174 protein-coding genes, 1 tRNA gene and 3 pseudogenes (2 of these 178 cut by a window edge) are annotated in these 230,686 nt (G+C 43.0%); 93 read left to right on the top strand and 85 right to left on the bottom strand.

The window, feature by feature from the left end; translation table 11 throughout:
- Positions 1-378: the 3' portion of an NAD-glutamate dehydrogenase gene (locus tag SJY28_RS10515; RefSeq protein WP_379544411.1), read on the top strand. It extends 4,470 nt beyond the left edge of the window; the window shows 378 of its 4,848 coding nt (coding positions 4,471-4,848); its start codon lies off the left edge, out of view; its stop codon occupies positions 376-378.
- Between the two features lie 118 nt (positions 379-496).
- Here the strand turns inward: SJY28_RS10515 and SJY28_RS10510 are convergent, their stop codons facing one another.
- The 6 genes from SJY28_RS10510 to SJY28_RS10485 form a co-directional block, all read right to left on the bottom strand.
- The gene (locus tag SJY28_RS10510) at positions 497-4,441 is read right to left on the bottom strand and encodes an AAA family ATPase (protein WP_379544410.1); all 3,945 of its coding nucleotides are present in this window, start codon (positions 4,439-4,441) and stop codon (positions 497-499) included.
- 93 nt (positions 4,442-4,534) lie between these two features.
- Entirely contained in the window at positions 4,535-6,151 is a 1,617-nt protein-coding gene (locus tag SJY28_RS10505; RefSeq protein ID WP_379544409.1) for an exonuclease SbcCD subunit D C-terminal domain-containing protein, read from the bottom strand.
- 152 nt (positions 6,152-6,303) lie between these two features.
- Positions 6,304-7,944: a siroheme synthase CysG gene (gene cysG, locus SJY28_RS10500; RefSeq protein ID WP_379544408.1), complete on the bottom strand. Its 1,641-nt coding sequence runs from the start codon at positions 7,942-7,944 to the stop codon at positions 6,304-6,306.
- 293 nt (positions 7,945-8,237) lie between these two features.
- Positions 8,238-8,876: a phosphoadenosine phosphosulfate reductase family protein gene (locus SJY28_RS10495; protein WP_114700031.1), complete on the bottom strand. Its 639-nt coding sequence runs from the start codon at positions 8,874-8,876 to the stop codon at positions 8,238-8,240.
- Positions 8,877-8,960: 84 nt separating this feature from the next.
- Entirely contained in the window at positions 8,961-9,581 is a 621-nt protein-coding gene (locus SJY28_RS10490; protein ID WP_319051714.1) for a DUF934 domain-containing protein, read from the bottom strand.
- On the bottom strand, positions 9,574-11,265 hold the full coding sequence (locus tag SJY28_RS10485; protein ID WP_379544407.1) for a nitrite/sulfite reductase: 1,692 nt from the start codon (positions 11,263-11,265) through the stop codon (positions 9,574-9,576). The genes SJY28_RS10490 and SJY28_RS10485 overlap by 8 nt, the downstream gene beginning before the upstream one ends.
- Before the next feature lie 343 nt (positions 11,266-11,608).
- Here SJY28_RS10485 and sat point away from each other — a divergent pair, with 343 nt between their 5' ends.
- The gene (sat, locus tag SJY28_RS10480) at positions 11,609-12,871 is read left to right on the top strand and encodes a sulfate adenylyltransferase (protein ID WP_379544406.1); all 1,263 of its coding nucleotides are present in this window, start codon (positions 11,609-11,611) and stop codon (positions 12,869-12,871) included.
- Positions 12,872-13,007: 136 nt separating this feature from the next.
- Here the strand turns inward: sat and SJY28_RS10475 are convergent, their stop codons facing one another.
- Positions 13,008-13,547 carry a hypothetical protein gene (locus SJY28_RS10475; RefSeq protein ID WP_379544405.1) on the bottom strand — a complete coding sequence of 180 codons (540 nt, stop codon included), beginning with the start codon at positions 13,545-13,547 and terminating at the stop codon, positions 13,008-13,010.
- Positions 13,548-13,955: 408 nt separating this feature from the next.
- On the opposite strand from SJY28_RS10475, the gene SJY28_RS10470 reads away from it, so the two are divergent.
- The 5 genes from SJY28_RS10470 (at position 13,956) to SJY28_RS10450 (ending at position 19,311) form a co-directional block, all read left to right on the top strand.
- Positions 13,956-15,083 carry a sulfate ABC transporter substrate-binding protein gene (locus SJY28_RS10470; protein WP_379544404.1) on the top strand — a complete coding sequence of 376 codons (1,128 nt, stop codon included), beginning with the start codon at positions 13,956-13,958 and terminating at the stop codon, positions 15,081-15,083.
- A gap of 268 nt (positions 15,084-15,351) precedes the next feature.
- A complete protein-coding gene (locus SJY28_RS10465) occupies positions 15,352-16,443 on the top strand; it encodes a sulfate ABC transporter substrate-binding protein (protein WP_102093604.1) in 1,092 nt (363 codons plus the stop codon).
- 223 nt (positions 16,444-16,666) lie between these two features.
- Complete coding sequence (cysT, locus tag SJY28_RS10460) at positions 16,667-17,551, top strand: sulfate ABC transporter permease subunit CysT (protein ID WP_075107596.1); 885 nt, start codon at positions 16,667-16,669, stop codon at positions 17,549-17,551.
- Position 17,552: 1 nt separating this feature from the next.
- Entirely contained in the window at positions 17,553-18,491 is a 939-nt protein-coding gene (cysW, locus tag SJY28_RS10455) for a sulfate ABC transporter permease subunit CysW (RefSeq protein WP_379544403.1), read from the top strand.
- Between the two features lie 97 nt (positions 18,492-18,588).
- Positions 18,589-19,311, top strand: coding sequence for a sulfate/molybdate ABC transporter ATP-binding protein (locus SJY28_RS10450; protein WP_379544402.1), 723 nt, complete (start codon positions 18,589-18,591; stop codon positions 19,309-19,311).
- A 165-nt stretch (positions 19,312-19,476) separates the two neighbouring features.
- Here SJY28_RS10450 and SJY28_RS10445 read toward each other — a convergent pair whose 3' ends face one another.
- The gene (locus SJY28_RS10445) at positions 19,477-19,806 is read right to left on the bottom strand and encodes a helix-turn-helix transcriptional regulator (RefSeq protein WP_057760261.1); all 330 of its coding nucleotides are present in this window, start codon (positions 19,804-19,806) and stop codon (positions 19,477-19,479) included.
- A 388-nt stretch (positions 19,807-20,194) separates the two neighbouring features.
- Here SJY28_RS10445 and SJY28_RS10440 point away from each other — a divergent pair, with 388 nt between their 5' ends.
- The 3 genes from SJY28_RS10440 to bfr (SJY28_RS10430) all read left to right on the top strand — a co-directional run bounded on the left by SJY28_RS10440 (position 20,195) and on the right by bfr (SJY28_RS10430) (position 21,782).
- The gene (locus SJY28_RS10440; RefSeq protein ID WP_379544401.1) at positions 20,195-20,386 is read left to right on the top strand and encodes a bacterioferritin-associated ferredoxin; all 192 of its coding nucleotides are present in this window, start codon (positions 20,195-20,197) and stop codon (positions 20,384-20,386) included.
- A gap of 359 nt (positions 20,387-20,745) precedes the next feature.
- Positions 20,746-21,234 (top strand): bacterioferritin, encoded by a 489-nt coding sequence (gene bfr, locus SJY28_RS10435; protein ID WP_160021721.1) that lies wholly within the window; start codon positions 20,746-20,748, stop codon positions 21,232-21,234.
- A 68-nt stretch (positions 21,235-21,302) separates the two neighbouring features.
- A complete protein-coding gene (gene bfr / locus SJY28_RS10430) occupies positions 21,303-21,782 on the top strand; it encodes a bacterioferritin (protein WP_379544400.1) in 480 nt (159 codons plus the stop codon).
- 175 nt (positions 21,783-21,957) lie between these two features.
- On the opposite strand, the gene SJY28_RS10425 is transcribed toward bfr (SJY28_RS10430), so the two are convergent.
- A complete protein-coding gene (locus SJY28_RS10425) occupies positions 21,958-23,334 on the bottom strand; it encodes a DHA2 family efflux MFS transporter permease subunit (RefSeq protein WP_341609298.1) in 1,377 nt (458 codons plus the stop codon).
- A 342-nt stretch (positions 23,335-23,676) separates the two neighbouring features.
- Between SJY28_RS10425 and yghU the strand changes: the two genes are divergently transcribed.
- The 5 genes from yghU (at position 23,677) to uvrA (ending at position 32,651) form a co-directional block, all read left to right on the top strand.
- Positions 23,677-24,498, top strand: a complete 822-nt coding sequence (gene yghU, locus SJY28_RS10420) for a glutathione-dependent disulfide-bond oxidoreductase (protein ID WP_379544399.1) — start codon at positions 23,677-23,679, stop codon at positions 24,496-24,498.
- Between the two features lie 264 nt (positions 24,499-24,762).
- The gene (locus SJY28_RS10415) at positions 24,763-26,055 is read left to right on the top strand and encodes a DUF1176 domain-containing protein (RefSeq protein WP_379544398.1); all 1,293 of its coding nucleotides are present in this window, start codon (positions 24,763-24,765) and stop codon (positions 26,053-26,055) included.
- A 582-nt stretch (positions 26,056-26,637) separates the two neighbouring features.
- A complete protein-coding gene (locus SJY28_RS10410; RefSeq protein ID WP_379544397.1) occupies positions 26,638-28,302 on the top strand; it encodes a DEAD/DEAH box helicase in 1,665 nt (554 codons plus the stop codon).
- 277 nt (positions 28,303-28,579) lie between these two features.
- On the top strand, positions 28,580-29,824 hold the full coding sequence (locus tag SJY28_RS10405) for a DUF819 domain-containing protein (RefSeq protein ID WP_379544396.1): 1,245 nt from the start codon (positions 28,580-28,582) through the stop codon (positions 29,822-29,824).
- A gap of 259 nt (positions 29,825-30,083) precedes the next feature.
- The gene (uvrA, locus tag SJY28_RS10400; RefSeq protein ID WP_379544395.1) at positions 30,084-32,651 is read left to right on the top strand and encodes an excinuclease ABC subunit UvrA; all 2,568 of its coding nucleotides are present in this window, start codon (positions 30,084-30,086) and stop codon (positions 32,649-32,651) included.
- Positions 32,652-32,748: 97 nt separating this feature from the next.
- Here the strand turns inward: uvrA and SJY28_RS10395 are convergent, their stop codons facing one another.
- The 7 genes and pseudogenes from SJY28_RS10395 to SJY28_RS10365 form a co-directional block, all read right to left on the bottom strand.
- On the bottom strand, positions 32,749-34,188 hold the full coding sequence (locus SJY28_RS10395) for a reverse transcriptase family protein (protein WP_379544394.1): 1,440 nt from the start codon (positions 34,186-34,188) through the stop codon (positions 32,749-32,751).
- Positions 34,189-34,191: 3 nt separating this feature from the next.
- Positions 34,192-36,432 carry a hypothetical protein gene (locus SJY28_RS10390; RefSeq protein WP_379544393.1) on the bottom strand — a complete coding sequence of 747 codons (2,241 nt, stop codon included), beginning with the start codon at positions 36,430-36,432 and terminating at the stop codon, positions 34,192-34,194.
- The gene (locus tag SJY28_RS10385) at positions 36,429-44,174 is read right to left on the bottom strand and encodes a HEAT repeat domain-containing protein (protein ID WP_379544392.1); all 7,746 of its coding nucleotides are present in this window, start codon (positions 44,172-44,174) and stop codon (positions 36,429-36,431) included. Before SJY28_RS10385 ends, SJY28_RS10390 begins: the two co-directional genes overlap by 4 nt.
- A gap of 69 nt (positions 44,175-44,243) precedes the next feature.
- Positions 44,244-47,645, bottom strand: coding sequence for a BRCT domain-containing protein (locus SJY28_RS10380; RefSeq protein ID WP_379544391.1), 3,402 nt, complete (start codon positions 47,643-47,645; stop codon positions 44,244-44,246).
- A 608-nt stretch (positions 47,646-48,253) separates the two neighbouring features.
- Complete coding sequence (locus tag SJY28_RS10375; RefSeq protein ID WP_379544390.1) at positions 48,254-48,994, bottom strand: peptidase; 741 nt, start codon at positions 48,992-48,994, stop codon at positions 48,254-48,256.
- A gap of 42 nt (positions 48,995-49,036) precedes the next feature.
- Positions 49,037-49,822: a transglutaminase family protein gene (locus SJY28_RS10370; RefSeq protein WP_201568944.1), complete on the bottom strand. Its 786-nt coding sequence runs from the start codon at positions 49,820-49,822 to the stop codon at positions 49,037-49,039.
- A gap of 841 nt (positions 49,823-50,663) precedes the next feature.
- Positions 50,664-52,247 (bottom strand): annotated as a pseudogene (locus tag SJY28_RS10365) (circularly permuted type 2 ATP-grasp protein); the annotation flags it as partial.
- A gap of 221 nt (positions 52,248-52,468) precedes the next feature.
- Between SJY28_RS10365 and SJY28_RS10360 the strand changes: the two are divergent.
- The gene (locus tag SJY28_RS10360; RefSeq protein ID WP_379544389.1) at positions 52,469-53,107 is read left to right on the top strand and encodes a GDSL-type esterase/lipase family protein; all 639 of its coding nucleotides are present in this window, start codon (positions 52,469-52,471) and stop codon (positions 53,105-53,107) included.
- Between the two features lie 153 nt (positions 53,108-53,260).
- Here the strand turns inward: SJY28_RS10360 and SJY28_RS10355 are convergent, their stop codons facing one another.
- Both SJY28_RS10355 and SJY28_RS10350 read right to left on the bottom strand, forming a co-directional pair.
- Entirely contained in the window at positions 53,261-54,361 is a 1,101-nt protein-coding gene (locus tag SJY28_RS10355; RefSeq protein ID WP_379544388.1) for a DUF2855 family protein, read from the bottom strand.
- Between the two features lie 38 nt (positions 54,362-54,399).
- The gene (locus SJY28_RS10350) at positions 54,400-55,839 is read right to left on the bottom strand and encodes an NAD(P)-binding protein (protein ID WP_379544387.1); all 1,440 of its coding nucleotides are present in this window, start codon (positions 55,837-55,839) and stop codon (positions 54,400-54,402) included.
- Positions 55,840-55,958: 119 nt separating this feature from the next.
- On the opposite strand from SJY28_RS10350, the gene SJY28_RS10345 reads away from it, so the two are divergent.
- The 5 genes from SJY28_RS10345 (at position 55,959) to rhuM (ending at position 60,244) form a co-directional block, all read left to right on the top strand.
- Positions 55,959-56,537, top strand: coding sequence for a TetR/AcrR family transcriptional regulator (locus SJY28_RS10345; RefSeq protein WP_379544386.1), 579 nt, complete (start codon positions 55,959-55,961; stop codon positions 56,535-56,537).
- A gap of 185 nt (positions 56,538-56,722) precedes the next feature.
- Positions 56,723-58,777: an autotransporter domain-containing protein gene (locus SJY28_RS10340; RefSeq protein ID WP_379544385.1), complete on the top strand. Its 2,055-nt coding sequence runs from the start codon at positions 56,723-56,725 to the stop codon at positions 58,775-58,777.
- Between the two features lie 174 nt (positions 58,778-58,951).
- Positions 58,952-59,695: a zinc-dependent peptidase gene (locus SJY28_RS10335; protein WP_379544384.1), complete on the top strand. Its 744-nt coding sequence runs from the start codon at positions 58,952-58,954 to the stop codon at positions 59,693-59,695.
- Positions 59,696-59,792: 97 nt separating this feature from the next.
- A complete protein-coding gene (locus SJY28_RS10330; RefSeq protein WP_379544383.1) occupies positions 59,793-60,014 on the top strand; it encodes a hypothetical protein in 222 nt (73 codons plus the stop codon).
- Entirely contained in the window at positions 59,975-60,244 is a 270-nt protein-coding gene (rhuM, locus tag SJY28_RS10325) for a RhuM family protein (protein WP_379544382.1), read from the top strand. Before SJY28_RS10330 ends, rhuM begins: the two co-directional genes overlap by 40 nt.
- Positions 60,245-60,380: 136 nt before the next feature.
- On the opposite strand, the gene SJY28_RS10320 is transcribed toward rhuM, so the two are convergent.
- Positions 60,381-61,049: a hypothetical protein gene (locus tag SJY28_RS10320; protein ID WP_379544381.1), complete on the bottom strand. Its 669-nt coding sequence runs from the start codon at positions 61,047-61,049 to the stop codon at positions 60,381-60,383.
- 202 nt (positions 61,050-61,251) lie between these two features.
- On the opposite strand from SJY28_RS10320, the gene SJY28_RS10315 reads away from it, so the two are divergent.
- Together SJY28_RS10315 and SJY28_RS10310 are read left to right on the top strand one after the other, a co-directional pair.
- A complete protein-coding gene (locus SJY28_RS10315) occupies positions 61,252-61,755 on the top strand; it encodes a hypothetical protein (RefSeq protein WP_379544380.1) in 504 nt (167 codons plus the stop codon).
- Between the two features lie 1,295 nt (positions 61,756-63,050).
- On the top strand, positions 63,051-64,316 hold the full coding sequence (locus SJY28_RS10310) for a tyrosine-type recombinase/integrase (RefSeq protein WP_379544379.1): 1,266 nt from the start codon (positions 63,051-63,053) through the stop codon (positions 64,314-64,316).
- Between the two features lie 41 nt (positions 64,317-64,357).
- Here SJY28_RS10310 and SJY28_RS10305 read toward each other — a convergent pair whose 3' ends face one another.
- Positions 64,358-65,155, bottom strand: a complete 798-nt coding sequence (locus SJY28_RS10305) for a helix-turn-helix domain-containing protein (protein ID WP_379544378.1) — start codon at positions 65,153-65,155, stop codon at positions 64,358-64,360.
- A gap of 234 nt (positions 65,156-65,389) precedes the next feature.
- Between SJY28_RS10305 and SJY28_RS10300 the strand changes: the two genes are divergently transcribed.
- The 7 genes from SJY28_RS10300 to SJY28_RS10270 all read left to right on the top strand — a co-directional run bounded on the left by SJY28_RS10300 (position 65,390) and on the right by SJY28_RS10270 (position 76,105).
- Entirely contained in the window at positions 65,390-66,379 is a 990-nt protein-coding gene (locus SJY28_RS10300) for a proline racemase family protein (protein ID WP_379544377.1), read from the top strand.
- Positions 66,380-66,448: 69 nt separating this feature from the next.
- Positions 66,449-67,711, top strand: coding sequence for an NAD(P)/FAD-dependent oxidoreductase (locus SJY28_RS10295; protein WP_379544376.1), 1,263 nt, complete (start codon positions 66,449-66,451; stop codon positions 67,709-67,711).
- 100 nt (positions 67,712-67,811) lie between these two features.
- Complete coding sequence (dapA, locus tag SJY28_RS10290; RefSeq protein ID WP_379544375.1) at positions 67,812-68,675, top strand: 4-hydroxy-tetrahydrodipicolinate synthase; 864 nt, start codon at positions 67,812-67,814, stop codon at positions 68,673-68,675.
- Between the two features lie 52 nt (positions 68,676-68,727).
- The gene (locus tag SJY28_RS10285) at positions 68,728-70,215 is read left to right on the top strand and encodes an aldehyde dehydrogenase (protein WP_379544374.1); all 1,488 of its coding nucleotides are present in this window, start codon (positions 68,728-68,730) and stop codon (positions 70,213-70,215) included.
- Positions 70,216-70,282: 67 nt separating this feature from the next.
- Positions 70,283-71,740, top strand: a complete 1,458-nt coding sequence (locus SJY28_RS10280) for an alanine/glycine:cation symporter family protein (protein WP_379544373.1) — start codon at positions 70,283-70,285, stop codon at positions 71,738-71,740.
- Positions 71,741-71,900: 160 nt separating this feature from the next.
- Positions 71,901-74,681 (top strand): phosphoenolpyruvate carboxylase, encoded by a 2,781-nt coding sequence (gene ppc, locus SJY28_RS10275; protein ID WP_379544372.1) that lies wholly within the window; start codon positions 71,901-71,903, stop codon positions 74,679-74,681.
- Between the two features lie 257 nt (positions 74,682-74,938).
- Entirely contained in the window at positions 74,939-76,105 is a 1,167-nt protein-coding gene (locus SJY28_RS10270; protein ID WP_379544371.1) for a TauD/TfdA family dioxygenase, read from the top strand.
- Positions 76,106-76,398: 293 nt separating this feature from the next.
- Here SJY28_RS10270 and SJY28_RS10265 read toward each other — a convergent pair whose 3' ends face one another.
- Both SJY28_RS10265 and SJY28_RS10260 read right to left on the bottom strand, forming a co-directional pair.
- A complete protein-coding gene (locus SJY28_RS10265; protein WP_379544370.1) occupies positions 76,399-76,842 on the bottom strand; it encodes a hypothetical protein in 444 nt (147 codons plus the stop codon).
- A 94-nt stretch (positions 76,843-76,936) separates the two neighbouring features.
- Positions 76,937-77,887 carry a hypothetical protein gene (locus SJY28_RS10260; RefSeq protein ID WP_379544369.1) on the bottom strand — a complete coding sequence of 317 codons (951 nt, stop codon included), beginning with the start codon at positions 77,885-77,887 and terminating at the stop codon, positions 76,937-76,939.
- Positions 77,888-78,128: 241 nt separating this feature from the next.
- Here SJY28_RS10260 and SJY28_RS10255 point away from each other — a divergent pair, with 241 nt between their 5' ends.
- The 12 genes and pseudogenes from SJY28_RS10255 (at position 78,129) to SJY28_RS10200 (ending at position 93,372) form a co-directional block, all read left to right on the top strand.
- Positions 78,129-79,160 (top strand): LysR family transcriptional regulator, encoded by a 1,032-nt coding sequence (locus SJY28_RS10255; protein WP_296206942.1) that lies wholly within the window; start codon positions 78,129-78,131, stop codon positions 79,158-79,160.
- A gap of 284 nt (positions 79,161-79,444) precedes the next feature.
- Positions 79,445-80,731, top strand: coding sequence for an NRAMP family divalent metal transporter (locus SJY28_RS10250; protein WP_379544368.1), 1,287 nt, complete (start codon positions 79,445-79,447; stop codon positions 80,729-80,731).
- 373 nt (positions 80,732-81,104) lie between these two features.
- Entirely contained in the window at positions 81,105-81,998 is an 894-nt protein-coding gene (gene prpB, locus SJY28_RS10245; RefSeq protein ID WP_379544367.1) for a methylisocitrate lyase, read from the top strand.
- 100 nt (positions 81,999-82,098) lie between these two features.
- Positions 82,099-82,755, top strand: coding sequence for a DUF2059 domain-containing protein (locus tag SJY28_RS10240; protein ID WP_379544366.1), 657 nt, complete (start codon positions 82,099-82,101; stop codon positions 82,753-82,755).
- A 92-nt stretch (positions 82,756-82,847) separates the two neighbouring features.
- On the top strand, positions 82,848-83,975 hold the full coding sequence (prpC, locus tag SJY28_RS10235) for a 2-methylcitrate synthase (protein ID WP_298809825.1): 1,128 nt from the start codon (positions 82,848-82,850) through the stop codon (positions 83,973-83,975).
- A gap of 307 nt (positions 83,976-84,282) precedes the next feature.
- Positions 84,283-86,916, top strand: a complete 2,634-nt coding sequence (acnD, locus tag SJY28_RS10230) for a Fe/S-dependent 2-methylisocitrate dehydratase AcnD (RefSeq protein WP_379544979.1) — start codon at positions 84,283-84,285, stop codon at positions 86,914-86,916.
- A 228-nt stretch (positions 86,917-87,144) separates the two neighbouring features.
- Positions 87,145-87,393, top strand: a pseudogene (locus SJY28_RS10225) (type II toxin-antitoxin system Phd/YefM family antitoxin); the annotation flags it as partial.
- Between the two features lie 113 nt (positions 87,394-87,506).
- On the top strand, positions 87,507-87,767 hold the full coding sequence (locus tag SJY28_RS10220; RefSeq protein WP_037025847.1) for a Txe/YoeB family addiction module toxin: 261 nt from the start codon (positions 87,507-87,509) through the stop codon (positions 87,765-87,767).
- An 80-nt stretch (positions 87,768-87,847) separates the two neighbouring features.
- Positions 87,848-89,101 (top strand): 2-methylaconitate cis-trans isomerase PrpF, encoded by a 1,254-nt coding sequence (gene prpF / locus SJY28_RS10215; RefSeq protein ID WP_379544365.1) that lies wholly within the window; start codon positions 87,848-87,850, stop codon positions 89,099-89,101.
- 38 nt (positions 89,102-89,139) lie between these two features.
- Positions 89,140-90,993 carry an ABC transporter ATP-binding protein gene (locus SJY28_RS10210; protein ID WP_379544364.1) on the top strand — a complete coding sequence of 618 codons (1,854 nt, stop codon included), beginning with the start codon at positions 89,140-89,142 and terminating at the stop codon, positions 90,991-90,993.
- 71 nt (positions 90,994-91,064) lie between these two features.
- Positions 91,065-91,691 carry a GNAT family N-acetyltransferase gene (locus SJY28_RS10205; protein ID WP_057760177.1) on the top strand — a complete coding sequence of 209 codons (627 nt, stop codon included), beginning with the start codon at positions 91,065-91,067 and terminating at the stop codon, positions 91,689-91,691.
- Positions 91,692-91,845: 154 nt separating this feature from the next.
- A complete protein-coding gene (locus tag SJY28_RS10200; RefSeq protein WP_379544363.1) occupies positions 91,846-93,372 on the top strand; it encodes a bifunctional 2-methylcitrate dehydratase/aconitate hydratase in 1,527 nt (508 codons plus the stop codon).
- Positions 93,373-93,410: 38 nt separating this feature from the next.
- Here the strand turns inward: SJY28_RS10200 and SJY28_RS10195 are convergent, their stop codons facing one another.
- Complete coding sequence (locus SJY28_RS10195; RefSeq protein WP_379544362.1) at positions 93,411-94,202, bottom strand: SDR family oxidoreductase; 792 nt, start codon at positions 94,200-94,202, stop codon at positions 93,411-93,413.
- A gap of 220 nt (positions 94,203-94,422) precedes the next feature.
- On the opposite strand from SJY28_RS10195, the gene SJY28_RS10190 reads away from it, so the two are divergent.
- From SJY28_RS10190 to SJY28_RS10180, 3 genes are all read left to right on the top strand, one after another.
- Positions 94,423-95,838 carry a DUF2868 domain-containing protein gene (locus tag SJY28_RS10190; protein WP_379544361.1) on the top strand — a complete coding sequence of 472 codons (1,416 nt, stop codon included), beginning with the start codon at positions 94,423-94,425 and terminating at the stop codon, positions 95,836-95,838.
- Between the two features lie 145 nt (positions 95,839-95,983).
- The gene (locus SJY28_RS10185; protein WP_379544360.1) at positions 95,984-96,955 is read left to right on the top strand and encodes a sterol desaturase family protein; all 972 of its coding nucleotides are present in this window, start codon (positions 95,984-95,986) and stop codon (positions 96,953-96,955) included.
- Between the two features lie 381 nt (positions 96,956-97,336).
- Positions 97,337-98,812: a DUF3482 domain-containing protein gene (locus SJY28_RS10180; RefSeq protein ID WP_379544978.1), complete on the top strand. Its 1,476-nt coding sequence runs from the start codon at positions 97,337-97,339 to the stop codon at positions 98,810-98,812.
- Between the two features lie 16 nt (positions 98,813-98,828).
- On the opposite strand, the gene SJY28_RS10175 is transcribed toward SJY28_RS10180, so the two are convergent.
- The 3 genes from SJY28_RS10175 to SJY28_RS10165 form a co-directional block, all read right to left on the bottom strand.
- Positions 98,829-99,854 (bottom strand): ArsA family ATPase, encoded by a 1,026-nt coding sequence (locus tag SJY28_RS10175; RefSeq protein ID WP_379544359.1) that lies wholly within the window; start codon positions 99,852-99,854, stop codon positions 98,829-98,831.
- A gap of 65 nt (positions 99,855-99,919) precedes the next feature.
- The gene (locus SJY28_RS10170; RefSeq protein ID WP_179799197.1) at positions 99,920-100,231 is read right to left on the bottom strand and encodes a cory-CC-star protein; all 312 of its coding nucleotides are present in this window, start codon (positions 100,229-100,231) and stop codon (positions 99,920-99,922) included.
- A 115-nt stretch (positions 100,232-100,346) separates the two neighbouring features.
- Positions 100,347-102,029: a carbon starvation protein A gene (locus tag SJY28_RS10165; protein ID WP_379544358.1), complete on the bottom strand. Its 1,683-nt coding sequence runs from the start codon at positions 102,027-102,029 to the stop codon at positions 100,347-100,349.
- A 302-nt stretch (positions 102,030-102,331) separates the two neighbouring features.
- Between SJY28_RS10165 and SJY28_RS10160 the strand changes: the two genes are divergently transcribed.
- Positions 102,332-103,000 carry a hypothetical protein gene (locus SJY28_RS10160; RefSeq protein WP_201579714.1) on the top strand — a complete coding sequence of 223 codons (669 nt, stop codon included), beginning with the start codon at positions 102,332-102,334 and terminating at the stop codon, positions 102,998-103,000.
- A gap of 102 nt (positions 103,001-103,102) precedes the next feature.
- Positions 103,103-103,666, top strand: coding sequence for a hypoxanthine-guanine phosphoribosyltransferase (locus SJY28_RS10155; protein WP_057760160.1), 564 nt, complete (start codon positions 103,103-103,105; stop codon positions 103,664-103,666).
- Positions 103,667-103,771: 105 nt separating this feature from the next.
- Here the strand turns inward: SJY28_RS10155 and recD are convergent, their stop codons facing one another.
- From recD to SJY28_RS10140, 3 genes are all read right to left on the bottom strand, one after another.
- Positions 103,772-105,982, bottom strand: a complete 2,211-nt coding sequence (recD, locus tag SJY28_RS10150) for an exodeoxyribonuclease V subunit alpha (RefSeq protein WP_379544357.1) — start codon at positions 105,980-105,982, stop codon at positions 103,772-103,774.
- A 74-nt stretch (positions 105,983-106,056) separates the two neighbouring features.
- The gene (locus tag SJY28_RS10145; protein ID WP_379544356.1) at positions 106,057-110,595 is read right to left on the bottom strand and encodes a UvrD-helicase domain-containing protein; all 4,539 of its coding nucleotides are present in this window, start codon (positions 110,593-110,595) and stop codon (positions 106,057-106,059) included.
- A 76-nt stretch (positions 110,596-110,671) separates the two neighbouring features.
- Positions 110,672-115,186, bottom strand: a complete 4,515-nt coding sequence (locus tag SJY28_RS10140; protein ID WP_379544355.1) for an exodeoxyribonuclease V subunit gamma — start codon at positions 115,184-115,186, stop codon at positions 110,672-110,674.
- 444 nt (positions 115,187-115,630) lie between these two features.
- Between SJY28_RS10140 and SJY28_RS10135 the strand changes: the two genes are divergently transcribed.
- The 4 genes from SJY28_RS10135 to SJY28_RS10120 all read left to right on the top strand — a co-directional run bounded on the left by SJY28_RS10135 (position 115,631) and on the right by SJY28_RS10120 (position 118,513).
- Positions 115,631-116,158, top strand: coding sequence for a hypothetical protein (locus SJY28_RS10135; RefSeq protein ID WP_379544354.1), 528 nt, complete (start codon positions 115,631-115,633; stop codon positions 116,156-116,158).
- A gap of 66 nt (positions 116,159-116,224) precedes the next feature.
- Positions 116,225-117,034, top strand: a complete 810-nt coding sequence (locus tag SJY28_RS10130; protein ID WP_379544353.1) for a hypothetical protein — start codon at positions 116,225-116,227, stop codon at positions 117,032-117,034.
- Between the two features lie 73 nt (positions 117,035-117,107).
- Positions 117,108-117,183 (top strand) — tRNA-Arg (locus SJY28_RS10125).
- A gap of 508 nt (positions 117,184-117,691) precedes the next feature.
- Positions 117,692-118,513 (top strand): alpha/beta fold hydrolase, encoded by an 822-nt coding sequence (locus SJY28_RS10120; protein ID WP_379544352.1) that lies wholly within the window; start codon positions 117,692-117,694, stop codon positions 118,511-118,513.
- A 484-nt stretch (positions 118,514-118,997) separates the two neighbouring features.
- Here the strand turns inward: SJY28_RS10120 and SJY28_RS10115 are convergent, their stop codons facing one another.
- From SJY28_RS10115 to SJY28_RS10105, 3 genes are all read right to left on the bottom strand, one after another.
- The gene (locus SJY28_RS10115; RefSeq protein ID WP_101205849.1) at positions 118,998-120,680 is read right to left on the bottom strand and encodes an NAD-dependent malic enzyme; all 1,683 of its coding nucleotides are present in this window, start codon (positions 120,678-120,680) and stop codon (positions 118,998-119,000) included.
- Positions 120,681-120,997: 317 nt separating this feature from the next.
- Positions 120,998-122,806, bottom strand: a complete 1,809-nt coding sequence (gene dld / locus SJY28_RS10110) for a D-lactate dehydrogenase (protein ID WP_379544351.1) — start codon at positions 122,804-122,806, stop codon at positions 120,998-121,000.
- Positions 122,803-124,509, bottom strand: a complete 1,707-nt coding sequence (locus SJY28_RS10105) for an L-lactate permease (RefSeq protein WP_379544350.1) — start codon at positions 124,507-124,509, stop codon at positions 122,803-122,805. The genes dld and SJY28_RS10105 overlap by 4 nt, the downstream gene beginning before the upstream one ends.
- A gap of 265 nt (positions 124,510-124,774) precedes the next feature.
- Between SJY28_RS10105 and SJY28_RS10100 the strand changes: the two genes are divergently transcribed.
- On the top strand, positions 124,775-125,680 hold the full coding sequence (locus tag SJY28_RS10100; protein WP_379544349.1) for a LysR family transcriptional regulator: 906 nt from the start codon (positions 124,775-124,777) through the stop codon (positions 125,678-125,680).
- 242 nt (positions 125,681-125,922) lie between these two features.
- Here the strand turns inward: SJY28_RS10100 and SJY28_RS10095 are convergent, their stop codons facing one another.
- The 6 genes from SJY28_RS10095 to SJY28_RS10070 all read right to left on the bottom strand — a co-directional run bounded on the left by SJY28_RS10095 (position 125,923) and on the right by SJY28_RS10070 (position 131,313).
- Complete coding sequence (locus tag SJY28_RS10095; protein ID WP_379544348.1) at positions 125,923-126,984, bottom strand: hypothetical protein; 1,062 nt, start codon at positions 126,982-126,984, stop codon at positions 125,923-125,925.
- Between the two features lie 81 nt (positions 126,985-127,065).
- Complete coding sequence (locus SJY28_RS10090) at positions 127,066-128,604, bottom strand: YHYH protein (RefSeq protein WP_379544347.1); 1,539 nt, start codon at positions 128,602-128,604, stop codon at positions 127,066-127,068.
- A gap of 318 nt (positions 128,605-128,922) precedes the next feature.
- Entirely contained in the window at positions 128,923-129,900 is a 978-nt protein-coding gene (locus tag SJY28_RS10085; protein WP_379544346.1) for a hypothetical protein, read from the bottom strand.
- Between the two features lie 118 nt (positions 129,901-130,018).
- Positions 130,019-130,561 carry a hypothetical protein gene (locus tag SJY28_RS10080; protein ID WP_379544345.1) on the bottom strand — a complete coding sequence of 181 codons (543 nt, stop codon included), beginning with the start codon at positions 130,559-130,561 and terminating at the stop codon, positions 130,019-130,021.
- A 138-nt stretch (positions 130,562-130,699) separates the two neighbouring features.
- Entirely contained in the window at positions 130,700-130,990 is a 291-nt protein-coding gene (locus SJY28_RS10075) for a hypothetical protein (protein ID WP_379544344.1), read from the bottom strand.
- A 26-nt stretch (positions 130,991-131,016) separates the two neighbouring features.
- Positions 131,017-131,313 carry a hypothetical protein gene (locus SJY28_RS10070; RefSeq protein WP_379544343.1) on the bottom strand — a complete coding sequence of 99 codons (297 nt, stop codon included), beginning with the start codon at positions 131,311-131,313 and terminating at the stop codon, positions 131,017-131,019.
- A 468-nt stretch (positions 131,314-131,781) separates the two neighbouring features.
- Between SJY28_RS10070 and SJY28_RS10065 the strand changes: the two genes are divergently transcribed.
- The gene (locus SJY28_RS10065; protein WP_379544342.1) at positions 131,782-132,708 is read left to right on the top strand and encodes a hypothetical protein; all 927 of its coding nucleotides are present in this window, start codon (positions 131,782-131,784) and stop codon (positions 132,706-132,708) included.
- 367 nt (positions 132,709-133,075) lie between these two features.
- Here SJY28_RS10065 and SJY28_RS10060 read toward each other — a convergent pair whose 3' ends face one another.
- On the bottom strand, positions 133,076-134,137 hold the full coding sequence (locus SJY28_RS10060; RefSeq protein ID WP_379544341.1) for a helix-turn-helix transcriptional regulator: 1,062 nt from the start codon (positions 134,135-134,137) through the stop codon (positions 133,076-133,078).
- Positions 134,138-134,376: 239 nt separating this feature from the next.
- On the opposite strand from SJY28_RS10060, the gene SJY28_RS10055 reads away from it, so the two are divergent.
- Together SJY28_RS10055 and SJY28_RS10050 are read left to right on the top strand one after the other, a co-directional pair.
- Positions 134,377-136,095: a GMC family oxidoreductase gene (locus SJY28_RS10055; protein ID WP_379544340.1), complete on the top strand. Its 1,719-nt coding sequence runs from the start codon at positions 134,377-134,379 to the stop codon at positions 136,093-136,095.
- A 122-nt stretch (positions 136,096-136,217) separates the two neighbouring features.
- A complete protein-coding gene (locus tag SJY28_RS10050; protein WP_379544339.1) occupies positions 136,218-137,669 on the top strand; it encodes a coniferyl aldehyde dehydrogenase in 1,452 nt (483 codons plus the stop codon).
- 217 nt (positions 137,670-137,886) lie between these two features.
- On the opposite strand, the gene SJY28_RS10045 is transcribed toward SJY28_RS10050, so the two are convergent.
- The 4 genes from SJY28_RS10045 to SJY28_RS10030 form a co-directional block, all read right to left on the bottom strand.
- Positions 137,887-138,633, bottom strand: coding sequence for a glutathione S-transferase family protein (locus SJY28_RS10045; RefSeq protein WP_379544338.1), 747 nt, complete (start codon positions 138,631-138,633; stop codon positions 137,887-137,889).
- Positions 138,634-138,707: 74 nt separating this feature from the next.
- Positions 138,708-139,556 carry an NAD(P)H-binding protein gene (locus tag SJY28_RS10040; RefSeq protein WP_379544337.1) on the bottom strand — a complete coding sequence of 283 codons (849 nt, stop codon included), beginning with the start codon at positions 139,554-139,556 and terminating at the stop codon, positions 138,708-138,710.
- Between the two features lie 118 nt (positions 139,557-139,674).
- Entirely contained in the window at positions 139,675-140,115 is a 441-nt protein-coding gene (locus SJY28_RS10035; protein ID WP_379544336.1) for an antibiotic biosynthesis monooxygenase family protein, read from the bottom strand.
- Between the two features lie 100 nt (positions 140,116-140,215).
- Positions 140,216-140,959: an outer membrane protein gene (locus tag SJY28_RS10030; protein ID WP_379544335.1), complete on the bottom strand. Its 744-nt coding sequence runs from the start codon at positions 140,957-140,959 to the stop codon at positions 140,216-140,218.
- Between the two features lie 215 nt (positions 140,960-141,174).
- Between SJY28_RS10030 and SJY28_RS10025 the strand changes: the two genes are divergently transcribed.
- Positions 141,175-142,080 carry a LysR family transcriptional regulator gene (locus SJY28_RS10025; protein WP_379544334.1) on the top strand — a complete coding sequence of 302 codons (906 nt, stop codon included), beginning with the start codon at positions 141,175-141,177 and terminating at the stop codon, positions 142,078-142,080.
- Positions 142,081-142,433: 353 nt separating this feature from the next.
- Entirely contained in the window at positions 142,434-143,330 is an 897-nt protein-coding gene (locus SJY28_RS10020) for a 3-hydroxyacyl-CoA dehydrogenase (RefSeq protein WP_379544333.1), read from the top strand.
- Between the two features lie 164 nt (positions 143,331-143,494).
- Here the strand turns inward: SJY28_RS10020 and SJY28_RS10015 are convergent, their stop codons facing one another.
- On the bottom strand, positions 143,495-143,740 hold the full coding sequence (locus tag SJY28_RS10015; RefSeq protein WP_057760113.1) for a hypothetical protein: 246 nt from the start codon (positions 143,738-143,740) through the stop codon (positions 143,495-143,497).
- A 255-nt stretch (positions 143,741-143,995) separates the two neighbouring features.
- Entirely contained in the window at positions 143,996-144,247 is a 252-nt protein-coding gene (locus SJY28_RS10010; protein ID WP_379544332.1) for a hypothetical protein, read from the bottom strand.
- A 364-nt stretch (positions 144,248-144,611) separates the two neighbouring features.
- Between SJY28_RS10010 and pqqA the strand changes: the two genes are divergently transcribed.
- The 6 genes from pqqA (at position 144,612) to SJY28_RS09980 (ending at position 148,978) form a co-directional block, all read left to right on the top strand.
- Entirely contained in the window at positions 144,612-144,686 is a 75-nt protein-coding gene (pqqA, locus tag SJY28_RS10005; RefSeq protein ID WP_082894360.1) for a pyrroloquinoline quinone precursor peptide PqqA, read from the top strand.
- A 71-nt stretch (positions 144,687-144,757) separates the two neighbouring features.
- On the top strand, positions 144,758-145,669 hold the full coding sequence (gene pqqB, locus SJY28_RS10000; protein ID WP_379544331.1) for a pyrroloquinoline quinone biosynthesis protein PqqB: 912 nt from the start codon (positions 144,758-144,760) through the stop codon (positions 145,667-145,669).
- A 42-nt stretch (positions 145,670-145,711) separates the two neighbouring features.
- On the top strand, positions 145,712-146,470 hold the full coding sequence (gene pqqC, locus SJY28_RS09995) for a pyrroloquinoline-quinone synthase PqqC (protein WP_379544330.1): 759 nt from the start codon (positions 145,712-145,714) through the stop codon (positions 146,468-146,470).
- Positions 146,467-146,763 carry a pyrroloquinoline quinone biosynthesis peptide chaperone PqqD gene (gene pqqD, locus SJY28_RS09990; protein WP_057760106.1) on the top strand — a complete coding sequence of 99 codons (297 nt, stop codon included), beginning with the start codon at positions 146,467-146,469 and terminating at the stop codon, positions 146,761-146,763. The genes pqqC and pqqD overlap by 4 nt, the downstream gene beginning before the upstream one ends.
- Positions 146,760-147,926, top strand: coding sequence for a pyrroloquinoline quinone biosynthesis protein PqqE (gene pqqE, locus SJY28_RS09985; RefSeq protein ID WP_379544329.1), 1,167 nt, complete (start codon positions 146,760-146,762; stop codon positions 147,924-147,926). Before pqqD ends, pqqE begins: the two co-directional genes overlap by 4 nt.
- A gap of 2 nt (positions 147,927-147,928) precedes the next feature.
- Positions 147,929-148,978, top strand: coding sequence for a dipeptidase (locus SJY28_RS09980; protein ID WP_379544328.1), 1,050 nt, complete (start codon positions 147,929-147,931; stop codon positions 148,976-148,978).
- 75 nt (positions 148,979-149,053) lie between these two features.
- Here SJY28_RS09980 and SJY28_RS09975 read toward each other — a convergent pair whose 3' ends face one another.
- Positions 149,054-149,968 (bottom strand): LysR family transcriptional regulator, encoded by a 915-nt coding sequence (locus SJY28_RS09975; protein ID WP_238070080.1) that lies wholly within the window; start codon positions 149,966-149,968, stop codon positions 149,054-149,056.
- A gap of 178 nt (positions 149,969-150,146) precedes the next feature.
- On the opposite strand from SJY28_RS09975, the gene SJY28_RS09970 reads away from it, so the two are divergent.
- The 3 genes from SJY28_RS09970 to SJY28_RS09960 all read left to right on the top strand — a co-directional run bounded on the left by SJY28_RS09970 (position 150,147) and on the right by SJY28_RS09960 (position 152,639).
- Positions 150,147-151,121, top strand: a complete 975-nt coding sequence (locus tag SJY28_RS09970) for a hypothetical protein (protein WP_379544327.1) — start codon at positions 150,147-150,149, stop codon at positions 151,119-151,121.
- Between the two features lie 303 nt (positions 151,122-151,424).
- The gene (nfsB, locus tag SJY28_RS09965; protein WP_194365297.1) at positions 151,425-152,081 is read left to right on the top strand and encodes an oxygen-insensitive NAD(P)H nitroreductase; all 657 of its coding nucleotides are present in this window, start codon (positions 151,425-151,427) and stop codon (positions 152,079-152,081) included.
- A gap of 168 nt (positions 152,082-152,249) precedes the next feature.
- Entirely contained in the window at positions 152,250-152,639 is a 390-nt protein-coding gene (locus tag SJY28_RS09960) for an ester cyclase (protein ID WP_379544326.1), read from the top strand.
- A 114-nt stretch (positions 152,640-152,753) separates the two neighbouring features.
- Here SJY28_RS09960 and SJY28_RS09955 read toward each other — a convergent pair whose 3' ends face one another.
- A complete protein-coding gene (locus SJY28_RS09955) occupies positions 152,754-153,647 on the bottom strand; it encodes a LysR family transcriptional regulator (RefSeq protein ID WP_379544325.1) in 894 nt (297 codons plus the stop codon).
- 147 nt (positions 153,648-153,794) lie between these two features.
- On the opposite strand from SJY28_RS09955, the gene SJY28_RS09950 reads away from it, so the two are divergent.
- Complete coding sequence (locus SJY28_RS09950; RefSeq protein ID WP_379544324.1) at positions 153,795-154,670, top strand: MBL fold metallo-hydrolase; 876 nt, start codon at positions 153,795-153,797, stop codon at positions 154,668-154,670.
- A 133-nt stretch (positions 154,671-154,803) separates the two neighbouring features.
- Complete coding sequence (locus SJY28_RS09945; protein WP_379544323.1) at positions 154,804-155,442, top strand: GNAT family N-acetyltransferase; 639 nt, start codon at positions 154,804-154,806, stop codon at positions 155,440-155,442.
- Here the strand turns inward: SJY28_RS09945 and dddP are convergent.
- Together dddP and SJY28_RS09935 are read right to left on the bottom strand one after the other, a co-directional pair.
- Positions 155,439-156,707, bottom strand: a pseudogene (gene dddP, locus SJY28_RS09940) (dimethylsulfonioproprionate lyase DddP); the annotation flags it as partial. The gene SJY28_RS09945 and the pseudogene dddP sit on opposite strands and share 4 nt — an antisense overlap.
- Positions 156,708-156,986: 279 nt before the next feature.
- On the bottom strand, positions 156,987-157,856 hold the full coding sequence (locus SJY28_RS09935) for a DMT family transporter (RefSeq protein ID WP_379544322.1): 870 nt from the start codon (positions 157,854-157,856) through the stop codon (positions 156,987-156,989).
- 125 nt (positions 157,857-157,981) lie between these two features.
- Here SJY28_RS09935 and SJY28_RS09930 point away from each other — a divergent pair, with 125 nt between their 5' ends.
- Together SJY28_RS09930 and SJY28_RS09925 are read left to right on the top strand one after the other, a co-directional pair.
- Positions 157,982-158,872, top strand: a complete 891-nt coding sequence (locus tag SJY28_RS09930; protein ID WP_298810786.1) for a LysR family transcriptional regulator — start codon at positions 157,982-157,984, stop codon at positions 158,870-158,872.
- A gap of 121 nt (positions 158,873-158,993) precedes the next feature.
- Positions 158,994-159,740 (top strand): carbon-nitrogen hydrolase family protein, encoded by a 747-nt coding sequence (locus tag SJY28_RS09925; protein WP_379544321.1) that lies wholly within the window; start codon positions 158,994-158,996, stop codon positions 159,738-159,740.
- Between the two features lie 171 nt (positions 159,741-159,911).
- On the opposite strand, the gene SJY28_RS09920 is transcribed toward SJY28_RS09925, so the two are convergent.
- Together SJY28_RS09920 and SJY28_RS09915 are read right to left on the bottom strand one after the other, a co-directional pair.
- Positions 159,912-160,499 carry a 2-hydroxychromene-2-carboxylate isomerase gene (locus SJY28_RS09920; RefSeq protein WP_379544320.1) on the bottom strand — a complete coding sequence of 196 codons (588 nt, stop codon included), beginning with the start codon at positions 160,497-160,499 and terminating at the stop codon, positions 159,912-159,914.
- Positions 160,500-160,563: 64 nt separating this feature from the next.
- Positions 160,564-161,292 carry an SDR family oxidoreductase gene (locus SJY28_RS09915; RefSeq protein WP_379544319.1) on the bottom strand — a complete coding sequence of 243 codons (729 nt, stop codon included), beginning with the start codon at positions 161,290-161,292 and terminating at the stop codon, positions 160,564-160,566.
- Between the two features lie 102 nt (positions 161,293-161,394).
- Here SJY28_RS09915 and SJY28_RS09910 point away from each other — a divergent pair, with 102 nt between their 5' ends.
- Both SJY28_RS09910 and SJY28_RS09905 read left to right on the top strand, forming a co-directional pair.
- On the top strand, positions 161,395-161,868 hold the full coding sequence (locus SJY28_RS09910; protein ID WP_379544318.1) for a winged helix-turn-helix transcriptional regulator: 474 nt from the start codon (positions 161,395-161,397) through the stop codon (positions 161,866-161,868).
- Positions 161,869-161,902: 34 nt separating this feature from the next.
- On the top strand, positions 161,903-162,115 hold the full coding sequence (locus SJY28_RS09905; RefSeq protein ID WP_224737985.1) for a zinc-binding dehydrogenase: 213 nt from the start codon (positions 161,903-161,905) through the stop codon (positions 162,113-162,115).
- 166 nt (positions 162,116-162,281) lie between these two features.
- Here SJY28_RS09905 and SJY28_RS09900 read toward each other — a convergent pair whose 3' ends face one another.
- The 9 genes from SJY28_RS09900 to SJY28_RS09860 form a co-directional block, all read right to left on the bottom strand.
- On the bottom strand, positions 162,282-162,587 hold the full coding sequence (locus SJY28_RS09900) for a putative quinol monooxygenase (protein ID WP_191115302.1): 306 nt from the start codon (positions 162,585-162,587) through the stop codon (positions 162,282-162,284).
- Between the two features lie 99 nt (positions 162,588-162,686).
- The gene (locus SJY28_RS09895; protein ID WP_379544975.1) at positions 162,687-163,736 is read right to left on the bottom strand and encodes a zinc-binding alcohol dehydrogenase family protein; all 1,050 of its coding nucleotides are present in this window, start codon (positions 163,734-163,736) and stop codon (positions 162,687-162,689) included.
- 157 nt (positions 163,737-163,893) lie between these two features.
- Positions 163,894-164,757: an SDR family NAD(P)-dependent oxidoreductase gene (locus SJY28_RS09890; RefSeq protein WP_379544317.1), complete on the bottom strand. Its 864-nt coding sequence runs from the start codon at positions 164,755-164,757 to the stop codon at positions 163,894-163,896.
- 499 nt (positions 164,758-165,256) lie between these two features.
- Entirely contained in the window at positions 165,257-166,174 is a 918-nt protein-coding gene (locus tag SJY28_RS09885) for a LysR substrate-binding domain-containing protein (RefSeq protein WP_379544316.1), read from the bottom strand.
- A gap of 297 nt (positions 166,175-166,471) precedes the next feature.
- On the bottom strand, positions 166,472-166,822 hold the full coding sequence (locus SJY28_RS09880) for an ethanolamine utilization protein EutQ (protein WP_379544315.1): 351 nt from the start codon (positions 166,820-166,822) through the stop codon (positions 166,472-166,474).
- A gap of 19 nt (positions 166,823-166,841) precedes the next feature.
- Positions 166,842-168,158 (bottom strand): NAD(P)/FAD-dependent oxidoreductase, encoded by a 1,317-nt coding sequence (locus SJY28_RS09875; RefSeq protein WP_379544314.1) that lies wholly within the window; start codon positions 168,156-168,158, stop codon positions 166,842-166,844.
- Positions 168,159-168,168: 10 nt separating this feature from the next.
- Complete coding sequence (locus SJY28_RS09870) at positions 168,169-169,524, bottom strand: FAD-dependent oxidoreductase (RefSeq protein ID WP_379544313.1); 1,356 nt, start codon at positions 169,522-169,524, stop codon at positions 168,169-168,171.
- A 26-nt stretch (positions 169,525-169,550) separates the two neighbouring features.
- Entirely contained in the window at positions 169,551-170,981 is a 1,431-nt protein-coding gene (locus tag SJY28_RS09865; RefSeq protein WP_379544312.1) for an aldehyde dehydrogenase family protein, read from the bottom strand.
- 1 nt (position 170,982) lies between these two features.
- Positions 170,983-172,176: an aromatic ring-hydroxylating dioxygenase subunit alpha gene (locus tag SJY28_RS09860; protein WP_379544311.1), complete on the bottom strand. Its 1,194-nt coding sequence runs from the start codon at positions 172,174-172,176 to the stop codon at positions 170,983-170,985.
- Positions 172,177-172,502: 326 nt separating this feature from the next.
- Between SJY28_RS09860 and SJY28_RS09855 the strand changes: the two genes are divergently transcribed.
- Entirely contained in the window at positions 172,503-174,092 is a 1,590-nt protein-coding gene (locus SJY28_RS09855; RefSeq protein WP_379544310.1) for a BCCT family transporter, read from the top strand.
- 550 nt (positions 174,093-174,642) lie between these two features.
- Complete coding sequence (locus SJY28_RS09850) at positions 174,643-175,251, top strand: Crp/Fnr family transcriptional regulator (protein WP_201569081.1); 609 nt, start codon at positions 174,643-174,645, stop codon at positions 175,249-175,251.
- Here SJY28_RS09850 and SJY28_RS09845 read toward each other — a convergent pair.
- The 3 genes from SJY28_RS09845 to SJY28_RS09835 all read right to left on the bottom strand — a co-directional run bounded on the left by SJY28_RS09845 (position 175,248) and on the right by SJY28_RS09835 (position 178,749).
- Positions 175,248-176,237 carry a dihydrodipicolinate synthase family protein gene (locus tag SJY28_RS09845; RefSeq protein ID WP_379544309.1) on the bottom strand — a complete coding sequence of 330 codons (990 nt, stop codon included), beginning with the start codon at positions 176,235-176,237 and terminating at the stop codon, positions 175,248-175,250. The two genes, SJY28_RS09850 and SJY28_RS09845, sit on opposite strands and share 4 nt — an antisense overlap.
- A 24-nt stretch (positions 176,238-176,261) precedes the next feature.
- Positions 176,262-177,446: an L-lactate dehydrogenase gene (locus tag SJY28_RS09840; RefSeq protein WP_379544308.1), complete on the bottom strand. Its 1,185-nt coding sequence runs from the start codon at positions 177,444-177,446 to the stop codon at positions 176,262-176,264.
- Between the two features lie 121 nt (positions 177,447-177,567).
- The gene (locus SJY28_RS09835) at positions 177,568-178,749 is read right to left on the bottom strand and encodes an alpha/beta fold hydrolase (RefSeq protein WP_379544307.1); all 1,182 of its coding nucleotides are present in this window, start codon (positions 178,747-178,749) and stop codon (positions 177,568-177,570) included.
- Positions 178,750-179,113: 364 nt separating this feature from the next.
- Between SJY28_RS09835 and ampC the strand changes: the two genes are divergently transcribed.
- Entirely contained in the window at positions 179,114-180,289 is a 1,176-nt protein-coding gene (gene ampC / locus SJY28_RS09830; protein ID WP_379544306.1) for a class C beta-lactamase, read from the top strand.
- A 429-nt stretch (positions 180,290-180,718) separates the two neighbouring features.
- Here ampC and SJY28_RS09825 read toward each other — a convergent pair whose 3' ends face one another.
- The 4 genes from SJY28_RS09825 to SJY28_RS09810 all read right to left on the bottom strand — a co-directional run bounded on the left by SJY28_RS09825 (position 180,719) and on the right by SJY28_RS09810 (position 185,776).
- On the bottom strand, positions 180,719-181,627 hold the full coding sequence (locus SJY28_RS09825) for a helix-turn-helix domain-containing protein (protein WP_379544305.1): 909 nt from the start codon (positions 181,625-181,627) through the stop codon (positions 180,719-180,721).
- 289 nt (positions 181,628-181,916) lie between these two features.
- Positions 181,917-182,771, bottom strand: coding sequence for an SDR family oxidoreductase (locus SJY28_RS09820; protein ID WP_379544304.1), 855 nt, complete (start codon positions 182,769-182,771; stop codon positions 181,917-181,919).
- Positions 182,772-183,118: 347 nt separating this feature from the next.
- Entirely contained in the window at positions 183,119-184,336 is a 1,218-nt protein-coding gene (locus tag SJY28_RS09815; protein WP_379544303.1) for an acetamidase/formamidase family protein, read from the bottom strand.
- 258 nt (positions 184,337-184,594) lie between these two features.
- On the bottom strand, positions 184,595-185,776 hold the full coding sequence (locus SJY28_RS09810; protein WP_379544302.1) for an MFS transporter: 1,182 nt from the start codon (positions 185,774-185,776) through the stop codon (positions 184,595-184,597).
- Between the two features lie 265 nt (positions 185,777-186,041).
- Between SJY28_RS09810 and SJY28_RS09805 the strand changes: the two genes are divergently transcribed.
- The 4 genes from SJY28_RS09805 (at position 186,042) to SJY28_RS09790 (ending at position 191,184) form a co-directional block, all read left to right on the top strand.
- On the top strand, positions 186,042-187,421 hold the full coding sequence (locus SJY28_RS09805; protein ID WP_379544301.1) for a PLP-dependent aminotransferase family protein: 1,380 nt from the start codon (positions 186,042-186,044) through the stop codon (positions 187,419-187,421).
- Positions 187,422-187,665: 244 nt separating this feature from the next.
- The gene (locus tag SJY28_RS09800; RefSeq protein ID WP_379544300.1) at positions 187,666-188,622 is read left to right on the top strand and encodes an EamA family transporter; all 957 of its coding nucleotides are present in this window, start codon (positions 187,666-187,668) and stop codon (positions 188,620-188,622) included.
- Between the two features lie 277 nt (positions 188,623-188,899).
- Positions 188,900-190,330, top strand: coding sequence for a patatin-like phospholipase family protein (locus SJY28_RS09795; RefSeq protein ID WP_379544299.1), 1,431 nt, complete (start codon positions 188,900-188,902; stop codon positions 190,328-190,330).
- Positions 190,331-190,752: 422 nt separating this feature from the next.
- The gene (locus SJY28_RS09790; protein WP_298810842.1) at positions 190,753-191,184 is read left to right on the top strand and encodes a DUF6789 family protein; all 432 of its coding nucleotides are present in this window, start codon (positions 190,753-190,755) and stop codon (positions 191,182-191,184) included.
- A 191-nt stretch (positions 191,185-191,375) separates the two neighbouring features.
- Here the strand turns inward: SJY28_RS09790 and SJY28_RS09785 are convergent, their stop codons facing one another.
- From SJY28_RS09785 to SJY28_RS09775, 3 genes are all read right to left on the bottom strand, one after another.
- On the bottom strand, positions 191,376-192,503 hold the full coding sequence (locus tag SJY28_RS09785) for a M14-type cytosolic carboxypeptidase (protein WP_379544298.1): 1,128 nt from the start codon (positions 192,501-192,503) through the stop codon (positions 191,376-191,378).
- 368 nt (positions 192,504-192,871) lie between these two features.
- Positions 192,872-194,419, bottom strand: coding sequence for an ATP-binding protein (locus SJY28_RS09780; RefSeq protein WP_379544297.1), 1,548 nt, complete (start codon positions 194,417-194,419; stop codon positions 192,872-192,874).
- Between the two features lies 1 nt (position 194,420).
- Positions 194,421-195,143: a heavy metal response regulator transcription factor gene (locus tag SJY28_RS09775; RefSeq protein ID WP_379544296.1), complete on the bottom strand. Its 723-nt coding sequence runs from the start codon at positions 195,141-195,143 to the stop codon at positions 194,421-194,423.
- A gap of 220 nt (positions 195,144-195,363) precedes the next feature.
- Between SJY28_RS09775 and SJY28_RS09770 the strand changes: the two genes are divergently transcribed.
- From SJY28_RS09770 to SJY28_RS09740, 7 genes are all read left to right on the top strand, one after another.
- The gene (locus SJY28_RS09770; protein WP_379544295.1) at positions 195,364-195,648 is read left to right on the top strand and encodes a hypothetical protein; all 285 of its coding nucleotides are present in this window, start codon (positions 195,364-195,366) and stop codon (positions 195,646-195,648) included.
- A gap of 177 nt (positions 195,649-195,825) precedes the next feature.
- The gene (locus SJY28_RS09765) at positions 195,826-196,122 is read left to right on the top strand and encodes a hypothetical protein (RefSeq protein WP_228707015.1); all 297 of its coding nucleotides are present in this window, start codon (positions 195,826-195,828) and stop codon (positions 196,120-196,122) included.
- A gap of 194 nt (positions 196,123-196,316) precedes the next feature.
- Positions 196,317-196,910 carry a c-type cytochrome gene (locus tag SJY28_RS09760; RefSeq protein WP_379544294.1) on the top strand — a complete coding sequence of 198 codons (594 nt, stop codon included), beginning with the start codon at positions 196,317-196,319 and terminating at the stop codon, positions 196,908-196,910.
- Positions 196,911-197,065: 155 nt separating this feature from the next.
- The gene (locus tag SJY28_RS09755) at positions 197,066-197,716 is read left to right on the top strand and encodes a DUF411 domain-containing protein (protein WP_379544293.1); all 651 of its coding nucleotides are present in this window, start codon (positions 197,066-197,068) and stop codon (positions 197,714-197,716) included.
- A 119-nt stretch (positions 197,717-197,835) separates the two neighbouring features.
- Positions 197,836-199,536, top strand: coding sequence for a copper resistance system multicopper oxidase (locus tag SJY28_RS09750; RefSeq protein ID WP_379544292.1), 1,701 nt, complete (start codon positions 197,836-197,838; stop codon positions 199,534-199,536).
- 25 nt (positions 199,537-199,561) lie between these two features.
- Entirely contained in the window at positions 199,562-200,491 is a 930-nt protein-coding gene (locus tag SJY28_RS09745; protein ID WP_379544291.1) for a copper resistance protein B, read from the top strand.
- 43 nt (positions 200,492-200,534) lie between these two features.
- Positions 200,535-201,002 carry a DUF305 domain-containing protein gene (locus SJY28_RS09740; RefSeq protein ID WP_224737935.1) on the top strand — a complete coding sequence of 156 codons (468 nt, stop codon included), beginning with the start codon at positions 200,535-200,537 and terminating at the stop codon, positions 201,000-201,002.
- Positions 201,003-201,037: 35 nt separating this feature from the next.
- Here the strand turns inward: SJY28_RS09740 and SJY28_RS09735 are convergent, their stop codons facing one another.
- Positions 201,038-201,259, bottom strand: coding sequence for a hypothetical protein (locus tag SJY28_RS09735; protein WP_379544290.1), 222 nt, complete (start codon positions 201,257-201,259; stop codon positions 201,038-201,040).
- A gap of 109 nt (positions 201,260-201,368) precedes the next feature.
- Complete coding sequence (locus tag SJY28_RS09730) at positions 201,369-202,508, bottom strand: alkene reductase (protein WP_379544289.1); 1,140 nt, start codon at positions 202,506-202,508, stop codon at positions 201,369-201,371.
- A gap of 173 nt (positions 202,509-202,681) precedes the next feature.
- Between SJY28_RS09730 and SJY28_RS09725 the strand changes: the two genes are divergently transcribed.
- Positions 202,682-203,566 carry a LysR family transcriptional regulator gene (locus tag SJY28_RS09725; protein ID WP_379544288.1) on the top strand — a complete coding sequence of 295 codons (885 nt, stop codon included), beginning with the start codon at positions 202,682-202,684 and terminating at the stop codon, positions 203,564-203,566.
- A gap of 148 nt (positions 203,567-203,714) precedes the next feature.
- Here SJY28_RS09725 and cobA read toward each other — a convergent pair whose 3' ends face one another.
- From cobA to SJY28_RS09700, 5 genes are all read right to left on the bottom strand, one after another.
- Positions 203,715-204,626 carry a uroporphyrinogen-III C-methyltransferase gene (gene cobA, locus SJY28_RS09720; RefSeq protein ID WP_379544287.1) on the bottom strand — a complete coding sequence of 304 codons (912 nt, stop codon included), beginning with the start codon at positions 204,624-204,626 and terminating at the stop codon, positions 203,715-203,717.
- 157 nt (positions 204,627-204,783) lie between these two features.
- Positions 204,784-208,308 (bottom strand): molybdopterin-dependent oxidoreductase, encoded by a 3,525-nt coding sequence (locus SJY28_RS09715; RefSeq protein ID WP_379544286.1) that lies wholly within the window; start codon positions 208,306-208,308, stop codon positions 204,784-204,786.
- Positions 208,305-209,783, bottom strand: coding sequence for an NAD(P)/FAD-dependent oxidoreductase (locus SJY28_RS09710; RefSeq protein ID WP_379544285.1), 1,479 nt, complete (start codon positions 209,781-209,783; stop codon positions 208,305-208,307). The genes SJY28_RS09715 and SJY28_RS09710 overlap by 4 nt, the downstream gene beginning before the upstream one ends.
- Before the next feature lie 52 nt (positions 209,784-209,835).
- Positions 209,836-211,785 (bottom strand): protein kinase, encoded by a 1,950-nt coding sequence (locus SJY28_RS09705; RefSeq protein ID WP_379544973.1) that lies wholly within the window; start codon positions 211,783-211,785, stop codon positions 209,836-209,838.
- A 208-nt stretch (positions 211,786-211,993) separates the two neighbouring features.
- The gene (locus tag SJY28_RS09700) at positions 211,994-213,502 is read right to left on the bottom strand and encodes a NarK family nitrate/nitrite MFS transporter (protein ID WP_290177251.1); all 1,509 of its coding nucleotides are present in this window, start codon (positions 213,500-213,502) and stop codon (positions 211,994-211,996) included.
- Between the two features lie 641 nt (positions 213,503-214,143).
- Between SJY28_RS09700 and nirB the strand changes: the two genes are divergently transcribed.
- Together nirB and nirD are read left to right on the top strand one after the other, a co-directional pair.
- Positions 214,144-216,744 (top strand): nitrite reductase large subunit NirB, encoded by a 2,601-nt coding sequence (gene nirB, locus SJY28_RS09695; RefSeq protein WP_379544284.1) that lies wholly within the window; start codon positions 214,144-214,146, stop codon positions 216,742-216,744.
- Positions 216,745-216,880: 136 nt separating this feature from the next.
- A complete protein-coding gene (nirD, locus tag SJY28_RS09690; RefSeq protein ID WP_379544283.1) occupies positions 216,881-217,231 on the top strand; it encodes a nitrite reductase small subunit NirD in 351 nt (116 codons plus the stop codon).
- A gap of 140 nt (positions 217,232-217,371) precedes the next feature.
- Here the strand turns inward: nirD and SJY28_RS09685 are convergent, their stop codons facing one another.
- Positions 217,372-218,199: a DODA-type extradiol aromatic ring-opening family dioxygenase gene (locus SJY28_RS09685; protein WP_379544282.1), complete on the bottom strand. Its 828-nt coding sequence runs from the start codon at positions 218,197-218,199 to the stop codon at positions 217,372-217,374.
- An 88-nt stretch (positions 218,200-218,287) separates the two neighbouring features.
- Positions 218,288-218,734 carry a DoxX family protein gene (locus tag SJY28_RS09680; RefSeq protein ID WP_379544281.1) on the bottom strand — a complete coding sequence of 149 codons (447 nt, stop codon included), beginning with the start codon at positions 218,732-218,734 and terminating at the stop codon, positions 218,288-218,290.
- A 161-nt stretch (positions 218,735-218,895) separates the two neighbouring features.
- On the opposite strand from SJY28_RS09680, the gene SJY28_RS09675 reads away from it, so the two are divergent.
- Entirely contained in the window at positions 218,896-219,810 is a 915-nt protein-coding gene (locus SJY28_RS09675; RefSeq protein WP_298810871.1) for a LysR family transcriptional regulator, read from the top strand.
- A gap of 81 nt (positions 219,811-219,891) precedes the next feature.
- Here the strand turns inward: SJY28_RS09675 and SJY28_RS09670 are convergent, their stop codons facing one another.
- Positions 219,892-220,605 carry a DUF6977 family protein gene (locus SJY28_RS09670; RefSeq protein WP_379544280.1) on the bottom strand — a complete coding sequence of 238 codons (714 nt, stop codon included), beginning with the start codon at positions 220,603-220,605 and terminating at the stop codon, positions 219,892-219,894.
- Between the two features lie 538 nt (positions 220,606-221,143).
- On the opposite strand from SJY28_RS09670, the gene SJY28_RS09665 reads away from it, so the two are divergent.
- The 3 genes from SJY28_RS09665 (at position 221,144) to cueR (ending at position 225,470) form a co-directional block, all read left to right on the top strand.
- Positions 221,144-221,596 (top strand): hypothetical protein, encoded by a 453-nt coding sequence (locus SJY28_RS09665; protein WP_379544279.1) that lies wholly within the window; start codon positions 221,144-221,146, stop codon positions 221,594-221,596.
- Positions 221,597-222,314: 718 nt separating this feature from the next.
- Positions 222,315-224,777, top strand: a complete 2,463-nt coding sequence (locus tag SJY28_RS09660; RefSeq protein ID WP_379544278.1) for a heavy metal translocating P-type ATPase — start codon at positions 222,315-222,317, stop codon at positions 224,775-224,777.
- 300 nt (positions 224,778-225,077) lie between these two features.
- A complete protein-coding gene (gene cueR, locus SJY28_RS09655; RefSeq protein ID WP_379544277.1) occupies positions 225,078-225,470 on the top strand; it encodes a Cu(I)-responsive transcriptional regulator in 393 nt (130 codons plus the stop codon).
- A gap of 330 nt (positions 225,471-225,800) precedes the next feature.
- Here the strand turns inward: cueR and SJY28_RS09650 are convergent, their stop codons facing one another.
- The 5 genes from SJY28_RS09650 to SJY28_RS09630 all read right to left on the bottom strand — a co-directional run.
- Positions 225,801-227,189, bottom strand: coding sequence for a HEPN domain-containing protein (locus SJY28_RS09650; protein WP_379544276.1), 1,389 nt, complete (start codon positions 227,187-227,189; stop codon positions 225,801-225,803).
- 265 nt (positions 227,190-227,454) lie between these two features.
- Positions 227,455-227,877, bottom strand: a complete 423-nt coding sequence (locus tag SJY28_RS09645; protein WP_379544275.1) for an acetyl-CoA carboxylase biotin carboxyl carrier protein — start codon at positions 227,875-227,877, stop codon at positions 227,455-227,457.
- 23 nt (positions 227,878-227,900) lie between these two features.
- Positions 227,901-229,088: an NRAMP family divalent metal transporter gene (locus tag SJY28_RS09640; RefSeq protein WP_201572342.1), complete on the bottom strand. Its 1,188-nt coding sequence runs from the start codon at positions 229,086-229,088 to the stop codon at positions 227,901-227,903.
- 54 nt (positions 229,089-229,142) lie between these two features.
- Positions 229,143-229,880 carry a 5-oxoprolinase subunit PxpA gene (gene pxpA, locus SJY28_RS09635; protein WP_201566478.1) on the bottom strand — a complete coding sequence of 246 codons (738 nt, stop codon included), beginning with the start codon at positions 229,878-229,880 and terminating at the stop codon, positions 229,143-229,145.
- Positions 229,870-230,686, bottom strand: partial view of a biotin-dependent carboxyltransferase family protein gene (locus SJY28_RS09630; protein WP_379544274.1) — the 3' portion only. Its footprint extends 107 nt past the window's final position; 817 of the gene's 924 nt are visible here — the last part of the coding sequence; its start codon lies off the right edge, out of view; it ends in the stop codon at positions 229,870-229,872. The genes pxpA and SJY28_RS09630 overlap by 11 nt, the downstream gene beginning before the upstream one ends.

Raw genomic sequence — 230,686 nt, 5'->3', positions numbered from 1 at the left:
CTTGCTGAGCAATACGAACGTCCTGTCGATGAAATTGCAACTTTATACTTTGAAGCTTATCAAGTGTTGCAATTAGACTGGATGATGGAAAATATTGCCAGCCTACCACAGCAAGATTATTGGGATCGCCGAGCTCGCCATGCGTTAGTGAACGAGCTGTCACGCAGCTTGCGTCTATTGATGGATGTGGTACTCTCAAAACCAGATGCTAAGCAAGCATTTAGTGAATGGAGAGCAAGACACGGCGATCAGCTTGCAGCAGTCACTACAGAGATGAACAAGTTAGATGAGCTGCATAGCAACGAGGAAGAAGGTCAAATCGGTCTTTCAACGCTGTCGGTATTGATGAGTGAGCTGAGTGGTTTAGTTACTAAATAACGAAGTAATATCAACCCGAAACTGTCTCACAAAAAACCACCGTTCTTAATGTTCGGTGGTTTTTTATTGTCTAAAAGAAATGGTTTAATTGAAAGTATTAAGTAGTAAAGTGATTAAATTATGATGCTTTTTCACTGACGACTTTCTGACAGCCTTGGCCACTGATTTGACTAAAGCCACCAGAGATTTTTTCTACCTTAATTTGGGTAAGGATACGCTCTTTGAGTGCCTGAACATGGGAGATGATACCGATAATTTTCCCCTCTTGTTGTAAGCTGGTCAAAGTGTCGAGTGCAATATCTAACGATTCTTCATCAAGCGTACCAAAGCCTTCATCCAAGAATAGCGAATCTACCCGTATGTTTTGACTGGCCATTTGAGACAGTCCTAATGCTAAAGCAAGACTGATGATAAAGCCTTCACCGCCCGATAGATTCTTGGTACTGCGAATATCACCGCCCTGATAATTATCAATGACATTCAGCTCTAATGCGTTGTCTGTATCATGAATAAGTAAATAACGGTCACTCATTTTCCCTAATTGTTTGTTGGCATGGTCAATCATCACCTGAAACGTTAAACCTTGGGCAAAGGTACGATATTTTTTACCATCCGCAGAGCCGATTAATTCATATAACTGTTGCCAAACTTGCATGGTTTCTTTTTGTGCTGCAATAGCAATGCCTTGTGCACTTTGAGCGATTTTCTGTGCTTCGTTGGTTTTGAGCTGTTGCTCGATCGCTCCCAGTATGCCAAAGCGTGTGTCTATCTCTATTTGTAGTTGTTGCTGCCTACCTGCCAGCACCTCTTTAGACTCCTCAGTTAAAGGGCTCGCCAGCTGTTCATCCAATACGTTTTGAGTAGCCTGCAGCTGTACTTTGGTTTGACTGAGTGCTTGCTCAATGCTCAACTGGCGAGCTTTTAAGTCGTCACGAACCTCTTTTGGTAGTCGTGCCTGCTCAAAATCTGCCTCGCTCGCAAACTGTGACTGTAGTAGTAAATTAGAAAAAGTAGTCTGCTGATTATCAAGAGTTGCGATGGCCGTGTGAAGCTCACTTGCTAGTTGCTGCTCGCGTAATTGTAATTGTTCGAGCACTTGTGCTGCGCTGTCTGTTTGTCGTTGCGCATTTGTCGCATGGGTTTTTGCTGCGTCTAACGCAGCTTGTAACCTCTTACTCTCGCTATCAGGGTCTTTATCTGCAAACAGATAGTGTCTATCAGCCTTTAATTGTTGATGCGCATCTGTTTTTTTCGAAATACTATTTTCTAACTCTTTCAGCGCGTTGTCGTCACTTGCTAGATGCTGTTGCTTGGTATCAATTTGCGCGCTGACACGGCTTAAGTCGTTGCTTAGCTGATTTTTCTGTTCTTTTATTTCATTATAAGTTTGTTTTAACCCTCTTAGAGCGCCACTTTGTTGGCGCAATAGTTTGATATGATTGTCACAATCAGTCTTGGATAATACTGCTGATGTCTCAATGCTATGATGCAGTTGCGTGAGTGCTGCTTGAATATCTGCGGCGCTATATGTCGTATTCAAAGACTCTTTGTATTTATCAGTATCATACTTATCTACTAATGACGACACTGTCGCCATAATGGGCGTAATCTCAGAAAAATTGGCTTCAATCTGGTTGTCTATTCCTGCTATTTCTTGTGATATAAGCCTAATGTCAGTAGTCAAACTATTAAGGTTATCAGTTAACGATTGCTGCTGTTTTTCATCGGTGTCAATTGTGTGGCTCAGCGTAGCTATACTGTCGGCTCGGGCATCATAATCCATGAGGACGTCTTGAATCGATCGCTGTTGTCGCTCAATCTGCTGCTGGGTATTATTCAGCAAAGCGATAAAGCGCGTAATGTTTGCGATATCAAAAGCAGTCTCACTACTAAAAAAATCACTAATGGTAGTAAGCCCAGATGTAATGGCGGTCAGCGTATCGGTATACGTATTTTGAGGACTGAGTAACGAGACCAACACAGATTGAATATCACTCGCGACGTCTTTGGCTTGCTGTTGTAGCGTCTCTGCTTGCTGCTGATTGCTACGCAAGGCTGCTTTCGTGGTGGCTTGTTCAAGGTTATAGGTCGCTAAAGTGTGTTCTAAATCTTCAATGCGTGTGGTCAGCTCCGTAATCTGCTGCTGCGTTCTCTGGGTTTGAGACAGCTGATCTTTATCAGTAGTCTGACTATGACCATCTGTATGCTGGTCTAGCAGTGGATGGTTTTTTGCATAAGGATGTTCATGCGCACCGCAAAGCGGGCAGGGCGTGCCATCTTCTAACTCTATGATATAGTCTTCAAGCCTAGCGACCTTTTGTAGTAGCTGTAGATGCGTCTGCTGTTCTTGTCGTTTTTCCTTGGCATCCTGAATATCAGATTGATTACGTGCAATCAAACCCTCTAACTCGTTTGATTTTTTGTTTAATGTTGGGAATGTTTGTTGTGCTTTACCGATTTGATCAGCTATTTCAGCCAAACGCTGTAGTTTATAACCCACTTGCTCGACTTGATTGCTTATCTGGCCAGCTTGTGTTTGCTCAGCTCGCATACTGGCAATTGACTGATGATTGACAATTTCTGATTGTTGCTGCTGTAAGGTGGTCAGTCGCGTACGCTGCTGGGCAATAGATGATTTACTTGACTCTAATTGCTGAGATAACGTATCAGTGTTGCGTTGCAGCTGGTCAGCCTTCTGACTATAGGCCTGTCTGTCTGCTGATAGGCTAATGTTACTTTCCAATAACGTTTTTAGCCTGCCACAATGCGTATCAAAATTGACCATATCAGTATCAATATCACCCAGCTCTGGGTAATGGTCGAAAAATTCACTTATTTTACTTAGCTGTTTTTTAACGTCGTTTTCAGTTTTTTGGTGTGCTTCTATTTGTTGACGTAAGTTCTGCATGCTAATAACGAGTGCACTTTTACGTTGGTTGTCGTCTGCTAACAATTGAACTTGCTGATTGATTTCGCTATCAAGGCCGCGAACTTTTGCGATAATTGGAAAAGTGTCGTCAAGTACCGTTGCTGCTTGGTTCTCATTAGTAGTGGCAGCGTTTAATGCTATAGTTACTTGGTTGCAAAGCTGCTGTTGCAATGGCAGTTTTTGTGCGATTTCGGCTTGTTCTGTACGTAAGTTTTGCACGTATTTTCGGCTATAGAGTAACTCTTTAAATGGGCTATCAATCTCCAATGCTTTATTGGCGGCATCTAAACGGCTGGCCTCTGGCACAAAGTCTTTCTGTGCTTTTACAGCCTCGGTCATGAGCCCTTGATAATGAGTCAGGTCGCCCTGTAAATCTGTTATTTTATTTAGCCATTGCAGCTGCTCGCTCACGGTTTTAAGAGTTGCTCGCTGCACAGTCTGTTGTTGCTGATGAGTGCTCAGCTCTGCTTGCAGTGTTGCCTCATCTTTCTCACTTAATAGTGGTAAGCTGTCGATACCTGCTTGCAGTTTGGCGAGCTGGTTCTCCTCATATCGTTTTTTTTCAAACACGTTTTTAGATATCTGCGCATAAATTGCTGTGCCGGTTATTTTTTCCAAAATGGCAGCTCTATCAGCAACATCAGACTTTAAAAATGCTGCAAAACTGCCCTGAGCCAACATAATAGACCGAGTGAATTGATTGAAATCCATACCAATTAAGTCTTGAATATAAATTGCAGTTTTTGACTTCTTCTCTTCCAATACTTTGGTAGTGTGGACATCACTAATCTCATGTTTGATAGGTAATAAGTTGCCTTTGGCTTTTTTGCGCGCCCGATGCTGATACCATGAGCAGCGATAGTGTTTATCAGAAATTTCTATTACCACTTCGGCAGAGCACTCACCTGTGCCTTGGGTCATCATCTCATTGGTTGAGCCAGTAATGTCGCCCAATCTAGGAGTTCGGCTATATAGTGCCAAACAAATCGCATCCAAAATAGTGGTCTTGCCAGCGCCTGTTTGCCCTGTAATAGCAAAAATACCCTCATTAACAAACGCGGCATCGGTAAAGTCAATGTGCCATTCGCCTTTTAAAGAGTTTAGGTTTTTTAGTCGCAGTTCAATTAGTCGCATGGCAGGGTCTTATCGTTATTAGATGGCTATCAAAGGTGAAAGTGGGTTAATTCGTTATCATGCAATCAAGCTTAAATCATTAAGATCACTTTATTATTCGGCTTGCGCATCTTTATGATGAATATCGTGAATAATTTGAGCATATGCATCCCGTAATGTCAGCTTTTGCGCATCGGTCACCTCATTAACGTTCAAGCAGCGCTCAAACACATCCATCTCATTTAAGTCCTGTAGAGTTTCGGACATCGCTTCTTGATTCAGTACTTTATTATAAGTACGAGTGTTTTTTATCTTAAGCACTTCACAGGGTAACCCTTCTACCATTGCTTGCACTTGCTCACGCAAATCACTGACAATCTCATCCCCTGTATAGACAATTTCTAGCCAAATAGAGTCCGATTGCGTAAGCGCTCTAACGGTTTGATCAATCGTGGTTAAGTCACCAGATATTTGCGCCAGCTGTTGGAACTTTGGGATGGGCAGGGAGACTACTTGCATTTGATTAGCGTCATCGCGATGCAGTATTTCATTGATAGTCACGGCATCATCTGAGGTTGGTTGATTGTTTGTATCTTGCTTAACAGGAGTATTTTCTACGGCAGTAGATTGTGCCACATCTTCATCATCTGAAGGCTCATCAAAGCCAAACAAGTCATCTATGAAAGGTAGTGCCTGACTCGCCACTTTTTTATCGGTTTTTTCTGCTAACTTATCTACTGTTTTTTTAACTTTGGTGACTCCAATATCAGCTGCTATATTGATGGCATGAGGAGTAATATTATCAGGTGCGACGTTCAGCTCTGAGTTGCCATTATTAAAATGTTCTGCAGCACCAAACTGTACCAGCAATACTTGCTTTTGCTGTTTAGCTTCCCCAAAACCCATCGCGATAGGTGAGCCTGAATAGCGAATACTCTCACGACCGCCAACACGCTGCGGCACGTGCAAATGCCCAAGTGCCACATAATCAAAGCCATCATTGAACATATCGGCAGAGATTTTACCTAGTGAGCCGACATAGAGCTCGCGTACACCATCATCTTCGGTTGTTTTACCACCAGACGCGAATAGATGTCCTGTCGCGATGATAGGAATATATCGCTGATGCATTCTGATTAAGTCGGCTTGCTTAGCCTTCGCAATGTCTGCAACATTGTCATAATGCTCGCAAATACCAGCGATAACGTTGGCGTCTTTGCTATCTGCGGACTCGCCAGCGCTACTGCTACGCACATCCCGATCGCGCAGATAGGGCACAGCGGCGATAATACAATGAGGGTTGTTGTCGTCATCACCCAAGACCAATACTTCGTCGTTTAAATTATCACAAGCAGTACCAATCACATGTACATTCAAAAATTTAAGCACATTGCTTGGCGCGTCTAAAAATGTTGGTGAGTCGTGATTGCCTGCGACAATAACCACATGCTGACAGCAGGAGCGTGAGACCTTACCCAAGAACTCATAATACAGCGCTTGGGCTTTATTGCTTGGGGTCATGGTATCGAAGATATCACCTGCGACGATCAATATATCTACTTTTTGCGCGCTGATGGTGTCTTGTAGCCAATGCAGGAATGACTCAAACTCTTCGTAACGAAGACGCCCATACAGACGTCGCCCCAAGTGCCAGTCTGAGGTATGCAATATGGTTAAAGGTTTCATTTGCGTGATTAAAGAGGAAGACAAGCTAGCATCAGGTATGGGCATAAGTAGACTATAAGTATGAGCAGTAGAAAGTCTTCATTCTAGCAAGAATCGCTGAGATTTGCGCTGTTACCAAAAGAAAACCCTACCAATAATATACTGGTAGGGTTTTCTTCTTATGCAAGACTCATCGTTTTGTAGGTTAGCAGTAAGCGCTAGTCAATAATCAGTTGCTCCAGACCATCTCCTTGCTGCGTCGCAAGATTTGCGACCATCGATAGGGCATGAGCTTGTTGGTCTATTGGTTGTTTTACTGCTTCACCTCTTGACCCTTCACGCAACCAATTTTTAGCTATATCATCGCTGTTTTGACTGTGCTGCTGATTTTGCAAATTATACCAAGCCAAATCATGATGCAAGCTGACCACGTCGCCCATGATGAGAAGGGCAGGCGTTGGCAATTGTGCTTGCTCTTGTTTGGCAACAATCGTTGCAAGCGTACCGGTCAATACTTGCTGATTGGGCATACTCGCATTAGAGACGATAGCAATCGGCGTCTCGCTACTGCGACCAGCGTCAACCAAGCCTTCAGTCAAACGTGCCAGCGAGTGCAGACCCATATAAAATACGACCGTCTCATCAGTATTTAAGAAGCTTTTAAAATTACTGTTAGGTGCACCAGCTTTCAAAAATCCCGTCACAAAACGCACTGATTGTGAATGATCACGGTGAGTTAAAGGAATGCCTGCATAGCTAGCAGCGGCATTGGCAGCGGTGATGCCTGGAACGACTTGATAAGGTACATTATGTGCCCGCAAGCTCTCAATCTCTTCACCGCCACGCCCAAAGATAAACGGATCACCACCTTTTAAACGCACCACACGGCGACCTTCTTTGGCACTATTGACCAACAGCTCATTGATACCAAGTTGAGCAACGGCATGGTTGCTACGTTTTTTACCTACAAACACTTTGTCCGCATCACGGCGGCACAAATCTAAAACTTGCGGCGAGACCAAGGCGTCATAATAGACAATGTCTGCTTGCTGCATCAGACGCAAGGCTTTGAAGGTCAACAGCTCTGGATCACCCGGACCTGCGCCCACAATATAGACTTCACCAACGGCTGGTAACTCTTTTTCTGGCTCATCCGATGCGACGGGCTTGATGGCATCTGACTCTCTAACCGAATTTGTATCGTCGCTTTTCTTACTGATAGCCGCTGCGGTACTATCTAAATCAGCTTTTAATTGTGTCGCCGCTTCAGTTTCATTACCGGCGAACATGAGCTGACTGACTTGGCCTTCAAACGCGCGCTCCCAAAACTGACGACGGCCAGTAAGCGTGGGTATTTTGGCTTTTACCTCACTGCGGAATTCACCTGCCAGCTTGGCTAATTTTCCATAGCCTTGCGGGATTAATGTCTCAAGGCGGGCACGTAATAAGCGTGCCAGCACAGGCGCTTTACCATTTGATGAAATACCAATCACAATGGGATTGCGATCGATAATGGCTGGAAAGATAAAGTCACATAAATGCGGGGTATCGACCACATTGACTGGAATGTTTAGCTCAGTTGCGTCTGCATAGATTTGGTGATTCAGCGTCTCATCATCAGTCGCGGCAATGATTACCCGTGCGCCTGACATATAGGTTTTATTATAATTCTCATAGATAAACTGGTGCTTATCGTCAGTTAGCAAAGCTTGTAGCTCATGGCTGATATCAGGTGCAAGTATAGTGATACAGGCACCTGCACGGCTGAGCAAATCCGCTTTACGCAGTGCCACTTCGCCGCCGCCCACGATGAGCACTTTACGGTCTTCTAATTTAAAAAATAGCGGGAAGGTGTTCATAATGTCACCATATATTTAATTGTTTATTATAAAAGGTAGAAAAGATATCAGGAATGCCGCCATTATGAGGTATCACAAGCACACTCTCACCTAGTGAATTGGCATTAGTATATTCGTTTTTGAGATATTAGTTCCTGTTTTCGCTAACAATAGGAATAGCAGTAAATTTTCGATATAGATAGAACAGCATAAAAAAAATCCCGCTTAATGACTCTATAAGAGCCAAGCGGGATTTTTTTATTGATATAGCTATAGCCATTGTTCAACAAACAATAGCCACAGTCAGCGCCTTACTATAGCTGAGTATGCAAGCCACACTCACGGCTTTCTTCTACTTTAGTTGGATCAAAGTAGTCATGCTCATTTGGTAAGTTGTGCTCTTCTAAGTACACATCCAAATCAGCATCTGTTTTTTCAAACAATGGCGCTACCTTTAGTACGCCGTCTTTTGATAAGCTAAGTACATCAAGACCTTGGCGGAACTCAGTTTGGTCTTTACGAATAGCATTGAACCATACATCTGGCTTTAGCTCATCTAATGCACGGCGGAACGGCTCAAGTTTCACTTGTTCAGTGAACTCGTCATGCTGTGGGTTATCGATACCTGGGATACCATTCATCGTCGCGTCACGGTGTGCCGCCGTTTGCTTAGGAATATAAGTAACGACATTTAGGTTCAAGTCATGGATAAGCTTGTTGGCAAACTGATAAGTAGCATCAGTGTTGTAGCCTGAGTCTACCCACAATACCGTGATATCAGGGCGCTGTTTGGCAACCAAGTGCAAAATAGCCGACTCATACGGACGGAAGTTGGTCGTGATGATTGGGTTTTTTGCTTGAGTCAGTGCCCACTCAACGATTTGCTCAGGTGACTTACCTTGCAGGTCTTGGTTGGCTTGGTCAAGATCTAGATTTGGGTGTAATTGGCTCATAATACGTTCCTTAATTGTTGTTAATATAAAAGGGTTGATTAAAAATATTGGGTATTACTATAAAATTAATGGTCAATGCGACAGCTATGCGACTGATGTCTCTGACGGTTGTGCAAACATCGGTAAATCTGAAGCGCTTCGGCCATCATAGCTGCTAGCAAGGGCAGTAAAGGCTTGCTCAATACCAAACTTAGAATCGGCTTCTAGGTCATGCTCGCTCAATACAAAGCTATCAACCCCAGTGCGTAGCATATAAGCAATTTGATCGCGGCCAAACGCGCCAGCCACTCGAATCTCGCCTGTATAACCGATTTGGCGCAGCGTACGTGCAAAGCTAAAGTGACGACCATCAGCGAACTTCGGCACATCAATCACGATAAGTGCGTGCGTTGATAAGAACTCACTAAGCCCTTCTAGTGCATCAGCGTCAGTATCGGCAGTAACCCACAATCCAAGTCGGCTACTGTGCTGTACGATCAGCTCATAGACTTCTTTAATCAGACCGCCAGCCTGTGCGCCCGTAGTATCTAACAGATCAACAAGTGGCACGATCACGTCAGGCTTTTCTTGTTTTTGTAGTAGCTCAAGCAACGTAATGTTAGTCGATACAATGCTCTCTGGTAGCGCATCAGTAGTAAGTACATGCCATGTATCTTGACTGCCGATATCGACGCCATGACTGTCCAAAATATGGTGATTAGCCATAGACCTTCTCCTTAAATGGATCAATACCAACGCGCTCAACCAATTGACCAAAGCTTTCTACATCGTTATCAGTGCTGGCACGTAAGTCCACATAGACATCAACGATCTGCTGTATGGTGTTAGCAACCTCAAGGGCAGGCACAGATTTGCCTAAGATTTTGCCAAGTTTGGCATCGTCGCTAGAGTTGCCGCCAAGGCTAATCTGATACCAATGTTCGCCTTTTTTATCGACGCCCAAGATACCAATATCGCCTGTATGATGGTGCGCACAAGCATTGATACAGCCAGACATGTTCAGGCGAATCTCACCCAAATCGTATAGATAGTCTAGGTCATCGAACTGTTTTTCGATTTGCTCAGCGATGTTGTGGGTGGTCGCATTGGCAAGCGAGCAGTAATCCCAACCTGGGCAGACAATCATATCTGTTAGGGTGTTGATGTTTGCGCGCGCTAAATGCAATTCTGATAGCTGCTGCCATAACTCATAAAGTTTATTGGTTTGCACGTCAGCGAATACTAGATTCTGCTGATAAGTACCACGTAGCTCACCAAAGCTATACTTGTCAGAAAGATCGGCCAAGGCGTCCATTTGTGATTCACTGACATCACCAGATGGTACATATTTGCCATCGACCAAACCTGCCTTAAGAGAAATAACCACGGCACGATAGCCAGCTACTTTGTGCGCTACGGTATTTTGGTTATACCAATTGGCAAAATCTTTATCAGCGCTCAGTTGCTGTTGTAGCTCAGACTGTACTTGTAATGCGTCGAACGATGCATAGTCAGGCTCACTAAAGAAGCTGCTCGCCGTTGCAAAGTTCTCATCAGTCAAAGTAAGCGGACCATCTTTGGTATGGGCTTCCCACTCGGCATTGACCAATTTGGCAAAGGCTGGACCGCCCATGCTTTCGACCAAAATTTTGATACGTGATCTGTATTTACTGCCTTTGTCACGGCGACCATGCAAGTTATAGACACGCAAGATAGCGTCTAAATAACTCAGCAGATGCTGACGTGGCAAGAATTTATTGATGACTTTACCAAGGACAGGGATACGTCCAAGCCCGCCACCAACCAATACCTCAAAACCAATCTCACCTTCATCATTGGTTTTTACGTGTAGACCGACATCATGTACTTGGGTTGCCGCGCGGTCATCATTGGTACCGATCACAGCAATCTTAAATTTACGCGGTAAAAAAGCAAACTCAGGGTGGAAGGTTGACCACTGACGAATAATTTCACAATAGGGACGTGGGTCAGCGATTTCTTCTTTATGGATACCAGCATATGGATCAGTAGTGGTATTACGAATACAGTTGCCTGAGGTTTGGATAGCATGCATTTGTACCGAGGCTAATTCAGCTAAAATATCTGGCACATCTTCTAGCTTTGGCCAGTTCAGCTGAATATTGGTACGCGTGGTGAAGTGGCCATAGCCTTTATCATACTTGCGAGTAATCTCGGCCAGTTTGCGCAACTGGTAGCTGGCAAGTAAACCGTAAGGAATGGCGATACGCAACATCGGCGCATAACGCTGGATGTACAGGCCGTTTTGCAACCGCAATGGCAAAAACTGCTCTTCTGGCAGCTCACCTGCCAAAAACCGCTCGGTTTGGTCGCGAAATTGGGCAACTCGTTCCTCTACCAAAGTCTGGTCAGCGTAATTATATTGATACATGACGTAATCTCAGTTTTGTTTTTAATCTTAAAATCAGCGACGAAAATGATTTGCGTGTGTAATAGGTTTTATTGCCGTTCGCAATGTAAATAATTCAGCTATACATCATATAAGCTTGTACCCAGAAACATAAATTCCTTTCAGACATATCCATATCCAAACACAGCATAAATTTTCATAACGAAAGTTAGGTAGCCTATGCGTATCAAATTTAATGCCCAATCGATAGCACGCTACTTATTATCTATCGACGGCTTTCTTCTCAGTTTTGTACATTTAATCGCTGTTGCATTTTTGCTCATTTCTTCCAACCATTCTTTTTATAAGAGGTTTTAATAACTATATGTCTCAGACTCAAAGCCCAACCCAATCCCAATTCAAATCAAAGCTGGTTCCACCACATGGCAGTGCCGAGCTTAAACCACTGTTGTTAGAAGGTGAAGCACGCGATCAAGCATTAGAGCTTGCCAGCACATTGCCGACCATCACCCTAAGCTCACGTGAGCGCGGTGATTTAATCATGTTCGGTATCGGCGGTTTCACTCCGTTAAATGGTTTTATGAATCAAGCGGACTGGCAGGGCGTGGTAGACAACATGCGTCTGCAAAGCGGCGAAAACGCGGGTTTGTTTTGGCCAATTCCTATCACTTTGTCTGCGCCAAAAGAAACTGCAGATAATTTGAGCCAAGGCGACAAAGTAGCCTTGGTCGCTCAAGATGGCGAAGTCATGGGTATCTTGACGGTAGAAGAGACCTATACCATCGATAAAGAACACGAGTGTCAGCAAGTATTCACGACCACGGATTCAGAGCATCCAGGCGTACAGCAAGTACTGAACCAAGAAGCCGTCAATATTGCCGGTAGTGTTGAAGTATTGAGTGAAGGCGAGTTCCCAACGTTATATCCAGAAATCTACAAAACGCCAGCAGAAACGCGCGAAATTTTGGATGCTAAAGGCTGGAAAACAGTGGCTGCATTCCAAACGCGTAATCCGATGCACCGCTCACATGAGTATCTGGCTAAGATTGCAATTGAGATCTGTGATGGTGTATTGATTCATTCATTATTAGGCGCATTGAAACCTGGCGACATCCCAGCAGAAGTTCGTCAAGAAGCCATCAAAACACTAATTGATAACTACTTTAGACAAGATACCGTTATCCAAGCGGGCTATCCATTGGATATGCGCTATGCTGGCCCACGTGAAGCATTGTTACATGCGCTATTCCGTCAAAACTATGGCTGTAGCCATCTGATTGTTGGTCGTGACCATGCGGGTGTCGGCGATTACTATGGTGCGTTTGATGCGCAAACGATTTTTGAGCACGTTGGTAAAGATGACCTTATCACCCAACCGCTCAAAATTGGCTGGACGTTCTGGTGTAACGCTTGTAATGCGATGGCCTCTGACAAGACTTGCCCGCATGACGCCTCTGAGCACGTTAAAGTGTCAGGTACTAAGCTGCGTAAAGCGCTATCAGAAGACGAAGATGTACCAGAAAACTTTAGCCGTCCAGAAGTACTACAGATTTTGCGTGACTACTATGCTGGTATCGCAAAAGAAGAGCGTGCTGAGGTGAAATTAACGGGTGCATCTGCAGTATAAAGGCAGATCATCAGGATAAATAACTCGTACTAAGCCAGTTGTAAAAAAGGTGTCAGACTTATGGTCTGGCACCTTTTTGTTTTTATCACTATTTTTAAAATGAAAAACACGCCCTAACGCATGTTAGCGCTGTCTATTAAATCTCCAAGCCTTCTGCCAGCTTATTATATTCTCCAGCAAGTGAGCCGCCACCTGAGCAAAAATAGTTCAGTGCATACTTATCTGGGCTGTCGATGATGAGGGTGTCATCCTTAAATTGAAAAAAAGCAGTACTGTCATTTACCTTTGACTGAAAAATCGTACCATGAGCAGTATCTTGGCCCATCAATGTCGCCTTACCATCGAAGTGACAAGTAGGTTTTTTGATATCGCTGCGTGAGCGAACTTTAATGTCAATCTGTCGATCACCATCTGCTCGTACCATCACGCCAACCCAATCATAGCCTTGCGCACGTTTATCATAGTCTGCAGAAGCGTAATCCGCTGAAACCTTGTTTGTTGAAACTTTATCTCTTGAAAATCTGTCTGCTGAGACATTGTCACCCAAATCATTACTTTGAATAGCTGGCAAAGCAGATGTTGTACTGGCAACTGATTTGACCGTGATGTGGTTAGCGCTGTTCACAGTGGGCGACACGTTATTACAGCCTGTTAAAGCCGCTAGGGTAGAGGTCATTATTATTAGCCCTACAATAGAACGAAATTGATGGTATAAAAGAGTCATATAAGGGCCTTTGGTCAAGTAGAAAAGTAAGGTTCGCATAGTAGCGGGATGATGAAAGTATCATTGATACAGCAAACTTCATGACGTACAAATAATGGTACAGCCTACCCAAATCATAGTCTACTTAATAAACCTGCCAGCAGTTATTTACCTCCTTTTATGCTTGATGCTGCAAAACGATTGCTCCTATCACTTATGCCAACTTCACTAGTCGATAAGCTAATTCGTCACTAAGCGTTTGCTATTTATGCTGCTAGCATAGCTTGCATCATCCCGACAACCGAACTCAAAAGATTGTAGGCCCTGTGATGATGGTCAAGATTTTGACAAAACGCTTCTAATACTTTTATCGAGAGCATCATGCAAAAAAAATTCCAACAAATCAGCATTGCTAGCATTCAATCAACTAATAATAAGCCTGTAAAAGCGCGTGTACTTGCCACCAGCGGCATGCTCGCAGCAGCAATGATAATGACAGGATGCAGTCCAACAGAAGCGACACAAGATGACGCGACGAATAATGCAAGTGGGGGGGCACAGGATGTCAATCTACTCAACGTTTCCTATGATGTGTCTCGCGACTTTTATAAAGACTACAACACTTTATTCAGTACCGACTATCAGAAGACTCACCCAAATAGCAAAGTAAATATCAATCAGTCACATGGCGGCTCTAGTAAGCAAGCGCTCTCTGTTGCCAATGGTCTGCAAGCGGATGTGGTGACCTTTAACCAAGAGAGCGATATGAATCTATTGGTGGAAAAAGGCTTGGTCGCTGCTGACTGGCAGCAAGCACTACCAAATAATGCTGTGCCGTATACTAGCACCATGGTATTACTGGTCCGCGCTGGTAATCCAAAAAATATCAAAGATTGGTCAGATTTGGCACGTAATGATATCGATGTGGTCATCCCGAACCCGAAAACCAGTGGTACAGCACGTTATGCCTTCTTAGGTGCCTACGGTTATGGCTTGCACCAATTCAAAGAAAGCAGTAATGAAAACCCTGTAAAAACCAATGATTTTATCAAAAAGCTGCTGGCAAACGTGGTCACTTATGACAATGGCGCACGCGCAGCAACGACTAGCTTTACTCAACGTGGTTTAGGTGATGTGCTGATCACGACCGAAAACGAAGCACATTTGACTGCCCAACAATTTGCAAAGGGTAACGTTGACATCGTATACCCGAGCTATTCGATTACGATTGCCAACCCAGTGGCGGTCGTAACGGCAGTGACTGAAAAATCTGGTAAGACGGAAGCGGCTGGTACTTATCTAAAAGGCTTATGGGACAAACCTGCCCAAGAGCTCATGGCAAAAATGTACATGCGTCCAAGTGATGAGCAAATTTTAGCTGCTCATAAAGATACTTTGCCTGATATTGAGACGTTTGAACCTGTGGCTGTGTTTGGCTCATGGGCAGAGATTATGGATGCTTTCTTTGTAGATGGTGGCCGTTTTGATCAGCTGGCAACTACGAATTAGTCGTTCATTCTTAGTTTATATAACTATCTATCTTAACTGCTTTCAGTAAAACGCGGACAAGATAGATAGGGCGCATGCCAGTACTAAAACCATCAATAAACAAACAGTCAGTTATACATACAGATTCTTTTAACAACTTATTGATATATCTGGCTTTGTTTACTGGTTATTCCCTTTTGGCAATAACATACGCATATTCATCATTAAACATAATAAGATGGCGCTGTTAGCATACTTGCATTACACAACAGACATCTTTGAGGTATTTATGACAGACGTAGCTCGTTATCAACAGAAAAGTAAAACTCTTAGTGCCTTGAGTATTGCTGGCGTTGCTTTGACTCTTGGTCTAGCTGGCTGTAGCAACAGTGAGACTACTGAGGCCGCAGCTGATGGTTCAGCGACGACAGAAGGGCAAAATATCGAGCTACTTAATGTCTCATACGATGTGGCACGTGACTTCTATAAAGACTATAACCCATTGTTTGTTGAGCACTATAAAGCTGAAAACCCAGACAGCAATATTCTAATCAAACAGTCACATGGCGGCTCAAGTAAGCAAGCACTGTCTGTTGCCAACGGTCTACAAGCCGATGTTGCCACCATGAACCAAGGTTCTGATATTGAGCTGCTTGAGAAAAAAGGCTTGGTTGAGTCAGATTGGGAAAGCAAATTCCCAGACAACGCGGTTCCTTTTACCAGTACGATCGTATTTTTGGTACGTAAAGACAATCCAAAAAACATCAAAGACTGGGAAGACTTGACCAAAGACGGTGTTGAGATTGTCATGGCCAATCCAAAAGTGACGGGTAACGGTCGTTATGCGTTCTTGGGTGCATACGGTTATGGTCTACATGCTTTTAATAAAGATGAAACAAAAGCTAAAGGCTACGTAAAAGACATGCTAAAAAATGTCAAAGTCTATGAAAACGGTGGACGTGCCGCGACGACAACTTTCGTACAGCGCGGTATCGGTGATGTGTTGGTCACGTTTGAAAACGAAGCCAACCTTGCAGCGACTGATTTTGGTGCGGGTCAAGTAGACATTGTTTATCCAAAATACTCAATCAAGTCAGAAAGCCCTGTGGCAGTTGTGAAGACAGTAACAGATAAAAAAGGCACTACAGACGCTGCCAAAGCGTATCTTGATTACTTATGGAGTGAGCCTGCTCAGCAGCTAGCGGCCAATCTATATCTACGTCCTAGCGTTAAGAGCGTGCTTGACAAAAACGGTGACAAATTACCGCCAGTTGAGACTTTCCGCCCGAACGATGCCTTTGGCACATGGGATGAGATCATGAGCACTTACTTCAGCGATGGCGGTGTATTTGACCAATTGGCAATTAACGCGCCTCAGTAATCGCTTGCTGAGTAGTTAGAGCAGCTACTGCGCTAAACACTGAAACAGATTAACTCGATTAATCGTACAGTCAGTCATGAAGCACCCCATAAAGGACATGGTCGTACGCACTATGTCCTTTATATCATAAGCCGACCAATAATAATTTTGATAACAATGGTAATAATGGTCTTACAGTGAGCACCCTCGCTAAGTACCATCAGTTAGGCAATAGGACATCACTATGAGTGCAACATCTTCTTCTGCCAGTAAGCCCGGCAACAAAAAAGGTTGGCTGACCCGTTTGCGTCAGCGCAATGTGCTACCTGGGTTCGGTCTGAGCATGGGTATTACTGTCTTTAGCTTGTCGTTATTGGTGGTGCTGCCGTTTGCCATGATGGCTTATACCACGACGCAGATGGGTTGGACGGGCTTTTGGGAAACCATTACTCAGCCACAAGTCACTGCCGCTATCAAGCTGAGCTTATGGATGTCGTTTTTGGCGATGCTGACCAATATGGTATTTGGCACACTAGTCGCATGGGTACTTGTGCGCTATGAGTTTTGGGGTAAGTCACTGATTAATGCCTTAGTCGATTTGCCGTTTGCGCTACCAACCGCCGTTACAGGTATCTCGCTTGCCACTTTATATGCGCCTAATGGCTTGATTGGTCAATGGTTTGCCAAGTTCGATATTCAAGTCGCCTTTACGCCAATAGGTATTTGGCTGGCACTAGTTGTGGTTAGCTTTCCCTTTATCGTCCGTGCAGTGCAGCCAGTACTCGCTGAGCTGTCCGTTGAGTTTGAAGAAGCGGCTGCGGTATTGGGCGCTAATCGTCTGACGACTTTTCGTAAAGTGATTTTGCCAGAACTACTGCCTGCACTACTAATGGGTGCAGGTATGATGTTTGCCCGTGCTACTGGCGAGTATGGCTCCGTTATTTTTATCGCGGGTAATATTCCGATGCAGTCTGAGATTTTGCCGCTCATCATTATCAGTAAACTTGAGCAGTTCGATGTTCAAGGTGCTTCTGCGGTTGCGCTGTTTATGCTACTTATATCGTTTGTGATTTTATTGACCATCAATATCATGCAGTGGAAACTGTCGCGCCGCGTAGGAGCTCGCTAATATGCAAATATCTAATAGCTACGACTACCAAAGCAACGCTGCAACCAAAGACACGCCATGGATACGCCGTACCTTTATTGTGATCGCTGTGCTGTTTATGGTCTTAATGCTGGTGGTGCCATTATTGGCTGTGTTTTATGAGGCTTTTAAAAACGGCTGGCAGTTATATCTTGCGTCATTGGTTGACCCTGAAGCTTTGCAGGCCATCAAGCTGACGCTCATTACAGCAGGCATTGTTTTACCGATCAACATGGTCATGGGTATTGCGATTGCATGGTTGGTCACACGCTATCAGTTTAAAGGTAAGCAGCTGGTCACCACCTTACTTGATTTACCATTTTCCGTATCACCTGTCGTTGCCGGTTTGATGTTTGTGCTGCTATTCGGACTGAACTCTACGATTGGTGGCTGGCTTGAAAGTATGGGTTTTCAAGTCATCTATGCGGTGCCTGGTATTATTCTGGCGACGCTATTTGTGACCTTTCCGTTTGTGGCACGTGAGCTGATACCATTGATGCAGACCCAAGGCGACTCTGAAGAGCAAGCAGCGTTGACCTTAGGCGCGACTGGCTGGCAGACCTTTTGGCATGTGACATTGCCTAATATTAAATGGGCGCTGCTGTATGGTTTGATTTTGACCAATGCACGTGCGATGGGCGAGTTTGGTGCGGTCAGTGTGGTATCTGGTCACATTCGCGGTGAGACCAATACCATGCCGCTGTTGGTTGAGATTGCCTATAATGATTATAACTTTACCGCTGCATTTGCCTTATCGAGCTTACTTGCCGCACTTGCCTTAGTGACGCTACTGATTCAGCAAGTCATGACCAAAATGCAAGAGCGAAAATTTGCTAAGTCTGAACGTTTGGCGGCTGCCCCTGAGCTACCAGTGAGTGCCAATGCGACGACGTCAACGGCTGAGAGTGCTAGTAAGCTATAAGTTGTTTGGGTAAGTATTCAAGATTGTTCAATCATATTGACACAGTCGTTAAGACATCAGTCTCAATACGACAAAAGATATTATAAGAGATACCATTATGAGCATTGAGATTCGCAACGTTAATAAAAAATTTGGTGACTTTACGGCTTTAGACAATATCAATATTACTGTGCCAACTGGCAAGCTGACGACCTTGCTAGGTCCATCAGGCTGCGGTAAGACCACATTGTTACGTATCATTGCTGGTCTGGAATATGCCGACTCTGGACAGGTACTGTTTGATGAGATGGATGTCACCAATACGCCAGTACAAAAGCGTCATATTGGCTTTATGTTTCAGCATTATGCGTTGTTCCGTCATAAGAACATCGCAGATAACGTTGCCTTTGGATTGACGTTACTACCAAAGAATGAGCGTCCTAGCAAAGCGGATATCGATAAGCGCGTGGCAGAGCTGTTAGATCTCGTACAGCTCCCACAAGTTGCCAATGCGTATCCGCACCAACTATCAGGTGGTCAGCGTCAGCGTATTGCGCTAGCACGGGCACTTGCGGTCAAGCCAAAGCTGCTATTGCTGGATGAGCCATTTGGTGCGTTAGATGCCAAAGTACGTAAAGAGCTGCGCACTTGGCTAAAGAATATCCACCACGAGCTTGGTATCACAAGTATCATGGTAACGCACGATCAAGAAGAGGCACGTGCGGTATCAGATGAGATCGTCGTGATGAATCAGGGCCGAGTAGAGCAGGTAGGCACTTCAGAAGAGCTAATACACCAGCCAGCCAATGCCTTTATTAGCGACTTCTTAGATCTTGTATAAGCATTTGATCTAGCGCAATTTAAGTCAAATTATCAATAGTTGAGCAAAAAAAAGACCTACGAAAGTAGGTCTTTTTTGGTCTGGAGCATTGCCGCAGATTTATGGTCTTTAACGCTTTTTATAAAGCACAGTCAAAGAACCAAAAATCTAAGCGGACACTAGTGTCTAAGCAAGATCTGATACATCTCTACTAGTGCCTCTAGGAGTGATTTGCTCGTAGGTGATGTCCAAGATATCTTGACACCAATCTGGTAAATCATCAGCGACCTCATACCACATCCAAGTACCATCACGTACACAGCTCAAAATACCCAATTTTTTCAAATGGTTTAGGTGGCGTGATATCGTTGGTTGTGGCTGGTCCAGCATATCTACCAAATCACCCACGCAACGTGCTTCTTTTTTAAAAAGAATTTGAAATATTTTTAGACGTGTCGGATCAGATAGGACTTTGAATAAATCGATAGGTCGTATCGTAAAATTATTATCAGACATAGGTGAATTCCAATGGGCTTCGTTAATAGGGGTTCAATATAACAGCAGTTATCTACAAAATCGATTAAAAAATAATCAAATTTACAGTTCATCGTCAATTCACTACCTTTGACAATATTCGGTTACACGCACACTTATATCCACTTACATAAATGAACTGCCTGTAATATAAGGATACTGTCTCGAAAAATAAATATATCGAATGTGATTGAAAATGATAATAATTATCGTTATTATACTGCAAGCGATAAACGTGATTTCAACGACTAAGTTTTCATTGCTAAAAAACAGTAAATTATCCGTTTATCAATGACACTTATCACAAAGGTTTTTATATAAGTGTCGTATGCTGTCATTATCGAATAGTGGTATTCCGAGGAGCCAATCCATGTACGTATGTATCTGCAACAACGTAAAAGAAAAGCAAATCAAAGCAGCTATTGCTGCAGGTGTTGATACGCTCGATGGTCTAAAAGATACGCTCGATGTAGCAACGTGCTGTGGCTGTTGTGAGCCGATGGTCAATGACTACCTAGACGAACACCATGCAAAACTCAACAATCTAGCATACGCTGTTTAAATATTATCAATTATATACCTTGTAATATAATACGATAAAATATATTCAATATTCTGCATCTAACTTTATTATACCTAAAGGGTCGGGTGCAAGCGTCCATATAATCTCACTCAAACGCCAACATGTTACATAACACATATCAATACTAGTTGTAGCTAATTATGATTCTCAATTAGCATCTTATTCTTAGTTCATAACGTTACACCCTATACTGCGCCTGTATGCTACTATATTTACCTAAGATTAGAAGCCATTTTATTGATTTTGATTTTACTGATCAGTTTGCCAATTATGCTATCCTTATATGATAAATTGTGGATGTATGGTGATCGGTAAAAATAAATAGGGGAGTACGCGTTATGATAGGTAGCCAGAAAGTCATTGATTATTTGAATTTCTTACTAGGTGGTGAGCTTGCCGCTCGTGACCAATATTTTATTCATTCAGAGATGTACGCTGAGTGGCACTATGGCAAGTTATACGACCGTATCCATCATGAAATGGAAGACGAAACGCTACACGCACAGAATATCATTCGCCGTATCTTGATGTTGAGTGGCACGCCAAAGATGTCGGTCGACGCTATCCATATTGGTGCGACTGTTTCTGAGATGTTGCAGTTTGACCTAGATTTAGAGTACCAAGTACAAAAGCATCTAAAAGAAGGCATCGCACTTTGCGAAGCAGAGCATGACTATGTCACGCGTGAGATGTTGGTCGAGCAGTTGAAAGATACCGAAGAAGATCATGCGCATTGGCTTGAGCAGCAGCTCCGTCTCATCGACATGATTGGTCTACCGAATTACCTACAAAGCCAAATGGCTGAAGTCACTCCTAATATTGTCTGATATCATCCTACATATAAGTAGCATTCACAGTATTTAGCATAAATAACAGAGATTAAGGGAGAAAGGTAATGACAGGGGATAAAGAAGTTATTCGCGCGTTAAATAAAGTACTTGGGCAGTCATTGATTGCCATCAACCAGTATTTTTTGCATGCACGTATTGCACGTCATTGGGGTCTAGAGGCACTTAATGACTCATTATATAAGCAATCTATTGCGGAGATGAAGTGGTCAGACGACCTAATCGCTCGTATTTTATTGCTAGGCGGTTTGCCAAACTTGCAGGAACTGGGCAAGGTATTGGTTGGCGAAGATGTACCAGAAATCATTGAGTGTAACCTACGCCTTGAGAGACAAAAATTTGATATTATTACTAATGCCGTCACCTTGTGTGAGACAAAGTCTGACTATGTCTCTCGCCAGCTATTAGTCACGCTAAAAGATGGTAATGAAGAGTATGAAGATTGGTTAGAGACGCAGCAGGACTTGATTGAGAGTATTGGTGTAGAGCGCTACATCCAAACGCAAATGAGTGATGATGACGCATAATATTTGTTAATGTAAGTCGTAATAAAAAGCCAGTATAAGATTGATAATCCAATCGCATACTGGCTTTTTTCTGTTTATAGATAAGATATTTTTAAAATTTCGACTATACAGAATAGAGACGTGCCGTACGTAAAGTCTCACTCAATAGAAAACTTATCTCGATTGAAGACACGCCCTAGTATAAACCTCGGCCATCCTCAGGTTTCAGACGTAAAAAATATAGCCCCGAGAGAATGGTCAAAATTCCCAATATCCAATAAGTGGTTTGGAACGCCACTAGTGTATCCATCTGTAGACGCTCACGTAGTAGATTCAACACAGCAGCACCGAACGCAATACCAAAGCTAATCGCTAACTGCTGATTGACCGCCATTAAGCTATTACCACTACTGGTTTGTGTCCCCTGTAAATCGCCAATCGTAATCGTATTCATCGCGCTAAACTGCATAGAGTTGCAGGCACCCATGACGGTCAAGATGGGTATAAACCATAGCCACTGCGACGCATCGTTAAACTGCGCTAGTACAATGATAAGCGAACCCATAAACAAGGTATTGTAGACCAGTACTTTGCGATAGCTAAACCGTTGAATAATCTTGCTAACCCAAGGTTTGATGCCTATAGCACCCACTGCAATCGGGGCAAGCAACCAACCTGCCTGCGAAGGTGAGTACTCAAATACCACCTGAAGTAATAAAGGCAATAAAAAGGGCACGGCACTGATACCAAGCCGCGTAAACAAATTGCCTGTAATACCAATTCGAAAAGTGCGAATATCAAACAAGCTCAGTGGAAATAATGGTGCCGCTCGCCGTTTGGCATGCCAGACATATGCGCCGATCAATAGACTTGCGCCTAACCCGAGTAATAACCCATAAACCCCGCGACCTGTCTGCGAACCAAACTCAACAGCCAGTGTGAATCCGCAAGCAGCTGCGGCAAACAATACAAACCCTGTCCAGTCAAGACGCTTGGTATCTTCATATAGCGCTGGTACCAGTTTTTTGCCCATGATAAAACCTGCCACACCCATCGGTATATTGATCAAAAATATCCAATGCCAGCTGGCATATTGCACAATATAGCCACCCAATACTGGACCGACTAGTGGTGCAACCAACGCTGGTATCACAGCAAAATTCATCACAGTGAGCAGCTTATTGCGCGGATAAGACTTAACCAATATTAAACGAGCGACAGGCGTCATCATGGCACCGCCGATACCCTGTACCACACGTGAGGCAACCAAAAAATCTAGCGTTTGTGACGCCGCGCACAGTAATGAGCCAATACAAAAAATGATGACCGCTGATAAAAATACGCGGCGTGTGCCATATTTATCCGCTAAAAAACCACTGATAGGGATAAAAATCGCTAGGGTCAATGCGTAGCTGATGACGGCCCACTGCATCTTTAGTGGTGACTCACCGAGTGCCTGCGCCATTTGTGGCAACGAGGTATTCAAAATAGTAGCGTCTAAAATTTGCATAAATAGCGCTACCGCTAGTACGTAAGGTAGGTATTTCTCTTGAGTTGGGGTGAGCGTTACCATGTGAGTCCCATTGAACGTCTCGTTATGGAATAAGAAAATAGCGGATTTGCGAGCAGATCACTATGCAAGCTGAGTAGTATAAGAAAGCTTAGCTCATAATAAAAGTGACTCAAAGTAACTGATATAAGATAACTTATATAAGAGCAACGATGCGAAAGGTAGCTAATAAAAAGGCAAAGAGGTGAAATAAGACAAAAAATTCGATGCGTGCTAATAGCTCGTCTCTATTTACTTTGGCAGTAGAAACACAACATTGATTACAAGAGAGGACTTTAATATCGTTACGAGTTCTCGTTATAGTAAACCTTCGCGGCAGTCATAAATACAAACCGAGGATAAATTATGAGTCAAGATAATAATAAATACGTACCACCAAAAGTTTGGACGCAAGATAAAGATAATGGCGGCAAATTTGCTAGTATTAATAGTCCAACGTCTGGAGCTCGCTATGATAAAGAGTTGCCCATTGGTGATGCTCCGTTACAGCTGTATTCGTTAAATACACCAAATGGTGTCAAGGTCAACATACTACTAGAAGAGCTGGCCGAACTTGGTATTGACGGGGCAGCATATGATGCATACAAAATCGACATCTCTAAAGGTGAGCAGTTTGGCTCAGGGTTTGTAGAGATAAACCCCAATTCAAAGATTCCAGCCTTGGTCGATCATTCTACTGATACAGCGGGGGAGCCGATAGCACTCTTTGAGTCGGGCGCTATCTTAATGTATCTAGCAGAGAAGTTTGATAAGTTTCTGCCACTGGCTACTGGCAAAGCGCGAGCAGATTGTTTGTCTTGGATTATGTGGCAAATGGGTAGCGCGCCTTTCTTAGGTGGCGGCTTTGGGCACTTTTATGCGTATGCGCCTGAACCTCTAGAGTATCCAATCAACCGCTATACGATGGAAACCAAGCGCCAGCTCGATGTATTAGATACGCATCTAAAAGACCATGAGTACCTATGCGGCAATGATGAATCTGATTACAACATTGCGGATATGATTGTCTGGTCTTGGTATGGTCAGTTGGCACTAGGTAAGCTCTATGACGCAGCAGAGTTTTTACAAGTAGAAGACTATAAACACTTGCAGCGCTGGGCTAAGCAAATTGCTGAACGTCCTGCGGTTAAGCGTGCAGTAGCGCTAGAGCTAAAACCAATCGACTAAACTAAGTACTCAATACAGTTTAGATCTAACAGTACAGTTTAAGCATAAATAAACTTTAAACACAGCAGCAGGGCTGATAAGCAAATAGCTTATCAGCCTTTTTATTTATATTTATAAAAGTGAATATAATACATGCTAGGTCTTCCTTTTGTCTTTACACAATGATACATTAGTACAACAGATAGAAACACTAGTGCGTTAAGATAGCCGAGCACCATTACAATAGACAGGTGTTTATACTTCTTCTACTGAAAGGTGATGATTATGAAAGACAATAATTATATAAACAATATGTCGCTATCAAGAGGCGCTGATTTAACTGGTGTTAGTAGGTCAGACATTACCTATAACGATAATAAGTCTGATAACAACAGTCACGACAGTAGTACCCAGTCTAATAAAAATCTCAAAAACATCACTGTAGAGCATTATTCGGAAAACATACCTAAAAAAATAAAAGAACAACCCACCTATATGATAAAAAATAAAATATTACTGCCTGTACTTGCAGCGCTTAGCACAGCTTTATTTAGTACCACCAGTATGGCCAGTACATCGACTGAGTTTACCAGTCAAGATTGGCAAGTCGCTTGTGATAATACGCGTACGTGCCGGCTGGCAGGCTATCAAGCAGAGAATAACAGCGAGTTTCCGGTTTCTATATTGCTCGTACGCCGCGCAGGTGCGAATGCTGGCGTGGATGGTAAAGTAAAACTTGGCGGGGCAAAGGACAGCTCATCTAAAGCCCTAATGCAGCTCGGTAATCGTCATCGTATCTCGTTGTTTATTAATGACAAGGATTATGGCGAGACTAAGCCGTATTCAGCCGCTGCAGGTAACGCTGAGCTTACTCAAGCGCAAGTAACTGCACTGTTAGAGGCGTTGACCAAATCTAGCAAGATTACGTTGGCCTTGCGCAATTCACGTTGGCAGCTCTCTGACAAAGGTGCCAGTGCTGCCATGCTAAAAGCCGATGAGTTCCAAGGTCGCGTTGGTACATCCAGTGCCTTTATTAAAAATGACGATGCTGTTAAATCTAGTGGCGGTATATTGCCTCCTAAAGCCGCGCCAGTACTGCGGTTTGTTGTGCCAAGTGCCAAAGCAGACGATGGTAATGACAAAAAGTTTGTGATGAGGTCCTCTCAGTTGGCAGCGTTGGTAAAAGGCACAATGAAAGATGCAGACAGCGTTTGTCCCAATCTTTCAGACAAATCACCTTGGCGTATCAGTCGTCTAAATGGCTCGCAACTGTTGGCACAGCATGAGTGCTGGACGGGCGCTTATAACGCTGGAGCAGGGGTTTGGGTGATCAATGATAGTAAACCTTATAAGCCAACGTTGGTGACGACCAATGCTACTGGCTACGATAAAGGCAAGCTTACCTCTGTACAAAAAGGGCGCGGCATCGGTGATTGCATGAGCAAAACTGATTGGCTATGGACGGGTCGTGCCTTTGAAAAAAGCCATGAAAGCACCACTGGACTTTGCCGCTTAATCGAGGCGGGCGGGGCATGGCAGCTACCTACTTATGTAACAGAAGTCAAAGTAGTACGATAGATAAATAGCGAGTAGTTCATTTAAGTTCTTAAATAAACTACCTAAATTTGTTTATTATCAACACTATTAGTGCTTATTTACTCAGTAATTGAAGAAATAGGTACATATATTTTTTTATTGTGCTATACTGCGTCGCCACGTTAGCTTAGGCTTTCGTGAATTATGAGATTGATAACATCGCCTGCGATTTTGGGTCTAGGATGACCATAAGTAATTGTTGCCGATGATTTTGTGTACTTAAATAACCTTTTAAAAATATCCGTTATTTTTGACTCATATCTTATCTACTGGCCTATAACTAGGGTCTAGATTGGTTGCTGTTTGCCTTTATCTGCTTTGGACAAAGCATTGATAATGAGCGTATATCAAGCAAGGATAAGACACTCGGCACTACCACCAAAATACGTCAGACAGCACGAACGCATTTATTATAAAGACGCTAAGCTCTATTGGCTTGGTTTCTAATTATCGACAATTTTATGTTGCTCGGTAATGCTAATAAGAGCAGCGTGGTGAACGGTTATCAGTGGTATGCATCAAGTTTGCTGAATTTACAGCAACTTATACTTACCAAGGATTCTTATGACTGACATCTTATCTGCAATCGCCGCTGAAAACGGCATCATCGAAAACACTGACACTCCAAATACTGATAATAATACTCAAGCGGCTGCTACTGACGCTGCTGAAGAAAACAAAATCACCTTTACAGATCTTGGCATTGCTAAGCCAATTCTTACTGCGCTTGATCGCAGTGGCTATACCAATCCAACCCCTATTCAAGAACAAGCCATTCCTTTTGCTCTAGCTGGTCGTGACCTTTTATTGTCAGCGCAAACGGGTAGTGGTAAAACAGCGGCTTTCGTTATCCCTGTACTTGACCGTTTGAGCCGTGCTACTAGCTTTGACAAACTAACCAAAGCACTTATCCTAACGCCAACGCGTGAACTTGCTCAGCAAGTACATGACAGCGTTCGCACTTATTCTAAAGACATGCGCGGTCTATTTTGTGTACCACTAGTTGGCGGCGCACCATACAACGGTCAGATCACTGCTTTGAAAAAGGGCGTTCAAGTAATCGTTGCAACTCCTGGTCGTCTACTTGACCATATCAATGCAGGTCGTGTTGATTTGTCAAACCTAGAAGTATTGGTACTTGACGAAGCTGACCGTATGCTAGACATGGGTTTTGCTGATGACATCAGTGACATCCTTCGTGCAGCACCAATCGATCGTCAAACGATCATGTGTTCAGCAACTTGGGATGGCCCAGTAGGTAAAATCGCTGCCAGCTTCACTAAGAACCCTGAGCGCGTATCAATCAAAGTAGAATCTGCACACATCGAAGAAAAAGTGTACTACTGTGATGATTTTGATCACAAAAACCGTTTACTTGACAAAATCGTTTGCCAACAAGATATGGAACAAATCATTATCTTTGCTGCTACCAAACGTAGCACTGAAAAACTGGCTAAACAGTTACAAGAAGCGGGCCATAAAGCAAGCTTCCTACATGGTGACTTGCCACAGAGCAAGCGTAACCGTATCGTTCAAGACTTGCGTAATGGTAAAGTCAAAATTCTAGTAGCGACTGACGTTGCTGCTCGTGGTCTAGATATTCCAGCTATCTCGCACGTTATCAACTATGACTTGCCGCGTCAGACTGAAGATTACGTCCATCGTATCGGTCGTTGTGGTCGTGCTGGTCGTACTGGTGTTGCTATCAGCCTATGTAGCATGGATGATCGTCCACAGCTTAACGCTATCAACCGTTATTTAGATCGCAAAATGGAAGTATGTGTTATCGAAGGTATGGAGCCTAAGAAAACTTACGTACCTAGCGAAAACAAAGGTAATGGTCGTGGCCGTGGTCGTGGTCGTTCTAACGGCGGTGGCGGTCAAGGCCGTGGTCGTTCAGGCGGTGGCTATGCTGGTAAATCTAGCGGTGGTGGTCGTGGTCGTTCAAGCGACAGCGCTCCAACTGGTCAACGCGCTAGCAACGACAGCGGTTATCAAGGTAAGCCACGTGACACGTCAGGCAAACCAAATGAGCGTTCAGGTGGCAAGCCGTATCAAGGCAAGCGCACTGGTGGCCCAAGCCGCGGTGATAGCAATGGCGTTCCACGTGGTGAGCGTGCTGCAACTGGTCGCGGTCGTCCAAGCGGCAGCCAAGGTCGTCCAGCTGGTCGTTCTGACAGCCGTGGCCAAGGTCGTCCAAACGGCGGCAACCGTGGTAACAACTCGTAATACAGCTATATTTGACGATTAAAATCATTGATTCATTAATCGTCTAAAGATAGCATTGAAAAAGCCAGATACTTGTTATCTGGCTTTTTTGTGTTTACCTGTTTTATATTGCGCCATGATTACTTTATGCCCTTACTTGCCTAACCGTTACCTTGCTATTTATTCCGTCAAATACTACTCGGCAAATCCTAGCTAATAGTCGATGGCTGCTTGCAGGAGTTTTTTGCCTTGTCTATACTGATTTACTTTTGCCCGTTGTAACTCTTGGAGCGTTTTGATGCCTGCCACCTCAAACTTAGCAATTGATAATTTGCCATTAGCCTTTGGCATCATCATGGCCATTATTGGTCTGGTTTTTTATACCCAAGGCTTACCGGGTAAATTTTGGCGTCGATTTTATGCCGTATTGCCTGGTATTGTGCTTTGCTGCTTTATACCAGCCACTCTAAATAGCTTAGGCGTGTTTGCCGATGGTATTGGTTCGCAGATTTATGGTTTTACTGCCACTTACTTACTGCCAGCAAGTTTGCTATTAATGACCTTGTCCATGGATGTGCCCAAAATATTGGGCTTAGGCTGGAAAGCGATTGCGATGTTTTTTGCTGCCAGTATCGCTATCGTCATCAGTGGCCCGATCAGTTTGGGAGTCGCTAAGTGGATATCGCCTGCGATGTTTACCGATGATACTTTATGGCGTGGGTTTTCTGCTGTAGCAGGTAGTTGGATAGGCGGCGCGGCCAACCAAGCAGCGATGAAGGAGCTGTTTGGAGTCAGTGATGATCTATTTGGTATGATGATTTTGGTCGATACCACCAATGCCTCACTGTGGCTGCTAGCTATTTTGGTCATGGCAAAACATAGCGATAAGATAGACCGCTTTTTGCGCGCTGATACTAGTAGTATTGATAAAGTGGTCAAAGCAGTCGAGAGCTATGAGCGTGATCATGCTCGCCCAGCAACCATCAATGATTTGATGGTGATGTTTGGCTTATGCTTTGCAATGGTCGGGGTCGCACACTTTATCGGCGGTCAGATTGCAGATTTCTTTGCGCCTTATAGTTGGGCTGTTCAGTATAGCTTTGCCAGCTCGTTCTTTTGGATGGTAGTGATTATTACGGTAATAGGGGTTATATTTTCGTTTACTAAGATACGTAGGCTTGATCATGTTGGCGCGTCAAAAATCGGCACGGTATTTATCTTTGTATTAATCGCCGCGATCGGTATGCAAATCAATCTGGCTGGAATCGTCTCACAGTGGCGTTTACTGTTAATCGGCTTACTATGGATGAGCATCCATGTCGTTATCATATTTGCCGTCGCTAGGATTATTCGCGCGCCGTTTTTCTTTTTGGCAGTTGGCTCTAATGCCAATACAGGCGGTGCATCCTCAGCACCAATTGTCGCTACGGCATTTCATCCGTCGCTAGCACCAGTAGGAGTGTTCTTGGGTATTTTAGGCTACGCAGTAGGGACATTTGGTGGTTATATCAGCACCCAATTGATGCGCTTGGTTGTGTCCTAATACCTAAGTTGTCAGCTTCTTAGCAACTTAATAGCGTTTCTTGCTAAACAAAACCCGCCTTGATGTGGGTTTTTTATTATTAATAATTGGATGACTTGAGTTATCGTTTTGTCTATCTATGCTATTGATACGTAAGCCTAGCCATGGCCACACATGGGTACGTGTTAACCTTTCTGCTAATTAAGTAAAGACAACTAATTAAGTAAAGAAAAATAGGCCCGTTAGGAATAAACAACGATTCGATAGGAACAATAACGCTATGGCGAACTCAAAAAAATTAGAAGAAAAAACAAGTATAACAAGCACAGTAAAGAATGCCCTTTATAACCCTGACCAAGACAACATTCAGGTCAGAGGCGCACGCGTACACAATTTGAAGAACGTTGATGTTGATTTGCCTCGCAATGCCTTAGTGGTCTTTACCGGTATCTCCGGTTCAGGTAAATCGTCATTGGCATTTGGTACGTTGTTTGCCGAGTCACAACGCCGCTATCTTGACTCTGTATCGCCTTATGCGAGACGGCTGATCGATCAGGTCGATGAGCCAGATGTCGATTCTATAGAAGGGTTGCCACCAGCCGTCGCCTTACAGCAGAAGCGAGGTACACCTTCAGTGCGCTCGTCCGTGGGTAGCGTGACGACGATATCCAATGGTCTACGCATGCTGTACTCACGAGCAGGAGAATATCCGGCAGATCAAGGAATACTATATGCCGATGCGTTCTCTCCCAATACGCCAGATGGTGCTTGCCCAACTTGTTCAGGTATTGGCCGCGTATTTGAAATCACTGAAGAGTTGCTGGTCCCAGACAATACCAAGACCATCCGTGAGCGGGCAATTGCGGCATGGCCACCAGCGTGGCAAGGTCAAAACCTCAGCCGTATATTGACCACATTAGGCTATGATATCGATAAACCATGGCACACACTGCCGAAAAAGACGCGTGATTGGATTTTGTTTACAGATGATACGCCAACAGTACCTGTCTATCCTGAATACAACATTGAGCAAACGCGTGATGCGATCGAAAAAGGCGAAAAGCCAAACTATATGGGTACTTTTACCAGTGCCAAAAACTTCATTTTGCACTCTTTTGCCACCACTCAGAGCCCACGTACCAAAAAGCGCGTCTCGCAGTTTATGCAGATATCTGAGTGTCCAGAATGCCATGGCAAAAAACTAAAGAAAGAATCGCTATCGGTTAAGTTTGCAGGATTGGATATAGGCGAGCTATCACAGCTAACGCTAACAGAAATGGCACAAAAATTAGAAGTAACCGCTCGTACCAAGGTAGCCGATGACACACCAAACCGCGAAAAAGCCATCGTCGCCCAGCGTATCGCCAGTGACATTCTCTCTCGTGTTGAAGCGCTGACAAGGTTAGGGTTGGGCTATCTCTCGCTTGAGCGTACCACACCGACTCTCTCTCCTGGTGAACTACAACGATTACGATTAGCCACTCAAATTCGCTCGCAGTTGTTTGGCGTGGTATATGTCCTTGATGAGCCATCGGCAGGTCTGCATCCCGCTGATACTCAAGCATTGCTAGGTGCGTTGGATGAGCTGATTGCCGCTGGTAATTCGGTGTTTGTCGTTGAGCATGATGTGAGTGTCATCAGACATGCCGATTGGGTAGTCGATGTCGGGCCAAAGGCAGGTACACATGGCGGCGAGATTGTTTATAGTGGGCCTATAGATGGACTTCGTGAAGTTACGCAGTCGCATACTGGTCAATATCTATTTGCCAATGCTACGTCTAACGCACAGTCAAAATCTAGCACAAGGCAGCCAGCAGCCTGGCTCAAGCTTGCCAACATTGAGCGAAATAACATAACAGGATTAGACGTTGAGTTTCCGCTTGGGGTGATGACCAGTGTCACGGGTGTCTCAGGGTCAGGTAAGTCGAGTCTCATCAGCCAAGCGTTGGTAGAGCTTGTCAATGAAGCACTGGGGCAAAAAACGGTTCCTGAAGCGCCTGTAGGTGAGGCAGATTTGCTTGAGCAAGAGCTTGAAACAGTCACTGGTGGCGAAATCGTCACTGGCATGTCGCACATCCGTCGTCTTATCAATATCAATCAAAAGGCGATTGGGCGGACGCCGCGTTCTAACTTGGCAACCTATACGGGTTTGTTTGACGATGTGCGTAAGTTATTTGCTGCAACCAAACAAGCAAAGGCATGCGGCTATGACGCTGGACGTTTCTCATTTAACACCAAAAAAGGGCGCTGCCCAAATTGTGAGGGATTGGGGTTTGTTAGTGTTGAGCTGCTGTTCCTACCAAGTGTTTATGCGCCTTGTCAGGTCTGTCATGGGCAACGTTATGATGACGAGACGCTTGCCGTCACATATCGAGATAAAAACATCGCTGAGGTATTAAATTTAACGGTTGAAGCGGCTCATGAGTTCTTTGTCGATGAGGCGCCTATCTTGCGTGCATTGGATGCACTGCTGCAAGTGGGTCTTGGCTACTTACGTTTGGGTCAGCCAGCTACTGAGCTGTCAGGGGGTGAAGCACAGCGAATCAAGCTTGCCACTGAACTACAGCGCACGCAACGAGGCGAGACACTATATATCTTAGATGAGCCAACCACAGGTCTACATCCTGCTGATGTGTCCATGCTGATGGCGCAACTAAATGATCTTGTCGATGCGGGGAACACTGTTATTATGGTTGAGCATGATATGCAAGTGGCTAGCAATAGCGATTGGATCATTGACATCGGGCCAGGGGCAGGGGATGTGGGCGGGGTAATCGTCGCTCAAGGTACACCACATGACGTTGCCCAATCAAAAGACAGCCGTACTGCACCGTTTTTATTGATGTAATAGAAATATATTTATATTAGTACGCGTCATTAAAATAAGTATGAGTATTAGAAATGGGGTTTTCTAATACTCATTTTTTATAAATATAAATAAATATCTATAAAGATGTCTCTTGCTGCACCTGCAAACGCTCAATTCTATCTAGATAAGCATGTCCTAGCTCTGGCTCTGCCGAGGCTATCCAAGCGGCATATCCTGACAACGTATTTAAAGTCTCATCAGCACGCAATTGCCCGCCTGCCTCTAGGTTATGGACGGCCGCGCGCAACATTTTTTTGATTTGACGAGATACCCTAGGTATGCCTTGTCCATTGACCACCATGCCTGTCACTTGTTGCTGATTGCCTTTGCGAATCACGCGCGTTTTATCATTATTCAATGCAAAACCTTCTTCGCATAATATCTTATGGACTGAGCCGAGCAGTTGTCCGATTAGCTTGTTGTGCTGCGTATCGGCTTGTTTCTTTGCGATGCTGGTCGTGGCTTTAATCGTTGTTTTAGCCTTCGATTTGGGTTTGGTGTCTTCAATAGCGGGAACACTGAACGTCAAGTCATCGGCGTAACGGCTATAACGTAGGCCTAACTTTTCTGCCAACCCTGTCAAGCGGCGGTCCAGATTTAAGCAAATAATGTTCGTTAATGCAGGACTGGTAGGCGCACCTTGTGGCAAGGCTCTATCACCCAGTGCCACATAGTAGGTAACGCCATCTTGCTGCACCACTTGTCTAGGCGACTCTGTACAGAGTAATGCCAGTAATGTCGCAATTTGCTCTGGGTAGCCAGCATGACGAAAGACCCCTTTGACACGGCGCCAGCTCACGCTAGGAAAGAAATCTTTGACATCAAGCTTAATAAGGAGCTCGCTGTTGCTATGTACGGCTGCATTGGTCACGATAGATTTGCCGCGTACAAAGCCATGGGCGGCACCATGCGTCGTTAAGTTATTCAAAATGTTGTGCAAAATCCAGCGTTGTACAAACTTCAAACGTGGTATCGGCGACCATATTTGACGTGCTGTCCCATTGCGCTTGGTAATAGTAAAATGCGAATAAGACAGATTGGTGGCGACCTCTCTTTGATAGCACAATCCTTTTAACTGCGGGATGGTGAGATTAACCGCTTCTGCTAACTCATTATGTTTACGCAGCAGTGGCAGTTTATTTTCAATCAGCCGATTGGCCGCATCTTTGATATCCCACTTATCGGTACTGGTATCGTCCGTCCAATATACATGACGACCAAGATAAACCATGTGATGCGCTTTGTATGCTTGCCAAGCAGCTTTTTTGAGACTTTTTTCTTCAGCTGCTTCCTTTTTTAAGGCTTTCTTATAGCGTTCCCGTTCTTTTGGGCTCATATTGTCGACAGGTTGACGCTCGACCATAAAGCCTTGACTGACCAGCTGCTGCTGAACATATTGGTAACGTCCGCCTGCTAGCTCAATATCTTGCCATAGTTGCTGCCACTGACGCTCAAAAGGAGTGGATGTTGGCTCAGGGCTGATGTAATCGTTATTGTTGGCTGTTTGTGTGGTCATACCTTACATCCCTTGGTTTTCGATAAAGCCTTTGGCTTCAAATCTGGCAATATGTTGTAAATAAGCCGCTTTGGCTTGAGCAGGCTGATTGAACACCAGCTGCTGGCGCGTATCCTTGTCACCTATTGTTTGTTCGATGGTAATCTTCTTATGGGCAATGGTGATGTAAACATAAGCAATAGCGGTCTCTTGTGCGGTTAACGCTTGTGTCTTATCGCTTGTAGTCGCGTGTATCTGAGCAGCTGTTTGGGCTAAGGCCGTTAAATCAAGCGTCGGTGCAGAAGGTAATGTCATCAACGAGCTATTGAATGCTACTTGTACGCTTTCTTGTTTGTTCTTAGGTTGATGTAAGCGCTTACTCGGTACGCGTTTACTCAAGACACGAGTGTCATGCCAACTGTCATTGCCCGTGTTATTTGGGTCGTATTGATTATATCTAAGTCGTAGCGCAATAAGATGCGCGCACACACCATGAGTGAGTCGGTGCTGCAAGTACTGCGGACAGCTACATTCCGCCTTGGTGACTAGCCCTTCATCGCCTAATTGCAGCTGGCTGTGATAAGTACGCCTGTCTTCTTCGACATGAATATCTGCACGAATGGTAATACCTTTGACAGCGACAGTCTCAACGGAGAATTTCTGCACGGCATCCGTACGGCTCATCAAATCAAAAGCCTGCTTTTCTGCCTCATTGTGATAAGCGAACTGTGCCATATCAAGCGGCACTTGGCTCAAAGGTCTGTAGTGATACAGCTGCGTCGCCATCTCATAGCGAATTAAGCCTTGCTGAGTACCTGACAGTAACCACTGCTGTACTTGTGAGTGAGAAACAGGCACAGACGTTAATGAAGCATCTGCTGATAGCGACTTTACCAAGTCTTCTAGATTGCTGGGGGTATTTTCCAGTGTTTTAATTAATACAGACAAACCATTATGCTCAGCGTTACTATCATTATTGCTGTCATTTAAAGTTGCTTTACTACTGTCTGGTAAGCCTTCACTGGCAGCTAATGTATTACGCAATGGGCGCCTGGGTAACAGTAAGTCAAAGTTTAATGACTGTGACCAATTAGCTTGGCTAAAGCCTGTCATAGCAAAGGTAAAATGAAAGCCTTTGCCTTTTAGTGTCCAATAGCTTGGCATGCCTTGACCCAGTAGCGATACCGAAACGCTGTCAGTATGCGGCAACAGACGTTTTAATAGGCTGAGACGACGGCGACCCCATAAGCGAATGAGCTTTGCTTGTTGACCTTGATAGGGCTTTTGCTGTTGGCTGACTTGGCTGGTAACAGTAATATCAAAAGGTTCTAATATAATCACCGGCTGCTGCTGGGGTCTAAGCTCAATCAGCAATCCTCGGCGTTTGCCTTTGACGTCAGCATGCATACGCAGCTCAAACAGCACGTTATACAGTGCGATTGGATCGAGATGGATGGTATCTTGTGGCAATTGACCTGCAGACTGTACTTGCAGCAGTGCTCTGATCCAGCTTTTGGGCACATTAATGCGCTTTTCTATGATCTGTTTTTTTACGGTGGGCGTGGCCACTGTACTATCAGTATCTGCTTCAGCGGGCTCTGGCATGGTTTCGAGTAACTGTAAGCCGACCGCTTCATGACCAATGTCTAATACCGTTTGTTGATGATCTCGTATTTTCTCAATACCGTTAAACAACGCCGCACTGTAATCAATACTTGTGGTACCAAGGGTAGGCTTAGCACTTTGATCAAAAATCTCATTGGTCAATGTCAGTTGGGCGTAACAGCCTTCATCACGGCTAAATACCTCAAAGCTAACACCTTGCTCATGCACTTGAATAATCGGGTCCAAAATACAAAAGGCGAGTGGGTCGTTATCAAATAGCCACGTGAAATAATCACGCTGCGCAGTAAATAGGTTTTTATTGCTGCTGGCACGGCGCATCTGCATAAATACCGTATACGCTGAGCGGTCTTTTGGCACATAGCGGTAATCACTACTGACCACATCAAACAGCGCTAGCAAACTGTCACGAAAGACAAGGGGAGACTTGACCTTACCGTGGAAGTTAACCTCCGATCGATTCAGCTGAGTAAATAATGCCACATGCTGAGTGTGTTCGGTCGTTTGCGCCTCCGACAGTGAGTCTGACGGTTCATTAACTTGACTGATTTGGCTGGGTGCGGCGTAGTCCAACTGCATCATCAGGCCATCAGTGTTTGCCACTATTTCTGATGCTTGGTCTAATTGATTGTCTATAGTCATTGACTGTCTCCTTCACCCTGATTGCTTTTTTGACTGCTGTCCTGACTACGTTGTGCTGCGATGGTCGAGCTAGATTGCGATTCCATATTGCCAGATGACAATTTGCCAGATGATAATGGACGCTTTTGCTGTGCTCGTATCATGGCACGTTGCCAGCGGCGTAGTACTTTGTAAGCAAGCTTCTGAATGTCTGAATTTTCATGTGCCATGAGTGTTGTCAGCCATTGTTCAATATTTGGATCATGTAGCTGCCCAAGCGCTTCGATAGCGCGGATACGAACCGTCAGCTCCATGTTGTCATTATTTGCACAATGATAAAGTGCGTCAGCGTCTTTTGCTCTGATCCACTGTAGCAGCTGTTGATTGATTGGTCTCTCGGTAGACAAGCCCTTATGTTTCAGCGCATTCTTTACTACCGTTATTATGGATTTTTGGGTAGATGTACCGCTTTGTTCAATACGACTTAGTAGCGTTGATAGTAAGGTTTGGTTGTCATAAGTGAGCGGCGATTGAACCGTAGTTGATACGCTGCTCAATGTTGGCACTATATTTGATAACACCTTATCGTCAGCGACTGGTCTGGCCAGTAGTGCCAACAGCGCTTGCTGCCACCAATCACTAACAGTAGTAGAGAGTAATGGAATAGAGGTGATAGTCAATGGTTGACGAGCATCATTGAGCCAATCAAGCATTGCCGCGATTTGCTTAGTAGCCGCTTTATCGACAGTTCCTTTGGCAGTTGTAATGGACACATGACGCATGATTAGCCAAACCAGTTGTCTGATGGTGCCACCCACTTGCTCAACCATGCTAATCCACTGACTATTGCTGATAGTAGTTGGACTGCGGCTGATGGTGTCGATAAGCGTATGCCATTGCTCGCTTTCAGTGTCAAAACGCTGCTGCAACGTCGCAACCATCTCTTTATCAAGATAGTTGGTCGGATATTGGGTCAGATAGCACAGTCCAATATGCTGTGTCAGTGTGTTGTTACTGGTAATCAACGCGGTAAGCTGTGATGTTGGCATGTCTTGCTTGGCCATAATGGCATTTTGCAGTGCCATCAAGGTGTCAGCTGGCAAGTGCGCGCCATGCTGGGTGATAAATGCTGCCAGCTCATCGATGCTGCTATTATCAATGATACGCTTTAGACTCAAACGCTCCGTCTCTTCTACAAAGTCATCATTATGGCTTTGGATGGCTGCCCAATCATAAGGATAAATCTGCGATGCGAGGCTACCCCAAGTTTTCTGTGCCGCAGTATAAGCCACCATGAGCACAGCACGATCTAGGTTGTTTTGCTTTAAGATATCTAAAATTAATGCTTTATTGGCATCGTTATCATTCATTTGTAGTAGCCATACCGCATGCTTTTGCGGACGGAAAAATATGGCTTTATCAAGATGAAGGCGTATATAGTTGCGGATTTGTTCCCAAGCCGGCACGGTATTCAGCCAGCGCAGTCCATTTAACCAATGGACAATGGCGGGATTGGTGAAATGGACTGCGGGGTCTGACAAGTGCGATTTTAGTAGCTCAAAGATATGTGGACTATGCTCAAAGTCACCACCTTGTGCAAGGCGACCTAATGCTTCACTGGCCACGTCTTGTAAGTAGTGCTCGTCGTCCTCGGCCAGTTTGATTAACTTATCATAGGCTTTGTATAAGGTATGAACCTGTAAGTTGTTATCAGCGTTGTCTGCAGGCGAGCTAGCATTAGGCGAGTCAGCATTTTGATTTTGGTTTTGATGGTCACTGCTGCCTAGTAGTTCGCCAATGGCTAACACACTGCAGCTGCGGAACTCAGCATCAGGGTTGTAATCTATCGTAGCCATCAAGATATTGACCCCATCAGCGTGACCGCATTTAGCGAGTCCTTCAGCCGCAGCAAATTGCACATCAGCGTCTTTATTGCGTAGAGCGTTTTGTAATGAGGCAATATTACCATGCCGTCTTTTGGCACGATATACCAGTGCTTCAACCAACTTAAAGGTATGGTTAGCTGGCATCTGCTCGTAGGCTAGCGCTAAAGCAGTATCAATGCGCGAGGACAAATCACTGTCATCCGATTGCACCCATGCAAGTGACGGTAATAGCTGCGCGGCAAGCGCATAATCACTATGATTCATAAGCGTAGTAAACAGTGACAACAAGACTTGCGAGTCTCTAGGGTGCTGACGTTGTAACCAACGGGTGTCTTCACGCTCGTCCAAATAATCCTCAATTTTTTGATCGTAACCACTGATTTTTACTAAGGTATCAAATAAATATTTACGCTCTTCTTTATGCTTTTGTGGCGTGTGCTCAAACAGACTTTCTAAACGCTGTAGTAATGGCGCCACGAGATTCGTGTTACGTAGGTCAGCAATATCACTATAAATAAACTGCTTAGGTTTGTTGATATGTGGGTCATCAAGCAAGGCTAATAATCGTAAGTGCGCTTCATTGGCGACCTGTTCAGCAGTCGCAATATTAAAGCTACTCTCTAAACCACTATCAAAGCTGCTATTTAAATGACCCTCTACAGTGTTCTCATTGATGAATTGGTACGACGTGAGTGCTTCAGTAAGTAAGTTCCAGCTACGGTATTTCTCATTACTGGCCTGAGCGTCTTCAGCAAAATCAAATAAGCTATCAAATAGCGTGCTGTCCGCAAAGAGTACGTCATGAAACTCGACCAGTTGACTCAGTGCTTGATATTTTGCATTCCAATCATCACTCTTCACAGCGTGCAGCAAAAACGTCAGTTTGTCTTGACGCTGCACTGACGGCGATTGACTGTCTGCAAAGGGCGTGACGATGACTTGTTTCCATTCAGCAACGATCTGAGGCAGTAACGACTGACAATAGGTCTGTAGCCCAAGCAAGCTGGCTGGCAGATGGCCTAGTCGGCTCTTTAACAGCTGATAGGCTTCTTCTGCTAAGGTGTGATTATTGGTTTTTAACAAATCAATGAGTTGTTGATCAGCGCTACTACTGACAGTAGCTGTATCCGATGGTTTGCTTTGCTGCTGTACGGCATTGTTATTTGCGGTATCTAGCAATAGATCCAAGCCGCGTTTTACCATGTCACGGTAGGGCGTGCTCATGGCATAGTCAGCCAGCTTTTTGGCAGGCATGTCCAGCTTATACAAGCATGTCCAAGCCAGCTCACGAGTGTCAAAACTACTGTGGTTCAGTAGTGGCAACAACACACGACTGGTACTGTCTCGCCAGTCCTCATTGTTGTTAGTATCAAACGCCGATGATTGAGTAGCAAGCCACATCAGCCCTCGAATGGCTTGGTCTGTGGTGCTGCTATTAGCATAATAATCATCGCCTGCGCGTATGACGCCAATCCAAGCACCAAAGGCAAGAGACTGGTATGGATAATGCACTTCAAAATTGTCTTGTTGTTCAGTAGGAGAGCTACCTACTGTTTGCGCATCGTCGTTTGAAACATCCTGAATAGAGGCTGATACAGGGTGAGCACTTAACAATGCCTGCAAACTGCGTTGCCATTTTTGTAATGTCTCAAAAACATCGTCCTCATCGTCATAGTAGTCATGGGCGAGTAATTCAGATAAGTGGCAGATAACACTAATAGTTTGGGCGCGTACCAATGGCTGCTGATGTCGACTGAGGTTGGCGAGCTGTTGTAAGTTTTCGGTACTGACGGTTGTCAGAATACTTGCTCGGATAGAGGATGTATTATGCGATTGTCCTTTAACAGCACCTTTATCTGCCGTGTTTGGCATGGCATCCATCATCATCGTGATGACTTCAGAGTGAGAAGATAAAATACTGCCTAATTGACGTGACAAATAATCACTTAGGTACTGCCACGTTGACGATAGTGCTTGCTGGTTATTAGGGTGTTGTACGTCATCTGGGTAACGAGCGAGTATGTTGGCGTAGACTACTGCCGTGTCATTATCTGCAAAACTTAACGCTTCTATCAGTCGATTGGGCCTGATAGTGCTAGTAGCGGTCGTTTCAGGAGCTTGCAGGCCACCTTGCAAGCCATTCTGTAAATCATTAAATATCAATAACAGTCTGGCTGCTACTGTATAAGACTCTGACTCAAACAAAGGCTGTAGTTGACGGGCATGTGTAATACCTAAACCATGCTGCGCTTGTAGCCAATGCGTAGGCGTCGTCGGTGCAACAAGCGTACTTAGATTGTCTGTTTCGTCTCTTATGTTATGAGTAAGGAAGTACTGCCCGCGAGCATCACCCAAAATAGCCAAACACAAACTGGCTGATTGATTGATAATGTCGCGCTCATCTTTTTGCCATTTCACCAGTAGATCAATGTCCTCGAAAGAAACTATCTGCGTAATCTTTGGTGCAAGAGGTTTAAAATCAGCATCAGAGTGGTGTAGATATTTAGCATACCAACCTAACGCATCATGCTTTGATGGGTATGCCAGTTTAGACAAACCAAACAGTGCTTGGCTTACATGATTGTGCCACTGGGTATAGCTATCACTTTTCTTGCCTTGAGAAGGCATAGGCAGTTCTAGATAGTGTTTAAAGACTTGATACGCTTGTTCATCACTCCGCTGTGCCTGTTCTTCGTCAGCATATAGGCGTGATTGACTGGCTAGTAGTTGCGCGACTGTTAGCTGAATATCAGGATAAGGGCTGTTGAGGGCTGCAGTAATCAATGCTTCGTGATGATTCGGTTGATCATCGGCGCTACTATCATCTAGGCTACTGTGATCCGCTAAAATAGTAGGCTGCAAGTCTGTCAACGCCAAAGCGACCGTCAAGGCTTGCTTGCGCAGCTCAATACTGTCATCAGCGAACATAGCCACTAGAGCTGGCATCAGTTGTGTCAGCTGAGTCGTATTCGCTCTGGCTTGCACTGTCGTAAGGGCTAGTTGCTTGATATCAGCATAAGGGCTGGCAAGCGCGCTCAACATGACGTCAGCAAACCCTAAGTGTTTGCTCTGTTTCAATGCGATGTCAAAGGCTTGCTTACGGATATCGGCAAACGTATCTGAAAAGAATAGGGTCAGGACAGCTTGATTGGTCTTTTGAATATCAGTTTCTTCAACTTTATTTGTTTTATGCTTCGAATTCATCGCTAGCAACAGTCGTTGCCATTCTTCTATCGCCACTTGATGCACATCTTCAAAGAGGCTTTGCTGCAATAGCTCAATGATGTCAACGATGGCGCTATCAGAAACATTTTTAGAAACATTGTCAGATGAGTGTTTAAATTGGCGGTTTAATAGAACTTTAACCACTTCTAGCCGAATACTGGTAAAAGGATTGTTCAATGCCTGTAGCAATATGTCTGTCATCTCTGACGACATCTGAGCGCTTTTGTCACTGCTATTTGAGCTATCTGGTGCGACATGCTTTAAAAACAGTGCTAAAGACTGCTCATGAATGTCTTGATGTTTAGAAGCAAAACCCGTCGCTGCCCAAGACAATGCATTGTCTGCCAATTTGCCATAGGCTTGCATAGCCACTTGGCGCACGCCAGCGTCCTTATCGTCTAGTAATGTCGGTAGGACTGCTTTGGCATCTTCTATATTTAAATGACCAAGCGCGGTGGCGACACCAGCACGGATGATGGCACTGTCTTCATGGCTCATCAGACTAATCAGGGTGCCAAACGCCCGTTTGTCTTGTAGGCAAGCCAGCGCATAAGCCGCTCGGAAACTGATATCTTCGTGACTATTGCTTAAGCTTTGTAATAATGGCTCTAACGTGTCATTGCTTAGCTTTATAGATTCAGTAGCAGGCTTCTTGGATTTTACCGTTTTAGCCTTACTCTTAGATGCTTGGGTATTATCTGTTTGCGAGATAAAATCTTGCGTGGATAAGGTTAAACGGATCGCCTCATCGGATTGTTTAACACTCTTATCATTTGCCGCTGTGCTGCTAGCATTATCTAGTAGCGTGCCGCGCAGTAAGCGAAAGTCATCAAAATCAGACAGGGTACGTAAAGTTTGCGTGTCACCTTGCTGTTTCAACGCCTCTATCAACTCAGGCTGAGACAGTAATGAGACGTAAAACGCCGTTTGCCTAATCTCTGTATTACGATGATTCTGTAGCAGCATCAATTGACGCGAGACTTCAAGGTGATTTAGCATACCGCGCTGATACAGACGAATTAATCCTGATTGGACAATGTCTGACTGATTGCAGTCTAATGCCATCAAATCTGCTTGAGGACTGTTTTCTGGCAATAAGGTCTCAAGGGAGGCCAATGCTTGCTTGCGAATATTCGCAAAACTGTGTGACAACGCGTCTCTTAAAATAGGTAAAATGCGGCGCTGGCTGGTGGCATCCTTCATTGCAACCTTTAGGTAACCTTGTAACGCAGAAGCCACCACTTCTTCGTAGTAACGGTTTTTAAAGGCTTCTTCTAAATAATGCAGCGGGCGCTTCGCCGTACTTGCGCGGTCGGCCAAGGCATGAAAAGCAGCAAGACGTACTTTTGCACTGTGCGCCGAGCTTAGTTGCTGCTCTAAAACCTGTGCAGTTTTATCAAGATTAGTAGTAGCAACCCACTGTACCAATTGCAATGCTTGGTTGGCCGTGAGCGTGTCGCTATCAGCAAGTAATTTTTTAACCAGTTCTAACGTTTGGTTATCTGCTTGCACCTGTAGCAGCGCCAAGCCTTCTTTAAACGAAACATCATTATTGTTTGACGTATCTGTCAGTAACTGGCTGACTCTCTGATAGCCATCTTTGATGATATAAGTGACTGGCAGTAGCTTACTATTTGGTACATTGCTCTGAGTGAGGTCTATCGGTATGAAACGTAAGCTCTGATCGACACTGACGACGATGAGCATTGGTTGTTCAGCGTAAGAAGATAAGACGATCTGTCGCGCCTTGGTTAGATCCTCTTTACAGCTGTTTGGCTGACCTTTATCAAATGCCCATGATTTGACGCTCTTGTCATCGGCGGCAGTGAAGAGCCGAGTGTCTGAGACACAAAGCGCCGTGATCATTTCGCTGTGTTGGCTAGACTTGGCTCTATCAACAGGATGCAGATCGCCTTGGACATGAGTACGGTATAAGCACTTATCTGCGCCTGCTGAGAAGAAGTACTGCCCAACTGGCTCAAAACACAGCGCGTTTACCCTACCTTGGTGGAGCTGTTTTCGGCTACTTAGAGTGAGCTGAGCTTTATCTGAGCTCCATTGATAGCTACTAACATCTCCTGTTTTATCTGCTACGACTAACCACGAGCCATCACTTGAGGTTGCTAGCGCGGTTAATGCAGACTCCTTACTTGATGCTGCTATAGAAGACGAATAAGGCTCAATGATGACAGTACTGCTGGCTTGGCTGTCCTGATAGGGCCATACCACAATGTGTTTTGGATATAAAATAGCCAAGGCGTCTTGTAGTGGTGCCATTGCTACGGCACGGCCTATAGTACTGCTATTATTTTCAGGTGCATTAAGCAAGGATTTAGCACTGGTCTTCTTGATTTTCTTGGCTTGCCAATCCGTTTGATAAAGATGACCATCATCACCAATCATAACAATAGTGCTGTCATCTATTTTGGTGATGGCTTGCATCGCACAAGGCAGCGCAGTTGTCGATAAGCTAAATTGCTCACCTTGTTGATCAAGAACGTATAAGACCGTAGCAGATACGTGCTGCTGGCGAGTAATAAAAAGACTGCGCCCATCTTGCTTGGTTGTCTTTTGAGTCGCCGCTTGGGTGCTGTTGACCTTACTGACTAAGCCAATAATTTGACCCCAATAGGGGAGTGTTATTGTTTTCATGGTGTTATCTCAGTTGGGGTGACGTCATATTTTTTAAGTATTTTTATCTATATCTGTCTGCCAAAGCCGTTAAGCAGATGCCACTGGCTGCAGATTTTCAGATAGCTCAGGATAGCGATGTAATAACCGTGTGACGGCAACCAAACACGCATGACGCTCCATCTTGCCTGCCGAGTGCGTAAAGGTGAATAATGTGGGCATAATGAGCGCCGCAAAGGTACTGTCAGCCAATGCCACATCACGAAAGGTCTCAATCAACGCCAGTTTGGCACGACTCGCAGATATAGGTTTTAGCGTGATATTGCTATTTGACTCAGCTGCCTCTGATGACTGTGGTGATGAGTGCTTATCTGAGTAACGTTGTTGCTTATGCTTACTGCTGTCACTAGCATTGGGCTGTTGCGAACCGCCTAGACGACCAGGTGGTAGCTCAAAAAGACCACGGCGTAGCAGCATCAATAATTGATCAACCTCTGCAGGCAAGCTTGCCAAACGTTTATCTGACTGCTCTGTTATGAGTGGTTGAGCGCTGCTGTCATTATCTCGTGCAGCATCTTTTTTATCTTTACTATCGGTACTGGCTGGTTGCCAGTTTGGAGACATGTGACGCGCCTTGTAGTGTTTCCATAGCATGGTCACGGCGGCATAACGTACTTCGCGGTCTGTGCTTTGGGTTAATCGATATAGAGACTGCACATCTTGGAACTTGGCGTGACGCTGTAGTAGAGTGATACCAATTTGGCGAGCGACTCGCGCTTTGCTTTCAATCAAAGCATTCAACATGCCCGCATTCAATTGTGCTGACTGAACGTGATAACGTCGATTGGCAACGGATGGCTTATCCAATAGCGCACGCTTCAGCAGTTGCGTGACTTCAGTATAGGGAGATTCTGTCATCATCAGCCATAGGGTTGGCGTTGGTTGCCACGTCGCCATCTCATACTCACTCAGTAACAAGCCAAATTCTCGCAGCTGGCTGTTACGGTGTTGCAGTAAAGGAATGACACGCTCTGCATCAAAGAATGAAGAAGGGATAATCGCATCGGGATCGACTGGTCTGTCTGTCAGTGCCATGCAGATCTGTTCATGATGATGACTGAGGTAGCTAATCGCAAGCTCACTAATAGGTGCAGTAGCATCATCTGTTGCCATATACCACAGTGCATTGGCACCTGCAAAAGTATCGTCTTCAGACACCTCTCTCGATTGACCACTTAGCATCTGTAAAAAAGCGGTTTCGGAAATAATCTTTAGCGGCGCACCATCTTCGATTAAGCTCTCGGCTTTAACTTGCTTGCTACCTTTACGGCCATTACCGTATAACGGTGAACCATCATCACCGATGACTAGATAATCCAACTTGCCATTGACGGCGCTGCTAATAGCGCCATTGGCTGCTTTCACAACTTTTTCGGCCTCGCCACGAGTCATGCTTTGCATCTTGCCTGTGAATAAATACCGTTGGCCGGTTAAATCTACTTCAGTAGCAGCATCGCTACTCGAGTCTTTATTGTCAGTGCCATTACTGGAAACGTTTTCAGTAGAGTCGCCTTCATTGCTGTCGAGATAAGCGATAAAGTCGGCAGGCAAGAATCCTTTGTTAATGCGTTCAATCGCAAATTCGCGGTATACCGCCTGTTCGCTATGGGCTAACTGCATTAACCAGTCAAAACCTAAATCTATCGGCGCAAACCGACGCACATCAGACAGCCAATCCCTCACGTTTTCTGCTAGATATTCATCAAAGGCCAAATGCTTTTGCCAGTTTTTAATAGGGGTGTCAGCAGATTTTAATTGTTCAATATATTCACTCACTTGCCAATCAGGCTCATAGGCAAGCGTATGCCAATAGCTCATATCAAGCGTCGCGGCTGACAGTACATCTTCATCAAACCAGTCGGTAATAGTCGCTTGCGATAGTGGATTTAATAACAGTGTTTGCCATACTGCCGCATTTACTTGGCTCAAATCCAAACGTCTGAGCTGGTCCAACGCAAAGTCCATACAGTCGCTGTCGTTATTAGCAGAGAAGTCTTGTTGCTCTGGTATATCTAACTGCTGGGCAACGCGAATAAAGTATTCAGTCCCTAGCTCTTTGGCGCTATAAAGCTCAGGCAGTTTTTTTATCGCAAATTTTACGCTGTGTGTTCTACCGCTAGTCAATCGTTCAAAAAACCACTTAGGGGTCAAGTCACGTCGCGTAAAGTGTTTGCTAAGTTGTTTGCTCGCCGTTTGATAGTGATGCTCTGTGTCTAATAGCTGCCCCCAGCCATTGACACCGATATCAGCAACAGGGTCACGACTCAGGATGTTGTTGATGGCAAATGCTCTAACAGGCTCATAATCTGACATGGCCAGTAACATCAGCTCAGTGAGCGATAAGTCTTGAGCGTAGCTTTTGGCATAGCCAATCGCATATTGATAGGCGGCAGGATAGTGTGAATGGAGTAGCTGTAGCACCACTTGATGCAAGCCCAATGTTTGAAATTTAGACTTTTCAAAATGCGGTGAGTTTTCCAATAGCCAAACTATCATCTCATCACGCGCTTTGCTGTGCGCTTGTCCGGCAGATAGATATTGTAGCGTTTCACCACTCACATCACGTAATTGGGTCTTAAAGTCGTGTTTTAGGCTATCGGTTGCGAACTGTCTGACAGCCTCATTTTTGGCGATAGCCAATAGCTGGATAAGTGGTTCAGGGTCTCGTTGCCACGCCTCAGAGAACGCGCGACCTTTTGCATCAAAGAGCTTGCGAGGTGAGCGGCTGCTGAATCGATTGACGCCATAATCAAGGCTGTTGTGGAAGCAGATGTGATTAAGTACCCAGCTGTTCGTTTGTTCAAGGCTGCCTGCCGTCATGGTTTCGTCATAGCTGGCGAGTACAGAAACGGCGGCATCAATGTAGCCAATTGGCATTTGCTGTCCTAGCTGGCGCAAATAACGCCATGCTCTAAGGCTCATATAGGTTTTGGTAGCTAGGCTGACCGCAGAGTTGGCGGTTTGATTGAAACGCTGTAAATCAATTTTGGCAGCTATTTGTCCAAATATCTCATAATCTTGAGAAAATTCAGCTTGCTTGTAAATACGCTTTAAACCTTTCCACACACCATAGCTGATTGGCAAAGCCGTAATGGCTTGTTTTAGAATAGTTCTAGAATACGCGCTGCCATCTTCCCACAGTGCGGTCAGTATTATATGGATCTTATAGCGATCTGGGAGGGGGTAAACGCCTTCGTTTGCTTCCAATTTGGCAATCATTGCCACGCGATCTGCAAACTGTACTTCTGGGTGTTGTTCCCGAAACTGATGACTAAATATCTTATCTAAAAACCGATCAAAAGTAAGCTCATGCTCAGGGATGGGCGTCTCGGGAATCGCATCAGCTTGAGTTGCCAATGTACATAATTTATCGACCAAACTTGGATCTTGGGCTTGCCAAGCTTGCTGAATTTGTGAAAATGACAGACTCATAGAAATTTGCCTTAATTTTTATTTTGTCAGTGCGCGTAATTTTGTAGCACCATAAAAGCGCGTTTTACAGAAAATATCAAGGACTTTTGTAAGGAAATATATGGGCTGCGACATATAGCGTCGCGCATAATTTTATTTGCAATTATATATTGACAATAATAACTATTATGAGGCAAACTTAACGAGTTGTGAGATTTAGCGTTTCACCGTTTACGGTGAGGGGCGACGTTGCGTCGTCCACGAGTCAAGCCATTACATTTTACCCAAGGAAGACTGTTTCAGTCCTGCTAATACCTAGATAAAGGCCCTAGTGTCATTAGCTCGCTGGCGCAATCACGCAATCGTGATTGAGCTAATGCACTAGGGCCTTTATCTAGGTGCAGTCCAGTGAGTCTTCCATGTACCAGGTCATGAGGTAGATTACACAACAATTGAGTGTGACATCATTATGATGGCATTCAAGGCTTTTAAAGCAAAACCGGATTAGGGTTGTTTATTCAGCGCTATTCCGGTTTTTTATTGCCTGATTATTAGTTGATAATAAAAAAGCCCTTTGTGATAGACAAAGGGCTTTTTAGTACAGAAAATATGATTTTATACGGAACTATTTATCCCCAATAACCATCAGGACATTTAGGCAATTCAACCAAAGTGCGACGTAACGCATCTGACCATTGATGACGAATGGTATTAAAGTACTCATCACGCTCATCAATACGTCGGCCATTAGGCAGAGCTAGGCTGTCATTGTCATAAAGTACAAAATCTATCGGCATACCGACTGATAGATTTGAGTGAATCGTGGAATCAAATGACAGCATCAGCGCACGTGCCGCGTGTCTTACATCCGTGTTATAGCTGACAGAACGATCCAAAATAGGTTTGCCATATTTGCTTTCGCCTAACTGAAAGAAGGGCGTATCTTCAGTGGCTTTGATGCAATTGCCTTCAGGATAGATTAGGTATAGCTCAGGTGGCTGTCCTTTGATTTGACCACCAAGCATAAACGAGCTGGTAAATGCGCCATCGCGACTAGAATTAGCGACTGCTTTTGCATGATTCATAACATCACGCATACATTCGCCAACCATTTGCGCGGCATCAAACAACGTCGCTACTGTATTGAGATTGCTCTCAGCACGCTGGTCAATGTCGATTTGTAGTTTATTGAACACTGCCTGCGATGTCGCTAAGCTACCAGCTGTCTGTAATACCATAAAGCGCTCGCCCTCAACGCCGTATTGATACAACTTTCTGAATGTCGATATGTGATCAACACCGGCATTCGTGCGCGTGTCACTGGCAAAGACCATACCTTCTTTTAGACGAATGGCAGCACAATAAGTCATAAAATACCCTTGATGAATAAACGTAATAAAAAATAGCAAACGCTATGATAGCTTTTTGACTAATACCAAACTGTAAAGATTTTCGTAACCGCCGCCCATACGCACGCCGCGAACAGGCGCTGTATCTAGATAGTCTCGCCCAATAGCCACATACACATGTGAGCTTGGGGTAAATGCTTGATTTGAGATATCAAAAGTATACCAGTAACCATCCAGCCAAACCTCAGCCCATGCGTGACTGGCCATGTGATTTTCGGTATCGTCATACAGATAACCGGATACATAACGCGCTGGAATCTGTTGATCGCGCAAGATACCTAAAAATACATGCGTATGGTCTTGGCACACACCGGCACTTGTCGCAAACGCCTCAGCAGCGGTCGTACCCACATGCGTGACGTCTTTAACAAAAGGCATCTTCATAATAAGGGCATTCGCCATTGCCTTTAAGCTGTCATGAGTAGGGGTTTTCAGATATGGCGCTGCAAATTCTCGCATTTCTTGTGAGCATTTGGTCAACGGGGTTTGTACGGTAAATAGCAGGTAGGGGACATGATCCATATCCTCTAGTCGTTCGGTTTCGGTGTTGATCTCAACGATACCCGACGCCTGCATTTGTAAGTTGTTATGTGCCTCGTTACGACTAAGCGTGAGCCATGCATTACCAAAGCCGTCCTTTTGGTTGGTCGCCACTTTAGGTAGCATGACATCCCATTTATGAATGGTTTGGTGCGGCATTTGCATGGGGGTCATGCGTATGTACTGTACACTGCGCTGCGCCAGCTCATCGTAATAATAGTTGGTTTGGTGACTGATTTGAAGTTTCATAATATCTTCTCCTTTTTCTGTTTATTCCATATGTCTCATGAGCCATTATTATTGGTTTTTGGCTAGACACCTTCTATACACCTTGACGCAATATGAGATTGAACTCTTTGCTAATCAGCGCAAAATCGCTAAATTTCTTTGACCTAATCATCTGGTTGGTCAAGCGGATAAGCTCACGCCAGCGCGTATTCTCTGGCAACTCATTAATCCAGTGTCTGAATTCAAAACTGACCTCTGTTGAATCCTCTCCCAACAAGACGGCACGCTCAAGCTGCTCAAAGTGACGCCCTAATTGCCAGAAGCAAGTCACTGTCGGATTTTCTTGTTTCATCGCAGCGTTACACGCGTGGAGCTGCAAGGTCGCCGCTCGATATGTGCCAGCACTTGATAGACGCTTGATCAAGTTATATAACTCAGCGGTATCTTTACCAATGACACCTTTGGCCTCTTGGACATTGTCCTCAATCGATTGCACGATATTGGGTATGATGTTTTGTTCCAAATCAGCCATCATTTGTGCTTTCATAGTGGTCAGTGACACTTCACCATCAACGGCAAACCCTAAGTGACTAATTAGATGTCTGATCTGTGATTTTTTGAGATCGCCTTTGATAAGTTGTTTCATAACATCGTCGTAGTAATACAGGCGCTCACTATATCGGCCTAGCCATATCAAGTGGCTAGCGGTAGAGAGTAGCAGTATCATGGGCGCATCATCTAAACTCTCGTAACCTGTTTCTAAGGGTTGGACGCGATCATAGTAGTTCGCGTGTCCTGAAGCATTGACCCCTACCGATGATAAAGGCGAGCACTTGTCGGTTTGCTGGCTGTCTAAATCACTGTCATCAATAATCCAAGTGTCTTTGATACCGCCGCCTTGTGATGAATTGACGACCAAAGAGCCTTCAACCATGGCCACTCGTGTCAGACCACCGGGTACAATATCTACTGTGCCATCACCATGACTGAGGATAAAAGGACGCAAGTCAATATGACGCGGTGCGATACCGTCGCTTACGGCAGTGGGATTGGTAGATAATGAGATGGTCGGTTGAGCAATAAAGCCGGCTGGGTTTTCAAGCAGACGCAGGCGATATTCTTCGATTTCTTTTTTGGTTGATGTCGGACCAATAAGCATCCCGTAGCCGCCTGAGCCTTGCGTTTCTTTTACTACCAGCTTGTCTAGATTGTCGAGCACATATTTGAGATCGTCAGGCTTACGGCACTGGTATGTCTCGATATTAGGTAGGATAGGCTCTTCATTTAAGTAGAATTTAATCATATCCGGTACAAAAGGATAGAGACTCTTATCATCGGCCACGCCCGTACCTGGGGCGTTAACAATCACCACGTTACCAGCACGATAAGCACTCATTAGCCCTGACACACCCAATATAGAGTCAGATTTAAAGGCTAACGGATCAATATAGGGATCATCAATGCGGCGGTAGATCACATCGACTTGTACCTTGCCGCGAATGCCTTGCATATAGACTTTGCTGTCCTCAACGACCAAATCATAACCATGGACGAGTGGTACATTCATTTCATGTGCTAAGAAAGCATGCTCATAATAGGCACTATTAAAGCGACCTGGCGTTAAAATGACGACTTGTGGATCATATTTGGATGTTGAGCTGGCAAGACAGGCTTTGAGACGGCTAGGATAATCACTGATGCCCATAATAGGGGTGTCAGAAAATATATCAGCTAATAGTGTCTCTGATATATTGCGACTCTCAAGCATATATGAGACACCTGATGGGGTACGCAGATTATCCTCTAACACACAAAACTTACCTGTCTCGTCTCGAATCAAATCAATACCGCTGATGTGCGAATAGATAGGTTTGTCGAGCTCAATGCCCATCATCCATGGTTCATAGCAGCCACTGGCATAGACATAGCTGGCAGGTACGATATCCGCCTTCATGATGGCTTGGTCATGGTAGATATCATGCAAAAAAGCATTGAGAGCGGTGATACGCTGTTTACAACCTGCTTCTATTTGTTTCCATTCGCTCGCGGCAATAATGCGTGGAATGATATCAAACGGAATCATACGCTCGATGTTTTTGGCATCGCTATAGACGGTAAAGGTGACCCCTTTACGGTAAAAGATATTTTCTGCTTGTTCGTTTAGATAATTGAGGGCATCCATGTTGATGTTATCAAGCCAATGGCCAACAGCTTGTGCCACTGGGCGATACTTACCTTTACTTATCTGTAGCTCATCGAAACTTTGTGGTTTTTGCTTAGGTTTTTCTGAAGTTTCTTTTGTTAAGGTATCTTCGGTCGGTGTTAACGCGGGACTTTTAGTATTGTCATTGGGCACTTTGATGGATTGACTCTGACTTTGATTTGAAGATTTTTCTTTGTCTGGGTTTCCATCCTTAGACTGACTTTGAGATGCTGTTTTATTCATAAATACCTCACGTATCCTTGGTAAAGTTATACTTTATGATGAATACACTGTCTATGCTAAGTAGAGTAGCACTTGTACTGCGCCCAACAGGTAGTCTATCTCCTGTATGGACTATACAACGGTTAATGAGCAATATACAACAAGAGTTAAATAATAGATTTTTAAAAACTTGAACCTAATTCCAATAAGTTTAACTCAATAAAAACAGGAGGAGAGAAGACATGAAGCTACGTGGAAGGTTTTTAATGCTGGCAGGTATAGGGTTGTCAGCGACTATCAGTGTGACTGGCTGTGGTAGCGAACCGACACAGACGGCCTTGCCTGCTGGTAGCACAGTGGTCGCACTTGGCGACTCTCTAACCTATGGTTATGGCGCAAATCCTAAAACAGCGTATCCTACGGTGCTAGCAGAGCTAAGCAAATGGAACGTCGTTAATGCAGGTGTCAATGGTGATACTTCTGCAGATGTGCTTACTCGAGTGAATGAGATCACTGAGCAAAACCCTGATTTGGTCTTACTGGGTGTGGGTGGTAATGATGTATTGCAGCGCATCGCACCTGATACGACTCGGGCTAATATCGTCGCGACTATAGATACCTTACAATCCAACAATATTGATGTTGTCCTAATCGCTGAGCCGCATCTCAGTACTAGTGCTTTGTTTGGTAAGGCAAGTGATAATCCATTATATGAAGATATTGCGGAAGCTGAAGACATACCGCTATACTCTGATGGCTGGTCGACTATTCTGTCAGATGACGCATTAAAATCTGATAGAATTCATGCCAATGCGGCGGGATACAGACAGTTCGCCGAAGGGTTGCATGATTATCTAAAAGATGAAGGGTGGGTACGCTAAACCGAAACTTAAAAACTGTGAGTAGGGCGTATGTCTGTAGTCAGTGCATAAAGTATAAAAAAAGCAGAGAGTTGATTGACTAGGCTCTCTGCTTTTTAATTTGCATTTTGCTAATGACAAATAGTCGATAAATTTTATAGCCAGTTTTATAGCCTAGTCTTTTTCATTATCACCCATGACGACTACCAAACCTTCATCAGCGGCTATCTTACCTTCGCAGATATCTTTATAAACCTCTAGTAAGCCATTGACTCCATCAAGCTCTTGAATCTTTAACCACGCACTAGTTTTTGCGGTGCTATTCATGATGTAGTGCATAGAGCGTTTATTGAACTCTTCAGAGCCCCATTCTTTCATACGTTGCTGTACATGACTGGGCGCAAAAAACTGTTGGCTACGTTCTTGAATGATACCTTCGGTATGACGTGGCTCGTCCCAGTGCGTAAGGCCGACATTGCTGGTATAGCGCATGTTATCGCCTAAGTGTCTATGTAGACGGCTAAGCACGTCAGTATTGGCTGACATATCTACGATGACTGTCGGTTTGGTTGCATCAATCTGCTCAAGCGTGTCATAGCTAAGCACACTGTCATAAGCATCGATGGAATTAACAAAATCTATATGACGGTTTGAGGTGAGGCCGATAACGTGCGGTGCGTCTTTATCATCAGTGAGGCCATAGGCTAGGCCAATACTGGTTTTACTAGAGGCACTGATAATCACCACTTGTTCTGCGCCAAACCAGTCATTGCGCTTTAATAAATCATGCAGGCAGAATGAGGTTAAGTGCAATACGAACAGTAGCATGCGCTGATTGTCATGGGCGCGGTCATAGTTTGGTTCGTGGTTAACGCGCTGATACATATTGTAGCCAGGCGGCAGCTCGGCACGATGGGCACTGCCATCTAGTAAGCTGGTTTGGGTGACTCGCTTGGGTGTTATGATTAATTCATTGGCGGGCGGGAAATAACCGAATAAGCGTTCACCAATCGGTAGTGCATCACTATTGGACTCAACAACATCGGCAAAGCCCCAGACTGGAATAATGCCCCATTTTTCGGGTTCATCGCCATTTGGTGGGAAAAACTGCCAATAGCGTAATTGGTCACCCATAACTGCATAAGTAATGTTGTTGGCGGTAAAGGCAAAGCGATCAACTTTGACACGTACTTCGCCATCACCGAGAGTGTGTATAGGCGTCTCTTGTAGGCGAGATTGGGTTAGGTTTGCTTTGTTGGTCTGAAATTCTTGCATGGTTATTTCCTTTTTTATTTTATTTTATGGTCATCAGGTTAAGCATTAGCAGTTTTGGCTTGACGCGCTGCCGTAATTTGCATGACTTCGCCCATGAGTTTGGGCATGTTTGCAGCAGCTTTTGGTCCTGCTTCCTTTAGACGTTTAAGGATGGCTAACTCTTCAGGCGGGGTGTCTTCGTTGGCACGTACCAGTTTGGTGAAGCCATCTAAGCGGTTGTTAATCATCCACTCACGTAATGCAGGCTCTTTTGACCAACGCATTTGATTCTGCATTTGTTTAACGAGGCCAACCAAAAAGTCCGTATCATGATTTGGGATTGGCACCACTTGGCACAACTCGTTTTTGATGGTTTCATCATCATAACAGGCTTCAATGTGGGCGATAAATGCGGCACTAAATACAGGCTGATAGGTACGTACGGTTTGCACCACCACAGTATCACCTTTGAATACATCGTACGTCTCTGTCACTGGTACCGCTTGTGCAGAGCAGTCGATATGCATGGTGTTAGGGGTGGTTGAAATGCTGTCCTCACCAAAATAAATCTTGTCAGTATCTAAGCGAGTCACGCGACCTTTACGCACAATGTTTTTAACACGGCGTAACTGTGTCAGCTCTTCACTGCTAATGGTAGCACCATGGAACATTTGCGGGCGTACATTTGGATCAATACGCATTAATACGCCGCCTTTTTCTAAACGATCAAACAGGTCTTCGATGTTTTCTGCCTCAGCAATCGCTTCTGCCTGAGTAGCCTGTGCACCCATGGTATGAACGAAAAAATCACGAGAAGGCTGGGTATTTTTACGATCGATAAACCAAGCATCTCTGGGCATAATCCATGTTATATCGTCTGGATCAATATGGTTCTCTAGTAGCCATAATACCGCATCTATACCCGTTTTTCCGCCACCGATAATCACGTAACCATCACGGGGTTTGGTTAAACTCGGCAAATCATTTAATGGGCCAAACTTAACACCTTCAGCAATCTCAAAGTTTGGGGTATGGGTTGCTGGTACTGAAGTTTTAAAATAAGTACCATCAATGATTTTCTTATTTACCTTAACTTCATAGTTGGTATCAGACAGCAACGATGAAAACTTGCCGTCGCCTTTGTACTCACACATCGGGAAGTATTTCACGCGGCCACTTGGTAAAAACGTATGCTTCATGACTTTATCGAAGTACGCCATGACTTCTGCGCCTGACGCCAACTCAGACAAGCCTTTATTCAAACCAATTTTATCAATCGTACCGCCGCAAAGCTCACGTGAGCTAACGCCATAAAAAGATGACGGCTGATGTAAGGTGACAAATGAATAGGCGTCGTTCCAATGACCACCTGGCTTATGATGTTTATCGACGATAATAATATTAGCATCAGTTTCTGTGAGCAGCACATCGGCAAAAGCCATGCCCACCGCGCCACTACCAATGATTAGATAATCCGTTTCTAGCTGTTGAATACTCATAGCGTCCTTACTCTTAAGTTGAGTTTCTATCAATACAATCAATTCATAACTGTTTGTATATAACAGTGTTATATACTAGAATAACACCGTTATAATTGTCAAGACATAGTGAGAATCTAATGGATGCCAGAACCAAAATACTAAACGCCGCATCTGAGCTTTTTTTAGAAGGGGGCGGAGACGCCTTGAGTGTACGCGCTATATCCAAGCGGGCAGGACTGTCCACCATCGGTATATACAGTCACTTCCAAGGTAAGCAAGGCATACTAGATGCGCTGTACATAGAAGGGTTTAATCTCGTTCGTGAAGCCATGGATGTCATTCCAGAGGGTAGAGCAAACAAAGAGCAAGTGCTAGAGGCGTGCCTAGGGTATCTCAATGTGGGCGAGCAACATGAGGCGCATTATCGACTGATTTTTGGGGAATCTGACGCAGGATATCAGCCCTCAATCGAAGCCATTGCAGCAAGAGATAGCGCATTTTCAAAGTTGGTTCGGGTAGCGGGTTCTTATTTATCAGAAGAGGCTAGCGTGACGGAACGTCGGCAAATAGCGCTAGATATTTGGGCCATCGTGCATGGGTACGTCAGTATCAGTCACCATGTGGTGTTCGCCGATGGATTGGAATTGGATTGGAAGACCATGGCACTTCGTGTGGTTGGAGTACAGTTGGATGCTATTGACCTAACCAAAGTATGAAGGTGACAATGAATATTAAACAGCGATTCGTAAGTATTGGTCGTAGGTAGGTACATAGCGTTTAAATAATCCATCGCTTTACTTAAAAACCAAACTAGCAAACATATGTCTTTTATCTTGTAAACTGCACTACTTTAGGTTATTTTTCAGTATCGTTTACAGTTCTTTAACCAAGGAGAAGCAGTTTGGATACTAACTTATCACCGCTTAAGATTTCAGTGGTTGCGGCGCTGACGCTGCTTACAGGCTCGCAAGTATTTGCAGAGGCCAAGTATGGGGATTATGGTACAGAAACGGCGCTGACGCTTGCCCGTGACTATGCTGGTCGTTATACAGGTTCCGATAAAGAAGTCCAAGCTGCTGATTATATGCAGCAGCGCATGACCATCGATGGCAGTAACAACCAAGTCAATCGTCAAACGTTTGATTTCGTAGCGCCTCGTGGTTTGTTCAGAGGTCAGACGTTAACGAGTAATAACGTTGTCGCAACCCAAAAAGGCAGTGCTGACACCAACAGAACGCTATTTGTCGGTGCACATTATGATTCTGCCGTTGCCTATCCAAACTATGCAAATCTAGAGGCACTGGACGATAATGCTTCTGGGTCTGGTGTCTTAACTGAGTTGACCAAAAACCTGACAGGTATTGAGACAGAATACGATATTCAGTTTGTGGCATTTGGTGCAGAGGAGGGCGGTCTCAATGGTTCAAGGGCGTTTGTTGATCAACTAACGGACGCAGAAAAATCAACAGCGTTGGGTATGATTAACCTAGATAGTCTGATTACAGGCGACAAAATGTATGCCAATGCAGGGCGAAATGCTTACGATAATGATGGCAACGAAGTGGCTGCCAATGTAAGTTTGCGTGAAAATGCACTGCGTATTGCTAAAGCGCTTGGTATTACACTAGAAGTCAATCCAGCCATTATTGCACCAGGTGAGACAGAGCCATACGAGCCTTATGGCGTTGGCTGCTGTAGCGATCAGGAATCCTTCGATAGCGTCATGCAGGTTGTCGGATTTGAGGCTACTAACTGGAGCCTTGGGCCTGATTATGATGGTTACACACAAACTGAAAACCCAGATATTCCAGGCGGCTATACGTGGCATAACCCTGCATTAGATAACGAAGAAGTGCTTACTGCGGCCTTTGGTGAAGAACGCATAGCCCAAAGAATGCGCGACTACTCTCGTATCATCAGCAAGTTGATTGTGGAGCAAACCAATGCTGATATCATCGCATCAACCAAAAGTGCGCTCAATCTTCAAAACACGATGGGCGCTGCGTTAAAAATTAATGCTACTGACTCACACTCAGCGGTTCTTGAGCGCGCCAATGCTTTGGCATTACATACTCTCGATGATGCGGAGTCTTTGGATACCGAGTCGCGTACTCAGGTTTGGGTAGATGGCTCCCAAAGCTACGTGGATGCTGATGAGGTGCAAGAGGGCACTCGCGCCAATATTGGTCTATATGGTGAATATATGGTACAGCCGAGCTGGCGCGTTGGCGCAGGTGTACAAGCGGCCAATCAAAACAACAAAAGCGTAGAAAACCGTATTAAAAAAGACACAAGCTATGGTGTGCAAGCCTATTCTTTATTGGGCGGTAAAGACACGGCTTGGTGGAACACCACATCTCTGAGCTTATCCAAACATGACTTGGACGTTAATAGAACGGTAAAACTGGATGGTAATGACGGCATCAATATTATCAACAATAGTGAACGTGGTGATGCGGATGCCGATGTGTTTAGCGCATACAATGAGCTTGGCTATAATTTTCTTATCAAGAAAAACGTCGCGCATGGCGCCTTTTTGGGACTGAATTACAGTGATACAGACATAGATGGTTATACCAGTGGTAATGCTAATTCTCGCACTGCGTTAAAGGTTGATAGCACCTCTAGCGAGGCATGGGATTCAGAGCTTGGTTATCAGTTACAGTATGGCTTTAATTTGATGGGCACGCCTGCCAAACTTCAAAGCAAAATCGCTTACGTGCATGTTATCGACGATGGTTTAACCGATAGTTTATCGACAACGTCTTTAGCTGACGGTCAAACAAGAGAGGTTAGTATCACTCAAGTAGATAAAGATGACGACTATGGACGTTTTGAGCTGAGTGTGAGTAACAAGGTTCATAAAAACGTTTATGCTTATCTGAATGGCGATACAACCTTTGCACGTGACGATAAAGACAGCTCAGTACAACTAGGCTTGCAATATCAATTTTAAATCTTAATATGTGAATGTCAGACTGCGCTGCTCAATAATTCATTTATGAGCAGCGTTTTTTGCTTATGCATGTCAATATATCAATTATAAGTGCGTATTACTGATTACCGTTACAGTACTCAGATTCAGTAATACCAATGTGTTCGAAATATTAAAAGAATAGGGGTGGCGTATATGTTTGACATCATAAAAGATTGGCGTGAACAACGTATATTAGATAATAGCGAGTTTACCCATGCCGATTGGATGCAAGCGGCTGAGCGTATTGTGATACTCGATAAATTAAGTGTTGACGAGATGACACATTTATTTGAGCTAGCAACGTTATTTTTAGCTGATAAATCCATCACTGGTGCACAAGGTTTTGAGATTAACGATGCTGTCAGACAGTCTATTGCACTGCAAGCCTGTTTGCCTATCTTGAACTTAGGTCTTGACTGGTATGCTGGTTGGTCATCCATCATCATTTATCCTGGCTCGTACAAGAGTAACAGTACCACGGTAGATGAGTTTGGTATCGTCCACGAAGGCACTCAACACCGTAGCGGGGAAGCATGGTTGCGAGGGCCTGTTATTCTTTCATGGAAAGATGCCAAGCACTCAGGCGAACGTGACGGGCATAACGTTGTCATTCATGAATTTGTGCATAAACTCGATATGATGAATGGCCGCGCCAATGGCTTTCCACCGATGCAACCTGATATGGATCCTGCAAACTGGACACAGATTATGAGCCGCGATTTTGAAGATTTTCAAACACATCGCAAGTCAGGACTTGATCGTTATGGCGCAACCAATCCTGCTGAGTTTTTTGCGGTTTTGAGTGAAGTGTTTTTTGAAACACCGCAAAAGTTGGTTGATGCTTATCCGGATATTTATCAGATTATGGTAAAATTCTTTCGTCAGACGCCGTTGTAAGTGATATTTATAGGGATGATGATAGTAAGCTGTATTTAAGACAGCATAAGCATATTGGAATTAGGAAGCTGAGGCAATTAACACTATAAGTGATGATGTGGCAAAAGTAGAAATCTATGAAAGTGCTGATGGAAAGGCGCAAGTATATGTACGTTTTGAGCAAGATTCTGTCTGGCTGTCACAAGCACAAATGAACGAGTTGTTTGGTCGTGACCAATCAGTAATTTCTCGTCATATCGCCAATGCCATAAAAGATGAAAAAATCGCTGAATTTACAATATGCAAAAAATACATATTGCAAATTCAAACCGTCGGGTGACTTTTTATGACTTAGACGTAGTTATATCAGTCGGTTATCGCATCAAATCTCCTCAAGGCGTGCAATTTAGGCGTTGGTCAACGCAGCGACTACGTGAATACTTAGTACAAGGCTATACGCTCCATCAACAGCGCTTCGATAAAAACTCAAGCGAGCTACAACAAGCTCTAAAATTAATCAAAAAAACCACACAAAGTCCCGAGCTTAAAACTGACAAAGCTTGTCATTAAAAACGATAACAAAAACCATATAGCACAAGCCGTTATATATATTTTATCGAATATATATAATATTTATAACCAGATAGAGTAGGCTGCCAATTTAAACAAGTCTTATAGAAGTGGTCGGGCAATCTTTCTCTACGCCTTAAACCGTCCATTGATCATTAATAATGGCCATCAGATATCGCTTGCCTTGATACTCATCAAATACCAAGCGCAATACACGCCAGTCCATACCATCATACTCATCCGTGCCTTTATAATAAAACTCTACAACGTCTGATGTTTGGTATATCTGTTTTAAGTTATTGATAGAATTACCATTATCTTTTAATTCATTGACATTAATACTAGCATTATTGAACTTTTTGCCATCTACCCAAGTATCCAAATAAGTAGGCAACGGCGTGATCAACAAATCGCCAGTACCGTCTTTTTCTCCCCAAGTAAATTGGATATTAGACTGCTGTAAATACTGCGCAAATTGCCCGCGACTAAAGACTTTATCTGACTCAGGCCGTACATAAGCGTACATCGAAAAACGAACGCCACGTGTTGGATGGATATCATTAGTGATTCTAGAAAAGTCCTTATTTGCCAGTGCGCGCTGTATACGTAACGCTTGCTGTCTAAGGGTTTGCTGGCTGATATCAGCATTACTAGGTGTTGATGAGATACTGGTTGGCTGAGATACAATGGCTTCACTGGACTCAGAAGCAGACTGACAACCCGTAGCAGCTAGCGTAAATAGCAAAAGACTACTAGAAGCTAATGTCGCAGATTTTTCCTTAAAAAAAGCAGGTAATGTCATCATAAAATCATCCTTAGCACAGTTATTAGCGAAAGAAACCTCACTATAAATTGTCATGGGAACCAGTAAAAAATACCATAAAAATGCTATGTAATAGATATTTTGGTAAGTAAACCTGAATGATACGATAATACAGCAGAGTCCGAATATAGGTATGATGTAATAGTCGGTAACACTTATAGGACAAAAGCTCGCAGAGAATAAGATGCCAACATATAAATCGCTGACATTACTATTGATCATAGGACTGATACCTGTCGGTCACGCTATAGCGGATGTATCAAAAGTAGATCAGAAACAAAATGCCATGGCTGATATAAAGATTGCGACTATCACGAAAATGTACCAACAAGATATTGATGATCAAGGCATGAGTCATCCTGTAGTGCTGCAGCAATACGCTGATGCTGACTTGCAAGCAGCCATGCAACTTGAGCAAGAATATTTTGATAAAACTCAGACATCCTGTAATATAGATTACGATGTACTTTGGAACTCGCAAGATCCTGACTATACGCAAGACAAAAAGTTTTCAATAACTGGTCAAGGATTGGTTCAGGTTAGCTTGGCACAAGGTAGCGATGTTTATTATGAGCTGTCATGTGATGACAATGATAAAACTTGCCAAGTCGCAGACGTGGTTTTAGATCAGGATGGCAAAACTTTGCGTCAGCATTTACTTGAAAATTGCGTTAGTAAAATTCTATAACTAATATTAAATCTGATATCAGGCATAAGAATGACATGGTATAAATGGTTTTGCGCTTAATTACTAAAACCATTGGTTTGTTTTCGTATAATGTATATTATGTTAAATGAAGTCTATTAAATAGTAGGCTCAGGTCTTACTAGTTATAGAATCAGGATTATCAGATACTTCTAATGCTATTGGATATAAACATCCTACCAAACTGTTTAGCTCTCGCCGACTAACTCTGTCCTGTTAATTCAATCGAATCTTTTAGATGATAGTTCACGCTTGATCAGTTTTACTTCTAAGCATCTCTCGCAGGCATATTATTACGTCAATCATTTAACGTTTTATTAGGCATTGAGATTTGAATGCTCTATATGATTGGCCATTAATATTCTATGCTTCGCTAAAATACTAATGGCTATGTCCAAATGCATAATTAGCTTTTTATTCGATATGATCATGGCTATTCATCTGCGATATTTTATTTAGCACCTATGTCCGCTGGTGAAGTCTTTGATATAGATATGCTAATAGCCTATTTTTAACAACCATCATTTGCATGGTTGGATATCCTCTAATCTTACCAAGATAGATTCAATTGCAAGAACTCAGCCAAACGTTATAACTCTTTCGAATATTTATAATCTTATATCGCCTTCAAACGCTATACCCAAGTCATCACGTATAACCTTTTAAATTTAAATCATAGACAGATTATTAAATCATTAGAACTGACTCTATTTTCTTTTACGTAGCGATAAATTTTATCTACCCACAAACAGCAGTCCTCTGTTTATTGTGACCAAGCCATTTTTAAGAGGAATGAGCTACCTATTGATATTTTTTAATATATTTAACCTGTAGTTATATATTTTCTATATACCACTCAAAATTGGTGCATTCCAAATTTGCACAGAACAGTACTATGACCCTACTTTTTATATTCTGTGCGAGTACAGGAGCATGTGTTTTGTGGAAAATATGCTCAACTCCTTGCCGAATCACTCATGGACACCATAATCGCATTTAACTATGTATCGAAATAACTGGTAAAAATGCCGTGTAACCCTTTCAGCGTATGGCTTACTCAATATTTGGTCACTATGCTATAATTATCCCCAAGGTTCACTTGGGGATAATTAAGTGTTAAAAGCATTATTATATAAGGTTTTACTAAAAATACTAACGAACACCAGTGTCCATGACAGTGTCCAATACTTCTATGTTTTTCTACAGAAAAGACTTTTTGTAAGTCATTAATCATAAACCTATTATTAACCTTAATTATCATATGATGGATATACATTATGGCTATCGACACTGCAAACGATATCAACAAGCTCGAATGCCGAGACAAAGATTATTCTGTCAGCGTCTCGGGCGTGGCTGGCTTAAGTCTTCGTATTTATCCAAATGGCAAAAAGGAATACTACTTACGTTATTCCCATCCGCATATCGAGGGCAAACGACCTAGGATGATGCTGGGTAAGATTGAGGATGTCAGTCTCCATGAGGTTAAGTATAAAGCAGACACCATTCTTGATATGGTTGCCAAAGGCTCTGACCCTAAAGCTATTCAGCAAAAAGAACAAACCAATAAATATACTCACCTAAAAAATGCACCATTTTCTGACATTGCTCAAGCATGGCGAGAACACAAAACATCGGGGCGCAATCAAAGTAAATCTAAAAAACCGTCATACAGTGAGTCAACCCTCAAGTTCTGGGATTTATGTCTAGGATATATGTGCCAAGAAATTGGTGATTTAAGAATGGACGATATCACTAGCGAGATGATACTGAGTGTGTGCGAATCGATTCAAAACAATGAAAATCAAGCGACTTTCGTTGGTGCTAGCACTCGTCTGTATACTGAAAAAGTCTTTTCATTCGCTGTTGCTCGAGGATTATGTGATAGAAATGTGGCGATTGATACCCGTGGTGAGCTTGCACCTGCCAATTCAGGCAATCACTTGCCAGCCATCACCAAACCAGATCAATTTGCGACTCTCTTAAAGGATATGTCGAATTTTAGAGGTGCAAGTAAGATCACATTAGAGGCTATGAACTTATTACCTTACGTGTTTGTACGTAGTATCGATCTGCGCTCGATGCGTTGGGATGACATCGATTGGGACAATAATACATGGGCGTTCTCCCCGACCAAAGGCGAAGGTCGTGACGATATGGTCTCGCACTTAGTTGTTCCCTTAGCCACGCAAGTGATTACGCGATTACGAAACATTCAGTCAATTACTGGGCATAAGGAATTTGTATTTGCCTCGATGCGCGGTTCAAGCAATGCTTATATTAGTAAAGCGACGTTGGTGCAGATATTCCACCGGCTTGGATATAAAGACGTGCAATGTGCGCATGGATTTCGAGCATCCGCTAAAACTTTGCTCATGGAACAGCCTGAGCTACGCTATTCTGACATCGTCACAGAGTTACAGCTAGGTCACAGGATAAAAGACACACATGGCGGGGCTTACAACAGACTTGACGAAATCGATACTAGGGTACAGATGATGCAAGATTGGGCAGATTATATAGATGAGCTTCGGAGTCGTTAGAGATTATTTTAGAGTCAAAAACCATATTTTTTTGCACTTATTTATGGTTCTTTAAAATGTACTTTACGGAAGTTCACAGGAGACATTCCAGTAAATTGTTTGAACTGTCGACTAAAGGCACTATGATCACCGTATCCACAGTTTAAGGAGACTTGAGTCACTGTTAGCTTATGATTCGCTAGTAGTCGAATGGCATGCTCTAGGCGCATTTTTTGTACAAACTGAATGGGTGACATATTGAGCACTGCTTTGAAGGTGCGCTCCAATTGCGATTGACTAAGATTTGCCAATTTCGCCAATTCACCAATATTGATTTTTTGATCAAGATTGTCTCGTACGTATTGATCTACGCTTGCCAATCGAGCATGTTTGCGTAATATTCGCTCGTTATCTTCATCAATATCTACTGATATACCTACCATTGCTACAATATGATTTTCTACATCATAGACGGGGATTTTTTGCGTGATACACCATCCTAGCTGTCCTGATGCATAGCTATGAAGTTCTAACTTATCAACAATCTCCCTGCCTTCCCTTAACACTCTCAGATCCTGATTGAGATAATCCTTGCCTTGAGACTTCAAAAATACTTGCTCTGTAGTTAGTCCTATTAGTGCTTTTTTGTTTTTAAGCCCGCTACGTTTAATGAGCGTTTTGCTGACTAATCGATAGCATGCTTGGTCATCTTTAACAAAAAACACCACATTTTTCATAGTATCAAACAAAGGCATCAATAACGATATATTGCCAACAAACTCATCAAAATTGGCTGGTAGATAAGTCTGTAGGTGTTTTGACAGTTGTTTTGTAGGTGTTTCTAATACTAACGGCTGCATTGGTATATTCCCATATAGCATCTCAAGCTTGTCGTTGAGCTTCTCAGGTATTTTAGGGTGCTACACAATATTTATACTCCTAAATATCTTTATAACCTGTGCAGAAATGCGCATTTATTCATATAAAAACATCAAGACTGCTTTTCTGAAAAACGTCATTCTATATTTACGCCTTGTTCATTTATGAATAACGCTAACAGTATATTAACTCACGGATGAATCAGGTAGGCAGTCATGTTTGATACGCTTTTCACTCTTAAGATTATTGATTCGCATACTGGCGGTGAACCTACTCGTATGGTGTATGAAGGATTTCCTGAGCTTAGTGGGCAATCTATTCAAGAAAAACTTCAAGACTTCAAACAGAATTTCGATCATTTACGTCAAAGTATTATCCTAGAACCCCGTGGTAATGACGTGCTTGTCGGAGCGCTTTTGTGCCCGCCTTCCGATCCTCGTGCCACGGCTGGCGTGATCTTCTTTAATAATCATGGCTATTTAGGTATGTGTGGCCATGGCACTATCGGCGTTATTGCATCTCTAGCTTATCAACAAAAAATAACCGCTGGTGATCACTATCTAGAAACAAGCGTAGGCCTAGTTAAAGCAACCTTACATGATGATGGTAGTTGTAGCGTCCAGAATGTCCCTTCTTATCGCTACCAAAAACAAGTAGAAGTTCAAGTACCTGATATCGGTCCTATCTATGGAGATATCGCTTGGGGTGGTAATTGGTTTTTCTTAGTCAACGATCATAAGCAAGCTATTGAAGCCAATAATGTTGAGGCGCTTACTCAATTTAGCATACAGATCAAAAAAGCTCTTCATAAGTCTGGAATCATGGGTGCTAACAATGGCGAAATTGATCATATAGAACTGTTTGGCAAGAGCGATCTCGCCGGCACTAACAGCAAAAACTTCGTATTATGCCCTGGATCTGCCTACGATCGCTCTCCTTGTGGTACTGGAACCAGTGCCAAATTGGCTTGTTTAGCCGCAGACAATGTACTCGCACCTGGTGAGACTTGGTATCAGCAAAGCATCATTGGCAGTGTCTTTAGTGCCAGCTATCAGCCTATTGATGTACTTAATAAGCATAGCCCTCTTCATAACCACCCTATCAATACTATTATCCCCACAATCCGAGGGTACGCCTACGTATGTGCAGAGACCTCTCTCATCATTCAAGACAGCGATCCGTTCAAATGGGGTATTTCTTTATAAATACCAGTTTGTATGGCTTCTAGGAAGTAACCAATCACTGCTCAGCAAGGTCAGAAAAGCGAGAGTCTCATGGACACACAAGTGTTTGATATACATATCATCGGTGGTGGCATTATCGGACTATGTGCTGCGGTTACCCTACAGTCTCGTGGGGTAAAAGTTGCAATTTTGGAAGCCGATAAAATTGCTCGCGGTGCAACTTATGGCAACGCAGGTCACATTGCCACTGAACAGGTTTTCCCTATTGCTGATGCCAGTATCTTACGACATGTTCCTGCCATGCTACTCAACCCTGAAGGGCCTCTGCGTATAGATTGGCGCTACCTTCCACGCTTAGCACCATGGGCGTTTCAGCTATTACTTAATATGCGTACCGAACCATTTGCACGCAGTCACCAAGCGCTTTTGGCATTAAATGCACAGAGCCTTCAAGCTTGGCAAGATTTTGCCAAAGAGTGGCAGTTACATTCTTGGGTACAAATACAAGGATCTGTCCTAACCGCAGAGACACCCCACAGCCTAAATGTGCTGACTGAACACGGTCAACATTTAAACAGTTTAGGGGTCTCTAACAACCTACTCTCACAGTCAGCACTGACAGATCTTGAGCCTGCATTAAAAGACAATCAACTGGGTGCTTTGTTTTTTCCAGAGACAGGTCATATCACCAATCTAGAAGCCATTACCCATAAATTAAGCACTATTTTTAGATCGCTTGGTGGTCAAATTTATGAAAATTGCCGTGTCCTTAGCGCGGAAGTAATAACTGATGGTATTCGTCTGACGACAACACAAAAGCAGCTTCATGCCAGCAAAGTTATGCTCGCAGCAGGGGCGCATTCCAAAGCCTTAGCCAAACAGCTAACAGGTGTCTCAGTACCAATGGATACAGAGCGAGGCTATCACTTGATGCTTCCTAACGAAAGTCAGCGTCTCAACATCCCTATTTCTAGCATGGACCGCCGCTTTATTATGACACCAATGGAAAAAGGGCTGCGCTTGGCTGGCACTGTTGAGTATGCAGGACTTGAGGCGCCGGCAAATATGAACCGTGCGAATATGCTGTTGAAACAAGCTCAAGCAATGCTAAAGACCCCACTAGATAGTGACAGCAATACGCAATGGATGGGGTTTAGACCTTCTACAGCAGACTCACTACCCATCATAGATAGACGTAATTCAGTCTTTTTAAACTTTGGTCATCAGCATCTAGGTCTGACCCAAGCTGTCGTAAGCGCACAGGTGATTGCAGCGTTGTATTTTGGCGATACTGCCATGGTAGATCCTACTGCCTATCGTCTAAATCGCTTCAAACTTAAGTCTTTTAAATAATAATCGAACATCTTATCTCTATGACAACTCATAGAACCAACAACGTCGCTAACAGCTCATGGCTTACTAACGGCCTTTACTTCCAAATAAGGATATTTATATGAACATTCATGGCGTTTTAGTCCCTATCGTTACTCCTTTCGATGTTAATGGAGATATCGATACTCAAAAGTTAACCGAACTGGTCAATGTATTCATAGAAAAAGGCGTTACCGGAATCGTAGCTTGCGGTACAACGGGGGAATACTACACGTTCTCGCCTGCAGAACGTGAACTGGTTTTGACCACTATCGCTGATGCTGCCAAAGGCAAAGTCACTCTGATTGCAGGTATCAACAGTTTATCGACCAATCATTCTATCGAACTTGCTCATCAAGCCAAAAATCTGGGCTACGACGGCTTAATGTTATCAGCCAATCCGTATAGCCTACCAGACCAAGACGGTATTATTGCGCATTTTGAAACCGTCGCTGATGCCACTGACCTACCTATCATTATGTATAACTTTCCAGCACGCGTCGGTGTGAGCATTGAATTTGAAACCGTCGCGCATTTATCCAAACATCCCAATATTGTAGGTGTCAAAGAAAGCAGCGGCGATTTTAGCCATGCATTACGTATGCTACAGGCTGATTTTGAAAACTTTGAGGTGGTTTGTGGTTGTGACGACCAACCAGTAGATTTCTTCTTTTGGGGTGCTAAGAGCTGGATCGCTGGTGCGGCTAACGTATTTCCAGCAGAACAAGTTGCATTGTTTGAAGCCACACAAAAAGGTGATTGGAACCGTGCTAAAGAGCTGATGATAGCCATGTATCCTGCTATCCACTCTATGGAGTCTGGAAACTATAACCAAAAAGCCAAAGCAGGCTGCATTAACGGGAGCATCAATATTGGGTCAGTACGACTACCTTTGACTGATATGTCAAAAGAAGAGACTCAGTCATTTTTAGCACTTCTGTCTTGATACATCGCACCATTCTTATCGTTCCTACCATTGTATAGAAAAGGACAATCTAATGAGTATGACCACAGCGCAAGTCTTCGAACTCGCCAGCAACCAACAGCTTTGGGCAGGCCATTTAATAGATACTACAGTACCAGTATCTGAGGCAACACTCCCTAACTACAGCCCTATTGATAATACCTGCATAGGTAGCATTGCTAATGGGAGTCGGCAAGATGTTAATACGGCGGTCGCGGCAGCCCGAGACGCTTTTGAACATGGTGAGTGGCGACGGATGTCTCCTGCAGAGCGCAAAGCTATCATGCAGCGCTGGTGTCAATTGATGCATGAGCATATGGATGAGTTAGCTGCCTTAGATTGCGTCGATGCAGGCAAGCCTATTACGGAATGTCTCAACACTGACCTGCCCGCTACGATTGAAACCTTTGAATGGTACGCCGAAACGGCTGATAAAGTTTTTGGCAAGGTTGCTCCTACTGGAGCTGATGCGCTAGGCCTTGTGGTACAAGAGCCTATCGGTGTAGTGGGTGCAGTACTACCATGGAACTTTCCAGCACAAATGTATGCATGGAAAGTTGCACCCGCATTAATAACTGGCAACTCAGTCATTGTTAAACCTGCTGAATTAACCTCGCTCTCAGCATATCGATTAACACAATTGGCGTACGAGGCTGGCGTGCCAAAAGCGGCGTTGCAGTTAGTCTGTGGGCTTGGTGAAGAAGTAGGTGCGGCACTCGGTCAGCATATGGATGTTGATATGGTTTCTTTTACAGGATCAACCGAAGTCGGTCGACTGTTTCTACAGTACTCTGCACAAAGCAACCTCAAGGAAGTCGTCTTAGAGTGTGGTGGCAAAAGCCCTCAAATCGTCTTTGCAGATGCCATTATCAATGAACAAACCATCGAGCATATTTTATCCGCTGCGTTTTGGAATATGAGCGAAAACTGTAGCTGTGGTTCGCGTCTACTTGTCCATTCTAGCCAAAAAGAAGCCTTATTAACACTATTAAAAAAAGGTCTTCAGTCTTGGAGGGTTGGTCATCCTTACGACCCCGAGGTCGCTATTGGCCCAATGATCGAAAAAGCGCATTTTGAGAAAGTAATATCACATCTCAATACTGCAAAAACGGAGGGTGCTCGTTTGATCGCAGGTGGACGTATCCACGATGAACTCGGTAGTGGCTGGTATATCGAGCCTACCGTCTTTGATAATGTCAGCCCAGACATGACGCTGTTTAAAGAAGAGGTTTTTGGCCCACTTTTAGCTGTCACAAGTTTTGAAACCGAAGAGGAAGCTATTCAGCTCGCCAATCAGAGTAATTATGGGCTTGCCGCTTCCTTTTATACACAAAACATCCATCGCGCATTCCGCGTGGCATCCGCTATTAAAGCTGGTACCGTCTCGATTAATGGTTTTTCTGAGGGCGACATTACGACACCTTTTGGTGGTTATAAACAATCTGGCTTTGGCGGTCGTGACAATGGCTTAGAGGCGTTGTCCCAGTATACCCAAACCAAAACTATCTGGTTGGTGAACTAAAAACTGACATTGTCCGCTATCCACGCCCAAGTCAGCATAACCGAAAACACTACAAGGAAGTAAAGTTATGGAAAATATCATCAATATTATCGTCGGGTATATTTGGAGTGACGCCCTAGTCTATCTTGCGTTAGGCGTCGGCATATATTTTACGATTATGACTCGCGCCGTACAAATCCGTTATTTCAAAGAAATGATTAGGCTGTTGTTCGATAAACAAAGTTCATCAGCAGGGATTAGCTCTTTCCAAGCTTTCTGTATGGCACTATCAGGACGTATTGGTGTGGGTAATATTGCTGGGGTGGCAACAGCCATTGCAGCAGGTGGCCCTGGCGCGGTATTTTGGATGATTTTCATGGGTGTGTTAGGTGGTGCTAGTGCTTTTATTGAGTCTACCTTAGCGCAGGTATACAAACATAAGGTCGGTGATCAATATCGTGGCGGCTCCCCGTTCTATATTGAAAGAGGATTGAAGCTAAAACCTTTTGCTATCATCGTCGCTATCGTGACCTGTCTATCTTACGGCGTGTTAGTGCCTGGCGTTCAGGCTAATACCATTGCGGACTCTTTTAATACAGCATTTAATATACCGCCTGTTATAACAGGGATTATCCTAGTCGTACTCTTAGGTATCATTATATTTGGCGGTGTGAAGCGTATTGCTAATTTTGCAGGAAAAGTCGTACCTGTCATGGCAATTGGTTATATTCTCATGATGGTGATTGTATTGGCATTTAACGCTCAAAATATCCCTGCAATGTTTGCACTTATATTTAAGAGTGCTTTTGGCATGGATGCAGTGTTTGGTGGTATGGTTGGAACTGCTATCTCTTGGGGCGTACGCCGTGCTGTTTTCTCAAACGTTGCGGGTGCTGGTGAGGCGACCTTTAGCTCAGCGGCAGCCGAAGTATCACATCCTGCCAAACAAGGCTTAGTGCAAAGCTTCTCTATCTACATCGATACGGTGCTTGTCTGTACTGCAACAGCGTTGATGATTCTATCAACTGGCATGTATAACGTGGTGACCCCTGAAGGTGTAACCCTAGTTGATAATATGCCTGGTATTGAAGCTGGTACGGCATTTACCCAAGCCGCCGTATCTACTGTCTTTAACCAGTATGGAAGTGGCTTTGTTGCGATTGCTATCTTTTTATTCGCTTTCACCTGCTTGGTTGCTTATTACTATATCGCCGAAACTACGTTGGTCTATTTGGACAATAAACTGCGCTACCCCATTCTCAAGCATGTACTCAAACTGGTATTTTTAATCGTTTGTTTCACTGGTAGTGTTCAGTCAATCGGTATGATGTGGGCGTTAGGTGACATAGGGTTTGGCAGTATGTGCTACCTGAATTTCATTGCCATTTTACTGCTAAGTAAAGTTGCTCTAAAAGTTCTAAAAGACTACGACGAGCAGATGAAATTAGGTATAAACCCTGTCTTTGACCCTAGAAAGGCTGGATTGGATAATGCGGACTTTTGGATAGAATATAGCAATGAGCATGGTCATAAAAAATCGCTTTAATAATAGTGCATTAGAGGTCTGCTAATATCTACTAGTAAAAAAGTTGCTATCAACATCAAGCAGGCCTCACCTATTTATGTTAAATTGCAAAAAACCATAAGGATATTACGTATAAGATAACCATAGTATTGTATCCACTCATTTGATAGGAAGGTTGAAGATGACACTAGATAACAACGTACTACGTAGACGCACCAGCTTGTTGGGTTCATTATTAGGTGATGCTATTTCTCGCCAATCTGGTGAGCAGACGTTAGATACGATTGAGACGCTGCGCAAAGGCTTTATTCAACAGCGTCGTGAGCCGAATGAGGCACATAAACAGCAGCTTATCGATTTTATTGCTTCTTTGGACAATCAAACCTTAAAAAACGTCATACGCGGCTTTTCTATCTATTTTTTCCTAGCCAATCTAAGCGAAGAGAATTACTTGCGTGAGCAGCGTCATGAGCTGCGTATGCAATCTGAGCAAAGCTGGGAAGGATCATTTCGTCGTACCTTACTTGAGTGTCGTGAGCGCAATATCGAGCCTGCTCAAATGCAAGAGCTGATTGATCAGCTAAAGTTTACACCTGTATTTACGGCGCATCCTACCGAAGCGCGTCGCCGTACTACGATGAATATCTTACAAAGTCTATTCACGCATAGCGACGCTTTAAACAACGTGTCTGAAAACAGCTTCGCCTACGAGCAAGCTAAAGAACAAACTGCGCAAACGATCGATCTATTATGGTCGTCTGACGAAGTGCGCACCCGTAAGCCATTGGTATATGACGAGATTAACAATGGCTTGCATTACTTTAATGCCAGTTTGTTCAATGCCATTCCTAAAGTGTATCGTAATATCAAAAAAGCCATTGTCGATATCTATCCAGAGCTCACAGACTATCCACTGCCTGCATTTATGAGCTTTGGCTCATGGATTGGTGGTGATAGAGATGGCAATCCTTTTGTGACTTTTGAGACCACAGAGCTTGCCGTATTGATGCATGCTGATACCGTGCTGCGTCACTATCAAGTGCTACTCAAAAAACTGCGCCGACAGCTGATTCATAGTGACACTATTGTCACCGTTTCACCTGACGTCTATACCAAAATCAAAAGTTATGATGAGCTCGATCAGCGTGTGTTTGACTATAACCTCGATGACTATGGCAATGAGCCATATCGTCGCCTGCTCTCTATCATTCTGACTAAAGTCAAAGCAACCAATCGCCGCATCCAAAGCAAAGGCACGGATATCGAAGCTGAAAAAGATGCCTATGCCAATCCAGAAGAATTACTAGAAGACCTGCGCATTATCCGTCAAAGTGTCAATACACACGATACGGCACACGCAGAAGGATTACTGCTAGATATGATTCGTTTGGTCAAAACTTGCGGCTTTCATTTGGCAGCGCTCGATATCCGTCAAGAGTCGTCATACCATGGTGAAGTGATCGCAGATATCTTTGCTAGTGCCTCCAACCTGCCTGATTATCAGACGCTAAGCGAAACCGAACGTCAAGAGTGGTTGACGCGCTTGCTAGAAAAACCAGGCACGCCGCTTATCTATACTGATAACCTGACAGACAAAACGCGTGAGCAATTGTCACTGATGAATTCGGTCGCTACTCTACGCAAACTGGTGGGACAGGCTACTTTTGGTAGCTATGTGATCTCGATGACCAATAATGCTAGCCAGCTACTAGAAGTATTGCTGCTCATGCGGTTTGCAGGCTTATGCAGAATTGATGACGAAGGTCAGTTGTCTGCTGATTTGCCAGTTGCGCCGTTGTTTGAGACCATCGAAGATCTCAAAAATATCGATAAAATCCTGCCTGCCGTGTTAGATAATCCACTGTATCGTGGACTACTACAGAACACGGACAACACGCAAGAGATCATGTTGGGTTATTCAGACTCATCAAAAGACGGCGGCATTATCACCTCTGCTTGGCAGCTTTATAGTGCACAGCAAACCATCAACCATATCGCTGAGCAATATGGCATCAAAACACGACTGTTCCATGGTCGCGGCGGATCTGTGAGCCGTGGTGGCGGGTCAACGCACAAAGCCATTGCGGCACAGCCAGCAGGCACGCTGCATGGGCAGATTAAGGTAACTGAGCAAGGCGAAGTGCTCTATGCCAAGTATGCCAATACAGATACCGCTGTATTTGAGCTGACCATGGCGATCACAGGTACACTCAAAGCCTGCTCAACAAGGTTTGTGGTACAACCGACTGAGTTGCCAGAGTATGAAGCGCTGTTTGCACGCTTAGCAGACGCGGGTGAACAACGTTATCGCGAGCTGACCGATCATACCGAAGGGTTTTATAAATTCTACTCCGAGGTCACCCCAGTACAAGAAATATCTCTGTTAAACATTGGCTCACGTCCTGCTCATCGCAAAAAAGGCCTGCCAAGTAAAACCACCTTGCGAGCGATTCCTTGGGTGTTTGGTTGGTCACTGGCACGCTTTACTCTACCTGCTTGGTATGGCGTTGGTAGTGCATTAGATAGCGTCAAAAAAGACGAAGCATTAATGAAAGAGATGAATAAGCACTGGCCGTTTTTTAGCGTGTTTATCAGTAATATCGAAATGGCCTTTACCAAAGCCAATATGAATATTGCCGAGGCTTATAGCCAACTATGTGATGATGAGCCGTTACGCGAAAAAATCATGACAGCGGTCACCGATGAACACACGCTGACCAATTCAGGATTGAACTCTCTGCTTGAGCAAGACTCTTTATTATCCAATCAGCAAAACCTTGCTTCATCCCTGCAATGGCGCGACGCTTATCTAGACCCGATTAACTATATTCAAATCGAGCTGTTAAAGCGTGCCAGACAACAGGACACCCCGAACGATTCGGCACATGGCGACCTTAATGTAGAAGATCCATTGATCCGTAGTATCAATGCGCTGGCTGCAGGGTTACGAAATACTGGTTAGGGTAGATTTTCGATAAGTAGCTTTCGGATAAATAAAAAGCTTACACCAATTGTCGCAAATATTAAGGCTTCGTTCGCGAAGCCTTAATATTATCCAAAACCCTTCAAAAAATATCTCGCCAGATATCAATCGCAGTTTAGTACTGCGTTGATTGATATTGCCTATTAGGTGATTCGTAATTCATTGTTTGAATAACCGATCCGAACAAGATACCGTAAAATATATTTTTACTTCATGTATATGTAGGGTCTGCTCCAATGGAAACGCCTCAAGCAACACCATCTCTAGACATCGCCGTAGCAACTGACTACCAAATAGAATCCTTTGCGCTCATTGATCGCGCCATTCAAATATGCTGGAATGATGGTATCGACAGTACGTACCACTATATCTGGCTGCGTGATAATTGCCCATCTGCTTTTCACCCGCACACTGGCGAGCGTAGCTTTGATTTGCTGAGTGTCTCAAAAGATATCCATCCACTCTCTGTCTCTTTTGATGAGACAACGCTAACGATTGAATGGTCAGAACAAGCGCATATCAGCCACTTTGATCAGAGTTGGTTACGTGAGTTTGGGTATTCTAGTGCATTGGCCAAAGACCATAGCAGTCCTTATGAAAGTTGGGATGGCACGTTTATTGACCACATTCCGATGTATGACCAGCAGAGCATCATGACCAGTGACAGCGCTTTATATGAATGGATGAGTGCCCTGGATAAATATGGGCTTACCATTATTGATAATATGCCAGATGACTCTGATGCTGGCATACAGACAGCCATGCGAGTTGGTTACCTGCGGCAGACCAATTTTGGTATGACATTCGATGTCATATCAGAGAAGTCGCCGATCAATTTGGCTTATACTTCACTCTCATTACCTTTGCATACCGACTTGCCAAATCAGGAACTGCCTCCAGGCTATCAATTTTTGCATTTTTTGAGTAATGAAAGTATAGGTGGCGAATCTACTTTCGTGGATGGATTAAAGGTGTTAGAAGGGTTACGAGAAGAGCAGCCTGAGTATTTTCGCTTGCTTGCCGAATATGCCATCCCCTTTCGTTTTCATGACACTGCCCATGATATCCGTGAGCACCATCCCGTCATCAATTTAGACAACTTTGGCAATATTGTCGAAATCAAATACAACGCGCATCTTGCAGATGTTTTTGATTTACCCAGTGACGTTATGTACGACTACTACCTTGCTTATCGAGAGCTGATGGCTCGATTAAAAGACGCTCGCTATAAGATTGAGTTAAAACTAGCGGCTGGTCAAATGGTGGTTTTTGATAACCGCCGAGTCCTGCACGGGCGTAACGCATTTGATGAAAACGTCGGTGAGCGTCGTCTCAAAGGCTGTTATGTTGACCGCTCAGAATTTAAAAGCCGTTTACGAACGCTTAAAAAGCAACTGGCTTAACACGACCCACAAGCTAGCTGATGCTGTGATTGTAATATAAAGAGCAAGAGCAACAGTACTTGACTCAGTGTCTATTGATGACTCTAAGCTGCTTCCCTTATGAAAAATACAAGCGCTCTATCAAGCAGATTTACGACCTTTCACAAATAAAACCATGTTAAAGCATGAAGCACTGAGCCCACAAAAAAGCCCCATTCCTCTTCTCTTATGTTTAGAGATGAGAAATGAGGCTTAATATTATTCACTTACTAATTTATAGTTATCAATATAATACTATAACGCTAATAGCAGCCCTAATAACTGGATTCACGATATAAGGTTTTATGTGCTTCTACTCTAAAGTCTTCAATGCTAATGGTAGGCGTACTACCATGTGTGCTATAGGTAGCTTGTTTAAGCTGTCCTTCATCACGAAATAGTACATTTTGTGCTTCTTGTTTGAAGTCATCATAACTAATGACATCATTCTCTTGATAAATATCAGAGATCACAGAGTCGCTTTGGCTATACGATTGTGATGGAATGTTATTAAAACTGCTTTTTGTCGCAATATTGCTTGCCGTTAAACCGTTATTGGTGAACGATGCTTGAGATAGTGTAGAAGCAGTACGGTCAAATAGATACATAGCTAGTAGAACAATAAAGACCATGCTGGCGATACAGAAAAAACGCCTGCGTGGTCTAATGTTTTTTGATTTAGTAGCACTACCGCTACTAATGTTATTTAAATTACTCATAGCTACGTACCAGTTCAACTCACGTTATCAACGGTACATGACCGTGTATCCTATGTGTTGTCTAATGGGTTAAACTAAACGAAACATCACCATTCTAATCGTTAGTTTCTCTATACAATGTGGTTTGTGACTCTTGCCTAAAATCATCATAGGTAATAGCAGCTTCCTCAGTTTCCGAAACAGCAACATCGTCTCCTGTTGTAGAGTTTTCAGGATTCAACTCTAGTTCATTAGCAGCTGGCATGTCTGGTCTGCTATTATCTGAAGCACTCTGCTGGATGGATGCTGGTTGCTCACTTATAAGGTCAATGTCATCAGTAACTGTTTGGCTTTCGACAGGTGTTATTGTCTCAGTGTCAATAACTGGTGTACTGTCTTTCTCTACATGAGTATCAGCACTGTTACCTTTATCGTCAACAGCAGAAGTTGATAATATTCCTGAAAATATAAGCATCACTATGATAGTAGCCAATACTATTGAGCCAACAACTATACCAATAACGATAGGTTTTTTGCTACTCTTTACATTGCTTTTGGTTACTACTTCCTCAACAGAGGTTGATTCTACTAAGTCTTCAATATTTATAGAGTCATTGTTAGACATGATACCTGTCGTAGGTTCACTGTAATGGGCGGTAGCAGCAGGCAAGTCCGTATCGTTACTATTTTCTGTGTATTCTGAATCTGCAGTATGTGAGCCGACATCACTAACACTACTATAGTCGTCATCCTTTATGCTCGGTATATGAGTTTGTGATACATTTTGATTTGAAAAATCAAAAGTTGCATTTACTTTTGATCCTTCGTCGATATTTTGATCTTCAAACAGCTGTAACTCTTCTGTACTTAATGGTTCAAAAGCAGGAAGTTTTTGTGCGCCTTCCAATGGTTTCGAATTTTTTCTGTTACTATCTTCAGAGCTATGAACACGACTAATAAAACGTTCATAGATATCATTGTTGTTACGCTTACGCGACTTCTGGTGAACGATTTTAGCCAATTTTTCGTCAAAATCAGTACCGATGTCTTCTTTTTCGTCGCTCATAGAATAATACCAAACCAGTTTGTTCTACTGGCGTTAAATGACTGCTAAGATGAAGTTTTGATTTTTCTTGCTAGAGTGTAACAGTGTTATCAGCACTCAATATAGTTGCTCATACCATTATCTTCAAGCACAATTTTTTTAATGTCATGAATATTTGTGCAAATTGTCTTCAACTGCAGGATAAATAAGAAGTAAAAACAAACATCATGAAGACAACATAGACTATGACAGGCTCAATAGTATGGATTTAAAACAGCTTAATGCGTTTATTGCGGTTGCCGACTTGCGCAGCTTTAGCGCGGCCGCCACCAAGACAGGACTGTCACAGCCAAGCCTGAGTCGATTACTAAAACAGTTAGAGACTGACATGGGCGTGGTGCTTATTGATCGCTACCACAGGCCACTACATCTGACTGAAGCGGGCAGTTTCTTCTACGATAAAATAAGCACCATCCTTACCGAGATTGATACCGTGACTAGTATGACTCAGCGTCTATCAGCACCTAGCAGCGTTTTAAATATAGGTTTTGTGCCCTCAGTACTATATGGCCTGTTGCCTGAAATCATTGCCACGCTTAAACAGTTCAGCCCTGATATCGACGTTAATTTAAAAGACATTAGCTCATATCAACAAATAGATGCACTCAAGTCTGGTGAGATTGATATTGGTTTTGGCCGATTTGCCCATCAAGACCCATGGATTCAGCAGATTCTGCTACGTCATGAACGCTACGTGGTGGCATTGCCAAAATCACATCCGCTTGCCAATGTACGTAAGCAGCGCTTGATAGATCTAGCGAACAATCGCTTAATTTTATATCATCAAACACATTTGCCAGTATCGTCCACGGTGACGACAGAGACAGGAACCCAATCGAGCGACAAGTTATCTACAAATAGAGTCAACCGTGCTGCTACTCATGAAGCATCATCTAGCGCTAGCGAGCCTATTACTGAGCCTTTACTACATCTTTTTGCCCAGTATGGCATCTCACCTTTTATGACCACGACAGTCAGTGATTTGCAGGTAGCATTGGGACTGGTCGCGGCAGGCGAAGGCATTACATTGGTGCCTGCCAGCTTGCAAACCGTACGTACGGAACAGATCAGCTACCAACGTTTGGTTCATGAAAATGTCACCTCCCCTATTTATTTACACACCCTCAAAGACTTTGTACACCCAAAAATACCTGACTTGCTCACAGCCATTTATCACGTCTACGAACAGCGCGGCATTACTTATCGGCAGCAAAATTTTGTGTCACAGGCCTAAATGGGCAGATATCCGTTGAATATTGTGTTATAAAGAACCGCCAAAAATAATTCATTTTAAATATTGATATTATTTTATAAGTATGCTAACTAACAAGAATAGCAATGCAAACAAATAGTAATAATAACTAGAATAATCATTCTCCTAGACAGTGTTGGTGTGATAAAGTCGATACGATGTAAATCGTTTTATATTTAGACGGTTTATAGGACGTTCTTTTCTGATCATTGGCAAGCTGACACAGGTAAGTGATAATTTGCTGTTTTAACCATTTCGAGGTATTCATGTCCACACAACAACTCAACAACCCAAGTGCCCCTGACGATAGCGTTGCCTCGCAACAAGAGGGCTTTAGCTGGCGCATCTTTGGCCCAGGTATTTTGATGGCGACTGCTGCCATTGGTGGTTCGCATTTGATTTCGTCAACACAGGCCGGCGCTATCTATGGCTGGCAATTGGCCATTATGATTGTATTAGCCAACGTGTTTAAGTATCCGTTTTTTCGCTTTGCAACTGACTACGTCTACGATACTGGCGAGAGTTTGATTGCAGGCTATGCCAAACGCTCAAAGGTATATCTTTGGGTATATTTTATTCTTTCTATCTTGTCAGCGGTTATTAGTACGGGTGCGGTTTCACTCATCGCCGCCGTGATATTGGGCTTTATGTTGCCAGCCTCACTTGGTCTGTCGACAATGGCGTTATCTCTCATTATCGTCGCGGTCTCTTGGTTCTTTTTGATTGCAGGGCATTATAAATTGCTCGATGGTGTGACTAAGTGGATTATGATTGCGCTTACCACGGCAACCGTTGCTGCAGTTATCATTGCTGCTGGCAAGCCAACCGTTATGGCAGTAGATTTTGTGGCGGCCTCTCCTTGGAACTTGGCCACGTTGGGCTTCATCGTAGCACTCATGGGCTGGATGCCAGCACCGCTAGAGTTTGCAGCGATTACCTCTATGTGGACCTCTGCCAAAGTCAAAGCAGATCACACCACGCATAGCCAAGGCTTGTTAGATTTTAATGTTGGCTATGCAGTATCAGCGATATTGGCGTTGTTCTTCTTATCTTTAGGTGTGTTTGTCCAGTATGGATCAGGACAAGAGATTGAGTTGGTCGGCGGTGCTTATATCAACCAGTTAATCAATATGTATACTGCAACCATTGGTGAATGGTCAAGATTGCTGGTCGCTTTCGTCGCCTTTATGTGTATGTTTGGCACGACCATCACCTGTGCTGATGGCTATGGACGTGCTAATGCTGAATGCTGGCGTCTGCTAAAAGGTGAAAGCGAAATCAATAAAAAGCAGATCGCTTTTTGGACGACCTATGCCATCGGTGGTGGTCTAGTAATTATCACTTTCTTCACAGGACAACTAGGCGCTATGCTTAAGTTTGCCATGATATCGGCGTTCGTCTCTGCGCCTATTTTTGGTTGGTTAAACTACTCATTGGTTAAAAAGCATAAGAAACTGTCAGCAGGCATGAACGCCCTGTCTATCGCGGGTCTAATATTCTTGGCAGGCTTCGCGTTGTTGTTCTTGGCCAATATGGCAGGTTTATTTGCTTAAGCTTTTTGCTTAATATAATACTCAGCACTTAGCAATCTTATTTAAGCGAAACATAAGCCCTAATAGCCTAGCTGTTGGGGCTTTTTAATGGGTGTAACTATATCAATAAAGCAAGGTAGCTTTAGTAATTGTAACTAAATGTAAAAAATAGAAAATTCTAAAAGCTGTAATTTTAAGCAATATGAATACTTATCATAAGAAATTACCAATAACTGCATAATGCTATTTGAATAATGAATAATATTAAAAAAAATACATTTAATTATTATTTAAATTAAATATTAATTAAGAACTCAAACTTTTCAGGCATGAATAATTGAGTATAATCAGCTACAACAAGTAGAATATTTTCCCTCCATGTAAGGACAATCACATGACTTCATCTTCAGCAGGCGCGCGCTTTCGCAGTGCTCTCACTCAAAAAAATGATAACAACCAGCCATTACAGATTGCAGGCGCTATCAATGCCTATACCGCGATGATGGCGACCCAAGTTGGTCATCAAGCGTTGTATCTCTCTGGTGCTGGCGTGGCCAATGCCTCATTTGGTTTACCTGATCTAGGTATGACCAGCCTTGATAACGTACTAGAAGATGCTCGCCGTATCACTGATGCAGTCGATACCCCGCTATTGGTTGATATCGATACTGGCTTTGGTGGTGCATTTAACATCGCCCAGACCATCAGAAAAATGGAAAAAGCAGGTGTCGCGGCAGTACATATCGAAGACCAAGTGGCACAAAAACGTTGTGGTCATCGCCCTAACAAAGAAATCGTTAGTATCTCAGAGATGGTTGATCGTCTAAAAGCGGCATTGGATGCCAAGACTGACCCTGACTTTGTAGTGATGGCTCGTACAGACGCCTTATCAGTAGAAGGCTTGGACGCTGCTGTTGAACGTGCCGTTGCTTTCCAAGAAGCGGGCGCAGATATGATCTTCGCAGAAGCGCTAACCGATATCGAGATGTATCGTAAGTTCACTGATGTACTCGATATTCCAGTACTGGCAAACATGACAGAGTTTGGTCAGACAGATCTATATACCACTGACCAGTTGTATAGTGTGGGTGTCGAGATGGTGCTATATCCACTATCAGCATTCCGTGCGATGAACAAAGCAGCATTGAACGTTTATCAGCATTTATTAGATGATGGCACGCAAGACAAAGTCGTCGATACCATGCAGACCCGTATGGATCTCTACGATTTCTTAAACTATCACGAGTTTGAGCAGACACTAGACAAGCTATTTGCTGATAATAAGTAGTTAATAACTAATAATTGCCAAGTAGCAACGCCGAAACGATAAACCATCTCTGTGGACTTTATCGTTTCAAAACCCGTCTTTATTTACCTTTAGGTTATTTATGCCATTTTTTACTGCTCATACGGTTGTCAAATCCTCACTACTTAGTAGCACGCTTGCGGCGCTGTTGTTCATGACGGGCTGTGATAAAACACCAGAAACCGTTGACGATACTGCCAGTGATACGAGCGAAACTGTTGTTAGCGAAAGCGAAACTGCGCCATCAGAGACTGATGCTCAAAACGATTTGATCATGACGACGATTACATTAGATACCGTCAACAGCTTACTGTTTGCACCAATCATCAATAGCGGCGCGCTCACCGAAGAGCAAGTCAGCTGCCTTGAGTCTCGCGACAAAGACTTGGGTAAAGCCGAAGTCGATCGTTTTTATAAGAGTCAGTTTACCGATGCAGAGTTAAAAGAGCTAGATGACTTTTATACGTCGGATGTAGGTAAAAAACTGCTTGCTTTTGGCAATGAGCAATTGCGTGTTATGAATGGCGAAGAAGTAGCAACGCCAATGGCTGACCCTACTCCAGAAGAAATGACTGAGATTCAGACATTTATGGAGTCGCCACTGGGTGCTAAGTATATGCAAATCAACAATGCAGAAGGCGAAGGCAGCGCAATGGAAGTATTAAATGGCCCTATTGAAGCTGAATTTGAGCGTTGTAACGTCGATTTAGACGGTCCACAGCCTGAACAGCCTGCATAACGCTAAACTAGCGCTATAGTCATTAACCAATAAATTTATTATCAGAAACACTGTTTTCACTCAAAAAAGCTACCAACAAAAGGAATGTAAACATGGCAGCACAAAAAGAACTTTCAGGCGCAGGTCTACGTGGACAAGTCGCTGGTAAAACCTCTCTATCTACCGTTGGTAAATCAGGCTCTGGTCTGACCTATCGCGGTTATGATGTATCAGAGCTGGCAGATAAATGTATTTTTGAAGAAGTGGCATATTTGCTGTTATACGGCAATTTGCCTACTCAAAGCGAGCTTGACGCCTATCAAGCCAAACTAAAAAGCTTACGCGGCCTACCACAAGCGTTGAAAGACGTACTTGAACGTATCCCAGCTGATGCGCATCCAATGGACGTGCTACGTACTGGCTGCTCTATGCTTGGCAACCTTGAGACCGAAACGGATTTTGCTCAGCAAAACGATCAAACTGACCGTATGCTAGCGGCCTTCCCGTCGATTATCAACTATTGGTATCGTTTTACCCACGACAATGTACGTATCGAGACCGATACAGATGATGCCACGATTGGCGGTCATTTCTTGCATTTGCTCAAAGGCGAAAAACCAAACGAGCTACACGAAAAAGTGATGAACGTCTCGCTTATCCTTTATGCAGAGCATGAGTTTAACGCGTCGACCTTTACCGCTCGTGTGTGTGCATCTACCTTATCTGACATTCATTCTTGTATCACTGGTGCCATCGGTTCACTACGCGGTCCATTGCATGGTGGAGCGAATGAAGCGGCGATGGATATGATTGAAGGTTTCAGCTCACCTGATGAAGCTGAAGAAGAGATGATGGGTATGTTGGCTCGTAAAGACAAAATCATGGGCTTTGGTCATGCGATCTATAGCGAGTCAGACCCGCGTAACGTCGTGATTAAAGGTTGGGCTGAGAAACTGGCCGCTGACGTGGGTGATGAAGTGCTATACCCAGTATCGGTACGCTGTGAAGAAGTGATGTGGCGCGAGAAGAAACTGTTCTGTAATGCTGACTTTTTCCACGCCTCTGCCTATCACTTCATGGGTATTCCAACCAAGCTATTCACCCCTATCTTTGTCTGTTCACGCTTGACTGGTTGGGCTGCTCACGTATTTGAGCAACGTGCTAACAACCGTATCATTCGCCCAAGTGCAGAATATACGGGTGAAGATCTACGCCCAGTACCAGATATGAGCGCGCGTTAAACGGCTGTTATTTAGCAATTATTAAGATGATTTTTGCTAAGTAATCTTATCAGCTAGCGGCAGTGCTAGCTGATACAGGTATGATGATTGAGCCTTGCTATGAGTTTTTCAGGTTTAATCGTCATACACTATCTTTTTTATAGACCACGCCCTTTTAACTTCCAATATCGCTTCTTTAGCAAAGCCTATGAGAACGAACGATGATTTTGCTAAAGGAATGAATTTTTACCCAATATCAACGCTTAACTACTTATTATAATTAGCCAACAGCCAAAGGTGACTTATGGACAACACCCTAGTACAACCAATGAACGAACAATTCAAAAAGCCACTTCCCGGTACTGATCTTTATTACTTTGACACCCGCGAGGCTGTCGAGAGTATCGAAGCTGGCGCGTATGACAAGCTACCATTTTGCTCAAAAGTCTTGTGTGAAAACCTAGTACGCCGTTGCCCACCAGAAGAGTTGACCGATGCGCTAAAGCAGCACATCGAAGGCAAGCAAGACCTTGATTTTCCTTGGTACCCTGCCCGCGTGGTTTGTCATGATATCTTAGGTCAGACTGCTTTTGTTGATTTGGCAGGCTTGCGTGATGCTATCGCTGAGCAAGGCGGTGATCCGTCTAAGGTAAACCCTATCGTGCCAACTCAGCTTATCGTTGACCACTCACTAGCCGTTGAGCACGCAGGCTTCGAAGATGACGCATTTGAGAAAAACCGTGCGATTGAAGAGCGCCGCAACGATGACCGTTTTCACTTTATTAACTGGTGCCAGTATGCCTTTGACAATGTAAACGTCGTGCCGCCGGGTAACGGCATCATGCATCAGATTAACCTAGAGAAAATGTCACCTGTCGTACAGGTCGTGCACAATAAAGCGGGTGAAGAAGTCGCGTTTGCCGACACCTTAGTTGGTACTGATAGCCATACGCCGATGGTCGATGCACTAGGTGTAATCTCGATCGGTGTGGGCGGCTTAGAGGCTGAAAGCGTCATGCTAGGTAACCCGTCGTATATGCGCCTACCTGATTACGTTGGTGTTAAATTAACAGGCAAATTGCAAAAAGGCATCACTGGTACGGATCTCGTACTGGCGATGACTGAGTTCTTACGCGACGCAGGTGTGGTCTCTACCTATATCGAATTCTTCGGTGACGGTGCACGCCAGCTAAGTGTCGGTGACCGCGCTTCTATCTCCAACATGACACCTGAATATGGTGCCACTGCCGCGATGTTCTATATCGATGAGCAAACCACTGATTATCTGCGTTTGACTGGTCGCTCTGAGGAACAGATTAAACTGGTTGAGCAATACGCCAAGCAAACGGGCCTATGGGCTGACGGCATGGAAAAAGCCGAATACGCACGCGTCCTTGAGTTTGATTTGTCATCAGTGGTACGTAATATGGCAGGTCCGTCGCGTCCACATGCCCGTGTATCAACTACGGATTTGGTAGCCAAAGGTATCGCTCATGGCGCTGACGAAAAATTGCCTGAACCTAAAGACGGTCTCATGCCAGATGGCGCGGTTATTATCGCTGCTATTACCAGCTGTACTAATACTTCAAACCCACGCAACATGGTCGCCGCAGGCCTTGTCGCTCGTAATGCGAATGCCAAAGGCTTATTACGTAAACCTTGGGTGAAGTCATCATTAGCACCCGGCTCAAAAACCGTCAAAATGTACTTAGAAGAAGCTGGGTTGATGCCTGAGCTACAAGAGATCGGCTTTGACGTGGTCGGCTTTGCTTGTACCACTTGTAATGGTATGAGTGGCGCGCTAGACCCTGATATCGAAAAAGAAATTATTGATAACGACTTATTTACCACAGCAGTGCTATCTGGTAACCGTAACTTTGACGGTCGTATTCATCCATATGCCAAGCAAGCATTTTTGGCATCGCCGCCACTGGTTATCGCTTACGCCATCGCTGGTAACATTCGCTTTGATATCGAAAAAGACTCATTGGGTAAAGACAAAGACGGCAATGACGTCTATCTAAAAGACATTTGGTTTGATGATGATGAGGTTGATGCCATTGTTGCTGCTGCCGTTAAGCCTGAGCAGTTCAATGCCGTTTATATCCCTATGTTTGATGAAGCCAAAAAAGACACAGGTAAGGCACTAAGCCCATTGTATGACTGGCGTGAAATGACGACCTATATTCGCCGTCCGCCGTATTGGGAAGGAAAAATGGCCAAGAAAAATAAACTGACAGGCCTACGCCCGCTTGCAGTCCTTGGTGATAACATCACAACCGACCACATGTCACCATCGAATGCAATTTTGGGTGCATCAGCTGCTGGCGAGTATTTAGATACCATGGGCTTGCCTGCCGAGGATTACAACTCATACGCCACCCATCGCGGCGACCATTTAACCGCGCAACGTGCCACTTTTGCCAATCCTAAACTATTGAACGAGATGGTACTCGACGACAGCGGTGAAGTCATCCAAGGATCACTGGCGCGCGTCGAGCCAGAAGGTCAAGTCATGCGTATGTGGGAAGCGATTGAAACCTACATGAACCGTGAACAGCCGCTCATCATCATCGCAGGTGATGGCTATGGTCAAGGCTCGAGCCGTGACTGGGCTGCCAAAGGCGTCCGTCTCGCTGGTGTAGAAGCTGTCGTTGCTGAAGACTTTGAACGTATTCATCGTCAAAACTTAGTCGGTATGGGCGCGCTGCCTCTACAGTTCGAACAAGGCGCTACTCGCCATACATTAAATATCGATGGTACGGAGACCTTTGATGTAACGGGCGAAGTCTCTGCTGGCGGGTTAATGACGTTGGTAATCCATCGTGCTGATGGTAGTACCACTGAGACGCCAATCATCTGCCGTTTAGATACTGCTGACGAAGTAAAAATGTACAACGCAGGCGGTATGCTACAACGCTTTGCTAAAGAGTTTATCGAAGGTACGCTTGATATTGTCTAAGGCTATCCTGTAGGTTTTAGCATGATAAATAGAAAAGTATAAAAGTTGCCGATGTTGTATAACCTTATATGACGTCGGCTTTTATTTGCTTTTGCGTTCTATACACTGAGTTTTGTTACTTACTCCTAAGTACTAGATAGTAGCTAAATATTGAGTTTACTCAATCAATGGCGTAATATGTACTATATATTGTACAAGTTATGCAGAATATCATGAAAGGAGTAAGCCATGAGAGTCGTTAGTTTTTCAGAAGCCAGAAAGCACCTAAAATCCGTCCTAGATACGGTAAATGATGATGCCAACGCCACTATCGTAACCCGCCGTGACGCTGATGATGCGGTTGTGATGTCGCTTGATTATTACAACAGCCTAATGGAAACTGTCTATCTACTAAAATCTCCTGCCAACGCGGCGCACTTAGCGGACTCTATTGCCCAATATAAAGCTGGCAAGACGGTTACGCGTGAGCTAATAGATACGGTAGAAGATAGTGATAAAGGTGATGGCAGCAGCGATAATAATGAGCATACGGATGGCGATATTGAAAGTGCTTGAACTCAAAGGCTTTAATCAATCCAAAGGGTCTAACAGTGAGTGAACAACTAGCGTGGACAGATGCTGCGTGGAAAGACTATCTGTACTGGCAAACGCAAGATAAGAAGACACTCAAACGTATTAACAAACTCATCACCGAATGTAAGCGAAATCCGTTTGAAGGCATTGGCAAACCTGAACCCCTAAAAGAAAATCTATCTGGATTTTGGTCAAGACGCATCGATGACGCCAATCGGTTGGTATATGCCGTCGATGATAATTATCTGACGATTATCTCCTGTCGCTATCATTATTAACGAGCGTTCTTAGTCATTTATGTTTACTTGCTAATGGCAGCATACCCATTCTTATAACAATATAAAAAGGACTTAATACAGTGGCCCAAACCAATTCTAAATCAAAACCTTCTTTTGCCCCGCAAATATCCGTTCCTGCTACCTATATGCGCGGTGGTACTTCAAAAGGCACTTTCTTTAAATTATCTGACTTACCTGAGCGTTGCCAAGTCGCTGGCGAATCACGTGATAACTTCCTATTACGTGTCATCGGTAGCCCAGATCCTTACGGCAAGCAAATCGACGGATTAGGCAATGGCAGCTCTAGCACGTCAAAAACGGTTATTTTATCGGCCTCTGACAGACCAGACCATGATGTGAATTATCTGTTCGGACAAGTTAATATTGCCAAGCCTATGATTGATTGGGCGGGTAACTGTGGCAACTTAACCGCGGCCGTCGGTGCCTGTGCCATTAATATGGGTTTGGTCGATGCTGACAAAATTGCTAATAGTATCGACGAAGGTACTGAAAGCGGTATTTGTGAAGTGCGTATCTGGCAAGAAAATATTGGTAAAACCATTATTGCTCATGTGCCAGTCTATAAAGACGCGAATGATAAAGTACAGGTTCAAGAAACGGGCGATTTTGAATTAGACGGTGTAACCTTCCCAGCGGCTGAGGTCAAAATTGAGTTTATCGACCCTGTAGATGCCACAAGCGACATGTTCCCTACTGGCAACTTGGTCGATGACTTCGATGTAACTGGCTGCGGTTTAAATACCGATAGCGTCAAAGTGACCTTTATTAGCGCTGGTATCCCAACCATCTTTATGAAAGCGGAAGATTTGGGCTTTACGGGTACTGAGCTACAAGGCGATATCAATAGCGACAGCGAGCTACTAGCCAAGCTTGAGAAAATCCGTGCCATAGGCGGCGTAGCGATGGGATTATTTAAAGACGTGAGCGAGGCACAGACCAGCCAACACATTCCTAAAATCGCTTGGGTTGGCGCAGCACAGAGCTATACCGCCTCTAGTGGTAAATCGGTCGATGCAGACGAGATTGATTTAGTGGTACGTGCTATGAGTATGGGTCAACTGCATCATGCCATGATGGGTACAGCCGCAGTCGCTATTGCCGCCGCGGCAACCACACAAGGTACGCTTGTTAACGAAGCTGCTGGCGGTAATGAGCTAACAGAGGTGCGTTTTGGCCATCCATCAGGCACATTGCTCGTCGGCGGAAAAACCGAACTGGTTGATGGGCGCTGGCAAGCCAAAAAAGTGTCGATGAGCCGCTCAGCAAGGCGTATCATGGTTGGTGAAGTTTTTGTGCCAGCGGATGCATTTTAAGCGTAGACACGGCTTATTTTAATTTGCGATAGAGTTTTATGCCAACATCTCCCCAGCCCCGCCGCGTACAGTTAGACAAAAAACCGCCCGTCGAAAAGAAAGAACGGCGGGCACTGCTGTGGGATATTCTAAAAAAACTGGCGGTATTTGCTAAACCTTATCGCTTGCTTATCATCGCCACCTTAGCGCTGACCGTCTTAGGCTCCTTTACCGCGCAGGTCAATGCGTTTGTACTGCGTTATACCGTCGATACCTTGACCGAAATTGCCACGCTTGCTGATCCATGGCAGGCAGGTCTGCGTATGTTAGGCATTATTAGCGCGGTCTTGCTGACCAAAGAGATCCTGTCGATATTCATCTCTTTTGGTCAGCGTTTTTTTGGTGAAAAGATTCGTATCAACTTGTCTCGTGACTTGTCTCAAAAAATCATTGAACGCATCCTGACCTATCGCATGGCGTTTTATACCAGTAGTGAAAACGACAGTGGTAAATTGCAAACCCGTATCGATTACGGGGTTAGCAGTCTTACCAGCCTGGTGCAAAACTTCTTTATCGACATGCTACCGCTATTTGCCAATGCGATTGTGGCACTTATCATCATGTTTTCGACCAACTTTTGGGTGGGTATGGTCGGTCTTATTATCATACCCATTTACTTCTTTATCAGCCAAAAGCAAGCACGGCGTCTGCAAGGTTTTCGTCGGCAGATGCGTGGGTTTCGAGAAGCCAAAAGCGGTTTGGTGATCTCTTTGATTAATTCGATCAGTGTGGTGAAATCCTTTGTCCGTGAATCTATCGAGGCTGAGAAACACCTAGCCATTCAAAAAGAAATGACCGACAATCAGCTGCGAATTCGCAGTATTGGCTTTATTTATGATGCCATCAAAACCTTTATCGAGCAGATTGGTGTGGTGGTTATCATCCTTCTCACCGCTTATTTTGTGCTAAAAGGCGAGATGACCATTGGCATGATTTTGTTTCATGTCATGCTGTTTCAGAACGTCGCCGCCCCTATCCGTCAATTACACCGCATCTACGACCAGATAAATAATGCATTGACCTATGCCGAAGGTTTTTTTGATATTTTAGAAGACGATAAACAAGTCGAAAACATCGATGGCATCAGTAGCGAAAACCTCAAAGGTCATATCGAGCTTAAAAACGTTGATTTTACCTATCCTAATGGCACGCAAGCGCTAAAAAACGTCAGCTTTTCTATCAAGCCCAACCGTATCACCGCGTTGGTTGGCCTTTCTGGCGCGGGCAAGAGCACAATTATCAATCTATTGGTCAAGTTCTATGCGCCAGATGCTGGCACGATATGTCTAGACGGGCATGATTTGGCAGACTGTGATACTCACGAGTTGCGTCAGCGCATCGGCTTGGTACTACAGAGCAATCATATTTTTTCAGGTACGATCAGTGAAAACATCCGCTATGGGGACATGAATGCCAGCATTGAGGACATCATCATTGCGGCAAAAAAAGCCTCTATCCACGAGCAGATCATAGGGTTAGCTGATGGCTATGAGAGCACTGCTAAGTCCTTATCAGGTGGTCAACAGCAACGTATCGCGCTGGCAAGGATGTTTTTGAAAGACCCACCGATTGTATTTTTGGATGAGCCTACAGCCAGTCTAGACGCTATCGCTAGTCAGCAGGTCAAAAAAAGCCTAGATCTGATCAAAAAAGACCGTACCGTCATTATGGTCTCACACAATATCGCTCAAATTATCGATGCCGATGATCTCGTGGTAATAGAAAATGGCGAAGTGGTTGAGACAGGTACACATGAGGTACTTTATGCCCAACGCGGCAAATACTTTGAAATCTTTAGCGCTATGTCTGATAGCCTAAACTTAGATAAAATCAGTCAGACCCTAAACGGTTAGGAATGGTTAATGCCTGCCTAAATCGTTATAATGCCAATCTTTTACTGCCTATTGCCAGAAGCTAGCCCACTATGACTTGTGAATTTTCTCTAAAAACCTTTGACGAGCTGACCTCAGTTGATCTTTATCATATTTTAAAGGCGCGCTCGCAAGTGTTTGTCGTCGAACAAAACTGTGCCTATCAAGATATGGATGAAGTGGATTTTGATTGCTTGCACCTAATCGCTCATCAAAACGCAGCACTGGTGGGCTATTGCCGTATTATCCCACCTGAGTTTAATAAGCTAAAATCCAACTTATCAGTAGCCGATCCTGCGATTAAGACCAACCACACCGCGATGCCTGCCATTGGTAGAGTACTTGTGCTATCAGAGCACAGAGGTGATGGTCTAGCACGGCAGATGATGAATCAGGCTATTGCACAGTGCCGAAAAAAGTACGGTAAAAAGCGCCCGATTATCATCTCGGCACAGGTTTACTTACTGAGTTTTTACGAGTCGTTAGGTTTTGTGCCTGAAGGCGAGCATTATCTCGAGGACAATATCGAGCATGTAAAAATGGTGCTATACGTTGCAAAGAAAAACAAAATCAAAAAAGAGAGCACGGACACTGCGTCAACCACGACCAAAGTGTTAAGTTTCCTGCTGTTTATCATGGCCGCTTTGTTTGTTTTAGGTCTGTTGTACTTAATGATTTAGATCGCTGCTAACGTCTTAATTCTTAACATAATTCAAATTGGTTGTTCTATCTTGAGTATGCTACTTTTAAATAATGATTCCTTTAAAAGGATGGCTGAGCCAATCAGCTCAGTCTCAGTCAAGGAAGTAGCATACTCAGGATGAGGAACCAACCATGTCAAATACCAATTCAAATAAAAATGATGCGACGGTAGAGAGCAACATCCGTCCAGAATATGACGATGAAATTCAAAAAATTGCCGATTACGTTCTCAACTATTCAATAGACGAGCAGTCTCCAAACCCTACTGATGCGTGGAATACTGCGCGCCACTGTCTGATGGATACGCTTGGCTGTGGGTTGTTGGCATTGCGCTTCCCTGAGTGCACCAAGCACTTGGGGCCTGATTGCCCCGATCAAATAACGCCGCATGGCGCTCGCGTCCCTGGCACCTCCTATAGACTAGACCCCATCAAGGCCGCTTTTGATATTGGCTGTATGGTGCGCTGGCTTGACTATAACGATACGTGGCTTGCTGCCGAATGGGGCCATCCTTCTGATAACTTGGGTGGTATCTTGGCGGTCGCCGACTATGTTAGTCAGAAAAATATCAGCCAAGGGCAAGCACCATTGACCATGAGAGCCGTGCTTGAAGCCATGATCATGGCGCATGAGATTCAAGGTGTACTGGCACTCGAAAACTCATTCAACCGTGTGGGGCTCGATCATGTTTTTTTGGTCAAGTTAGCATCAACAGCCGTCGTTGCAAAACTTTATCAGCTGCCCCGTGAGCGCATCATGGCAGCGATCTCACAAGCCATCGTCGATGGTCAAGCACTGCGCACCTATCGGCATGCACCCAATGCTGGCAGCCGAAAATCATGGGCAGCAGGTGATGCAACCAGTCGTGCGGTACGTCTGGTAGATATAACGGCACGTGGTGAAATGGGTATTCCTGGCGCATTAACCGCACCGCAGTGGGGATTCTATGATGTGCTATTTAGCCATACCAATAAGGATCTAGCGACAAAGCCTGAAGACGATCGTCGCTTTAAATTCCAGCGAGATTTTGGTAGTTACGTGATGGAAAATATCTTATTTAAAATAAGTTTTCCTGCTGAGTTTCATGCGCAAACTGCTTGTGAAGCGGCGGTTATTCTGCACCCGCATATCAAAGACAGAATTGACGATATCGACAAAATCGTCCTGACCACCCATGACTCAGCGATTCGAATTATCTCAAAAGAAGGGGCGCTTGCCAATCCAGCAGATAGAGATCATTGCTTACAGTATATGGTCGCTGTGCCGTTGTTGACAGGTGATCTGATGGCAGAGAACTACGAGGATGACTATCACGAACAGCATTTATCAATCGATGAGCTACGTAGCAAGATGGTCGTAGAAGAAAACGCGCAGTATTCAAAAGACTATCATGACCCAAGCAAGCGCTCTATTGCCAATGCCATTCAAGTATTTTTTAACGATGGCACCAGTACAGAAAAAGTAGCTGTTGAATATCCTATCGGCCACAAACGCCGCCGCGCTGAGGGCATCCCTGTACTGGAAGCCAAGTTCCACGCCAGTCTAGCCACTCGTTTTATCAAAAGTCGCTGTCAGCAGATCATTGAGTTATGCGACGATCAAGAAAGACTGGAGCAGACGCCCGTTAACGAGTTTATGGCGCTATTTATGGCTCACTAGTCTAGTATTTTGACGTTATCATAGCATCACTTATTGTATTACCAAGGTATCGACTCTCCAGCCCAATCGACAAAATTGCCTGACTGGGTAGCAGTCATACCGGATAGCACTTCCAATAAGCACTCCGCGCTATACGCTGGCGAGAACAAATGTTCTTCAGCGACGTTGCCTTGAAACGGCGCGGATAGTTGGGTATTGACGGTGCCTGGTTGCATGACCACCACGCACACATCTTTAAGTGATCTGCCCCATTCAATACTCAGGTTTTTCATCCCCATATTGAGAGCGGCCTTACTCATTCTATAGCTATACCAGCCGCCTAGCTGGTTATCAGTGATACTACCGACGCGGGCTGATACGGTCGCAAAAACAGCAGGATGACTAGCGCTGCGATTAGCCTTGGCGAGCAACGGTTTGATGTGTTTGGCTATCAGCAAACTGGCTAGCGCATTGATTTGCATGTTTTGCAAAAAGAACTCTGATTCCATCTGTCGCAAGGCCTTTTCTGGCTGTGCGGTCTCTGTATGCAATAACCCTACACAGTTGATTACCCAATCCACATGACCGACCATCTGCTTAATGGTATCGGCAGCTTTTTTAATACTATCCTCATCACTGACGTTCATCGGTAACCAGTGCAGGTTTTCTGCTTCAATATTCGGATCATTGCGATGATAAGTAGCAAATACTTGTATATGATGGCTTTGATTAGATTGACTGTCCGTCTGATTCACAGTCGTTTTTTGTATTAGCTGCTGCACCATGGCCTGACCAATGCCGCCTGTTCCACCGATGATAAGATAGGTTTTATTATTCATTTCATTATTCATATGGCACCTTCCTTTTTCTTGATATGTCTCTTTGATACGCTTTTTGACACGATTTGGTTTTATATATTTATTTTGGCTGATTTTATGAGGGTTTACTATGATAAAAATAATACAAGTCATCCTTATTCTATATACGCTACAATAATCTATAACGATTAGAACGCCTGTTTTTGGATTGCTATTTCTTATATTGACGCCTTCATACGGATATTATCGCATTATGCTATCACCCCAAGATCAACTGACCGAGCTGGTACGTGCTTTAGAGACCGATCAGCACGTTTTTGCCACTGACCCGTTATTAATCACGGAAAAGCTACAGGGTGAGGACGGTACGCCTATCCAAAAGCTGCATCGACGGGCGTCACATATAGACAGTAATGGGGCGCTTGCGCGTGTACTGGGCAAGATTGATGGTCGCATAAAGGGTATTATGATCGTTATGAGCGTGGTGTGGTGTATCTCGGGATTTTTGGGACTGTTCACGCTATTGCAGTCTAATGTTGTGAATTTCTTTTATGTGTTGGTCTGTCTGCTTGGTTTTCATACCATTATGCTTGGTGGCTGGCTCGTTATGACTCTTGTCAATCGAGACCAGCAATCGCCCAGTTGGTTTGCGAGCTTTGTCAGTCCGAGTTATCTCATACGCGGTAAGGATGATGTGACCAAAGCGGCCGTCGATCTGTATGAGCGGCAGTTGCAGCACAGTGGTATGCGCTGGTATCTGGGGCGGTTTAGTCATCAGTTATGGCTCGCGACATTGACCGGTATGCTGCTTGCGATTATATTTTTGTTGGTTGTACGCCAGTATAGCTTTAGCTGGGAGTCAACCCTACTCTCTGATCAGGCGCTGGTGAGCTTGACTCAAGTATTAGGATGGCTACCGAGTATGGTAGGGTTTGGTGTGCCAGACAGTACAGCGATCGCACAGAGCAGGCTTGTCACCGAAGCGATGCCGCTGTCTGTTGCACGGCAGTGGGCAGGATTACTGATTGGTAGCTTGCTGATGTACGGCATTGTACCTAGAGCGATAGCATGGGCGTTTTGTGCATTGATGTTCCGCCGCAAAAAAATGCGTTTGGATATCAAAAAGCCGTATTATCAAAAAATCCTAAACTTTTGGCAGCGGCACGTGGTGGATGCTGATGACTTTACAGAAGCGCCAGCCCCTATCGCTCCAAAAGCGACGGTCAGTGCGGGCAAGAAATTAGTTGCTCTGCTTGAATACCCTGCAAATCAGGACAACTGGTGGCAGTCAGGGTTAGATAGCAGCCATCATGATTTTGACAAACATAGTCTTGAACAATCAAGTGAGGTTGAAGATTTTGGTATCGTTGATGACCGTGATGATATGGCACGGCTCAAAAATTACTTAGATGCGCATCCTGTGCAAGTCTTGCTTGGCATTCATAGTAACGCATTACCCGACCGCGGTACGCTACGCAAACTCGATAAAATCGCTGCTCACGCCAAAGATGGGCTTATCGTACAACTGCTTAGTGATAACAGCGTTTCTATAGGGTTGACTGATGCTCGTACCGATGATGAGCCATCAGACAAACATGCGGTTCGTTATCAGCAGTGGCAAACGGCGCTCTCTGCACGAAAGATAGGCTTGGTTGATATAGATACTTAACACATTCTAATTTTTAATCTGTTACTCATATCTTAACTTATCATTATGACTAGCATGATATACAATAAATAAATATTATAGGTCTTAATAGCTGTGACGTCATATCAAGATGACAAGGATGTTTTATAGTGGCTAGGAGCCCAAGATGGCAGCAGACAATTCCCTTATGACCTTAGGTCAGTATGGTCAACTATTGGATGGTTACCGAGAGGCGTTAAACCAAAGTATCTTAACGGCTGCGCCAGAGGCGTGGCAGCCAATGCTGGCGAGCATTCTGCCCGCGTATTGGCAAGAGTGGCTGCTACCGCTGGCTGGAGGTCCATTTTTCTTATTATTTTTGGCAGAATGGTTCTATCAGTCCAAGCGCGGCAATAGTAAAAGCTTTAGTTGGCGCCGTGCAATGACCAATTTTAGCTTGGGTGGCTCTTATTTAGGGTTTGAATTGATTGTCCAAGCGCTTATCGTCATACCTATCTGCTTATGGTTATATCAATATCGCTTATTTACTATTGAGGTGACATGGCTCACCGCCATCCCTATATTCGTCGCGGTTGAGTTTAGCTATTACTGGTTCCATCGTGCGTCACACCGTATGAATTGGTTTTGGTCAGCGCATGTCGTGCATCATTCAGATGACCATATGAATCTGTCCACCGCCATGCGTCAAAGCCTGCTGTACTCGGTGACGGGCTGGTGGTTGTTCTTTGTGCCGCTGATGCTGCTTGGTGTACATCCAGTGTGGGTGTTTTTCTTTTACGCGCTTGATCTTATTTATCAATTCTTTATTCATACTGAAACCGTGGGCAAATTTCCCAAATGGGTTGAGTATATTTTTGATACACCCTCCAATCACCGTGCTCATCATGGTACCAACGATGAATACATTGACCAAAACTACGGCGGCGTACTCATTATTTTTGATCGCTGGTTTGGCACTTACGTAGAAGAAGATACGGTCAACAATCCCGTTAAATATGGTGCTGTTGGTGAAACCAGTCACGACAATATTATTAGTCTGATATTTGGTGTCTTTTACCGTATGTGGCAGCGGTTCTTTCGTGCCAAAGGGTTTAAGAAAAAGCTAAAGGTACTGCTGCGTCCACCTAGTGCTGTCTAATATAGTCAATCCTCTATAAATTGGATACGGTGTCAGTCTCGCTTAGCCTACTACTTGTAGTGCTTTCACTCGCCTTCCTTGTATCCAAAGTATATTGAACCGACTAGAGCATGATTATAAATGCGTGGACTACGATTTATGATATGGATTATACGCATTCATAACCGATACCCAGTCAGATTTGTTTTACAATAAATGGCTACTATGTGTTTTTGCCATCAATAAATATAAGACGTTACTATGAATAATGACAATAAAAATATTCACCAGAATGACAAGCCTGCGGGTCTCTTTGCGGACAAGGCTTATGAAGAAACTCTTGATTCCCCCAATCAAGACACTCAACCTTTATTAACTGAGCCATCAACACCAGCACCAAGAATGACAAAGAAAACCATCGCCAGTGGTGAACCGCTCAAATTGGCGGTCGTTGGTCATACCAATACGGGTAAAACCTCTATTTTGCGCACGTTATTGCGTGACGTATATTTTGGTGAAGTCAAAAACGAAGCGGCAACCACACGTCACGTCGAGCAAGCACAGCTGACAGACAGTCGCACTGGTGAGGTGCTGGTAGCACTATACGATACGCCTGGTTTGGAAGATGCTTCAGGGCTTATGGATTGGCTAGAGGACAATACCGCCAGTCGCCGTGATGGTATTGAACGTCTGCAACAGTTTTTGGCGGCGGATGTTGCTCAAGGTCCAGACAGTTATGACTTGCCCTATGATTATAGCCAAGAAGCCAAAGTGATTCGTCAGCTACTGACAAGTGATATGGCCATTTACGTGGTAGATGCTCGTGAGCCTGTATTGGGTAAATATAAGGATGAGCTAGCGATTTTGTCTTGGGCTGCGATTCCTGTGATGCCTGTTTTTAATTTCACGGACAGTCAGAATGCCAATATCGACGACTGGCAAACGATGCTGGCAAGACGCAATCTGCATATCTCAACGCGTTTTGATTCGGTCGCGTTTGAGTTTGAGGATGAGATGCGCCTATGGAAAAACCTAGCCACCATGCTCACCCACTCCGAGATGCTTGAGCAGCTGATGCAACGTCGAACGGAAGACTGGGTGCAGCTCTATGATGAGGCCAATATAATCATCGCTGATTTTTTATTGAATGTTGCTGCCTTTGTACGCGAGATCAATGATGACGACGATCCACTACCTGTGTTACAGCAAATGCAAGAAGCGGTCAGGCAAAGTGAGCGTGCGATGCAGCACAATCTCCTGAACCTATATAAGTTTTATGACAACGCGGTTGCAGCAACACCGCTTGAACTACAAGCCTATCAACAAGACCCTTTTGACCCTGAACTTCTCAAGAGCTACGGCATTCGCACCACTTCTGGTGCAGCAGCTGGTGCGCTTCTAGGATTAGGTATCGATGCAGCAGCCCTAGGTACTACATTAGGATTGGGCGCCGCAATAGGTGGTATCGCAGGCGGGTTGCTATCGAATACCAGCAGTATTGCCGATAGGATTACTGGGGTAAAACGCTTGTATATTGATCCTGCGACGTTAACATTGCTAGCCACGCGAGCATTAGACCTGCTAACTGCCTTACGTCACCGTGGTCATGCTGCCACGGACGCCACTCAGTTATTATATAAAGGCGAAAACAGCAGTCTTGGAACGTCGCTAACTGACGACAGTGACCATGCAGATGAAGAAAATAATCCAATTACTGTATGGCCAGCACATAAATTACCAAGTGAGCTTAAAAAAGCGCGTGGTAAACCGCAATGGTCGTCGCTTAGTAGCGGTAAGTCCGAACAAGCTCAGTTATTACGCACAGACATGGCATGGTCACTGTCAGGTAAACTACAGTTGTACAAGCGTGAGTCATAAATTACTAGCTAACTATCTATGCACCCTGTGCACTTAACAACGCACTCAATGCGTCTGTGCCGCGTACATCCGTCTGTTGCAGATAGATTGGATACAGCGGGTACTTGGTAAAGCTTTGTTCGATATCCTGCAGCAAATGCTGCTGACGCTCAGCGCGGCGGCGCCAAAACTCATCCGACTGCGTTGTTGATATCAATTGATTGATGACGATTGCTGCTGGCATGAGTTTACTGTCTTCTAATTGCTCGATAGCGCGCTTGGTCTCAGCCAATGGTAAAACATCAGCGGTCATCACCAACACAATCGCTGTTTGTGTACGGTCATGTAGTAGCAACCCTGCTTGACGGAACAGTTGCTTGCGCTTTTCTAATACAGATACAGCTTGCTCCCAGCGATCTGATTTCTTTGCTGCAAATGGATTGGCTACATCGTTCTTTTGAGCGCCGTTTTTCTGATTGTGACTGTCCAAGTGTGTCGCCACCGAACGTAATTTGGCCTGTCGTCGCTGCTGTGCAAGCAGCCCATCCGTCCATGCTCCCATCATTTCTGGTAACACCAATAATCGCAAAGTATGACCTGTCGGTGCGGTATCAAAGATGATGTGTTCATAACCAGCATCTGCCGCTTCGACTAAATGGTGGCACATAGATTCGAGCATCGCAGCTTCTTGAGCGCCAGGTGCCGACTTAGATAGCCTCAGATGCTCACGAATTTTTGGCATCATATCTGGATTGGCGTAGGATTTAATTGTGCGTTCAACTTGGGCAAAATGCTCATCGACGATGACATCGGGATTCAGTTCAATAGCATCCAGATAAGGTGATATCGTGGTTTTCTCGTTTTTTAGACGCGTATTGAGTACATCGCCCAAGCTATGTGCTGGATCAGTTGAAACAATCAAGGTTTTTTGCTGCTGGCTTGCATAGTAGCTCGCTAGTGCAGCAGCAGTGGTGGTTTTCCCCACGCCGCCCTTCCCTCCGATAAATATAATCGGCTGCATCGCCAGCTGCTCTACCAAGCCATGTAAAGGGTGTAATGCCATGTTGTTATCTCGTATTTTGTCTCATTGTGCAATCAGTGTTTAGCTTATTTTTATCACTGCTATTATTAGCAGCAACCAACGTGATCAAAGGGGCATCTATCCATTCCCATACGCGTGTGCCATTCGTGGAAGTTTTCTAAAAACAATGGCTGTAGCTCTAGTGTATAAAAGCTGGCTGGGTTATCAATGCCCAAACTCTCGGCAAACATGAGCAACATAAAAAAATCTTCTTCATCACGTGCCGCGCGTGCCATCGTCTGACGATAAGGCGCATGATAAAACTCATTTAATCCACTCTTAAACCGTTGCCACCATGGTTGAGTGTTCTCTAATGGTTGAACGTTTTCTATATCATTCGATGTGTTTTCATTTTCCATAATGTGCTCGTATTCTACTTAATTCTTATGATCTATCATGCCTATATGATATAAAAAACGCCAGCAATTGCTGCTAGCGTTTTTTATTAAACAGACACTCAATATGGTTTAACGTTTAAACCCCACCGTTTTTACCTTTATGTAGTGACCACTCTTTGCGTAGTACAGACAAACTCTCAAACGTCACCAAAATGGTCGCGATTAAGATAATAATATCCATAATAATAAGTAGCCAATTACCATCAGTAAAGAAGGTTTTGAGCTGAATCAATAATGCAAAGACAGTCATAACCAACAAGAATGACAATGGTGCTAAGGTGTACCAAACCGGCTTACCTTTACGTAATAAGATAATGGTAACGATCATCAAAGTTAAGGCAGCCATTAACTGGTTGGTTGTACCAAATAGCGGCCAAATAATCATACCACCCGCGCCATCGATACCACCAGCACCGAACGCTAACAACAAACAGCTTCCGACAGCAAGTAACGTTGCAACGACACTCTTATTTAGTACGGGTAAATTATAAAATTCACCAAATTCTTGGAAGATATAACGTTGTAAACGTACGCCGGTATCCATCGTCGTACCAGCAAACAATGCAGCCATTACCGTGAGCATGGTCTGTGATAGCACCATGTCGATGCCAACGCCGGCATTCAAGATGGTCGCACCGCCGTCAATGAAAGCACCGATAGAGCCATCACCGAACTTTTGGTAGACCGCTTGCCAATCACCAAGAGTCGCAAAACCTGCGGTTGCTGCAAGGATTGCCCCAAGCGCTAGCATACCCTCACCCAATGCACCAAAGTAACCAACGAAACGAACGTCTTCTTCTTTATCAATCTGCTTAGAAGTAGTCCCTGTTGCGACCAAACCATGGAAACCTGATATGGCACCACAAGCAATTGTCACAAACAACAATGGTAGAAGTGACGGTGTATCCGCTGGTAATGCAGTGTTAACCGCTGGCGCGACAATATTAGGCGTGCCAATAAAAATAGCGGCATATAATAAAATCAAACCGACAAATAACTGTAAGCCATTAATATAATCACGAGGTTGAAGCAGCATCCATACGGGCAACAACGACGCAATCGCTGCATAGGCAAACAAGATCAAGATCCATACCGCGTTATCAGGCAAACCCATCACGGTCTCAGGTAACACAATCGGGAACATAGGGCCAAGATAGATAAGCCCGTACAAGGCAGTTACCCCGATAATGGACACCCAGACCAGATTCATATTGTAGCGATAGATACACTGCCCGATGATGAAGGCAACCACTAAGGCACCCCAAACGGGCAATACCGCAGATGGCGTCTTAATCATCATATTGGCAATAGCTACGCCAAATACAGCATTAACCATCAGTAGTAATAGGAAAATGACAACCATCATCAAGCTGCGGACACGTGTGCCCATGACAGTACCAGCGATAGAGCCAATCGACTGACCTCTATTACGCATACTTGCCCAAATAGCAGACATATCATGTACACCAGCCATAAAGATAGTACCTACTACTACCCAAATAATGGCAGGCACCCAGCCCCAAATAACTGCAATCGCAGGACCGATAATTGGTGCAGCCCCTGCTACTGACGTAAAGTGATGCCCCCACAATACATACTTATTGGTAGGAACATAATCGATCCCATCTTTCATCGTATGTGCGGGTGTAGGACGGCTGTTGTCCAATGCTAAAATTTTGGTGGCGATAAATTTTGAATAAAACACGTAGCCGCAGAGCATAGCGGCAACGGCGAATAGTAGTACGATAGCACTATTCATCTCATCTCTCCCTAGACAAGTAGTCAATAGCCTTATAAGTTCAAGCTTTTTGAATTAAAATATGAAAAATATGCTAAATTAGTGTGCGATGAGTGACTCAGCTCATCTATCGTTTAGGTAAATTCTAGCAATTTGCAAAATTATTACCAATCAACAAAGTCATTTATCTTATAACTAGGGCATGTCACTAATCAGCATTTGGTTTGATGAGCCTGAGACTAAAACTTTGTTTGAATAATAACCGATTTGGTGATAAATGTAACGTAAGTAAGACATAAAAAACAACAAATAAAGGAAGTGCAATGGCACATTATTTTGGATTCGTACCCTCAGATAAACTAAAAGCTTTAATCAGTGAGGCCGAACAAGTCGTTGCTTCAAATGAGAATGTAGAGTACTACCCTTATCGCGATGCTCTTACGCATCAGACAGCGCGTGATCTTACTGATAATTTATTGGTGGGTTTGGTAGAGATTATTCCGAACCCTGAGCGCCAAGCCTCTATGCGTAAAATTGTTGGAACGATTGAACGCGCGACAGATACTTTGCTCAATATCTTACTAGGTAAAGAAAACAACAAAGACGTATTACCAAGTTTTCATTTTCTAAGGGATCATGCAACCTTTATTGATAATGAAGGTGTTAAACGTGTCGGCTTTAAACTGTCAGAAAAAGATGCCAATACCATCACTGAAGGTTTTGCTGCTATCACGCCTGAACATGTAGATAGAGCCAAATTTAAAACAGCACTTGAAACCATGAATGAAGAGACGTTGACCCATTTTATCAGTCGTTATGCCGAGACATTAAAGCTAGGCATGATCAAACGTAAGTCAGTTCCAGTTGCCAAATCGGCAATTGATAAAGGCATGAGTATGGCACTTAATAAGCTATTACCTGACCTACCAAATGACTCATTGAATAGATTGGCCAATTATTACCGTCCATTTATTATAGAAAAGCCAGAATAATCCCAAAATTTGGATTAATTTTGTCCCAAAAGTCATATGACGTTGGGCAAATTCACTAAAATTTGCTAAAATAAGCGGCACTTTTTACCAAAGGCGCACCCGATGACCCAAATCAGTAACCAAGAAATTGAAAAAACCTTACGCAACTCAGAGTGCCTTATTAGCAGTATCGAAGTAGCTGCTGCTTATGAGCGTTTGGCCGCTCAGCTCAATCTACACTATGCTGGTCTAAACCCAATTGTTATGGTCGTGATGAACGGCGGATTGATCCCAGCTGGTCAACTACTGACACACCTTACGTTCTACCATCGCATGCATTATATCCATGCGACTCGTTATCGTGATAACGAAGGTACTAATGAGCTTGATTGGAAATTCAAGCCTGATGTTAGTATCGAAGGTGAGCACGTATTGTTAATTGACGACATCTTTGACGAAGGTATTACCCTAAAAGCAGTTGTTGAAGAATTAAGTAAAGAAAAGCCTCTATCACTTGAGTCTTGTGTCTTGCTTAACAAGCAACATGATCGCAAAGTTGCAGATTTTGACGTAGATTTTGTGGGTATTGATGTTGCAGATCGCTATGTTTACGGTTGTGGTATGGATTTCCATGGTTACTTGCGTCACCTACCAGGTATCTATGCAATCAAAGAAGACAAAGTTTAATTCTAGACTTAATTGATTAAAATAGTTAAGTCCTAAAAAAGCATCCAAATTGGATGCTTTTTTATTGTGCTGATTTATTGTGCCGACAACAACTTGAATGAATCGTTAAAACTGTAATGCCAAACCAGTATGGCGTTCAGTCGGTGTTTGAACTGCTTTTTCTAAAGCGTGCTTGGTACTATATATCGTTACCTGCTTCTTAGCACGAGTCACTGCCGTATAGATAAGCTCTTTGCTCAGCAATCTTGCATGACTATTATCGAAAGTAATAGCAACATGATCAAATTCAGATCCTTGTGACTTATGAATAGTCATTGCATACGCTGTGGCTATCACCTCTTCATTTAGCAAATTAACAGCTATCCCTTGTGTCTTATTTTCAAAGAATACTTCTAATTGGCTCCTTTCATCTGATGTTTGTAAGCAGAAACCGATATCCCCATTAAATAGCCCAAGCTCATAGTTGTTTTGTAGCACCATAACAGGACGTCCATGGAACCATGTATTTTGACCCAATGGTAACTTTAACTCAGCAAGATGCCATTGAGTGAGGTAGTTATTGATATAGTGGTCACCCCATTCACCATTATGGCCAGCAGTGAGGATTCTAAATTTATTAAATACCTCCATTAACGAAGTGGTAGTATTTTTAACTGATTCTGGCACGGATTTTTCAATCGGATTTTCCAGTAAATTTCTAACTTTATTTACGTATGACTGGTAATTATCGGAGATTTCTGAAACAATTTTTTCTTTGCTTAGGCTATTTTCTATCTTGTTATTTGATAGGGACTCTGCTTGTAACGTATTAACATATTGGAAAATCAAAGCAGCGTCTTGCCTTAATAATTGCCAAATAGCTTGAAGATCTGTCTCTGCTTTATTGATTTGAGTGGCCAGTTTACCGATACCTGACTCGGCGCTAAATCGGCGGCTCTCTGTTAGCTTTGCATGTATAGGTTGCAATAGCGGAATGCGACAGAGATCAGCCAATACTGCTCCTGCATCGACGGCTGCTAACTGATTAGCATCGCCTAATAATATCAGCCTTGCACCTGGCTTTACAGCGCTTACAAGATAATTGGCCAACTCAACTCCGAGCATAGATGCTTCATCGACGATGATAATATCTTCACCGAGTGGGTTGTTGGTATCGTAGCGCGGTCTACCCGTTCGACCGATGCCTAGTAGACGATGGATGGTTTTTGCCTCTTGCAACTGCAGCTCTACATTTGCGTCATCTAAAGCCGCCTGCAGAGACTCCTGCATACGCTGGGCCGCCTTACCCGTTGGTGCTGCTAATGCTAGACTAGCACTGTCTGTGCTAAACCTAATATGTTCAGAATCATCTCCCCTACTCTCTGTCGCCTGTTGTAACGCGATAACCAATTGAGCAACAGTGTAGGTTTTACCTGTCCCTGGGCCACCAGTAATAATACTAAATGCATTATTGTTCGCCACATTGATAGCGGCTATCTGTTGGTCATTTAAGTTCTCAGGCATGGTAATGTCTAAAGGCACTATCTGCTGATTCAAAATATGATTGATATGCTGTGCTAAGTTAAATTCTGCTTGCCATGTGCGGTGTAGCCAAAATGTGATTTTTGAACCTCGGGTCTCTTTATTCTTAGCGATGTTATAAATAATTGGTTGATTATCTTTGCTTAGGCTATTTTGATTGTTGTTACAATTAGTGTTCGCATTAACATTAGCGAATAAAGCATGCTCATGGATTGAATGAACGAAAGTATTTAAGTCGCTATTTTTCAAGCGATGATATAACGTAGTTATCGCATCAAAACGTTTGATCAACGTCTCTTTTTCATGATTACTCAATGCTAGCTGCGCCCATAGGTAATCTCGCTGACCAAACAAAGTATCTAGTAATACAAATAGCGATGTCTCCGTTGTAGTGTCATCGTCTAGTTGCGTGTCTAATTGCGTTTTTATCTGAGTATCAATCAGCGCAAAAATTGGTGTTGCCAGTATCTCTAGTAAGTTCTGCTGCCATGTATATAATGTGACCACTTCCCCGTTAATCTGACCTTGCATGGGAGCTTCATGATCGGCTGCATTAATGGTTAATACAGTATGACCCTCTTCCAAATGAGCCGCTAAAATAACGAATAGAGCAGTAAATAAGTCATTGTTTTCCGACTTATTGATTCTTTTGCTCTCATCATTCGTCTTTGCGTCTGTCGCGTCATATGCTACATGTGTTTGTTGACGACGCAGCAAAATATAATCGCTAATGTTACTGGCCCAACTCTCTTGTAAGCTGATGGCTGACTTACTTTTATTGTTATTATTACTCATCGTATATTTATCTCTTATTAATCTGATTAACTGCTATAACAATTTTTATCTATTTAATTGCTATATAAGGTTTATTAATCCGGCAGGCCAAACAATGCATCTAGACCTTTAATAAAATCGATAGGAATATCCCAAGTAACCAGTCCATAACAACTTTTATCGCTCAAGCTGTCGTGGTTAGACTGAACCACATCTTGCGATGTAGGCATAGTAGCTGCTTGAGCATTCGGGTCATACACACCGCGTAAAAACACGTACTCTACAGCGCCTAAGTACTTATCTTCATTACCCGTATAATCACTGATTCTCATAGCAAGGAACCGATGCAATGCTACCTGATAGATTGCTGCTTGTAGCCAGTACCCCGCTTTAGACATTGCTTTCTTGAGGGTATCTTCGTTGTAATCGCTTAGGCTATTTCCTAGAAAGTTACTCTTATAATCGACCACATAATACTTGCCAGCATGCTCATACACCAAGTCAATCTCACCACGCAAATAACGATACAGATGTGCTTTGTTTTGTGGCACTAGAGTGACGTGTTTATCTGTCTCGTCAGGTAAATACTGTTGGAAAAGCTTACTAATATCCTGTGCTTTGAAATTCTCTGACAACCCCATGTTGAACTCCAACTCGGCAAATCGCTTACCTTTATCAAGAGCAATCAAGGGTTGATTGGAAGCCAATAGTGGCGCATGCAACACTTCTTCAATCCAACTAACTAACGCCTCGTGCTTCGTTGTATCTATTGACTCAAGATCAAACCCATCGCTATCTCTTTGTTTTTTACCTTGGGATCTGCGGCTCTGCTGTTCAGCACTGCTATATATCAGCGGCAACTGATAGCTACTAATCGCTCTATCAATAACCTGAGGCCACTGGGCTTTATTAGTGAAATCGATTTGTTCAAATATCTCGTGCAAAAACGTACCGGCATTGGCACCTTTTACAAAGGTAAAGCGGATATCATCTTCTACCTTGAGGCTTAGTTCACTGTCTTGTTCGAGAGACTCTTTGCTATTCAGTGAAGAAAGGTCTGAAACAGAAGACTCTGTCATATCAATATCTATCGCATCATCAATACGCTCATCCACTATCGCCATTGCTTGTGTAGATTCATCTAGCTGACGCGCTAAGGCGGTAAAACTGGTCTTGGCCCAGCCATAAAAATAATTGGTTTTCATCACCTCAGCAAAGGGCGCGTACTCAATAGCCTCTGTTGTAGGCTTATGAGCATTTGACTTGGTAGCAGCCATCTGAACATTGTCATTTATACCAGCTGAATTAACATCATTGCTTGCGTAGTTATTGCCATAAAACTCATTAACCTTATGCCCTCTGAGCATGCCTACGATGCCTTTGAGCCTATCTGGTAGCTCAAATTTTGCTTCTGGCGATTCAAACCAATAGAACACTGGTTTTAGCTCAAATCCTGTCTTGTTACTCGGATCTCGTAGCACAACATAAAGCTGCTCACTGGCTCGAGTAAATGCCACATAGCCAAGCCGTCTTATCTCATCAAAACCTTCTTGTGTCTCGATATCGGTGTAATAACTCTCAACCGTGGCAGAGCCTTGCAATGGTGAGAAGCGGCGCTGATTACCCGATTGATTATTTGTCGACTGCTGTACTTCTATCGACTGCCGCACTAGCGCTGAAGGTGCTTGTTGCACGTTATATAGGTACAGCCCATAGTCCTCCTTATTGCCAGACTTCCTACTGGCGTCACCCATTCCCAATACATAGACAATAGGGAACTCGAGCCCTTTTGACTTATGAATGGTCATCAGTTGCACGCCAGACTCTGTCGGTAGCGGATATTGCTTAGCCCAATCACTATTAGGCGCTGCATCTATATGCTGCCTGAACCACGCCAGTAGCTCATGCTCACCCATGCCTAGACCATACTGCGCCAAGATATCCATCACATGACGCAAGTCCATGATATGACGGTCACCTTCTGGATGAGCAGCTAGGGCTTGCCATACGCCTTGCGGCTGTACAGGGCTTTTATCTAATAGATAATGTAGCGCCGAAAATATGCCAAAGTGCTGCCAACGCTGTGCACCTTCTTTTAGATAAGTAATAAAGTCTTGATAGCTCTTTTTAATATCAGTAGCTTCATTAGTTGAGAAGTCTTTCGAATTAGAATTATTTGAACGGGCGCTTGGCGTACTGCTACCCTCGGTAATGCCTGACTCATGGTCCGTCATCATGGCTTTGATGTTTTTGATACTCAGTCCATATAGGTGACTGGTCAACACCCGATTAATCATGTCATGACGATACGGGTATAGCATGGCACTTAGTAGCGCCGCCACATCTTCTGCCATAATAGTCTCAAAGATGCTGACATCACTGGTAGTCAAGGTCGGCACATTAAGTTTTACCAGCTCATCTTCGACCCTTTTCAGATCTTTTTTGGCACGTGCCAGCACCCCAATATCACTGGGCTGAATCGGCTTACCTTTAAGTGTCTGACCACTATTAAGCAAAGTGGCTATATGGCGAGCTGTTATCTCATGTTCATCATAATCAAACTCTTTGTCCTTGTCATAAGGCAGGTGCAATAAGCTCACTGGCTGAGCAGAAAGCACCTCTGTCACCAGCACATCATCCAGACTATCTGACGCATTAAACCAAGACAGCTCATATTCCGGTTTTGCTGCTTTGATATGTTGGTAATGAATACCAGTACCCAATTGCGACAGTTTGTTCTCAGTAGTTGTTGCACTCGCCATACCAAACCAACAGTTCAATGCGTTAATCACACCGGCATTAGAACGGCGGTTGATATCAAGCGTCCAAAGGGCGCTTTTATCAAACTGGGCTTTCATATAGTTATAGTTGGCCACATCGCCACCGCGAAACCCATAAATAGCCTGTTTGGGATCACCAACCAATAGCAGAAACTCATGATTGGTTTTCTTAGTGGTTGACTGCTTATCACTGTCCGACTGTTTACGCTTATTCTTTGGCAAATAAATACTTTCAATCATAATGGCTTGCTCGCCATTGATATCTTGCGACTCGTCAATCAATGCCACAGGATAGTGATAACGAATATAACGCGCCAGCTTATCTCCTTGGCGACCAGTTAGCGCTTGATTTAAGCGTACCATTTGTAAACTAAAAGTCGTCTCGCCACGCTCTTCTAAAATAACTGGCAGCCTATTACGCACAGCCAGCACAATATGGCGGTTAAGATCGGCCAATACCAACAATATATGCTGATTTAAACTATCAAGCATGTCTAAGAGAGCCATTAACTTGCTAATGGTCTCTAGCTCAAAAAGTGTCTGATGCTCTTTTTCTTTATTCTTATTAAAGTTCTTGATTTTGCCATCTTCATCTGGATATCTAGAATCCTGCAATGATGTCAAAATCTTGTTTTCGCTTTCATTTAAATAGCTATTAAATGTCAGCTGATATTCCGATATCTTTTGATGCACCTCGATAATGGCATCAAACTGTTTGGTTAAATTAGAACCACCACGGAATCCTTGAGACTTTCTATAATCAGGATTTAAATAAGGCTGAATATCTGCTAAATCTAACTGAGAAAACTCATTGATTAGCTTTTCGTATGCATCAAAATCAAAGCTTTTCTCATGCCTTATCTCATCAATCGGCGCAGAGATAAAATTAAGCGAGCGAGTTACGTATTTCTTATGATCGCCAACTGCAGTCAGCTTACCTTGCTGATCCATTAGCGCGTAAAGTTTAGGCTGCTCATAATACAAACGGCTTTGAAACTGACGCAGCTCATCATGAATAATGCTGTCAGTCACCTGTTCAATACTGCTGTCTTCAATAATCCCCATGCCCTGCTGGTGACCCGTTTCGCTACTGTACTCCGTCAGCCATTTTTGCGCCAAGCTATCGAGCGTACCTACGAATAGCTTATCTAAGGTAGTTAGTACCAATGCTGTACGCCTGATAGCTTCCGCCATTGGGTAACTGTACACGTGATCCAGCAAATAACCGACGAGATGCAAGTTGATAGGATCTTGCATAATGCCATCTAAGCGCACATATTTGGCCTGATTAACCAACCAATCTTCGCGGTCTTTTTTTGCTTGTTTACGTTGCTCAGCCGCCACTTGCTTATCAGCAGCAAGGTCTTGATTTAAATCGTCAATACCTGTCTCAACGTTTGCGTCTACGTCTGAATTATTGCCTGCTTTTGTATCTTTATTACCCTCAGGCATGACCTGTAGTATATTGGGATAGAGACTCTCTTTGTTGCTAGTATCAGCACTTAGGCTATTGACCCATTGTAATAGCTGATAAAAATCTACCAAACGATCGTGGATACGCTGACGCATTTCGGCAGCGGCGGCTCGAGTAAAAGTCGTGGCGATGATTTGCTCTGGCGCACGTCTTGCTTCAATCAGTAGGCGCAGCACAATACCAGTCAGCGTCCAAGTTTTGCCCGTGCCCGCTGAAGCTTCGATTAGGTGCTTGCCCGTTAGATCGACGTCAACTGCCGGTATGACATCATTTTTACGTTCAGGCACAGCAGATAAAGTCAGCTCATCTGAATATTCATCAAATAAATTCGGTTGTGTAGACAAGTCAATGATATTAGTTGGAGAAGTAAAGTCTGTCATATGGGCGGATACTTTTAATTATTATTTATTAGAACAAGATAGCAAAAACTAATTAGAGGCTGTTCTAGATAATGGGCTAACCATCTAAGTTAGTTAACGCATTAAACATCGGCGCGTATAATGGCTGGGCTAATGTAGTCAGAGCTGCCGATAGCGCTTTGAATGCATCTTGGTCACGTAGCACGTACTGCCAAATAGCATGCTGCGAGCAAGTATCGTATACCGTGTCTGAGTTATAGTTAGGTCTTAACCAGTCGGAGAAGTCGGCCCGTTTTGGCCAGTAGCGGTTGCTGTCACCTTCTTCAGCTGTTAGATACTTATCAAGGTAATTAAGTGCATATTCTGGTAATAACGTAATAGGCACTTGACCCGTTAACTTACCAAAAATAGCCCATTTTATCAGCTCAATTACTGCGTCTTCATACACGATCGGGCTTAGTTTAAATGCGATTACATCTTTATAGTTACTAACTTGCGAGCTGGGCTTATTAAAGCGCCAAATACTCACGCCATCATTTAATACCACTTGCTCGGCAGTGGTACGTCTGGCCACTTGCCAATACAAATGTGACAACCAAAACTTAAGTAAATGCCTAGGGCTAGCAGAATTGGGCAGTATATTTAACCATTGTTTAGGCGATTGCTGAGCATAAGGCACGCCTGCCTGAATAACTGATATGGGTGCTAATATAGGTACTGAGCCTTTGATCTTAATGGATTTTGGCAACAGCTTGAGCAGTGTTTCTATACCCTCTATATTTGTCTGATTGCTTGACTCATTATCCATGCTACTCAGTATATTTTTTAGCTCTATCTGAACCGGATGCTCGGCAGTTGGCGACAGTAGCTGTAATACACTGCTGCTATCTGCCTTACTCTCGTTGAGAATACTGCTCTCATCAAAGCCATTAGCAATTAACTGCTCTTTGAACTCTAGACATTGCTGTTGCAGTTTCTTTTGTTGATTGGGTAGCGTGGTTTGGCGAGCGACACCAGCGGGCATGATTTTTTGATACATCAGGATTGGAATGATGGTTTCAGCCGCTGCATTACTATCATTCTTTTTAGCCTCATCAGTAACCAACTGTTTAATCAAATGATCTTTGATTTGATAGGTAGTTAAACTGTTTAGAAATAGCGGCTCTTGCTGCGACAGTGCTTCTTCACCTTGTACCACATGCACTTTTTGAGACCGTAAGAACGCTTTGGCAGGATGTCGCACTTGGTAAGCCAACACCCCTTCAATATCTATCTCTCCGATGTTAAATATACTATCGGATAACACTTGGATGAGCGCTTCTGTCATGCTATTGACATTGCTAGTATCGACAACCGTATCTAGCGCCAATAGTTCGACCAATGCAGACAAGGTTTGATTGTCTACTTGACCTAGCTGACCCAAGCCTTGGCCAAGCACCTGAGCGATTGACTCATACTCCGCCTTCGTGGGTAAGCCCACCAACTCTTTATGCTCACTAGATACTCGACCTTTTAATGTGTCGAACACCGCTTGCCAAAGCGGTGCAGGCGGAAACTGCTTTTTCTGAGCCAGTTTGGTTTTGCGCATGGCTGTATTTAATAAAGTATCCAACTCATCAATCATATCGACAGGGCTAGAATCCTGAGCGTTAGCATTAGCATTAACGTTGGCATTAGCATTGTCATCAATATCAGGAGACACTTGCTCAAAAACATCAGTGCCTTCGATTTCTGTCTCAAACAGACTCTCATGAAAAGGTAGTGCAGGATGCTCAGTCACCAACCACTGTTTAATCAATTTAGGCAAATAACGCTTGAGGCTTTCCGTGGTGGGATCAATATTCTCGGGTAATGTCTCAAGCGAGTTCACCTGCCATTGCACCTCGCCTTGCAAAAACTGCAATAGCTCGCTCACTGGGTTGGCTGGCAAATGCTCATGAGTGTCCGTCAAGCTTTGACCATTGTAGAACATCCAGCAAGCACTGCGCGCGCACAGTAGCGCATCTAAAAATGCACCATTGTCATCATCTTCACTAACTCTGTCACCGCGGCGTGCATTGGTCGCTTTCATCAAATCATAGCGGTTATCACGGTCACGCCCTGGGAACTCAGAGAGATCCATATTGAGCATCACCACCAACTCAAACGGCACGTTTCTTAGTGCACCAAATCGACCAAAAGTAATCACCCCAGTTGGCTCGGCACTGACCTGCTGACTTTCAAGCTCGTTTTCGATACTGTCTAGCATAAAGCTTAGCTTGAGCGGCAACTGCTCTACACCTGCCAGCCTCTGCTCTACTTCTCTGTTATCGATATAACCACTAGCGTACTGCCTATAATGACGATTGGCTCGTAGACTTGATTTAAAACCATTCATCGCATTGTAAATGGCGCGCATGGTACGTGTTTGATCCACATCGCCAAAGTAGCGATGGATAACTTGTGTCTCAATCTGGTCGAGCCAATCTTCCGCTTTCATTTTTTGTATATGATCATCACGTCGTGCAACCAAACCAGTATAAATGCGGCAAAGCGCTTCAACAATCAGCGCATCATTCAGGCTCACTTGTGGTAACGGCAAGGTCATTTCTGGTAACGCAGTGCTTGGCCATTCATCGTCATTTAGATCATATAAGCAGTCGCTCAATTCAGCCTCTGGCATGACCAGACCTAAAGTTAATCTGTCTAATGCCTGTGCAAAGCTAAAGCGATAGTCGTAATCATTGCTGTCTAAAGTTTGCTTAAGATGAAGCTCGTCAAAGCCGCGAATAAAGCCCGCCTCTACCAATAAATCACAGCCACGGCTCATTTGCTCATGAGTCAGTCCAAAGCTTTCAAATAAAGGCGGTAACATGAGCCAGTCTAAGACTTCAGCTGCTTCAAAACGGGCACTATGGCTACCCAATAGTTTGTAAAAACCGATAATCGCTTCCCATAACTGGCGAATATCGGCGTCAACAACACCAGTCACTTTAGCAGGCAAGGTCAAACCGTCTTGACCTTTACCATTGACGAAGATAGAGCCAATCAATGCATGATGACGTTCAACATCAGGTAGCAGTACCACAATGTCAGAGATATGGCGTTTCTTTTCACCTAGTTTGATAGGTTCATTTAGCCAACGACCAATCATAATACGCAATACTTCAAGCTGACGCTGCAAACTATGACACGAATGAATGCCTAGGCTATTATCTTGGGAAGAGATTGCCCAAAAACGGTCTTTCTCAAAACGCTTATTCTCTAACGCTTCATCTTCATACCAAGCCGTTGCTAGCTTAGCGTCATCAAAGCTTGACTCTATCTGCTTACTTACCGCTTGTGAGACTGTAGCGGCTGTTGCTTGCTGGGTAGATTGCTCATCAAGCATCAATACATCATTTTGCAAACGTTTTAATAAGCTCAGGTTACCTTGGGCATCTTGAGTACTGACAGCGTCATCAGCAGCATCTATGCTTTCATAATCATAATGAACGAGTGCATCATCTACACCATTATCAAAGTTATCTTGCCACTCTACCAGCGCATCGTCGTATTGCTCATTACCTGATAAATTGGCAAGCATCGCAAACGCATCGCGCGACTGCTTGCCTAAACGCGATAGCAAACTGTGACCATAATCACGTAAAAAGACACTCTCAGGGTTGATAATCTGCTGACGCTGTAACCATGATTTATCAACGATATCCGCCCAAAACAGCTTTGATGGATTGTAATGCAATAGCGTGATATTCATGTATTGTGACAAGCGCTGTAGAAAATCAAGCTCGGTCTGTGGCAGTTGCTGGATGGTAAATATACGCAATACTTTGGGTAACTGATCACGCTCATTCGCCTCGTTACCTTTTAAAGCTGACCAGAACGCACGCTCTAGTGCTACACGGTGTAGATGGACATCGGCAAACAAATGCAACCACAAGAATCGTTGGGCAATTTCTAACTCAACATAATGGTCGACCAACCACTCAGGCGTGCCGCGCGCATACTTATCAAAGCGCAGGGATAAAGCGTCTTTATCTGCGATCAACTCACTTACGCTCAACAGCTTGTTTTGCGACCATAATGCCAACCAATCCTCACGGTGAGTCAAATAGCGGTTAAACACCCTTGCCAAATCGCTTGCCAGCTGCCAAATACGGGCATCTTGTTGCGCCTTATCCTGTTGTAAGCTGTCTTGTTGAGCAATTGCTTGTGGGTCATCAATCAAAGACGCTAACAATGGATGAACTGGATGCTTTTCATCTGCAACAATCGACTCCTGATAATAAGTCAAATAACCAAACAATCGCCACTGCATTACCGTTGGTGACAATACCGCCACTTCCGGCACGTTTAGAGTTGTCGCTTCAGGGCTTTGCGCCAGTAAGTATGCATTATGGCGGGTCAGTACATCTTGCATCAGCGTCCATTGATACTGGCCCCAAAATTTAGTACGCACCAAGGTACTAATACCAGCACGGCTAGCAATAGTTTTATCCAACCAATCACCCAATACCATTGAAGGTACAATGACAATAAAAGGCTCAAAAACAGGCTGATCCTTGGACTGGTATTGTACAAGCAATTGATCAACGAGGTTTTCGGTACGGTGCGACTGAATAATAGTGAACATAGACAATAATCTGATTGCAATAAAGGTGAGATATTAGGATTAATAAAAAAGGCTTCACTTGTAGATGAGATGTCTGTATCCACTGTCAAAAACACCATAAAATATCTAGACAAAACAAAAATCGATACTCATCAATCCATGTTTGATGGTCGTTACTATGATGCATTTCTGCTAGCATGAGGGCCGTAAACAAAAATAATTATAGTAGCAAACTCTGCATATCCATTGATAACGTTGACATACATGCCAAATTTGCTATCAGTGTGCCATTGATGGTTATCGTTTACTAGTGTAAATGCCGATATTATAATAAGCTTGCGACATTTAGTGTCGTTTTATACTATCATTCATATTTACAATGAAATAATCTCATTGCAGTTTTTAAATTGCCCTTTACAACCTGTATCTAAATAATACTTTCTATTGACGGGATTACTTAATATTATGCCATTGCGTCCCATTGATGCTATTTTTGTCCATCCAAAACAACGCTTGTACGTCGTGTATTATCGCGGTGAGTTATGGCAACTGCCACGTATGAAAATCGATGACAGATCATGGCAAAACAGACGACCCTATACCGATGATAGCAGCTCACTTTATTTGAGCATTCATCAAGCTATCAGCGACCCTGTACTTGCGCAGAAATTGAGAACGCTAGATCTCCCTGTAGCGGTACGTGGTAGCACGTTGCCGCGTTTTGAAGCATGGTGGGAGGCACATGGGTTTAGATGGTTAAAAGACAGATTATTAACCGGTGAATCGCCATTAGCAGCGCATCAAACTACTACATCTGCTGCCAAGGTATTAAACGACCAACCTGATTCTCTAATAAATCGCCAAACCAATAATCATACTGATGAAAGTGGTGAAGTTAATGAAGAACAAGTACCTACCCCTTCTGCAGACACGGATATCTTTGCAGACATGTTGGCTGAATTAACCGATGAAGTACTAGAACAAAAGCTTTAAAAACTAGATACCACCCTGTATATAAACTTTGCTATGAATCAACTAATAATAAAAGAGCAGTAATATATGAAAGACTACAAACTACTGCTGGCTGGGCTAATCTTGCTACTGCTCACAATCTTTATCGCGGTCTTCATTTGGTTGTGGACCAGTAATCGAAAAAACACAGACCCATTACCAATCATGGCAAGTGAAAGTGAAGCAGACCCTAGTACGAAAGGTGATGAATCAAGAGAGATTGCTGACAGTGTTTTATACATTCGAGCAGAGGAGAAGTTACAGATACCTTTGGACGATATCATTGTAAGCTTTGAATCTCGTTATCCGCACGTACAAGTGCTAGCGATCTATGTCCCCTCTAACGACCTTCTCACAGTACCAAGTAGTGGTTCTACCAAAGACAAACTCTCTGACTTTGTCTTCGATACAGATATGATTATTACCAATGACGATAGCCTATCTACAGAACGGGTATCACTCCTACAGTCAGAATTGCAAAAGGCACAAGATAGAAATGATCAAAGTCAAAAAAGCATTGATAGTGCTAGTATAAATGACGCTTCTGATAAAAATAGTAATAATAGTACTACGCATAATAAAGATAAAGAGATACACACTCTAAATCCCTTTAACTATGCTCTAAAAGATGAACAAGCGCTTGAGGGTGTCATCCTGACAGACGATACAACTGCTGTTAGCTTTCGTAATTTTTTACTATCGAGCACAGGTCAAGATATACTAAAAAAATATGACTATCAAAATATCAGTGGTTATAAGAATAGTGTAAATGACTTATTTAAACCAACCTCACAGGCAAAAAATGCATCAGGTGATCATGCTGTAGATGTCACTGACGCGCTTAGCAATGGTGAGTAAGGATAAATTGTCTTTATTTATCTTTTGTTGATTGCTTTTATGACTGCTTTTTTCTACAATGTCACTCCATAATGCGCCTATAGCTCAACAGGATAGAGCAGTTGCCTCCTAAGCGATCGATCCGAGTTCGAGTCTTGGTGGGCGCACCATTAAATAATATTAGAAGTAATAAAAAACCCCATAGCCTATACGCTGTGGGGTTTTTTATTACCTCTAAAACACGGTAGTTAACGATTAATAACGGTTGAGCTACAAACCTATAACGGCTGAAGCCATAATGCTTTTGTTATTAATGTATGATTAATAACACTTTCATCAGATTGGTTTATCTAAACTCAGTACGACTTTCAGTACAACAGTCTTTGGTACAGTCGCATTATTTCAATAAAGCCATTTCATTAGGCTTTTGAATAAGTGAGAAGAGGAAGTAGCGGGATGAGTCTAAGCTTCTTATAAATAAAGCTCCGTACACAGTTGGTGCTATTTTTGATAGCCGTGTTGCCGTTGATCAATAAGACCGCATACTTACTGAAGAATTCCTTCACATTACTATTGTAACGTTGGGTCAGTTATTGGCTTGTCTTAGCCGACAAAAACTGTCTCCCGTTTCCGTAGAACGATTTCACGATTATTAATATTCATCTTTAGGGGGATGCTATGAGCACTCAAATAACAGAAAACAATACCTACATTGATGGGCATAAGATTGCATTTTTGGAACAGGGCTCGGGCAGTCCAATAATCCTGCTGCATGGGATTCCAACCAATAGCCTCATGTGGCGAAATATTATTCCACAACTTGCAAAAACACATCGGGTCATCGCTCCCGACCTTCTCAACTATGGGAAATCTGCAAAACCAAAAAGCGCAGATGTGTCCATTAATGCGCAAAGCCACATGATTGTAAAACTCATGGATGTCCTAGGTGCGCGGCAAGCAGATATTGTTGGACATGATATTGGTGGAGGCGTTGCTCAGTTGATAGCTGTCAATTATCCAGAGAAAGTTCGAAAGCTTATTTTGATAGATAGCATCTGCTTCGATTCATGGCCTATCTCAGATTTTGAGCCGCTACAGGAACCTGGTGCTGAGTCAGAGATGAGTCTAGAGGACTTTTTAAGCATGATGCGAGGCTTCCTACCAAAAGGGGTATATGATAAGAGTGTCATGACTGATGAGCTTATTGAGATGTATCTTGAGCCTTGGTCAACTGAAGATGGCAAGCATGCCTTCTTTCGCAATCTCAGACGGTTGAATAAAGAGTATACTCAGGCCATTACTGACGAACTTAGCAACCTTCCACATCAGACGTTCATTATGTGGGGCGACAAAGACCCTTTCCAAAAACCGGAATATGCACCAAAGCTGGCAGAAGCGATTCCAAACGCAGAGCTTATCTGGATTAAAGATGTCGCTCATTGGTTAATTGATGAGAAACCTGATGAAATTGGTGAGCATATCAATCAGTTTCTAAGCTAAAACACGAGTGGTACAGAGACACGTAACACAGCGCTGCATCGAACAGAAATGCCATATTACTGTTTAATGCAGCATTTTTATTGTACCGTTCGCCATTACAGAGAACTAACCGTAGACGTATATACGAAATGGACTTTCAACAATTCCACAAAATATAGCTTGGTATAAAAAACCGTTAAGCTCATAGCTTACTCTGAGTAAGCATACCATTTAAGATATAATCAGTAATCATTTAAACCCTTGTAAGCCTCTAACTTCAACGGTTAATTAACACCTTTTTCTTTAAGCAGATGCATGCTTGAATACTTAAGCTTAGCTATACTGAAGGAATGGTAGAAGTAAACTTGATAAACTAATGAACTTTGATAGAAACAAAAAAGGTTGCCAACACTATATGTAATATAGCGTTAGCAACCTTTTTTCATTTAGTACTTTACTTAGATAATGTAGCTAATATTAGGAATTTTTATATCTAATTTCTAACTTAGAAAGAAGTACGGCGATAGTTACGATATTCAGGTAACCAGAAGTTCGCTTTTAATCGGCGTTGTAAGTTCTCCGATGTGATAGGTAGTGCTAGCTTATCTTGAGCCGCTTGTAATGCCACTGCATACGCTATTTTTTCACTGATCTCTCTGATAACTTTGATCGGCGGTAAGATGGCACCAGGTGCTTTTTCGTATTCCATTGATATATCTGCAAGGGCTTGGCTTGCTGCCGTTAGCATATTATCGCTGATACCTGTCGCACGTGCTGCTAAAACACCCAGACCAATACCAGGGAAAATATAGCTGTTATTACACTGAGAAACCTCAAAAGACTGACCGTTATAAGTGGTATGAGGAAACGGACTACCCGTCGCAACAATTGCCTTACCTTTACTCCAATTCATGACTTCTTGCGGCGTTGCTTCCACACGAGACGTTGGATTTGAAAGTGGTAGTACAATCGGGTGCTCAGTATTAGCACATAGCGACTCGATCACTTCTTGGGTGAACAGACCTTTTTGTCCGCTAACACCAAATAATACGGTGATTTTTGCTTGTTTAACCACCTGCGCTAAGCCGAGTTTCTTGCTTTTATCCCAGCTTGCAATAGCTGATTCTTTTTGTACTAATGGTTCTTGGAATTTTTGCAGCTCTGTCATGCCATCTGTTAGCAAGCCATAACGATCAACCATGAATACTTGACTACGAGCTTGCTCTTCAGTCAATCCTTCACGCTGCATTTGGCGAATAATATGCTCAGCAATACCACAACCAGCAGATCCTGCGCCTAAAAATGCGATATTCTGTTGGCTAAGTTTTTGACCTTTATTTAGACACGCTGCAATCAGAGTACCAACCGATACCGCAGCAGTCCCTTGAATATCATCATTAAAGCAGCATAGCTGATCACGATATTTATTCAATAACGGGGTCGCGTTTTCCTGAGCAAAATCTTCAAATTGCAATAACACTTCTGGCCAACGGCGCTTAACGGCTTGAATAAATAAGTCCACAAATTCATTATATTCATCGCCAGAGATGCGCGGATTTCTCCAACCCATATACATAGGATCGTCAAGCAACTGTTGGTTATTGGTGCCGACATCCAGCAAAATAGGTAGACAGTAGGCTGGGCTAATACCACCACAAGCCGTGTATAAAGACAACTTACCGATTGGAATGCCCATACCGCCAATACCCTGATCCCCTAGGCCCAATATACGTTCACCGTCAGTAACAACGATCACTTTGACGTTTTGTTTGGTGGCATTTTGTAGCATATCGTCGATTTTGTGACGCTCAGGATATGAGATAAACAAACCACGTTTACGACGATAAATTTGCGAGAATTTTTCACACGCCTGACCAACGGTTGGGGTATAAATGAGCGGCATGACTTCTTCGATATGCTGCTCAATTAGATGATGAAATAAGGTTTCATTGGTATCTTGTATATTACGCAAGTAAATATGCTTATCCATAGCATCAGTGAATGAGCTAAGTTGATGATAAGCACGTAATGATTGCTCCTCAATCGTTTCAATATTATGAGGTAATAGCCCCGTTAAATTAAAGCTACTACGTTCTTCTGATGAAAAAGCACTACCTTTATTCAATAAAGGTGTCTCTAAAAGAGCGGGTCCAGCAACAGGAATATATAAAGGACGCTTGTTTGACATAATGTAATCTTCTTATTAAAGGCATATGAGTGAAAGCCATACTGAGTGAAAGCTATGCTAGTGCTGCATTATACATAGCATCGACTGGTATTTAACAATAGATAACAAAATCATTTTGAATAAATGTGCTTCTGAACTCGAGGCTGCTGATACATTTACCGAGAAATAATAAAAAAGCACTACCAATCGGCAGTGCTTCTGAGGATGTATTGAGCATTTATAATAAACAAATACTGAACTATTCAGCTACTTAGCTACTTAGCTACTGATAAATAATCAGGCCAATGCCAGTTTTAAATATCTGTTATAGAGTTCAGTTATAAACAACACGAGCAATTGCGTTTGGTTTTCGACATTTTACCAATACCCGGATTAAAGGTATTGGTTGGGTCTAGACTTTGATAAAAGTTCTGCAAATCAGGTTCCGCTTCGTATAGGTGTCCGACATTATGCTCAGCAGGATATTTGGCTCCGCGTGCGCTCAGTAGCTCTAACATCATTTTTTTAACAAGATGTGCATCACTACCCTTTTTCACAATATAGTCTTGATGAAATACATAACAAAAGAAGTGTCCATAATAGAGTTTCTTCTCCAAATGCTGTTCAATGTCTTCAGGTAGGGTTTCCAGCCATTCTAATTCGTTACGTGGTATAGCAATATCCAATGCCAATATATCGCCGACGTCTTTTTCATGTATGACTTCATAACGTAATGCAGCACCTGCAGCGGCAAAGCGATGTAAAAAGGCACTTTCTGATTCTTCTTGACTACATTCAAAATAGTTACCCGTATTTGAAGCGTCAAAAAACACCTTTAGAAAATCCTGTGCTTCTGCTATGCCATCATCACTCATTTTTAAGATGAGATGATGCTCATATTGGTCGCGGTACTCTAGCATTCGCTTCGGTAAATGCTTTGGAAATATATTGGCGATGAACTGCATGACTTTGTCAGTGAAATGCTTTGGCATCCATGACCATTTATGGAACTTTGCGTCCATAGCACCTTTGATAGAAAATAGTCTAGGTAAGGCATTGGTACCAAGATGCTTAATACTCAGGAACGTGTCCTTACCATACTTAGCAGATACATCGAATATATCACGATGCATGTACTCACCCACTTCAGGGATATTATCGAAGCTTGATAATATTTGCCTTCTGAGCTGTGCAAGCTCACTCACACTGTTGGTACCTATATAAAATGTTTTCTCTTTTACAGCCGTTGGATAGGTATCAAGACGTACTGCAAACACGGCAAGCTTGCCAGCGCAGCCACTGACTTCATAAAGTCTTCTCCTATCCGCATTAAAACGACTTGGCGTACTTGCATCAACATCTTTTACTCTGGCGATATATTCTTTGTCAGATGCCATCTTACCGGTGTCAGGTAATGCTCTTTTATCAAAATTACCTGTTTGCAGATTAGTAAGTATTTCTTCTGGGGTATCTCCTAACTCTACATCTAGGTGATTAACCAGCACTAGCTGACCGTGCTTGTCTATTTGGGCAAACAATGCCAGCTCGGTATAAGCAGGACCTCTTTTAACCAGAGCCCCACCAGAATTATTAGAGACACCGCCAATGATAGATGCACCCAAAGTCGATGAACCGATGACCGAGTGAGGCGCTCTATTTACGGCTTTAAGCTGACTTTGCAACTGGTGTAATGTCGCCCCAGGCAAGCTAATCACTTGCTCATTGTCATTCACCAAATACAACTGGTTCATTGCAAGGGTATTGATCACAACCACAGGTCTATCGTAGTCATTACCGCTCGGGGTTGAGCCTTCCGTCAGGCCTGTTTTTGCTGCTTGCATGATAATGATGCAGTCGCCTTCCACACATATTTCTAGACTACGCCAAATCTCCAGCAATGTTTGCGGAAACAAAACAGCCAAAGCATTGCCGCCGCCAGAACGCCACCCCATTCTATAGTGTTCGTTTTTTTCTGGATCGGCCTGTACATTGCCGGCTCCCAGTAAATGGGTTAGCTTGTCTAATACTTGCTCAGGATGAAGTGTGTCTTGGTCTTGATGCGCTATATTTGATGAGAAAAGGTTTGATGAAGCTCTATTTAATGACGGCATATGACGCTCTTTATTTGGTGATTGTGTGTCACTCATGACGCTAAAGGCCCTTGAAAACCAAAAATATAAATGGCAGCCATAACGATAATCCCGCAGAACAACACATAATAGATGGTAGGTAAAATAGTACGTCTAAGTGTGGCGCCCTCCATATCGAGTAGGCCCACCGTTGCCGATGCAGCCACGACATTATGTACCGCAATCATATTACCGGCAGCGGCGCCAACTGCTTGAGCCGCAATGATTAGAGAAGGTGAAATATGTAAGCTCATGGCGGCTTCGTATTGGAATTGACTGAACATCATGTTGGATACGGTATTAGAGCCCGCGATAAAGGCACCTAACGCACCAATGGTTGCACTGATTAAGGGGAAAACACTGCCAAAAGTACCCGCAAACAACTCTGCACTGGCGACAGGCATACTCGCCACATCTGATAAGTTTACGCCTGAATTAATAAAAATTCTAACCATTGGAATCGTAAAAATAAGGACAAATCCGGCCCCTAGTACAGTTTTGCCTGATTCTTTAAAGGCACTATTTAGTGCACTGGCAGGTCTTTTGGTTTGAAAAGCGGCGGCAACCAAGGCGCTGATTAATAACAAGCCGCCTGGTAAGTATAAAGGACTAAAGCTGGCACTGATATCTGCCTCACTTAAAATCGAGGTTAGGTCTACTGTCGCGCTGTTCAGCAAAGACTGAAAGCCTGTTAATACTCTAGAACACACCAATAAAAGGGCAACTAATAGATAAGGAAACCATGCCATGACCGTGGACATCTTTTTATCACTCAACACAGGAGTGATGTCTTCTTTGCTGACTACTAGCTTACCAAGCCATTCACTTGGCCAGCTTTTTTTCGGTTCAAAATTCCATGTGGTTTTTGGTACTAAAAATCCACGTTTTGCCGCATTAACAACGATAGTGATACTGACCAAACCGCCGACCAAGGATGGAAACTCTGGCCCTAAAAAAATACCTGTTAGGGTATAAGGGACTGTGAATGCTAAACCCGCAAAAATAGCAAATGGCCAAATTTCGAAGCCTTCTCTCCAGCTTTTATTTTTACCAAAAAAGCGCGTGAGCATCATCACCATAAAAAGTGGCATAAATGTACCAATAACACCGTGCATAATGGCCACTTGGCTGGTAATCAGTTGTAAAAAGTCGCCCCACTCTAGTCCTTGTTGTGCCAATTGGGTGCTAATGGCTACTGTATCTAATCCCTTGTTTACTCCAATAACGATAGGCGTACCGACTGCCCCAAACGATACAGGCGTACTTTGTATCATCATTCCCATCAACACAGCACCCAGCGCTGGAAATCCTATCGCGACGAGTAAAGGCGCGGCAATAGCGGCCGCTGTACCAAAACCAGCCGCTCCCTCAAGAAAGCAACCAAAGCACCATGCAATAATAATGGCTTGCACCCGCCTATCTGGCGATACATTGGTAAACCCAGCACGGATAACGGCGATAGCGCCAGTATGCTTCAACGTATTCAGTAAAAAAATAGCCCCAAATACGATCCACAATACTGAAACCGTAATGACCATTCCTTGAATGATCGATGAAGACACGCGATTAAGCGTCATATCCCATACAAAGAGGGCAAGCGCGGCAGTAACCGCCAGCACGATTGGCATGGTTCTTTTGGCTGACCATTGCAATCCTATCAAAAAAATACCACAGAGAACGATTGGCAGTAATGCCAACAGTCCATATATTGTTTGATTCAAAATCATAATCCTTTTGTTATCGTGTAATCTTCCTTGAACCACTTCATCTAAGCATTTGTTTTTATAACTTCATGCTATCTGTCAGACGAAGCCGAAAACAATCTCTGTCAGTGACATGATAATAGAATGGTTAAATAAACAAATGCTCAAAATTCCCTAAAATATTCTACGCCTTGTCAATACATTGATATATTGCATCAAAGGACAATGTTATTTTCTTTTTTTGCTATAATCCAAAACGTATTACACCAATTGGGGAACAAGTATGAGCAAAGCTGACGATATGGTTTTATTCGTCCAAGTGGTTGATGAAGGTTCATTTTCTCGGGTCGCTGAAAAGCTGTCATTAACGAATTCAGTGGTAAGTAAACGCATTGCAAGATTAGAAGAAAGCTTAAATGCACAGCTGCTTTATAGGACAACCAGAAAGTTAAGCTTAACCGATGCAGGAAGGACGCTTTATAACAAAGCTAAAATCGCTAAATTTGCCTTTCAGGAAGCTGAAAATGCCGTTACAGGCTATGGTGAGGACATGAAAGGCAACATACGTATAACCATGCCAGCGGTCTCTGCAAATCTAATATTGAGCGAATCCATTGCCGAATTCTGTAAACAACACCCAGAAATATCAGTAGATTTACAGATTACCAATCGATTGGTTGATTTGATAGAAGAAGGATTTGATCTGGCGATAAGGACAGCAGAGCTTGAAGACTCATCACTCATTGCAAGACGTCTTATAGATAGCCAGTGGGTCATATGTGCAACACCAGACTATTTAGAGCGACACGGTACACCTCAAACCCCTGAACAATTACGGAGTCATGAGTGTTTGGTCTATAAGTTTGATCATACGGCGAATGGTATATGGCCGCTATATATAGATGGCACGGAGCAACTGCTTCCTGTACAGGGTCGGTTTCATAGCAATCATCTTAATGCAATTAAACAAGCGACTCTCAGCGACCTAGGTATCGCCTTTTTACCACAAGCACTTGTTTATGAAGAAATGCAGCAAAATACGCTCACTCAGATTTTGCAACGCTTTACACGAAAGAAAATGGGCATGTATGCGGTTTACCCCAAGGCACGGCAACCGGATCAAAAGTTGAAACTGCTTGTAGCGCATCTGCGAGAATCATTACATCAAAAACAGGCTTACTACTGCTAAGTAATAAGCCTGTTTTTGATATGAATAAGCAAAGATGGATGAGAGTATTTGACGATAATAGTCATATATGTCGACTTCGCTTTAATCAAAGCAAAGAATGCCTGAGCACTATTAGCTATAAGTATAAAGTGCTCAGACATGAAGTTCAGTTGTACTAGATAATGTTATCAATATAGGCGTTTAATAGCTGCAACTTTATTGCTTAGTAGCTTTCATAAAGGCTGAACAATCTAAATAAAGTTTTATAATCCATTGACTGTGTAGCGTACGATAACTTCATTATCGAGTACTACATTGGTTGACCAAATGAATTCAGCATCTGCTTTTTCATTATCAAAAATATCTATGAAATTGGTATAAGCTGATTTATTGTCTACCCCAATGGTTTGGTTACTATAAGTGGTGGCATTCGGCCAACTAGAGTCATCAAAGTCTACTTGTTGCCAATTGGTAGGCAATTCCCAATGCAGGCCATAATCTGCCGAACTATCTTGCACATTGCTGGTGGTAACACAATTGCTAGATAGGCGCTCGCTACCCGACTCACTAACACAGGACAAGTCTCTAATCGGCGCGGTATAAAAAGTTTGTGCTTTCCAGTTTTTATCAGTCTTGGCGATGATGTTGTTATCTTTATCTTTGATCACAGCGACTAGACCACCATCTCCTGCATGAAATTCTGAGCCGTTATTGCTTTCTGAACCAATACCTAAGTTTTCTTCCCAATCTACCAGATGCATAGCAACAGTAAACGGTGCTTTTGCTTTGAAACGCACTATGTTTGAATTGAACTGAGTAAATGGTACATTGTCACGGCCGACGGCTACGCCATTTACGTACATCTCAAAGTAATTATCTGCAAAGATATAAGCGGTATACACCTCACCATCTGCATCTATTTCAATGATGTCTGAGCCATCGAGTTGAGCTAAAGCTTCACTGGCGGTGCGATAGTCGTTGCCCGTACAAGGATTGTTTAAGTCGGGTGCCACTGGGAAGTCTGTATTGAGAAAATTGGTCGCTGCTGGTACTGTCCATGTTTTACCGTCAGTTGACTGGATACTACCGATGTTGGTTTGACGACCACGGTCACATTCATAGGCATTTGTCACATCGGTCTGGGCAAGACCTTGAGTTAAGCTAGCGGTACCAGTATAGCTGCTGGCATCTGCACTACTTATTGATGCTGTTGTTTGCTCATTGGCATCGGTAGCTACTGAGTCTATTTGAGTTTGGCTACACGCCGCTAGCAATATAGCAGATATTGTCGTGGTTAGCAAAGCAGGTATTAAAATAGGTTTCATTAGGATTCCTTAGCATTATATAAGATGGTCTAAAACTCAGCTTATTTGTCTCTATAACTGATCATTATCGTTAGATGCACATTATTTTTTCTGTGTATCATCAGTGCGTTTATAAGTCTGTACGGTCGTACCCTCTGGATCAATAAACTCAAAAGTATAAGTATCTTTAGTCGCTTCAGTAGCGCCCCAACCGTAATTCAGCTTATGCTCTTGACCGTCATGGGTATACGTTAGACTATATTGAGTCGGGCTTATAATCTTGTAATCTGTGATCTCGGCTCCGCGCAAAGGCGTCAGCGCGGGGCGAACGCCATGAGTATGTGCTTGCGGTGCAATTTCATTTTCTGGCGCTTTCGTATCTGGGTTCACAGTGACCTTACCGCGCAAGCCTGCAATTAAATACGGAAACTCTGAAGTAGCATGGTATTCATAGCTACCGTCTTCATTGAATTTGCCTAAATATTCATCTAGCTCATCATCAGTTTCACCATAGACAGGAAAGCCGTCTAGCGCATAAGCAATGGGCTTACCTTCACCAACTTGTGTCTGTAGGTGGGTTGGTGCAAGATGATAGTGGTAGTCATCAGCACGTCCAGAATGCCCGCCCCAATTATCTAATTCTCCGAATGCTTTGGCGTCCTCACCGCGATTGTTTAATGGGTTGAATATAGGAATGCCATTAGCTGCGATAGCGATGGCCCCTTTCATAAAATTATCTTTGGCCATTAACGGCTCATCGGCAAGCTCAGGCTGTAAGGGAATGACCCAACTGTTCTCATTGGTATAATCTTGGTCGATAGGTACTTGCTGCTGCCAACTGGTGATACCTGTCATCATTTCGTGGCTTGGTATACCATTTGATTCGACATACAGATATTTATCATCATGATGGGTACTGACGTTATCAAATGAGCCAAATACTGACGTCATAAAGTCAATATCATTGGCTGGTACTGGCAAATGAGCGATCGCCTCTTTAGTCTTTGCACTGATATTTTGGGCCGTCTCAGTGCTGCTACAAGCCACAAGTAACGCAGCTGAACCCAATACACCAAAAACTGAATAAGCTACTTTTGAGGTTCGGTTTTTTTTGTGGCGTATATTCAAAACATAGAAGAAAACCAAACCACTCGCTAAGATCAAGCCGCCCAGGAGGTAGAAGAATAAAAAAGAGCGCGTGTCACTGTTATCCGTTATAACAGAACTTTCCGCATCAGCTTTGTTTAGTGCAGTCCCATTATCATTGGCAATAACAGTAGTATCGCTTGGATTTTGGATAGCCGTTAATTGATTACTACTTACCAGATTTTCAATCACTGCTAGCTGATTGATCGCTTGAATATGAGCGTTTTTTTCCAGAATATAGGTTTGAGCATCGGCTGAAAAGTCTGACAAATTAAAAGAGAGCAACTGATGGTGACTATCCGTTAAATAAACAGTACCGTCTTCTAATTTGATGAAATCAGCAGCGACACTAGGCTGGCCTATGATCTGCCATTCTTTGGCAGGCATGGTATGTTCACTAAGGTCATGGGCGTAGGCAGAGGTCAATGATGAAACTTGTATGGCAGTGACAATAGCAAGCAAGCTGAAAGCTTTAGCTGTTTTTGTAAGGGTCATAATACGCTCTCGTTCGGATTGATATTTGAAAGTTAGTAATGGTCAGACGGATATGCGTATACGCACCTGTTTAAATGTCATAACTGTTTATCGTTACTCACACAAAAAATTATAGTGATCAAAATAATAGGTCTATTATATTGAAAAGATAATATCAATTTTTACTTTAGAGAAACTTTAAGAAGTGTTAAACCCTATTACGCTTTTTACTATGGAAATCACGTAGACTATATCTTCGCCTACTCTATTATCATCAATCGTGATGCAACGTACGGCGATAACTAGCAGTGTTCTTATATAAGAAAGCATCGTGCAAAATCAAAAACGCATCCCACTGTCTTCTAAACACTGCAACAGATTTTTATCAGACGCACAAGGTTGGATTTTTTTGAGTTCATCAAGCGATAGATATTCAAAATAATTGGTCAGTGCAACACGAGCATCGGGGTCATCTATAAAATAGCCGTCATCATATATTTTATCTTTCCAGCTTGGATTTACTCGATACAAATAAGACTTATAATCTATATTGGCTAACGCCTCGTCAGGGAGCTGATCAAAAGGGCCATCGTAATAGTTATTTTTATAAACATTATTGGCATTAACGCCGACTAATATGGCAAATTTTTCCATAGGTAGGTAGACAAATTGAGTCCTAGCACCTACTTTGAGCACCTCGCTAAAGGGATAGTAAAACTCATCATCTCTAGATAAAGGATTAATATAATAAAAGTTATTGGTAGTAGGATGAAATGCCAAATAAAACGTAACCCCCGAATCATCCATCATGGGTAGGTTCACTTCAAAACCTTGACTCTCAAGCGTCTTTACAAAATCAGCATCTGGCTCTATCTGATTAATCTCAAGGTTTTTTTTGATATTTTTGAAGGTCAATTGATATAAGTTAGGTTGATGCTCTTTCAGGCTAAATATGTCTGATGACTTATATAGTTTATGATGCGTTTTAAATTCACCTCGTTCTTTGCCGGCTATGTCATAAAAATATATAAAGGATAAGCTGCTCTGCTGTCTTAACTTATGACCCACCAACATATTGCCTTTTATTAAGTTGCCCTGATGGTAAAAGTTAAAGTAATAATAGCCCTCTGAAGGGTAAATAGTGAGGGTATCGTCAGTCTGTGATAGCACGTATGCAAATACGTCATCTACATTATCAATATCAAGCTCAGTATCCTGATACAGCTCATTGATCATTTTCTCGTTAGTATTTAGGGCATTGGCTTGAGCAGAGTACAAAAAAAGCAGACTCACCAGTAGGTAACAAAAGGTTTTCATAAATACTCTCCAAAATGTGGCTTAGTACATAAAAAATGACAGCTAAATTTTTAACTGTCACCCTGTTCTACTCATAGATAGCATATATAGCATATATAGCATATATAGCATTGCTAAATTATTTTGCTAATTTCATAGACTCAAGTTCAACGTTTTCATCGTTGATCCCTACTTTAGTAGTAATACAATTATGTTTCTTTATGGTCTTCCCAAATAAATGACCTGCGCTTTGCGCCAGCTCTTCTTGACCACTCGTAAATTCACGTGCTTTAAAAATCTTAAATGATTTTTTGGTCCAATGTGACTCAGACTTGCCCCAGCGATGTCCTTGCGATTTAGTCTCTGCCATTTGGCTCTCCATAAAAGCGCCACAAACGTCGCCATAGCTTTTTTCAATCATGTTATTTTCTTCAGCAAACTTAGTAAGAGCTACTTGCGAGGCGGTTTCTTCCATCGGTGCACTCACTTTAACGGTACTACGTTTACGCTTATGCTTAGGTTCTCTATTCGTTGTGCTCCAGTTGTGGTTTCTGATACTCACGTCACTATTCTCAGTTAAAGTAATACCATTTTTGGCACCTGCCATATCATCGGCGGCATGGCTGAGCCCTACTAAAGACATGCTCAGTGTCAGTATCGTTATTTGCTTATAAATATTCATAATATACATCCTTGTGTAAAAGTATTTAATATCAATAAATCACTGTGAACAGCTGAAACCACTGTAAGAATCTACGTAGATTTGCCATCAAATGATCCATATGACGGACTATCTGCCCGAGTCTCTTTAGGGTCTTGATTAATTCTTAAAGTCTTTTCTAAACTTGAGAGCTTCCCTTAACCCTTGCCAAGGCCATCTAAATCCCTCTTCCTTATCTACTTCAACATCATTTGAATTATTAATGGCACTTGAATGATTACTGATCTGCATTGCTTCTTTTTGCTGAATACCTGAGGGTGCGGCTTCATTAACACTCATCATTGAGGTTTCAGAGATACGTAAGTTTTGGGTATTGTTATCCTCAGCATAGGCGATGGTGGTTAACGGCAAAATACAGATGCTAGTTAAGATGGCTTTCGACAGTTTCATGATTGTAACCCTCTACAGTTAATGAACTAACAGCACTTTGCTCTCTCAGGCGTCGCTACTTCTTTGTCCTTTTTCTGCCAAGGCCAGCGCCACGTTCTTTCTTTGTCCACTTCTACATCGCTGCCGTCTTGAATGGCGTTCGATTTTTCGCCCATATGATCATTATCATTGTGCATTTTCATGGTTGCTGGTGCTGCTTCATTGACGCTCATCATTGAGGTTTCAGAGATACGTAAGTTTTGAGTATTAACGTCTTCAGCATAAGCGATGGTGACTAACGGTAAAATACAGATGCTGGCGAGTACAGCTTTTGCTAATTTCATAGTTATCGTCCTTTATGGTTGCTTAACTCCGATACGTGAGATTAAAAATCCATATAGCCAATTAATTTGATTAGATAAACTAACCAAATTAATTAGTATAACTAGGTATATCAGAAATATTCATCATTTTCTATGAATATATTTCATATGATAAATATAAATAGCCTGCCTAAAGCTAGCTAAAAAAACGATACAATAATCTTTCCATTAATAATCATTCACTTTTTACCTATCAATAGTACCTGTATCAATGCCTTTTTATCTTGCTATAAATCAGACCATTGCTATTAGCTGCTCAAGCAACCCAAGTTATAAATTGTATATTTTTAATAAATAATCAGGACAACCTCACTAAGTAAAATATATTACAATTGTAGCGATAACGTTAAGACTGAAATTTTGTTTTGCAATTTAATATAGCTTTAACTATGATTACTTTCTTACGGGAAGCTAACGATAGGTAACAATATGCAAATTAATAAATTATATACGGGCCTCGCATTGGCTAGTGCCTTAGTACTTACAGGATGTGGTGGAGATAGTGACGGTCAGTACGTCGCAAGTAATGGAGACGATGGTGGTCCTATCGTTAATAATGAACTAAGCTATACAGTCTTTGACTCTTTTACCGATGTGAACGATGGAGAGTACAAAAATGCATGGGGTAAGCTCGCTTATAGACTTAGCAATAGCGGCTTAATGCAGACAATATCTACTATTGTAGGAAGCTCACCTACTGCATATCAGGATAGCGTAGGTGATGTCTCTGAATTAGAGTTTTACGCTGGCCAAAATTTGTTCATTGCGGTTCCTGAGGATTTTGATAGTCAGTTTTATAACATTAGCTTTGTTGATAGTGATACGTTCAAGCTAAATATTCGTTCAGGAAATGCTTCCGTCAATTCAACTTATGACATTGTAACCCTTAACCTTGAAGGCGTAGGCAAACAGCCATCCAACGCTAAAACAGGTATTGACACTGATTTATCTTCTTTTCCTAGCAGTGTTAACCCTGTTTTTCCGAGCGGCTCTCAATGCTATATATTCCTAGAGACACCTAATCAAAATTTCTATACCTTTTCTGAAGACGAAGATGAAGGTAGCATGACTATAGATGAGTGGATTGCTAACGAGAAAACGTATAACACTGTCACCAAACTTGTCAAAGAAAACATCGGAATCAACAACGAGCTACCAGCTGCTCGGTATACTGATGAAGATGGCGAGATCGTGGCAGCTGTCAGATACAACGGCTTGATATATGATGCTTTCTATAATCAAAGCGGAGTCCAAGAAAATTTCAATACTAACCCTGACATCGAAGAAGTTTATTGTAGTCTGTACAATGACGTCGCGGCTAATTTCTTAGAAACACAAATCAAAGCCAACTACTAAAAATAGTTTTTACCAAAAAGCTATCATGAGTATTGCTTATTAAATAGAATAAAAAATAGCGCCTACAATGGGCGCTTTTTTTATGTTTGATCACTAATATTAAACTCAAGCAAAGAGGAACTCACTGGCTAATCACTGGATCATAAAAGTACTCAATAGCTTATAAGCGTTTTATATGTCGGTCTTTATATAGAGTCTGACATCGCTGAATTTTTAGCACTATATAAACCTTGACCCGAATTAAGACAGTATTAACTTTCCTTGACCTGAATATGCCTACTTTCAAAAGATATCATACGATACAGTTAGTAAATCAAGGATGATCATGCCCTCGCTGCTATAGTCAAAGCATATATATAACGAGCTGTTAGTCACTGAGATAACATTCTTTATATGCTCTTGGCGTCATCCCAAACCAACCCTTAAAGGCACCAAAAAACTGACTATTAGAATGATAACCAAGTAAAAATGCCGTATCTGTAGCTGATAACTTTTGCTCTATTAAGTATTTATAAGCTAACTTTTTTCGAACTTCCAATAGCAACGCTTTAAAAGAAGTACCCTCTTCTCTTAGACGCCTTTGCAAGCTACTAACACTCATATTGAGCACCTGAGCAACTTGCTCACGAGTCGGCTCATGCAGACCCATGATTGTTATGAGTATATGCTGACAACGTTGTGTATAGCTGGTATCGGTGAAGTTCTTATCAAGCATATGATGCAAAGGGTTGATAAAAAATGTACTTCCTACAGTGTTTTTTGCGTGTTCCGATGAGTAGTAACTGTGATCAGCCCTATCGATTCGATACGTTAAACTATTGACTGTTTTAGACATTTCTGCTGGAACACCTAAGAACTGTTTATATAGTTCAAACCCTTGGGAAGACTGCCGATGCGCCAAAGTAAGCCCTACAGGTTTGAGTGAGCTAAATGTCGAGATAATTTTATAAACGGAAAAAATAATGCCGTCAATTTGATGCTTATTAACCTGTTCAGGAACGCTTGGATTGAACTCAAGACGGATTAAATCTTTTCTCTCAAATAAATGAACCTCGATTGATTCAGTCATGACTTTGAAGTAACGCGAAATCAAACGGCAGAGAACAATAAGAGGAATATCAATATTGGCATTTATTAGAGGAGTGATACATTGGCTTATTCCCTTATGAAAAGGAAGAGATTCAATCTCGATATAATTGAAAACTTTTAGCCCTATATAATCATCTTGGAAGAAATAGGTAGCCAAATTGAACTCATTCGTGACGACAGCTAGTGGCATTCTATCGCCTTCAAAGTCATCGAGATCACTAAATTGTGACATAATTTTGGGTATATCAGATGAGCGATTTATCTGTATTAGATACGTTGCTACGGCTTTTCTATAACAGAGCGCTGTCAGCTTATGAACCGTATATTCATTGAGTTCCATAGATTTACTCTGTGTTGAATTTAACTTGATTTAAAACTGCCGTTCACTTTTTGGAGTGTATTTAGCATCACGGTTAAAACACTTTTAAGTGATGATAGGTTATACAAAAGTACATGAATGAAAAATATTGATTAGTCTTATCAATATTTTGACTGTTTGACCCGTTAGATTATATATCTAACTTTAGCAAAAAAAGCCTAGTAGTAGCTAGGATAATCCAAGGAAGGAGTTAACTAATCATGGAATTTGATTATATTATCGTTGGTGGAGGATCTGCAGGATCCGTGTTGGCAAGTCGATTAAGTGAAGATCCTCAAGTCACAGTGTGCCTTTTAGAGTCAGGGGGTGATGGCAAAGATCTAGTAGTACGTTTACCTGCGGCAGTTATTGCCCAAATGAGAGACAAGCCAATTAAGATAAACAACTGGTGTCTCAGTACTGTGCCCCAAAAGCACCTAAACAATCGTATTGGATATCAGCCTCGTGGCAAGTGCTTAGGTGGCTCATCAGCTATTAATGCGATGGTTTATACCCGTGGTAGTGCAAAAGATTATGACCGTTGGGCTGATGAGGGCTGTGACGGTTGGGATTATGATTCACTCTTACCATATTTCAAAAAGGCAGAAAACAATGTCCGCGGTGCAAATCATTTTCATGGCGACAGTGGACCGTTAAACGTTGCCGACCCTCTTAGCCCTCGGCCTATTACTAATGCTTTTGTCGATGCATGCATCGCGAATGGCTTAGATAGAAATGACGACTTCAATGGTGATAAGCAGGATGGAGCTGGCCTTTACCAATTAACTCATTTCCATGGTGAAAAACAAGGGCAGCGTTGTTCAGCTGCTGCCGCCTACCTACACCCTGTAGAAGACAGACCCAACCTAACTATTATTACAGGTGCCATTGCTTCTCACGTCCTCATAGAGAACGGAGTAGCATCAGGAATGGTTTACCTCAAAGATAATCAAGAAAATACCATTAAGGCCAATGCAGAAGTCATTCTGTGTGCTGGTGCTTTTGGCTCTCCAAAGATTTTGATGCTATCAGGCATTGGTCCTAAAGAAGAGTTAGAAAAACACGGTATTCGTGTTGTCTATGACTCTCCTAATGTTGGTGAAAATCTCCAAGATCACCTTGATGTTGTGTTTGACTATGAGGTAAACACAAAAGACGTATTTGGCGTAGGTTTTGCTGGCGGCATCAGCCTCATGAAAGGAGCTCGTGATTGGAGAAAAGATGGGACTGGACTGCTATCAACCAATTTTGCTGAAGGGGCTGCTTTTTTTAGTGCCACAAATGCCACACCTAAAGACTGGCCAGATACCCAGCTTCACTTTGTTATTTCTAGAGTCATCGATCATGGCCGTCAAGTTAAGTGGGGATATGCGGTATCTATTCATAGCTGTTATCTCAGACCTGAAAGCCGTGGCACCGTAAAGCTCGCGTCCTCTGACCCAAATGCCGCGCCACTAATTGATCCCAACTATTTAGACCATCCAAAAGATGTGGAAATGATGGTGGCAGGTGCTCAACGTACGCGCGAAATCATGCAAGAACAACCTATTGCCAAATATATTACTAAAGACTATGCAGCTTCCGCACTGGATAAAGACGGCTTGTTAGGTTATATCCGCAATAAGTCAGACACTATATATCACCCAGTAGGCACGTGTAGGATGGGCTCAGATGCTGAATCCGTGGTGGATCTAGATCTCAAAGTAAGAGGTGTAATCGGACTACGTGTTGTGGACGCCTCTATTATGCCTCACCTTAATAGTGCAAATACTAACGCTCCAACGATAGCCATTGCAGAAAAAATCGCTCAGGAAATAAAGATGGAGCGTTTTCATCTAAGCCACGGTAGCACAAGTATTGAAACTGAAGATTCCGTTAAATTAAATGAAAACATGCCCAACATGGTAGTGGCTAAAGGCCATGTAAGCGTTGCGTATTGAATTGATAGTGACTACTGCAATAGTACTACCAGATTAATATCTCAATTACGCAAAATCCTAGGATTATGATTATATGCCATCTTCCTAGGATAATTTTATAAAATATTTCAAGGATGAAAACGATGGATAGCACTCAAATTGATAACAGCTCTTCAGTAAGTAGCTCCTCCGCAATCATTACCAACAAGAAAGATCTACAAGCCCAGTTTTTGAGACTGCAAAAACTGAGTCGCAAAGAACCTATAACTGACTGGGATACTAGAAAATCTCAACTTGAAACTCTTGAAACCTTATTAAGTAAAAATAAGGATAAACTTACTAGTGCTATCAATGCAGATTTTGGTCAACGTAGTGAAGGTGAAACTAAGTTTGCCGAATTATTTTCAAGTTTTACAAGCATTAGTCATGCAAAGAAACATGGTGAGTCTTGGATGAAAACTCGAAAGGCGCCTGTTTCAGCTGTTTACTTGCCAGCTCGTAATGAAATAGAACCACAACCATTGGGCGTAGTGGGTATCATGGTCCCTTGGAACTATCCACTATATTTAGCAATTGGTCCAATGATAGATGCTATTACAGCGGGAAACCGTATTATGGTCAAAATGAGTGAAGCTGCGCCAAAATTTGCTCAGGCATTTGCTGAAGCTATTGAAAAACATTTCTCACCAGAGATGGTAAATGTTGTTGTAGGTGATGTTGATATCGCGGTAGCTTTTAGTGAGCTTCCTTTCGATCATTTGATTTATACCGGCTCTACAGAAGTAGGCAAAAAAGTCATGGCAGCAGCGGCTCCGAATCTAACGCCAGTTACTCTTGAGCTCGGTGGTAAATCTCCGGTGATTGTACTAGATAATGCCAACTTAGAAAGTGCTGTAAATAGAATCATGACGGGTAAAGCGCTAAATGCTGGACAAACTTGTATAGCACCTGACTATGTACTGTTAAATCGCAAGTATCATGAGCAGTTTACTAGTCTAGCCAAGAAATGGATGCAAAAGCATTACCCAAAAATCACGACAAACAAGGACTATACCCATATTATCAATAGTGCTCAGTTTGTTAGAGTTCAAAAGTATCTAGACGAAATACCGAAAGAGAATGTTCACCATACAACTGAAGTGAAACCAGATATCAACTCACGCTTAATGCCTCCTATTATCGTAACTGAACCTACATTAGATAGTGCATTAATGCAAAATGAAATATTTGCACCAGTACTACCACTCATACATTATGAAGAGTTAGATGAAGCTATCGCATTTATCAATGAACGCCCTAGACCATTAGCGTTATATATATTCGGAAATTCAGAAAAGGATATTAAGCGTATTCGCTCCCATACGGTATCTGGCGGTGTCTGTATCAATGAGATTGTATTACATGCTCTGCAGCATGAATTGCCTTTTGGCGGGGTTGGACATTCCGGCATAGGAGCTTACCACGGTAAGATTGGCTTTGAACGCTTTAGTCATATGAAGCCCGTTTTGGTACAGCCCAAAGTAAATGCTATGAATTTATTACAACCTCCTTATGGAGTTGTCTTTAATAAATTTATGTCTATGTTCATCAAATAGATACCTTAACCCATATTTATATTTTAGCAATGATTACTACTAATAGCTCAAAGAACCATGAATGCACCTCGCTTCGATGGATTTACAGACGTTATAAGTTTATGTCGATGCGCATAAAAAAATCACCCTAACTTGAATGGTTAGGGTGATTTTTTTAGTTTGAGATACTCTTTTAAAGTGCATTTTATTATAGTCTTACTGCTGTCGTCACTCATCTCTACTTCAACCAATCAGTCACTGCTTGTTTAAAACTAGGGCGTGCCACAATTGTATTTTTCCAGCGCTCAAAGTGTGCATACTGAGCAAAAGGATAGCCTGCTCTACCTAAAACAACCAATTGCGGAATCCAAGTAATATCCGCCAATGAAAAGGCGTCGCCAACTAGCCAATCATGATCTTTGAGACGCGCGTCCATTTTTGCAAAACAGTCGTCAAGCACTGCGGTAGCCTTATCAATATCCTCTTGACTAAAACCATGTGTACTACGATGCTCGTGAAACGCTAACAGTGCTTTGTCGTAAGTTTGGTTTTTGCGATATTCTGTTAGCTCTTCTTCGCTAAGACCCGTGGCACCTAATTTATAATACATATAAGTTTTTATGGACAGATGATTATCTTTTGCCATATGCATCCAATCATACATGGCCTGCATTTCAGCTTCACTATCAGGACGCAACGAATTGGGTTCATAGGTGGTGTCTAAATAATCAATGATATCGGTTGAATCAATAATAACCACACCCTCATCTACTAAGGTTGGTACCACACCGTTAGGGTTAATTCCTAGATATTCTTTGCTACGCTGTTCACCTTTAGAGAGGTCAATAAGACGGCTTGTCCACTCTAGCTGCTTCTCTGCTAATGCAATCCTTACGCGCATAGCACAGTTGGAAAATGGCGCGTGATACAAGTGTAAACCTTCGAATTTGGTAACAGATTTATTCGTAGGCGTAATCATAGGCATAATAGTCTTCCTTACATTTTGCATTACATCAAAGAGCGTTCAAATAATATTTAGCTTGAGTATGCGCGGTCTTATTAATTGTTAAAGTACTCAGTCCAGCTCATATGTTCGCGCCCCACTACCTTGGCAAAATCGCTTTGGTTGTGCATAGCACCTATTGCTATTTGCTCGTAAATACCAGCGATCACTGTCCCGATAAACTCGCCTAGTTCATCAATACGGTCTTGTTTGAACGCCTCCACGGTCATATAGCGATAACTAAGCGTTGTACCAAACCTGTCATTCAAGTACTGAGTGAGCTGCTGCTGGGTAATGGATTCACCATTTAAATTATAAGTATTGGCATCGTGCTTAGCATTGATTAGCATTTGGCTATAAGCGACCGCCAACTCCTCATGAGTGGTATAGCCACACTTGCCCTCACCTGCACAGTTAGCAATCTCACCCTGTGCCTTATAGCTATCGATATAATCCACATCAGGCTCGATATAGATACCATTGCGGCCTATCACCCAATTGAGACCACTATCTTTGATATCTTGCTCTGTTTGCTGATTACTCTTCACAATCGGCGCAAACGCAGTCTGAGTACTAGAACCCTGAATACTGGTATACACGATTTTTGTCACACCATTTTTTTTCGCAGACTCGATAACATTGCGGTGCTGACCAATACGCTTAGCAGGCTCATCCATACTAGACACCAGTAAAACGCTATCTATACCTTGTAATGAATTCTCAAGCTGTTGTACATCATCATAATCACCTGCTCTGACCTCTATGCCATACTGCTTGGTCAAAAACTCAGCTTTGGCAGGAGTGCGTGCCAGCGCCACGATGTCTGTTGCGGCATGCGCCTGTAGGAGATTCTCAATAATGGCAGACCCTAGTTTTCCATTAGCGGCTGTAACTGCGATTTTCATAGTGCACCTCTTTGATTCGCTTAACTAGAATGAAAGTCGATTAGGGTCTATCTATTGACCCTAATCGAGCTACTGGTTTGCAACCGATTGAAATTGTTGTTTATTTCAAACCAACCTACTAATCTACTAAGGTATAACGATTCATTGCCATAGTCTCTAAATCTATACTGCCCATAAATTCAGCTGCCATAGGTGTTTTAGTAAAACTTGTCATGGAAGCATCCGCATCCGCTAACGTTTCCCAATGCACCACAACCACCCATTTGCCGTTTTCGCCCATTGCTGACTCACGAGACACAAAGCCCTTTTGTTTTGCCACATGATTGACTTCAACGCTATGATCAAGAACGGCAAAGTCACCATAAGAGATACTTGGCTTAAGTTTGAAAGAGGCAATCTCAATCACTTTAGCGTTTGATACTACGTCAGCACCTTGATGATGGCTGTTATGCTGTGTATGCTTTTGAGCTTGATGAGCAGGTTGTAAGTTGTTGCAAGCAGTCAATGCAAATGTACTAATAACAACAGTGGTTAATAAAGCAGCTTTTGAAATCTTCATAGTGATACCTTTTGGATAGATTGATGATTTAAAATTTGTTTTAAGTATTTAGATACAGATGAAATATCGAGACTAAGATAAGTTAATAAATTAAAAAACCTTAAAACTGATAGCGTAAGCCTAAGTTAAGTTCATGAGCAGAGGCGTCGTTGATCTCAAAGCCATCGCTGAAGCCGTCTTGCCCTGTTTGTACGTCGCCACCAAAATCGATGTACTGATACTCTCCATATAAATGGGTGCTTGGGGTCAATGCATAGCTTGCACCTGCTCCAATATTCCACGTAAATTCGCTAGAGTCGCCATCAGCGTAGTTGTCATAATAGCCATCTGCTTTGCCATCAAATGCGTCAAACCCTGCTACGCCAGTTCCGCCCAAACGAGCAGAATAGTCATTTTTTGAGAGTCCAATACCTGCCTTAGCGTAAGGGGTAAATGAGGCACTAATAGGGAAATCATAAAACCCTTCAAGAGTCATCGTTAAGCTTTCAAACTCACCGTCTAAAATGTATTGCTCGCCATCACGAGCGCCTGTACCGTAACGTGAGTCATCAATATCAAAGCTACGTTTTGCCAATCGACCTTCTATACGTAGGTTTTGGTTAAACTGATAACCTAACCCTATACCGCCGACCATACTATTATCAGCTTCAAATGAACTTGGAAAATCGTTGTCAGTTGCAATGTTATTACCATAGGCTTTTGAATCAGTATCCGCAATGCTATAGCCCAGTTGTGCTGTGCCATATAGACCCTCTGTCATATCTGCCATGGCGACTGTAGGTAGTGCAAATAAGCCTAAAACAGCAAAGGTAGATAATGCTTTTGCATTGGTTAAAGATGTCATAAGTGTTTCCTAATTAAGAATATATTCAAAGCCAATGGTTAGTGACTGCTTTATTAAAGACCTAATGTTTGATAAAGCAGCATTTAATGAAACAGTATTTAATAAAGCAATATTTAAGACTTAGGGTTTTTGGAATATTAAATTCTTGCAACCCGATGACAACCATCATATGCTACCAACTCATGAATAAAAATAGAGTTTTGTTCATACTTATTATGAAAGATTTCGATTATTTAGCGTTAAGCGGACAGCACTTGTTGGTATTCACCACCTTGCACGAGGTCGGCACAGTGACTAAAACTGCCGAACAACTGGATCTGACACAATCGACCATTAGCCACAGTTTGCAAAAACTCAGGCTAATATTTGACGATGAGTTGTTTGTGCGTTCGGGTAGAAGCGTGATGCCGACCCAAAAAAGTGAATATTTATATCAAGAAATTAAACCGTTGTTGGTTCGACTAGATGAGTTAACGCAGACCCAAGAGTTTGAGCCAAAGCTGGCTCATTTTGATTACACGATTTTGGCAAATGATTATCAGGTGGGCGTGTTTTTAACACAGGCAATGCAACAAATTAGCGCACAAGTGGCCTCATTTCGCTTAAATATATTGCCTTCTCGCAAGCCTAATATTGAGCAACTTCGGCAACATAATGTTGATGTAGCATTTTCCCCCTTTGCCCCTGATCACAATGACATTATGAGCGTACGCTTATTTGACGATGTGGCACGGTGTTATTACGATCCTGCGTACCGCTCACCTCCAGTAACCGAGCAAGATTTTGATAATGCCCGCTACGTGGGACTGAGCTTTACCAAAGGCGCGTCTGCCAGCCAAACGGATAAACACATTATTCAAGCGATAGATGCCAATACCGTCATACGCACCAATAGCTTTGCGACGATGGCAACGTTCGTTAAAGGGTCAGAATTAATGGCTATTGTCCCTAGTAAATTGAATACGTTGGGATTTGAGCATTTAGACAGCGTGGCATTACCTTATCAACCCACACCGATTACTATGCGGATGCTGTGGCACAAGAAATATCAAAAAGATCCTAAGCATCAGTGGTTTAGGGAACAGGTTATCGCGTCTACTGATATTTTTAGAACGCCCTAGAGTCTGTTGAGTACTATTACATCACTGCTTATGTCATTCTTCACGTCGATAGAATTTTGACATCAGCAGTCATTAAAAATGTCGTTATGATATTAAATTAGCCTTCAGTTATCATAAAATCATTAGGTATGAAGCTAGCAATACAGTCAGCAAGTTATTGAATTATTTAATAATATAATAAGTCAAGTAGTATGAAATTATTTGATACTTGCATAGCGATATTTTTGGGTTTTCTTTAATGTTTTTATAAAAATGAAGGTTGAATAATAAGGTAAAACCATCTAATAATAGATCTATAAGTTCTAGACATTTATCTAGCAACTTATATCCACTACTATTAGGAAATAAATACAATGACGTATAAAAATGTAACTGTCGCTGGAAGCGGCATCCTAGGCTATCAGATTGCTTTTCAGGCCGCATTTCATGGTTTTAATGTTAGTGTCTATGACATCAATGATGAGGTTTTAGAAAAAGCAAAGTCAAAATTTCAATTGATGTGTAAAGCTTTTCGAAAGGATTTGAGGGCAACTCAAGAGCAGTTGGACATGGCCTTTGACAATCTGAGCTATACCTCAGACTTAGCAGAAGCGGTCAAAGATGCTGACCTGATGATTGAAGCCATTCCTGAGATTCCTGAAATTAAAATCGAATTTTATGAAAAACTTGCCAAACTAGCGCCAGAGAAAACCATCTTTGCAACCAATACCTCTACCTTACTTCCTAGTCAGTTTGCAGAGTCAACGGGACGACCTGCGCAGTTTTTAGCGCTACACTTTGCCAATAAAATTTGGATGCATAATGTCGCCGAAATCATGGGACATCCTGGCACAGATCCTAAAGTATTTGATGAGGTTGTTGCTTTTGCTACTGCCATCGGTATGGTGGCAATGCCGCTGGATAAGGAGCAACCCGGCTATATCATGAACAGTTTGTTGGCGCCTTTTATAGATGCAGCTTTGCAATTGGTTGCAAAAGAGGTTGCCGATCCACATACGATAGATAAAACGTGGATGATAGTAACTGGCGCGCCGTCAGGTCCCTTTGCCATATTGGACACTATCGGTATCAACACTGCATACAACATCACAAAACTATCTGCTGAAAAAACTCAAAATCCTGTGAGGTTCAAGGCTGCTCAATATCTAAAAGAACAATTAATCGATCAAAATAAACTAGGATTCGCGACTGGAGAAGGATTTTATACGTATCCAAATCCAGCCTTTATGCGCCCTGAATTTTTGAAATAATAGATAGCTTTCAAACTGGCTCTAAAACACAAAAGGCCATTCAAGCTGCATATTGCATCGCTTGAATGGCATTGTCAGTCGCGCATTTTATTTAACTAAATATCTTAATATTAGGATTTACTTTCGGCGATAACTATTCAAACCTATCTAAGTTATGTTGTTCACTAAAGAGAAAAGTCATATCGCGTCAATGCAATTATTTCAATTGGCACTGCATACTTCCAAGGCATACCGCCCGTACAATAGAACTGGCCATCTTCAAAAGCCACAATGCGAGATGTGAAGTCATTACCTACCTGATCTTCTAGAGCATTCTCATCACTCTCATCACTTACAGCACACCATATATTTTTATGACCGTCCTCAAGCATTGAACGAGTTAGTTCGCTTCCAACAATTACCGTATCCATGTTGTTACTCCTATTCAATGACAATGATTAGTAAGCTAAACAAGCGGTTTTGTAACAGCAATCACTTGAGCATCTTCGAACCTGTTTTATCTATCGTTGAAAAATATTGATGGTTAGACAGATGAGCTTATAAATAGATAGTACAGATGTATTGTCAGCTAGAACAAGAAGTTGTAGACAGATGGTAGATTTTCATGCATAGGCTGTAAAACTAATCTGTATGTAGAACGTAACAGTCATTATATTGATAATGAGTTATAGCCCTACATCATCATGAGTAAGTGCCACTCTCTTTACTGAGACAGCGTACTCCCATAGATCACCTTTATCACAAACGAACTGGTCGTTATTGAAAGCTACTATAGGAACCAATAATTCGTAGTAACCATTATCTATGGTTGCGATAGCATAATCATCGCTAACGTTGCTGACAGCACACCATACATAGTGGCTGACATTTTCCAAGATGGCTTTGGTTAACTCACTGCCTTGTAATTCAGCAATCATCTTCAGGCTCCAATATCTATCAAGTTAATCTATTACTTTATAGATAAATTCGGTTTTTGCAATATACGTGTATAACTCATAAGTTCTCGAAATACGCCTGACTCACTTCAAGCAGATTTTTTATAGTTAGAATTTATGCTCAAACTATTCAAAGAAATTTTCAATCTTATGCTCGATATACTGTCTTTTCGGTATGATAAATAGGCTTTCATTTGTGCTATAAAAGACTGCTTAATCGATGCTCGTTAACGCTTTACTAACATCTAAGAAATTGACAGCGGGGGGCAGCTTATACTACCCTTTATCACTCATTCACTTTATTAATCTTACTTCTTAAATAGTAAGATCGTTCCGGAGTAATCCCATGCAGTGGACCAAACCAGCTTTTCAAGACATTCGTATCGGTTTCGAAGTTACTATGTATTTCGAAGCACGCTAAAACTCATTAGCACTCAATCCATTAAAAGCCCTAGATGATTAGGGCTTTTATTTTTTTGGAAATATTGATTTATGTATATTCACGTTTTAGGCTCAGCTGCTGGTGGCGGTTTCCCGCAGTGGAACTGTAACTGCGATAATTGCCACGGTGTCCGTCAAGGCATGATTCAGGCAAAAACCCGTACCCAATCTTCGATAGCCATATCAGAAAATGGTGTGGATTGGATCTTATTCAACGCGTCACCTGATATCCGTCAACAATTATTTGAGTTCAAGGCAGCACAGCCAGCACGTCAATTGAGAGATACAGGCATCACCAATGTGGTTTTGATGGACAGTCAACTTGACCATACGACGGGGCTATTGACCCTGCGTGAAGGTTGTCCAATTCCTGTTTGGTGTACTGACATGGTCTATCAAGATCTAACAACAGGATTTCCTCTCTTTAACATGTTGAAACACTGGAATGGCGGTTTGCAATACAATCAAATTGATCCAGAAAAGACGTTTAAGATTGAAGGGTTTGACAATTTAGAATTGACGCCTTTAGTGATTAGAAGCTCTGCACCGCCCTACTCTCCGCATCGCAATGACCCTCATGATGGCGACAATATTGCCCTGATTGTAAAAGACTTAAAAACACAAAAACAACTCTTTTATGCGCCAGGTCTCGGTAAGATTGATGATCAAGTGATGCAGATTATGAAAAGCTCTGATTGCGTGATGATTGACGGTACGCTATGGACTGACAATGAAATGCAAGAGTGCGGCGTCGGTACGAAGACTGGCCAAGACATGGGGCATTTACATATTAGTGGTGAAGACGGCTCATTGCATTATCTAGATCAGCTCGATAACGCTCGTAAGGTGCTGATCCATATCAATAACACCAATCCGATATTGAATGAACAGTCTGAACAGGCCGCGACATTAAAACAACATGGTGTTGAAGTAGCATTTGATGGTATGCAGATTGAGCTTTAAGACAAACGGTCAGGCAAAGATAGCAATCGTAAGGTGAGAACAATGCAAGAAAAAAACACAGCGCTAAGCCCAGAAGCGTTTGAACAAGCGATTATGGCTAAGGGGCAGTATTATCATATTTATCATCCCTTTCATATCATGATGCATGAAGGCAAAGCGACCCAGCAGCAGATCCAAGCGTGGGTCGCCAACCGTTTTTATTATCAGATCAATATCCCATTGAAAGACGCGGCCATTATGGCAAACTGTCCTGATCAGCGCGTGCGTCAAGAATGGATTCAACGCATGATTGATCAAGATGGCGTATATCCTGACGGCGGTGGTCGTGAAGCATGGCTAGGTCTGGCAGAAGCAGTTGGTTTGACCCGTGAGCAGGTGATTTCTGAAGAGCTAGTGCTGCCGGGTGTGCGTTTTGCCGTCGATGCTTATGTGAACTTTGCACGGCGTACCTCATGGCGAGAAGCGGCCAGTAGCTCACTGACCGAGCTGTTTGCCCCGCAGATTCACCAGTCACGTTTAGAGTCGTGGCCCAAGCACTACCCTTGGATAAAGGAGCAAGGCTACACCTATTTCCGCTCACGTTTGAGTCAAGCGCGACGCGATGTTGAGCATGGTCTAACCATCACACTCGACTCATTCAAAACAGCCGAGCAACAAGAGCGTATGCTAGAGATATTACAGTTTAAACTCGATATCTTATGGACCATCTTAGATGCCTTGAGCTTGGCCTATGTTCATAATCAAGCCCCTTATCAAAGCGTTACCACTGCCAATGTTTGGCATAAAGGATTATTCAAATGAGTATACCTGCTAGTTTACCTGAGCTGGATCAATCCATCGTACCGGTATGGCGTCATGGCTATCGCTTTCAGTTTGAGCCAGCGCAAAATGCGTATGTCCTACTCTACCCTGAAGGTATGATTAAGCTCAATGACAGTGCCAGCATCATTGGGCAACATATCGATGGTCAAGCGTCCATTGCTGATATTATCCAAAAGGTGCAAGCTATGTTTGGCGATATTCCCGAAATCGAGCAAGACATCATCGAATATATGCTGGTCGCCCAGCGTGAACATTGGATTGATTTAGTATGACTGCGCCAGTCGGGCTACCGCTATGGCTGCTTGCTGAGCTGACCTATCGCTGCCCCTTACAATGCCCTTATTGCTCAAACCCTATTGACTATGCTCAGTATAAAGAGGAGCTAACGACAGAGGAATGGTTTGATGTGTTTGATCAGGCGCGGCAAATGGGTGCGGTGCAGCTTGGCTTTTCTGGCGGTGAACCACTGGTTCGTCAAGACCTAGAAGAACTGGTCGCTTATGCGCATAATCAAGGTTTTTATACTAACTTGATCACGTCGGGTATGGGATTGACCGAAGCTCGGATTGCGCGTTTAAAAGAAGCAGGTCTTCAGCACATTCAAATCAGCTTCCAAGCCAGTGATCCTACGGTCAACAATGCCTTGGCAGGATCAAAACATGCCTTTGAGCAAAAGTATGAGATGTCACGTCTGGTTAAGCAATACAACTATCCGATGGTGCTCAATTTTGTCATTCATCGGCAAAACATCGATCAGATTGATCAGATTATTGATCTCTGCTTAGAGCTGGAAGCCGACACGGTCGAGCTAGCTATTTGTCAGTTTTATGGTTGGGCGTTTGAGAATATAGAGGGTTTACTACCAACCAAAGCTCAAGTGGTCCGAGCTGAACGCATTACCAATGAATACCGTAAGCAGATTGAAGAACGTGGTATCAAATGCAAACTTATTTTTGTGGTGCCAGACTATTATGAAGAACGTCCAAAGCCCTGTATGGATGGCTGGGGCAAGATTTTCTTAACAGTGGCACCAGACGGTACAGCCCTACCTTGCCATGCTGCCAGACAAATGCCAATACAGTTTCCTAATGTACGACATACACCACTGTCGGATATTTGGTATGAATCTACGAGCTTCAATCAGTTTCGCGGTGATGACTGGATGCCCGATATATGCCAAAGCTGCCCAGATAAAGAACGCGATTATGGCGGCTGCCGTTGCCAAGCGTTTATGCTAACTGGGGATGCCAAAAACGCCGATCCTGTCTGTGGCAAATCGCCTTATCACTACCTGATTGAGGAGGCGCGTATCAATAGCGAGACGCCTGTACCTTTTGAGGAATTGCGTTTTCGCAATCCTAAAAACTCTAAGCGGCTAAGCAATAAACAGCTGAATGAAGAACAACTGATACCTACTCGTACGGTAACGGATTGAATATGAACGCTCAACCTGTAATATTTGATGGACATAATGATCTGTTGACTCGCCTTTGGCTAAGTTCAGCTGCCGATCCGGTACATGACTTTATTTATGGCACGTTACCGGGACATTTGGACTTACAACGCTGCAAAGAAGCGAATTGGATGGGCGGACTGTTTTCCATTTTCTTACCGCCCTTCGCTTATGTGAAAAACAACCATCCTGACAAATTAGCCAATCCCTCACATTCAGACTTCACTCCACAAGAAATCGTCGATATCTGCTGTGCGCAATTGAAACTAGCCCAGCAACTAGAGGCAAGATCTGACGGTCAGATTCAGATTTGCACCTCGTTAGAACAAATTCAGGCCTGTCAGCAGAATAAGCAACTGGGCATTGTATTGCATTTAGAAGGTGCTGAGTTTTTGGCCATACAGCCTGACCTGCTAGATGTTTTTTATGAGGCAGGACTCAAAAGCATTGGCCCACTATGGAATAGAAAGAGCCTCTTCGGTGATGGCTTAAATGCGTCTTTTCCGCATTCTCCAGATACGGGAGCTGGGCTCACGACTCAAGGCAAAGACCTCATTCTTAAGTGCAGTGAAAAGCATATGCTGATCGATGTGTCGCATATGAATGAACGCGCTTTTTGGGATACGCTAGAGATTGCCTGCCAGCCGATTGTTGCGACACATTCAAACGCACATACTCTCTGTCAGCAAGCACGGAACTTGACCGATCAGCAGCTAACTGCCATCAAAAAAAGCGATGGTTTGGTTGGGGTAAATTTCGATGTGGCGTTTCTTCGTGCAGATGGGCAACGTAATACGCAAACCTCGCTTGATGTGATTATCGACCATCTTGATTATCTGATCGACCATTTAGGCGAAGATCACGTTGGGTTTGGCTCTGATTTCGATGGTTGCCTACTACCTGATGAGTTATCTGATATCAGTCAAATCTCTATGCTGATTGAGCGGATGCAACAACGCCATTTCTCTGAGCAACTGATTAAAAAGGTAACGTCAAAAAACTGGTTTACGGTGCTTGATAAGGTATGGCAATAAAATAATCAAGCAATTACTGTCTAGGGACTACTGTCTTGCTCGTCTGAGCAAACAGGGTAACCATCAGTTTTCGTTTTACCTTAATACCTGCTCTACCCGTTCAATCAAGTATTCTTTGACCGCATTAAACAATGGGTCGATTAAGCGCCGTTCTGGACAAATCAAATATAGTGGATAGTTGGCCACTTGCCAGCCGTCCAGCTCTACCTCGACCAGTCTCCCCGCCTTTAAGTCACCGGCTATATCTAACTGAGACTTTAATGCGATGCCTTTACCCGCCACTGCCCAGCGGCGTACAACGTCACCGTCTTTACTTCTGCGATTGCCATCCACTGCCACACGTTTAGTCTTTCCCGCTTTCTCAAAAGTCCACTCGCTCAAATATTTTTCATCATGCCCCAAACGTAAGCAATTATGCTGCGATAAATCTTCCGGCATTTTTGGGATACCGATATCCTTATCAATTTTGCTCAAATACTCCTTTGACGCACACAGTATAGGGCGATTATTCAACACTATGGGTAATGCGACCAGTGATGAATCTTTGGGTGCGCCGTAACGTAGTGCCAAATCAATCTGCTGACCGTACAAGTCCACATAGCTGTCTGACATATGTAGCTGCACCGTCACTTTTGGGTGAATGTCTATAAAATCGTCCAGCCAAGGCAAAATTAGGTTTCGTCCCAAATCTGATGATGCCGACAGCCGAATGGTACCCGTCAGCTCGGCATCATTATCATGTAGTCCTGCATAAGCGTTGTCCAAAATAGCCACCGCATCTCGGCAATGCTTTAAATATTGCTCACCCTTGCTAGTTAAACGCAGCCTACGAGTAGAGCGAACAAACAACACCGTCTCAATTTCCGCTTCTAATCGCTTGACCGCTGCACTCACAACGGCAGGCGATAGATCTAAGTGCCGAGCACAGGCAGATAGGCTACCCAAGCGAGCGGTCTCAATAAAAATACGTAGATCCTGCAAATTTTTCATCGTCATGCCTTCGTTCAATTAACGTCTAACTTAACAACCACCATCGCTTGCTGCTGTTGCTAGCCTCATCATTATATAAAAATTATTGAAACTGTTTCTCTAAGCCTGCTGATTATCAAAATCATTAATTATAGTAGCATGCACCTATAAGATTTACTCACACATTTGGAGAGACACGATGGATACTATAATACGGCCTACGAGCACACAGGATACTCAACACCATAGCCACCATGATGGAGATAATCAACAGAGTGCACTACAGCAAGCACGCAACTTACCACTACCTTCAAAATCAGACATGCTTAGACGTGCACCATCGGTAGAGCATTTCTGGCATCAAAACAGCCAGCTACTAGAGCAAGCATGGGCAGAGTGGGAAACCACTGAGCATGACTTGCCTGTACTTGATGACTCATTATTTGATCCAACTCTACGTGATGCAGTGACGCAAGCGTGGCGCACTCCTTCTACGGAGACGGCTGTTAAAAATTTATGGCAAGAGATACTACCTGACGTATACCAAGGACAACTCTTTGATCCAGCACAACTATCAACGCTGCGCCGTTATCTGCAAGCAATCGCAGACGCTAACATTCCCATACGTCCTCCTTATGGTATCGCATTGAACAGTAATGGGGCCATGCTAGATGCGCGTTCGCTAGGCTATCTGGCCACCCCTAATTTTCAGGCGTTTTATCATAAAGTCATGAATCAATATATGCGGCCTATCGCTCGGTTGTTATTTGCCAATATCTATGGCTATGACACTCAGACCTTTGGGTTCTCGATTCAATACCAGCCCACAGGCGACACATCGCTACAACTTCATACTGATGCTTCAGCGGTGACTATGAATATTAACCTAAATCTGCCAGGCGAAGACTTTACTGGATCAGAAGTTGACTTTGTCGATCGCCATTTAGGGCAAACCAAACGTGCCATCTTTAAACCTGGCATGGCGATTATTCATAGAGGCTCGGTGCCTCATGCCGCACATCCAATCACCAGTGGCAAACGTACCAATATGGTGCTTTGGCTGTATGGCGATAATATGCAAGTACCACGAGGAGTTGGGCTTAATAGTCATATTGATGCCAATCAACGTTGGACTGCTACGCACAGTCAGCCTGATAATTTCGCGCCGTTTTAAGATGAGCTTATGCGTTTAATGGATTTATCAATTGATAAAGCACCTTCATTATACGTCCTAATATAGCTAAAAAATAACCTTTAGATAGATTAAAAACGCCATATTATCAAAATAATATTGAAAGTGTTTTCTCTTGTAGCTAGTGGTTCTAATGTATGAACTTTACTATTATGAGTCATCACTAGGACGGACTAATCAGTTAACTTAACGATGAGCGATAAGGGTTGAGTGGCACCGTCTGTTAAATCCATTTGTATTACCAGCTGACTAAAAAACTGAAACTTACTTTACTTAAGGACAATCATGAAAACCATTAATGAAGCACTAAACTGGCGTTACAGCACCAAAGTATTTGATGCCAATAAAAAGATATCTGCTGAAGATTTTGAGCAGATCAAAGACATGCTACAAATGAGTCCATCAAGCACCAATATTCAACCATGGAGCTTTGTCATTGCAGATGATGATGCAGGCAAAGCACGCATTGCCAAAAGCACGCAAGGCGCCTTTCATTTTAATACACCTAAAGTCCTAGATGCCTCACACGTGGTGGTTTTCTGTACTCGTATCCATGCCGACGATGAATACATGCAGGCGGTGTTAGAAAAAGAAGATCAAGATGGTCGCTATGCGCAGCCAGAATTCAAAGCACAGATGCATCAAGGTCGCCAATTGTTCTTAGATATGCATCGATTCGATACCAAAGATGAGCCACATTGGCTTGCCAAACAGGTATATCTCAACATGGGCGGGGTACTATTGGGCAGCGCGCTTTTGGGTATTGACACCGTCCCTATGGAAGGCGTTGATTTACAGGCGCTTGATACGGAGTTCGACTTACGTAGCAAAGGATATTCTGCTGTAGCAGTGGTATCGTTTGGCTACCGCAGTGATGAAGACTTTAATGCCAAAATACCTAAATCACGCTTGAGTGAAGAGACTATTTTTATTAAGGCTTAAGCAATCATTAGGGTCTAAAAATTATCAAATGGTCAATAAGCATAATTTTAACGTTGCTATTGGCCGTTTGAGTTTATGCTATAGATTTTCTGACGTTTTTTAATAATATTTCTTATTAATCTACTGTATTGTTTTCAAAGTAAACATAAATAATAATTGGAGCCGACGATGAATTTGGCAAACAATAAAAAGAATGCTATCGCGTTCTATCAGACCGCTTACGAGGGTAATCCACAAAAAGCCGTCGCTGATTATGTGGGCGATGATTATATTCAACACAACCCCGCCGTAGCCAATGGTAAATCAGGATTTATTGAATACTTTGAACGGATGCAAGCACAGTATCCGAACAAGTCAATTGAGTTTGTACGTTGTATCGCTGAAGATGACTTAGTCTCATTGCATACCCATCAAGTCTGGCATAACGAAGATAAAACCATCGATGAATTCGTGACGATGGATTTCTTTCGATTTGATGATAGTGGGAAAATTGTTGAGCATTGGGATTCTATCCAACAAATACCTAAGGGTTCTGCTAATGATCAAACCATGTATTAGTTCATATATATAGAAGCGATACCCCCTTTTATGCGTAATCAGACTATGCATAATCTACGCCTTTAATCCTTAATCATAGTAGTAACAAATACCTATTGGCTTATGAGTTTCTTGCTACCAATAAGGCGAACGCTTTATTTCTTCGGCAAGAAAATCAATAAACTTTCTTTGTAGTGGTGTCACCTGCTTTCGATTGGCATAAACCACATAAACACCCAAAGTTTTGGGTTTCCATTCAGGCAATAACTCAATAAGTTGTCCAGATGCAATCAAAGATTTGACTGCGCCAGATGGCTGTAAGCTGATCCCATGTCCACGCAACGTGGCAGAGAGCAAGACTTCAGAAATATTGGCGCTGATATTGCCAGAGATAGGAACAGACTCTGGACCATTTGGCCCGTCAAACACCCATGCCGACCGTCCAAAATACGCAAACGATAGACAGTTGTGATGTACAAGCGACTGTACGTCTGTAGGTCTGCCACGCCTTTGTAAATACTCAGGTGCAGCGCATACGATAGAGTGGCACTCACCGATACGTCTGGCAACGACATTTGGCTCCAAGTCATTGGTGATACGAATCGCCAAGTCAATACGGGCATCAACTAAATTGACCGAGTCATCAGTGGTAAGAATATCAATTGCTGTTTGCGGCCAGTGAGAAACAAAGCGACCAACCACATCCATCAAAAGGCTATCAATTAGCGAAAAGCTGGCAGTGATTCGCAGCTGACCTTTTAGCTCCAAAGTATTCTGATTGCGTATCTGATCCAACGAGTCGGTCAATCCAAGCAACTGGTACGCCACCTCAAGAGTCTGCTCACCAGGTGCAGTGAGGCTCAGACTTCGAGTCGTGCGATGTAATAAGCGCATATCCATCCAACCCTCAAGCTCTGTCAGATAGCGCGTTACCTTAGCTCTAGACATGTCTAAATTGTCCGCGGCACGGCTCAAGCTACCTTGCTCAACGATCGTAACAAACACCTGTAACGCGGTCAGCCTATCCATCTCCACATCCTTATTTGCGCGAAAACTGAAACAGTAAATGCCGAATTATAGCGTATTTACACGAAATACAATCGAATAGAATAGCCCCTAACAACGAATACCGCCATTAACGCGGTCTATTTACTCAAACGAAAATATAGGTGAATTATGAAAAAATTAATGACAGCTTCTATGGCGGCCAGTGTGCTACTGCTTGCAACCCAAGTAAACGCAGCCAATCTACAACTACAAGCATATAAACCAGATCAAAATGCTATTTTCCCAGTGACCTCTGTGCTGGCAAGTGGCGAGAAAGATGCTATCTTGTTTGATGCACAGTTTAGTGTCAAAGATGGTGAAGCATTGGTTGATATGATCAAAAAGAGCAATAAAGACCTAAAAATGATTTATATCACGGCAGGCGATCCAGATTACTACTTCGGTCTTCAGCCTTTAGTCAAAGCCTTCCCCAATGTAAAGGTTATGTCTAGCCCTTCTATTATTAAACACATTGAGGCAACTAAAGATGCAAAATTAAAGCATTGGGGCCCAATCCTTGGTAAACATGCGCCTACCAAGATCACAGTACCGCAAACACTTGATCAGTCCACATTGACCTTAGAAGGTCACAAAATCGAAATCAAAGAGATGGGAACCCATCAAGCATATATGTGGGTACCAGAGTCAAAAACCGTTTTCGGCGGTGTGTCGGTAACATCAGGTATGCATGTGTGGACTGCTGATACCCAAACTAAAGAAGCTCGTAGCGAGTGGATGCAATCATTGGAGCAAATGAAGCAATTAAAGCCAAACCTTGTGATACCAGGTCACTATTCAGGCAACCTACTCAAAAAAGACTATGCTGTTGATTTCACTCTCAGTTATCTAAAAACCTTTGAGCAAGCACTGGATGAGGCAAAAAAGCAAGACTCCAAGCAGTCAGAAAAAGTAATTTCTACCATGGAAACAGCTTATCCCGCGTTATCTGGGGATACTAGTTTACAAATAGGCAGTAAAGTAAATACAGGTGAAATGAAGTGGTAAATACGGACTATTAGATAAAAAGTATTATATTTTGCTAAGTCTGTTAGCGAAATACGAGTGTCAAAATGCTGGCGTATGAATGCTTGATCAATCAGCATACGCTAGCACTTTTAATGATAAATGAGAGTAACTAATGACAATACAGTATCGTCGTGCTATGCCTGAAGACTTTACAGCCATTGTCGACCTCTTTGTCGTCAATATGAATTTGAGTGTATTTACTACTGCTACAGATAAGCAGGTTCTAAAGCAACTGGCTACCCTATTTCTTGCGAAAGACTGTCATCGTGCTACTTTTATACAAGTTGCAGAATATGATGACATTATTTGTGGTGTGGTTATAGGTTTTACTAAAGAAGATTCATACAAGGCATTACCATTCGATGATAAGCCTATTATTGATCAGATAGAACACAAGTTGCGTCTATCTGATCAAGGTCGACAGGTATTAAGTGATTTACAGAAAAAAGAAACGGCTGGTGCGAAACGAAAGACAGTCAATTTTGATAGCGAGCTACAGTTCTTCTGTGTAGATCCAAACTATCGTCGTCACCGTATTGGAGCGACGTTGATTCAAGCATTTGAGGCTTATCTCGTGGCACAGGGTGCAGACACGTATGCACTACATACAGACACCCTGTGCACTTATCAGTACTACGATAATAATGGCTATCAGTGTGTTGATGAGTATCCCAACCGCCTAAACTCGCAGATAATGCACTATACCTATGCCAAATCTTTATCTCAACAAGCTTGTATAGACTATCTTTAATTAGCCAATAAAGCGGCTTCGAAAGGATAGTTAGTAAGGTTTTCAAATCCAGTGTCTGTAATAATGATTTGATCTTCAAGTTTGACACCATTTTTACCACCAACTCGACCTACATACGCTTCAACGCAGAGTGCCATACCCGGTTCCAGCACACCACTATAGCCATGGCATTCAAGGTCTTCAGGATAACGAATAGACGGGTATTCATCACAAAGACCAACGCCATGCATCATCACACCATATCTTTGCGCTCTATATTCTTCAGGAAGTAATAAACCAGATTTTGTCACCTCTTCAAATGTCATTCCTGGTTTTAATATAGTCATGTTGTGTTGGATATGTTCATAAGCTACCTGATAGAGATGCTTTTGCTCTGCACTTGGCAAGCTCTCTCCAATCATCCAAGTTCGAGACAAGTCTGCACACATTCCATAAGGGCCAATCAGATCTGTATCGAATGCAAGTAACTCACCCTCCTTCACAATTCTAGGGCCGCTTTCTTGAAACCAAGGATTGGTTCTAGGCCCTGAAGAAAGAATTCGACATTCTATCCACTCACCACCTCGACGAATATTTTCCGCATGAAGAATAGACCATATGTCATTCTCAGTGATACCGGGTACTGTTGCTTCTTGCATGCACTTCATCGCAACCTCTGTTGAGGCAATTGAACATCGCATGGCATTAATTTCATCTTCGTTCTTAATAGATCTAGCAAACTCCATCACTTCCTGACCATCAAAAACATCGATTCCTAACTGTTTTATCTTATTGAAACCAGCAATTTCAATTTTATCGATAGCCAATCTTTTATTGTCTCCAGCATGCTCCCGTAAAATAGATTGAATTTCTGAAGCAAACCTAGAGGCATGTTCATCAGTTCTATCACCGGTTTCAAAGTAGAAGAAAGAAGCGCCTCCTCTGACTTCTTTGATCAAAGGAAGGTGTGCTGATAAGTGCTCACAATTATGAAAATCCCATAAAATAAGATGTCCTGATACAGATACAAAACAGGCTCTAGAGTGATTGTGGGTTACCCATACCTGCATATTTGTGGAGTCAGTCGCATATCGAATATTAAGAGGATCAAACAATAAGATGCCTCCAAGATCTCTTTTCTGTAGTTCTTTTACGATTCTTTGGAGGCGGTATTCGCGCATTCGTGTAAGGTTGGGAGGTGTCAGCCCTAGCTCAGCCCACTCATTGAATGCAAGATCTGTTGGACCTATCTCGACACGGTCATTGTCGTTAAGAGAGCCATCAGCTTTAAACGCGCCACCTCAACGCCGTGAAGGGTCGATTTTTCGATTTGAAGATGTGACTGAAAATGTGGTTATATTGCTCATTATTTGGCCTACCTCATAGTAATAACTCCAACAAACACAGGCTCCATTGAAGACTAGAGCCTTGCCTGAATGGTTGTATCTATAATAATTTGCCACAAAAAATGAGTATGAAAAAACGATTTAAACACACGAATTCATGACATAAAGTCATGCTAATATTATGACGCTTTCTTTCTCCGCTCTCTATGTTTCAAAACGCTATAAGGCTGTTCTTTTATATTTAATGGACTCAAGCGTGGCGAGCCAAATTAAAGGTAAGACAATAAGAGCCGAACCTATCAAAAGACTGATATCAGGTATTTCATCAAACCATACGATGCCGATAACCACTGCTCCTAACAGACCAGTATATTCTGCACTAGATATTTTATGTGCTTCAACCGCTCGGTAGACCAGTACGCAGATACCCGCATAGATCAAAATAAACAAATTTGAGCCTGCTGCTATCCATAGCGCGTACCAACTCAAAGGAGCATGTTCCCAAATAGCCAAACCAAGCCCCAACGGTATTCCGACTAAATTGGTCAAAAACAGTGTTTGTGCAACTGTGTGATTCGAAGGTAATTTTCGCACTAATAGGTTGTTTGTCGCCATGGTTAAGGCCACGATCAGCGCAAATATAGCACCCATATTAATTTGTGTTGGTTTTACCACGACAAGAATACCTATGAAGCCTAGTATTGCCACAATGATGCTTGGTGCTGTGAGTCTGTCTTTATAAAACAGAAACCCTAACGGCAACATCAGTAAAGGTGCAGTATAAAAAATCGCATTGACCGTGGCTAGCGGTAGCGCTTGGATAGACAACACCATGAATACCGCGCCAAACAACCAAATATGCCCACGTACAAAATGCCATTTTACGTTACTAAGTAGCTTGGCTTTTTGGTTAAATAAACAAAACGGTAGTAGCATCAAGACAGCTGTTAGCTGACGCAATAGCACAAACTGATAGACCGCTGCACCATCTGGCAACTCTTTTATCAGTGCATCTGAAAGGACTGCAATCATGTTTCCTGCAACCAACAGTATCATTGCAAATCCAACACTCATCTTCGGCATTATCATGCTTATCTCAAAATACATAAAATTTTAAATTAAGCCATTCAATCCAATGGTCAGATAAATAGTATATTCGCGTATACTCATGACGTATAATGATATAAAAACGTTTAGTATTAGTTGAACTCATAATGAAACTCCCCCCATTACGTGCCATACAATGCTTTGAATCTGTAGCAAGGCTCAATAGTTTTTCTAAGGCGGCAGAAAGCCTCAACGTGACGCAAAGTGCCGTGAGTCATCAGGTTCGAACGCTTGAAGAATATCTTGGTGAAGCGTTGTTTTATAGGCAGGGCCGAACCCTTTCTTTAACAGATATAGGCGAGCGTTATTTCACAGAAGTAAATCAATCGCTGACGGCTCTGTCCAATACCAGTCAGGCCATTCGCCATGATAAGCCTGGCCATATTCGCCTAGCGCTGTATAGTTCAGTGGCTGTCAATTGGTTGATTCCTCGGTTAGAAAACTTCCGCGAACAGCACCCAGAGATTGAGCTGACCTTAAATATGGTGACAGACCAAGACGACTATAATGAGCAGTGTTCGGATTGCTTTATTACCGTCAATCCACCGAAACGCAATGTAGTCAGCAAGCTTTTATTCGCTGAGAAGCTATTTCCTGTCTGTGGCCAAAAACTTTGGGCGGAAATAAAGGATCAGCCATTGCCTGAGGCGTTATGGCAACACCCTATACTGTCCGTAAAATATTCTGACAAAAGTGAAGGTACGGCTAATGATTGGCTAAAATGGTGTAAAGCAGGCGGGTTTGAGCTGCCAAGCGAGGTAAAGATTAATCAATTTAGCCATGTACTGCTTGCCGCACAGGCTGCACGTTATAACTTAGGTATTACGCTTACCGACAACTATATGATGCTAGAACAAACACATCAGCAAAATCTTGTCAAAATCCCAATGCATGAATTACTCACTGGCGACAGTTTCTATTTCTTTTATAATGACTTAAAGTCAAATCAACCAGACATCATTAAATTGAGTCGTTGGTTAGAGTCACAATGTCTTTAAAAGTGTTTTAAATAGCATTTTAAATAAGTGTTTCTAACGACCATCATTAACGAGTATTACCTATAATTGCGACCATAAACACTGTGAAAGTATCAACCCCCTACGATAAAGAGCAAGACCTATGCAAATAATCCTCAATCAAATGGATATTACCGATTATCAAGTATCAGTAAATGCTGCTGCGATATTAAAATCAATCCATGATCATCAAGTTTGTGATGGCTTTATGATTTTTCCAGAACTTGCTTTGACTGGCTTTCCGACGCTAGACAATATTGAAGCGTTGTATCATCAATCAACAGAGCACTTTCACAGCATATTGGAAGCAAGCAAAAATACAGATTCAACCATCATTATTGGACATATTGACAAGCAGGATCAACTTTTCTATAACGCATGTTCTTTTATAAAAAACGGCAAAATCATTCATAAACACCGAAAGTCAAAGCTTTGGCTTGATGATGTTGGGGTATTTACAAGCGGAGAAGACTTGTCAGTGGTTAGCATTAATGATGTGGTTTGTGGTGCTCAAATTTGTTTTGAGCTAGAGTTTCCAGAAGGCTCAAGAGCACTGGCAAAAAAAGGCGCACAGATCATATTTATGCCAAACGGCAATATGTCTCCTTATGCAAATACCCACTATGTATTGACTCAAGCTCGGGCTATAGAGAACCAATGTTTTGTGATTACCTGCAATGGTGTTGGCGTCGGTCATGGCGGTCAGTTTGTAGGAGAGAGCCTAATCGTCTCTCCTACAGGACGAATTATCAAAAAACTTGGTTCGTCGCCAGATATAGTAACAGTAAATATAGATTTAGAGGAACTAGAGCAGTCTAAGCAAAACTATCAATATATAGACTTGTCTTAATGTAACCATAGAGCTTAATCATTAAACTGAGTGGCAAGGTTATTTTCTGGAGAAAACACAGTGAAGAAAAATCACGGTTACTTATCGCGGCTGATGTCTGGTGGCTTGAGAGCCGATGGATTATCGTTGAGCTAGTACAGCGCAGTCTATATATCCTATGACTTACTATTCTCAGTCTCTCAAAGCATCTTCAACAAAGCTCAACCGGTCTTGACCAAAGAACATTTCACCATTTACAAAGAAGCTTGGTGCCCCAAATACCCCTCGTGCTACTGCTTCTTCGGTACTAGATTTTAAACGCGCCTTGACCTCAGGCTCACTAATACGCGCCATAAAATCAGTCGCCTCAATGCCTACTTTCGACAGAACTTCAGCCACAACTTCTGGTGATTCCATATTTAACTTTTCAGCCCATAGCGCATTGAAGATAGCGGATAAATAACTCTCAAATTTAGGTGTCCCCAAATAAGCGGTAACACCGCGCATAAGCTGCATCGTATTGACTGGGAAAAATGGATTGAAGCGAAAAGGTACGTCATAGATGGCTGAAAAACGCTTAAGGTCTTTGAGCATATAAGCGCCTTTAGCAGGTATGGCAGCTGGAGAGGTGTTACCAACGGCTTGAAACACTGCGCCAAGTAACATAGGTCGCCAAACAATTTCGGCATTGTGACGCTGCGCGTTACTCGCTAACTGTGTCCATGCCAAGTAACTGGCTGGGCTACCCACATCAAAGAAAAACTCTACTTGTTTACTCATCTTTGCATTCCTTGCAATATATTAAAAATCCATTAAAATTTTGATGGTTATTAACCAGATAAGATTAAAAAGTTTCCATCCATGGGCGTAAATCTAGCTCATGCGTCCAGCTATCCCTTGGCTGACAGTGCAACTGCCAATACTGCTCAGCGATATGTTCTGGATTTAAAATACCGTCTTGGTCTTTTAGCTCATAGCGCTCAGGAAAGTTATCACGAATAAAGTCAGTATCGATAGCACCGTCAATGATAGGATGTGCGACATGTATGCCCTTTGGTCCCAACTCTCGCGCCATGCTTTGTGCCAGTGCCCGTAGAGCAAACTTAGCGCTAGCAAAAGCCGAAAAACCTTTACTACCGCGTAAAGACGCTGTTGCACCCGTAAAAATAATTGTCCCCCTCTTACGTGGAATCATGACTTTTGCCGCTTCTCTACCTGTCAAAAATCCAGCCAAGGCACCCATCTCCCACACTTTTCGATAGACCCTCTCTGTCGTATCTAAGATGGAGAAATGAACGTTTGCCCCGATATTAAACACCACCACTTCAATCGGCCCAATGTCTTTTTCAATATGAGCAAACAGCTCAACCATCTCTTGCTCGACACGTGCATCACAACCAAATGGCTTGACTACTCCCCCAGCCGCTTCGATATCACGGACTAATGCCTCTAGCCTCTCAACAGTCCTTCTGGTCACGCACAAAGTAAAACCTTCTCGCGCAAAACGTCTGGCAACAGCACTGCCAGTGGCATCGCCTGCGCCGATTACAACTGCTACGGGTGCTCTGTTCATGTCTATTTCCTTATAGGTTCCTTTTTAGAACTAACAAAAACATAGCTTTATTTTTGGACCCTGTCAAGCTAACCTATGACTTAACGATAAAGGAGATAACCTATGCGCTGGGATGAACTGGACCAACAGTCTTGCTCGGTGGCTCGCACTTTAGCAGTCATTGGTGATCGTTGGACGCTCATGATTTTGCGTGATTGTTTTTTGGGAGTCAGACGATTCGACGTATTTGAGCAACGCTTGGGCATTACACGCCATGTCCTATCTAACCGTCTTCGCAAACTGGTTGAATACGATATTTTAAAAAAAGTCGCCTATCAGCAGCGGCCGCTACGTGAGGAATATAGACTGACAGAATGTGGATTAGATTTGCACTCTATCGTACTGGCATTGGTCAGTTGGGGTGATAAACACATGGCTGATGAACGCGGGGCACCGCTGTTACATAGACACAAGGCATGTGGTCACATTATGCATCCGGTGACAATATGCTCCAAGTGCGCTGAGCCCATTACTGCACGTGATATTGAGGTTGAGATAGGACCCAAATGGATCGGTAATGATGAAGTGAGTATTTAATATAGTAGCGGTTGATGAATAACTAGAGCTAGACATCAGAACACTTTATTTAAAAGACTTAACCTTTTACGGTTGTACTGTACTACAGCCTGAAGTATTCCAAAACCTTGTTAACTGTATCGAACAACGTAAAATAAATCCAATCGTGGCGTGTACCTTTCCATTAAAAGAGATACATACTGCTCAAGCGGTTTTCTTAGAAAAGAAACATGTCGGTAAAATCGTTTTGAACGTTGCTCAAGAATAATCATCGATCAATAGCAAATAAATAGCGTACAAATGGCTTTGAATATTTTATTCAAAGCCATTCATATCTAAATCAATAAACGCTGTTTTGAAACATGAAAGTCAACCTTATCAGTCATGACTTTCAACCATTCATTTTATTGTTAGTAGCAGAATATAAATCAAATCTATGAGATAACTGTCATTTCAGTGACGACAAATTCATCGACCATCCCATCTGTTACTTGTACATAGCTCTGGAAATGCGGGCTTTGTACATGTTGCTGAAGACACTCGTTGTTTTCCCAAATCTCATAAACCACGAAACCGTTACTATTTGCATTTTCTTGATGTAAGTCATATTGAATACAACCTTGATCATCTTGTGATGCTGCTGTCAGTTTAAGCAGCTCAGTTTTAACTTGTTCAACGTGCTCAGGTTTGGCTTTGATAGTGGCGACGATGGTAAGTGGTTTGTTTGCTTGCGTGCTCATCTATTTATCCTATATTTGTTATTATCATTGATTTAAATAGGTCCAACGTGTCTGCTAAAAGCGTCACATTGGACCTATTAATCTAAATGGCGTTATGCGTTATGCAGACCAGCCTTCTAATACAATCTTGCCATGCGCTTGCTGTTTTTCTAGCATTTGGTGCGCACTACGTAGATGTTCAGCGGTGATAGCCCCAAGATTGTGAGCGACCGTGGTTTTGATCTCGCCTGCATCAATCAATTTTGCCACCGCATTTAATAAATGATGCTGTTCAATCATGTCTGGCGTATTGAACATTGAGCGTGCAAACATAAACTCCCAGTGCAGACTTAAGCTTTTGGTTTTAAGAGGGTTGGCATCTAATGATTTTGGATCATCAATCAGTCCAAGCTTACCCTGCGGCTTTAAGCATTTAATGATTTCTTCATAATGATCTTCAGTATTATTGAGACTCACCACATAGTCTACTTCAGCAATACCTGTTTTTTGTAGTTCATCAGACAATGGGTTACGATGATTGATAACATGATCAGCACCCAAATCTTTGAGCCACTGCACGCTCTCATCTCTCGAAGCTGTACCAATAATCGTGGCCGACGTTCTTGTCTTTAATAACTGAGTTAAGATAGATCCAACACCGCCCGCTGCGCCAATGACCAATACTGAGACGTTATTAGCATTCTCGCTACTATCGCTGTCATTCGCTGCGCTATCAGACACAGGCACTTGTAAACGGTCAAATAACATCTCCCAAGCTGTAATCGTCGTGAGTGGTAATGCCGCTGCCTCAGCGAAAGACAAAGAGGCTGGCATGTGTCCAACGATACGCTCATCGACCAACTGATATTCAGCATTGCTGCCTGAACGGGTCAAATCTCCAGCATAATAGACGTTGTCGCCTACCGAGAATAAACTAACGTCTTCACCGACAGCCGTCACAGTACCGGCAGCATCCCAACCAATAACAGCATACTCACCCTCTGCAGCAGGACGCCCTTCACGGATTTTGTAATCTACTGGATTGACTGATATGGCTTTCACTTCTACGAGAATATCGCGGCCTGAAGCAATTGGCTTATCAAGGGTAATGTCTTGTAGCGACTGTTCATTATCGATAGGTAGATTGCTTTGATAACCAATGGCTTTGATAGTTTGCATAATATTGTGTCCTGTTTTTAATGAGAAAATTTTTAATAATAAAATTTTTAATAATAAAATTTGAAAATATAGTTATTTGAAAATATAGTTAGTAATGGTTTAATTTTTCGAAATTTATTGATGCTGCTAAATGCAAATTTTATGCATCTTATGCAAAAATTGACTGTAATACTGTCTGAGTATGCTGCTCAAGCTCTGCAATGGCTGCTTGGTTTAGAGCATCAGCATGTGGTCGACCAAACGCCCCTCTTGCATCGCCATGTACGCCATCTGTTATATCGTTATCAAAGTATTTACCAGTACCATCAGCGAACTCATCCGAGATGGCCAATGCAGTTAGGATATTTGCGCCCTTGTCTGCTGATGACCAATGTTGACCATACGCTTCGTTGGCCATTTTTGTGTTCAGTAGCGAGCCTGGATTGACGGCAATAACATTGATATCGTTGCTAGCGACGGTGTCAGCTAATGCCATACTCCACATCGTGAGTGCCAGCTTACTTTGGGCATAAGCATCCTTATCATCGAGGCGGGTCTGGCCTGCAAGTGCTTGATAAGATATGGACGCTTGCGCAGCTGAGCTTAAGTTCACGATACGCGCTTTATCAGACTGCTTTAGCAAAGGTAATAAAGCATTGGTCAGCTCATAAGGCGCTAGGTAATTGACTACGAAACGTACATCCAAACCGTCTTTAGTCATTGCTGATGCCGTGGTATAAATCCCTGCGTTATTTATGAGCACATCAAGCTTGGTCAGTTTTTCATTGACGTCTGCTGCCATCTTGAGCACATCCGTTAGATCAGAAAAATCAGCCACAAACCCATCAATATTATCTACTGCTGCGCCTGTCGCGACTGCTTGAACTTCTGCAATGACGTTAGCAAGTTTGTCAGCATCGCGGCCATGCAGGTACACTTGGTGCCCAGCTTCTGCCAGTTTTAGCGCTGCCAATTTGCCAATGCCATCTGTGCTGCCAGTGATTAAAATTGTTTTAGTTGTATTCAGAGTCATAAACCGCCCTTATTGTTTGAATTATTGTTTCAGTTTTGGATACCTGTTCTATTTTATCCGTCGTGATAGCGTCCATTGTAATGAAAGTGTTGTGCTTCAAACAGTAGCCATCACCTAAAACACTTTCAATATAATTTTGAAAGTGAGTTATATTTAAGGGGTTATTTAAACTGTTACCTAAGCGGTTGCTAGTTAGACTGAAGATAATGTAACTATCGACAAAGCCACTCTATTTCATTGTAGATCTCACAAGTGATAGTAATAGAATCAAAACATTAAGCAGTACTATCTAAATGGTATTGCACTGAAAACCGTCTAGATAGTCGCGTTGATATAAAAGAAGGGCGGCTCGTTGAAGCGGATCGTTGAAGCGGCTCATTGAAGTCGGTTTAGGAAGTTAAGTTAAACAGCCTAGTGCCGTACAAGCGTATTTAATCGACTATGTGCAGTATTTAGGCTTGAGTGAAGAAATGGCTCATCAAAAAATTCGTTGATTCAATCAATTTTTTACCCCTACAAGTTCAGGAAGCTGTTGTAATAACCATTTCCGGAATTTGGTCACACTCATTGACGTGTTATGTCGACCTAAAGGCTCTAACATATAAAAGTTTTCTGCAGTACGTAGAACGGTATCCACTGGGCGCACTAGAGCGCCACTTTTCAGATAGTCATCTACAAGTGAACCCCACGCCAAAGCAATACCTTGACCATTGATTGCAGCCTGAAGCAACATCGTGTAATTATTGATATGGACTTTGTTTTTAGGCGTGATAGTAGGATAACCTACTTCACTAAACCACTCAGGCCAAGTCATCCAGTCTATTCGTGCCTCATCAAGATTCAATAAAGTACCACCAAATATTTTCTCTAGCGATCTATCATTATTAAACTGTACCAAATAATCTGGACTACAGACAGGGAACACTTCTTCTGGAAATAGAGGGGTTACCTCCATTCCTGCAGGTGGTACTCGGCAATAAAACAAAGCTAAATCGCAGTCCATACTATGCAAATCTACAACATTATCAGTTGCTAGTATTCTCAGGTCTATGCCTTCTTCTTGCTGAAATCGTGCAACCTTAGGCAGTAGCCAAAGTGCTGCCATTGCATGTGTGGTGGCTACTGTGACTTGATTTTCACCGCGCCATTTTTTGATTTCTCCGGTCGCTTGGGCAATATTAATCAGCGCACCATAAATGCTTTGATAATACTGCAATCCAGTGGGCGATAAAGAAATCTTACGGTTGGCTCGAATAAACAACTCTTTGCCAAGATACTCTTCTAATTGGAGTATCTGACGACTGACGGCTCCTTGCGTGACGTTTAGCTCATCGGCAGCTAAGGTAAAGCTCTGGTAGCGAGCTGCTACTTCAAACATAATAAGGCTGTTCATCGGTGGTAATGGCTTGATTTTCATCGACACTCCTAGCTTGTCATCTTGGCAATAACTAATCTATTCCTTAGATTAGAACGTAAATAGAATCAGATCGTAAATAGAGACACCTGAAAGCTTGAGTATATCACTAGACGTCATAAAAACTGATCGCGGTGTTTAACACTTCAAAAGTAAGGACATTAAGATATATGTATGTTAATCATTATCACTTAAATGCGTTGTTATTGATTCTAATACCAATATTTATAAGAACGGCTATAAAAGAACAAAGCCCTTTAAATCCTAAGACTTAAAGAGCTTTGTGCTTAAATATCGCATTTATGTCAATCCATGGATTTCTTTCCAGTTACCAGGGTGCACAACATAGCCAAACAAGGCATGACCACCGTATATAAGCTCTGTTCCTTCAGGAATCCAAAGCATCTGTCCTGGACGCACTTCGTACTTTCGACCATTAGCCGTTAACTCAAAGCAGCCTTCTATCACAAAGACAACCTCATCGTAGAGTACTTGCCATGAGACCTCTGCACCTTCCCAACGAGCAAAACCTATTCCCATATTTGGAGAAACGTCAGGCGTTAATGCCCTAGCCACATAAGCCATGCCTGGAGAGTCGCCACGTACACTAAATTCGAGGTTCTTACTATCTATTAATCTTACTTCACTCATTATTATTTCCTAGCGATTGCTATAGTTCACTGCGACTTTGCCATTTTGCGAGATTGATGCGAAATTTGACCCCCAGTCCTAAAAACGGTTCTGGTGGGTTTAAGCTTGGCATATCAGTCACATATTGAATATCACGCAAATCTTGGGAGTCTGCTCCTACCACCAGATCTGCGAGTAGCGTTCCAGAAATGGTTCCCCACGCCGCACCAACACCGTTGTCACACGCGCTGGCATACACGCCATCTTCTAACGCTCCAAAGAAGTTCGTAAAATTACGTGAGATGGCATAAACACCTCCCCATGTATGGGTTAAAGGCACACCTGCCAGCTCAGGATAACGGGCTAAGAATGCTTTTCGATGATCCGTCTGAACCCATTGGCGTGTCTCATCACTGATGCTTTTGCCATATTTTGGTACATGTTTGTAGGTATTACGAATAAGGATGCGGCGATCCGCAGTCATGCGTAATGTCGTGCCAGCATGGTCAGCTGGTGTTAACCCCCAGTTTAAGTCACCTTTGTATATCTTCATCTCTTCATCAGTTAACGGACGAGTCCAACTGGCAAAAGTCATCACGGGTAATAAACGATTTTTGAGATAGCCAAACTCTCGTGTAAAGATACTAGTGCCCAGCAATAACTTAGGTGTAATCACTGTTCCTTTATTACTGGTCAGTACCCAATTACCATTTAATTTCTGTATGTCTGTAATTGGTGATTCTTCAAACAGTTCTACATTCTCAGGTAGATTGTTACCCATTCCTTGTACTAAAGCGGCAGGCTGCATGAGGTAAGAGCCAGGCGTAAAAATAGCACGGCTATAATAATTGGTTCCAAGAACGCTACTGAGCTCTGCTTTATCTACCCAGTGATAAGACTCCCCTAGATTTTTCATCAAATGCTCAAAATGTTTTAGGTGCTCCTCACCACGTTCGCCAACTGCGCCTTGGTACTTACCTACCGCCGACCACTGACAATCGATGTTGTGCTGTTCGACCAATCCTTGCAACTGAGATATGGCGGTTCTATTTAGGTGTAATAGCTTTTTCTTAAGCTCAGGATCTGGATGCTCTAATGAAAACTTATGTGGTAAATCTATCACAAAGCCTGAGTTACGCCCTGAGGCCCCTTCTGCCACACGCTGCGCATCTACCAATATAATACGCGCCTCTGGCTTTAGCTCAGCCAATCGTCTTGCGGCCGCTAGGCCAGCAAAGCCTGCACCAATAATTGCATAGTCGGCTTTTTGTGTTCCAAGCAGCTTTTTGGCAGGTTCTGGCGCAGGCAATACGGAATACCAACCACAGCTTTTGTCATCATTCGGTAAATTAACCATTATTATTTCCTCAAGCTGCCGTTTTATTGAGCGTTATTTTTTCAAGCCATTGATTGCGCTGGCTTTGTAATGTCGCACCAAGCAGTGCAAAGCCTGTTAGATTGCCTGTCTTATCATAAAAACCTGCAGCCAGCTCTTGCCCATACTGCTCAACCCTCCAGTCCCCAGCGCCAACCCCGGGCAATATACTCAGCGGTAAAACAGGCGTCTTTACGATGATCGGCGTCGCCTTCAATGATGCCGGCGTCGGCTTCCCTAATAAGCTATTGACCAGAGCAGGTAGCGCCTGATTAATAGGATTGATATAAGGTGCCCATTCACCATTCACCTCAGCGCAATCCCCTAATGCATATATTGCAGGGTCACTACTCTGGTGATTTAAATCAGTCTGGATACCTCGTCCTGTGATTAAACCTGCTGTTTGAGCCAATGCAATATTTGGTCTCAAGCCAACGGCACTGAGTACCAAGTCTGTCTCTATACATTGTCCATCTTGTAGCGCTAACTGATAACGACCACCGAGTGACTGAACAGAGCGGATACTATTCTCCAGCTTCCACTCCACACCAATTCCGCTCAACGCTTGCTGCAACGCGCTACCCAACTGTTGCGGAATTAGTCGCTCCATAGGCCATTTGCCCAACCCTACCACGGTGACAGCCATACCATGTGCTGCCAGATCATTAGCAAACTCACAACCAATCAAGCCATCACCTAAAATAGTGATATGTTTCTTATCGGTTAAATGAGAGCGGAACTGTTTGTAATCTGCTAGATCGTTCACACTGAATAGAGCAGACTGCTCACCTTCTACCGGAATGACAATTGGCGTCGCGCCAGTCGCTAATACTAAGCGTCCGTAGGTATATTCACCTATTGTGGTGTAGAGTCTTTTTTGTGAACGATCAATTTTGTTGATACGAGTGTGTGCGTATACACGAATATCTAAGCGTCGCTCCCAGCTCAGCGCAGACTCTCTTACTAGATCATCACCGCTTTTGCCTAGAGCAAGCGCATTAGATAGTGCGGGTTTACTGTAGACCGATCCATCATCGGCGGTGAATAAGGTAATAGACAAATCTGGAGACTGGCTACGCAATGCTGACGCTAACTGGTAACCTGCATGACCACTTCCGATAATAACGACTGGTTCAATAGTATTATCAACGATAGCGTTGCCAATACTTTCCTCTTCGTCGTCGGTAATCTCGAGCATCTCAAAATCAGCTTTTGTCACTTGACAGTCAGGGCACAACCAATCTTCTGGAATGTCTTCCCATCTTGTGCCAGGTGCGATTCCATCAGCAGGCCAGCCTTTCGCCTCGTCATAAACCCAACCACAGACAATACATAACCATTTTTTCATTGTGCCTACTCCCCTTGACTCTGTGACTACTTGTTGTGTCTCAAACGAATACCAATATTGCGCGTCTGAACATAACTATAGATGGCTTCCTGCCCTTTTTCTCGACCAAAACCTGACAATCCTACGCCGCCAAAAGGCGTCTCAACCCCGCCTGCAAACCACTCATTAATGAATATCTGCCCAGCAACCAGTTTGTTTGCCACCCGTAACGTCTGACTTAACCCTTCACCAAATACGCCAGCCACTAAACCAAACGCTGTACCATTGGCCATCTCAATCGCTTGCTCTTCTTCATCAAATGGCATTATCACTAAGACAGGTCCAAAGACTTCTTGCTGCGTGATACTCATCTCATGGCTAGCTTCGATAATCGTTGGCGATACAAAATAACCCTCTAAGTCAGGTGCACTGCCACCTGTCAAAATACATGCGCCCTCTTCACGAGCAGAATCAATCATTTTTAGAATCTGCTGCTGTTGACTCTTAGATACCACAGGCGTTAAATCAGAGTTATCTTCACCTACTCCGATACTTAAGCTCTGTGCCAAATCAACGACTGCATTTTTTACTTCGTCATAACGGCTGCGATGTACCAGTAAGCGTGACATCGCTGAGCATACTTGCCCAGAGTTATAGAAAATACCGACCTTGACACTACTCAATAACGTGTCTAGATCCACATCTGCTAGTGCAATGGCAGCAGACTTTCCTCCCAGCTCCATCACCGAAGGTGTTGCGCATTCAGCAGCATCTCTTAAGATGCGTTGCCCAGTTGGTACTGAGCCTGTAAATACAATTTGATTGGTTTCTGAATGCTTGACTAAGTGCGAGCCAACCTCTGAGCCTTTGCCGCAAAGTAAGTTCACCGCGCCTTGTGGAAAACCAGCTTTTTCGATAGCTTTAAATAACAATGTCATAGCGATGGGCGAAATCTCAGGAGATTTTACAACCACCGCATTGCCAGCGGCTAAAGCTGGCGCCAAAGAACGCGCGCAAATGGATACAGGGAAATTCCAAGGGACAATCTGTACTGATATACCCATTGGCTCGTATTGAGTAAAATTGATGTAGTCTTTGCCCAATGGCACAGATATTCCTTCAATTTTGTCTGCGATGCCAGCGTAATATTCAAAGTAACGGGCTGCTTCGATGAACTCATCACGAGCCGTATCCAAGTTTTTACCATTTTCTGAGCACAGTACTAAAGCGGCCTCTTCCGTAATTTTACGAATTTCCTCAGCGGCCTTGAGCATCCAAGTAAGGCGCTGCGCTGGGCGTATATCGGTAAGCAGCCCTTGGCTCACACAATGCCTTGCTCCAGCCATTGCTAGATCAGCATCCTCGATACTTGCTTGAGCAACAGTGGCATAGGGTGCTCCAGTAGCAGGGTTCATCACAGTCAGTTGACTGTGTGAGTCTTTCCACTCACCATTGATATAGTTGAGGTAATGTTGCATCTTATGCCTCCTTTTCTAGTGCAGCTTTCGCTTGTGTGGCTAGCCATTTTTGGAAGAAATGTGTTGGTAAGTCCATCTCGGGTGAAAACACACCGCCACCAAACCCTGGAGAATGACGACCTTTTTGTAGACCTTCGACCGCCGTAATGTCTTCACTGAATACCACACGCCAAGACTCTAGCGTCGCTGTACGACAAGCTGCATAAATGTCTTTAGCAGATTCATCACTGACAAAGTACAAGCGGAGTTTTTCAGTCGTTTTTTCGGCACTGATAGGATCAATCATCATCGCAAATACATGGTCTGCTTGAATGCCCAATAGTACGTTTGGAAACAGAGCCACATATTCAGCGTGACGCAACTTGTCATCTGGCCAGCTTGGGAACTTAGGTAAATGAGTGCCTTGAGTATCAGACAAGTTGTATTTATAGCTACCTTGTCCTGCGAAGCGGTCTTCAAACATAATGTTGTAATGGTCTTCTAGCTTTGAGTACGTGTTCAATGCTGGATGCACCCAAGGTAAATGGTAGGCTTCGCAGTAGTTTTCGACCGTCAACTTCCAGTTACTATCTACCTCAATCTCTAAACCTTCACTCATATCCACACGGTGGATTTGATCGACACCACTCTCTCCCCAAAACGGCTTCCAACGCTCTAACAAAGGAGCGATATGCGCTTCAAACGGTGCGGCATCCCCTGATATGTTGACGAAGACCATATCCATCCAAACACTAGAACGTAATGCCCGTAGACCATGGTCTTCGCATTTAAAACGCTCATCTTTGTGTTTGCCTATACCGCCTACGTGCGGCGTTCCTTTTAAATTTCCGTCTAAATCGTAGCTCCAAGAATGGTACTGACAGCGAATCACGCCCTGTACCACGCCCTCTTCATGAACCAGTTTCATACCGCGGTGACTACAAACGTTATGGAATACTTGTACCGTACCTTCACGATTGCGCATCATCAATAATGGCAATCCCATAAATTCGACAGGTTTGATATAGCCGTTTTTAATAAGGTCAGAGGCAAACCCAACACATACCCAAGTTTTGCTTAAGATGTTATCGCGCTCAAAATTGAAATACTCTTCGCTGACATAAGCAGTATTAGGCATACCACTTGCTTCAGTGATGGGGTGCAAAACACTATCTACTTGTTTGATTGAGATGCGGTTGTGGTTAGTTTGGTTCATGTTGAATCTCCATGTAATAAAATGACGCATACTTCCTTGCGTTGGCTGTAGCCATTTATGAGCAATCTGTACTGCTTGATGAAGATTCTGCTAGACATTGCGGAGTTTGACAAACGACTTTTTTGCTAGATATTCATGAGTTTTTGTCATGTATTTTATAAAGATTCTTTGTATTAAATACCTACAATTGTTTTCTATTAATAAAACTCATGTATTTATGATAATAAATAGGTTGAAAGGTACTGGCACATAGCACTACCCTGAATGACCCAAACAGGCAGCTGGCTATGGAAATCTGGCTGTTGTAACGTATTCAAGGAGTGATCATGCTAGCTACATCAGGCATTTTTAAAGGACTAAATCCAACCATAACGGTTGTCTCAAAAGTATTGGTTATTGCTTTCGTATTGTTCTGTGCGCTCCAAGCAGAACAAGCTGGAGCGGCCTTCCAAAACATTGCAACTTTTTTATTACAAAATTTTAAATGGTTCTATATTTTATTGATGACTGGCGTTGTTATTTTATTGCTTTTTATAATGTTCAGTCGTTTTGGACATATACGCCTAGGCAAAGACGATGAAGAGCCTGATTTTAGTTTTGTCAGTTGGATCTCCATGCTTTTCTCAGGCGGTATAGGTGTCGGTCTGGTTTTTTGGGCGGTTGCTGAGCCTATGAACTATTATATAAGCAATCCTTTTACTCCAGGCTTAAGTGACGAATCTGCAAGTATGGCCATGCAGCTCACCTTCTTTCACTGGGGGTTACATCCGTGGGCAATATTCTGTATGACTGCCTTAGCTCTAGCCTACTTTAGCCATAGAAAGGGGCTACCTTTAAGCTTAAGATCTGTACTTTACCCAATTATCGGTGATCGTATTTATGGTCCTATTGGTCATACTATAGATATTCTTACTATCTTCGTTACTGCATTTGGTATTGCTCAATCTCTGGGAATGAGTGCGCTCCAAATGAATACTGGCTTGAGCCAAGTATTTGGTATTGAAAACAGCCTATTTAACCAACTTTCTTTACTGGCTTTCTTATGTACTATTGCAACTTATTCGGCAGTCACTGGCGTCAACAAAGGTATGAAGTATTTATCTAATCTAAACATGTTGTTGGCACTCTCCCTAGTTATCATTCTGCTTGTCATCGGTCCAACTCGCTATCTAATACATACGCTAATTGAAACCACGGGTAACTATGCTCAAAATATCATAGGCATGAGTTTTTGGAGTGATACCCAAAAAGACTCGGGCTGGCAAAACTGGTGGACGGCTTACTATTGGCCGTGGTGGATGACTTGGGCACCATTCGTTGGGATGTTCGTCTCGCGTATTTCAAAAGGACGTACTATTCGTGAGTTAATTGCAGGTGTACTTCTTGTTCCGACTCTGATTACAGCAATCTGGATGTCAGTCGTAGGTGGCTCTGCTTTAAAAGTTGAGCAGGATGCTCGTCACAGCTATGAAACGCAAGCGGCCGCACTAGTCGAAGCAGGTCTACCTGCTCAAGAAGCTTTTACTGGCGGTCCGGTAGTTGAAGCATTACAGGTTGATATGACTTTCTCTTTGTTTACGATGTTCGAAAGTATAGGTGGTGACTTATTAGGTCAGACTTTGAGTGTTTTTACCTGTATTTTGCTTGGAACATTTCTGATTACTTCAGCAGATAGTGGGACTTATGTCTTGTGCTTTTTAGATGCAGAGGGGGCGCAGACCTCCCCTAAAAAAATGCGCATCATTTGGGGTATTTTGATTGCAATTATTGCAGGTAGCTTACTTTATGCTGGAGGGCTTAAGGCTATGCAGACAGCCTCTATCATTGCAGGCTTTCCAATCTCAATCTTCCTCTTTATCATGTGTATTACTCTATTTAAGAGTCTAAAAGAAGAGGCAAATAGGATGGGCTTATAATGTTTTCAACTTGAACGTTTAAAACACTGATCAAGATATAACAAAAGCATCATCATAAAATCTGCTTTACCTGATTAAAATAGAAACTCTTAGGAGTTTCTATTTTTTTGTTTGATACCTAAAATGACCGTTATTTAGAATTGCTGTTACTTGAAACGACTGCTCCCTAGAGTAACTACTAGGGTGTGTCCTCATTTTAAAAATGGTGATAAAAATGAGATAAATTGCCGTCAAACAAGGAAAATGGCGAAGATAATATCGAGATATTAGTCAGCTATTTGACGCCGTTTGGCAAGATTTAGCCATTTTTAACCCATTTAGATAACTATCGATTGAATTGAAGACACGCCCTAGACAGACCTAAGCACACCCCTCTTTTACATAGAAATCAACGTCACCGTCTCTTGTATAAACGAATAGGAATGCCTGAATCAAAGTATGTTAGATTGTTATTCTTAACTCAAATGAGGGCATTCTTCTGAATACGTTAATATTTTATAACTGGTTTGAAAAACTTCCTACAGTTATTCAGGAGGACATTCGTTCAGCGATGACTCAACGAACGCTATCTGACGGAGAAGCCTTGTTTCGTATACAAGAACCGTCTAATGAGCTGTACCAAGTAGTATCGGGTAACATAAAATGTAATATATATAGCCATGATGGTACAGAGGTAGTCATCGGTACGCTATTATCAGGAGAGACATTTGGTGAGCAAGGATTGATAGATGAATTACCCAGAGCCACCAATACCTATTCAGTAGGTGATTCTGTTGTCAATGTATTGAGCAAGAGACATTTTTTTCGACTTAACAACAAGTACCCTGAGATAAACGCTCAGCTCCTAATCATGTTCTCTCACCGAATGCGGGTTGCCTTCGAGATTAATACTGACAATCTGACGCTTCCCTTACATCAAAGATTGTCACGATGTATATATAGGATAGTGGTCAATCAAAGCTCAAAAATGGCACAAAGCAATGAGCTAGAAATTACTATTTCACACGCAGACTTAGCAAGGATGGTAGGTGCCTCTCGGCAGAGCGTTAGCAAAGAGCTTAAACAAATGGAGAGAGACAAGCTTATCTGTATTCAATATGGAAAAATCGTTATCAACAGTATGGATGCACTCTCAAAAGCCTATCACGATGCTAATTAAACAGTCGATTGAAGCGATACTAAATCATCCATAATTAGCGCGATTTTTTCAGATTCTGTATCAGACAGACCAGGTAAAGGCGCTCTGACCGTTCTTTGAATAGGCAAGCCCTTAAATCTTAGAGCTTCTTTGATTTTAGCGTGAGAGCTGGTCACATTTTTTATCAGCTTCACTGGGCTCGTGCTAAGTAGACTTAACGCCAGAAACTGGGTTTTTTCCGACAGAGTCAACGTATTCACAATCGGCAACATACGCTTTAATGGTGCTCTATATTTTTTGAGATTTTTATCGCTGTTTTGAATAGCACAAAAATACTCATGTGCTTGCTGTGGCAGTACCGAGGCAATAGGACAAATCGCCCCTGCTGCACCCAGCTTTATTAAAGGCTCTAATAACAAGCTAAGCCCGCTAAAGTAGAGTGTATCTGGTACATCAGACAAGATGCGTTTGGCCGTTGGAATATGTACAGAACTGTCTTTGATACCAATAATATTGTCGATTGAAAGAATGGCAATCAACTGATTTGACGTAAATGTCTTTTGAGTGATTTGCGGGAAATAGTAAAACAAAATAGGTTTTGCAGAGTGTTGCGCAATACATTCTAATGTTTGTAGATAATCTTCAAAAGTGCTTTGGTAATAATCAGGAACCAATAGCAATATGTAGTCAACGTAAGCGCTATATGAGGCTATTTTTTCTATCGCCTGCGCACTGCTATACGCATGGACACCAGCAATAATCGCCTTGCTACCGTCTAGATAATTAAAAGCTGCCTTAATAATGTCATATTGCTCACTGTCTGAAAAATAAGGCAACTCCCCACCGCTTCCAAGCAAAGTAACACCCGGTAAATCTGTTTGATTGTAATACTCCAAACAAGCTTTTAAACCCTCAAAATCAATGCTTTCATCTTCATGTAATGGCGTATGAACAACGGGATATACGCCATGTGTCATGGTCTTAGTCTTAGTCGTCATGCAAGTCATGTGGCTTCTCCAAATAGAAGGTATTTAACTGAGCAGGTTATTAAGTGGTTGATTGAATCGCTCAATGACATCGCTATTGAGCGATTCAATACGGCTTACCCCCATCAATCCTATCGTCGCAGCTATCTCCTGCTGATAGAGAGCCAACAGCTTGTTCACGCCAGCCTCTCCTTGCGCTGCCATCGCATATACCCAAGAGCGCCCTATCAAAACGCTGTCTGCCCCCAGCGCTATGGCCTTCACGACATCGACACCATTGTGTATACCACCATCTAATAAAACTTTGGTTTGCTGCCCAACGCTATTCGCTATACTCGGCAACTTATCAATGGTAGACGAGACACCATCTAGCTGACGGCCTCCATGATTGGAGACAATAATGCCATCTGCACCTGCATCGACCGCTGCTTTCGCATCATCTGCATCCATGATGCCTTTGATGATAATATTGCCACTCCAATTATTACGAAGCCATGCAATATCTTTCCATGTGGCGCTTGGATCAAACTGGCTTTCTACAAACGCTTTGTATCGATCAAGGTCACTTGCACTCTCAACTTTGTGTTTCAGGTTGCCCAAACTGTGTGGTTTTCCCAAAATGCCAATATCGAGCAACCATCCTGGCCGCATTAACAACTGCGTTAGATAAGACATTTTTCCTTTTGTAGAGCCACCTAACATACCATTTCGGTAGTCTCTTAAACGCATACCAGGCAGTGCTAAATCGACCGTGAATACCAGCGTTTTACAACCTGATGCAGCAGCACGGTTTAACATATCTAGCACAAGTGCCCTATCACGCAGCATATACAGCTGAAACCAAAAAGGCTGATTGGTCGCACTTTGCACTTCTTCAGACGAACATATCGCTACGGTAGACAGGGTAAATGGTATGCCATTTTTTTCTGCTGCCCTCGCCGCTTGCACTTCTCCGCGCCTTGCAAACAGTCCAGCCATGCCGACTGGTGCTAATGCTAACGGCATAGACAGAGACTCTCCAAAAAGAGTCGTTGAGGTATCGACAGCTGACACGTCTCGCATGACTCGCTGTCTTAGCGTATATCTTTTAAAATCTGCTGTATTCGCTTGCAATGTTTGCTCAGCATTTGCGCCGCCCTCTATGTAATCGAACAAAAAATTGGGCAAGCGTTGTTTGGCCTGTCTTTTATAATCATTGGTCGTAATAGCCACGACATCATATTTACTCATTGTTTTTCTCCAAAGCTACCTCTAAGGTCAGCCACCTTTAAAGCCAGCCATATTTAAAATCAGCCACGTAGTGAGCATTGCAGATTCAAATAATGAACCGCAATGCCAAGTATTTGCGCTGTTATTTTTTATCTTTGAGAAATTCAATCATGATGTCATTCACCGCTTTTGGCTGCTCTTGTTGCACCCAGTGCCCTGCGCCTTTTACAAAATGAATCTCTAGCTGCGCGATACTCGCCTTCATTGCTTCAAAGTTGCCATAGCTCTGATACGGCCCCCAGTCTTTTTCGCCTGCTATAAATACCACGGGCACATCAATAGATTTACCGCTGAAGGTTTTTATCGCATGGAAATATTTTGGATTAGTGGCACAGCGATAAGAATTCATAGTGCCTTGGAATTGCGTGCGGGCGAATTCGTCAGAGAACACTTTTAGCTCGTTATCGGGTAACCATTCACAGGCATCTATTTGCGCTTGGGTTGGCATAAACTCCATGACTTGCTCAGGCATGCTTTTATCCAGATCCATCACATAGTATTTTGGAATTTTAGAAAACTCTTCAAGGGTTTTGGCTTGTAGGCTGTGTGGGTTGTTCTCTTGCCAGTCACCGCTTTTGGCATGATTGTATGCCCGCATAAAATCATGAATTCCCTGAGGTGCATTCATAATCTCATCGTTAGCATGCGATGAGGCAAAGTACATTTGATAATGTTTGCGGGGTGGTACTAAAGAGCCAAGCTGCTCTTCCATACTTTTGGTCAAGGTTGGATCGTAGTTTGTAGTATCTTTTGGTAGATTGGCTGAATTAAATGGAAATTGCGGCGTGCCTGGCCAAGGTGTACTCATGATGATTAAAGACTTAAAAATATCAGGACGGATAAAACTACATAACGCTGCTGCAGGAGAACCAAAGTCATGGCCCGAAACGGCTGCGACTGATTTATAGCCTAATGCATATACCAACCCAATCATGTCTTGTACGTTGTTGTATAAACTAAACTGGTCAAGATTACAGTCGAAACCTGTCTCCCACCCTGTTGTTCTGCCACTACCGCGTAAGTCCGGAGCAATCACATGAAACCCTTGGTCAGCCAAAGGCACCAGCTGCTTGCGCCAGCTATAGGCCAGCTCTGGATGACCATGTAAAAGCAGCACGACTGGTCGGCTTCCTTTCTCAGACTCTGTTTCTTCAAACCCTGCTTCTAAAATATGAACATTTAGACCATTGTTGTTATCAACAAAACGCGATCTGATTTTTGGATCAAGCGTATCGGTACCATAAGCATTTTGATTACTATTCATCATTCATCCCTGATTAATTCATTTAGTGATAAGTTAAGGTTTATCATTGACGACATCCCTTGCCTGTAGACTATAATTTCATAACAGCGCTTAGAAGTTTGTCGTGCACACGACAATTCCCCAATAAATGAGAGATAAATACACTTAAATACTTATAGTAGAAGTATGCATTAGCCTTTAATCTATATTCAATAAACCGATTTCAGCTTGCCGGAATATTGGTATTCTGTGAAAATACGGAGGTTCTGTAGAAATAAAATAGGAAAACACGAAATGACATTCTGGAATGTCAGTAACCTATTTGCAGACTCGCTAAAGGAATAGACCACCGCTACTTCTAACAAAACGGACAAGTAATATAATCATGAAAAAATCAGCGCAAACACTTTTTAGCCGAGTTGGTCTGACTGCTGTCATTGCCGCCTCATTGATATCTGGACAAGTACAAGCAGCAGACAGCGATAATCATCTGAAAAGCACAGTCGATGCACAAGCCAAGTCGCTAATGAAAACACATGATATTCCAGGTATGGCGTTTGGTATTATTGTCGATGGAAAGTCGTATTTTTATAACTACGGTTTGGCTGACAAACAATCTGGCAAGGCTGTTTCAGAAAACACTATCTTTGAGTTGGGCTCTATCAGTAAGACCTTTGCCGCGACTTTGGCCAGTTACTCAGAGCTCAATGGCACACTCGACTTGGAGGATACCGCTGATAAATACATTCCTTACCTACAAGACAGCGCCATTGGTAACACCAAGCTTATCAACCTAGCCACCTATTCGGCAGGTGGTCTACCACTTCAAGTACCTAACGATGTCAAAAACAATAAGGAATTGTTCCGCTACTATAAGTCGTGGCAACCTGCCTTCCCTATCAACTCAAAACGTCTATACTCTAACGCCAGTATAGGACTGTTCGGCCATATATCAGCCTTGAGTATGGGCGCGGATTACACACAGGTGATGGAAGATAAAATACTACCCTTACTCAATATGCCTAGTACCTTTGTCAATGTTCCTAACGACAAAATGGACGATTATGCGTTTGGTTATAACGCTGCTGGAGAGCCGATAAGAGTTAACCCTGGGATTTTGGACGCCGAAGCTTATGGTATTAAATCAACCAGCGCGGATATGACCCATTACATGGCTGCTAATATGGGGTTAATTCCTTTGGATAAAGATATTCAACAGTCATTGCAAAACACTAGAAAGGGATACTATCAAGCGAGCACTGTTACACAGGGATTGGCGTGGGAAATGTATCCATTCCCCACTCAGCTAGACACACTACTTGAAGGTAATTCAACGGATGTGGTACTCAAGCCACAGCCCATCATAGCAAACAATCAGCCGACACCTGTTTTAAACGATGTATGGGTGAACAAGACAGGCGCTACCAATGGGTTCGGTGGATATATCGCTTATATTCCCGCAAAAAAATCTGGCATTGTCATTTTGGCAAATAAGAACTACCCCAACGCAGAGAGGGTCAAAGCGGCTTACACCATCCTGCAAAGTGCGATGGCTAATTGAAGTAGAAGAAAACAGAACGTTGCTGTGTCTCTAGTGACGTCCACCTTTTTTAAACCAATATATGGCGTGATTGGAAAGATGCACGATTATAGAAAAATGACCTAGTAAAAGACTTGTATTTGCATGAAATGACAGCGCCGATTTGGCTGCATTCGAGTACGGATTTTGCCATAAAGCTAAAGTCAAAAAAAATAAAAAGGGGGAAGACCTGACTGTTCTCTATACCAGTGCAGTCAGGTTCGTTGGAAACCATAAATTAGAAAATTGCCAATACATTAAGTGTAAGGAACATATAAAGTTAAATTAAATTAGTATTTTGTCATATTTTCCTATGGAAATAATTACTTGTAGTCTTTTGCTGTTTTATTCTTTTGCTCGAATCTCGAGTCTACTTTTATCTGCTGTATTCTGATTTTTGTCGCTCTGCTTTTAATACAAACTGTCTCTAAATTCGGTTGGTGTCATATCCGTTTTCTTTTTAAAAAGACGCACAAAATATTGTGGTGAATCAAAACCTAAGTCGTAAGCAACACTGGTGATAGAGGTGTTTGAATTTATCAGCATTGCTTTTGCTCTGTCAATAATAAACTGTTGCATACATTCCTTAGCCGACTTGCCTGTTTCTGATTTAAGGGCATCACTTAGATATCGATTAGATAGCCGCATACAATCTGCTATATCGCTTAATGCTGGTAAGCCATTAGATTCAGGCTGATTAAAATGATGTTCAAGCAATTGAGTAAATTTAGTGAACAATGAATCATTTAACTCCCTTCGTTGGATAAATTGCCTTTTGTAAAAACGTTGGCCGTAGCTCAACAATGTTTTGACATAAGATAAAATAATCTCACGGCTACAATCATCATAATGCGACTGGTATTCCTGTAAAATACTATCAAAAACACCGGCTACTAGTTGTTCTTCTTTTGACGACAGGTGAAGGGCTTCATTCACTGAGTAATCAAAAAAATCGCTATGCCTAATTGAATCGCTCAGTGGGTGGCCAACAAAATAATCTGGATGAATAAGTATTAGTCTACCCTCAGATTTAATTTTAATTCCTTGAGTACTAAAAGCTTGGTTCGGCGCAAGAAATAGCATAGTGCCATCACTGCAGTCATAACGTGTTTTGCCATATAAAATCTCACCTTCAATCACATTTTTTAAGGATATAGCGTAAAAGTCTGTGGTAATTGTCGTCTCAAAATCGGGGCAATCTAGTTGAGTACCAGAGGTATCTGTATTGACTGAAATAATGGTAAATAGTGGATGTTCTGGTGCTGGTTTACCTACATCCGCTAAATATTCACCTATCGATTTATAATGTATATTTTTCATCCGTTTATCCTAAATTTAAACATTGCCATTATGCCATTGCCTTTCCCACACTGCTTGCATAACCTGAGATCTGAATAAAAATCGTCTTTTTTATATTTATTTTTCTTATAATTCAAATACTTACTCGATGACAAAATTTTTGTGTAAAGCTAATTTGAAAACCTAGGACATGAATGCCCTAGGTAATTGAATCGTTGAAATAAGCGGTATTAAGCATAGATAAGGTTGCAGTTAAACGTGTCCTTATCCTGATATAATCAGCACAGATCATTTACTTCAATAAAATAAATCAAGCTAAAAACTGGTTAAATACCTGCTCATTCTGTTTATGCCCAGTTGGGTCCGATTCAGTCTTAAAACGAGTGAAGTTTTCAGCCCAAGGAGACGTCCTTTGTCTAATTGGCGGCTTGTCCGTTTGCATACATTTTATTACTACGTCAGCGACTGCTGCAGGTGTTTGATATAGTCCTTCTTTTGATCTAGCGGCAGCTCCTGCCATGTATTTTTCCAGAATAGGACGATATTCATCATCTAGAATACCTCCTGTTGCACTAATCTTTTCCATCACGTTGTTGGCAAATTCAGATGTAATACCACCCGGTTCAACATTAGTGAAATGGATACCAAAAGTAGGTGTAACATAGGTGGCAAGGGACTCAATATAACCTTCAACGGCAAATTTAGCTGCACAGTAATATTCGTTAAAGGGCTGGCCAACTAAACCGCCGACAGATGAAATATTGATGATATGACCACTTTTTGCTTTTCTCATATGTGGCAGTACGACTTTAGTGCAGCGCGCCACACCATGAAAGTTAACATCCATAACCCAATTCACTTCTTCTTCTGTCGATTGTTCTGTCGTTCGCACATAACCTGCACCTGCGTTATTGATCAGTACATCAATTCGACCTTCTTTTTGGATAATTTCATCGACACAAGTTTGAATACTTTGCTGTTTTTGCACATCTAGTTGTTTGATATGTAAGGTTACATCAACAGCTGCAGCAGCTTCGCGAATGGATTTAGCTTTATTTAAATCACGCATAGTGGCATAAACAGTATTGCCTTGTTTAGCCAGTTTTACCGCTAGGGTTAAACCTAAGCCCGTTGATGTACCTGTTACTAAAATAACTTTATTCATTATAACTTCCTCAATGCAGCTGTGATTATTTTTAGAAGGGAGGTTTGCCCCTCTAGCGATTCAGGAAGTTATTATATTCATAGCTAATATTGGCGCAGTACACAAAACTGCTTTTAGGGTGGACAAAATCACATATATTCAGCAACGGAGTTTCTTTTGCTGTTTTATGCTTTACTCGAATCTATTTTTATCTGCTCCATTCATCTCCACTCTGCGAGTGTAGAAAAATAGAACGTTACTGTGTTTCTAGTGACGCTCACCTTGTTTAAACCAATATAATGAATGTAAAAAAGTCCTTTATATCAGTATAAAGGACTTTTTTCTGAAGTTGAGAGTGTTAGTTCTTACTATTTTTCAAACTCTTTAAAATCTGCTTTACGAATTTTGGCATGAATACCTTTGGTCTTATCCACGACTTGCGATACTTCAAAATCTGTCGCTGCACTTAGGTAAGCATAAGCGATTGCCTCATCAATACCATACTCTTGATTTAAGAAACGAATCGCTTCACGAGTAGACTTCTTCATCGCCTCATCCAAATCTTCATCTAGCCCTGGCGTGATCCAAAATTCAGCATTCTCTGCCAAAGGTTGCACAATCTCTTTACCTGGTATCTTATCTTTACCTGCTTTTAGCAGTGTAAACTTAAAAGTGGCCCGAGCAGATGCTTCAAGGGCAGTCAATGCAACCTCGCCATCACCTTGGGCAAAGTGACTGTCACCTGTATAAAACAGTGCACCTGCCACTTGTACCGGATAATAAACCGTCGCCCCTGCACCCAATTCATTGATATCAATATTGCCGCCATACATAGCAGGTGGAACTGAATGTACTCGTTCTGAGGTGTTTGCTGCGACACCCATTAGACCCATAAATGGACTGAGTGGAAAACGTATAGACTTACCAGAATCTGTTTTTAGGATACCTTCGTATTCACCTCTGGCATTTTTTTCGATAGGCGTAAATACGGAGACATTGCCGTAGCGCTCAGGGTGAGCGGCAGACGCGTTGTCTTGTTTTTCTTTTTTGGGAAACTCGCCTGCCAATGCGCCTTTGCCATGGCGGTTAGAGATGACACCATACGGCACGCGCGGTTCAACGTTGATGACTTCTACTTTTAGGATATCGCCTGGTTGCGCCCCTTTGATTTCGATAGGGCCTGTCACGATATGTGGACCATCTTTATCAAAGTCATGTTTTAATTTTGATTTTGTTATTGTTTTTGCTTCATCTAAAATAAAGTCGTCTTTGACCCCTTTTGACTTAAAGTATTTTGCTGCATCACGGCCCTGATCTTCGAGCAAACCTTCGTGTGAGACCGTATCAAAAGTCACCACACTACCAGAGGCAACAGACATAACGGGACTGGCGTCTCTGTTGGGCAAATATCCCCATGTTATGGTGTCTAAAGTAGAAGGTACATAGTAATTGCCTTTATATTCACCACTACTCAACTGAGTAGGTTTATCTGCTATTTGCTTAAGAACCGTAAAGTCTTCTGCTTGGGATACTGATATACCAAACGCGCTTAGAATAAACAGTGAAAGAATGGTTTTTTTAAACATAGAACATACCCTCTTTAGTTAAAGCATGACAATATTGTCATACCTGTATAAGGGCAAGTTCTATGCCATGGGAAAAACGGTGTTTTCTATTAAACTTAGTGGCAAAAGCACTATATTGATACAATTGTTTGCTTTATCGTGGTGCCTCAGCAAAAAAAGAGCATTATTTTAGAGCATAGACATTGCATGCAGAGGTATTAAATTAAAAAATATTGAATGAAAAGATAATGGATAGAAAACTGCATTATCAATCTTATTTTAAGACACGCTATGCAAATTGGCGTTCGAACGACGTCCAATTCTCAATATAGGTTGACTGGCAAATAAGACAATCACACCAACTAATGAAAACACACCAAAGGCGTAGAACGCAGTGGCAGGACCATACCTATCCACAATCAAACCAGTAAAGATGACGGGGACACTAAACCCTATATATGCCATCAGAAAATAGCCTGCACTTGCACGTGCCTGCTCATTTCCAGCAGAGCGTGCGACTCCTAACATACCGCCCAAATAGACAAAGCCATAGCAACTAGTACTGGCCAAAAATGCCGCCAAAAGAATGACTGGTAGATTGGCATTCAACGTCCCCCAAGCCAATAAAGCATAAGCTGGTAGTAAGATCAGAAGACCAAGCTTGCTTGAAACTTGAGGGTCAAGCTTTCGGGCGATTGGCTGAACGATCAATCCACAACTGATGGCTAACATAGAGGATATCCCTGCATATTTAGCCAGTCCATGCGTGGCCAGCACTGAGGGAATAACTGATAATACCAATCCTGTCGTCGCCCAACAAATCAAAATACCGCTGCCATACCAAATGACTTCACGGTTAAAATAAGGTAGCCGTAGCATAGAGGTGGGCAAATTAGTGCGTTTAGGTGCTGTCTCTGGTAATTGATATAACAAAAACATAGCGAACAGCCCGCTCGCTAGCAGTAAGAAAAAACTGGCTGGCTGATCGGTTTCATAAAGCATCAAAGAAACTGTCGTCAATACAGGGCCAAGACCAAAACCTATCGTTGTACTGGCCGTTACCCACGCTGTCGCACGCATCGTATCTGATGAACCAAGTAGCTCAATCATATAGGCAGTCGCCGTAGCAGCCATCAGAGCCGTTCCTACACCAAGTATGAATCGCGCTACTGCTAGCGCTCGCGTGTATGGATAAAACAACATAAGAGCCGTCGCTGCTATCGATAGTACTAGAGAGATTAAAATCACCTTGCGCCGTCCGATACGATCAGACAATCCACCAAACGCTAACAATACAGGTATGACACCTAATACATAAAAGGAGAACGCTATCGTGGTTGCTAGTACGCCATAGCCATCATTGTGTGCATAAACGGCATAAAGCGGGCCTTGTATATTGACGCTTGTCGTTATCACACATAAGGCAAAGGCCAGATATTTATTATAGTTTTTCGTGGTCATATATCGCTGCTTTTTGAATAATAATCGTTGAACTGACTGAGGTTAGTGTTATTCACAGTAGAATGACACCTACCTCTACATCGTTTACGTTCAATAATTAAAACAAAAGCACAGTAGGTTATCTATATACAATACAGTACAATTAGACAGAACTGTTTGGTCTATAAAACCCATACAGTTCGGATATCCTACCCATATACTGTCATAGCTATAACCTTAAGATAAAGCCTTCACAAAATTCGCCCTACCAAAAACTGTAAAAAATATGAATAAAAAGCTAACACGCATCGAAGTTGTCATGGCTGACGTAAAAGAGAAAATAGCGACTGTCATCTACATGCCAGAGTCGCGACTACCCTCCGTCCGTGCTGCTGCCAAAGATTATGGGTTCTCACCTTCTACGGTGGTTGAAGCCTATGAACGCCTGCAAACTGAGGGCTTTATTTACTCCCGCCCTGGTGCAGGGTTTTATGTGGCAGAGACGACAGCGCCGCTATCATTGACAGATATAGCACCAAAAATTGATCGAGTGGTAGATCCATTGTGGGTATCACGGCAGTCGCTGGAGCCGCCCGATGGTGCATTAAAGCCAGGCTGCGGCTGGTTACCAGCGGACTGGCTATTTGAGGCAGGTATACGCCGTGGTCTGCGAAATGTAGCAAAAGCTGACGCGTCCATTATCAGTGAGTATGCAACGCCGCTAGGACTGTTAGCATTGCGTCAATTACTCACGCGACGTATGGCAGGATTGAGTATCAATGCAGAACCGTCACAGGTCATATTGACGGATTCGGGCACTCAAGCGATAGATTTGATTTTTCGATTTTTGCTGACACCAGGTGATACGGTCGTCGTCGATGATCCTTGTTATTTTAACTTTCGAGCACAGCTGCTTGCCCATCGGGTCAAAGTGGTTGGCGTCCCTTATACGCCAAATGGGCCAGATGTAGAGGCCTTTGCAGCGATTTTAGATGAGCATAAGCCGCGCCTGTACATCACCAATGCTGCCATTCATAACCCTACGGGCGCAACGTTATCACCTGCTACGGCATACCGTGTATTACAATTGGCTCAAGCGGCTGGTTTGTACATTATCGAAGACGATATTTTTGCAGATTTTGAAGTCAAGCCTGCGGCGAGATTGGCAGCTCTAGATGGTTTATCACGAGTATTCTATATCGGCAGTTTTTCTAAAACGTTATCCGCATCCCTACGCTGTGGTTATATTGCAGCGCCTACAGAGTGGGTCGAGAGTTTGGTAGATTTAAAGATAGCGACTGGCTTTGGTGGCAGTCAGTTAGCAGCGGCGGTTGTGTTCTCAGCGTTGACTGATAGCGGCTACCGTAAGCATATGAATGATATCCATACTCGGCTGGCAAGCGCGCGTACTCATACGCTACCACGATTGGCTAAATTAGGCATCGTACCGTGGCTGCTCCCACAAGCAGGTATGTTCCTATGGTGCCAATTACCTAAGAATAATAATGCGACCGAATTGGCCAATCGCTGCTTATCACAGGGTGTGGTATTGGCGCCGGGTAATGTTTTTAGCCAATCCGACAATGCTGAGAACTTTATGCGGTTCAATGTGGCACAGATGAGTCATTCAAAAGTTTTCGAGGTATTGGCTAAATCGTTAGACTGACCAATCAGAGACTTATATAGTCATTCCACTATAAAAGTATTACAGCGTTAACCTCGTTTGAAGTATCACATGTACATCTACACTCGGTTGCCTTGTACTACTTTTAAATTGAATCGACTATAGTGCTAGTACCGTCTTATTATATAGTGACCTTTCGACTATAATTCTAAGCCTAAATATCAGCCAAACACAATCAAAACTAATCACTTCCGACAACGGATACTATTTCTCTAGGATAGCTCATATGTCCCCTATATATACTGCATTGGCTGTACTGGTTACCTTTATCTGGGGCGTGAATTTTACTTTTATTGCGTGGGGTCTTGAGAGCTTTCCGCCACTGATGCTTACCGCCCTGCGTTTTTTCTTTACTGCTGTGCCTCTGGTTTTATTTCTAAAGCCGCCTAAATTCAACCGTACCTTGTTTATTTATGCCATCGGTACATTTGTCATGCAGTATGCTTTTGTCTTTACAGCGATGCATCTGGGTTCATCCCCGGGGCTGACGGCACTACTGCTACAAATTCAGATTTTTATCACGGTATTGCTAGCATACTTTATATTGGGCGAAGCAGTCAGCCGTATGCAAATCGTCGGTATGTTGGTCGGTGTACTAGGACTCAGCGTGATTGCGCTAAACCTTGGCGGTGATATGCCTTTGGCAGGGTTTGTCTGTATTTTGATTGCAGCCATCGGTTGGAGCTTTGGTAATATTGCATCCAAGCAAGCATCAAAACAGGCCTCAGAAAAAGCTGCCCTACAAGAGAGGCAGCAAGGAACAAGGGTATCTGTTGACACATCTAGCACTGGAAAAAATAAAGCCTCTGCTCTATCTGCGTTAGCACTGGTAGTCTGGGGCGGTCTCATTGCTTGCGTGATGTTGACGATATCTTCTCTTATATTTGAGACTGATGCATGGCAGATGGCGACGTTTACTGAAGCATCACTCAAGTCTTGGCTCTCACTTGGGTTTATCGTCTATATCTCAACCTTAATTGGCTTTGGTCTGTGGGCACACTTACTCAGTCAAAATACCGCGTCCAAGGTGATGCCGTTTGCGTTATTGGTGCCCGTATTCGGTATGGTGACCTCAGTACTACTCACAGGAGAAGTGGTGACTTGGTGGAAGATGCTAGCCATGATATTGATCTTATCAGGACTGCTATTGGCGAATGTGAAAATGAAAAGAAGGGCTATTTGAATGGTTACTCAGTTTTACCTTGACTCGCTATTACCGTCCAGTTAAGGTTTATTCATAGTAATTAAATTTCCCACCGTGACTGATACTAGCAAAAAATCAATCTATATCAGCTTTGTTTTATATACGTCATATTTATAAGGTGCCCACTGCCCTTAAGTTTACTGCTCTTAAGTGTTAAGTCACAACCGACATGGAAGTCGAAAACTGACGTGGTTTACTCTGTCATTAGCAAAAAATACAAAGCGAACCATAGTCTACAAACTTTGAGGTGATTTGCATGCGTATAGACATATTGACTTATTATGATCGTCTGCTGCAGAAACTCTCAAAGCTGATGGTTTCACCTCGATTATGCTTTGCGTTTTTTCTATTCATCATCATTGTTATCTCGCTGTTATTCACTGGTTGCGCAAAACGAGTCTGGAACAAGCCCATTATAGATAAGAGCACTGCTCGTTATGATTTCCATAACAACCTCCCAAAAAACTCAGACGAAGTCTTTGTTGTACTTGCCTTTTCTGGCGGTGGTACACGGGCAGCAGCACTCAGCTACGGGGTACTAGAAAAGCTCCGTGATACACCAGTAACTATCAATGGCGTAGAGCGCCGATTATTAGATGAGGTAGATGTCATCTCTTCGGTATCTGGCGGGAGCTACACGGCAGCTTATTATGGGCTATTTGGCGATGACATTTTTGAGAAATTTGCTCCAGAATTCTTGTATGAAGACTGGCAATCACGACTGATTAGACTTGCGATACGTCCGCAAAGCCTAATAGCGATGAGCAGTTCTGAATACAATCGTGGGGATTTGGTGGCTGACAATTTAGACAACAGTCTATTTCAACAAAAGACCTTTGCTGATATGAGCCGTGGAAAATTGCCTTACGTTATCCTAAATGCAAGTGATCTAAACAACGCCATAACTTTTTCATTTACTCAGCAACAGTTCGACTTTTTGTGTTCGGATTTATCAAGCTACCCAGTTGCCAATGCGGTGATGGCCTCTTCCTCAGTCCCTGGTATCTTTGCCCCTATTGCCCTACACAACTTTTCTGATTGTTCGCAGCGCTCGCAGCCTTGGGTCAATAACGCACTAAATCAAGACAGTCATTTGCCGCGTAGTTATGCGATAGCTCGCGCGTTAGATCGGTATTCTCAGCCAGAGCGGATGCCAGTAGTGCGCTTGGTAGATGGCGGGGTGACCGATAATCTAGGCGTGCGCGGCTCAATGATGAGTCCTGTGACCCAATATGGTGATGTGCCCAACATGGCAGGCGCTTTCAGTCCTGCGAAATTACGCCAAGTCAGACAAGTACTGGTCGTTGTGGCCAATGCTCAGACCTATTCAGAGCATGAGTGGTCAGTAGAAAATAAAGACCCGAGTTTTCTTGATACCATTTCAGCGGCGAGTGAAGTCGCACTAGGCACACTAAATAACGAAACTGTCTCATTGGCCAAAAAAGAGTTTTTACAATGGGGAGAGCATGTAAATGCTCAGCGACCTGCAAGTGCGCCTCAGGTAGAAGTGCATTTCTCCGTATTAACCTTCGATCAAGTCAAAGATAAAACAGAGCGTGCAAAGTTCGATGCCATGCCGACCACCTTTCATTTACAACCTGAACAAGTAGATGACTTACGCTATTTGGGCAGTGATTTACTTGAACAATCTAAAGAGTTTCAAAATTTCCGCAATGCCCTCCAATGACCGTCATCGTGCTTGCCAATAACCAAGTATGCGTGACTGTCAAAATTCCTTAGCAGCATCATGACTGATAGCATGCCAGCCTATATTTATCGCATTTTTCTATCTCTGCCTGATATATTCATCTCATTTCTCTTCTAACTGAATATTCATAGCGTGCTTGTGGTTACAAGTAATATTGAACGATTACTCAAAATTACTTGAATGACTGTTCAAGACCTTTTATCGTAGAAACAATACATATTGGGGTTTTTAATACTTGGCAGGTAGTACACGATAGTCTTGAAGATTACCCATATTCTTCAATATCTCTACCGTATATATAAGCGGCCGTCTATCTCCAATGTATTACGACTGGATAATAACCAAAATTAAAAACGTTAAGAAAATAATAACGATTCAAACCTGAAAAAGGAATGACTACTATGAACAAATATATGGCTGGAATAATAGCTGCTTTTATCGCGACCATCGTTATGTCGCTACTTCTCATGCTAAAAAGTGCAATAGGCCTCATGCCTGATTTAGATATTATTGCGATGCTTGCATCGATGATGGGTGGCAGTCACATAATAGCGTGGATTGCTCACTTTATGATCGGATCGATCGGCTATGGTATCGTCATGGCATTGATAGCAGGTACGGATAGGAGTAAGAACTTTACTCTGACTGGCGCAATGGTAGGTGCAATTGGTTGGTTTATGATGATGATTGCTATTATGCCTATGATGGGCAATGGCTTATTTGGTTTATCTATGCCAAGCGGTATTATGATTCCAATCGCTACTCTTATGCTACATCTCGTATTTGGTGTAGTATTGGGCAAAGTTTATGCCAAACTGGTTGCCGCACACTAAACACTTGAAAACCAATTAGCTATAAGAATGTTTGATTGAAGTTCGATATCAAAAATCAACATTAAAAAGTGACATTAAAAGTATAAATTTAAATGCATTTGAAATTATTTAAAATACGCTGCTAACGATGACCACTAAAACACTCGGCTATCATTAGCAGCTTTTTATTTTCTGCAGCTTTTTTTCTATAGTTATCGTAAATCATCCACCACAGCTAGCATTGCTATCAGTGATGCTTCCCCTAACTTGATAGAACGCTCGGGTGACCAACCCATCTCTTCATCGGGCAGATTATCATTGTCTTTGAATGGCATCTCTAACGTATTAGCGAGGCAATCAAAACGCTCTGCTACCCAATTGGTGGCAACGGTCATATTGGCAGCACCCGGCGCATCAATCTCATAACCAATCTTAGTCTGAAAATCAGCACTAGCTAACTTTAATACGTCTGAAAACTTATCACGTAGTCCAGCAAGACGGTCACTGTAGCTTGGCGTCCCTTGTGACCCAGCGAGGAATACATACGGCAATGCTTCATCGCCATGCACATCATAAAACAGATCAACGCCTGTCGCTTCCATTTTATGAATCACATGAAATACTTCAGGGCTTTTGTCTAAGCTTGGACTTTGCCACTCACGGTTTAAATTGGTTCCGGCAGCGTTAGTACGCAAGTGACCACGTACACTGCCATCAGGGTTCATATTAGGGACAATATAAAAGTTTGCCTTGTCCAATAACTGTTTGCCAGTCGCATTATCGCTATCTAACAAGCTATACAACAAGCCCTCAATGAGCCATTCAGCCATCGTTTCACCTGGATGCTGACGTGCAGTAATCCATATATTGCGCTTGTAGGCAGCACCGTCACCTATTTTGACTAGGGTCAAGTCACGTTTATCAAGCGTTTCGCCTAGATGCTCTAACGTCACTAGCGGATGCACTTGCACAGCGGACAACAAATCTTGATGACGCTCATAGCTATAAGGCGCAAAATAAGCAATCTGAATGGTTTCACATTCTAACTCTGCCACGATGGTCAATTTGCCATCTTTGTAAGACGTTGGCAAACGGAACCAATGCTGACGATCATAAGAAGCCACCGCTTGATAATCATCCCAACCCTCCAGATAAGAGGCCCCTCCTGCATTCAGAATATTGAGAACATACTGCTCCCCTATTTGACCTGACAGACGAAAGTTAAACCATTGAAAAAACTCGCCACCAACATCTGGACGAATCGCTAATTGAATGTCTTTTTTGTCATCTGCATTAATAATGTCAATGTTGCCTGCATCAAAATTAGCCGTAATATGCATAGTCATTCCCTAATTGGTTTTTATGATTGTGTTTTAAGTATTATGTTCGTTATCGACTTACTATTTTACCTATTGCCTTTTAATAATTTCTAGCTTTATATGGGGCACTAGACGTACATTTACTTGGTCATTACCAGCTCGTTTTCAAGGCAATCACTTGCCAAATCTATCTATTCAGATTGAATATCTATCGTTGACTAGGGCGTGTCCTCAATTCAATCGATAGTCATCTAAATGAGTTAAAAATGGCTAAATCTTGCCAAACGGTGTCAAATAGCTGACTAATATCTCGATATTATCTGCGCTATTTTCCTTGTTTGACTGCGATTTATCTCATTTTTAAAATGAGGACACGCCCTACTAAAAGATTAAACGTCTACCAATAACTCGACACTCACTTGAAAGTAATCATCGTCCTTTATAGTAATACTGACGTTACCGTTATGCGCCCCAACGATAGACTGTACGATGGATAGACCCAAACCTGTTCCTGTATGGCGATCTATTGTTTTGTGATGTCGATAAAAGCGCTCAAACAACTTATCTGCCTCACTTTGTGTCAATGGCTCATCTAATTGGTTAGTGATGGTCATTCGTAGAACGGCTTGTTTTGATTGTTGAAGACTGGTTATCGTTGTGCCCACTATCTTATCTGAGTTCATTCTATCTGCACTAATAGTTATAACGCTATCTTGAGCAGCATAATAAATCGCGTTCGATATCAGGTTAGCAAAGAGCCTTTGTAATAAACTTTTATCTCCTAAGACAGCGCTGAACTCACCTTTGGTCTCAATACTGATGTTTCGATCTTCTGCAATCATTTCATAGTAATCAACGAGCTTGGTGATTAAGCTGTCCGTATCCACGTGACTGATTTGCGAGTCACTCAATCCTTTTTGGGTTTTTGCCAGCAGCAGCATATTATTTATCATGGCCGACAGCTGCTCTAACGTGTCATGTTGATGATGTAGCTGCTCAATATATTCATCACCAGCTCTCGGTTTGTTTAACATGACTTGCGTTTGCGTGCTGAGTGTCGCTATTGGAGTGCGCAGCTCATGGGCGATATTGTCTGAAAACCGAGACAATGATTCAAAGTTACTTTCAAGCTTGGCCATCATCGAATTGTAAGATTCTGCTAGTGGTCGCAGCTCTAACGGCATATCGCTGACCGTGACTCTATCATCCAATCTGTCAGGATTCATTCTTTTCATTTTTTGGACGATGGTCGCCAAAGGGGCAAAACCCCAGTACACACCCAGCGCCGCTACTGAGACAAGCAACAAGGTAATCGCGAACAAAATCATACTAAGCTGACGATTGAACTGTAATAAATACTGATGATGCACATCTATAGGCAGTGCGATAAGCGCAAGCATTTTGTCGTCTTCAATGACCATTGCTCGATAGTATCGGCTGTTGATATTCATCACAAACTGTTGCTTATCATTATCTTGTTTCAGTGATGACAGATTAAACCCTTCCCCTAGCTCTTGAGCAAAGTTATTGGGGGTACTAGACAGTATCTGCCCTTCTTTATTAGCGATAATGGTTTTTAGATCGTAATCTAGCCAAGAAGAATGCTGATGATCAGCTTCATCTGATATCGCTGCGGTAGAAGTATTTCCATCAGGCATCACGTCAGGTGCCGCTCTTAGCGGCTGTTGACTATTTAATGGATTTTGAGAGCTAGGTAGGGTTTGGGAAGTTATAGGGCTACTAGGTTCTATCACTCGTTTACGTAGGTTAAAAGCCGCATGGGTCATAATCTCAGCGTCCATTTGCTCGAAATGGCCTTTAACAGAACGCTGTATCCATATATAAATAATAACCTGCGATATAACAACAAATATCGTGAGCAACAACACAGTACGCCATAATAGTGGCAAGCGCCGATTATCAAATCTATATTTCATATTAGACATTGCCAGCTTCGTGAGATGGTTTGCTATCAAGCGCTGTATCGACAGCTTCTAACCGATAGCCCATCCCGCGCACCGTATGAATCAGCTTTGCGTCATGATCATCGTCGATTTTTATACGAAGACGCCTTATCGCCACATCAATCACATTGGTATCATTTTCAAAGTTCATATCCCATACTTGGGAAGCGATGACTGAGCGTGGAAGCACTTCACCGCGGCGCTCTAATAAAAACTGTAGTAAGGAAAACTCTTTTGCCGTGAGCTTAATAGGCTTATCTCCTCTATGCACCGTGCGCTTGGCAATGTCCATCTTGAGATCCGCTATTTGCATAATCGTACTTTGATAGTCGGCTTGATTGGCACGACGTAATAAGCTTTTCATCCTGACGATCAATTCTGCAAAGGCGAAAGGTTTGGTCAAATAATCATCGCCACCAATCTCAATCCCTTTTATCTTGTCACTTAAGTCATCTTTTGCGGTTAGAAATAACACAGGTGTATGCTTGCCAGCCGCTCGGTAATTACGCACCAGCTCAAAGCCACTAACATCAGGCAGCATCACATCCATCAATATCACGCTAAATTCTTCCGTCATCAATGCATGATAGCCATCTAATCCTGTTAGCTGATGATCCACGATAAACCCAGCTTCAGTTAAGCCTTTTTTTATATACTCGCCAAGCTTCAATTCATCTTCTACCAGCAGTACTTTCATTGTGATTCCTCAATACGGTCATGATTGTTTAACGTTCTAACCAGCACAGGTGACAACATTGATGGGTAACTGACAAAGATGTCATGTGCTCGTAATCAGACTGTCAGTTTTATTTTGCTAACCTACATAAACGATAAATAGCTGCTCGTTTTCGATACTTAGCTACGATGAATTATTTTTATCGGTAATCAATGTAAACAACTTACAAAAGAGGTTTTATATGAAAATTCATGGTTTATTAAAAAAATTAACACTGCTATCAGTCTCTGTACTTATTGGTACTACCACTGCCAATGCGCATACGACTGATCTAAGCACTTCAATCATCAACAACTGCGACGCTGTGACTGAGTTTGCAAAAAACTTGAATCATAACGATGCTCAGCTCTCAAATTCACAAATGAAAAGCTATATCGATGCGAGAGTGGCTTGTGAGATTGAACACAAAGATCAACATCTACAGTCTGAAAAATACTTTATCAATAAATATGGTAGCGATAAGTGATATCAGCTCTGATGTCATACTAAAGGATTACTGACAACATTAAAAACCATAAATAGTAAGATGACAGAATTGTAATCTTACCGTCATCTCTCTGTCAGAATCACTAAAGTATGCTTTAAAGTAACTTAATATCTTAAAGTCTTTTCGACTACATACCAAATCAAATAAGGATTTACCATGTCATTATTCAAATCAATGCCACTGCTCAAATCAATGCCACTGTCTAAATCAATCGTAGCAACTGCTATAGCCTTAGTTGTTTCAACCTCTGCTTTGGCGCACGACCCAAAAATGCATGCTGAAAAAGACCAAATGAACTGTGAGAAAATGGAAAAGCATATGCAGATGATGCAAAAAATGGATCATAGCAAAATGGATATGAATGATCCTGCTATGAAAGCCATGATGGCTAACATGAGCAAAATGAAAGCGATGTACCAAAAGCACTGTGTGAGCAGCGATAGCGACTCTTAAATATCAATTTATAAGTTCAATACTATTGTCAGTTCAATATAATTTCGATACAAGGTAACCGAGTGCAAGTTATACATTAGTATGCTTAGCGAGGATGACGCTGTAGCGGATTTATATAGACTTGACTATATTGTCAGAGAAGCTGATCAAGCAGTAATGGGATATTAAAGAAAATGGATTTTTAGGACAAACCTATGAAGTTCTTGTTAGGAATACTTTTTACTGTCTTTGTCGCTATTACGGGTATTTTTATTACGGTGACTAGTGGCATGATAAATATCGGTGCTGATCGAGCTCATAGTCCGCTGGTTTACGATTTTTTAGAAACTGCTCGCACACGCTCAATTGAACATGCTAGCAAGAATATTTTGGTTCCCAATTTAAAGAAGGCGGAACTGATCAGCTCGGGCGGTGCAGATTACAAAGATATGTGTGCAGGCTGTCATTTGTCTCCCGGCGTCAACAGCACAGATTTAAATAGCGGTATGTACCCAAAGCCTCCTAACTTTACTCAGGCGGATATCGTTAAGCGCTATCAAACCGAAGCTGGTGCCAGACAAAGCTTTTGGGCGATTAAACATGGCATTATGGCGTCTGGCATGCCCGCTTGGGGCGCTACTCACGATGATGACAGGATATGGGCAATGGTCGCTTTTATTAGATCGTTACCTGACCTAAATGAAAGCCAGTACACCATGCTAACGACTCGGTTAGACGATAGTATGTTGGATATGTCGTTTGATGGTGAGATGGATATGTCAGGTGATGGATCCGAGATGCAACATTGATTTTTTGTACAAAATGCAGTGCTCAATAGTGCTGCTTTTTGCGATTTGAGTTTTAAGCTTTGCTAGCACTATCTTATCCAGTGCTATTTTATCCAGTGATGTGGCTTTAATTTTTATAATATTTAATCGTCAGACAGATGCTCGGGAGTGGTTTTATGAAACGCTATACTAATAGATTTATTAATGAACATAATCTGATATCTGGCCGTGTGCTCTCGGCGATCGTGGTATTGCCATTATCGTTAACGATTGCCGCTTGTAGTCAACCTAATTCCGCTGCTGACTCAACACCAGCGACTGAGCCAACTATTGCTACGCAAAACGTGCAAACTACGCAAACGGAGCAACCAACAGCTGAAATGACACCTATCAGCGCTCCTTCAGATACCCAATCAACTATCCTAAAAAACATCTCAGCCACCGTCTATAAAGACGCCAATTGTGGCTGTTGCAAAGAATGGGTCGGTTATGCTGAAGATCATGGTCTAAACGCAACCGCACAGAATGTCGAAGACGTGTCCTTGTTTAAAGAGCGATACAGCGTACCGCAGCAAATGCGCTCTTGCCATACCACCGTCACTACTGATGGCTACGTATTTGAAGGTCATGTCCCTGCTAAGTATATGGCGCAGTTCCTAAAAAACCCGCCAAGTGATGCGATCGGTCTTGCCGTACCTGGCATGCCAGTTGGTAGCCCTGGTATGGAATATCAAGATAAATTTATGCCATATAAAGTGATGCAGCTTAACAAAGATGGCTCAACAGCTATTTATGCAACTATTGACTCACCGCAGCAGCAAATCTAGCTTGGTTGTCGTTTAAATAGCTTATCCAGCTCTATTAATAAGCGGCCAAAGACATAGGCTTAGCTGATAAACATATAGACTCAACTCTCACTTTATGGATATAAATCAGGTGAATTATTATGAACAAAACTATGCTTAACCGCAGGCGTTTTTTGACAGGATCTTCTACCTTGTTAGGGGCATCCATGCTGTCCACCCTACCGTCTATTGCCAATAGTGCGCTAGGAAAAGGCCAGCAGAATGTAGCCGTCAACAGTGATAAAGCCGACCATATCGTACCTATCTTAACTGGGAATGAGTTTGATTTGTATGTCAGCAACAAGCCTGTCACTGTCAATGGCAAGTCGAGTATGGCAACACTGATTAATGACTCGCTACCAGCACCAACGCTAAAAATGCGTGAAGGCGATACCGTAACTATCCGTGTTCATAACCAGATGAATGAGTCAACCTCTATTCATTGGCATGGCTTGCTCGTACCTTTTGAGATGGATGGCGTACCAGGTATCAGTTTTGATGGCATTCCCGCGAACAGCACCTTTACTTATAAATTCAAACTTAAACAATCAGGCACCTATTGGTATCACTCACACAGTGGCTTTCAAGAGCAAACCGGTATGCTCGGTGCTATCGTCATTGAACCAAAAGGCCGTGAGCGTCATCCAGTCGCAGAAGACCATGTGATCGTGCTGAGTGATTGGACGCACCGCGATCCACACAATCTCTTGAAGTTGCTCAAACAGCGCGCTGACTTTGATAATTATCATCTGCCAGACTTCAAAAAACTATTGTCTGATATTGCCGAAACAGATATGAAAACCGCGTTCGATAAGCGCAAAATGTGGAATCAGATGCGCATGATGCCGACGGATTTTACTGATTTATCTGGCGAAAAGACCTTTACCTATTTAATGAACGGTAAAACCACAGCGGCTAATTGGACACAACTAGTAAAAGCAGGACAGCCTGTCAAACTACGCTTTATCAATGCTTCAGCGCAGACCATTTTTGATGTGCGTATACCGGGTCTCAAGATGACTGTGGTAGCAACAGATGGTATTGATGTCGCACCCGTTGCGATTGATGATTTCCGCATTGGCGTGGCTGAGACCTATGATGTCATCGTCACGCCTACTCAAGATGCACATACGATATTTGCCCAAAATATCGATCGTTCAGGCTATGTCGCGACCACGCTTGCGACCAAAAAAGGCGCGCGAGCTGCCATACCTGCTATGGACAAGATCGAATGGCTAACCATGGCAGATATGATGGGTGCGATGGGTGATAAAGGCTACAAAGCAAAACACGCCAAGACCGAGTATGACTTTAAATCTGATATGCGTGTCGACAGTCCACGTATGAACCTCGATGACCCCGGTATTAACCTGCGTGATATTGATAGAAAGGTTTTGACTTATGACCAATTACATTCCGTGGATGAGGCTATATTTGCGGAGCAGCGCAAGCCTACTAGAGAGATCGAGCTACATTTAACGGGTAACATGGAGCGCTATATTTGGGCGTTAGATGGTGTCATGTTTAAGGATGCAACGCCTGTCAATATTAAGCCTAACGAGCGCGTGCGTATCACCTTAGTTAATGACACGATGATGAACCATCCTATGCATCTGCATGGTATGTGGAGCGACTTGCGCACGCCATCTGGAGACTTTCAGGTACGTAAACATACGATTGTGGTTCAGCCAGCGCAAAAGATTAGCTTTGATGTGACGGGAGAAGTTGGACGATGGGCATGGCACTGTCATCTGCTGTATCACATGGAAGCCGGCATGTTCAGAGAAGTTGCCGTCGTTTAACAAACCTTCGAATATGAGGCTTATTATGAAAATATCTAAGAAAAATCTGTCATTCATTGGTTTGTCATCGCTAGTCTTGCTCACATCACCTTTTGCAACAGCTGCTGAGATGTCGAATATGGATCATAGTGGCATGGATATGTCAGGTGATATGTCTGATATGGACCACAGTGGCATGGATATGTCTGGTATGGATCACAGTGGCATGGATCATGGCAGTATGGATATGTCAGGGATGCAGGGTGGGCAGCCACCAGCTGATGCTCGCAGTCCAGACTATTCAAATGGGGTTCCCTACGGGCAGTATGGTAAGCCCATGATGATGGGCAGCATGCCATTATGGGGAGTCTCAGTAGACGACTTGGGCTATCAGTTTGATGAAGACCAAATCAACTTCGAGGCGACGGGTTGGTACGGTACTGATAGCAATCGTATAAGACTACGCACGGAAGGTAGTGCTCAGACTAAAGATGATAAAGAAATAGATAGCTTAAGCTCCCTTGCTTATTGGAAACCACTAAGTATTTTTTGGAATGGTGAAGCTGGTGTCGCTTACGATACTGAAAACGATAACGCTGCCGTAATGGCAGGTATTGTCGGCACCGCGCCTTATTTTATCGAAACGGATGCGAGAGCCTACTTATATACCGATGGTCAACTTCGTCTTGATTTGGGTGCAGAATACGAATGGCGTTTGGATCAGCATTGGGTAGTCATACCAGAGGTCGGATTGACAGCCTTTAGTAAAGATGACCATGATAATGGTATTACCAAGGGCTTTAATGAGATGGAAACTGAGGTCAGGCTGACTTACGAGACATTCAGTCGCCAGCTAGCCCCTTATGTGGGTGTTAGTTATGAGACAGCGCTTGGCAAGGCTCGTGGTCAACGACGTCAAGAAGATGAATCGGTTGATAGCAGTAGTTTGACTGCGGGGGTTAAATTCTGGTTTTAACTGTTTACCTATTTTAATTTAACAAAACAATGGAGGTCATATCATGGAAGCTGCTAAGCAAAAAAATATGAACCCTTATGTAAAATTTACCTTAATGATTCTGACATCGACTGTCATCATGTATATCATGATGTACTTCAATACCTACCAGTGGGATCACATTTACTTTAGTGAAACCCGAGCGTATATGGCACTCTACATGGGCGCAGGCATGGCAGTCGTCATGTTGGCATTTATGACCAATATGTATAAGAAGACCAAGGTCAACTTGATGATCTATGGTCTAAGTGTATTGATGTTTGCTGTTGGTATCTGGGGCGTCAGATCACAAGCGACTGTCGATCAAGTCGATTGGATGCAAGCGATGATACCGCATCACTCGATTGCCATCCTCACCAGTAGTCGTGCTGATATTGAAGATCCGCGTGTGCAACAGCTTGCTGATGATATTATAAAAGCTCAAAAACGTGAAATTGATGAAATGAAACAGTTGATTGATGAGCTTGAATAAGAGAATGGTGTACCAGTGAACGCTGCGAAAAGCGATTACTTTTTTCTGCTCAGACGCTCAATGACCCAGCCTGCTAGTGGGAAGGAAACTAGCTGTGTCAATGGAACGAGTATGATGGTTTCAATTAACACCACCACCGGTAGGCTTAAACCCTGAGTTATAGGCTTCAATAACGTTAATACAATTAGGAGCGTTGGATACAGCCCTATATATCCTATTAATATGCGTATAAGTCTGTCTTTGGAATTCTGATTCATGACATGATACCGACTGATAATTAAGCCTCTGCTTATATAAAAGCTTTAAATTTGTAAATAGAAATAAGGCCATTAATGGCCTTATCTTATTCATTGTTTAAGTGCTTCGCTATTCTTGATAGCGAGGATAATCACTATAGCCAACATCGGTACCACCATACATCGTGGTAGGATCTACTTCATTGAGTGGCCAGTTATTGGCGATACGCTCAGGTAGATCTGGATTGGCGATAAAAGGACGACCAAACGCGAATAAATCACCGTAGCCTTTTTCTAAAATGTTTACGGCTTTTTGTACCGTGTATTTGCCAGCATAAATAATACGGCCTGAAAATTCTTCTCTGACTGCTTGATAAAAAGTGTCTGGTAAATCAGGCGCATTATCCCAATCAGCTTCTGCAATTGACAAGTAAGCAATGCCAGCTTGCTCAAGGACTTTGATCGCTTCAATATACGTATGATGGGGATCTGACTCTACCAAGCCTAAATACACGCGCGTCTCATCCGTACTCGCAAACAAAGGCGCAAAACGCACGCCCAAACGATCAGCACCCACCACTTCACTGACAGCAGCCACGATTTCTTTTAAGAAACGCAGACGATTGGTCAACGATCCACCATATTGATCATCACGGGTGTTGCTATGCTCAGAGATAAACTGATTGACCAAATAACCGTTAGCACAATGCAGCTCTACCCCATCAAAACCCGCTTCCAATGCATTGCGCGCAGCTGCCGCATACATACTTACCAGTTCACCAACCTCATCAGTACTAAGAGCGCGTGGCTCACTTGGATCATCCAATGCGCCTGCACCTGGACCTGTTTCAATAAATACTTTGACGTTATCAGCGATAATATCAGATGGCCCTACTGGCTGAGCACCTTGCGGCTGCAAGCTGGTGTGCGACACACGGCCTACATGCCAAAGCTGAGCAAAAATAATACCGCCTTTGTCATGTACTGCTTGCGTGACTTTTTTCCAACCTTCAACTTGGGCTAATGAATGGATGCCTGGCGTCCAAGCATAACCTTGACCTCTTGGCTCAATCTGCGTACCTTCCGTCACCATAAAGCCTGCTGACGCACGCTGTGCATAATAGCTGGCCATTAAGTCATTAGGGATATTGTCAGGTTGCGTGCTACGAGAGCGTGTCAATGGTGGCATGACGATACGGTTTTTGAGTGTATAAGGCCCAAGTGCTACAGAGGAAAATAGTGTATTTGTATTTAGAGTGGTTTGTGTCATAAGTGTCTCTTTTAAAGCAGCTGATGGCTTATTATTAAAGGTATTCGGCCTGTTTTGATGCTTAATAGCTCATTTAGTGGCTACTTAAGCAATGTTAGTCAGCATAGCGTTTTGAGGGTACAATTAGAAACAACCAGTTATTGTTTAAGATACAACTATTAATGGTATGCATGATGAATGGAATGAATCGGCTCGATATTAAGCAGCTTAGAGTATTACAAGCACTGCTTGATCTAAAAAACTTGTCACAAGTCGCACGCAAGATGGGGCTGACCCAACAAGCCATCAGTGAGCAGCTGCGTAAGTTACGCGAGGTGTTTGATGATCGCTTGTTTATTCGTCAAGGGAATAGCATGGTGGCAACGCCAAAGGCGCTATCGATGCAGCAACCCCTTGACCATATATTAAAGCAGTTGGAAGATTTGTTAGAGCCAAAGATTTTTATGCCGCACACATACAAAGGCGTCTTTACGATTAGTGCGACTGACTATGCGACGCAGGCATTATTACCGCAATTGTTTAATATTACGCGACGCGACGCACCTGATTTGAAGTTGATCGTGCGCGACTTTGCCTCAGACAATATCAATCAGCTGATTGCAGCAGGCGAGCTTGATCTGTTGATTACCTTTCCAGAGTTCATCCCTGATAACTTATTGTATGTGACTTTATTTGAAGAACAACATTTATGCGTGACGGGTTGTGAAAATACCTTTGCCACAGAGCCATTAACGCTGGCGCAAGTAGCTGCACACGCGCAGCTCGTCGTGTCACCTTCGCGTGCTAATTTACGTGGCTCTCATGATCAATGGTTTGCAGAAAAAGGTCTAAAACGAAATATTGTGATGTCGGTTCCTAGCTTTTCGGCTGTACCAGATATTTTGCACACGACTGACATGATTGCGTTTTATCCTTCGCGATTATTGCCGAGCAGTAAGGTCAAAGAGCTTAAGGTTGAAGCATTGCCGCCTACTTTTAAGGTCATCGCAGCATGGCATCCACGTACTGCTGACAGTGGCATACATCGTTGGTTAATCGAGCAATTACGAAATCTATAATAAGTAACTTAGCTATAGCCAACTTTGAAACGACATCGAACATTCTTAAACTTGATGTAAGTATTATCTAGACTAAACATGGTCCTACACAAAATTCTGGACAGGTTCACATAATCACGTTAATACAAGTTTATTAAACATAGTTATCCTACGCAATACTTTCCAAATCGGGTATTAAATCATTACTGCTTATCACTTTATCAACATCAACAAACTCACCTTTACCCATGGCGCCAAGATTATAGTCTGCAAACTCATGATATAAAGTGACCACATCACCCATAATCAATAGTGCAGGGGTTGGTAGTTTTGCTTCAGCTTGCTGATCAGCGATATCACTTAATGTGCCGATAAGTACTTGCTGCGTTGGCATACTGGCATGACTAATGATAGCAAAAGGCGTTTCGCTGTAGCGCCCCGCTGCTATCAACCCTTGTGTCATCTCATGCAAACGGTGCAAACCCATGTAAAACACAACTGTCTGGCTGCTGTCCATTAGCTCACTATAATCGTTATTAGGCGCGCCATTTTTTTTGCAAGCAGTGACAAACTTGACCGATTGAGCATGGTCACGGTGCGTTAGTGGAATTCCTGTACGGCTAGCAGCGGCACTGGCGGCAGTAATACCTGGAATAGACTCAAAATGAATGCCATGACGTACCACTTCCTGTAGCTCTTCGCCGCCGCGTCCAAAAATAAAAGGGTCGCCACCTTTTAAGCGAACCACTATTTTTCCTGCCAGCGCGTGTTTGACCAGTAGCTCGTTAATACTTTCTTGTGGCAATGCATGATTAGCGCGGCGCTTACCAACGAATATTTTTTCAGCCGTGCTCGCGCACATATCCAAAATATCCTCAGACACCAGACTGTCGTATAACACTACCTCTGCGCGCTGCATTACTCGCCACGCTTTTAATGTTAATAGCTCAGGGTCACCAGATCCTGCGCCAATCAGATGCACAGTGCCTCTTTTGGTGCAAGTTTGCACGTTTTCTGCGCAGTGTTTATCCATTAGCTGATAGGTCTCATGCGTTGAGGTAGCGGCAGATATATTGGTCACGGTGGTGACTCCTGATAACAGAGTGAATACAGCAAAATGGGCAACCACAAGCAAAGTTGTCAATACACCCTTACTCTAAAATGGCTTATTGTTCATAACACAACACTCAACCAGTAATTGCATATAAAAGGTTGCAAGCGACGTGCCACACGACTATCTAAGCTTGCGCCAACGGGCCGCATTCTGCGATTAATGCGTTGATTTGCCCCACGCAAGATCCACAATTGGTACCTGCTCGGCACTGCTTACCCACTGCCGTCGCACTAGTACAACCATGCTGTGTGATAGCGTTGAGAATGATATTTTTTCCAACTGACATACATGAGCATACCAAAGGTCCTGGATCAACATAACCACTGGCAGGCCGCCCCGCGAGCAACCATTTATATCGTTGATTGACAGGTATTTGGCTAGTATCCGTAAAGCAGCTATCGAGCCAGCGGACACTCGGTAATTGCTTTTGCGTTGGGGCAACGTAAATAGCCATAATCAGTTGTGTACTGGGCCTCTCATCATCAGATGACCCACTATTTATAGCAGCGTTATTTGAGTCTGTCTCAGGCGCAGATTGCGTCACAATAAAACGCAATTGATTCTGTACATTATCGACCGTAAATGCCGTATGCATGACACCCTCTTGAGAGTTTGGCTGTGATAATGATTGCATAGACGCTATAAACTGCTGCCAAAACTCGGGGCAAGCTAAGGTACTACTAGCCTCCACCATCGGGCTAGCGAGATTGATCAAGACGCTGTTATTTTGATGACTCAAGCTCCAAGTAAGTGCAGGTAATGCCTCTGGCACAATATTATTTGAACGTGCTTCGCATTTTGTTTCAGATAATACTTTCTCTGACACTTTGGCAGAAAAATTGGCCAAAATAGTACGTAATTGCACTATAACGGCGTCTTGCCACTCAGGATGCACCAAAATCTTGCCAAATGATTGCATAGGAACAGGCGTGACACTGATCGCCGAATTTTTGAGCTCTGGCTGCCCTGAATGCGGATCGAGGACTGTTGGAATAAGGGGGCCTACACGAGCGAAGCTAGCAAAAGCATTGCTCCAATGCATAGGCATAAATGCATCACCAACGCGCAACGTATCGCTAATGGTAACTTGCGTCATTACGGTAGTTGCGGACTCGTTGCCATCCCTAGCCGTACTCATCGCGGTATTACTGACTGTGCCATTACTAGTCACGCCGTTCTCATAGCTTTCATACTTTTCGTAGTTTTCATACCTGCGATGCAGTTGCACAAAGTCATTGTCTTGAACGCCCAGTTGCTGTGCATCGTTAGCGTGTATGGTCAGTGTGGGTATTGGCTGATGTTGGTTCAACTGCGGTGCAAGGCCAGTACGAGTCATGGTATGCCATTGATCGCGAAGCCTGCCCGTAATCAGGCGTAAATGAATCGCTTGGCTTTCAGATTGAGCATCATGCTCAAGCTCTTGTTTAAAGGGCGATTGATGCTCACCAATCGGTTGAGGGGGATTCCTTCTTTGACGTCGATGCACATTGGCTATGCTCGCTTCATTAGAGGGCGTAATAGCGATTAACTGTGACTTGGTAACTGTAGCCGCGAGATTATTGATTTCATTTTCTAAAGGTTTTATCTTATCAATCATGGAAATACGCGTATCACCCCATTGAAACGGTAACATCTCTTCGTATGCTTGCTGACTGAGTGCGATTGGCTGATATGTTTGATTGCCGTTCTGGTTAATATGCTGGCTAATATATTGTTGAGCACATTTATCGGCTGGTACCTCATCTGTCATTAAAGAAGACAAGTCTTTGCTAAGATTCAGGTAGCGAGGATAGGTCTCATTAGAATTGGACGGGCTTTGGTTGTGAGTATTGCTATAAGCGGTCAATGCCACATGCTCATTAAATATCTCGCTAGGGTGTTGGTAATCAAACCCTGTTAATCCCATGCGTGTGGCAACTTGAGACAGTATCCACCAATCTGGTTTGGCAAGCCCTGCTGCAGGCATTAATGTCCGCTGCCGAGATATGCGCCGTTCAGAATTGGTGACCGTTCCAGATTTTTCACCCCATCCTTGAGCAGGCAATACAATATCGGCACACTTCACCGTATCACTGTCTACCGAGCAATCAGAGACAATAACTAAATCACATTCAGCAAGCGCTTGGCGAAAATTATTCGCATCTGGCAAGCTGACCACAGGGTTGGTGGCCATAATCCAAATGGCCTTGATACGACCATCTAATATGGCAGCGGCCGCGTCACAGGCTTTGACACCCACGTTTGGGGCGATAGTTTGAGGCGACTGCCAAAAATCTGCCACGAGCTGACGATGATCGGCATTGTCTAGTTCTAAATGCGCCGCTAACAAATTGGCAAGGGCGCCGACTTCTCGTCCACCCATTGCATTAGGCTGTCCAGTAAGTGAAAACGGACTGGCCCCTACTTTGCCCACACGCCCCGTGAACAAATGGGTATTGATAATAGCATTGACCTTATCGGTTCCGCTTTGTGATTGATTAACGCCCATACTAAAGGCAGTAACTGTTTTATCAGTGGCGGCAACGCATTCATAGAACTGGCGGATACTATCCGCAGACACTTGGCAGGCGCTAGCGACTTCATCAATGCTCCATGCTTTGGCCGCATTCACCGCATCAGCAACGCCCAAGCTTTGGTTAACATATTCATCATCTTGGCAACCTTGTTGATCTAGGTAATGTAGCAACCCATTATATAAATGTGTATCCGTACCCGCAGCAATTGGTAAATGCAAATCGGCAAATTCACAAGAGTCCGTACGGCGCGGGTCTATCACAATCAGTTTTTTATTAGGATTGGCTTTTTTGGCTGCTAAAAATCGACCAAACAAAATAGGATGGCACCACGCCATATTGGAGCCTACCAGTACCAATAAATCACAAGCCTCTAAATCCTCGTAATTACCCGGCACAAGGTCTGCACCAAACGCACGTTTGTGCCCAGCTACTGCAGATGACATACACAGCCGAGAGTTGGAGTCGATGTTATTATTACCAATAAATCCTTTTATAAATTTATTGGCGACGTAATAGTCTTCAGTCAGCAATTGACCTGAGACATAAAACATAATGCTGTCTCGCCCGTGTTTGGCGATAGTGTCATTTAAACGACTGGCCACGTCATCTAAAACGGTGTCCCAGTCTGTCTGCTCTATAAGTGGCTTGTCAGATTTACGTTTGGCATTGAAATCATTACCCAATTGCATAGGCTGATGCTGATGCTGATGCTGTTGCATGACTGCGTGCTTATTTTGATAATATGGCTCGGTCAAGCGGCGCGCGGTGCCCAATGTTTGTGCCAGTGCACTCCCTTTTGAGCACAATTTACCAAAGTTAGCCGGATGCTCAGGATCTCCTTTGACGCTTAGCACCTCTGTCTCATTCACGCTCGCTAAAACACCGCATCCCACTCCGCAATAAGGGCACGTTGTTCGAATGGTGGTTATCGAACTATCGATCAAGTCATCAATTGAGCTATCAACCAAATCGTCATCAGAGGACGACAGTGCTTTTTTGATATTTTTGGCAGCACTTATATCATGTGTCTCAATGACTCGGCCTGTTGCTTTTTGCACGCTATTAGGCAGGTTGTTCGATTTATTAGCTGGCACTACTTTGCTAGCAGATTCATTGGCGGTAGCGTCATTCATAATGCATCCTCTAACAGTTCGGCCGCTTTATGATGATTGATGTTCTTGTCCGTATCATCAAGCTCTATATCTACTTCCGTAGTTGGCGAATTGCTTGGCATTATTTCATCCAAATGACAATATGCTTCGCCAAATATGAGTGTGTCTTTGATGGACGTAATATCAACGTTATCTATAATTAACTGACTGTAAAAGCTGCCATCGCTGGTGTCCCCATAAAGTACAGCGCCAATGAGTTTGTTTTCTTTGAGGTACAGACAGTGATAATGGTTTAATTCAGGCTGACGATATACGAGAGTCTCAATAGAGTCGGCAGCGTCATCATCAAAAGCAATTTGCCCTGCAGAAAATGCCGACATGCCAGATACTTTCAATTTTAATGACAGCGGCTTACTGACAAAAGGAACCCAGTGAGTTGGTACGGTGGATTTGCCGTTTTCCCCATTTATATCGTTTTCTATCAAAGCATCTTTTAAAACTGTGACCAATGTATCTACCTGCTGATTGACCGGCGCTACCATTCCAAACAACTCGCCCTCTCGCTCTATACACTCACCAATGGCATAAACATTAGGACAACTGGTGTGCATAAAATCATCAACCACAATACCGCGATTAACCTCAAGCCCGCTTTGTTTAGCAAGCGCTGTATTAGGTATCACACCCACTGCCATCACGATAAAATCAGCTGCTAGCTTGCGCCCGTCTTTTAAAGACAATCCGCATACTTCTCCTGCATCATTCATCTCGATGGCCTCAGTGTGTGCAGAAACCGCGAGACCAACCCCTCGGCGCATGAGCTCAGCTTGCAGAAGCTCGGCGGCTGGCAGGTCTAGTTGACGATTGAGTACATAACCATCCATATGAATGACCGTCATGCTCGCGCCCTGTGCCGCTAACGCGCAGGCAGCCTCCAATCCCAGTACGCCACCACCAATCACCAAACCTGTTTTTCCTTGACGGGCATAGTCCATGAGAACGGTCACATCAGCAAGGTCTCGAAATACATGCACGCCTTTAGCCGTGTGGTTGGGGAACGGAATGACTCGGGCAGTTGACCCTGTGGCCATTACTAACTTGGCATAGTTGAATGTTTGCCCATCATCTAGCTCAATACACTGGCACTTGGTATCTATTGTCTCTACTGCAACCCCAGCCAGCACGGTGATACCTAGCTGCTCATACTCTGAGTTGTCATATAAATAAGTATCTTCAAACGCTGTGTCGCCAGCCAATACGGGTGACAGCATAATTCGGTTGTAGCCCACGTGCGGCTCTTTACTGATTAACGTAATTGGCAAACGGGATTTATCATCATTTGATTGCGTGCGAGCAAGCTCAATAGCAAAGCGACTGCCTGCCATGCCCGCCCCGATAATAACGATGCCAGCGTTTTTTTGATGGTCTGATGCTAAGGCGTGAGTGTTGGTATGAGTATCTACCGTAGTTGCGGCTTGCGACATAGATAGTGACATAAACAGAAAAATCCTTAGCCGCCCGGAGCAGCATTGAATGCAAAACAGCGTGTCATGAAAAGTATGCCAACAACAATAAAATGACGACAAACTCTATGAAGCAAATGCCATGCCATACCAGTAGAGGGTTACGCTTAATAAGAGGTTCTGGGTCGCGGCTGTGCGCTTTATTATCAGGGTTAAAATCTTGTAAAAACTCACCAATGGCTTGATAGCGCGCGTTAGTATTGACATGCAGCGCACGCATGAGTGCCTGTTGGCTGGCGTCAGGCACATTCTGCTGCCGTAGCGGCTGCGCGGGCATCATTAGTGTTTGGTTTGGCATCATTAGTGTCTGGGTATTAAATGGCAATTGTCCCGTCAGCAATTCATAGCCAATCACTGCAATCGAGAACAAGTCAGAATGCACGCCTTTTGGTGCATCGGTGTAATATTCTGGTGCAGCATAGTGCAAATCACCATTTGGTGGTCGGGTGCTGTCTTTTAAGATAGAGGAACTGGCGGAACCAAAATCAATGAGTTTGACGGCGCCTGATTTGGTTAAAAGAATGTTTTCGGGTTTGATGTCTTGATGCAACAGATAGTTGCGATGCATGACTCGAACCGCCATGCCAATTTTGGTGAGTAAATCAAAGGTTTGCCACACATCACAAGGCGCATGACGATCCATAAAGTCCCGTAGACTCTCACCGGCGATATATTCAGTCAAATGATATAAGTATGTGGTACTTGCTGGTACCGGATAATAACGCAGCAGCCCCGACTCACTGAGCCCAGAACCCACGTTATGACCAATATTGTTGGATGCAGGATTGACAAACAATCGATTGGGATCAGCTTGATTGTAAGCCGACTCGCCTGCGCGGCGATGTTTTGATAGGCTCAAACCAATTTTACGTTCTTTTAAAAAATCACGCAGATAGTGACCATCGGCGACCGAATCTAAACTGGGTGATTTTAGAACAAAGTCATTATTGTATTCATCTTGCACCCAGTACACGTGACTGCGAGCCGTACGAGCGATAATACCAATCACAGTAAAGCCATCAATATGGTCGCCTATCTGTAAACCAGTTGGAAGCTGGTAGCGATTCACATCATGTATGACCGTATCCAGATTTTCAAAGTCAATGCCATCAAAATGACCAATACCCTTAGAGCCATTGATAGAAGTAAAATGGGCTGAGCGTATGTTCATACTCAGCATGACCATGCTTAGATTGTCATGACTGCCTGCACTAAATGCTTGCTCGCACACGGCTTGACTGGTGTTAAACCCTAGCGGTAATTTGTGTGTAGTAGCCATCAACTGAAATATATCAGTCGCACTGCTGCACAGCTCAAATTGCAACTCTGTGGGCTCTATATGCTCATAAACCCCATCCGTCATAATGGCCAAACACTCGTTTTGATGAAGGGTAAATACCGATTGTTGTAGCTCTAACTGGCTATCTGCGCCGATAGCTGCAGCAAGCGCTCCTTTGTCTTGGCCGCGGTGCACGCGATGATCTTTGCTCAATACTGTCAGACAATCTACCCCAACGCGGTATATTCGAGAGTCGCCTGTATGAAACAGGTGAATACGGTCACCGATACAGAGCAAGCCTGATAACGTAGACAACAACGGCGGCACCCGTTGATACGATTGAGGAAAATATAGAATATCGTTGGCTTTGTTGACTGCTGTTTTGATGATAGTGGCGACTTGATCATCATCAAAACTGATGGATGACGTCTCATCTTGCGATTGTGTCAGTGCAGTCAACCCTAATGTGATTTTGTGGGCAATGGTATTCACTACCAGTCGACTTGCCTGTTTTGGAAACTGACAAGCGCTGACCCCATCTGCCATCAGCACCAATAATGGGGCTGATGAGGACGGGTGAGATCTTGCTTGAGATATTGAGCGATTAGCATTAGATGATTCTGCACCTGAACATTGATAGGGCAAGCAGGTGGTGATAAGTAAGCTGTCTTGGTTTTCAGTCTTGCGACCTGCCATAGTAAAAAAATCAAGCCACCATAATGCAGTGCTGCCATCATCAATACTCTTACTTTCATTAGTCTCATCAATAGCAACAAACTGACTTGACTCTATCAAAGATGACGGATTACCTTTATTGAAATGAGCAGCCATCTCATCCGCATTTTGACTATTGTTTCTATTGGCGTTTGCTGCATGTGTTATCGTCATCTGTCATCACCCCATACTATCTATGACTCACTTGTATTTCGGCAAATGTGCCATCTGGCATCTCTTCAATAATAATGCCTTCTGGCTCTTTTAAGAGAAACAATGCAAAGAATCCAACCACTGCTGTCGCGGCAATTACAAAGAAAAACACTTGATAAGACACCAGGCTCAGCACCGTTAAATACACCACTGACCCAACATTACCATACGCACCTGTCATCCCTGCAAACTGCCCTGTCATACTGCGTTTGATCAGAGGAATCACCGCAAAAACAGCACCCTCACCTGCCTGTACAAAGAACGAGCAAAACATCGTAATTAACAATGCCAATGCCAGTGGCCATGTTGAGTCAAGGAAGCCCATTAATAGATACCCGATGGCCAAACCAGCTGTCAAAATCAACAAAGTTATTTTGCGACCAAACTTATCACTGAGCCAACCGCCGCCTGGACGTGACATGAGGTTCATAAAGGCATAGCTCGATGCCAATACTCCTGCCATCACAATCGATAAACTAAAAGTTTCTTGGTAAAACAAAGGAAGCATCGACACGACGGCAAGCTCTGAGCCGAACGTGGCAAAATACAAAATATTTAAAATACCTACTTGCTTAAAATCATAACGATGCGCCACTGGTACAGGCGTGGTGAAAACCTCTTTATTAAAACGGTAGCTACTAATGAACTCATAAACATACAGTATCGCAAGGCCAATATAGACCATGGTGACACTAGACTGGCTCAATAAGCTCACACCATCAGGTGATAATTTCCATGCCAATAGTGCCAATGCCAAATACATAGGCAGTTTAAAAACCATCATTAACCAAAAATCACCTGATGACGTCACCATCATGGCACCTGATTTTTTGGGTTTAAAATAAGTAGCTCCTTTGGGTGTATTACGCGCCATCTTATAAAAAATGATGCTATAAATCGCCATCACAACTCCTGACGTGGCTGTTGCATAGCGCCAACCTTCATCACCACCGAACACTGCTGCGGCACCAATCGCGATAGTCGGCAATAACAGTGCCGCTGCTGCTGAGCCAAAATTACCCCAACCGCCATAAATACCTTCAGCCGTCCCCAATTCATTGGTTGGAAACCAATCACTCATCAAACGGATACCCACCACAAAACCTGCACCCACAAAACCTAGTAAAAATCGAGACAGTGCCAAGGTGTTGTAATCCTGCGCGAACGCAAAGGTAAAACAAGGAATAGCACCAATGGCTAAAATGGCGGTATAAACAATACGAGGGCCAAAACGGTCTGTTAGCATCCCGATAATCACGCGGGCAGGAATAGTCAATGCCACGTTTAAAATGAGTAGTGTTTTGACTTGGTCTTTACTCAGATTGAGTGTTTCTCCAATCGCTGATAGAAATGGTGCATGGTTGAACCATACAAAAAAGGTAAGGAAAAATGCCATCCAACCTAAATGAAGGATTTTATTTTTACCCGTAAATGACAAAACATTAAGCTTGTCTTTACTAGGCGCAACGGGGGCTGATGATGACATAGGCAACTTCCTCAAATGATTAACTTCAGGGTTCTGACAACGTACTAAAGGTACTAAGTGTTCAAAAAATGCAGTATTCAAATATGATAAGTAGCAATGTTTCAAGCAGTGCAATGGTTATGCCAGTTATCCGTGTACACTGCCAAATCTGTATAAAGATCAGCACTCGTTAATTATCCAAGCGCCTTTACTGGCGGGTCTATAACCATCACCACACCTGACGCTTATGCTAATAAAGCATTAACACAGCAGATTTAAAACACTCCATCAGCCTCCCTTATAAACAGCAATAACATCCAACTTGGGGCATCGCAATGTCTATTTTGGTGCATTAATTTTTGATATCGCTGTCGTTAACAATCGTGCTCACCCTGATTTTTGGCAAATAGCAACGCTAATCATGCTGACATAAAAACCTTAGTACATAAGCGACTGGTCTCGATACGGCATACCTTTATGCCTAATAGCAACGCGCAAAAACCTAGCTAATCGAAGTGCTCTGGCATGATTATTGAATACTCTGTAATAGTAGGTATTAAATGCTGTTTATCAGCTGTTGTTGAGAGACGGAGCCGTTTATAGCGTGATAAAAAAATAAACGATGACCGCGTTCAACCAGCCCCATTACTAAGGACAGACGCATGATTAGCACTGCATTAAACACAGAAAACAAAGGCAATTTGGTGGTGATTGGCAACGGTATGGTCGGTCATCACTTTATTGAACGAGCAATTGAGCAAGGACTACACCAGCAATTTGATATTCATGTATTTGCTGAAGAAGACCGCCCTGCTTATGACCGTGTTTATTTGTCGAGCTACTTTGAACATAAAGATGCCAGTAAGCTGAACCTAGTAGATTTAACGGCTTACGAATTATCAAAAGTTAATTTGCATTTGAATCAATGTATTGTAGATATCGATTCAGCCAGTCAGCGTATTACTACTGAGGCAGGCGAGATTATTGAGTACTCTGAGTTGGTACTGGCGACAGGCTCATATCCTTTTGTGCCGCCCATCCCAGGCCGCGAGCATCCGCACTGCCACGTATACCGTACCATTGCAGATTTAGATGAGATTTTAGCAATTGCCGATTTGCCCACTGTCAAAAAAGGCGTGGTAGTTGGTGGCGGTCTACTGGGGCTTGAAGCCGCAAAAGCGCTCGTGACGCTAGGGCTGGATACCTATGTGGTTGAGTTCGCACCGCAATTGATGGGCGTTCAGCTTGATGCCGCTGGCGGTGAGATTTTAAAGCGTAAAATAGAAGCACTTGGTGTCAAAGTACTGACGGGGAAAAACACCAAAGAGATTCTGTCTAATACCGCACTTAACCCTGATGACACCATCGGTGACGGTCAACATTTAACCATGCAGTTTACAGATGGCACCTCTCTAACAACCGATATGATTGTGTTTAGCGCCGGTATTAGACCGCAAGATGGTCTTATTAAAAACAACCCAGAATGCGGTATTGAAATGGGCGGACGTGGTGGCATCTTGATCAATGAGCAATGTCGCACCAATGTAGATCATGTTTATGCCGTGGGCGAATGCGCAGTATGGGACAACAAAGTATTTGGTCTGGTGGCTCCCGGCTACAACATGGCCAATATCTGTGCCGCGCAAATCGCTGGTGATAGCCAGCAGATATTTACGGGTGCTGACATGAGCACCAAGTTAAAACTGATGGGTGTTGATGTGGGTAGTATTGGCGACGCACATGGCTCAAGCGAAGGCAGCTTAAGCTACCTGTATCAAAATCCTGCTGAGGGCATCTACAAAAAACTGGTCACCACACCTGATAACAAACGCTTGCTTGGTGCTGTACTGGTAGGCGACACCGAAGACTATAACAACCTATTGCAATTGTATTTGAATGACATTGACCTACCTGCACACCCAGAAAGCCTGATATTACCCAATGTCGAAAAACCCGTGATGGGCATCGACAATCTGCCAGATACTGCCACGATTTGTTCTTGTTACAACGTGACCAAAGGCGCTATCTGCTCGGCCGTCGAAAACGGCGCATACTCCGTCAGCGATGTAAAAACCGTGACCAGTGCTGGTAGTGGCTGTGGCGGCTGTGCCCCTATGGTCAAAGATACGGTCAGCTATCAACTCACCGCCATGGGCTTTGAAGTAAACAATGACTTGTGTGAGCACTTTGCGTACTCTCGTCAGGATTTATATAGTCTGATTCGTGTGCACGGCATCAAAACCTTTGATGAATTACTAACTGAACATGGTAGCGGTCATGGTTGTGAGATATGTAAACCAACGGTCGCCTCTATTTTGGCATCGTGCTGGAATGATTACGTACTCAAAACCGAACTGACACCACTACAGGACAGTAACGATTACTACTTAGGTAACATCCAAAAAGACGGCACTTATTCCGTTGTGCCGCGTGTGCCGGGCGGTGAAATTACTGCAGACAAGCTCATCGTACTGGGTCAAGTAGCGAAACAGTTTAATTTGTACACCAAAATCACTGGTGGGATGCGGGTCGATCTGTTTGGCGCACGCATGGAGCAATTGCCTGATATTTGGACGCAACTGGTACAAGCAGGCTTTGAGACTGGCCATGCCTATGGTAAATCTTTACGTACCGTGAAATCTTGTATCGGTAATAACTGGTGCCGTTACGGAGTCGATGACAGCATTGGCCTCGCCTTAAGATTAGAGAATCGTTATAAAGGCGTGCGCTCACCGCACAAAATCAAGATGGGTGTGTCGGGCTGTATGCGCGAATGTGCGGAAGCGCAAAGTAAAGACTTTGGCATGATTGCGACTGAAAACGGCTGGAATTTATTTGTCTGCGGTAATGGTGGTATCACCCCGCGTCATGGCGAGCTGTTCGCCACCGATCTCGATACCGAAACCATGGTCAAATACATCGACCGCATCATTATGTTTTATATTAAAACAGCGGACAAGCTACAGCGTACCTCAAAGTGGCGTGAAAGCTTAGATGGCGGGCTGGACTATCTGAAGGCTGTCATTATTGAAGACAGTTTGGGCATAGCAGATGAGCTCGAAGCACAAATGCAATTGTTGGTCGACAATTACGTGTGTGAGTGGGCAGCAACGATTAACGACACCGAAAAACTCAAGCGTTTCCGTCATTTTGTAAACAGTGAGAAAGGCGATGATAATGTCGTTTTCGTGACTGATCGTGAACAGATTCGCCCAGCGACTGATGCGGAAAAAGCAACCATCAATCTGGTTGAATTGGCCTAGCCAAGGAGGAGTGCCTTGTTAGTTATCACAAAAAGCAAGGCGCTGTTTTTTGACTCATGTTTTGCAACTCGTAACTTGTTACTCATGACTTACCACTCATACAGAGCAATATTACCATCACTAAGGATACCGCCTCATGAATCAACAGACTATTTGTACACTTGACGATATCATTCCTGAAACCGGTGTCTGCGCCCTGATAGATGGCAAACAAATTGCTATCTTCCGTACCAAACAGAATGATTTATTTGCTCTTGATAACTACGATCCATTCAGTCAAGCCAATGTATTGTCTCGGGGGTTGATTGGTGGAACCACGATTACAGATGATACAGGGACAGCAAAAGAAGTGCTTTATGTGGCCTCGCCCATCTATAAACAACGCTTTAACCTAGCTACTGGCCAGTGTTTAGATGATGAGAGTATTGTGCTCAATACTTATAAATTTGAACTTGACGGAAATAATGTAGTGGCAAAGTATGAATAATAAGAGACATTAACTCTTATTTTGATAGGTTGTTAATAACTGCTCTATTAACCTAAAACATCCTTTGAACCTCGGATTCAAAGGATGTTTTAGGTTTGATAATTACGCTGAAACACTATGATCTATGCTTTTCAAACTACTTACCCAAACTGAAAAGCAGACAATTGCGTTTTTAGCACTTGCTGGGAGTAAATCTTGTGCCCTTTGTCACGTCCTGCTGCACCCACCGCTATCATAAGCGGTAACAAATGCTCTTCTGCCCCTAACGGATGTGAGTCAAGCGCGTGAGGAGCATTTTTCCAATTGGCCAATGCCGTGAGTCGTTTATCCGAATCTGCTGATTCTACAGTATTCGTTAGCCATTCATCAAAATGCTCTGATAGTTCAGTAAAACGGGTATCGCCATAACCACGCATATTATGAAAGCTCATACCGCTACCAATAATCAACACTCCTTCTTTACGCAATGATGCCAATGCTTGACCAGCCGCCAAATGCGCCTTCGGTTCTAGATTGTTACGTAGTGATAGCTGTACCACTGGAATATCGGCCTCAGGGTACATCAGCTTTAGGGGTATAAATACCCCATGATCAAAACCGCGCTCCGCATCTTGTTCATTACCTACCCCTGCCTCTTTCAGTAGACTACTGACTTGCTCCGCCAATACTGGCGCGCCTGAGGCTGGATAAGTCAAATTATAAGTATGCTCAGGAAAGCCATAATAATCATAAATGAGCTCAGGTTGCTCGCCAGCGGTGATACTAAATTCAGCCGTCTGCCAATGCGCACTAATGATTAAGATAGCCTTTGGTCGCTCAGGTAAACGATCAGAAATGCCCTTTAAAAACGTTGCCATCTCATGCCACGTATCCGAGGGTTGCCAATCCATAAAAAAACAAGGCCCTGCACCATGCGGTATAAACAGTACAGGCTGGCTAACTGACTCATTAGATAAAAGTGTTGTCATAACTTTCCTCTTGTTGCTTGTCTTAAATGACTATTTTCAAATAGCTTTATTCACTAAAATTGAAGGATCCCATTTACAATGATGAAGCCTAGCCTAATTTTTCTGATAATACCTTATCCATACTGAAGGAACCGCCACCTTGAATAGCTAGGGCAAGCGTAGCCACCATCAATGTTAGCGCGTATTCATAACCGCCATTATCAGCGAATAGCCCATTGCTAATATGGACAGAAAAAATAGCCACTAACATGGTAAAGGCTGCGGCTAAAGCAGCTGGTCTGGTTAGCAGGCCTAACACCAGAGCCAGACCACCGAAGAACTCAGCACCGCCTGCTAGTATCGCCATCAAGTAACCCGGCTCCATACCCATACTACTTAACCATTGAGCCGTACCTACCAATCCATTGCCACCAAACCAGCCAAACAACTTTTGGGCGCCATGGGCTGCTAAAATTAAGCCAACGGGTACCCGAAGCACTAAGGCCGCTGCTCCAGCTTTTGATGTCAAAATAGTATTTAATAGTGATGATTTCATTAATGCTTACTCCATAAGGTATGATTAGAATAAATAGTGTCGAAAATGATATAGGCACACTTTACTATCAACGCTATAAAAGAGTAAGCTCAGTTATATTGAATAATTATCAACATACTGTTTATAGTGGATTTGATATCAAGAGAAATATAGGGACAGATATGGATAGAATCGATGCGATGCGCGCTTTCGTCGCGGTAGTGACAGAAGGTAGCTTTAGTAAAGCGGCTATTACGATGCAGCTCTCGCCGCAGCTAGTAAGCAAGTATGTGGCAAAGCTAGAGGAGGAACTACATACTCGCCTGCTCAACCGCACTACACGCAAAGTCAGCCTGACTGAAGCTGGTAGTCAATATTTTACGCATGCGCAGCAGATTTTATTGAGTATTGATGAGATGGCATCGCAGTTAGGCGGCTTACAGCAGCATCCTAAAGGCGTCCTGCGAATCAGTGCGCCCGTGTCCTTTGCCTTAAAGCATATGGCAAAACTCATCACTGATTTTCAGGCGCGCTATCCGTCAGTTACCGTTGATCTGCAGTTGAGTGATCGAAAAGTAGATATCGTTGAAGAAGGGTTTGATATTGCCCTGCGTATCGGACAGCTCCAAAGCTCGTCGCTTATCGCCAAGCAGATTGCTCCGATTCGCGTGGTATTATGCGCCTCGCCTGAGTACCTCAAAACTCATGGCACCCCTAAGCAGCTTGAGGATTTAGAATCGCATCGCTATTTGCATTATAGCTATATGAATGTCGAAACTAAGGGTCAAATCTACAAATACCTAAAGACCAAACAATTCAAAGAACGTAGCGTTTTCCATAGTAATAATGGAGACGTACTCGTTGAAGCAGCTATTGCAGGCGGAGGGTTGATATTACAGCCGACTTTTATTGCTAGCGAAGCATTAAGCACTGGCAAGTTGGTCGTAGTGTTGCCAGAATATGAACCTAACCCTTTAGGCTTGTATGCTGTCTATGCCCATAGAAAACTACTACCTCACAAAGTCAGATGCTTTATCGATTTTATGACCGACTACTATGGCACGCCGCCGTATTGGGATGAGAATATACAGCTCTAAACATAGAGACATAAAAAAGCCACGATACATTATGGATCGTAGCTTTCGGTTCAAGCAAACTTAAGCGATCTGATTTGACGATCAGATCCAACCTTCTTCTAATAGGTGCTCAGTATTGCTGATTTTAAAATTATTGCATAAGTCATAGAATGCCATTGGGTCTTCAACATTATCGAGCAACTCTCGTTTATGCAGTGCCACAAATAACGCTAACGCATACGCCGCACTATGGATGGACTTTTTAGGATTAAAAGTAATATCAGTGAACCCTTGATATTGAATGACCTCCTCATGTAGCTGAGAGTTTTGCTTGAGCGCATTCACGTATAGCCAGTCATAAAACGTCGTTAACGGCTCTACGCCCCACTCCATACCAAAGTAATTATAGCCAATGAGTTCGCCTGAGGTTGTAAGTCGCTCATCTTTACGTGCTTGTCTTGGCGCTACTGTTAGCAGATCAAGATAAGGACCACCATCTTCAAAGATCATGCTGGCTTGAAAAGCGTTTTCGACACTATATGGATTGCCATCATGCTCATCCGTAATCTGTAAGCTGAAAGGGCTTAGCGGAAAACTTAGCTTATTGCCAGACTTGCTAGAGAGCTCGAGTACTTGCTTAAACCCATACTTTTTACGAATGACTTGTTGTAGGTCATTGATAGATTTTTTCTTTTGTCTGCTCGCAAATCCCACATGTCGCTCAAACATAACCATATCCGTTTTTACCAAATTGTCACTGTTGACTTTCGGCATGAATACGGGTCTTTGTTCTATCGTATTTGGTACTTCTTCCATAGTGATGTGCCTTAATATCAATGGTCTTGTATAAAGTATGCTTTCATAATTAATCTAGCAAAAATGCTTGTGACAGTTCATTCTGTCACTGCTATCAACGTTCTTTATTATTGGGGTTTTACTTTCTAGTAATAAAATATCGCTGCTCAATCTGAAATGCGCTGAACCGAGTCAACGCTCGCGGAGGCAGTTTATCTTATTCTTAGTCATTTATCCTACCCTATTTCAAGGTTATTGATAACCTTACTGAGTTTTTTGCATCAATGCCTTGTATGGTATAAACATAAGCAGTGTATTTGACCTATATTCGTCTTACTTTATCCTGATCGTAGTCAAATTAATGGCTGTTCTTTATCACTGAACCGAAACGTAGATACGCTATCATTTCCATGAACATGCGCCTATACATGTAGAATGCGTAGAATAACCGTGATAATCTCCGCATAATATGCATTAATAAACAATTTTCTAAGGACGCTTCACAATTTGAGAAACGTCTAATTAGGGAGGATCTAGAGTATCAAGGGAGGAATTGAAAATGTTTAAAGTTGCAAATAATAAAATAGATATTTCTCACGTTAGGAAACGTTCATTAGGTTTCGGAAGAGATGATCTAGGTGAAAACTCATGTGGTTTCATCTGGAAAGAAAGTATCGAGGATTTTTTAGCAAGAACGGAAAGTATAATTAATGACTTTATCATGGAGTGTCACATAGATGATAAAGATCAAGAAGAACCTGATATTTTATATCTTTATGAATTAAGTTACCCATTCATAAGAGATCTACTGGAAGAACAGCCTAGTTATTTCTTAGAACTAGTAAGTGAGTACGCAAGCTTACTGGTACTACCCCCTTTTTTCGATACTCCGTATATTGGAAAAAAAGACGATATAAAGTCTGGATTTACCATCAATCAGATTGATAAAGTTTACTTTGATGATGATACGATAGTTTTTGAAGGAAAAGGCTGGTTTTATAATCGTGATTAGCTCTTTATAAATAAGGAAAAAATAGCCGCAGGTTCGATGCCTGTATAGCGCACCAACCACGATTTTATGAGATAGGCGCAAGATTGAACGATCTATCCACTACCCAAAGTTGGACGTTAAGAACGGCACACCCTCGCCATGATATTGAACGTCAAAACAGACATAAAAAGCCTTAGCTAGGCTTTGAGAGATGAAAATGAAAAAAAGTAGCAAGATAATTCTATTGTCCTTGATAGCTGTGCTATTTTTGGCTCTTGGTGGTGGGCTATATATTCTTTATCAAGGCTATCTAGTGATTCTATATTCTGTCTAGTAAGTGGTTTTAAGGATGATAAAAGTTTAAGGATAATAAAAGAATGAATCAAGTCAAAAAACCTTCGGGTTAATCATAATAATTACACTCACAAGTACACTAATAGCAACCATAAAGATATAAAATATTTAATATCAAAAATTTAGGTTCTGTTTTCAAGTCCTCACTAGGTTACCGCCCTTGTTTCCATGAGATAAGTTATCGGCAATACCCTTCTTTGTTATCTACTACTCCTCTCATTTTAACCTTCCACACCCTTACTTCATAATCACAACACGGTTCAAGAGTAATGTTTTGAAAGCATTATAGAAATACGCTTGACCTTACCATGATGTCAACCTATATGCTGTCACTATAGATTTGAAAATAAGATTAAAAATATAGTTAAAAACGACAGAGGTTGTTATGAAAACAAAAAATACTAAAGCCCCTACTTATCAAGAAGTGCTGAGCATTGAAGGCATGAGTTGCGCGTCTTGTGTTGGGCGTATCGAAAAACAATTAAAAAATATTGAGCACGTTGAAAACGCCGAGGTAAATCTTGCCACTGAACAGGCGACTGTTTATTCATCTCAGCCTTTAGATGTCGCCCAGTTAAACAAAGCGGTAGAGCGCGCAGGCTATAAGGTGACTGAAACCAAGCCTATCGAGCTATCTATAGAAGGCATGAGCTGTGCCTCTTGCGTTGGACGAGTAGAAAAATCCTTGGCAAAAGTCGCTGGCGTGCAACAAGTCACAGTAAACCTTGCGACTGAACGCGCTTGGATTAAAGGCGATGCTCAAATACAAACGAGCGACTTAATTGAGGCCGTTAAAAAAGCGGGCTACGAGGCCAAACTGGTAGAACAAGATCAAAGTGATCGACAAGATAAGAAAGCCTCGGAGCAAAATCAGCTTAAACGAGATTTAGGACTTTCTGCGCTGTTGTCACTGCCCGTATTCATTCTAGCAATGGGCTCGCATATGATTCCAGCCTTTCATATGTGGGTAGTGAATAACCTCGGCACTCAGCAAAGTTGGCTAATACAGTTTGTCTTGACCACACTGGTATTACTCTTTCCAGGCCGACGCTTTTATCAAAAAGGCGTGCCAGCCTTATTGCGTTTTGCGCCAGATATGAATTCGCTAGTGGCGATTGGTACCATCGCAGCATATGGCTTTTCTCTCATAGCGACCTTTATCCCGCAAGCGTTACCTGAAGGCACGGTGCACGTTTATTACGAAGCCGCTGCCATGATTGTGAGCTTGATATTATTAGGACGCTATTTTGAAGCAAAAGCCAAAGGTCGTACTTCTGGGGCCATTCAGCATTTAGTAGGCATGCAGGCAAAGACGGCCCGTATACAGCAAGATGGCAAAGTTATTGAAATCCCTGTAGAGGACGTCACCGCACAAATGATCGTTGAGATTCGTCCAGGCGAGCGTGTGCCTATCGATGGCGAAGTCGTTGACGGTCACAGTTATATTGATGAATCTATGATTACTGGTGAACCTGTCCCTGTGAAAAAACAAGCAGGTGATCAAGTAGTCGGCGGTACTATCAACCAAAACGGTACCGTGAATATTCGGGCAACGGCCATTGGTGAAGATTCTGTATTAGCGCAAATCATTCGTATGGTAGAACAAGCCCAAGGCTCTAAATTACCGATTCAAGCATTGGTGGATAAAGTCACCATGTGGTTTGTACCAGCGGTGATGTTTTTATCAGCATTGACCTTTATAGTTTGGTTGATTTTTGGCCCTGACCCTGCCTTAACCTTCGGCTTAATCAATGCGGTTGCCGTGCTCATTGTGGCCTGCCCTTGTGCAATGGGATTAGCTACCCCCACCTCTATTATGGTCGGCACGGGTCGCGGTGCAGAGTTAGGTGTGCTATTCCGTAAAGGCGAAGCGCTACAAATGCTTCAGGACGTGAGCGTGGTGGCCGTTGATAAAACAGGCACATTGACTGAAGGCAAACCTACGTTGACAGATTTTCAAGTTCAACAAGGATTTGAAAAAGAACAAGTCCTACGTGTGGTGGCATCGGTTGAAGCAAAATCTGAGCATCCCATTGCCTTAGCCATTGTACAAGCCGCAGAACAACAGAATATTCAACTGCTGCCTATCACTGACTTTGAAGCGATGACAGGTTTGGGTATTCAAGCAAACGTGGCAGGCCAAGTGATTCATATTGGCGCGGATCGTTACATGCAGCAATTGGGGCTTGATGTTGCTCCTTTTGAGCAAGATGCGCTACGTTTGGGGCAAGAAGGTAAAACCCCACTCTATGTCTCTATTGACCAGCAGTTAGCCGCTATCATCGCCGTTGCAGATCCTATTAAAGAGACGACTCATGCCGCCATTGCCGCACTACATCAGTTAGGCTTAAAAGTGGCCATGATTACAGGTGATAATCGCCATACCGCCCAAGCGATTGCCGAAAAATTAAATATTGATCAGGTAGTGGCAGAAGTATTACCCGAAGGCAAAGTGGATGCGATACGCCAGTTGCAAGAACAATATGGCCGAGTGGCATTTGTTGGTGACGGTATCAATGATGCCCCTGCATTGGCTCAATCTGATGTTGGACTGGCCATTGGTACAGGCACAGACGTTGCGATTGAGGCGGCTGAAGTGGTGCTAATGTCAGGTAGTCTGCAAGGTGTGCCTACTGCAATTGCCTTGAGTAAAGCCACCATCAGTAATATCAGACAAAATTTGGCTTGGGCATTTATTTATAATGTCGCCTTGATTCCGATTGCCGCAGGTGTCTTGTATCCCGCATTTGGTATCCTGCTCTCACCCATTTTTGCGGCAGCCGCCATGGCGCTGTCATCTGTTTTTGTCTTAGGTAATGCGTTACGCCTCAAGTACTTTAAAGTATAGTCAGCGAACTACTAAACCGCTACAGAGTAAATATAGCATCGTAAAGGATATCAATATAGGGTTCAAATACACAGGTTATTTAAACCCTTTTGTTATTTAAGTCCCTTTTTAAGTTAGGGTGTGTCCTCATTTAAAAAATGGTGATCAAAATGAGATAAATTGTAGTCAAACGAGAAAAATAGCGTAGATAATATCGAGATATTATCTACGCTATTTGACGCTGTTTGGCAAAATTTAGCCATTTTTAGCCCAGTTAGATGACTATCGATTGAATTGAGGACACGCCCTAGGAGGAGAAATATGAATATTGGTCAAGCATCAAAGCAATCAGGTATCTCTACCAAAATGATTCGTTACTATGAGCAAATTGGCTTGCTAGAAACAGTAAATCGCTCGAACTCAGGTTATCGCTTGTATTCTAAAGACGATATCGACGACTTATGCTTTTTAAGACATTCTCGTGACTTGGGGTTCTCATCCAAGCAAATGAAAGAGTTATTATATTTGCGCAAAAATGCCAACCGTCAGAGTGCAGATGTGAAGCAGTTGACACAAGAGCATATCGAAACGTTAAACCAAAAAATCGCGCAATTGCAAGAGATGGTCGACTCGCTACAGAACTCTTTTGATCATTGTGCAGGCGATGATAATGCAGACTGCGCTATCTTAGAGGATCTTGGGCAAGGTCAATAAAAACTACTTTCGCTATATCAGACATGTCGGCATAGCTCCTTACTGTCAGTCGCCTAAAATATTCTCAACAATATCTGCACTCAAGCCCACACGATCAATCATTTCCACTAGAATAACCGTATAGGTAATACTGGCTCCATTGGTTAAAACCAATGGAGCGTTGCCGTTATGAATAGAGCCGTTAACAAGCACTATCAAAAGAGAAGTAAAAAATTAATACAGCTTAAGTATTGACGATCAGCTTAGTGCTAGTAGTTGATATCAGTCACACCTCAATGATAGGCACAGTTTTTCTGCATTTGGCGCCGAAGGCGCGTAGTTAATGACTTATTAAATTTCATCAAACTTCTGTTTTAACTTGTAGTTACTACTCAGTAATCTTTGAATATGAAACTCTTCGAAACCCAACTGCTGTAGAAGATGAAGTTGAAAAACTGCTTCCATTTTTTGACATAGACTCCATAGTTCCGAGCCTTTCAGAGAATCTTTTTCAAGCTCCTCACTATAGTGAGTAAGATAATTTCTAGTGTTGACTACGTTTCTAATAAACTTCTTTCGCTGCTTTTGACTTCCGATATAAGACTTGTAAGGCTCAATAATCCGTTTAATCCTTTGACCAAGATTAATTTCATTGCCATGATACAATCGCCCCAACAACCATCTTCTATTTTGTTTTGGACAACTCCATAGAATGGATGCGATCATTGCCCTAAACTCTGCTTCACTTTTCAAAGTCTCATTCGATGTTCTTCTATGATACGTTTCTAGCGCTTGTGCAAGTGCCAAGAATTTTCCATCCAGATACTTGTGGTCTCCAGATACTGCAGAGAAATACAGCCCAAGAGATGGGCGTATTATCGAATAGGTACTAAGCCATTGATTAAATACATGTTCAGCATTTCCATTAATGTCTGCAAACCGAAATAGCATTTTATGTTGATCAATTTTGGGTACATTATCTGAAAAAGGTCGACTAGGATAGTATAGTTTCATAGGCACAGGTATTGTTTTCTCCTTTGAAATTTTTCTGACTATCTCATTTGATGTTGCAGATACGTCACTAATCGTGACTGTAGAATCAACCGCAAAACCAAGTAAGTACGTAATTCGATGTACAATCTTGCCGAATTCTGAAAACTCCTTTGCATCCTCAGATGATAATTTGAAGTACGTTTGATGAGTTATCTTAGCTTCTGTTGTATTATCAAATCCCGGAAGCGTATATCCGAAAAGGATATGCAACTTAAACCCTGTTTGTAAGTTGTAAACTATTTCTTCCTGAGGAGTATAAGTTATAGTTGCTGTTTTGTAGTCACTGCTACGGGAAATTTCTATTCCGGTTATCCCTACCCACTCATTTATACCTTCTACTGTGAAAGAAACAGTATTAAATGTAATAGCTTCGTCTTTATCATAAGCAACCCCGCTAATGACTTTATTGACATGAACTGTTGATTTGCTTATACCGCCAAATGCAATATTCTTCTTTCTGTAGAAACAGTTCTCTAGAGTAACAAAACCATCTTTTTCTACGTGACCAACAATTCTTCTTAGATCATCATTTCCATTAAGAGCTTCAATACTTTCATCAAATAGACCAACTACCTCAAGTTCAATTTCTCCACCATCTAGTATAGATAAGGTTCCTGGAATTTTTTTACCTTCGTTTTCAGGTAGCCAAAAGTAACCAGATTTTTTCAATTCTTCTTTAATTCTCATTTGACTTCCTTATAAAATCTAATGCCTCGTTAAGAAGCTCAAATAATCCCTCAAAATAAGCAACGGAGTAACATACCAATTGTTATTTACCCTTGTTTAACACCTTATTAAACCACGATTTCCGTAAAAAATTCAGTTTTCACAGAGTTAGCGATAAAACATTGCGCAAACGATGATAATACTCAGCACATAAAAAACCCTTTAAGCGACAGATGATGCTTAAAGGGTTTATATTTTGTCTTAACTAAAACTACGTTAACGGTCTTTAACGACGAGCTAACTCAAAAATAGGCTGTCCGTATTCAACGTTCTGGCCACTTTCAACCAAGACAGCCGTGACCGCACCTTCTTTATTACTAATCACTGGCTGCAAACGGGTCAACTCATCAATGAAGCAAACGGTTTGACCTTTTTGAATGTGGTCGCCTTCTTTGACTAGGTTGTCTGTTGCATCGCCTTCACTTAAGTAGACCTGCCCTACGTAAGTGGCACCTACTTGCAAGACATCACTACCAGTCTGATCGGTCTCATGAGTAGTCGTGGCCTCTATAGGACTAGCGCTAACATTATTCTGCGCACCTAAATTATTAACCACTCTAATAGACTGCCCGTTGTCTGCAATCGTGACTTCGTGCAGCTGACTGCTTTCAACCAGTTTGACCACACGTGCTATTTGCTCTATATCCATAATACATTCCTTAACTTAATTTTTTAACTCATGCCCAGATATTTAGCAATGGTCATGACACTTAGAATACTCATCACGATAGCGATTAACCAACCAAATGCCGCAATCCAAATCGGATGCTTATAGTTGCCAACGATATTTTTTCTGTAGGCGGCAATCAGAATGATGACCATAGCGATAGGCAGTACCAAACCATTTAACGTACCGACCAATACCAATACTTGAGCCGGTTTACCGATAGTGGCAAACACCAACGTTGAGATCACGATGAAACCAATAATGAAGTAGCGTTTATAAGTCTCAATGAACGGATGAAAGTTGGTCATAAAAGACACAGAGGTATAAGCAGCACCAATCACCGAGGTCACAGACGCAGCCCAAATCACCATACCAAAAATAACTTTACCTGCGTTTCCTAAAATGTACTGAAACGGCGACATGGCTGGGTTGGCAGGATCCAATGCAAAGCCTTGAGATACCACGCCTAATACGGCAAGGAATAAAAATACGCGAATAACAGAGGCAATCAAAATACCAGAGACCGAGCTTCTGGTTACTGATTTTAAATTCTCTTCTCCGCTGACGCCTGCTTCTAATAAGCGATGCGCACCTGAAAAAGTAATATAACCGCCAACCGTACCGCCGACTAACGTTACGATAGCCACTGCATCAATTTTGTCAGGCATGATCGTTTTACTGACAGCTTCTGCTAATGGCGGATCAGATTTAAAGACCACATAAATGACCAATACAATCAGGATAAAGCCCATTAACTGAGCGAACTTATCCATCATAGGCCCCGTTTCTCGGCCTAAAAATATGGCGACGGCAATCACACCACTGATCAGGGCGCCTGTGATGGGCGACATATTAAACATGGACTGCATGCCAAGTCCGGCACCGCCAATATTACCAATATTGAAAGCCAGACCACCCGCAATGATTAAGAAAGCGAGCAAGTAACCGACACCAGGGAACACCAAGTTGGCGATTTCCTGTGCACGCTTTTTGGAGACAGCGACTACTCGCCAAACGTTAAGCTGGACGCCGATGTCCATAACAATAGATATTAAGATAACGAAACCGAAACTTGCCATTAGGCTTTCGGTGAATGTGGCCGTTTGGGTCAAAAACCCTGGCCCTACTGCTGATGTAGCCATCAGGAAGGCCGCGCCTAAAATGGCGGTATTGTGTTTTTTTATAGTGCTCATAAACATCCTTGTGCTATATGGGATTATTTAATCAAATGATTAGGAAACGGATATTTAATGGGCAGATATAGTGATACCTTTGAGCTCTAGTTGTTTCTTTATTTCTTGCGCAAATAAAATAGCGTGCTCACCATCCCCATGTAGGCAGATACTTTGTGCTTCTACTGGTACGGTTTGACCGCAGACACTGGTGACTGTCCCTTCAGTGACCATTTGTAATACATGTTTAACGGCCTCGTCTGTGTCGGTGATTAAGGCATTGTCTTTAGTGCGGGAGACCAATGAGCCGTCTTTTTCATAGTTCCTATCGGCAAACACTTCTGATATCGAGGCTAAACCCTGCTTTTTGGCTGCTTTAACCAGATAACCACCAGACAGACCCATGACTTTTAGATTTGGATCAAATCGTTTGATTTCACTGGCCAAAATGTCTGATAAATCTTCATCAATAGCGGCTTGGTTGTACAACGCACCATGCGGTTTTACATAGTCTAATGACACACCAACCAAGTCACAAAGCGCTTTGGTTGCGCCCAACTGATATGCCAATAAAGCACGATACTCAGATTCGCTTAATGGCTGATGGATACGGCCAAAGTTTTCTCTATCGTTTAGACCAGGATGTGCGCCTACGCTCACGTTGTTTGCTTTTGCCAATTGCAGCGTTGCTAGCATCTCGCTATAAGACCCAGCGTGCAAGCCGCAGCAGACATTCGCTGAGCTGACTATCGTCAATAATTTATCGTCTTGCCCGCAGCCTTCAGCCACATCAGCATTTAAATCAATTTTCATTGGCATACTCCTTTATTTGATCGATGTAATGTTGTCTTTTCTGTTGTTCACGCAGCGCCTGCTCTAACGACACAATGACGAACTGACAGGCTTTGCCAAATCTAATCTGTGCCATCAGCCCTATGTCTGCTTGAATCACGGTTGCGATTTTAGGATAGCCACCCGTCGTCTGCCCATCTGCCATTAACACAATCGGTTGTCCTTGTGGTGGCACCTGAATCATGCCAATATCAACGCCATGTGAGCTCATTTCTACTGGCTTACTAAATTCAAGCGCTGTAGCTCCCTCCAAACGGTAACCCATACGGTTGCTACTGCTTTGTAGTTTCCATGGCTGGGTCTCAAACGCTTGTTGAGACGACTCAGTGAAGCAATCATATTCACTGCTTTTTATCACTCGAATAACCTCGGTTGGTGCAAGACGGGCTACCCCAATGACAGGCAGGCTGGATTCAGATTTTACCGTTAAGCTGTCATCGGCTTTTAAATATCTGCCTTCAAATCCGCCAAACCCTGCTTTGAGATTGGTGCTGACTGACTGCAATACTGGCTCGATATCAAAGCCGCCATGCACACATAAATAGGTATACATGCCTTGTAGCGGGCGCAAAAGTTTGAGCGTTTGCCCAGCTGTTGCATTGATACGCCAATAACAAGGAATGCGCTTATCGTCTAGATAGGCCTCGTATAAAGCACCCGTTAAGCAAAAGCTGACGCTTTCTTCAAACTGTATGGTTAGCTCACCGAGCGCTATTTCAATAGCGGGTTCGTTGGCTTCGTTTTTCATCAAAGCATTGCCGGCTTGT

This window comes from Psychrobacter sp. R86515, assembly GCF_042466315.1.
GTDB lineage: Bacteria > Pseudomonadota > Gammaproteobacteria > Pseudomonadales > Moraxellaceae > Psychrobacter.
Note: the sequence above shows the minus strand (reverse complement) of the source record. Positions and strands in the feature narration are given on the sequence as shown.

Bases quoted from the DNA above. Each gene is read 5' to 3' on its own strand.
- SJY28_RS10510 (WP_379544410.1), bottom strand. From the start codon at position 4,441: ATGCGACTAATTGAACTGCGACTAAAAAACCTAAACTCTTTAAAAGGC.
- SJY28_RS10505 (WP_379544409.1), bottom strand. From the start codon at position 6,151: ATGCCCATACCTGATGCTAGCTTGTCTTCCTCTTTAATCACGCAAATG.
- cysG (WP_379544408.1), bottom strand. From the start codon at position 7,944: ATGAACACCTTCCCGCTATTTTTTAAATTAGAAGACCGTAAAGTGCTC.
- SJY28_RS10495 (WP_114700031.1), bottom strand. From the start codon at position 8,876: ATGAGCCAATTACACCCAAATCTAGATCTTGACCAAGCCAACCAAGAC.
- SJY28_RS10490 (WP_319051714.1), bottom strand. From the start codon at position 9,581: ATGGCTAATCACCATATTTTGGACAGTCATGGCGTCGATATCGGCAGT.
- SJY28_RS10485 (WP_379544407.1), bottom strand. From the start codon at position 11,265: ATGTATCAATATAATTACGCTGACCAGACTTTGGTAGAGGAACGAGTT.
- sat (WP_379544406.1), top strand. From the start codon at position 11,609: ATGTCTCAGACTCAAAGCCCAACCCAATCCCAATTCAAATCAAAGCTG.
- SJY28_RS10475 (WP_379544405.1), bottom strand. From the start codon at position 13,547: ATGACCTCTACCCTAGCGGCTTTAACAGGCTGTAATAACGTGTCGCCC.
- SJY28_RS10470 (WP_379544404.1), top strand. From the start codon at position 13,956: ATGCAAAAAAAATTCCAACAAATCAGCATTGCTAGCATTCAATCAACT.
- SJY28_RS10465 (WP_102093604.1), top strand. From the start codon at position 15,352: ATGACAGACGTAGCTCGTTATCAACAGAAAAGTAAAACTCTTAGTGCC.
- cysT (WP_075107596.1), top strand. From the start codon at position 16,667: ATGAGTGCAACATCTTCTTCTGCCAGTAAGCCCGGCAACAAAAAAGGT.
- cysW (WP_379544403.1), top strand. From the start codon at position 17,553: ATGCAAATATCTAATAGCTACGACTACCAAAGCAACGCTGCAACCAAA.
- SJY28_RS10450 (WP_379544402.1), top strand. From the start codon at position 18,589: ATGAGCATTGAGATTCGCAACGTTAATAAAAAATTTGGTGACTTTACG.
- SJY28_RS10445 (WP_057760261.1), bottom strand. From the start codon at position 19,806: ATGTCTGATAATAATTTTACGATACGACCTATCGATTTATTCAAAGTC.
- SJY28_RS10440 (WP_379544401.1), top strand. From the start codon at position 20,195: ATGTACGTATGTATCTGCAACAACGTAAAAGAAAAGCAAATCAAAGCA.
- bfr (WP_160021721.1), top strand. From the start codon at position 20,746: ATGATAGGTAGCCAGAAAGTCATTGATTATTTGAATTTCTTACTAGGT.
- bfr (WP_379544400.1), top strand. From the start codon at position 21,303: ATGACAGGGGATAAAGAAGTTATTCGCGCGTTAAATAAAGTACTTGGG.
- SJY28_RS10425 (WP_341609298.1), bottom strand. From the start codon at position 23,334: ATGGTAACGCTCACCCCAACTCAAGAGAAATACCTACCTTACGTACTA.
- yghU (WP_379544399.1), top strand. From the start codon at position 23,677: ATGAGTCAAGATAATAATAAATACGTACCACCAAAAGTTTGGACGCAA.
- SJY28_RS10415 (WP_379544398.1), top strand. From the start codon at position 24,763: ATGAAAGACAATAATTATATAAACAATATGTCGCTATCAAGAGGCGCT.
- SJY28_RS10410 (WP_379544397.1), top strand. From the start codon at position 26,638: ATGACTGACATCTTATCTGCAATCGCCGCTGAAAACGGCATCATCGAA.
- SJY28_RS10405 (WP_379544396.1), top strand. From the start codon at position 28,580: ATGCCTGCCACCTCAAACTTAGCAATTGATAATTTGCCATTAGCCTTT.
- uvrA (WP_379544395.1), top strand. From the start codon at position 30,084: ATGGCGAACTCAAAAAAATTAGAAGAAAAAACAAGTATAACAAGCACA.
- SJY28_RS10395 (WP_379544394.1), bottom strand. From the start codon at position 34,188: ATGACCACACAAACAGCCAACAATAACGATTACATCAGCCCTGAGCCA.
- SJY28_RS10390 (WP_379544393.1), bottom strand. From the start codon at position 36,432: ATGACTATAGACAATCAATTAGACCAAGCATCAGAAATAGTGGCAAAC.
- SJY28_RS10385 (WP_379544392.1), bottom strand. From the start codon at position 44,174: ATGAAAACAATAACACTCCCCTATTGGGGTCAAATTATTGGCTTAGTC.
- SJY28_RS10380 (WP_379544391.1), bottom strand. From the start codon at position 47,645: ATGAGTCTGTCATTTTCACAAATTCAGCAAGCTTGGCAAGCCCAAGAT.
- SJY28_RS10375 (WP_379544390.1), bottom strand. From the start codon at position 48,994: ATGACTTATTGTGCTGCCATTCGTCTAAAAGAAGGTATGGTCTTTGCC.
- SJY28_RS10370 (WP_201568944.1), bottom strand. From the start codon at position 49,822: ATGAAACTTCAAATCAGTCACCAAACCAACTATTATTACGATGAGCTG.
- SJY28_RS10360 (WP_379544389.1), top strand. From the start codon at position 52,469: ATGAAGCTACGTGGAAGGTTTTTAATGCTGGCAGGTATAGGGTTGTCA.
- SJY28_RS10355 (WP_379544388.1), bottom strand. From the start codon at position 54,361: ATGCAAGAATTTCAGACCAACAAAGCAAACCTAACCCAATCTCGCCTA.
- SJY28_RS10350 (WP_379544387.1), bottom strand. From the start codon at position 55,839: ATGAGTATTCAACAGCTAGAAACGGATTATCTAATCATTGGTAGTGGC.
- SJY28_RS10345 (WP_379544386.1), top strand. From the start codon at position 55,959: ATGGATGCCAGAACCAAAATACTAAACGCCGCATCTGAGCTTTTTTTA.
- SJY28_RS10335 (WP_379544384.1), top strand. From the start codon at position 58,952: ATGTTTGACATCATAAAAGATTGGCGTGAACAACGTATATTAGATAAT.
- rhuM (WP_379544382.1), top strand. From the start codon at position 59,975: ATGCAAAAAATACATATTGCAAATTCAAACCGTCGGGTGACTTTTTAT.
- SJY28_RS10320 (WP_379544381.1), bottom strand. From the start codon at position 61,049: ATGATGACATTACCTGCTTTTTTTAAGGAAAAATCTGCGACATTAGCT.
- SJY28_RS10315 (WP_379544380.1), top strand. From the start codon at position 61,252: ATGCCAACATATAAATCGCTGACATTACTATTGATCATAGGACTGATA.
- SJY28_RS10310 (WP_379544379.1), top strand. From the start codon at position 63,051: ATGGCTATCGACACTGCAAACGATATCAACAAGCTCGAATGCCGAGAC.
- SJY28_RS10305 (WP_379544378.1), bottom strand. From the start codon at position 65,155: ATGCAGCCGTTAGTATTAGAAACACCTACAAAACAACTGTCAAAACAC.
- SJY28_RS10300 (WP_379544377.1), top strand. From the start codon at position 65,390: ATGTTTGATACGCTTTTCACTCTTAAGATTATTGATTCGCATACTGGC.
- SJY28_RS10295 (WP_379544376.1), top strand. From the start codon at position 66,449: ATGGACACACAAGTGTTTGATATACATATCATCGGTGGTGGCATTATC.
- dapA (WP_379544375.1), top strand. From the start codon at position 67,812: ATGAACATTCATGGCGTTTTAGTCCCTATCGTTACTCCTTTCGATGTT.
- SJY28_RS10285 (WP_379544374.1), top strand. From the start codon at position 68,728: ATGAGTATGACCACAGCGCAAGTCTTCGAACTCGCCAGCAACCAACAG.
- SJY28_RS10280 (WP_379544373.1), top strand. From the start codon at position 70,283: ATGGAAAATATCATCAATATTATCGTCGGGTATATTTGGAGTGACGCC.
- ppc (WP_379544372.1), top strand. From the start codon at position 71,901: ATGACACTAGATAACAACGTACTACGTAGACGCACCAGCTTGTTGGGT.
- SJY28_RS10270 (WP_379544371.1), top strand. From the start codon at position 74,939: ATGGAAACGCCTCAAGCAACACCATCTCTAGACATCGCCGTAGCAACT.
- SJY28_RS10265 (WP_379544370.1), bottom strand. From the start codon at position 76,842: ATGAGTAATTTAAATAACATTAGTAGCGGTAGTGCTACTAAATCAAAA.
- SJY28_RS10260 (WP_379544369.1), bottom strand. From the start codon at position 77,887: ATGAGCGACGAAAAAGAAGACATCGGTACTGATTTTGACGAAAAATTG.
- SJY28_RS10255 (WP_296206942.1), top strand. From the start codon at position 78,129: ATGGATTTAAAACAGCTTAATGCGTTTATTGCGGTTGCCGACTTGCGC.
- SJY28_RS10250 (WP_379544368.1), top strand. From the start codon at position 79,445: ATGTCCACACAACAACTCAACAACCCAAGTGCCCCTGACGATAGCGTT.
- prpB (WP_379544367.1), top strand. From the start codon at position 81,105: ATGACTTCATCTTCAGCAGGCGCGCGCTTTCGCAGTGCTCTCACTCAA.
- SJY28_RS10240 (WP_379544366.1), top strand. From the start codon at position 82,099: ATGCCATTTTTTACTGCTCATACGGTTGTCAAATCCTCACTACTTAGT.
- prpC (WP_298809825.1), top strand. From the start codon at position 82,848: ATGGCAGCACAAAAAGAACTTTCAGGCGCAGGTCTACGTGGACAAGTC.
- acnD (WP_379544979.1), top strand. From the start codon at position 84,283: ATGAACGAACAATTCAAAAAGCCACTTCCCGGTACTGATCTTTATTAC.
- SJY28_RS10210 (WP_379544364.1), top strand. From the start codon at position 89,140: ATGCCAACATCTCCCCAGCCCCGCCGCGTACAGTTAGACAAAAAACCG.
- SJY28_RS10205 (WP_057760177.1), top strand. From the start codon at position 91,065: ATGACTTGTGAATTTTCTCTAAAAACCTTTGACGAGCTGACCTCAGTT.
- SJY28_RS10200 (WP_379544363.1), top strand. From the start codon at position 91,846: ATGTCAAATACCAATTCAAATAAAAATGATGCGACGGTAGAGAGCAAC.
- SJY28_RS10195 (WP_379544362.1), bottom strand. From the start codon at position 94,202: ATGAATAATGAAATGAATAATAAAACCTATCTTATCATCGGTGGAACA.
- SJY28_RS10190 (WP_379544361.1), top strand. From the start codon at position 94,423: ATGCTATCACCCCAAGATCAACTGACCGAGCTGGTACGTGCTTTAGAG.
- SJY28_RS10185 (WP_379544360.1), top strand. From the start codon at position 95,984: ATGGCAGCAGACAATTCCCTTATGACCTTAGGTCAGTATGGTCAACTA.
- SJY28_RS10180 (WP_379544978.1), top strand. From the start codon at position 97,337: ATGACAAAGAAAACCATCGCCAGTGGTGAACCGCTCAAATTGGCGGTC.
- SJY28_RS10175 (WP_379544359.1), bottom strand. From the start codon at position 99,854: ATGGCATTACACCCTTTACATGGCTTGGTAGAGCAGCTGGCGATGCAG.
- SJY28_RS10170 (WP_179799197.1), bottom strand. From the start codon at position 100,231: ATGGAAAATGAAAACACATCGAATGATATAGAAAACGTTCAACCATTA.
- SJY28_RS10165 (WP_379544358.1), bottom strand. From the start codon at position 102,029: ATGAATAGTGCTATCGTACTACTATTCGCCGTTGCCGCTATGCTCTGC.
- SJY28_RS10160 (WP_201579714.1), top strand. From the start codon at position 102,332: ATGGCACATTATTTTGGATTCGTACCCTCAGATAAACTAAAAGCTTTA.
- SJY28_RS10155 (WP_057760160.1), top strand. From the start codon at position 103,103: ATGACCCAAATCAGTAACCAAGAAATTGAAAAAACCTTACGCAACTCA.
- recD (WP_379544357.1), bottom strand. From the start codon at position 105,982: ATGAGTAATAATAACAATAAAAGTAAGTCAGCCATCAGCTTACAAGAG.
- SJY28_RS10145 (WP_379544356.1), bottom strand. From the start codon at position 110,595: ATGACAGACTTTACTTCTCCAACTAATATCATTGACTTGTCTACACAA.
- SJY28_RS10140 (WP_379544355.1), bottom strand. From the start codon at position 115,186: ATGTTCACTATTATTCAGTCGCACCGTACCGAAAACCTCGTTGATCAA.
- SJY28_RS10135 (WP_379544354.1), top strand. From the start codon at position 115,631: ATGCCATTGCGTCCCATTGATGCTATTTTTGTCCATCCAAAACAACGC.
- SJY28_RS10130 (WP_379544353.1), top strand. From the start codon at position 116,225: ATGAAAGACTACAAACTACTGCTGGCTGGGCTAATCTTGCTACTGCTC.
- SJY28_RS10120 (WP_379544352.1), top strand. From the start codon at position 117,692: ATGAGCACTCAAATAACAGAAAACAATACCTACATTGATGGGCATAAG.
- SJY28_RS10115 (WP_101205849.1), bottom strand. From the start codon at position 120,680: ATGTCAAACAAGCGTCCTTTATATATTCCTGTTGCTGGACCCGCTCTT.
- dld (WP_379544351.1), bottom strand. From the start codon at position 122,806: ATGAGTGACACACAATCACCAAATAAAGAGCGTCATATGCCGTCATTA.
- SJY28_RS10100 (WP_379544349.1), top strand. From the start codon at position 124,775: ATGAGCAAAGCTGACGATATGGTTTTATTCGTCCAAGTGGTTGATGAA.
- SJY28_RS10095 (WP_379544348.1), bottom strand. From the start codon at position 126,984: ATGAAACCTATTTTAATACCTGCTTTGCTAACCACGACAATATCTGCT.
- SJY28_RS10090 (WP_379544347.1), bottom strand. From the start codon at position 128,604: ATGACCCTTACAAAAACAGCTAAAGCTTTCAGCTTGCTTGCTATTGTC.
- SJY28_RS10085 (WP_379544346.1), bottom strand. From the start codon at position 129,900: ATGAAAACCTTTTGTTACCTACTGGTGAGTCTGCTTTTTTTGTACTCT.
- SJY28_RS10080 (WP_379544345.1), bottom strand. From the start codon at position 130,561: ATGAATATTTATAAGCAAATAACGATACTGACACTGAGCATGTCTTTA.
- SJY28_RS10075 (WP_379544344.1), bottom strand. From the start codon at position 130,990: ATGAAACTGTCGAAAGCCATCTTAACTAGCATCTGTATTTTGCCGTTA.
- SJY28_RS10070 (WP_379544343.1), bottom strand. From the start codon at position 131,313: ATGAAATTAGCAAAAGCTGTACTCGCCAGCATCTGTATTTTACCGTTA.
- SJY28_RS10065 (WP_379544342.1), top strand. From the start codon at position 131,782: ATGCAAATTAATAAATTATATACGGGCCTCGCATTGGCTAGTGCCTTA.
- SJY28_RS10060 (WP_379544341.1), bottom strand. From the start codon at position 134,137: ATGGAACTCAATGAATATACGGTTCATAAGCTGACAGCGCTCTGTTAT.
- SJY28_RS10055 (WP_379544340.1), top strand. From the start codon at position 134,377: ATGGAATTTGATTATATTATCGTTGGTGGAGGATCTGCAGGATCCGTG.
- SJY28_RS10050 (WP_379544339.1), top strand. From the start codon at position 136,218: ATGGATAGCACTCAAATTGATAACAGCTCTTCAGTAAGTAGCTCCTCC.
- SJY28_RS10045 (WP_379544338.1), bottom strand. From the start codon at position 138,633: ATGCCTATGATTACGCCTACGAATAAATCTGTTACCAAATTCGAAGGT.
- SJY28_RS10040 (WP_379544337.1), bottom strand. From the start codon at position 139,556: ATGAAAATCGCAGTTACAGCCGCTAATGGAAAACTAGGGTCTGCCATT.
- SJY28_RS10035 (WP_379544336.1), bottom strand. From the start codon at position 140,115: ATGAAGATTTCAAAAGCTGCTTTATTAACCACTGTTGTTATTAGTACA.
- SJY28_RS10030 (WP_379544335.1), bottom strand. From the start codon at position 140,959: ATGACATCTTTAACCAATGCAAAAGCATTATCTACCTTTGCTGTTTTA.
- SJY28_RS10025 (WP_379544334.1), top strand. From the start codon at position 141,175: ATGAAAGATTTCGATTATTTAGCGTTAAGCGGACAGCACTTGTTGGTA.
- SJY28_RS10020 (WP_379544333.1), top strand. From the start codon at position 142,434: ATGACGTATAAAAATGTAACTGTCGCTGGAAGCGGCATCCTAGGCTAT.
- SJY28_RS10015 (WP_057760113.1), bottom strand. From the start codon at position 143,740: ATGGATACGGTAATTGTTGGAAGCGAACTAACTCGTTCAATGCTTGAG.
- SJY28_RS10010 (WP_379544332.1), bottom strand. From the start codon at position 144,247: ATGATTGCTGAATTACAAGGCAGTGAGTTAACCAAAGCCATCTTGGAA.
- pqqB (WP_379544331.1), top strand. From the start codon at position 144,758: ATGTATATTCACGTTTTAGGCTCAGCTGCTGGTGGCGGTTTCCCGCAG.
- pqqC (WP_379544330.1), top strand. From the start codon at position 145,712: ATGCAAGAAAAAAACACAGCGCTAAGCCCAGAAGCGTTTGAACAAGCG.
- pqqD (WP_057760106.1), top strand. From the start codon at position 146,467: ATGAGTATACCTGCTAGTTTACCTGAGCTGGATCAATCCATCGTACCG.
- pqqE (WP_379544329.1), top strand. From the start codon at position 146,760: ATGACTGCGCCAGTCGGGCTACCGCTATGGCTGCTTGCTGAGCTGACC.
- SJY28_RS09980 (WP_379544328.1), top strand. From the start codon at position 147,929: ATGAACGCTCAACCTGTAATATTTGATGGACATAATGATCTGTTGACT.
- SJY28_RS09975 (WP_238070080.1), bottom strand. From the start codon at position 149,968: ATGAAAAATTTGCAGGATCTACGTATTTTTATTGAGACCGCTCGCTTG.
- SJY28_RS09970 (WP_379544327.1), top strand. From the start codon at position 150,147: ATGGATACTATAATACGGCCTACGAGCACACAGGATACTCAACACCAT.
- nfsB (WP_194365297.1), top strand. From the start codon at position 151,425: ATGAAAACCATTAATGAAGCACTAAACTGGCGTTACAGCACCAAAGTA.
- SJY28_RS09960 (WP_379544326.1), top strand. From the start codon at position 152,250: ATGAATTTGGCAAACAATAAAAAGAATGCTATCGCGTTCTATCAGACC.
- SJY28_RS09955 (WP_379544325.1), bottom strand. From the start codon at position 153,647: ATGGATAGGCTGACCGCGTTACAGGTGTTTGTTACGATCGTTGAGCAA.
- SJY28_RS09950 (WP_379544324.1), top strand. From the start codon at position 153,795: ATGAAAAAATTAATGACAGCTTCTATGGCGGCCAGTGTGCTACTGCTT.
- SJY28_RS09945 (WP_379544323.1), top strand. From the start codon at position 154,804: ATGACAATACAGTATCGTCGTGCTATGCCTGAAGACTTTACAGCCATT.
- SJY28_RS09935 (WP_379544322.1), bottom strand. From the start codon at position 157,856: ATGATAATGCCGAAGATGAGTGTTGGATTTGCAATGATACTGTTGGTT.
- SJY28_RS09930 (WP_298810786.1), top strand. From the start codon at position 157,982: ATGAAACTCCCCCCATTACGTGCCATACAATGCTTTGAATCTGTAGCA.
- SJY28_RS09925 (WP_379544321.1), top strand. From the start codon at position 158,994: ATGCAAATAATCCTCAATCAAATGGATATTACCGATTATCAAGTATCA.
- SJY28_RS09920 (WP_379544320.1), bottom strand. From the start codon at position 160,499: ATGAGTAAACAAGTAGAGTTTTTCTTTGATGTGGGTAGCCCAGCCAGT.
- SJY28_RS09915 (WP_379544319.1), bottom strand. From the start codon at position 161,292: ATGAACAGAGCACCCGTAGCAGTTGTAATCGGCGCAGGCGATGCCACT.
- SJY28_RS09910 (WP_379544318.1), top strand. From the start codon at position 161,395: ATGCGCTGGGATGAACTGGACCAACAGTCTTGCTCGGTGGCTCGCACT.
- SJY28_RS09900 (WP_191115302.1), bottom strand. From the start codon at position 162,587: ATGAGCACGCAAGCAAACAAACCACTTACCATCGTCGCCACTATCAAA.
- SJY28_RS09890 (WP_379544317.1), bottom strand. From the start codon at position 164,757: ATGACTCTGAATACAACTAAAACAATTTTAATCACTGGCAGCACAGAT.
- SJY28_RS09885 (WP_379544316.1), bottom strand. From the start codon at position 166,174: ATGAAAATCAAGCCATTACCACCGATGAACAGCCTTATTATGTTTGAA.
- SJY28_RS09880 (WP_379544315.1), bottom strand. From the start codon at position 166,822: ATGAGTGAAGTAAGATTAATAGATAGTAAGAACCTCGAATTTAGTGTA.
- SJY28_RS09875 (WP_379544314.1), bottom strand. From the start codon at position 168,158: ATGGTTAATTTACCGAATGATGACAAAAGCTGTGGTTGGTATTCCGTA.
- SJY28_RS09870 (WP_379544313.1), bottom strand. From the start codon at position 169,524: ATGAAAAAATGGTTATGTATTGTCTGTGGTTGGGTTTATGACGAGGCG.
- SJY28_RS09865 (WP_379544312.1), bottom strand. From the start codon at position 170,981: ATGCAACATTACCTCAACTATATCAATGGTGAGTGGAAAGACTCACAC.
- SJY28_RS09860 (WP_379544311.1), bottom strand. From the start codon at position 172,176: ATGAACCAAACTAACCACAACCGCATCTCAATCAAACAAGTAGATAGT.
- SJY28_RS09855 (WP_379544310.1), top strand. From the start codon at position 172,503: ATGCTAGCTACATCAGGCATTTTTAAAGGACTAAATCCAACCATAACG.
- SJY28_RS09850 (WP_201569081.1), top strand. From the start codon at position 174,643: ATGACTCAACGAACGCTATCTGACGGAGAAGCCTTGTTTCGTATACAA.
- SJY28_RS09845 (WP_379544309.1), bottom strand. From the start codon at position 176,237: ATGACTTGCATGACGACTAAGACTAAGACCATGACACATGGCGTATAT.
- SJY28_RS09840 (WP_379544308.1), bottom strand. From the start codon at position 177,446: ATGAGTAAATATGATGTCGTGGCTATTACGACCAATGATTATAAAAGA.
- SJY28_RS09835 (WP_379544307.1), bottom strand. From the start codon at position 178,749: ATGAATAGTAATCAAAATGCTTATGGTACCGATACGCTTGATCCAAAA.
- ampC (WP_379544306.1), top strand. From the start codon at position 179,114: ATGAAAAAATCAGCGCAAACACTTTTTAGCCGAGTTGGTCTGACTGCT.
- SJY28_RS09825 (WP_379544305.1), bottom strand. From the start codon at position 181,627: ATGAAAAATATACATTATAAATCGATAGGTGAATATTTAGCGGATGTA.
- SJY28_RS09820 (WP_379544304.1), bottom strand. From the start codon at position 182,771: ATGAATAAAGTTATTTTAGTAACAGGTACATCAACGGGCTTAGGTTTA.
- SJY28_RS09815 (WP_379544303.1), bottom strand. From the start codon at position 184,336: ATGTTTAAAAAAACCATTCTTTCACTGTTTATTCTAAGCGCGTTTGGT.
- SJY28_RS09810 (WP_379544302.1), bottom strand. From the start codon at position 185,776: ATGACCACGAAAAACTATAATAAATATCTGGCCTTTGCCTTATGTGTG.
- SJY28_RS09805 (WP_379544301.1), top strand. From the start codon at position 186,042: ATGAATAAAAAGCTAACACGCATCGAAGTTGTCATGGCTGACGTAAAA.
- SJY28_RS09800 (WP_379544300.1), top strand. From the start codon at position 187,666: ATGTCCCCTATATATACTGCATTGGCTGTACTGGTTACCTTTATCTGG.
- SJY28_RS09795 (WP_379544299.1), top strand. From the start codon at position 188,900: ATGCGTATAGACATATTGACTTATTATGATCGTCTGCTGCAGAAACTC.
- SJY28_RS09790 (WP_298810842.1), top strand. From the start codon at position 190,753: ATGAACAAATATATGGCTGGAATAATAGCTGCTTTTATCGCGACCATC.
- SJY28_RS09785 (WP_379544298.1), bottom strand. From the start codon at position 192,503: ATGCATATTACGGCTAATTTTGATGCAGGCAACATTGACATTATTAAT.
- SJY28_RS09780 (WP_379544297.1), bottom strand. From the start codon at position 194,419: ATGAAATATAGATTTGATAATCGGCGCTTGCCACTATTATGGCGTACT.
- SJY28_RS09775 (WP_379544296.1), bottom strand. From the start codon at position 195,143: ATGAAAGTACTGCTGGTAGAAGATGAATTGAAGCTTGGCGAGTATATA.
- SJY28_RS09770 (WP_379544295.1), top strand. From the start codon at position 195,364: ATGAAAATTCATGGTTTATTAAAAAAATTAACACTGCTATCAGTCTCT.
- SJY28_RS09765 (WP_228707015.1), top strand. From the start codon at position 195,826: ATGTCATTATTCAAATCAATGCCACTGCTCAAATCAATGCCACTGTCT.
- SJY28_RS09760 (WP_379544294.1), top strand. From the start codon at position 196,317: ATGAAGTTCTTGTTAGGAATACTTTTTACTGTCTTTGTCGCTATTACG.
- SJY28_RS09755 (WP_379544293.1), top strand. From the start codon at position 197,066: ATGAAACGCTATACTAATAGATTTATTAATGAACATAATCTGATATCT.
- SJY28_RS09750 (WP_379544292.1), top strand. From the start codon at position 197,836: ATGAACAAAACTATGCTTAACCGCAGGCGTTTTTTGACAGGATCTTCT.
- SJY28_RS09745 (WP_379544291.1), top strand. From the start codon at position 199,562: ATGAAAATATCTAAGAAAAATCTGTCATTCATTGGTTTGTCATCGCTA.
- SJY28_RS09740 (WP_224737935.1), top strand. From the start codon at position 200,535: ATGGAAGCTGCTAAGCAAAAAAATATGAACCCTTATGTAAAATTTACC.
- SJY28_RS09735 (WP_379544290.1), bottom strand. From the start codon at position 201,259: ATGAATCAGAATTCCAAAGACAGACTTATACGCATATTAATAGGATAT.
- SJY28_RS09730 (WP_379544289.1), bottom strand. From the start codon at position 202,508: ATGACACAAACCACTCTAAATACAAATACACTATTTTCCTCTGTAGCA.
- SJY28_RS09725 (WP_379544288.1), top strand. From the start codon at position 202,682: ATGAATGGAATGAATCGGCTCGATATTAAGCAGCTTAGAGTATTACAA.
- SJY28_RS09715 (WP_379544286.1), bottom strand. From the start codon at position 208,308: ATGAATGACGCTACCGCCAATGAATCTGCTAGCAAAGTAGTGCCAGCT.
- SJY28_RS09710 (WP_379544285.1), bottom strand. From the start codon at position 209,783: ATGTCACTATCTATGTCGCAAGCCGCAACTACGGTAGATACTCATACC.
- SJY28_RS09705 (WP_379544973.1), bottom strand. From the start codon at position 211,785: ATGGCAGGTCGCAAGACTGAAAACCAAGACAGCTTACTTATCACCACC.
- SJY28_RS09700 (WP_290177251.1), bottom strand. From the start codon at position 213,502: ATGTCATCATCAGCCCCCGTTGCGCCTAGTAAAGACAAGCTTAATGTT.
- nirB (WP_379544284.1), top strand. From the start codon at position 214,144: ATGATTAGCACTGCATTAAACACAGAAAACAAAGGCAATTTGGTGGTG.
- nirD (WP_379544283.1), top strand. From the start codon at position 216,881: ATGAATCAACAGACTATTTGTACACTTGACGATATCATTCCTGAAACC.
- SJY28_RS09685 (WP_379544282.1), bottom strand. From the start codon at position 218,199: ATGACAACACTTTTATCTAATGAGTCAGTTAGCCAGCCTGTACTGTTT.
- SJY28_RS09680 (WP_379544281.1), bottom strand. From the start codon at position 218,734: ATGAAATCATCACTATTAAATACTATTTTGACATCAAAAGCTGGAGCA.
- SJY28_RS09675 (WP_298810871.1), top strand. From the start codon at position 218,896: ATGGATAGAATCGATGCGATGCGCGCTTTCGTCGCGGTAGTGACAGAA.
- SJY28_RS09670 (WP_379544280.1), bottom strand. From the start codon at position 220,605: ATGGAAGAAGTACCAAATACGATAGAACAAAGACCCGTATTCATGCCG.
- SJY28_RS09665 (WP_379544279.1), top strand. From the start codon at position 221,144: ATGTTTAAAGTTGCAAATAATAAAATAGATATTTCTCACGTTAGGAAA.
- SJY28_RS09660 (WP_379544278.1), top strand. From the start codon at position 222,315: ATGAAAACAAAAAATACTAAAGCCCCTACTTATCAAGAAGTGCTGAGC.
- cueR (WP_379544277.1), top strand. From the start codon at position 225,078: ATGAATATTGGTCAAGCATCAAAGCAATCAGGTATCTCTACCAAAATG.
- SJY28_RS09650 (WP_379544276.1), bottom strand. From the start codon at position 227,189: ATGAGAATTAAAGAAGAATTGAAAAAATCTGGTTACTTTTGGCTACCT.
- SJY28_RS09645 (WP_379544275.1), bottom strand. From the start codon at position 227,877: ATGGATATAGAGCAAATAGCACGTGTGGTCAAACTGGTTGAAAGCAGT.
- SJY28_RS09640 (WP_201572342.1), bottom strand. From the start codon at position 229,088: ATGAGCACTATAAAAAAACACAATACCGCCATTTTAGGCGCGGCCTTC.
- pxpA (WP_201566478.1), bottom strand. From the start codon at position 229,880: ATGAAAATTGATTTAAATGCTGATGTGGCTGAAGGCTGCGGGCAAGAC.